Source organism: Photorhabdus sp. HUG-39 (assembly GCF_963878365.1).
Lineage (GTDB): Bacteria > Pseudomonadota > Gammaproteobacteria > Enterobacterales > Enterobacteriaceae > Photorhabdus > Photorhabdus kayaii.
In genome coordinates, this window is record NZ_CAWNWY010000003.1 from 57,672 (window position 1) to 237,886 (window position 180,215).

The window sequence follows — 180,215 nt, forward strand, 5'->3', positions numbered from 1 at the left end:
ACCATTCGGCCCAATGATATGTATCTGTTCACCTTGTTGTACCAACGCTGTCAGCGGCATTAATCGGTTTCGTACTGATACCTGATTGAGAGCCATCAACTGATTAGTCACTTGCACATTATTCACTTTTTAACTCCAGTCTCTAACCCTCAATAATAACCAAATGAAGACTGGCGCACCCAATGTTGCAGTTACAACACCAATCGGTACTTCTGCATTATTCAAGCTAAGACGAGATAGCAGATCAGCCAGCAATAATCCATAACCGCCGGATAGAACACAGGCAGGCAGTAGAGTTTTATAATCTGTTAGGCCGCATAAACGCAAAATATGTGGAATAACCAAACCAATAAAGCTAATTGTTCCAGCAAGTGCAACACTTAACCCTACCAACAACCCAACAGCAAAGACAAATAAATTACGCCAATAATAAAGTGAGATACCTAGCTGTTGGGCCTGTGTTTCTCCCAGTGAAAGAAAATTAAGTACTTTTCCTTGTCTGCTCAACCAAATAATCAAAGGAAACAAAGCGACTACCAACCATTGATGCCGCCAGTCTATTCCACTAAAACTCCCCATCATCCAATACATTAGCTGACGCAAGTCCAGGCTAGTACTAAAATAAACCATCCAGGTCATTAACGCACCAGAGGCAACACCAAAAGCAACCCCTACCAACAACAAACGGGCGTTATTCAGATAACGATTTCTTGAAAAGGTCAGCAATATCATTGTGACGGTCAGCGCACCGAGCACAGCGCCAATACTTAATAACCAGAACGGCGCAATGCCATGAAACATCAACACCAAAAACACCACCACCACGCCAGCACCATTACTGACCCCCAATAGCCCAGGTTCCGCCAACGGATTTTCAAACAGTGCCTGCATTACTGCACCCGCCACAGTCAGGCTCGCACCTACAGCAACGACAGCTAATACACGAGGAAAACGTAACTGCCACACAAACAATTGACCTGTTTCAGAAAACCATTTATTAGGCCAGATCCAATTTTCCCCAGCACAAAGCGAGAGAAAAAAAACGAGTAAAAATAAACACGTGAGAATTGCCAGAAAACGATAATCATGTCTTTTCTGACGAGTCACTAATTCAGCGATAGAATGAGTGGATTGCATGGTAAATCAAGCTCATGAGGGAGGATCATTTAAGAAAAAGGCCGCTATTGATGCGGCCTTTTTGATTATTCTTTAGGTGTGGCTTTCTCAACCCTGCTTTTTAACTTCTGACCAGGACGGAATGTCACTACTCGGCGAGCTGTAATCGGAATGTCCTCACCAGTCTTAGGGTTACGTCCCGGACGTTGGTTTTTATCCCGTAAATCAAAGTTGCCAAATCCAGACAATTTTACCTGCTCACCATTCTCCAAAGAACGACGCACTTCTTCAAAGAATAATTCAACCAGATCTTTAGCATCACGCTTGCTAATTCCCAGTTTCTCAAACAGATTTTCTGACATTTCAGCTTTAGTAAGCGCCATAAGTTCAGTCCCTCAAGGATGCTTGGAATCGCTGTTTCAGCACTGCAACACATTTATTAATCGTCGCAGCAATCTCTTCTTCTTCCAGTGTACGCGCGGTATCCTGCAAGATAAAACTTATAGCAAGGCTCTTATGACCCTCTGCTACACCTTTACCACAATACACGTCAAACAAGTTTATGCCAACTATATGATTTACGCCAACTTTCTTGCATTCAGCCAAAACATCTTCTACAGCAACATTTTCAGGCACCACGATCGCAATATCACGACGGTTTGACGGGAAACGTGAAATCTCTTTCGCATCAGGAACCACGCGGCTTGCCAGCTTGTTCCAGAGTACTTCGAATACCACGGTGCGGCCATTTAAATCAAGTTTGCGTTCCAATTCTGGGTGAACCACACCAATATATCCGATGTATTCATTTTCCAAATAAATCCCGGCGCTTTGACCTGGGTGCAACGCCGGATTTACATCTGCTCTAAAAGAAATCTTAGATAATTTTCCAGTTAACTCTAGAACGGCTTCCAAATCGCCTTTCATATCGAAGAAATCAACGGACTGTTTTTCCAGTGACCAATGCTCTTCAAAGCGATTTCCTGTAATAACCCCCCCTAGCATCAGCTCCTGACGAATCCCCTGATCGGCATTTTCATCAGGAACAAAACGCAAGCCAGTTTCAAACAAGCGCACACGGTTTTGCTGGCGGTTCTGGTTATATACCACCGTTGTTAACAAACCAGTCAGCAGAGATAAACGCATTGCTGACATATCCGCTGAAATTGGGTTAGGCAGCATCAACGCTTGTTGCTGTGGATGTAACAGCGCCTGAATTTTGGGATCAACAAAGCTATAAGTAATCGCTTCTTGATAACCTCTATCAACGAGCACCGTTTTAACACGTTGCAGGGAAAGATCCGTTTCACGATGTTTTTTCATGATAAGATCTGCGCGAATCGGTACATCTGGAATATTGTTGTAACCGTAGATACGGGCAACCTCTTCCACCAAATCTTCTTCAATCTCCACATCAAAACGCCAGCTTGGTGCAACCGCTTGCCAACAATTTTCCTGAATAGTGACTTTGCAACCTAAGTGGGTCAGGATGTCACCAACCTGTTCATCAAGTATATAGTGACCAATCAAACGATCCAGTTTTTCACGACGCAATGTGATTGTCGCAGATTGAGGCAATTGAGATTCATTAGTAACATCAATAATCGGGCCAGCTTCACCACCACAAATATCAATCAATAATTGAGTTGTTCTCTCTATTGCTTTGTGTTGTAACTGAGGATCAACTCCACGTTCATAACGATGAGAAGCATCAGTGTGTAAACCATAACGACGAGCACGGCCAGCAATCGCTAAAGGAGCAAAAAATGCGCACTCAAGTAAAATATTTTGCGTTTCTTCATTCACACCTGAATGTTCACCGCCAAAAATACCAGCCATTGCAACAGCTTGTTTTTCATCAGAAATAACTAGGGTATCAGTAGAAAGATTGGCTTCTGTACCATCCAGCAGCACCAATTTTTCATCCTGCTTCGCCATGCGCACAGTGATTGAGCCATTCAAACGCTCCAAATCAAACGCATGCAATGGTTGGCCTAATTCAAGCAATACATAGTTAGTCACATCGACAATCGGGTCGATGGAACGGATACCACCACGACGTAATTTTTCACGCATCCATTGGGGTGTTACCGCTTTCACATTAATGTTTTTAATTACCCGTCCAAGGTAACGTGGACAAGCTTCTGTTGCTTCAACACGAATAGGGAAAATAGCATCTGTTGTCGGTTTTACTGCCTCAATTTGTGGCTCAGATAGTGGCATTTTATTAGCGACCGCCACATCACGCGCAACCCCTATAATACTTAGGCAGTCAGCGCGATTAGGCGTAATACTAATTTCAATGACCTTATCATCCAGCTTCAGATATTCACGCAGATCAACACCTAAAGGAGCATCAATTGGCAATTCAATAATACCGTCGTGATCCTCAGAAATACCCAGTTCAGAAAAAGAACATAGCATCCCTTCAGAAGGCTCACCTCGCAGTTTTGCCGCCTTGATTTTGAAATCACCCGGTAATACAGCACCCACGGTTGCTACAGCAACTTTCAACCCCAAGCGGCAATTTGGTGCACCACAAACGATGTCCAGCAGTCGTTCACCGCCTACATTCACTTTTGTTACCCGTAGCTTATCTGCATTTGGATGCTGAGCACATTGAACAACTTCACCGACAACCACACCATGAAATTGACCAGCAACAGCTTCAACGCCATCAACTTCCAGACCTATCATGGTAATTTGATCAGATAATGTTTCACTGCTAATGGCTGGATTTACCCATTCGCGTAACCAGAGTTCACTGAATTTCATGAGATATTCCCGCCCTTATTTAAACTGTTTGAGAAAACGCAGATCATTTTCGAAGAACGCACGCAAATCAGTTACACCGTAACGTAACATTGTCAGGCGTTCCACTCCCATGCCGAAAGCAAAACCAGAATAAATTTCAGGATCAAGACCAACATTATGCAATACATTAGGATGAACCATACCGCAACCCAACACTTCCAGCCATTTGCCGTTTTTACCCATTACATCAACTTCCGCCGAAGGTTCTGTAAATGGAAAGTAAGAAGGTCGGAAACGAACCTGCAAATCTTCTTCAAAAAAGTTAGTCAGGAAATCGTGCAACGTTCCTTTCAGGTTGGTAAAACTGATATCACGATCAATAATCAAACCTTCTACCTGATGGAACATGGGCGTGTGTGTCTGATCGTAGTCATTACGATACACGCGACCCGGTGCAATGACGCGAATTGGCGGCTGTTGACTGTGCATAGTTCTAACCTGAACACCTGAAGTCTGAGTACGCAACAGACGTTTGGCATCAAACCAGAAAGTATCATGATCAGCACGTGCAGGATGGTGAGCAGGAATATTCAACGCATCGAAATTATGATAATCATCTTCAATCTCAGGGCCTGATTCTATAGAAAACCCTAATTCACCAAAGAAAGTCTCAATACGCTCTATTGTGCGGTTAACCGGATGTAGTCCACCATTTTCCATACGGCGACCCGGCAATGATACATCAATTTTTTCCGCTGCTAAACGGAAGTTCAAAAGGTCAGTCTCCAGTTTTTCTTTACGGATATTCAGAGCTTCCTGGACTTCTTGCTTAACCTGATTAATAACCGCCCCTGCTGCTGGACGTTCTTCGACCGGCAGATCACGCAGCGATGACATTTGGAGAGTTAAATGGCCTTTTTTGCCTAAATATTCAACACGCACCAAATCCAACGCAGCAACATCCTGGGCATCTTCTATGGCTGCTCTTGCGTTTGCAACCAGTTCAGCGAGATGTGGCATCGTTTTCCTCTTCCTTCGGCCTAACGGCCTTACTGTCATAAAAACAAAAAAGCCTCCACAACGGAGGCTCAGGCGCTACTTTTCGTTTCTTTTCTTACGCGCAAAGCCCCCTGAATTCAGGTGCTAAAGTAAAAAAAGATGCGAAAAAAAGCTAAAGACATAATGTTAGTTCTCTCAGAGTAAAACTCTTTTTTGACAACGACTCTCTCTCGTAAGCTACATCTGACAACAAAGTAAAAGAGGGAGCATGCCCCCCTCTTACTACCCTAACTTATGCCAGAGCGCTCTTCGCTTTTTCAACTAAAGCAGCAAATGCCACTTTGTCAAACACAGCGATGTCAGCCAGGATCTTACGGTCGATTTCAATAGAGGCTTTTTTCAGACCATCGATGAAACGGCTGTAAGACAAACCATTCTGACGTGCAGCAGCGTTGATACGTGCAATCCACAGTTGACGGAACTGACGTTTACGCTGACGACGGTCACGGTAAGCGTACTGCCCTGCTTTAATTACTGCCTGGAAGGCAACACGGTAAACGCGCGAACGGGCACCGTAGTAACCTTTCGCTTGCTTTAAAATTTTCTTGTGACGTGCACGGGCGACAACACCACGTTTTACGCGAGCCATATACTTCTCCTATCGTCTCTGAATTCTAATCTAAAAATTGCTTATGCGTACGGCAAGCAAGCAACAACCAGGCCCAGATCACCTTTGGAGACCATGCCCTTTGGACGTAAATGACGTTTACGCTTGGTTGATTTCTTAGTCAGAATGTGACGAAGGTTAGCGCGCTTACGCTTAAAACCGCCACTTGCAGTTTTTTTAAAACGTTTAGCGGCGCCGCGTACTGTTTTAATCTTTGGCATTTTAATTTCCACTTCGCATTGTGAATTACAACGAATTAATCAGGCGAATAAGCCCCAACCAGATGAACCGACTGGAGCTTATTACTTGATTGCCTAACTATTTCTTCTTAGGAGCGAGCACCATTATCATCTGACGGCCTTCAATCTTCGAAGGGAAGGATTCGACTACCGCCAATTCATCCAGATCGTCGCGAATGCGGTTAAGCATTTCGATACCAATCTGTTGGTGTGCCATTTCACGCCCACGGAAACGCAGGGTGATTTTGGCTTTATCGCCATCTTCCAGAAAACGAACCAGGTTGCGTAGTTTGACCTGATAGTCGCCTTCATCTGTACCAGGACGGAATTTAATTTCCTTAACCTGAATAACTTTTTGTTTTTTCTTCTGCTCTTTGATCGACTTACTCTTCTCATAGAGGAACTTGCCGTAATCCATAATACGGCAAACCGGCGGCTCGGCATTCGGGCTGATTTCAACTAAATCAACACCCGCTTCCTCAGCTTTTTCAAGAGCTTCCCTCAGACTGACAATGCCAATCTGTTCGCCATCTAAACCTGTTAAACGAACTTCAGAAGCGCGAATTTCTCCGTTAATGCGATTAGGACGCGCTGTTTGAATTCTTTTTCCGCCTTTAATACCTTATTCCTCCAATTGATGAAGATTACGACTGCGTATTTCTACAAGCAGTTTTTCGATGAACTCGTTAACATCAATGCTACCTAAATCTTTACCACGGCGGGTACGAACGGAAACTTTCCCTGATTCGACCTCTTTTTCACCACAGACAAGCATGTAGGGAACACGACGTAGAGTGTGTTCACGGATTTTAAAGCCAATCTTCTCGTTTCTCAAGTCTGCTTTTGCACGAATGCCAGCATCTTGAAGCTTTTTTACTAATTCCTGTACATAATCAGCCTGGCTATCGGTGATATTCATCACTACTACCTGCTGTGGAGCAATCCATGTTGGGAAGAAACCCGCATACTCCTCAGTTAGGATACCGATAAACCGTTCCAGTGAACCCAGAACCGCACGGTGAATCATTACAGGAACCTTACGTTCATTATTTTCACCTACGTAGGACGCATTCAAACGACCAGGTAGTGAAAAGTCGAGCTGCACAGTACCACATTGCCACGCACGATCCAAACAATCATGCAAAGTAAATTCAATTTTCGGTCCGTAGAAGGCACCTTCACCTGGTTGATATTCAAATTGAACACCATTTTCTTGTAGTGCTGCCGCCAAAACTTCTTCCGCTTGATTCCATTGTTCTTCAGTACCAATGCGCTTTTCCGGGCGGGTTGACAGCTTAACCATGATCTTTTCAAAACCAAAAGTGCTGTAAACGTCATACACCATCTTAATGCAATTGCTAACTTCCCGGTGAATTTGCTCTTCTGTACAGAAGATATGAGCATCATCCTGAGTAAAACCACGAACCCGCATCAAACCATGTAATGCCCCTGATGGTTCATTACGGTGACAACTACCGAATTCAGCCATACGTAACGGTAAATCACGGTAAGATTTTAAGCCTTGGTTAAAAATCTGAATATGCCCTGGGCAGTTCATCGGTTTAACGCAATATTCACGGTTCTCTGAAGAAGTGGTAAACATATGCTCACCGTAGTTTTCCCAGTGACCCGTTCTTTCCCACATGACACGGTCCATCATAAACGGACCTTTAACTTCCTGATATTGATATTCTTTCAGTTTGGTCCGGACAAAAGTTTCCAGCTCACGAAAAATAGTCCAACCATCATTATGCCAGAATGCCATACCTGGAGCTTCTTCCTGCATGTGGTATAGATCTAATTGTTTACCAATCTTACGATGGTCACGTTTGGCTGCTTCTTCCAAACGTTGCAGATAAGTATTGAGCTGTTTCTTATCAGCCCACGCGGTACCGTATATTCGTTGCAACATTTTATTGTTGCTATCCCCACGCCAATATGCCCCTGCGACTTTCTGCAATTTAAAATGATGGCAGAAACGCATATTTGGCACATGTGGGCCACGGCACATGTCAATATATTCTTCATGATTATAGAGACCAGGACGATCATCTCGACTGATGTTTTCATCCAAAATTTGGACTTTATAATCCTCACCACGAGCAACGAAGGTATCACGAGCTTCTTGCCAGTTCACTTTTTTCTTGATGACGTCATAGTCTTTTTTGGCAAGTTCCAACATCCGCTTTTCAAGCAGTTCAATATCTTCCTGCGTCAGAGCACGGCCAAGATCAACATCATAGTAAAAACCATTATCAATAATTGGACCGATAGCCATTTTAGTATCTGGCCATAATTGTTTAATTGCATGGCCTAACAGATGAGCGCATGAATGGCGGATAATTTCCAGCCCTGCATCATCTTTACTGGTGATGATGGCAAGATTGGCATCTGAATCGATTAATTCACAAGCATCCACTAGCTCACCATTTACGCGGCCAGCAATACATGCTTTCGCTAAACCTGGACCAATATCACAGGCAACATCCATTACAGAAACGGCATGGTCAAACTGGCGTTGGCTACCGTCAGGAAGAGTAACAACAGGCATTTAAAATCCTTATCTACAGTGGTGACCCACACGAAAGGTCACTTGAAGGAGTTTGATATTCAACTAAAATAACGATTTAAATTATTATCTCGTCAATCCATTAAAGTTTGGTACTAAAATTGGTACACAATGTAAAAAGTGATTACCTTCAATACCGAAACACCGCGAAAATATACCATCAACAACCAGTCAGGTCACGGCGATGTTTAGTATGGGTAAAATCATTTGCATTTATTAGTCGAATCCGTCTAATTTGCGGGTTGCTATCCGCTCCGGCGAACTCGCGACGCAAATTGCCACGGGCGGCTTGTTGTTAACGATAAGCCTTTTTCACCTTCCACAAATAGCGTGGAGCCTGAGGTGCTGGATGATTATCCTGAACATACCGATAAAACTCATCCGGCGTCATGCTGTTTATTTTATTGACGGCTAATTGACGATCTGCATGAAAAGTACGCAAAAGAGCACCCGCACCATTTACGTAGGCAACGATAGTGGCGTAGTAGAGAGTCTCAGGGTTATCAATACCTACCAGATGTTGCTCCTTCAGGATACTGATATAAGCAGTGCCAAGATCAATATTAGTTTTAGGATCTTTCAACTCACGAGTTGTTGGCTGACCAGAACGCCCTTTCTGTCGATACACATCCCGCCCTGCTGTCGATGCTTTAATTTGCATAAGACCAATTGCATTCGATTTACTGACTACATTAGGACGAAAACCGGATTCAACTTGAATAATCGCTCTGATCAGAGTTTCATCAACGCCGTACCGATTGGATGCCTGTTGAATAAAGGTATCAAAAGGCGTCGGCGGAAAAGAAGAAATTCTAGCTGCGTTGGAAGTATTGCTAAGCATACGTTGCTGACCGGACTGTTTACCAACATTTGTTTGCTGAACATTTCTCTCAGCACAACCGACTAACAGCACGACCAGTGCCACAAAGCTCAGTCTTAATTTCACCCTATAATCCTCTGGATCAAATTTTGCTACAGCGCAGCATATACAATTTCGTTTACAATCTAAAAATATTTTTACTTAACTTTTCACTGTATTCGTGTTCATATCATATGGAATGACTATTGCAACAATTGCTATTTCCAAATTTTATCATCTTGACTTTACTTAAATGATATTGATAATCGTTATCATATAGTTATAACAAGTAAGGTTTGAATTTTATGAAGAAAAAACTTTCTCTGCTTTTACTTTCTCCTCCTGTTCTGGGAATTATGTTGATTCTCTTATCTGTAATTCTATTTAGTCATCAGGTATCCGCCGCCAAACAATTTAAAGTTGTCACGACCTTTACTATTATCCAAGATATCGCGCAAAACGTAGCAGGTGATGCGGCGATTGTTGAATCAATTACTAAACCTGGTGCCGAAATCCATGATTACCAACCCACCCCCAAAGATATTATAAAATCTCAACATGCTGATTTGATCCTTTGGAATGGGCTAAATCTAGAACGCTGGTTTGAACGCTTCTTTGAAAACCTTAAAGATGTACCTGCCGTTGTCATTACTGACGGCATTGAACCACTACCTATCCGTGAAGGGCCTTACAATGGGAATCCTAATCCTCACGCTTGGATGTCACCCACAAATGCTTTAATCTATATTGAGAATATTCGCCAAGCATTTGTGAAATACGATCCTGAAAATGCAGAAACTTATAATAAGAATGCCAAAGCCTATGCTGAAAAAATCGCACAACTGGATTCTCCACTGAGAAAACGTCTTTCCCGTATTCCACAGGATCAACGTTGGTTAGTCACCAGTGAAGGGGCTTTTAGCTATTTAGCTAAAGATTACCAATTCAAGGAAGTTTATCTATGGCCAATTAATGCGGAAGAACAAGGTTCACCACAACAAGTTCGTCATGTCATTGATACTGTAAGAGCAAACAAAATCCCAGTTGTATTTAGCGAAAGTACAATTTCAGATAAACCCGCTAAACAAGTCAGTAAAGAAACAGACGCCCGTTATGGTGGCGTTCTTTATGTAGATTCACTCTCCGGCAGTACTGGCCCGGTACCAACTTACATTGATTTACTGAACAAAACTGTAGATACAATCGCAAAAGGATTTAATCAATGAATAGCAATATACTGTTTGAACGTCCTCATTTAGTCGTTGATGACGCCACTGTGACTTATAACAATGGTCACACAGCTATTTATGATGCAAGTTTTTCTATCACCGGTGGAACTATTTGTGCGTTGGTGGGCATTAACGGTAGCGGTAAATCCACATTGTTTAAGACTATCATGGGACTGGTAAGCCCATCTCAGGGAAAAGTAACTCTGAGTGATATGCCAGTCAAAAATGCTTTGAAGAAAAATATTATTGCATATGTCCCTCAAACAGAAGAAGTCGACTGGAACTTTCCAGTATTGGTTTCTGATGTCGTTATGATGGGCCGCTATGGGAAAATGGGATTCCTGAGAATCCCAAGTAAAAGAGATCACCAAGCTGTTGATAAAGCACTTGAACGTGTCGGCTTAACGGCCCTACGCAACCGACAGATTGGCGAACTCTCGGGCGGGCAGAAAAAACGGGTTTTTCTTGCAAGAGCTCTAGCTCAGGAAGGTAAAGTTCTATTACTAGATGAACCTTTTACTGGTGTTGATGTAAAAACAGAGAATGCCATCATTGACCTGTTGTGTGATTTACGTGATGAGGGCCATCTGGTTCTGGTTTCTACACATAACCTCGGTAGCGTGCCTGAATTCTGCGATCATGTTATCCTAATCAACCGAACTGTTCTAGCAAGTGGCCCAACAGAAACAACGTTCACCCAAAAAAATTTAGAGATGACTTTTGGTGGAGTACTTCGTCATATTAATCTATCTGGTCCGGAATTACATGATGATGATGATCCACGCTCCTTGACTGTTATTACTGATGATGAACGCGCAGCCGTATTTTATGGTCATGATCATCATGTTCCGCCAAGGCAGGGTCAGCATAAGGAGAAGCGTCAATCATGACAGAGCTTTTGCTGCAACCTTTTCACTATAATTACATGGTAAAAGCCATCTGGGTTAGCGCCATCGTCGGTGCTGTCTGTGCCTTTCTTTCTTCCTACCTGATGTTAAAAGGCTGGTCATTGATGGGAGACGCGCTCTCTCACTCAGTTGTGCCTGGCGTCGCTGGTGCTTATGCGCTGGGTCTTCCTTATGCAGGTGGTGCTTTTTTTACCGGAATGCTGGCAGCTCTGTCTATGACTTTAGTTCGTCATATCACTCGCTTACGTGAAGATGCAGTAATCGGGTTCATTTTTTCCACTTTCTTTGCGGTCGGCTTATTAATCGTTTCCCTCAATCCTACATCGGTTAACGTACAAACCATTATTTTCGGCAATATCCTTGGCATCGCTGATGAAGATGTTCTCCAAGTTGAAATCATTATTGCGATTTCATTTATCGTGCTCATGTTTATCTGGAAAGATTTGCTAATTGTATTTTTTGATGAAACACATGCTCGCTCTATCGGTTTATCTCCCTTGCGGATGAAAATCATTTTTTTTACTTTGTTGAGTGCTTGTACTGTCGCAGCCTTACAAACTGTCGGCGCTATTCTGGTGATTGCAATGGTTGTCACTCCAGGCGCAACAGCTTACTTATTAACAGATCGTTTTAAGCACCTGCTGATCATTGCCGTTACTATTGGTTCCCTGACCAGTGCATTTGGCGCTTACCTAAGCTTTTTCCTTAACGGCGCTACTGGTGGTGTCATTGTCACGCTGCAAACCGTTATTTTCCTACTCGCATTCTTCTTTGCACCAAAGCATGGGCTATTCGCTTCACGTATACGTGCCAGAAAAGAATCCTCAGCCTTGGCTCAGGAGACAACACAATTATGAATGAGTTGACACAATTACTCACTGAGCCGTTTATGTTTCCATTTATGCAACGGGCGGTATTTGCTGCTATTGTAACAGGTGCAGTATGTGCAATACTCTCTTGTTATCTGGTTCTTAAGGGCTGGTCGTTAATGGGTGATGCCATCTCTCACGCTGTATTGCCAGGCATTGTGCTAGCTTTCGCTGCTGGTATACCGCTGGCTATTGGCGCATTCCTTTCCGGTATTTTTTGTGCTTTTGCAACAGGATATCTGAAAGAACATAGCCGGATAAAAGAAGATACTGTCATGGGAATTGTCTTTTCAGGCATGTTTGCCTTTGGTTTAGTTCTTTTTGCCCGAATAGACACTGACCAACATCTCACTCATATTTTGTTCGGAAATATTCTAGGGATCACTAAAGATGAGTTGAATCAAACATTATGGATTACCTGTATCACTATGGCGGTAGTACTGCTAAAGCGCAAAGACTTCATGCTTTACTGCTTCGATCCAAACCAAGCACGCGTAGTGGGATTACCTGTTAAGCTTTTGCATTACGGTTTACTTTGTCTATTGTCAATGACCATTGTCGCTTCCCTGCAAGCCGTGGGAATGATTTTAGTTATCGCAATGTTGATATCACCGGGAATCATCGCTTTCATGTTATGCCGCAGTTTTGACCGAATGTTAATTGTCGCTATCATTGCATCAGTCAGTTCCTGTGTCCTGGGTACTCTGGTCAGTTTCCACATTGATGGTGCAACGGGGCCATGCATTGTTATTGTTCAGGCTATTTTCTTTACACTGGCACTGACTTACAGTCAGATAAAACTTGTAAGAACAAAATCCAAACGTAAAACGTATCAATCAGCCCTACAAATCTCTAACGAACCCAATCAATAACAAAAAGGGTTATATCTGTTTTGAGATATATACCCTATGGATTTCAAGATGGATCGCGACGGCAAGGGAGCGAATCCCCGGGAGCATAGATAACTATGTGACCGGGGTGAGTGAGTGCAGCCAACAAAGAGGCAACTTGAAAGATGACGGGTATAACCCTGTTAATCATCTTTTTTACCTGATCATATGTTTTCTCTGACTATAATTGTTCATAAAGTAATTGACGACATAGAGAGGTGAACCATGTGGCAAACAGTAAATCGTTTGTTAAACGAACATTTCGGTGTTGCTGAAATTCACGATAAAACTGAGTTAGCCGGAGGGGACATCCACCAAGCTTGGCGAGTCACTCATGGAAAACGACAAGTTTTTGTCAAATCAAATCTGCGCGAGATGCTCCCTGTCTTCAAAGCAGAATCAGAACAGCTTGAACTCCTGGCTCGCAGCCAAACTATCCGTGTTCCAACTGTTTATGGCATTGGCAATGCCCGTGACCATAGCTTTCTATTGCTTGAATTTCTGCCTTTAAAATCTTTTGACCCTCACAGTGCCTATTGCTTCGGTCAACAACTGGCAAAACTTCATCAATGGAGTGAGCAACCTCAATTCGGCTTTGACTTTGACAATATGCTGGCAACAACTCCACAACCTAATGGCTGGCAACGACGTTGGCACCAATTTTATGCGGAAAAGCGGGTTGGTTGGCAATTACAAATCGCAGCAGAAAAAAACATGATATTTGGTGATATTGATAATATCGTTCAAGCTATAAGTAACAAACTTCAACACCATCAGCCACAACCCTCTCTGTTACATGGCGATCTCTGGCCAGCTAATTGTGCTTCGCTAGATGACCAAGCCGTTGCCTTCGACCCAGCCTGTTATTGGGGAGATCGTGAATGTGATTTCGCTATGTTACCGTTATACCCTGACTTACCCATGCAAATTTTTGATGGCTATCAGAGCATATGGCCACTCCCTGCCAACTTTATTGAACGGCAGCCTGTGTATCAGCTCTATTATTTGCTTAACCGGTGTAATCTCTTTGGTGGTGATAATCTTATTGCGGTTCAAAATATTCTCGATAATATTTTGACTGAAAATAGCCAATAGATGGTAATCAGGCTGCGAAAATACTTATTCCGCAGCTATAGCCAACCGGAGAATCTACCAGCCTAAGATTTTCAATAGAAAATAAAAAATTGCACCGATAATTACCGGTGAAATATATAAGGTATAAATCTGACTGAACAGCGTATGACGAGGAAGTTTAATTTTTAATTCAATCTGTTCTCTCGTCAGGCCATCATTGCCTTTAGCTTTTTCAATAATAAGCTGATCTTCAATGTTTTCTCGTATAAACTTCACTTGTCTGTATATCCGTTGACCTGACGCACTCATAGCAAGGCCGAAAAAAATAAGAAAATAGATAATCAGGAAACCAAGCGTTGATCCGGTAAAACCAGCCAGACGATCAGGTGTTGGTGAGTTTTTCCAGAAGAAATCCAGAAATGGGGTATTAAAACGCACCATTTCAGCCATCATTTTCAGGAAATCATCCAAAACAGCATTGATACCATCACCTTTAATACCGTGCAGCCAGGCAAGGTTAATCACAGAAACAGTGGTCGATAAAAGTGCCGGAACAAAAATCACCCAACCTAAAACTCGCTTAATAATAGCGATGTATCCGGCTTTTTGGTAAGTCATCGATATCCCTCATAACAATAAGCAGATTTTATTTTCGGCTAATCATAGCCCATCAATCACCAAATTTAACTTTATATTTAATTAACTAAGCATTTCTTACCATGTTCCCGATCAGGAAAAGATTTCACCTACTGAGATTGTTACAATCAGCTTTCGCTAACTGTCTGACCAGAGAGAGATACTTAAATGTCTTTTCATTTACCAATAAAAGCGGCCATTTTCGATATGGACGGCTTACTGATTGACTCTGAACCCTATTGGACCCAAGGAGAAAAAGAAGTATTTAGTGAATTAGGTCTGGATTTCTCTTTAGCAGAAAAACTACCAGATACTCTTGGATTGCGAATTGACCAAGTTGTGGAACTTTGGTATCAGGCTTCTCCCTGGCAAGGGGCATCAAAATCAGACGTGGAACAGAGAATTACCGACCATGTTATCGATTTGGTAAAAGAAAACCGTCCTTTACTCCCAGGTGTTGAATATGCTTTAAACCTTTCATCATTTATGCCGATGGCAGCTTCTTATTGTTCACATAGTAGCCGTAGCGCTTATGTCTTATTCTGTCAAACAAAAATCTAATTAAATATTAACGTTATATACCCTATGGATTTCAAGATGCATCGCGACGGCAAGGGAGTGAATCCCCGGGAGCATAGGTAACTATGTGACCGGGGTGAGCGAGTGCAGCCAACAAAGAGGCAACTTGAAAGATGACGGGTATATATTAATAAATAAGATATTTTTGCTTTTCACCCTCTATCTTACCCACATAAAACCCTCTATACTTCGCCGACTGTATGGATAGACAGTTATTAGTCAGAGGAATTTATGACCGCAGAAGGGCATCTTTTATTTTCAGTTGCCAGCATCATCTTGGCACATAAGCTAGAAATAACACCAGAGATAGCTTATGGAGACTGGTTGCATATGCTACCAGGGGTACTGCTTACTGCCTTGTTACCCGATATCGATCACCCTAATTCAACCCTGGGTAGATTATTCAGATTTATCTCCATTCCTATTGCCAAACTCTGTGGTCATAGAGGCTTTACTCACAGTTTACTTGCTCTCATATTAGGGATTACTTTATTTTGGCTAAAAATACCCGAAGAGTGGCTAATCCCAACTGATTTTTTCCATGCCATGATTGTTGGCTATTTGAGCCATCTGATTGCAGATATGCTAACACCGGCTGGTGTGCCGTTATTGTGGCCAATCAAAATACGTTTCTGTCTACCTGTGCTTGGCAAGCAAGGAAATAAGAAAGCAGAAAGGTTTATTTCTGCCCTATTAATTGTCATTGCCATTTTTCTACCAGAAGATATTGAATCTTCTATACTTTTTTATATAAATCGCATCAAAGATCTCTATTTCTAATGCTCTAATTGACTAAAAATAAATCTTAAAAGTCACATTAATTATATTAAATTCTATATAGTTATAAATGAAAATAGTTTAATCTGGTACTATATTCCCCAACTGCTTGTTGTAATGTGTTCGTTTGCAAACCTACACGATTCAATACAGCTTATAACTTAACTAAATTGAATTCTGGAGTTTGGGGATGAATTTACCACTCATTTCGAATGTGCTCGTCTTCGTAGCACTGCTTTTGCTATTGTCAAAAACCAGTTCACGGCAATGGAACCTGTCGAAAAAGGTTTTTGCGGGCCTTACCATTGGCATTATTTTTGGCTTAGCACTGCAACTGGTTTATGGTTCTGATAATACCATAGTGAAGGAATCCATATCATGGTTCAACATTGTAGGTAATGGCTACGTACAACTTCTACAAATGGTCATTATGCCTCTGATATTTGCCTCTATTTTGAGTGCAGTCGCCAAACTACACAAAGCATCTTCTCTGGGAAAAATCAGCTTTCTGACTATCGGAACGTTGTTATTCACTACAATGATTGCAGCACTTATCGGTATCATGATTATCAACCTGTTCGGCCTGACTGCTGAAGGTCTGATTCAAGGTCCCCAAGAAACAACACGTCTGTCTGCTATCGAAAACAACTATGTCAGCAAAGTCTCTGATTTATCTGTACCGCAATTGATTCTATCTTTTATTCCGAAAAATCCGTTCGCAGATTTAACCGGCGCTAACCCAACTTCTGTTATCAGCGTTGTTATTTTCGCAACCTTCTTAGGTATCGCTGCCCTGCAAATGTTGAAAGATGATCATGAGAAGGGTGAACGCATATTAGTCGCTATCGACACTATACAGGCATGGGTAATGAAACTGGTTCGTCTGGTTATGCGCTTAACGCCGTATGGTGTTATGGCCCTGATGACCAAAGTTGTCGCTAACTCTAATATCCATGAAATTGCAAAACTGGGAACCTTTGTTATCGCATCCTATATTGCACTAGCACTAGTATTTGTTGCTCATGGGTTTCTACTTTCTCTCTTCGGCATCAATCCACTTAGATTTTTCAAAAAAACTTGGCCAGTGTTGACTTTTGCATTCACCAGCCGTTCCAGTGCTGCCAGTATTCCACTGAATGTCGAAACCCAGACACTCCGTATTGGCGTACCAGAATCAATCGCCAGCTTTTCAGCATCTTTTGGAGCAACAATCGGTCAGAATGGCTGTGCCGGAATTTATCCCGCCATGTTGGCCGCAATGGTTGCTCCAACAGTGGGCATAAACCCACTCGACCCGATGTGGATTGCAACACTCGTTGGCATTGTCACTATCAGCTCTGCTGGCGTTGCTGGTGTGGGCGGCGGTGCTACGTTTGCAGCACTGATTGTCTTACCCGCAATGGGACTACCTGTAACGTTGATTGCTTTATTGATTTCTGTTGAGCCTCTCATTGATATGGGCCGTACGGCACTGAATGTAAGTGGTTCAATGACTGCTGGCACTATTACCAGCCAACTGATGGGACAAACTGATAAAACTATCTTCGATCAGGAAGAACATGTTGAATTAAGTCAGCTATAATTTAAAACTTCAAAAACTGTAAAAAAGCCGGGATTGATTCCCCGGCTTTTTATTTTATTCACAATATTATTTATTCAGGTACTGTCCACTACGCAGTGCTTCAATACGTTTGTCCAATGGTGGGTGAGACATGAACAGCTCACTGAATGTTTTTGATTTACCATTAATACAGAACGCCATCATACTGCCTTCTTCCTGCGGTTCATAACTGGTTTTCAGACGCTGTAAGGCAGCGATCATTTTCTCACGACCGACCAACTTGGCAGAACCTGCATCTGCATGGAATTCGCGATAACGTGAGAACCACATTGTGATAATGCTCGCCAGAATACCAAATACTATTTCCAACACCATTGAAACAACCATGTAAACAATAGGATTGCCCGAAGAGTTACTCTCTTCCTCATCACTGTTGCCAGACAGGAAACTTGATACAGCTTGAGCCAGTAGACGGGAAATAAAGATAACGAAAGTATTTACTATCCCTTGCAGCAAGGTCATCGTCACCATATCACCATTAGCAATATGACTAATCTCATGAGCAATAACAGCTTCTGCTTCTGCCCTACTCATGTTATCCAATAGACCGGTGCTGACAGCAACCAGAGAAGCATTACGACGCGCTCCGGTAGCGAATGCGTTAATATCAGGCGCGGTATAAATCGCAACCTGGGGCATGGCAATATTGACTTGTTCCGCTTGACGGCGAACAGTTTCAACTAACCAATGTTCAACTTCATTTGCTGGCTGTTCTATGACCTGGGCACCCACAGAACGCAGGGCCATCCATTTGGACATCAACAGGGAAACAAACGCCCCACCGAAACCAAACAGACCAGCCATAATCATCAAACCTTGTACACTACTCCCCTGAATTCCTGTCAAAGAAAGTATTATCCCGAACACCAACATAACAGCGAGGTTAGTGAGGAGGAACAAAACAATTCGCATCATAAAAACCGGCTTCCTTTATTAATAATCAATGCACTTTCAGAACTACTCTATAAATAAGGCTGTTCTTACTATATTCAAGGCTTTTAACCTGTTAAGCGATAAAACCAACATAACTTTACAAAATCATGAAAAAACCCACATTAGCCTAACACCAATTGGTTAAACAAAATACGCCAATACCTGGTAATACTGAGAAAATGTGAAATAATTCATCCTTCCTGAAAAGAAAAAACACCTTAAAAAGACTGTTTATATTACTGACAGCCCAATATACCATTCACTCAAAACATCCCAAGCAAACGATATTGGGCATTAATCATTAGGCTTTAACCCATTATTTTACTTAGACTTAGCCAACATTTTCTCAGCAGGTTGGTGCGCTAAATCAAGTGCAATCTTCACTGACTCATCGAGATAGGGATCTGGCCCCTGATAATCTTTAGGCAAATCATCCAGTGAAGTTAACGGTTTTTTACCCTCGCGTTTAAAGCGATCATTTATGCGATTCAACTTCAGAGCATCCGCTTCTTTATTCTCTTTCTCTCTTTGTGCATAGTTCAGAGAAACAATATTTTTATGCTCTTTCAGCGCCTTATAGTGAGCAATATCCTCATTGATATACTTGAATTCTGGATCAGTTGTAATGCGGGCATTGTGAGCAACATTCAACTGAGGAACCAATGCAGCAATAATTTTAGACCCTGTATAACGGGCAGGAGGAATGCTATCCCAAGGCAAAGCATTATCTTCGAAACTTTCCCCGGTTTCTGCCGGATCAACCCCCGTAGGCATTACGATATCAGGAGTAACCCCTTTACGCTGAGTACTACCGCCATTCACACGATAAAACTTCTGAATCGTATATTGGACAGACCCCAGTGATGGCCAATCAGGACGCATCATTTGATCGTAAATACGACTCAAAGAACGATATTGCTGAACTGTACCTTTACCAAAAGTCGGTTCACCAACAATCAACGCTCGCCCATAATCCTGCATTGCTGCGGCAAAAATTTCAGAAGCAGAAGCACTAAAATGGTCTACCAGAACAACCAAAGGTCCTTTATAGTACACCACTTCATCAGTATCAGAATCCTGACGAATTTTCCCATTATTATCTCTAACCTGGACAACCGGGCCACTTGGGAGAAACAAGCCTGATAAAGAAACCGCCTCTGTCAGTGCGCCACCACCATTGCTACGCAAATCAATGACAATAGCACTGACATGCTGTTTGGTCAGTTTTTGTAATTGAGTTTTAACATTATCAGTCAAACCAACATAAAAACCGGGGATATCAAGCACGCCCACTTTTTCCTGACCCATGGTCTTAACTGACATCTTCACAGCCCGATCTTCCAAACGGATCTGTTCGCGAGTTAAAATAACAGTACGCGGTTTTGCCCCTTTGGTATCAGAAATAACCTCAAGCCGCACTTTACTCCCTTTAGGACCTTTAATCAGCGCAACCACATCATCCAGACGCCAGCCAATAATATCCACCATAGACTTTCCTGACTGGGCAACGCCGATAATCTTATCACCCACGTTTAATGCTTTGCTTTTGGCGGCAGGTCCACCAGCAACCAAAGAATTTATAACTGTGTAGTCATCATCTATTTGCAAAACAGCACCAATCCCTTCCAGGGAAAGACTCATTTCTGAGTTAAACTGTTCAGTATTGCGTGGTGAAAGATAATTGGTATGAGGATCAATTTCACGGGCAAACGCAGTCATAATCAATTGGAAAACATCTTCACTCTGGCTTTGTGTCAGACGTTTTAACGCGGATTGATAGCGTTTGGTGAGCATCTCTTTGATTTTCTTGTCCTCTTTGCCGCTGAGCTTGAGGTTGAGCCAATCATATTTAACTTTAGCATCCCAAAGTTTATTTAGCTCTTCCACACTCTGTGACCAAGGGGCTTTGGAACGATCAACATCAATTGTATCGTTACCATCAAAATTCATTGGCTGTTCAAGACGCGATAAAGCGTACTGATAACGCTCAAAGCGACGTTTCTGTAACAAATTAAACAAGTCATACGGAATTTCCAGATTCCCATTTTCCAATTCCTTGCCTAACAACTTTTTCTTATCGGCATACTGAGCAACATCTGACGCCAATAATATGTTATGGCTGTAATCCAGTATATTAAGATAGCGGTCAAATATTTTTGCCGAAAAATCACCATCTAAATCAAATTGGCGATAATGAGAACGAGTGAAGCGGGATGTTACCCGCTCGCTAACTGTTGAATGCTGAGGCTCTTGCTTCAATATAGGTAATTGTTCAATACCAACAGGAACAGCCACTGGACTGTTTGTATTTGCATAACAAGTACCAAAAATTGAAACACCTAAAACAAAAGCCAGTCTGACGAATTTGTTCATGCCCAGGTCGGCCTCCGTATCAGAACTGTAAATGTTCTGCGCGTACAATCATTGCCAAACCGGAAGGCAATTGTACCCGTACACCATCTTTGGCGACTTCAAGCACAGAAGCATCCACTGAACTTTTACCCACTCTTACTTTAATTTCCTGACCAATTTTCAGCGATGAAACATCGACAATCTGAATCGGTACAGGTTGAGCAGGTTTAGCAACTGGTTTACGTGCTTGCTGAGGGCGCTTTTGCTGACGTGGTGGCTGCCGTTTTTCCCCCTCAGTATTATTAGCGCGGCGACGAGGAGCTGGTTTCTTGGCTGTGGGCCGTTCATTTTTTTCACCAGCAGCCACATTTTCAGCTTCACGTTTTTTAGCTCTTTGCTCTGCACGCTGTGCCTGAACCCGTGCTTTAGCTTCAGTCAGTTGCTGAAGAGCGTGCTCAATGTGTTCCGCTTCCAATTCACCGCATGAATTACCATCAAGGTCAACACGCTGCGCACCTTCTTTCACACCATACAGGTAACGCCAACTTGATGTGTACAGACGCAAGGCGGAGCGCAGTTGTGTTTTACTTAAACACTCTTCGTCCTGAATACGTTCAACGATATCTTGAAAAATACCGATCTTTAAAGGACGAGCTTCACCTTCGGCTACGAAACAGAGCGGGAAACGCTCAGCTAAAAAAGCAATAATCTCTTTACTACTATTCAACTTAGGTTGATTTTCCATGAAATTTCCTGATTACAACGGTTTTGCCAACCAGCATAGGCATGAACTGGCGTCATTATAATAGCGTTGCTGATAAATGCCACGTTATCCATATGTTAAGTTACATTCAATTCAACATATTTCGGCACAACGCACTGTTCTAAATGAGCACAAAGCCCATCAATAAGGGCTTGTAAGCCAAATTCGTCTTTCTGGTCGAACCTATTAAAGACCGTACTATCAATATCCAATACACCGATAATTCTATCGCTTACGATCAACGGCAACACAATTTCAGCGTTACTAGCAACATCACAGGCGATATGACCAGGGAACGCATGAACATCATCAACACGCTGGATACGCTTTTTCAATACAGCCGTTCCGCATACCCCCTTGCCAACAGGTATTCTGACACAAGCAACTTTTCCCTGAAATGGTCCTAACACCAACGTATTACCATCAATCAGGTAAAAGCCAACCCAGTTAACGTCATGCAAACGTTCATACAACAATGCACTGGTATTAGCCAGCGTCGCTATTAAGTCATACTCACCAGACAACAGAGCTTTTAGGTCTCCCGTAAGCTCCCGATAGAACTCATTTTTATTCATAATTGACCTATCCGATGAAATTCACAAAACGCATCTCTATTTTTATATCAAAAAAACATCAAGTGCCCATAACAATAAGGTTAACAGTCTGTCACACTGACGTAAATTTTTTACTGTCCTCAATAAGATATTCTTTAATTATATTTATTGAATACTTGCAAAGGCTAGTGAGATATCACACCACTTCACCAAAACATTATCAGAGGTACAACCAGTATGAATATGATTCACTGTTAGTGCCTCTATGCCCTCATACAATAAAATCAAATTGAGTTTTTACACAATTATAAAGATCAATTATCTGATAACAGTATCGTTCATTAGCCCCTTTCATTTGAGAGTTGACTAGTAGTGTAGTAAAAAAACTAAACATTCAAACAAGTTATCCATAGAATTATTGCATTTACCACACCACCACCAACACTTTGAGTCCTTACTACCACACCAAATAAATATTTCCTACTGAATGTATAAAAGGTCAAAGAATAACAGAGATAAAAAAAGCAATATGACAAGAGTAAGTTTTAGAACAGATCATTATAACAGCAATATCATCTACCGATTATCCAGCACAGAAAATATTATTACTGGAAATCTCAGCTATTTGATCTATTCTCAATGATGGTCACGCTGGTCTTACCTGTTATATAAAAGTTAAGGAGCAATCATGAACCAGACAAAATTAAGAATTTCCAGCTACGAAATTGATGATGCTATTCTCTCTTCACCTTCCCAAGAGGACGATATCACCATTAGCATTCCTTGTAATTCCGACCATGAACTTTGTATGCAGTTGGATGGATGGGATGAACATACCAGTATTCCCGCCTTACTAAACGATAAACACATTCTTCTCTACCGAAAGCATTATGATAGACAAAAACATGCATGGGTTATGAGGGTGGTCTGATGTCCACAAAACTTGTGACAAAAAGAGGCCGAGTTGACTCCTCTACTCGGCCTAGGGAAAATGGCTCTTAAGAGCCGTGCGCTAAAAGTGTCATTGAGACGAAAAACAACTTACAATTTAAAGAGTAGCTGACATACTTGCATTTTACCAACTTTTTGGATAATAAATAATCAAAAACAACATCTTCCATTAAGCCAAAATAGACGCTATACCCTACGGATTTCAAGATGCATCGCGACGGCAAGAGAGTGAATCCCCGGGAGCATAGCAAACTATGTGACCAGGGTGAGCGAGCGCAGCCAACAAAGAGGCAACTTGAAAGATAACGGGTATATTGCTTACTCAATGACATTATCTCTTATCGCACAATGCTAAAGCGGCTTGTTGGAATGGCTCTATACTCATTTTTTGGGTCGGATTTTTGCTATCATCCAATAGAATAATATCCAAAGACTTAGCATTCACTTTCCCCACCTTCATCATATCCGTGGCTATATCATTCAATGGGTATTGCACTAACGTACTTGGATTAATCACAAACAGAGCCTTATTTGCTCGGCAATCCAACATCACCTCTTCCCGCGTAAATGCCCATTTATCACCAAATTGTAGCTTACTCACCGTTTCAATCGGTGCAGCAACATTTTGAAAAGAGAGACAAAGCAAGGAAATTAATAAAAGTAAACGTTTCATAATAGTTACCAATGTAGATATAAAAGCGAGCGAAATGGATCTTTTCACACACTATCTATATACCCAATGGATTTCAAGATGCATCGCGACGGCAAGGGAGCGAATCCCCGGGAGCATAGGTAACTATGTGACCGGGGTGAGTGAGTGCAGCCAACAAAGAGGCAATTTGAAAGATAACGGGTATATACCAATAGCACCTATTGAGACAGATAATTAATTAAGAAAATCAAATCGGTTGATAAGTAGCAAAAACAGCAACACATAATAGAACCAATGCTCCAAGAATAATTTCAACCCAACTATTGATAATCAACAATTGATAGCGGCCAGGTTGCTTCAGTTTAGGAACCAAGATATAGCGGTTAATTAATGCAAGCATCACCATACCCACCACCAATGCTATCTTCAGCCATAGCATGGATTGATATTCACTACCGCTATATTTCGGCCAGTTCGGTAGCAAAATTAAGCTGCTTATAATGCCAGTAATGATAATCAGGGTTACAGCAACGTGACCATACGTGGAAAAACGCATCATGGAGATCATAATCTGTTTATCCAACCCTATAGCCAATTCATTTTGTATCCGTAAAAATTGCAAGCATAACAAAAACGGCCATAATCCACCAAACCAGTATCCAACACTCACTAAGTGAATTACCTGATTAATCTGAGAAAAAACACCTGTTATCCCATCATGCATTACCGAATGGCCTATAAAAGCATGGCAGGAGAGTAAAACAGCAGAACTGATTAACATCAAAATATTTCTGGCTTTTTGTTTACCGATAAACAAAAACCCTGTAGCAACTATTGAAACCAGTATTTGCCATTGCCAAACTTTACCAAAAGTTGTTCCCAATACTGCCAACCAGATTTCTAGATTACAAATATCCTGCCAACCATCACCCATTATTCCCGATTGAATTGCCAACCATCCAATTGTTGTTACTAATGTCACAACTGTACTGATAATTACCCCTAAACGAAGGCGTGCATCAATCAGAACAGATAAACGCTCAGGAACCAATATGGCAGTAAATATGCTAAAGCCAAACACTAACATAACTGCCACGAAATGAGTGAAGCGACAAAGAATATACAGCGCCGCTAGAGACATAATTATTTCACTGTAAAGCTATAGGCACCTTTAGTCTTATGCCCATCAACAGAGACCACGCTCCAGTTAACATCATATCTCCCTGTCGCCAGTTTATCTTCGATAGGAAGAATAAGTTTTGTATTAGTTGCCGGATCAAGCTTCAACTTTCCCGTTTTAATGAGTTTATTTTCCGGGCCAATCACTTTTACTTTGCTAAAACTCAGCTCAATACCTTCAGAAAAGCTTAGCGTGATCACCTGCGGTGTATTTTCTACTGTAGTATCTTCTGCCGGAATTTGTTCTGTTAAATGCGCATGGGCCAAAGCTTGCTGGCAAGATATGGCAACAAAAAGGACAATTAAAGCAGATAATTTTCGGCCAAAAGAGCGGATTGTGCTAATGGTCATCAATAACCTCTTAATTTTCAAATGAATCGCTATAAATTGTCATCATTTTATATCAAAAGAATTATTTTATCTGCGATAACTTACAATAAGAATTTCGTCTTGTGAACTATCGCGCAAAAATAAAGGAAAACCGCAGCATTGACTTTAAATACCTAAAGTTATTGCGACTACTGCGGCTAATTAATTCCCTTTCATTAGACAGGATTTGCAGTAGACAGACCTTTCAGATCCTTATCTAATAAGAAAAGTGCTTTACCATCCTCACCAACCATATCCAGTTTATCAAGGATAGATTTAAACAATTTCTCTTCTTCATGCTGTTCTGCTACATACCATTGCAGAAAGTTAAAAGTAGAATAATCCTGCATGGTTATCGCCAAATGAGCAAGTTTATTAATTTCGGCAGTAATAAATCGCTCGTGTTCATAAGTTCTATTGAGTACATGAGATATAGATTCATAATCGGCCACAGGTGCATCAATTTGCCCCAAACGTGGCATTGCGCCTGTATCACTCAGATACTCAAACAAGCGATGCATATGCTGCATCTCTTCCTGAGAGTGCGATTTAAAAAACGCAGCGGCACCTGGTAACCCTTGTTCACTACACCATGCACTCATTTGCAGATATAAATTCGCAGAATAGAACTCCAGATTCATCTGCTCATTTAATTTATTAACCATTTCTTGATTTAACATAATAGATACTCCAGTTATTAATTGGACTACATTATGCCAATTAAATGAAAATAATAAAACCCAATAATAAAAATAAATCAAAAATAAGTATCACATTGAAATATAAATATATTTTTTAATAAAAATATGAAAATGAATCTCATTTAATATATTTAAATGAAAATGAATCACATTTACAAAATAATCTTCATCAAGGAATTTTGATATTTAATGATAATGAATATTATTTATATTTATAAAATAATCAATTCAGACCTTGCCAGAAAAACCTGTCTGGATTAGTTTTATCACTTTGTGAATGAGAGAGACACTGATGAAACATAATCTGGCCGAACTTTCTACAGAGAATATGGACAAAGTGAATGTTGATTTGGCAGCTTCTGGCGTAGCCTTTAAGGAACGTTACAATATGCCGGTACTTCCTGATACAGTTGAACAAGAACAACCCGAACATCTGCGGCAATATTTTCAACAACGTTTAGTGCATTATCGCCAATTATCCAAACAATTTTCCAATTTACCCTACGAGCCAAAAGGCCGCTGATCATCCAGTAAGAATGGGTAACCACCGGATAACCGGTGATTATATACCCAATGGATTTCAAGATGGATCGCGACGGCAAGGGAACGAATCCCCGGGAGCATAGATAACTATGTGACCGGGGTGAGTGAGTGCAGCCAACAAAGAGGCAACTTGAAAGATAACGGGTATATCCAATTACTGATCTGCAAACCTATCTGTTGCACTAATAAGCTGATGTAAAATACCCGGCTCATCAAATGAATGCCCTGCTCCTTCAATGATATGTAATTCCGCTTCCGGCCATGCCTGCGCTAGATCCCAAGCATTTTGCACCCGGCACGCCATATCATATCGGCCATGAATGATAACTGCCGGAATATCCCGTATAACGTCAATATTATTCAACAGTTGCTGCTCCTCATTCATAAAACCCTCATTGATAAAATAGTGGTTCTCAATCCGAGCAAATGCCAAAGCAAACTCATCTTCCGTAAAACACTCTACATTATTTGAAGGAAGCAATGTTACCGTCTCTCCTTCCCATAAACTCCAGAGACGCGCGGCTTCTAATTGCACCCGAAGATCATTACTAGTCAGCCGCTTATTATATGCTCTGATCACATCCTTTCGTTCTCCTTCCGATAAAATAGATACCATTCGTTGCCATTTGTCAGGGAAGAAATTAGAAGCACCATCCTGATAATACCAGTGCAACTCTTGTGGTCTCAGCAAGAAAATTCCCCGAAGAATTAATTCAGAAACGTGTTGGGAATGAGTCTGGGCGTAAACTAAAGATAAGGTTGAACCCCACGAACCACCAAATACCAGCCATTTTTCTACTCCCATCAATTGACGTAAGCGCTCAATATCTTCAACTAAATGCCAAGTGGTATTATTTTCCAAACTGGCATGAGGTTTTGAACGCCCACAACCACGCTGATCAAATAACATGACATGATATTTCTTCGGGTCGAATAACCGACGGTGATAAGAAGCAATACCACCACCCGGCCCACCATGAATAAATACAGCCGGCTTACCTACAGGATTACCACACAATTCCCAATAAATTTGATGACCGTCGCCTGTATCCAAATACCCCGAACGATAAGCTTCACAAGCCGGATATAATTTTCTCAATTCTGACATAACATTTCCTTTACTGGCTAACACCAAATCTGGTATCCGTCTAATGACGGGTAGACATAACTATCAGAAAATGTTATTTCAATTCACTATAGCTAATCGTATTTTGCTGACAATCAACGACAACACGGTAATCTTTGTCACGCTTAGAACCACGAACAGTCAGCGGAATTTTTAATATATCTTTATCGCCAGTGATATTTTCCGCCTTTACCCACACCACTGGTTTAGACGTTCCCAATTGCTTTCTATCTTCTGACCAATGGTTAATGCGGTTTTGCAGAAAATCACGCTTTACTTGAGCGGCAATTTGCGATTTAGTTAAATTGTCGCAAGAAATAAATTTATCAACACGTTTGTTCTCCGACACAGCAGATACTGTGAATGAAACCGTGAGCAAAAGTGCTGCACCTGATAGGCTAACTCTGTTAATGATATGACATGCTTTCATACTACCTCCCGTTAATATCTCAAAGTAAGAGATTAAATATGGAGCTAACCTAACATGTCAGGTAAAATAAATGTGTGATTATTGTTAAATAAATAATTTAATTATGTTGATTTTTCATCATCAAACACCACATTAACCTGCTCTTTTCCTCGATGTCGCTCACGAAGTTCTTGTGCAACCAACGCAATCGCTTCGCCACTGCTCATTCCTTCAACCATCAATTGCTGAATTTTTTCTACCGCTCGTTGCTGTTCCTCATGGGATAAAGTTGGCATCTCTGAAAACATGATAATAACCTCTATAAAGTGATCTATGCCGAAGAGTATAGCGATTTTTAACTCAAGTAAGGAATGGATTTCTATGTTAATCTGTAAGGATTAAAATCAAGACTAACTTTTGCATTACAATTGCTAAACCAACACTATAATGAGCATTTCACTACAAAAACGGCAATTACCCTATCAACCAGACGCTGCCATCAACTATTTCGCGCCGATTTCAAATCAGTCTTGGGCAATGCTGCTCCATTCTGGTGCGGCCAACCATCCCCATAACCGGTTCGATATTTTGGTTGCAGAACCACGGATGCTACGGATTTATTACGCGCCTGTTTTCCCGGTGGTTCTATTACCGGAGCTCCTAAAATCAGAGCAATGGAAATAATAGAAGAGCTTGAACCTCACCGCCGACATGGATATTGTGGTTCAATTGGCTATATTAGTTTCTGTGGCACAATGGACAGCAATATCACCATTCGTACCCTCTTAACTGAGAAAGAAAAAATATATTGCTGGGCCGGTGGCGGAATCGTTGCCGACAGCATTGCTGAAAAAGAGTATCAGGAAACATTTGATAAGTTGAATCGTATCTTGCCGCAACTAGGGAAAATAAAAGTAATATGATATCACTGTCTGATTTCGTTAACAGATTTCAGTTACAACTTCCACCACCACCTAAACGGCTTTCAGATAACAACCGCCATGCTGCGGTATTATTACCAATCATCTGCAAACCGAAGCCAACGTTATTATTGACCCGACGCTCCGCCACTTTACGATCACATGCCGGTCAAGTCGCTTTTCCAGGGGGGGTTGCTGATCCTAAAGATAAATCAATAATCGCGACAGCACTACGGGAAGCGGAAGAAGAAGTTAACATACCTCATCAGAAAGTTCAGGTTCTGGGACAACTCGCTCCTTTAAATAGCATCAGTGGCTATCTGGTGACGCCTATTGTCGGATTATTGCCCCCCGGATTATCCTTCCACAGCAACCCGGCAGAAGTTTCCAAAATATTCGAAGTTCCTCTATCTGAAGCGCTCTCACTTTCGAGTTATCATTATCTTGATGTTAGTCGCCGTGGTCAGCGGCATCGTATCTATTTTTACTGGTATCAGCAGCATCTCATTTGGGGATTAACAGCGACAATAATTCATCAATTAGCTCAACAAATTCAGGTTTGATCCAAATCATTTAAGGATAACAAATTTGTATTTTTTTTATCCATCTTTATCGCTGTTGCTATCATAATTCAAAAAAACCTGTAAACTCCCTTATCAACACGACTAAATCACAGTAAAGTAGCGTACCTCAATATATATAACTATATCTCTATCTTTTTTAAGGAGTCTGGCGTGATTAGCGTTTTCGACATGTTTAAGGTCGGTATTGGCCCATCTAGCTCTCATACGGTTGGCCCGATGAAAGCCGGCAAACAGTTTGTCGACGATCTGGTAAACCAGGGATTAATGCCTTCTATCACGCGTGTAGCCGTCGATGTTTACGGCTCACTCTCATTAACCGGCAAGGGTCATCATACGGATATCGCCATTATCATGGGTCTGGCAGGTAATTTACCCGCCACCGTTGATATTGATTCGATCCCCGGTTTTATTCGTGATGTAGAGCAAACACAGCGTATTAAACTAGCCAACGGTTTACATGAAGTCGATTTCCCACGTGATAGCGGCATGGTTTTCCGAAGTGATAATCTGTCATTACATGAAAACGGCATGCAAATTCACGCATTCGCGGGGGACAAAAAAGTTTATAGCAAAACCTACTACTCGATTGGTGGTGGTTTTATTGTTGATGAAGAACACTTTGGTAAACCCTCTCAGGATACCAAACCAGTTTCATATCCATTCAATTCAGCAAAAGAATTACTGATGAATTGTAATAAAACCGGGTTATCTATTTCCGGTTTAATGATGAAAAACGAGCTGGATCTCCACAGCAAAGAAGAAATTAATGCCTATTTTGCCGATGTCTGGGATACCATGCAGGCTTGTATTGAACGTGGTTTGAACACCGAAGGGGTTTTACCTGGCCCACTGCGTGTACCACGCCGGGCAGCGGCATTACATCGTATGCTAACCTCATCAAATAATTTATCTAATGATCCAATGAATGTCGTGGATTTGGTGAATATGTTTGCCTTGGCTGTCAATGAAGAAAATGCTGCGGGTGGGCGTGTTGTTACCGCACCAACCAATGGCGCTTGTGGCATTGTTCCTGCCGTACTCGCTTATTACAACCATTGCATTGAACCTGTAACACCAGAGCTCTATATCCGCTATTTCCTGGCTTCTGGCGCTATTGGCATCCTATATAAAATGAATGCATCGATATCTGGAGCTGAAGTGGGTTGCCAAGGGGAAGTAGGTGTTGCCTGCTCGATGGCAGCAGCCGGCCTTGCTGAATTGCTCGGTGGCAGTGCTGAACAGGTCTGTATTGCGGCTGAAATCGGTATGGAACATAACCTCGGCCTTACTTGTGACCCGGTAGCAGGCCAGGTACAAGTACCTTGTATTGAACGAAATGCCATTGCGTCAGTAAAAGCAATCAATGCTTCACGCATGGCTTTGCGCCGTACCAGTGAACCGCGCGTTTCTCTCGATAAAGTTATTGAAACCATGTACGAAACAGGTAAAGACATGAACGCTAAATATCGTGAAACATCCCGCGGTGGGTTAGCAATTAAAGTTCAGTGTGATTAATCAAATAAATAACTTGTTTTTTAATCAATAAATGCTTCTGTAATGAAAATATCCCTACCCTATGGTTGGGATATTTTTTGACCAAAACGTGGAATGATCATCTTTTGATCTAAAAAGATGAATATGTTTTCCATTTTAAACTAATAAGATGTTATCGAAAACAGAATAAATATCTAACAATAAGCAAATTATAGATAATTATAAATTAATTTTGCAATTTTTAGCTTATTAAATTGTTTTGTGGTTAACATTTTTATCTATTTCATTTTTTCTGACTGACAGCAATTTTCCTCTGGTATTTCTAATGTTAATCTAACAGCCGATTTTTTCAGTCAATAAGAGATAAAGTCTAAATCAAGTCAAATATTTAGGTATCATATTGATAAAAGGTCACTATTCATACAAATAAGATTTTTATTGGAGGAATGATTCATCAAAATTATTGCAGTAACTTTGTAATAATCCTGCATTGATACCCAATGGATTTCAAGATGGATCGCGACGGCAAGGGAGCGAATCCCCGGGAACATAGATAACGATGTGACCGGGGTGAGTGAGTGCAGCCAACAAAGAGGCAACTTGAAAGATAACGGGTATATATTGTTAACAGAGGGGAAAACAAGTGAGTATAGCCATTATGATTGGCACACACGGGGCTGCGGCTGAGCAACTGCTTCGTACCGCAGAGATGTTAATTGGAGAGCAAGAAAATGTTTCTTACATTGACTTCGTTCCTGGTGAAAATGCCGATACCTTATTTGAAAAATACAACAGTAAACTGGAAACGCTTAATACAGCGCAAGGTGTACTATTTCTTGTCGATACATGGGGAGGAAGTCCATTCAATGCGGCTAGCCGTATCGCCGTAGATAAAGAGGATTATGAGATCATCACCGGAGTTAACGTTCCAATGCTGGTTGAAACCTTTATGTGTCGAGATGATGACCCATCTCTGGCAGAACTGGTTTCTGTTGCTCTGGAAACCGGGAAAGAAGGCATCCGGGCCCTGAAAACAGAAGAACCTCAAAAAGCTGAACCAGCCAAGCCTGTGGCATCCGTTGCGGCACCTTCATTTGCACCATCAACCGGTGATCATATGAAAATTGCCCTGGCTCGAATTGATGACCGCCTCATTCATGGTCAGGTTGCTACACGTTGGACAAAAGAAACCAATGTCAAACGGATCATTGTCGTCAGCGATGAAGTTGCTGCTGATACTGTCCGTACCACCTTGCTAAAACAAGTTGCTCCACCGGGGCTCAGTGCTCACGTTGTTGATGTTGCAAAATGTGTTCGCGTTTATAACAACCCGAAATATGCCAATGAACGTGTCATGTTGCTGTTTACAAACCCAACAGATGTTTTGCGTTTAATCGAAGACGGTGTCGATATCACTTCTGTCAACATTGGTGGAATGGCTTTCCGTCAGGGAAAAACGCAAGTTAACAACGCAATATCCGTTGATGAAACCGATATTGCAGCCTTCAAAAAACTAAATGAACGAGGCATTGAACTTGAAGCCCGTAAGGTTGCTAGTGACAGCCGCTTACAAATGATGGATCTACTCCAGAAGGTTAAAAACGAAAATCAGATCAGAGCAATTTAACTATTACTCAACAACAAAAATCACTCAATGACAAAAATTTCTCACCAAATTTAATTTGGTTACAGGAGACAAACAATGGAAATTACCGTTGTTCAAATTGTATTGATATTCATCGTAGCTTGTATAGCCGGAATGGATTCCATTCTTGATGAATTTCAATTCCACCGCCCACTCGTGGCCTGCACCTTAATCGGGATCATCCTTGGTGACATGACAACCGGTATCATTATCGGTGGTACGCTAGAGATGATCGCTCTTGGCTGGATGAATATCGGTGCTGCAATTGCCCCGGATGCAGCCTTAGCATCAATCATCTCAACGATTCTGGTCATCGCGGGTGGTCGTGATATCGGTGAAGGTATCGCTTTGGCCATTCCACTGGCAGCAGCAGGTCAAGTGCTGACTATCATTGTGCGTACCATCACAGTCGCCTTTCAGCATGCTGCTGACAACGCGGCAGAACGTGGCAGCCTGCGTGCGATTAGCTTTATCCATCTATCCGCATTACTGCTCCAGGCTATGCGTATCGCCATCCCGGCCCTGATCGTTGCACTATCGGTTGGTACCAACGAAGTCCAGCAGTTACTTGCTTCTATTCCAAAAGTGGTAACAGATGGCTTGAACATCGCCGGGGGTATGATCGTCGTTGTGGGTTACGCAATGGTTATCAACATGATGCGTGCCGGTTACCTAATGCCCTTCTTCTATCTCGGTTTCGTCACAGCGGCATTCACTGAGTTTAACCTAGTTGCATTAGGCATTATTGGTATTGTTATGGCTGTGCTGTACATCCAGCTAAGCCCTAAATATAACAAATCTCAGGTAGTGGCTACCCCTGGACACACCAATAACGACCTTGATAACGAATTAGATTAAAAGGATGAGCAACATGTTAGATACAACAAAAACGCCTGCTCAGACAGCAGACCAGAAAAAACTGACACCCAGTGATATCCGTGGTGTATTTCTCCGTTCTAATGTATTTCAAGGTTCATGGAACTTTGAACGTATGCAGGCTTTGGGTTTCTGTTTCTCTATGGTGCCAGCTCTTCGTCGTTTGTATCCAGAAAACACCGATGAGCGTAAACAGGCACTCAAACGCCACCTCGAATTCTTTAACACTCACCCTTACGTCGTCGCACCTGTACTGGGTGTCACTCTGGCAATGGAGGAACAGCGTGCTAATGGCGCAACGATTGATGATGGTGCGATTAACGGTATCAAAGTCGGTCTGATGGGGCCATTGGCCGGTGTTGGTGACCCTATTTTCTGGGGGACAGTCCGCCCGGTATTTGCTGCTTTGGGTGCTGGCCTGGCAATGAGTGGCAGTTGGCTTGGGCCTGTCTTGTTCTTTTTCTTATTCAATCTGGTACGCCTGTTAGTTCTCTATTCAGGTATCTCTTATGGTTATAAGAAAGGGATCAATATCGTTCAAGATATGGGTGGTGGCTTCTTGCAAAAAATGACGGAAGGAGCGTCAATCCTTGGTCTATTTGTTATGGGGGCATTAGTTAATAAATGGACGAAAGTCAATATCCCACTGGTTGTATCAGAAATTCCTAACCAACAGACAGGTGAAAAGACAATAACCACGGTTCAAAATATCCTCGATCAATTGATGCCAGGCTTGGTACCACTTTTGCTGACATTTTCTTGTATGTGGTTATTACGACATAAAGTCAATGCCCTGTGGATCATTATTGGTTTCTTTATCCTGGGGATTATTGGTGCCAAATTTGGTTTCCTTGGTCTCTAGTACAATATCATTCGGGGAGGAACTCCTCCCCATATTTTCTTTTTCATGACAATGCAAGGATAAGGAATGAGCCTTAATGATATAGTATTAGCTGGTTTAATCGTACTCATGCTAGCTTTTGCTGTTTATGATGAATTCGTGGTTAATTTTCTAAAAGGGAAAACTTACTTACAAATAAAGCTAAAAAGAAAACATAAAATTGATGCACTCATCTTTATTATCCTGATACTTATTGTTGTTTATAATAATATTACTGCTTATGGTAGCCGTTTAACCACATATTTATTGCTGTTTACTATCCTGGTGACTATTTATATTGCCTATATACGGTCGCCTAAATTATTTTTTAAAAATAACGGTTTCTTCTATGTAAATACCTTTATTTCCTATAACCGGATAAAAACTATGAATTTATCTGAAGATGGCATTCTGGTTATTGGTTTAGAAAACAAGAAATTATATATATCAGTAAGCAAAATTGATGATTTAGAAAGAATTTATAAATTTCTCATCGAAAACAGATAGATAAGAAAAAATAATAAATAAAAAAGTAAATAATAAACAGTCAGCCTTACGCTGACTTTTATTTTCCCTATAAAACAGATAATGATAATTATTATCAATATCCTGCCTTAACCCTAAAAATAATATTATTTTCCCTTTTTGAATTATTGTGCTATCTTTTAAATTGTCATGGGGAGTAGCCTGTTTCAGAGAAGCGATTTAGTTAATTTCTCTGAAAAGCCCGTATCAACACGCTCGTTACAAAATAAACGTGGTGCGGGTAGCCTTATTGCTATCTTAACAGGCATTATTGTTGCTCAAAATAGCAAAAAAATAGCCTAATGGGATAGCTATTAATTCGGTTGGCAAGACCATTGCATATAACACCATCATTGGTTGGGGGTGGATTATATGTATATGGAAACACCCAACCGAGGCTATATTAATGAATATGTACGCAACCCTTATCCTGGCTTTAGCACTCTCAATGGATGCCTTTGCTGCTGCAATTTGTAAAGGGGCCGCACTACATAGACCGCATTTTCGTGAAGCAATCCGTACAGGTTTGATATTTGGCTTAGTAGAAGCCTGTACCCCATTGATTGGCTGGTCGATAGGGCTTTACGCCAGCCAGTATATTATGGAATGGGATCACTGGATTGCTTTCGCGCTGTTATTTGTTCTAGGTTGTAGAATGATAACAGAGAGTTTTAAAGCAAATCAGGAAAAAAAGAGTGAATCACCCTGCCGTAATAACTCAATAGTGTTGATAACAACAGCCATTGCCACCAGCCTGGATGCAATGGCAATTGGTATTGGGCTAGCGTTCCTTGAAGTCAATATCGTACATACTGCGATGGCTATCGGAATGATGACAATGATTATGGCAACATTGGGTATGTTAATTGGCCGTTATATTGGCCCACGGTTAGGCAAACGCGCTGAACTTATTGGTGGGCTGATTCTAATTGCAATTGGCTTCAATATCTTATTTGAACATCTCGAATTATTTATGTACGCCAAATAACGCCACCAGCCCAAAATATTTATACCCGTCATCTTTCAAGTTGCCTCTTTGTTGGCTGCACTCACTCACCCCGGTCACATAGTTAGCTATGCTCCCGGGGATTCGCTCCCTTGCCGTCGCGATCCATCTTGAAATCCATTGGGTATATCTGTTAAACGCTATATTTTGGGCTGAAATCTTGATCAATTAAGGCGTTGATAGACCCGCAGTATAAAATCAGTTTCACATTCAAACAGCACCCTATCTGCCAATTCTTTTTTCACATCTTCTATTGCTCGCCAGGCAAATGGTGTCATCTGTAATAAATGATACGCTTGCACACCATCTAATTTCATTGGGTAAGATAACGATTGCTCGGTTATCAATTCAAATCCTTCCAATGGTTCTGCCTTCAATGGATGAAGATGAATATTTTGATAAATCAACTCTTTGAGCTGATAAAGATGGCGAGGGCCAGGAGTGACTGTCAAAACAATGCCCTGTGGCTTAACCACCCTTGCCAGTTCCTCCGCTTTACAAGGTGCATAAATTCTCAGCACCCCGGCAAGCGATTTATCGGCAAATGACAAACGATGACTCGACGCAACACAAAAGCTGACAGCAGGATAGCGCTTAGCGCCATAACGAACCGCGATCTTAGCAACATCTAACCCATAGATTTTAAGATTACGTCTCTTGCCTAACTGTGCTTCAACCGCAGCGGTGTAATAACCTTCACCGCATCCTATATCCAGCAAACTCCCTGCATTTTCTGGCAGATACTTTTCTAGTAATTCCGAAACCCGTTGTTGTAATGGTTGATAATGCCCTGAATCCAAAAATGCTCTTCTTGATTGCATCATCTCCGGGCTATCCCCCGGTTCCTTGGATTTTTTATGCTGAACGGGCATCAGATTAACATACCCTTCTTTAGCACAATCAAACTGATGATTATTCTCACAGCGCCATTGCTGTCGAATGAGCAATAAAGATTGATGACATAAGGGACATTGGTAAGACATAAGATTCCAAAAATATAAGCGAAAACCAGCCAGCACTATAGCATATTCTGATACTTTTCGTCTTAAATCATACTAATTAATAATTCTATATATACTCAAGATACTTCAAAGTGCATGTTTGAAAAACGATTATGTTGTTGAATTTAAATGTTTTTATATCTGACGACTCAAGCATCTTGAAGTTCATTCGGTATAAACGATTAATCATTATCTTGAATGAAATTATATTCCATTATTTTCATTCCTTTTTTTGAAGAGTCTCGCAATATTTCTATAGCATAAATCTATTTATCAGGTATGATTCTTCAATCAAAATCCAATAAAATATCATTGTTAATAAATCATTTAACTAATAGAAATAACTAACAACATAGGAAATATAATGAATATTTTCATACAATATTTTAATAAATTAAGATCAATTTCACCGAAATTCGATATTATGCCCAATACAAACATCCTGTACCTAAGTTCACCACTTAAATTCTTTTATTGCCATGTTTCACTTATAAAAAAAACTGTCGGAGCAGATTGGTTAAAAATAAAAGAACCACAGTTAAGCGGCTAGATATGAAAAAACCCCGCTTGAGACGAGGTTTGATACCTTACGAATAATTAATTTACATAGACAACGCTTTTAAAACATGAATAGGATCTTTTTCTATTGCTTTCAGCAATGCTTTTGCTGGCCCGGTTGGTTCACGTCTTCCTTGCTCCCAATTGCGTAAAGTCCCAACATTAACGGAAATCAACTTAGCAAAACCAGTTTGACTTAAGCCTGTCGCTTGGCGAATATTCTTTACTTTTATCGCCTCAACATTAATTTCACGAGAGGGCACACGCTCACTATTAATAATCTCATTCATCTGTGTCATACTTTCAGTCAGCCTGGCAAATAATTTACTATCCATCTCTACCACCTCTCATTTAAGTCTCTCAGGATTTTCTTCTCTGATTCACTCAGATCGTCTTTTGTGCCTTTTTTATAAATCAACAACAATTGGATATGTGAAACATCCACCTTGTAATAATAAATAATACGTACACCACCACGCTTTCCCTTACCACGAGAGACCCACCTGACTTTACGCAACCCGCCAGTACGCTGGATAACATCTCCAGCTATGGGATTAGCTGCAAGATATTGCTGAAACTCACGATATTCATCGCCACTTAATAACTCTTTACAGTCCTCAGTGAAAATATCAGTTTCAATGAATATCATATTTAAGTGCGTCATAAGTGTATGTGAAGTCATCATATGCCCCATCACACAGTAAGTCAATGACGCATAAATGTCTGTTGATATAAACCCCTTTAATAATAGGTGTTTTTTACCATCCTTTGCTTAGGGTTAGAATGAGCAACTAAAAAAACAATGCTGATTATACCCTATGGATTTCAAGATACATCGCGACAGCAAGGGAGCGAATCCTCGGGAGCATAGCTAACTATGTGACCGGGGGAAGTGAGTGCAGCCAACAAAGAGGCAACTTGAAAGATGACGGGTATAGATGTCGTGGAATTTGTGCACATAGCCCATTTGTTGTCATTAAACCCAGTCCAGATTCTGGGCAAAATAAAGCTGAAAAAACCTAGTCTTAACAACAACCTAAAGTGAACATCCACAGTGCATATCACAAATAAAAACACATATAAATCAGCACATTGCAACAACAGGAACTCACAAGATCATGAAAAATACCACGTTCTAATCAAGGGGTTAATTTGCGCCCTACATCGGTTGCATCTTACCTCGCATCCTGCTCCGAGGCCGTGGCCATCTGCCGCAACAGAATGGCCAGTTCGGCCGGGTCACCGTCGCGACGGACTTCGGCAAGCAGCTCCGCTGCATAAGTCGATCAGCGCGGAAGTGCTCGGCCATGACCTCATCATGCGATCTATCTTTCATTTGGTGCCACCCTCCTTTCAAAGTGCACGGTTTGGTAGCCAAGTTCCGTGCGATGCCATCGCGGCTAGAAAAGGATACTTTCGTCCCAACCACCGTGTTTCTCCTGTGTCACTTTAGCTTTTATCCTCGCCTCTAGCGACTTAATAAACCGAACCGAGGCCGCAACGTGATTGAAGATCAACAGGCTTTCCTCATAATTCAGGATTGGGTTGTCGTGAGCTAAGCTCTTGTTGTTCCGCACATCGTTAAAGGCTTCAAGCACCGAGATGCTGGACTTTAAGATACGCTCGGTCATCACTGACTCAAGATGACCTCCATCACGTAACGCCTTCACATACTCGCCAAAGACACTATGCAACGGCTTGTCACGGGTGATCGTGATGCCGTGAGGCGCACATGTCACACGGATGAACTTGTTGACGAACGTATGAAGCCGATCTAACCCGCCCTCAGGTTGATTTTTCTCGATAGCTTCGCGAACGTGCTCCGCCGCCACCTCGAAATCTCGTTCATCCGCGATGGCTATCAGCGCATCTAGCTCAACTACCGGCTGGTCACTGAGAAGCCGTTGAGCGATCTTTCGGCAGTCGTCAATCAGCACTGGGTTGCTGTCACCAAAGCACTGCCCTTCGCTGGCGTAGTCGACCAAACCGCCGATAACTCGACCCACCACATAGTTCGCCTCCAACTCCCAGAAGGTGCGCATACGGTTAGCCTTCGACGTGCCGCGCACTCGGTAGCGTTCGGCATCAATTTCCACCCGGTATTCGACGAAGAAGTCGCCGAAGGTTCGGTCTGAAAAATTGAGGACGTACCCGCCGCTCATTCCGAGCAGCCTTTCCAGTTTCCGACGTTCACTCCCGCTAAGATCGGACATAGGTGCTCCTATCTCAGCCCAACCGTGCCGCTTCTGCCGCAACGTGGCCTGCCAAAGCTGCCACGAACGTCTTGAGGCTGGTCATCGAGGACAGTTCCGCGAAATCGCCGGTATTCACCGCGCTGCGCTCCGCCGCGATGACGGCAGCGGTAGTGTAAAGCTGCTCCTGCACCAGTCGCTGACACAGCAGGTCATACCGCTTGAGATATGACGCACCCTTGAATTCCTCGAACACAGGAAAGTGTGGCGACGAGTCGCGGACGGATTTACGAGACTCCGGCGCATCCTCAACCATCATCATCCACCCTACAAATGGACGCGGTTGCTTGCCGAAAGCTTCTTCACGGAAGGCTGTCCATAAATCATGAGCCATCCCGATTGCTTCCTCAGTTCGATTATTGAAGTTGTTTCCGAACGAGGGGCCTACTTGGCTTTTCAGTTCGATGGCTGCGATCAATTGTCCCTTGTAGAGCACCAAAAGATCCCACAGTTTAGTCGGACGAAAATATCCGGGCAGGGTCAGCATCGCCCGGTTCTGGTGAATCTCAGCATGGGCTAGCCCATTGGCCTTGATGATGTCGAGCACCAAAGCCAAGAACCCGTCCATGTTCTTGCCAGCGGTGACTCCTGCACGTTCACCTTGGTCGGCCTTGCCCGACTCTATTTGTTTTTGTCTTGCTGCTTCGCGGTTGCCCCAAAACTCCTTCACGGCTTCGCGGGCTTTCTGTTCGTAGTCGACGAGATCGAGCGCCATTTATTCTCCATTTCCCCCGAGGGCAGATCGTTCTTCTTGGCTTAGGTCGTAGAGCCTGAACACAGCCCGGTTGCAAGCTTGCAAGTCCCGTTTGATAGCAGCCTCGGCTAACTCACGGCGCAGCGGTTCTGGCACTTCAGCCCAGAGCGGAATGCGAATGCGGCGCAGGTACTGCGCTTGGAAGCGTAGGAATCCACCCCGCATTTTCGTTGAATAGGTCGCCACAAACAGACGAGTGACAGCGGATAGCAGGACAGCCTGCAAGGCCCGTAAATCCCAGTCGTCTGACGTGACGTAGTAGAGGTTGTGATGAGGATACAGTTCACCATCTTCATAGACGATATGCGCCTGTCCCTTGATATCTGGAATCAGGAGCTTTGGCCTCGCAGCCAACGACGGCGTGATGCGGTCAATTGTGCGATACCAGTTGGCCGGAGCTTTCTGCGCACAGTGACGCCCAGCGATCACCTCTCGTCGAGCCTCAAGGTAGCGCCGCAGACGGGGATATTCGTCAAGATCGACCAGTCCGCCCTGCTCAGCAAAGGGGTTGATAACACCCAGACCCCGCCACTCCACTTCGCCGGTCATGATGTCTTTGGTTGTTACCAGCGGCACCTTCCGGTCTGGCTCAACATTGAGCACGTCGAAATCCCCGATAAACGCTTTGTCCGCGCCAGTCGCAACACCGATCCCGACCTTACACCCGGCCTCTTCCAGCAGGGGAAAGTCCCCCTCCAAACGGCGAATAACCGCCATCTGGTCGAATGACTCCAGCAACCACGGCTCCGAACCGTTGGTCACTTGGGCAAGTTCACGCGCCGGGCCGACTTCCTTCGGCAGCGAGGGTGCTTTGAGCAAACCTGCCAATGCGGTCAGCGTCGCACGGTCAATAGCCGGGCGGTAAGCGATGCGCGTTGGCCTCGGCACTTCACGGCTGATGATAGTGATTGCTGGGTAGGCAATCACATCGGAGTGGAAGGCAGGTGTATCCACCATGTCGACATAGACTTTCAGGTGGAACCGCTCGGCTACGAGGCTGCGCAGTGGCCCGCCATAGCGGTTTTTCATCCAGCGATCAGCGCAGATGAAGCCTAGGCTGCCACCATCCGACAAAACCGACAGAGACCGCTCAATGAAGGGAATGTAGATATCTGCCCGGTCATACATCGTCAGGTAACGACTACGATATTCTGCAAGCAGCGGTGCCGGAATCAACTCCTGACGAACATAGGGTGGGTTGCCAACCACAAAATCAAATTGCCCCTCCAGCGGTGCCAGCAGGAAATCGCCTTGCGACAGCCAGTAACTAGCCAACGTGACCGCAGCATTCGCAGCGATCCCTTGCCGCCTGAGCAGTGCGACAACGGCAGCTTTGGTGCTCTTAAAGGTCTCGTGGTGCAGTTCCACCGCCCGGATTGCATCGGTTAGTTCGTCGAGCGCGGAACCGCTCGGCCTTGCTGCCCGCCATGCACTCAGTAGCCGCTCAATGATCGGCAACAGAAAGTCGCCACCACCAAATGACGGCTCCAAAAGCCGCTTTTCGTGAAGCGGTTGATCCTCTGTGTAACCAACCAAGTCGAGAATGAAATCCACCACCTCAAAGCGCGTGAAAATGGCCCCTCGGGCTTCGAGCCCGCCCTCTGTCGCCAAAGCTTCAGTCGCTGCCGTGACGGGACATACAGGCACTGCAACAGCTCTAGGAGTAACCTTGCTGCGCACGCTGTTTGCGGCGTCTAGTTGTTGGGTCATCCCAAATCCTCATTGGCGCGGCGTGATGACGCCGACATGCTTGTAAAGTGTGGTTCGGGACACGCCATAACGGCGGGCCACCTCGGCCACCTGAATATCGGGATCGCGCAACAGGGCTTTGATCTCGCGCACCTGCTGGTCGTCCAGCTTCGGTTTGCAGCCACAGGCCCGGCCTGCGTCCGCTCCCGGATTAAGCCACGCTCGAACTCGGCCAGTGCCGCGAACACATGGAAAACCAATCTGCCCGCTGCGCTGCTCAAGGTCAGCCACGATCTGCATCAGATCGGCGAGGCTACGCCCGAGTCGATCCAGCCGCCACAACACTTTAGTGCCAGTCTATGCCGGATTCGGGATCATTCCCACTCAATAGTCGCAGGTGGTTTGCCGCTGACATCATAGACAACTCTTGATATCCCATTGACTTCATTGATGATCCGGTTAGAAACTCGTCCCAGGAAATCGTAGGGTAAATGCGCCCAATGTGCGGTCATAAAATCAATCGTTTCTACTGCTCGCAACGAAACAACCCAGTCATATTTACGACCATCCCCCATCACACCCACGGAGCGAACTGGCAAGAATACGGTAAACGCCTGACTGACTTTATTGTACAAATCAGCTTTGTGCAGCTCTTCGATGAAAATAGCATCAGCCTGCCGTAACAGATCGCAGTACTCTTTCTTCACTTCACCCAACACACGAACGCCCAAACCTGGGCCTGGGAATGGATGACGGTTCAACATGTCATAAGGCAATCCCAATTCCAAACCAATTTTACGTACTTCATCTTTGAACAACTCTTTCAGCGGTTCCACCAGACCCAATTTCATCTCTTCCGGCAAACCACCTACGTTATGATGAGATTTGATAACGTGTGCTTTGCCTGTCGCAGATGCCGCTGATTCGATGACGTCTGGATATATAGTGCCCTGTGCCAGCCATTTAACCTGAGCCTGTTTGCTCGCCTCTTCATCAAAGACTTCAACAAATACACGACCAATTGTTTTGCGTTTCTCTTCCGGATCATTGATGCCAGCCAGTGCAGTCAGGAAGCGGTCTTCTGCTGGGACATGAATAATATTCAGCCCAAATTTACCGGCAAACATTTCCATCACCTGCTCAGCTTCATTCAAACGCAGTAAACCATTATCAACAAATACACAGGTCAGACGGTTACCAATTGCGCGATGCAGTAACAATGCGGTGACAGAGGAATCAACACCACCGGACAGCCCCAAAATAACGTGATCCTCACCAACCTGTTCACGCAGGCGTACAACGGTATCTTCGATAATAGAAGCAGGCGTCCACAGCGCTTCACATTGGCAGATATCCAGTACAAAACGTTCCAATATACGCTGCCCCTGATGGGTATGGGTGACTTCCGGGTGGAATTGCACGCCATAAAAACGTTTTTCTTCATTTGCAATGATGGCAAATGGACAGGTATCAGTGCTGGCGATAGTGACAAAGTCCTCGGGAATTGCAGTAACTTTATCACCGTGACTCATCCATACATCCAATAATGGTTTACCTTGCTCATTTAATGAATCTTGAATCCCACGGAATAACGCACTCTCCGCTTTAATTTCAACCTGGGCATAACCAAATTCACGCTCAGTAGAATCTTCTACCTTACCACCAAACTGTACTGACATCGTTTGCATGCCATAGCAAACGCCCAGAACCGGAACGCCAGCGTTAAAAACATATTCAGGTGCACGTGGACTTTCTTGTGCTGTGGTACTTTCCGGACCACCGGAAAGAATAATACCGCTTGGGTTGAATTCGCGGATTTGCTCTTCAGTGACATCCCATGCCCAAAGTTCACAATAAACCCCGATTTCACGGATACGGCGAGCAATCAATTGAGTATATTGCGAACCAAAATCAAGGATAAGAATGCGGTGTTGATGGATATTAGTTGTCATGTGCGGTGAATTCCAAAAAAACAAGTAACAAATAAAAGATAAGTGGCCCTTATATGGGCCACAATAAATATGGATTACGAACCTAACCGGTAGTTTGGAGACTCTTTGATAATGGTGACATCGTGAACGTGGCTTTCCTGAATACCGGCATTACTAATGCGAACAAATTCTGCTTTGGTTCTCAATTCATCAATAGTTGCACAGCCGGTCAGCCCCATACAGGAACGCAAGCCTCCCATTTGCTGATGGACAATGTTTTTCAGCAAACCTTTATAGGCAACACGGCCTTCAATACCTTCCGGTACCAGTTTGTCCGCGGCATTATCAGTTTGGAAATATCTATCAGAAGAACCTTTGGACATCGCCCCCAATGATCCCATGCCGCGATAAGATTTAAATGAACGTCCTTGGTAGAGCTCAATTTCGCCTGGTGATTCTTCTGTCCCTGCCAGCATAGAACCCACCATAACACATGACGCTCCTGCGGCGATGGCTTTAGCAATATCGCCAGAGAAACGAATACCACCATCAGCAATAACTGGAATACCGGTGCCTTCCAACGCTTCAACAGCATCAGAGATAGCCGTAATTTGTGGTACCCCTACACCGGTAACAATACGGGTAGTACAGATAGAACCGGGACCAATACCGACTTTAACCGCATTGACGCCAGCCTCTACCAGCGCTTTTGCGCCTTCCCCAGTCGCCACGTTACCACCAATAATTTGTAGATTTGGGTATTTAGCACGGGTTTCACGGATACGTTGCAGTACCCCTTCAGAATGACCATGCGAGGAATCAATAAGCAGAACATCAACACCGGCGGCAACCAATGCATCAATACGCGTTTCATTGCCAGCACCGGCACCAACCGCGGCACCAACACGTAAACGACCACGTTCATCCTTACAGGCGTTCGGTTTACGTTCTGCTTTCTGAAAATCTTTAACCGTGATCATGCCAAGTAGATGAAAGTTTTCATCAACTACCAGCGCTTTTTCGACACGTTTTTCGTGCATTTTCTGCAATACAACTTCACGGGCTTCACCTTCTTTTACTGTCACCAGACGCTCTTTAGGCGTCATTACCGCAGTAACAGGCTGATCCAAATCGGTAACGAAACGTACATCACGGCCAGTAATAATACCAACCAACTCATTTCCTTCAGTGACAACCGGATAACCCGCAAAACCATTACGTTCTGTCAATTCCTTAACTTCACGCAGCGTTGTTTTAGGTGCCACAGTGACTGGATCTGTCACTACCCCACTCTCATGTTTTTTGACTCGACTAACTTCTTCTGCCTGACGCTCAATGGACATATTTTTATGGATAAAACCCATTCCACCTTCCTGAGCCAACGCAATAGCCAAACCAGATTCGGTGACGGTATCCATAGCGGCAGACAACATAGGAACTTTCAAACGAATGGAGGAAGTCAGTTGAGTAGACAGGTCAGCAGTGTTAGGTAAAACAGTAGAGTGGGCAGGAACTAACAGAACATCATCAAAGGTTAAAGCTTCTTTTTTAATTCGTAACATAAGCAATATCTCACCAAGCTGCTGAAAATTTAAGGGATAAAATATTGCCGTGGCATTATACAGAACGTAATCGGTTGCCTCCAGCATTTTATTAAAAAATTTCTTGCTTACTTCATGATGAACGTTAGTATCAGCATATTAAGTTATTGTTTTGAAATTTGATCTTTCTCACATGTCACTACTTTTTAATACTGGAATTTTTTCTGTCAGCCGTCTCAATCAGACGGTTCGGCAACTGCTCGAAATGGAAATGGGCAGAATTTGGCTAAGCGCTGAAATATCCAATTTTTCTCACCCCGCCTCCGGGCACTGGTATTTCACGCTGAAAGATGAGCGTGCCCAAGTGCGGGCGGCAATGTTTCGCAGTAGCAATCAACGGGTAACATTCAAGCCACAAAATGGTCAGCAAGTTTTGGTTCGCGCGACAATCACGCTTTATGAACCAAGAGGAGATTACCAGCTTATTGTTGAAAATATGCAACCCGCCGGTGATGGCCTGTTACAGCAACAGTTTGAATTATTGAAACAACAACTTGATGCCGAAGGATTATTTGACCAAAGCCACAAGAAGCCCCTACCATCCCCTGCTCAACAGCTTGGTGTCATTACTTCAACCAGTGGCGCAGCCCTGCATGATATTTTGAATATTTTAAAGCGTCGTGATCCATCATTACCCATCATTATTTATCCAACAGCGGTTCAGGGCACAGAAGCACCATTGCAGATTATTCGAGCTATTGAATTAGCTAATAAACGTCGGGAGTGTGATGTATTGATTGTTGGGCGCGGAGGCGGCTCGCTGGAAGACTTATGGAGTTTCAACGATGAACGTGTCGCCAGAGCCATTTTTCACAGTGATATTCCGATAGTCAGTGCGGTCGGTCATGAAACAGATGTCACCATTGCTGATTTTGTGGCAGATTTACGCGCCCCGACGCCATCAGCGGCCGCTGAGTTAGTTAGCCGTAATCAGCTCGAATTATTACGTCAAATTCAGTCGCAACAACAGCGATTGGAGATGGCAATGGATTATTTCTTTGCCCAGAAACAACGTGTTTTCAGTCTGTTATCTCATCGTTTACAGCAACAACACCCTCATTTACGACTAGCGCGTCAGCAAAACTTACTGGTCAATTTACGCCAGCGACTCACTGACAGCTTGCAACGGTACTTAAAGCAAAGCAGCCTGGCTTATGAGAAATTACAGCAACGGCTCTGGTACGTGGAACCTAGCTCGCAAATCCACCAATATAGCCAACAGATTCAGCAACAAGATTTTCGGTTAAGACAAGCGATTGAAAGGCAAATCAGCCGTTCCAGAGAAAAATTTGCCATTTCCTGTTCACGGATGGAAGCCGTCAGCCCTCTGGCAACACTAGCCCGTGGTTACAGCATCAGTCAAACATCGGATGGAAAATTACTGAAACAAACCAAACAGGTACGTGTTGGTGATGTCCTGAATACCCGTTTACAAGATGGCTGGATTGAAAGTGAGGTGTTGAAAATCAAGAAAGAACGGAAAAAACGATCTGCAAATCTGAAATAGTGGCCTTCCTTTGCCACTTATTTTTCCTATGTCAGAAACGGATTTCTGCGCCGGCAATATAGGTCCGGCCCCGAGCGGTTTGATTAGCAGAAGTGGATTCATTCATTAATGCAGCCGTATTATTCATACGATTAAGTGCTTCAGAATAGTTTTTGTTTGTCAAATTCTGTACCAAGAATTTAAGTAGCACATTTTTATTTATTTTATAATCACTGTAAAAATCGACCACTGTTGGAATTTTTTTCTCCTTTTCCATCACCGTTCGTCCATCACTATCCTGATTATAAGGATCTGAATCTAGCTTATAGGAATTACCGGTATATTTAACTATCGCTCCAATACGAAGTTTTTCGCCTAAAAAGCGAACCCCTGTATCCAAAGTCATAAAACTTTCAGGTAATTGTGATACAGGATCTGCCCCAAAAATCGATGTAGAAATAGAAGTCGGTTGGCTTGTTTTTTGTCGACTATAAGCCAATTTGCTATAAAATACACCGGCATCATAATCAGCAGAGACTTCATAACCGCGCATTCTTACCGGAGTTATGCTATTGCTATAAATATGTATACCGAAATTTGCGTCAACATGCTTCCAATCTTCTTCTGATAATTTCGAAGATTGGCATACCCTACCATCTTTACACAAAGAATATAAATCACTACTGATGTAATTCTTTATCTTAGTATGATACCAGGCTGCTTTCAGACGGAAAGTATCTCCTTTTACAATCATGTCTGGACGGTAACTATTAAAGCCGATTTGATAAGTATCCGATTTTTCTCCTTTCAGGAATGGATTAATTGATGGGCCACCTTCATTGCCATAGAAGATTTCCTGTACGTTCGGCGCTCTCATTGAATGAGTATAACTCACAAAAGGCTGGAATTCAGGAATGATTTCCGCTGATAGCAGAAAGCTTGGATTAAATCCACGCTCTTTCAAATTCAATTCGGCTTTACCTTGCGGGAAACAGTTAACTCGTGGCTCACAGGCTGGTTTATGGCCCTTTATACTATAATCAATATAATTAAGATTAATATTAGCTTGGTAAATATCACGAGTAATTTTCAATCCGCTATAAATACTGGCAATATTTTGTTTACCACTTGGTGCGAAACTATTATTTTCTTTTGCTTCGCCATCTTTCTTTTTATATTCCTTCTTTTTTTCTTCATCTTCCTCTTCTATATTAGAGTAAATACTATCAGTCATCTTACTATATTCAGTTTTCATCAACTTACCACCGAATATCAGATCAAAATCTGTATCGCCGTAATTAAAACGGCTGATATTACTGAGATTAATAGCGTTTGACTTATTTTTAGTTTTGCTTTTTGTCAATGCATTAAGTGCAGTATTATATATTTGATCACTTCCACTAGTGCTAACCAACAATTTCACATCAACCAATTCACTGAATGGCTTATAGTTGTATTTCAGATAAAAATCCTCGCTATCAATATGACGATGGGTAAATTTATTGTGATACAATCGACCACTTAATTCCATATCATGAAATTCATTTGACTTAATATTTAATTTCATTAATTGCGAATTTGGTTTCTGTTTAAAATATTTATTGGTACCAAATTCATCACTTGATATTCCATCCCCATTTTTATAATTTGCATCAATTGAATGTCCACTGACGGCCAACATAGCGCCAACTGATCCTTCAGAACTAAAAACCTGAGTTTTACCAGCGACGGCTATCATGCCATTATGACCAATGCCATTATCGCCATAGAGTATTTTTGTACGTATTCCCAGTGTATTACCACTGAATATCACATCATCAATACCAATCGTACGGAAATTAGCACTACCTGCTAATGCGTTGACACTATCTGAACCATCAGATTGTCCCCGGCTAATATCCACACCGACAATAAAGTTAGGATCAATTAATGAACCAAACTGACTCTGAAGACTATTACCGTGGGTTACGCTGGTAGGTGATGTACCATAAAAACTCTGGCTAACACCATCAACCATCATATTTACTCGTCCAAATCCACTTAATCCACGAATATTCACACTCACGGTTCCCTGCCCCGGATCTATTTGCGTATAGGTCCCTGGCATACTGCGTAATATGCTATCCGTTGATTGAAGTTTTGTATCTTCTCCTTTAGAACTGTATGAACCGGGCCTTTCCATTGCCCTCACTTCCGCATCATCCTGTGAACCAGAAACCTTAAGGCTACTGAATTTCATCACCTTATCTGATTTTCTCTCTTGCTTTTCCTCGCCATAAGCAAGCCCTTGAAGCCCAATGAAAACCACACCAGCCCCTGCTATCTTTGTCATTATTTTCATTTCAATCATCCCAAATGCATACAAATCAATATTTGCTCACATGCCCGTTTTTAGAAAATAAAAATGTTTAGCACTGATAATGATTTATCAGTGCTTTAAATAACAAACTTATATATCCGTCATCTTTCAAGTTGCCTCTTTGTTGGCTGCATTCGCTCACCCCGGTCACATAGTTACCTATGCTCCCGGGGATTCTCTCCCTTGCCGTCGCGGTGCATCTTGAAATCTATAGGGTATACTATTTATAATTTACTTCAGTTATCTTTTAATTGCGGAAAATACTTTTTAGCATCATCCAGCATCAAAATAAAACTGTAATCCAGTGCAGTATCTTTTAATCGATTAAATCGGCCCGATTTACCACCATGCCCGGCACTCATATTGGTTTCTAATAACAAAATAGAGTTATCTTCCTTCATATCCCGTAATTTTGCTACCCATTTAGTAGGTTCCCAATATTGCACTTGGGAATCATAAAACCCACTCGTAACCAATAAGTTTGGATAACGTTGATGTTTTATATTGTCATACGGACTATATGATTTAATCCGGAAATAATCCTCTTTATTTTCAGGATTACCCCACTCCTCATATTCTCCTACGGTCAGCGGAATAGAAGGATCAAGCATGGTTGTCACGGCATCAACAAATGGAACTTGAGCAACCACACCGCGATATAATTCCGGTGCCTGATTAATCACAGCGCCCATTAGCAAACCACCCGCACTCCCTCCCATCGCATAAACACGTTTACTGTCACCATATTTCTGAGCAATCAGTGCCTTAGTCACATCAATAAAGTCATTAAAACTATTCATTTTATTTTCGACTTTACCTTGTAGATACCATTTCTTACCCAATTCACCGCCACCACGCACATGCACCAAGGCGTAAACAAAGCCCCGATCTAATAAACTCAATCGTGGTGAACTAAATGAAGGGTCCATGCTGATACCATAAGCCCCATATCCATAAATCAGTATTGGGTTATGACCTTTTTTAAACAGTGATTTACGATATACCAGAGATACCGGAACTTCAACACCATCACGGGCCTTTACCCAAATACGCTGGCTCTCATAATGATGTTTATCAAAACCTTTTACTTCCTGCTGCTTAAGTAATTCCCGCTCACCTGTTCTCATATTCCATTGGAATGTTGAGCTTGGTGTCGTCATGGATGAATAACCATAACGGACAAAATCAGTATTGGGTTCAGGGTTGTAATCAATCCATGCCATATAACTTGGATCATCAAACTTAATCTGTTTTTCTTGCTGTGTCTGCCAATTAATCTGACGAATTGTCGGTAATCCTTTTGTTCTCTCCTGTACGACCAACCAGTCATTAAACAGATCGAAATCTTCAAGATCACTATCTTGCCGTGGAGCAATCACTATTTTCCACGGTATATTGATGGCATCCGTCTGATAAAGACCATAAGTTTCATTTTCATGATTTGAACGGATGTAGAAATGATCGCGGAAATGGTCAATATAATACTCTCTGCCTTCCTGACGAGGAGAAAATAGTTGAAGTTCAGCTTGTGGTTTATTGGCATCAATCAGCAAATATTCAGAAGTCGAATTACTGGTTATCGCCAACATAATATAATCGCGGGAAGTGCTCTTAGATATGCTTAAATAAAAACGCTCATCTTCTTCCTGATATATTTTCTGATCTTCGCTGGTATTGCTACCATATTGGTGACGAAGTACCTGATATGGCAGTAACGTTTGTGAATGCCTGCGCACATAAAACAACGTATTGTTGTCGTTAGCCCAAACCATGTTGCCAGAAGTATTTTTTATTACATCGTTATTCCACTGTTTATCAGCAATATCTTTAAAAGAGATCTGATAATTACGGCGTCCCTGCGTATCTTCAGCAATCGCAATACGTTTATTATCCAGAGAGATGGCAAAATTACTCAGTTGGTAATATTCGTGCCCTTTAGCCCTTTCATTACCATCGACCAGTATCTGCCAATCTGATGAGCCATCAACAGGTTTACGCTGATAAATTGGGAAATCTTTGCCCGTTTCATAGGTTGTCCGATAAATATACCCATTATAAGTATAGGGTACCGATTGATCATCCTGCTTCATCCTGCCAACCATTTCTTCGTATAACGTATCCCGTAGCTGTTCACCGGGTTTTAGCATCTGTTCGGTATATTTATTTTCGGCTGTCAGATAATCAATGACTTTTTGATCTTTACGATTATCATCCCGCATCCAGTAATAATCATCTATACGAGTATCACCGTGGGTAGTTATATAGTGTGGTTGTTTCATTGCCTTTGGTGGCATAATTTCTTCCTCTGCGGTGGCAGGATTCAGCCAGCCGCTCAATAAAAACATCAATAACAGCCCTTTAGTTTTCAGGGCAAACCGCGCTTGCTGCCTTAACATATTTGCTGTCCTTAAGTCGCTCAACGTATTAATTAGTTAAACTAAAATCAATCGGAAGTTCTATCGTAATTCCATTACCGCTTAAAACGGTATCGGGGGGAGCTGGCAACGGTTGCGCTCTTGCCAGAACTTGCTTCGCTTCCCTGTCTAAAGAATGAGTTCCTGAACGACGAACTAAGTCACTGTTAGTAACATAGCCCTGTTTATCAATAGTGAATCTGACTGTAGGCCGACCCGTGCGGTTTCTTCTCTGTGCATCCTCTGGATAGCGTTTATAGCGGTTCAAATGCCCGATAACTTCCGCTCGCCATAGTGCATCCGCATCAGCGATAGCCTTTGAATCACTGTCATAAGAAGCAGCAACCCGCGAAGTAACATTCGTAGATGTAGCCGTACTGCTCACCATAGCAGCACTACTTTGAGATTTTTCACTCTCTTGTTCTTCTACCTGCTGGCGCTTCACCGGTGGTGTTTTTTCAAGCTCCTCATGGTATTTTTTCTGTTTTTTAGGTTTATGCACCAGAATCTGCGCCTGTTCATCTTTAATAAGCTCAGGCGTCTTAATCTCATTAATCTCGCTTTCCTGCTGCCGGCTGGCAACAGAAAGTTGCTGTTCAATACCGATAGGCTGTTTTTGTACCCGATGTGTCGCTTCTGTTAACAATGAAAGCTCCATCATCACCGCCGGCGGTGGCATCAATTCATCAATAGCAATTTCTTCTGGCTGGTAGATAATCCAACCAACCAAAATGAGGTGAGCAGCAATAGCAGAAACGAGCCATTTTTTAAAATGCCCCTTTTGAAAGGCCGGGTGTGTCAGCGTCAACATGGATGATAGCGCATAATTTTAATTATCATTTAGTAATGATAATTAATTTCATATGCTAATGAAAATTATTTTTCCCTGTATCGTTAACTTGAGCACATCCCTGTGCCAAGGCCCCTTATATATGGGGAAAAGACCACTATACCCTATGGATTTCAAGATGTATCGCGACGGCAAAGGAGTGAATCCCCGGGAGCATAGCAAACTATGTGACCGGGGTGAGCGAGTGCAGCCAACAAAGAGACAACTTGAAAGATAACGGGTATATTTGTTTAAAATATCTACGGTTTTTTTACTGGTGTATACCAGACATAATCAGCATATTGGCTATCCAGTACATTGCTTTTTTCAGTGATGATCAACACAACAAGATCCTCTTGGGGCGATAAGTCTTTAACATGCAGAGGAACACCTATTACTTTTGTTGCATGATATCCACCCGCAATCAGTGTGGCAGGAGCTGGCGCTTTAAGTAACTGCTCCGCCATTCTGCGATCCCGCATTTGCTGAATAGCTGTCATGGCAGATAACTGTTGTTCCGTTATTTCACCACCGTGAACATCTTTAATCACCGCTTTAATCTGCGCTTTAACATTTTCAGCAACAGAAATATTCCCCTGGAGGGTCGGAGGGTTACTGTAAGCCGCTTTAATTTCACTGCGATCTAAGTTTGCAGACAGCAACGGATAAGGCTGATACATAAGCTCCATGACCAATCCACCATACAACTCCCACCGCCATCCATCTTGCCATGCGAGAAGCTCTTTTATGCGACTTTCACGTACGATAGGCTTAGTTTGCAACCAACTCTTAACCTTATTCACTTTTTGCTGCTGATCAGGATTAATCATCTCTAACAGGACTGAACCCTGTTCTCTTTTAAGCGGAAGTTGCTGAACCAACCAAAGCTCTATCTGATGATGATATGGATTATCATGTTTTTCACCCACAACTACCCGTTGATGTGATGCCAGCCGATTGATCAATTCATCAGGGGTCAGGGCATGACCTGTTTTAAGATCGATAATGGCCCCTTGTTGAGTCAGTTCCGGTGAAAGCGCTTGGAGAGCTGGTTTTTGTTGTACAGATGCACATCCAGGTAAGATCAGTAAACCACAGATAATCAGAAAAGATTTTACAGTCGTGAGAAATTTCATTATGCCCATTATCCATATTCATGTTTTGCGCATCATATATACCCGTCATCTTTCAAGTTGCCTCTTTGTTGGCGGCACTCGCTCACCCCGGTCACATCGTTACCTATGCTCCCGGGGATTCACTCCCTTGCCGTCGCGATCCATCTTGAAATCCATGGGTATAGATAATAAGAATCGTTTACAACAAACCGCCCCTGCCTACAGGAAACAGGGGCGATGGGTATTACAGCGGATGAGTTTGCGCTTCAACTGCCGCCAGAGCGACCATATTAACGATACGACGTACAGAAGAAATTGGTGTCAGAATGTGTACCGGTTTGGAAACCCCCATCAGAACTGGGCCAACGGTAACGCCTTCAGAACTGGTGACACGTAGCAAGTTATAACTGATACGGGCAGATTCCATATTCGGCATAATTAACAGATTGGCAGCCCCTTTCAATGGGCTATCTGGCATGATGTCACGGCGAATACTTTCAACCAATGCGGCATCACCATGCATTTCACCATCAATTTCAAGCGAAGGTGACATTTTATTCACCAATTCCAGCGTCTGGCGCATCTTCTGTGCTGAGAGGCAATCTGTGGAACCAAAACTTGAATGAGAAAGCAGCGCAACTTTTGGTTCAATACCGAAACGGCGGACAGTCTCTGCCGCCATAAGGGTAATCTCGGCCAATTGTTCAGGCGTTGGATCATTGTTGACATAAGTATCCGCAATAAAAGTATTACCACTTGGCAACATCAATGCATTCATTGCACCAGCAGTATGAACCCCATCACGGAAACCAAATACATTTCTCACGACATCATAATGTTCACTGTAACTGCCAACGGTACCACAAATCAGGCCATCAGCTTCACCACGCAGTACCATAATCGCCCCAATCAGGGTGGGATTACCGATAACGGCACGACGAGCTTGTTCAGCAGAAACACCTCGACGTTTCATAATGTGATGATATTCCTGCCAGTATTTTTTGAAGCGCGGATCATTCTCATTATTGACGACTTCAAAATCTTTACCCGCTTCAATATGCAATCCCAGTTTCTGGATACGCATTTCGATAACACTGGGGCGACCAATTAGAATCGGGTAAGCCAGCTCAAGAGAGATCAGCTCCTGAGTCGCATGCAATACACGGACTTCTTCCCCTTCGGCCAAAACGATACGCTTTTTCGCTTTCTTAGCCTGAGAAAAAATAGGTTTCATAAACAAATTTGTTTTATAGACAAACTCATTCAGCTTCTCGATATACGCGCCAAAATCTTTAATCGGGCGGGTTGCTACGCCGGAATCCATGGCTGCTTTGGCAACTGCCGGGGCAATTTTCACAATCAGGCGCGGATCAAATGGTTTAGGAATAATATACTCCGGGCCAAAAAACAGATCCTGATCATCATAAGCGGAAGCCACTTCTTCACTCTGTTCCGCCAGCGCTAAATCCGCAATCGCATGAACACAGGCGAGCTTCATCTCCTCGTTAATGGTTGTTGCACCAACATCCAGCGCACCACGGAAAATAAACGGGAAACAGAGCACATTATTAACCTGATTCGGATAATCAGAACGACCAGTACAAATGATTGCATCAGGGCGAACTTGTTTTGCCAATGGTGGCAAAATTTCTGGTTCAGGGTTTGCCAATGCCATGATGAGTGGGTCTTTAGCCATCGTTTTCACCATGTCTTGAGTCAACACGCCAGGGCCGGAACATCCGAGGAAAATATCTGCACCAGGGATAACATCACCTAATGTGCGGCTGCCATTGTCTTCAATCGCATAGGCAGCTTTAGTTTCTTCCATATTTTTATCGCGACCACGATAAATCACCCCTTTAGAGTCACATACCACAATATTCTTGCGTTGCAGCCCAAGCGCAACCAGCAAGTTCATACAGGCAATTGAGGCAGCTCCAGCACCAGAAACGACTAAGCGAACCGCTGAAATCTCTTTTTTCATAATCCGCAAGCCATTCAAAACAGCAGCAGTACAAATTATCGCTGTGCCATGCTGGTCATCATGGAATACCGGAATGTTCATTTTTTCCCGAAGTTTTTTCTCAATATAGAAACATTCCGGTGCTTTGATATCTTCGAGGTTAATTCCCCCAAATGTCGGCTCCAGTGCCGCGATGATATCAATCAATTTGTCAGGATCAGACTCATCAACTTCAATATCAAATACATCAATACCTGAGAACTTTTTAAACAGGACACCTTTTCCTTCCATCACTGGCTTACCTGCCAATGCACCAATATTCCCCAATCCTAAGACCGCACTACCATTAGATATCACTGCCACAAGATTGCCACGCGCAGTATATTTGTAAGCCGCTAATGGATCTTCTGCAATTTCCAGGCAAGGCGCAGCAACACCTGGTGAATAAGCTAAGGCCAAATCTCGCTGAGTTATCAGAGGCTTAGTAGGAGTAATTGTGATTTTCCCTGGTTGTGGAAACTGGTGAAAATCCAATGCACTCTGTTTTAATTTTTCATCCATCGTCGGATCCTTTATATACAATCTGGAGTAAAAGCAGGAGCAGTATAATAGGTACTGAGTGTCAAATCATAACACTGACAGCATCTTATCAATAAAGTAACACTTTTTTGCTCATAAAAAGCACTACCCAATTTCTCCACTAATACCACTACTTACCGCCTATCCCAATAGGACTATTTTATTTGCCACTCTTTGCCACTCTTTGCCACTCTTTGCCACTCTTTGCCACTCTTTGCCATAAAGAAAAGAGCGAACCTGGGCGGTGCTCACTATTCATTTATAAGAGCGGTCTGCAACAATTACGCTTATTGGGATGGGGACTTAATCAAGGAAAATAAAGAAAGAAACATTATCATTTATACAATATCATTAAAGTTATAGTAACTTTAATAACTATAACATGGAAAAACTCTCAATATAAATTCAATTAAAATAAATTTTATAAAAGAAAACAAATCTAATAATAACTCATTTAACATATTGATTTTTAACATCATTGAAAGAAGTGAAGTTATGTATTTTTTATGAAAATTACTCATCTTCTTTTTTTACTTATCAAACTAATTTGCGCTATTTATATTTTTATATCAGGATGTGCTTTCTGGACTTACAGAGCTATCAACTTTGTAAATCAATCGGTTTTGATAAAATTTTTTCATAGCAATTTAATTTAGGGCAGACCCATTAATTACTGCCTTTTAATCAAATTCAAAGTCTGCATTTCGTGGCTTTACTTATTTAAGGGAGAAGGAAAATGTATAACCATTCAGTGATGATAGTTGATGACCACCCTCTCATTCGCCATGGCTTGAAACAGATTGTAGAGCTCGATCGGGCGCTTACCGTAACAGCGGAAGCTGACAATGGTGAAGAAGCAATAAATATTGCATGCAAGCTGAAACCTGATGTCATTATGATAGATCTCAATATGAATGGTCTTTCAGGCGTGGACACGATTAAATCTATCCGTAGAAAAGGGATCAATTCTTATGTACTGGTATTATCCGTTTCAGATGATCGAAATGATGTTTACGCAGCCATTGACGCAGGAGCTAATGGCTACTTGCTTAAAGATAGCGACTTAGATTCGTTATTAAGCAGTATTCGCCATGCTGCTCGTGGACAAACTGTATTTAGTGAAAAAATATACCAACATCTCGCTAACCGTCATAAACATGTTGATCCTTTATCTGAATTGACTAAACGTGAGTTAGATGTATTAAAAGAAGTTTCCAGTGGCATGACCAATAAGGAAGTTGCTGATGTCTTATTTATTTCTGAAGAAACGGTGAAAGTACACATCAGAAACTTGTTAAAAAAACTGAATGTACGTTCCCGCCTGGCTGCAACAATCATGTATTTGCAACATAGGAAAAATGGAGTAGCCTAATACTTCTTCCGAGCCGCTCCTTGAGCTTATTACCGAGGGTCGGCTCTTATCGCTGTTATGTAGTAAATGTTATGTAGCAAATACCCCCTATGAGAACAGGCCAATAAAATTGAGTCTCCTGTTTTGGTATCTCTGATAATAAAAATCAGGATATCATCTGGATAAAACAGGCATTTTCCAGCATTATGTTTAGGTATTTAAATTTTTTTAAGGATCTGTTAAATGATATTGGATAAATCTTCTCAACCCGCTTTTACTCTCTATGGGATCAAGAATTGTGACACGATAAAAAAAGCCCGTCGTTGGCTGGAAGAACAGGAAATTACTTACCTGTTTCATGATTATCGTGTTGATGGACTCAACGCAACACTTTTGCAGTCATTTATTGACAAACTGGGTTGGGAATCATTAATTAACACCCGTGGTACAACCTGGCGTAAACTGACCGAGCAACAACGAACGACAATTAATAATGCTGACGCAGCAAAGGCGTTGATGTTGGAACAACCCGCTATTATCAAACGTCCACTATTAATTTCTGCGAAAGGTGATTGCCTATTAGGTTATAAGGTGGATGAATATCAGCAATTTTTTGCTGAGGCACTCTGAAATGACTTGCCCTGTAATTGAACTTGCACAACAACTCATCAGACAACCCTCTATCAGCCCGGACGATAAAGGTTGCCAAAATATTATGATCGCTCATTTGCAAGCAATTGGCTTTACCATTGAACGGATGCCCTTTGGCGATACAAACAATTTTTGGGCTTATCGCGGCATAGGCCCGACATTAGCCTTTGCCGGACACACTGATGTCGTCCCTGCGGGCGATGAATCTCAGTGGGAATATCCCCCATTTGAGCCAACTATCCGTAATGGCATGCTATATGGCCGGGGTGCGGCAGATATGAAAGGCTCATTAGCTGCCATGATTGTCGCGGCTGAACGTTTCGTTGCCGCCTATCCCAACCATAATGGACGTCTGGCCTTTCTTATTACTTCAGACGAGGAAGCGAAAGCCACCCACGGCACCATTAAAGTGGTTGAAGCCTTGATGTCCCGCAATGAACGTTTGGATTATTGCCTGATAGGTGAACCTTCTAGCCAGCATCGTCTTGGCGATATGGTGAAAAACGGCCGTCGAGGTTCCCTTACTGCTAATCTCACTGTTCACGGTATTCAAGGCCACGTTGCCTATCCGCATTTAGCTGATAACCCAATCCACCGTCTCCTTCCTGCTTTACAGACATTGGTCAATACACATTGGGATAAAGGGAATGAATTTTTCCCGGCGACCAGTATGCAAATTGCCAATATCCACGCGGGAACAGGCAGTCATAACGTGATCCCTGGGAATGTGCAAGTTCAATTCAATTTCCGTTTCAGTACAGAACTGACTGACAGCCAAATCCGTGAACAGGTTGAAACTATCCTCAAAAATCACAATCTCAATTACACGATTGAGTGGATACTAGCTGGTCAGCCTTTCCTAACAGCCAAAGGTGAGTTAGTCAATGCCGTCATCCAGGCAATAGACCAATATTGCGGCTATCAACCTGAATTATCTACCAGTGGTGGTACATCCGATGGGCGATTTATTGCTCCGATGGGTGCTCAAGTTGTCGAACTGGGGCCACTTAACTCAACAATTCATAAAGTTAATGAGTCCGTTAGCGCCGCCGATCTGCAACAACTCAGCCGGATTTATCAACGTGTTATGGAGCAATTAATCCAGTGATCACAGCAAATATGTTAACCGGCCTGGCTACTGGCCACTTGATTTCTCTCTTTGGCAATCATCGATTACAACCAGAAGCCGCCAATGCTTTTCTTTCCATGCAACAAGCCGCTGAAAAGGCCGGAATGAATCTGCAACCGGCCAGCACGTTCCGTGATTTTCAACGTCAGCAAGCTATCTGGAATGGAAAATTCCGGGGTGAACGCCCTGTGTTGGATAAAAACAGCCAACCCATGGATATCACCCAATTATCAGAAGGAGAACGCTGTAAGGCAATTCTTCGTTGGTCCGCCCTGCCCGGTGCCAGCCGTCATCATTGGGGAACAGATTTGGATATCTATGATCCAACGATGCTACCGGATAACCAGACGTTATTACTCGAACCTTGGGAATATGAAAATGGTGGTTATTTCGCACCGTTAACTCATTGGTTGACCGAGAATATGGCTCATTTCGGTTTTTACCGTCCTTTTGTCGGTAACCGTGGCAGTGTCGCTGATGAACCGTGGCATATCAGCTACCAACCATTAGCCAAGCAATTGGAAAAATTGCTGACTCAGCAGATGTTACTGGATGTATGGCAACAGCATGACATCGCCGGCATTGACTGGTTATCGACTAACTTACCTTATCTATTTGAAAATTACCTCCATGTTGCGCAGGAGACAACCTCATGCAATGGTTAGCTGATTACTGGTGGATTATTTTAGTTTTATTGGTTGGCGTTCTTCTCAATGCAATTAAAGAGTTACGCCGACTGGATGTTAAAAAATTTCTGGACAATAAACCGGAACTGCCTCCTCATCGGGATCTTAATAGCAAGTGGGATGATGAAGATGATTGGCCCCAGAAAAAGCCGTAGTCCACTCTTGCCAATCTTTGGCAAGTTTCTTATCGAAACTTGACAACGCCTGTGCGGTTTCTTGCCGCCAGAGTCGCATTAATGCCTTATATCCACTCAACTTCAATACGGTGATGCATTGCTCAACACTCATTTCTTGCTGGAGATGATTTCTCAGCGCAATCAACGGCAAATCACTGTTCAGCAACAATCGTTGCAAGGCCGGTAATGAAGCAGAAAATGGTCGGTGAGCAAATGCAAAACCTGACAGTTCCTGCCAATCATGCTGATTGAGATGATGGTCAGTTTGGTAATCAACAGGCAAGCTAAATCCAATCTGCGATTCCAGCCAATGTGCATCACGGGCAAGCTGTTGCTGAGCTTGAATCCCCAGCACAATCCCTTGTTCACTCAGGGGAAAAATAGCCATTGCCGTATAACAACCGCTGCTGGCTTCTAAATGAGTTCCTATTCGCACTAATTGGAAGCCACATTTTTGCCATAATGCCCAAAGCTCCGCGGTATAACCAAAGCTAACAGAAATAAAATCCACCCCCTGTTTTTCTGCCCTTTCCCGTTGATACGCGATCATTCCCTGAGCAATACCTTGCCTGCGATGATTAGCCTGTACAGCAACCCTGCTGATCCGTTGAGATTTCAAAACCGCCGCCTGTGGTAAACCGCTATGGGCAGCTAACGATTGAGCAACCAAATTTCCTCTTGGACGACGCCTGCCTGCCCATATTTCATGAGCTAACTCAAGCGCCAATCCACCCTCTTCAACCATCCACAAAGCCCCCATTAAGGCATTATTTCCAAGAGCCGCAACAAATTGCATGCCTTTGGCATCAAGTAAACGCCGTAAATCCAGAGGTGAAGTTTTGTAGTGAGCGCTGGTCAATATGCCGTAAAACTGCCTCAGCAATTCAGGTTGTTTAATCCATTGTTGCTGATGACAAACGTGATAACTAATAGCCTTATCAGAATTGTTGACAGGAATTGCATCCTCAAACAGTAACGCTTTTTCCAACCAGTTTTCCAGCGGATCATTTTCCGCCCAACGCACAGGAGCCGTCAGGTTTAGAATATGACTATCAGGGATTCCAACACAAAATTTAAGTAAAAATCCGCGTCCTGTACCTTCATATCCCTGCACAGTTGTGGTCAACAATATTCGGGGAAAATAGCTGATCAACTCAGATAATTGAGGCATTGGAATAGCAGCGGCTTCATCGATAAGCAACCAATCAATATCTGACACGTTATTTTGTCTACAATATTTCAGCAAATTATCTACGGCCCAGAATTTTCCCCTTTCCCCCGCATAATATCTGATAACTTCGGTTGCCGCTTTTGCTGGTGCAGTTAACCAGCAATTTCCTTGCCATTGCTGCATTAACATACCTGCAAGTGTCGATTTACCTCGCCCTCTTGGCGCAGTAATGACCCATACCCCCTGATTTGCCCACAAAAGTCGAGTCAAAATGGCATGCTGGCTGGCTGTTGGGTTGCCATCAGGCAGTTGCCACGCACTATATTGTGGAAATTCAGGGATACATAAGGGATCATGTTGCCGCCATAGCAAAACTTGGGGATCGCTAACAATTTGCTGCTGAATATGCTGAACAAAATGCGGTGTTGGAATAGCATCTAACTGTTCGTTCCAACGTGCGCTATCCTTATCTGGTTGATAACGCCATTGGTACCAAGATGGAACCATCATCACCAACCAACTTCCCGCTTTCAATGTGCCTGCCAATATCGCCAGTGCTTCCGCATTAAAACCTGCGGTAGCGTCAAATATTCCATGCAGATATTCCTGACCTAATAAACTGGCCGCCTTTTCTGGCAGCACAGCGTGCTGTTTACGATAAGAGATCCATAACCAATCACCCATAAATCTTTGCTGTAATTCATTAGCCTGTAAATAGCACCAATGATCATCTCCACTCAACACCAGCAAACGACGTAACCCTTGCTGCTGCATTTCCGTCTGTATCACACTCAGTTCCGGCAACATAACGGCTATGATTTACCAATCAATAATGACAAAATCCCCGCTGCAATCAGCGGCCCCACAGGAACACCTTTAAACAGGGCAACACCCAATACCGTCCCCACCAGCAAACCCGCAACTGTCGATGGCTGATTAGACATGAGTGAAATACCCCGGCTACCCAACCATGACACTAATACACCTATCACTATCGCGAGTAACGATTTCCAACTCATAAACGAGTTGAGGACAGCTTGTACCGTAATTTTTCCACTGGCGATAGGAGCCATTACTCCCACGGTCAAAATAAGTACACCGATAGTCAACCCATATTTTTCCACCCACGGGAAAAAATGATTCAGTGGCGTTATACGGATAACCAGCAAGAGCAGCATTGCAAGAGTGACAGTCATGTTGTGGCTGATGATACCCAGTGCGGCCAACACTAGCAGCACCAGTAAAGTAGGATCGAGATGACTCATAGATTTCAATACCCTATACCCGTTATCTTTCAAGTTGCTTCTTTGTTGGCTGCACTCCCTTGCCGCCGCGATGCATCTTGAAATCCATAGGGTATTAATCCTATTAGGCTAGGGCAATTTTTCCTTATGTTACAAAAATGACAGGTATTTTCGTATTAATTCAAACAATTAACAAGCTAACGTCGCACCACCATCGACCACAATATCCTGTAGCGTTATATGGCTTGCCAAATCAGAAGACAAGAAAAGTACGGTGTGTGAAATTTCATTAACATTTGCAATCTTACCGAGGGGAATACCTAATTTATATTGCTCAGGATACCCGTTAATCATATTTTTTTCATCATCATCAGTTTTCCACATGGAACGCTGCATAGGGGTATCTGTCGAACCAGGCGATACAACATTACAACGTACACCAAACGGCGCGAGTTCTAGCCCAACACAATGCGTTAAACTTGTCAGTGCTGATTTTGATGCACAATAAGCCGCCATTTGCATACGTGGAACACGTGCCGCATTAGAGCTGACGCTGATAATAGTGCCACCGCGCTGACGTTTAAAATGGGGAATCACTGTACGAAATAGATAAAAAGCCCCAGAAGCATTAACATTAATACAACGATGCCAGTCACTAATATTTAGCTCATCAATATTTCCCAATTGCAATATACCGGCAGCATTAACCAGAATATCTAATTTGGCTGAGATAGACAGTTGTTGGGAACAAATCATTTCAACCTTTTCTGGATCACTGATATCAAGTTGTATACATTGATAAGGCAAATTATCTTTCTCAAATATGCGATCGAAACCTATTACGTTAGCACCAAGCGCGGTAAAATCACGGGCAATTTGTTCGCCAATGCCACGTGCCGCCCCGGTTACCCAGATGGTTTTATGGCTAAAATCCATTTGTAAATTTTGTTTATTTTTCATATTATTTGTTCTTTAATGGCGATTTATTATGCATTTTTTATAAATTCGATTTATCGAAATTTACTGATGAAATTATTTCTTTCGTGCCCATAACCATTCCTGATTTTTCAGCAACATATTTTAAAGCCATGAGGTGATCTTCAAGTGTAAAATCCGCTATCGCATCACCCACTAAAAAAGGCTTTATATCTCTCATGAATGCGTCAACCGCAGTAATCATACAACCAATATGTCCATACACCCCGCAAATAATTAATTGATCCCGACCTAAGTCTTTTATATTTTTTTCTAACGAAGAGCGTTGAAATGCACTATAACGACACTTAACTATTACAATATCATCATTATTAGGGGCCAACGCACGGCTAATATTCTGTAAATGGGGTGATCTATTCAAGCCAGCCCCCCATATATCATTAAGTAATGCACGCTCTTCATCACTTTGTACTTTAGGTTGTGCTGTATATATAATGGGAATCTCTTTTTCTTTACAAAACATTCTCAACAAATGGATATTTTCAATTAATTTATTGATTAGAGGGCTATTATCACCGAAAAACTGCAAGAAATAATCCTGCATATCATGAATAAGTAAAATTGCCCTATGGGGTTCGAATAACCAAGATGCTTTATTGCTTGGAAAATCTTTTGGCTGAGGTAGTATATAATTTTTCAATGATGGAATGGTCATTTTAATACCTTCATGTCATTAATTAACTTTCTAATTTGTCTCGAATGATTTCTCTTAATAATAATTTATCAATCTTTCCGACTGGTGTAACAGGCATAACATCAATAATCTCGAAACGATCAGGCAATTTATATTCAGCAATCCCCATTCCCCTTAAATATTTCCTCAGTTGCAACGTGTTTATATTCGGATCAGCCACCACAATAAAAGCACAACTTTTTTCTCCCATCAGAGGATCAGGCATCGAAACCAAAGCGCTATGGATAACACCTTCATGTTTGAGTAACAAAGATTCAATTTCTTCCGAAGCAATTTTTTCACCACCGCGATTAATTTGATCTTTCTCACGTCCGACAATACACACATAACCCTCTTTCGTCATATAGGCTAAATCACCGGAATAATAAAAACCTTCTTTATCAAACACCTTCGCATTGTGCTCTGGACTTTTATAATATCCCCGGAATGTATATGGCCCACGAATGATTAACATACCCGCCGAACCTGGCGCTTGGATATTGCCTTGATCATCAACGATACGTATCTCATCATCTTCACTCATTGGGCACCCCTGAGTGGTAAATATACGTTCATCATCGTCATTAAGCCGGGTATAACATACCAACCCTTCGGCCATACCAAAGATCTGTTGCAACTTACATGAAAAAAGTTTCGGTATCACTCGCGCCACACTTTCACTTAACTTTGCTCCACCGACTTGTAATAGCCGAAGACTTTCTAGTGAATATTCGTATTTCCTCATTGTCTGAATCCATAACGCAACAGCCGATGGCACCAGTGAGGTCATTGTTACTTTATGTTCACGTATGAGTGGAAAGCAGGTCGTAGGCCCAGGATCTGTTGCTAATATGACACAACCACCCGCATAAAATACGCCAAGCGCCCCCGGAGAACTCAATGGATAATTATGTTGCGCCGGCAAAGCACAAAGATAACGGGTCTGTTGTGTCAACTCACAAATTTCAACACTGCGTCTCACACTATAATAGTAATCGTCATGCGTCCTTGGAATTAATTTAGGTGTCCCAGTGCTCCCACCTGAAAGTTGAAAAAAAGCGACTTCATCTGAACGTGTCGTCTCAAAATTCAAAGGTAAATTTATTGGCTCTAACCACGGCTTTAATTCATTGGTATATAATTCATTAGTATATTGTATTTTGCGACCATCAATGACGATATTCCTTAACCGTGGACAATGTGTCTTTAATTGCTCCAGGAAATCATTATTCTGTAAAAGTGAATGCTCTGACGAAAGTACAATCAGACTTGGATCAATTTGTTGCGCATAAGCAAGTAACTCTAATTTATTATGGCTAAATAATGCATTAATAGGTACTACCCCCATTTTCAGTAGCGCAAAAAATGTAATATAAAATTCAGCTATATTTGGCAATTGTACGATAGCAGTATCACCTCTCTTTATTCCCGCTAACATTAAATTTATGGCTAATGCAGATGATTGTTGATCAAGTTGATGATAACTAAATTTACGGTCACCACAGATAATTGCTATTGCTTCAGGTTGTCTCTGACATTGTTTATAAAGTATGTCAGTTAAGGGTTTACCAAGCCAATACCCCTTTTCACGATAATGTTCTGCTAATTCAACCGGCCAGGGTGTAAATTCAATAGACATGATTTTATTCCTTACAATAATATTCAATACCTTGAAAAATCGTCGATTACTGTTTATACCTATTTACTTTATCCTCAACCAGAAATATTTCTAACCCTATTTTGTGAGCTGCTTCTAAATAAATTCATTTCGTAACAAATCATACCTAGTGCAAGCGCTCAAAATACAAATTTAATTACCTAATATATTGCAAAATAAAATCATATTGCTAATAGTTAGTAACGTACAACCTTTAATCCAACAAGGGTAAATTATGTCATGCTTTCCTCCTGGATATTGGGAAAAATATCCGAACACCGCCACCGTAATCACAACATATACTTGCAATGCTGCTTGCAAAGAATGTTGTTTTGAATGTAACCCCTCGGTAAAAGCGCGTTTAAGCCTGGATGAAATTAAACAATTTATTGCACACTCAAAAGCTAATTTTCCAGGGCTAAAGTTAGTTGTTTTCAGTGGTGGGGAGTGTTTCCTGCTAGGTAAAGATCTGATTGAAGCCATTCGCTTTGCCTCAGATCACGGCTTATTAACTCGTTGCGTGACTAACGGTTATTGGGGAAAAAATAGAGAAAAGGCGCAAAAAATCGCCCAAGACTTAATAGATGCTGGCATCACAGAGATGAACATCAGTACAGGGAAAGATCACAGTGAATGGATTCCCCTTGACAGCGTAGTGACCGCGGCAGAAGCATTGGCCGAACAAAATATCACAACACTGATTACAGTAGAACAGGATACCTTTGATTCCGCCATTGCAACGCAAATCACCCAGAATCCTGTTATTAAGCGACTGAAAGAAAAAAACAAAATTAACTTACAGCGAAATACCTGGATGCCGTTCTATGACACCAGCGAAGAACGAAAAGATGTTCCAAACCGGGATCAGCAACTGGCAAAAGGGTGCGATCAAGTCTTTGAAAATATTGTACTGACACCACACGGTGAAATTTCCGCTTGCTGTGGGCTGACATTAGAGCATATCCCCGAAATGAAACTTGGCCGTTTGCAAGGAGGCGATGTATCTCAGATTTTTAAAGGTCAGGAAGAAGACTTTATGAAAGTCTGGTTAAGAACTGAGGGGCCATACAAGATCCTAAAAAAATATCGCCCACAGAATAGCAGCATTGATCTAGAAAAAATCGTTCATCCTTGCCAAGCTTGTGCTCATTTGCATAAAGACGAAAAGACACGCCGGAATCTGTTAGATAATTATCACAAAGAAATTATTCCGGTAATAAAGAAATTTAACGCTAAAGAACGGCTGGATCTCATCTACTACTCAGCAGAAAAAAATGCCATTAATTTAACTGAGGAATGAAAAATATATACCCTATGGATTTCAAGATGGATCGCGACGGCAAGGGAGCGAATCCTCGGGAGCATAGATAACGATGTGACCGGGGTGAGCGAGTGCAGCCAACAAAGAGGCAGCTTGAAAGATGACGGGTATAGTGGTAATCAAGGAAAGGAAATACTTTATTCTTCTTTAGGAATATTTTTACTTGTTATTTTGTGATCGGACTCTAAATAAGGGTATTTTGTCGCAAGACATATTTAGTCTAAACGCTCAAAATATAAATTTAATCAACTAATCTATTGCAAAATGTCACCATCCAGCTAATAGTTAGTACCGTCTAACCTTTAATCGAACAGAGGATAAATTATTCTACACCCTATGGATTTCAAGATGGATCGCGACGGCAAGGGAGTGAATCCAACAAAGAGGCAACTTGAAAGATGGCGGGTATATGTTTTCCCATTGAGTATTAGATGCCATACCCAAATACTGTTATGGTCATCACAATATATACTTACAATTAATATCGCAGGCAAGAAATATCAGTTAGATAATTATTTCATGAAATTATCTCAGTAATGAAGAAGCTTAGAGCCTATCTCAATAGGCGTAATTGTTGCAGGCCATTCTTATCAATGAACAGTGAACACGGACAGCGCGGAAAAACCGGAGCGTACACGTAGTACGTGAGGATTTTGAGCACTGCCCAGGTTCGCTCTTTATGGCAAAGAAGGGCAAATAAAATAGCCCTATTGGGATAGGCAGTTAATAAGGAAAGGTTATATATTATCTTATATAAAGCTCAATAAAAAAAGAATTCCGTTAACTTATAAAGGAACGAATTATGAAAAGACGTACATTTATTGGCGTGGCTGCCGGTGCAGCTATTGGCAGTGTCATACCCACCGTCAATGCTAGCACTGATAGCAACCGCCTGTTTGGCGTGCCACGTTCATTACTCTCTCCGGGGGAGGTTGAAGAAAATAAGCTAAGGCTGTCAATGTCAAACGCCAAACTCCCGGTTGAAGTTTGGGAAGAGATCATCACCTATAACCGATTCTGGGAAACCCTACAACAACAGCCCAATTTAGCATTAGAATATCGGGAATCACCGGAAAAAGTGCTGACTGAATTTGGCATAGACAAAGATATCGTGAGCCCCGGTTCCGCAGAGGAATTACTGCTATTCATCACTTATGACAAAGACTTAATGAATGCGGTAAAAACCAACGACTATGAAGCGCTCTTTTCCCACTTAAAAACCTATGGTTTAAACGAAAGGGGTTCAAGTCTGAGAAGTCGAATCAATCACCATCTCAATCAAGATGCCAGTCTTGTCGCACATTTTAAACAACACATCGAATCCTATCAGTTCCAAGATACAGACACTCCTCCTCTTATCCGGCTGAAGGAAATTCTGGAACCCTTAAACCGTGAAGATGATACCAGTATTGAGATTGCTCGCCTTGTGGTAGGGGCAAATGTCGTTGCTGCGGTTAACGTAGCTGTTGGCACCCGAGTTGTCGCAGCGGTGAACGCGGCTGCGGCAGTTAACGTAGCAGCTTACTTGAGCCTGGCGGTACAAGTAGCGGTTACTGTATGTATGGCAAATTATTTACCCAAAATTGATCATAGCGACCTTTCAACCGGCACGGCTTCTCTTCATCTTGCCAGACTCTATAACAACCAAGAAATGGTCGATACACTGGTCAAAGAAGCTGTCAGAAGAGAAATCACCGCTTGTCTGTTTGCGGCGCAAAAATGTGGTTATATCAATCTGCCCGCAACCCGCGAAGAACGCAAAGAAGTGATTCATCTCTTTACCGAATTATCTTTAGGAATGGCAGCAGCATGAATAATATCGTGGGATTAAATCCAGACTTCAAAGTCATATTAATGAATGTCGCGATGCTCGTCCTGATCGCTTTAGTTTTTCTGCCTGTACCATACTGGCTCAGTAACAGCAATCCCAATAAGCTGGCGGCAAGTATTGCGACAACGCTCTTTGTCATCATTACCTTATTTATAGGCTATCAACTGTTATCAAATAAAGCCGTGGTCAAGGAAGGAAAATTATTGATGAAGTCCGGGGTATATTCACACGAATGGGTTATTTCCTCATTACACCAGGAAGAAGGCGTTTCCTTGGAAGATTTTAGTCGAAGTAATGGTATACATATTATTCATTATTCGTCTGGATACTACCACAAGGGACAAAACAAATATTTTATTCTGCGTGTAAGTAAACGCCCTCTGATCTGCTTTAGCTCAGAAGATAATATTGGGTTATGCATAGATGAATCTATTTTTGAAAAAATAAAGGGCGAGTTACAAGGTAAAATATAGCGTGGAGCCGCAAAATAATGGAATATAGTGACAATTATTGGCCGTTGAATTATACACAGCTCCGTTTAGCTATTGCTAACACTGTTGCTGACGATAAGTCTGTCTTCAATGTCGGTGAATTCGTCAGTTTCAGTGATAATATTAGTTTGGCAAGATTGAAGCAGGCCATTATAACCATTCATCACTTCAATGATGGTTTTTCCTTACGTTACCGTATTGCTGAACACAATATTTTTCAGGAGAAGGGATCTACATCGGTCGAAGTTATACCAATAAAACTGTCAGAGCCAACAGTAGAACCAGCGGCAAAAGCGGATTTTGCAAAGAGAACAACTCAACCGCTAGCGCCTGAAAAGGGCGTGACGATAAGGCATTATCTTTACTTTAATGATGTTGGGTGCTATTTCTGGGGAATCATCGCTCACCATATTGCCACAGATTATTGGGGCATAGGTCAGTTAATTCATGATGTTTTGTCTTGCTATGAACAACAAACATTCCACCCAACATCAGCGGCTATTTTTACCTATCAGGCTTACCTTGACGAAGTTAAATATAAAGCAAACGTGCATTATGCCAACAACAAAGAGTATTGGAATAATTACCTCAACCAACTGCCCAAATTAGAGGATTATGCCCGTAAACGCCTATTTCCCTCAAAAGCAATTAAAGTAAGCCGGCCGCTCACCGCAAATAACGGTGGTTTTACCTTTAATGATAAATTAATGATGATACTGGCTCTATGTCTGCAAATGACCAAACGAGATCGCTTATCAACAAGTATCATCAACTTACCCTTCTCTAACCGACATGATAAAGGAGAGTACCGCTATTATCGCCCGGCAATGAACACCTTGCCTGTGATGGTTTCTTTGGCCCCGCAGGCAACAATAAAACAGATCCTCGTAGCAATGCAGTTGCAAATTAGTCTGCATAGCAAACATAGCCGTATTGATATAAATGATTTAAATGATGAAGCAATCAGTCGAGCAGATCAATTTACTGCCGCTCCCTATGTTAATCTGCTACATGAACTTGAACATGATCTTATGAAAGATAATCGCGCCATTCGCGGTTGTATGACTTCCGGCGCAGTCAATAATTATGGTATTAACATCCGGTTTTCTCCTGATGGGAAATCAGCATTAGTTGAATTGGATGTGGGAAGCCGCCTGTATAGTCATTTTGCCGCCCATACTCTAATCGACGATTATTTACGTATTTATAGTACGATTGCAGAAAATATTAATGAAACGGTTGAGACATATTGGGGGAAATATAAAGCAATTGAACCAATGGATAATATTATATCTAGCCTAGATAACCCAGAAAATATTGTCGTTAATCACCCTATCAAAGAGAATATTATTGGTCGAATAGCACAAATAGTTGCAGTATCGCCGGATAAAAAATCAGTCATTTATGGGGATCAAGCAGAAATAAACGTCGTGCATTGCCTTAATTACCGTGAACTTTACCGCAAATTATCCACTTTCAGTCAATTGCTATTATCCTGCCCACTACAAAACCGAAGGGTCGCCGTATTATTGCCCAGAGGGGTGGATTCCTTATTATCCATATTATCCATCCATACGGCGGGATTATGTTTTGTCCCAATCAATATGACATTTGGGCAAGAAGAGATAAATAATATATTAAGTAGCCTGAATATTTCTTTATTAATCACTGCTCGTCATTACCATGAAAAAGTAAACGATGTTAATAATACGCACATTCTCTTTATCGAAGATATAGAAACTCGCCCTTCCGAGATATTTCTGGGGCATGATATAAAACGTCCCGCAACTCAAGAAGACGAAGCCTATATCTTTTTCACATCAGGCACCACAGGTGTACCGAAAGCAGTACCGATAACGTTTAAGGGGCTTTATGCCTATTTGGCGGCAATGACAGAGCAGTATGATATTAAACAAGATGACGTTATTCTCAATTTCAGCACCCCCGTTTTCGATGCTTATATTGAAGAGGTGTTCGGATGTTTTTATCAAAGCGCCACATTAGCCATTGTCAATGATAATATGATCGTTGAACTGGAGACACTATTTTCATTTTGCCATGCACAATCGGTCACTATAGTTAATTTTCCTACCAATTATTGGCATCAAATTGTCTTTTTCCTACATTCAGCCATTAAAGAACTCGCACCTTCGATTAGAATGACAATTATCGGTGGCGATCTAGCAATGGATAAAGCCATTCATCATTGGTTGGAAAAAGTAGGATGCGGTATTTCCTTGATTAACTCTTATGGCCCAACAGAATGTTGCGTTGTGGCTAGCAGTCACAAAATAGATGATAAATTTCAACCCGGTAATATCATTGGTAAAGCGCTAGCAAATACCACTATCGTTATTCGCGAATATGGAACTGATAAGATAATTAATGGCAGTAGTGGAGAAATATGCATCCGTGGCGATTCTATCTGTACCGGATATATTAATGATAATCAGTCAACTTCACGTAAATTCTTACAGTTGAACGATGGAGAAATCTATTATTTAACCGGAGACCGTGGATTTTACGATGCCCAAGGTAATTTAAATTTCATTGGCCGTCTGGATAAAGAGCATAAAATTGACGGGAAACGTGTCGATCTGGATGAAATGCAAAAATTACTTACAGCGGCGATTAATATTGATGATATTCATTTAGCAATAAAAGAAAATGAAACGGGGTACCAATATATTAATATATTTATACCTGATAGATCATGCTCAATCACACGTCACGAAATCGTCTCATTTTTGCGTGGATGTTATCCAAAATTACAGGTACCTTTTATTGTCGAATTATCATCATCCAACAATTCTGTTACAATATCAGAGTTGAATAAAGAAGATAATATTTCGCAAATTAAAGACGAAAAACGAGAAATATTTTTCGCTTTATGGCGGGAAGTTTTTGGCGATAGCGATGGCATTGTTGATGAAGAGACTAATTTCTTTGACGCTGGCGGTACTTCGCTTAAAGCATTATTATTAATTAACAAGATCCAGCAACGTTTTAATTGTTCTATTCACCTGGAAGATTTCTATCACACCCCTAGATTAGGTTATCTATTACAATCTGTCATTCAACAAGGGCAAATACCAGTTTTAATCGATAAAAATAGCACTTGCCTGACAGAACAACACGACCAGTATTATTGGATCATCGATACTATCTCTAATCGTTCCGGCGCTCATAATATCCCACTATATTATCATCTGACCGGCGAGATTGATTTAAAGAAATTACGTTACGCTTTGCTGTATATCATGCAATATTTCCCTGCCCTCTGCCAAAGAGTCACCATAATAGATGGGCAACTCTCTTTAACCCTCTCACCCGTTATTGAAGAGAACCTGCCTTTCGAATATATCGATTTAACTTATGCTACCGGCATCAATATTGAAATTTCATTCCGCAAAATCTTAAATGATATGGCATTTAAACCGATGGAATTACAGGATAATCCACCGGTATATTTTAAGTTATTAAAAATAGCAGAACATAAGCACTACCTTTTATTAAATTTTCATCATGCATTTTGTGACGGGATGTCGATTGCTCATGTGTTGCAAAAATTATCTTCTGCTTACGCAGATAATGTACCAAAGATTGAAGCCGCGACGGAAACAAGCATTAATCTCATTAATCAGCGCATGTCAGACGAAACATTAAATTTTTGGACAGAAAAATTGTTCAACGTCCTTTCGGTTGCCGGACAAAATAATGATTCATCGGAAGCTCATCTTAGGGTCCGAGGCCGACGTTATTCAATGCCGTTGTCTCCACAATTAATTGCCGCACTATCCAGCACGCAGAAAAAATATGCGGTGACTCTAGAACATATTGTGATTGGCGCATTTCTGATGACCATTAACTCATTACTCAATAAAGATGAGATTATCATAGGTATTCCTTGTGCCAACCGCGTTCCTCCCATACCGTTTGACAGTGTTGGTAGCTTCGCAACCACACTACTGCTGCCCTACGTTACTGCGGAAACTTCGCTGATTAACGTATCCAGGTATGTCCGCGATTTTCTGGCAGACGCGAATACTCATTCCAATATCTCACTGGCCTATTTGAAACAACATCTCCATCACCACCACGGTATGCAATTGCCGGAAGTCACTTATTATTTTTCTTCTCAAATAGGGTTTGAAACCGGTTTATATCTTGGTGAAACCCGTTGTACCAAAGAAAAAATCAAGGGGCTCAAGCCTAAAGGAGATATCGCGCTCGAACTGATCAATTTGCCAACTGGGATAGGTCTGGAATGGCTCTACGATGATGATATTTTCTCTGAAGATATCATCAGCGACATGGGGCTGTTTTTGATTGATTTATTGGATTGCATAGGCACTCAGCATGACCTGATGCCTGGCGATACGGAACGATAACAAATGGTAAAATGGATGCTGATTGTGCTGGTCAAAAAAAAGAAATGGGTTGTTATCACTATCATCATGATCGCTTTTCTTGCCGTGGCTTATAACAACTTTAGCCAAAAAGAGACATCTACGGTGATGACAGAACAAATCATCACCGGAACGTTAGGTGATGTTATTACTACGGTAAATGCTGCCGGTGTTGTACAACCAACCCGTCAGGTCAATGTTGGTAGCCAAATCTCAGGCCAGTTAACCAAGTTATATGTTGAAGTCGGGGATATCGTTGAAGCAGGTAAGCGGGTCGCTAGCATTGATGATACTTTTTATCGTACTAAAGTTGAGGCAAGCCGAGCGCGACTAGAAAAATTGCGAGCCATGTTGCAGGAGGAACAATACACTTATCAGCTTCTGGTCATCACGGAAAAGCGCCAAAGAGAGCTTAACCTGCACTCCGCAACCAGCCAGCAACTACTGGATGAGGCTGCTTTTGGCGTCAAAAAAAGCCAAGCAAGAATTGAAAGCCTCAAAGCAGACATCAGGCAAAATGAACATATTTTGCATAGTGAAGAAGTCAGCCTCAGTTATACCCAAATCTATTCGCCGATTGCCGGCGTAGTGACTGCAATTCATGTTGACCCCGGGCAAACGCTAAATGTCAATCAACAGACACCGGTTCTCATGCAAATTGCCGACCTCAAAAATATGACTGTTTATGCAAAAGTTTCCGAAGCAGATATTAACCAAATCGTGACGGGGCAAAAAGCTTCCTTCAAGATCTATAGTACAAATCAGCATATATGGCACGGTAATGTTAAGAAGATTATGTATAAGCCCGATCTCATTAATAACGCTGTTTATTATACCGTGCTATTTGATGTACCTAATGATAATTTCCTGCTTAAACCCAGTATGAGTGCGGATGTCACTATTGTGACCCACGAAAGCACCGGCGTAGTGACCATACCCAGTGATATACTGAATAATAAGCGGCATCAACCTTTGAACGATAATCTAACTACCTATTTTTTACGTGAGATGAAAGATGGAAACATCGTAGTAAGAAAATTATTGATCGGTCATAACAATGGAAGACGTTCAGTCGTTGTCAGCGGATTGCAAAATAACGAGCAGATCGTTGTACTTTCCAAACAAGATAATCTTGGGAAGAGCCAAAATGATAACACTAAATAATATCTGCAAAACCTACGGTAATGAGAGTAAACAACATCTTGTCCTGAAAGATATTTGCTTAACCATAGACCAGAATGATTATGTTGCTATTCTTGGTCGCTCCGGTTCAGGGAAAAGTACCTTATTGAATATAATAGGGCTTTTGGATATCGCCAGTGCGGGAGAATATCTTATTAACGATCTCACGGTAACTCAGCAAAAGATTCACTCATTGGCGCTTTTACGGCGAAAATATTTTGGCTTTGTTTTTCAAAATTATAACCTGCTGGAAAACTACCGCATTGATGAAAATATCTTGATGCCCATGTACTACCTAAAAAGAAACTTCAATTATGACAGAGAACATTTCCGTTACTTAATCGATCGTCTCCAGCTTGACAATTTATTAGATAAATACCCGCGCCATCTATCAGGGGGAGAACAGCAACGCGTTGCTGTCGCTCGCGCTTTGATCAACAATCCAAAGTTTATTATTGCTGATGAACCTACCGGCGCGTTAGATACCACTAATGCGACCAACCTCATGCAACTTTTTACTGAATTACATCACAATGGATGCGGCATCATTCTAGTAACACATGACCAAGTTGTTGCCAAATATGCCAAACGCCGGCTATATCTGGACAGTGGTTCTTTGGTGGCTCAATGAGCATGAGTAAAATAACCTTAAAATTCAATGCTTATTTAACCGTTATCCTGTTCAACCTCAAAATGGCGGTACGCTCTCTTACCGCTCATAAAACACGAGTCTTCTTGACTCTATTATGCATTGCCATCGGGGTAGCTTCGATTGTGATCATGCAAGCAATTGGTACAGAAACTAAGCATCATATTGTTAAGATGGTTTCTTCAATGGGAAGTAATATCATTTCAGTAAAATACAAGGGACAAAAAAACGGCGCTTTCGATTCCCATAATAATTATCTGACGCAAGAGGATATAACGTCACTTTCAGGTAATCCGCATATCAGCCACAGCACTCTATTTTATACTGCGCCAGGAACAATAGTTTCGCCACAAGGTTCTGCTGATGCTCAATTGATTGGCGCTAATGCAGATATCGCGATTATCCGTAATCTGGTGATTGATCGCGGACGTTTTTACACACCACAAGACGATGCTGCCTTGGCAAATGTCGTGGTTTTGGGAGCATCTCTGGCCGAACGACTCTTTCCACAAAAAGAAACCGCATTTGAGCAGAGCATCAAGATCAACGACATCTCAATGCAAGTTATCGGTATCCTGACACAGAAAGGCGAAGGCATGGATGCAGGCGTCGATGATGCCGCATTTTTGCCAGGCAACAGCTATTTGGTACGGCTGTTCGGCCATACACCTCCTGGCGGTATGATGTTGAAAGCCAAAGATGCCTCTCATATTGAGCCGGTTAAATATGCTGTTGAACAACGGTTGTCACGGTTTAAACATCAACAAAGCTATGAGGTACGTAATACCACCGAGTTGTTGAAAACGTTGCATGAGACCCAGTCAAAAATTAATCTTTTCCTACTGTCAATATCATCAGTGACCCTCTTTGTTGCGGGCGTCAGTGTTATGAATACGATTTTAATCAGTGTTAAAGAACGTAGAAGAGAGATTGGTATACGGCTTGCTGTAGGGGCAAGTTATTCCGATATTTTTTACCAGTTTCTTACCGAAGCATTTTTAATTTCATTATTGGGAACATTATTAGGATTATTATGCTCATTTATCGGTTTCAGAATTTTATTACTATTTGATATTGCGGTTGGTTTCTCTTTCTACTCCTTTTTACTCGCATCCCTAGCAGCCTGCTTTATCACCGTAGTGTTTGGTGTATATCCATCACATCGCGCCGCCGCATCAGCGCCAATCGAAGGTATCAGAGAATTGTAACTTGTTTTGTTTCATAAAACTTTTTGGAGACACAATGAAAAATCAGCTTATCTATGAAATTTTACATCGAGAAATCAGAGCGCTTCACCCGGAAGCAGAAATAATACCGGAGGATGAAAATCTTTTTGATATCGGTTTCGATTCGATAAAAATGCTGATGCTGGTTGATCAGCTAAAATGTGCGGGGTATCCAGTCAACTTTGCAGATTTAGCGCGATGGCCGACAATTAACGATTGGGTCAAACTGCTCGCAAGAGATGAATAGCGCTTTCATTATTTCATGATGAATGGTGGATGATCCACGCAGACAGATCCGCAATGACCTGCTCCGGTATCTGACCTGGCTGCAAATAATCCTCTCCACCATCACATCCTGTTGTAGGCAATAAAATATGATTCAATCCAGAGTAGAGTTTGAACTCAGCCTGCCTATTATTTTGCAGTGCCGTTTTCCACATCGTGAAATCAACATTATGCAAAATCTGGAAATCCTGATCTCCCTGGGCAAAAAATAACGGCATTGCAGGCAAGCTGTTTAAGCAGTCAAATGCATGATAATTCTCAATCTGTTTGAGATAACTATCTGGCACTGACAAAAAGCGCTCAAGAGATACTGTATCTTGCTCTTTCCCACAGGGTAATTGGGATAAAATCACCCGGAGTAAATTACGGAAAGGCGCCGCCAACATCGCAATACCCGCAACATTTAAACCCGATTTTTGCTGTAAGTTCTTTGCAATTAATGGGCTGACATATCCGCCGAAACTGTGCCCAACCAGAAATACTGGCACATCGTGAAATTCAATATGTCCCATCAAACCGGCCAGAATATTACAAGCATCGTCAACAATTTCCGTATTGAGATCGACAACCTCAGGGTTCATATTTCTCTGCCGGATACGGTAATAACGTTTGTCAAAACGTACACTCGCAATTCCATATTGACTTAATTCATGTGCCAACATACGAAACAGTGGATTAGGCCCAACATCATAATCCATCGAATGCGGACCAGAACCCGCAAGCAATAATACAAGTGCTTTGGCATCATTATAGGGTGATGGCAAACATACCAAACCATCCGGGACATCTCTAAGACCAAACGTCTTTAACGTTTTTTCGATAAAAATACCCTGTTTTGCATACGCATCAGGTATTGGGCATCGAGATAACGAGAGAGAATTAATTTGCCGATCTTTAATCCCAATATAAAGATTAAACTTTCCATTAAGAGTATTTAGCCGCAGATGACAAGCACCTTGCTGCTGATAAATAATATCGATATCTGAGTTACACAAACTGTCTGCCAATACAGTTAAAGCCAAATCATCAGCCGCCATACGCAATGATTCATTCATTAATTCCCTGGCTGCTTCCCATTGCTCATTAAGCAATGTGGTTATTAATATCTGTATTTCACCTTCCAATGTGACAATTAAATTCTTAATAAGCATGTAATTACTCAACTTATTGCGGCCACAACCGTGATGTATGTACTGATGTATGTACCAAAGTTAAAATCCAGATAGTTCTGATAAACCAGTCGATAACGCCTGAGTGTCCAAATCACGTTCACTTACGAGCCTTAACCTGTTCTCTCCGAGCCGCAAAAATCGCTTTTACGTCGCTATGTTCAACACCATTACTCTCTTTTACAGATTGGCGTGCGATATCAACCTTTCCCTGAAGGAAAGCACGATATTTATGACGCTGGACATATTCACGCATCAGTTCACGGACAACTTGAGAAGCTGGGCGGTGTTCTGCTGCCGTAGCAGCCATAAAGTGATCACGCAGATCTGATTCAAGTTTCATAGTAAAAACAGCTTGTTTACCCATAGTCCCTCCTCGTTTGATATAAAAAAATATATACCATTTCATTATTGACATCCACTCCTACCGACTTAGCCAGGAGTGGATATCCAATGGATTATGCTATTTCTCTCCGCTGTTGAACGGTAACAATATGATCCGCTTTAGCGAGAAGATCGGCATTATGCGAGACAACAATCCACAAACCAGGCCAATGCTCAGGTAAAACAGTCCATAAACGACGGGCCGTATCCGTATCTAATGACGAATCGCAGTTATCAACAATATAAACGTCAGCGGGACGACATAACATCCGGGCCAATGCCAAACGTTGACGCTGGCCGCCAGATAATTGACCGGCACTGCCAGAGTTAATAACGGTATCGAGTCCTTCTGGCAATTCATATGAGCCGGGTGTCAAACCTACCGCCTCCAGCGCCCGTACCATGACATCATCATCGATATCCTTATCACCCAACGCGAGGTTTTGCCTTACGGTTCCACCAAAAAACCCCGCTTTCTGTCTGGCATATCCGATACGTGGATTCCGCCACCAGTTTTCATTGCCCAGAACCTCTCTGTTATTCCAAAGTACACTGCCGGAACTGGATTTTTCCAGACCAATAAGGTAACGCAAAAAGGTGGTTTTACCCGAACCAATATCACCGACAATGCCAATAACCTGATTAGCCGTTGCCTCAAACGAAACAGGGGGCTGAGTTTTCGAATAAGCTAGATGATTAACACTTAGCTTATGCAGGATTTCATCTCGCCCATATTCTTTGCTCTCTTTTTTATCTACTTTATTTGCCAGAAACTGTCTGATTCGGCCATAACACACATCTGCATTTTTGTAATAGGCAACCGACCGACCAAAGAAGAGTATCTGTTCACTGATCCAACCGATATAGGTCAAAAATAGTGCCAGATTCCCTACAGTAAAACTGCCATCAACGATCCGTTTACTCACTATCAATAAAACAGCCGACGTTCCAAGTATGACAATATTTTTGAACAGCCCAGAAAGAAGGTCAGTAAATACCTGATGTTTAGCTTGAATCGCCCGTCGATTGACAAATTTCTGCGACAACCGCTCAACCTGCCCCTCCATTTTGTTGCCAAGGCGCAGATCGCGTATACCCGTTAAGACATCAGTAATCTTACCGGCAATGTCCCCTTGCGATTGACGTTTACTCTTCTGTAAATTCCCTACCTTGCGTTTAAGTATCGCCCCGACCCAAAGACCCACAATCATAGGCATAAGAGCAAGTGTGGTTATTATGTCAGTGTTGATAAGCACAACTAATGCGATAATTAAAAGTAATGCGCGGTAAATAAAATCAGAGGTCCAACTTAGAAACTCCGCAATTTCATCACTATCATCACGAATACGGTTCAGAATATCGCCTTGAGAAAAAGTCTGTCTCTGATTACGGGAACAATGGCTTACTCCCCATAAAACCCGCTCTTTCAGGTAAGCACTGACTTTAAAGATTAACGTAAAATCAAAGGTTAACCCCAGGAACAAAAACAGTGATCGCAAGACCATTGTGGCAATTGCAGAGGCAAGCAACCACCAGACAACAGGGTTAGTTGGCTCATTCATCGCTCTATCGAGTAATTTACTGATTAAGTAACCAATCAATAGAGGAAAACCATGCATCAGTGTCCACACGAACATGGTAATGAAATAGAGCGGAGCAAACTTTTTTATCAGCTCAATCAAGGCTGGTAACATTTTAAGCTTAGTTGATACATTGGATATAGTCATACCATGAGTCCATGATTGCTCGTTAACGTTGCAATTTCGGCTTCGGGGACTCGCTGTTGAATCCGCCCATCATCGATAATGATAATTTCATCAACGACCGAAAGTGTGTGAAGGCGATGTGCGACCATCACGACAGTGCAATTGTGACTTAACTTTTCAAGCAATTTCAGCCAACTCTCTTCCGTTCGGGGATCAAGTTGAGAAGTTCCTTCATCAATAATAACCAACGAGCAATGCTGTAACATCACCCTGGCACCCGCTATCATTTGAATTTCTCCTGCTGATAGCATCAGACCATGAGTACCAACCTGTGTATCAAGGCCATCTGGCAGTGCCCTCACCCATTCAAGCGCATCTAATTCTTGAAGAACCTCCCAAATTTGATCATCAGATATTTCATTACTGAAAAGCGTTAAATTTTCCCGCAATGTTGTGGAAAACAGATGAGAACGTTGACTAAGAACAGCAATCTTTTTCGCAAACTCTTCCGGCTTAATCGTTGAGACATCGACATTGCCAATGGTCACTCTTCCTGAATCGGGTCGCGCAAATCCACACATCAAATTAAGAATGGTACTTTTTCCCGCCCCCGTTCTACCAATAATGCCAATTTTACTCCCCGGAGCGACGTAAAAATTAACGCCGTGCAAAACCTGCGTTTCTTCTCCGTTATAACTGAAATCAACATTATCGAAATGGATAGCGAGAGGACCATCAGGCAATAAATTATCCGATGATTTATCAGGGGCGCCTTCATTTAACATTTTTGCCGAAAGTGACAAAGCAGCAAATAATTTCTGTATCAGCTCTATTTCCGATGACATATCCTCCACCGGCTCCCGAAGTTTATCAACGTAGAGATAAACCATCGTTAATGTACCGATACTTAAGCTGTTCTCACCAAGTAATTGAAGCCCAAAACCAAAACCTATACCGAAACAGAGTGCAAAGAAGATCTGGGTAATTGGCCAAAAAGCCCGGCCGCCAATATAAGCACTGCGTTCAAATTTGAGCAATATTGACAACATCTTACGAAATGCAATGGCAGGCCAATGCGCCTGCGACAATGGCTGTAAATCATCCATTGCATGTAATGAATCACCGACAAAACCAAAGATTCGAGCTTTTTCATTTCGCGCAATTAGCCAACGACGAACAGAAAGTCTGGTTAACTGAATCAACACATACGCCACGAGTATGACGACGATTGCTATGGCAATACCAGCCTGAGGCATGACGCTGAATATAATGACCAATGTCCCTAGTGTCAGCGCTAAATTAGCAATGGCCTTAAAGCCTGCTTTAGAAATCGTTTTTCCTATAATATCAGCATTACCTTCGATATTTTCCAGCAATTCTCCCTGTGATCGCCGTTCTATTTCCAATACAGGTAAAACTGTCATCACATGGTGAAAGAGCTTATATCTAATGGTATCAGCAATACCCCAACCAGCTTTGGTGCTCATGTAACTGGTTACCAGACTACCGATAACACCAATCGACGCAATAAAAACATAAATGATTGCCAACATGATAAGTTGATCAACAGTCGTTCCTGATGTCGCCTTATCAACATAATTCCTGATAATATAAGGACCGCTTAGATCGCACGATAATGTAACGGTTAAGGCCAAAAACGCACATACAACTGTCCCCTTAAATGGTACGGCACTCTGTAGCAGTATCCGCCATACAGTTAAATTCTTTGACATGACACTTTTCATCTTTAGGTTATGGCACCTCATTCAAATTAGAGATGTTATTTGCAATATCAGTGTATGCAGCCAACATCAAAGTTATTAATAACAGATAGATCACAACAGCAAGATCTAGTTCACATTTAGTAAAATGCAATTATCGCAAAATACTCGCATTTATCACGATCTGATTGAAATGTTTATAAACGCTATCACAAGAAAATAGCCGAAAAATAAAATTGATATCTTATTCTACAATGTCAATACCTTTATTAGGTCATTTAACAACCTAATCGTCAGATACATTCTCAATATAAATAAACTAACTTATTCCAAACGATAAAAGGGCCTTTCGGCCCAAGTAATCGTTTGCGCAATTAGTCCAAAATAACACCGATACGACGCGCTACCTCTTCATACGCTTCAATCAGACCACCAAGACTTTGGCGGAAGCGATCTTTATCCATTTTGTTCAACGTCTCTTTGTCCCACAAACGGCTACCATCAGGAGAGAATTCATCCCCTAGAACTACCTGCCCTTTGAACAAACCAAATTCCAGTTTGAAATCAACCAAAATTAAACCCGCATCATCAAACAATTTGCTCAATACTTTATTGGCCTTGTAGCTCAATTCTTTCATTTCAGCCAGATGTTCTTTGCTAACCCAACCAAAAGTTTCACAATAAGATTCATTCACCATTGGATCGTGCTTAGCATCATTTTTCAGAAACAGATCGAACAGAGGTGGATTCAATACCAGACCTTCCTCAATACCAAGGCGTCTGACCAATGAACCCGCAGCCCGATTACGCACAACACATTCAACCGGCACCATATCCAGCTTTTTAACTAATACCTCAGTGTCCGATAACAGTCGTTCCATTTGCGTCGGAATCCCTGCTTCTGCCAATTTGCTCATAATGAAATGGTTAAATTTATTATTCACCATCCCCTTACGATCAAACTGTTCAATACGCTCGCCATCCAATGCTGATGTATCATTACGGAACTCCAACACTAACAAATCAGGATCATCCGTGGTGTACACCGTTTTTGCCTTTCCACGATACAACTCAGCTTTTTTTTGCATCTTATATACTCCAGAGATATTACTACTATACAAATACCAAAGATAAATAATAAAACAGATTGCTGACAAAATCCTGCCCAAAGGGCCGATTTTTTCTATATCGAAAAGAAATGATGTGGAGAGGATATTCTTCACACTGCGCTAGTTTGTTTTTTTATCCGAGATGTTAGAAATCAAAACTGGCTTTAAAAAACAACGCCCTATCAATAAGCTGGCCTGCATACGCAGGCCTCTTTTCAGTGGATCCCATGCAAAGCATTTTCTGTCTGGAGAGAAAGGGGCGAAAATTGACCCGCTCTCAGTTCTGTCAGCGCATAGAGGAGACGTCCCATCCTGCCATTACCATCAGTGAAACCGTGAAAACCGACGACAGCAGCAAAGAGCTGTTTCCCAATCTGGGGATCTTCCTTATCCAATGTCTCTAAATGATGTGCCAGCATTGCCGCGCCGCCTATACTGGAAGGAAGGCTCCCACCGCTAATGGCTGGACCACGATAATCACGCTCTATGTTTGGAACCAGTCTATGATGAAGCTCCTTAAGGACTTGGCTATCAGTGAGATCTTTTCCATTATGGGTATACTCCTTGAGTAGCGCGGTGAAGTTACTCCATTCGTTCCCCTTTGAACTGGATGCCTTAAGTATCCAGGCGGCAGCGCGGTCAACATTATCAGTTAGCTTATTTGGGTTATAAGACTCTTCAGAAAGAATTTCAGCATAAATGCCCTGATTAAGATCTTGGCCTCCTATTACTTCTTGATGATGTTGAGCTGCCAGCAAGTTCTTCTCTTCCATCATCAAAACTGGCTCAAGACTGGCAACAGCATTAGCAGCCGAAGGTTGCTTACGCAATTGTTCAAGACTGACAAACTCCTGCTTAGGGGCAACCAATTTGTTGGTCAATTGAGCTGTTGCCTGATGTCCCATCAGATCCTGTAATTTTTTACCGGTTTCTGTATTTTGTAGCAACTCTGACATAGTACGCTGTAGCAAAAGCGTATGTTCAGCCAACATGCCTTCTGTCATTTTATGTGTATCTACTGTTCTTAATTTCTCTAGTACTTGTTCTGGTGTCCGTAAGCTGCCATCCTTAAACAACATACGAGCATGGCTAACCGAATCTGTGCTCTGTAGACGCTGCTGTTGCGCCCCTTCGGTAGAAAAGAGGGTTTTAGTCACCTCTTTAGCCACTGAGGCACTACTGCCATGCAAGAAAAATTTACTTACCCCTTCAAAGAAACGGGCAAGTTGATTGCTTTTTGGATGCGTACGCAAAACCTGTTGCAGATCTGCATTAATATGGTATTCATGGCCGGCAATTTGCAATTTACCTTCGTTACGAACCTGCTCTTGTATTTGTGATGAGGCATGTTGTAATGCGGTAAGATTCTTAAATTCGATCATAAATCATTCTCCTGTCATAAGACGACGGCAAGGTATTTTTCTGTGATAGTGACGATGGAAATGTATTTGCCCAAGTAATAAATTCAGACAATTCATGTTCCAACTTATTGGCCGTTAGATGTAGCAAGGGTAATATTCTATACGCAACGACCCCAAGCTCTTGATGCCAACCAACACTAGGTAACTGATTATTTAATGGATTAAGTGCTATATTGAGCAAATAACGAAGAGTGTCAGCATCGGCTGAATCTGGAAGTACCATATCTATCTGGCCAATAATGACTAAATATTCTTCCTGGCGACGCAAAATAACAGGCATAGCATTATCAATGAGTAAGAAGCAATTTCCCTCTTCATCAAAAGAGAGTCCATTCATACCCAATTTGGCTGCCAGTTCGGTCATTAATATATTAGTAAGATAATCATTCATAGTGGAGAAAGTAAATCCAATCATTTCGATGATAGGATTTTAAGCTTTCAGCAATAGGATGGCTGTCATATCTAGTCTATCTTTTGTATATTGGTAACCAATATTAGGCTGTTGTATACCCGTTATCTTTCAAGTTGCCTCTTTGTTGGCTGCGCTCACTCACCCCGGTCACATCGTTATCTATGCTCCCAGGGATTCGCTCCCTTGCCGTCGCGATCCATCTTGAAATCCATAGGGATAGATAAATGCAAAATTGACAATCGAATCAAAGCGCTCACCAAACGGCCAGCGCTTTGTCAATAATCTGAGGGGCTTTTCACCCCTTTATTAAACCTATAATCCTGAGGTCTGGCTGAAAGCAGCCTTCAACGCTGCAACCAATTCATCATTTTGTGATTGGGTCAACGGCTTACCTTTATCACTAATAAACTGTAAGCTGCTCCGGTTATTCAAATCACCAACCTGTAATTTGTAATCACCTTCACTAATGGATGGTTCATTCACACCCATTGATTTCCAACTAGATGAACTGAGGCTTTTATAAGTTACAGTAATAGAGCCCGTTGAACGGCTGCGGCTACCCACTTTCATACCTACTTTTTCCAGTGCTGCCGGTAATCTATCCCAAACAATATTATATGGTGCCCGAACAATCATCTGAGGTAATCCAGATGTATCACCACCACTCTGTACGTCCAATGAACCTAGATTACGCGCCACAGAGTCATCGCTAATACGTTCACGCTGCTGGTTTACACCTTCAATTAATTCATTGAGCATCAGTGCGTTATAACGTTGGATTTCAAGAGGATCTGTTATCTGATGATCGCCTTGTCTCAACCCTTCATTAGTCACGGATAATTCAATCTGATAGCTCTGGCGTGCAACACTAATACGATGACGAGTCTGATATGGAACATTTTCATCTGCTCGCGGCCAATCGATCCAATCGGTTGTCAATGTCTGGCTAGCATCATCACGTTGGCTAACTTGGAAACCTTTTTTCAATAGCACATTGTTAATCTGTGACCACAGATGACTATTCTCAGGAGTGCTTTCAAGTAGCAACTTACTGCTCTTTACACTGTTTTCAGTACGGGAACCACTCAATAGGGCTAGTGCCTGAGATGGCGGGCGAATATCAAGCGCTTTCCCAACCTGCCCTTTAGAGGCTATTGCTGGAATATCATATTCACCATTCTGCAATGGCAATACCATACCCGCAGGAACTTTCAACGCCTTCCGGGGAGGTGTTTCAAGATATGTCTCATCATCATTGACTTGGCGTTTATAGCTCTGGTCGCTGGAACAAGCTGCCAATAACATGACAAGTGACATACCAGCAACCTTCATCACCTTCGATTTTTGCAACAATATTGCCATTAAAATTCCCTAAATTTTACAATAATCCGGCCATTTTCAAGGCTTTTTCAACTGAGACTTTTCCTGCATCCGTCAATGGCGTCATCGGCAGACGCACGGTGTCATCAGCAATCAAACCCAATTTATGACATCCCCATTTAACTGGAATCGGGTTAGGTTCAACAAATAGCTGACGGTGTAATTCCATCAGACGGTTATTTAACTTACGCGCCTCTGCAAACTGGCCGTTTAATGCCAATTCACAAAACTTAGCAACATCAGGCGCTGCAATGTTTGCAGTAACCGAAATAACCCCTTTGCCACCAAGCTGAATAAAATCCAACCCACTTGTATCATCACCACTCAATAAAATGAAACTATCATCATTAACCAATTCTTGGATTTGACTAACGCGATTTAAGTTCCCTGTAGCTTCTTTAATTGCGACAATATTTTTAATCTTCGCCAAACGCGCTACAGTTGATGGCAGCAGATCACACCCGGTACGAGAAGGCACATTATACAAAATTTGTGGTAAATCCGTATTTTCAGCAATCGTTTTGAAATGCTGATATAAACCTTCCTGCGACGGCTTATTATAATAAGGCGTTACCGTTAGGCAACCAACAACGCCACTGTTTTCAAAACGTTTCGTTAGGGATATTGCCTCAGCAGTCGCATTTGCACCTGTTCCGGCAATAACCGGAATACGCCCATCAGCCAATTCTACGGTTGTCAAAACAACATCACCGTGTTCATCATGACTTAATGTGGCAGATTCTCCGGTTGTCCCTACCGAGACTATCGCTGATGTCCCACTAGCAACATGGTAATCGATTAACTTTTTCAAACTGGCCTTATCAACCTGACCACTCGCATCCATTGGTGTTACCAGCGCAACAATGCTACCTGTAAATTCAAATCTCCCGCTAGACATTACATAACCCCCTATACAAACAAGAGTTCCATGGTACTTTTTAGTCATTCAGAAGGAAACTATTTAACACAGGATTTCAATGAATTTTGTTAATACCAGATAACCTCTGTTAAAAAGAAGTGATAACCAAAGTAATTTATTGAAATTCAATGATAGAGCATGGGAATACAATAGAACAACTTTGATGCAATTGACCTTGGCAGCATAGCCTTTTTATGTTTACCTTAACGAAACCACAGCAGAGAAGGAAAAGTGACTTTGCCACAATCAGAACAACATTTTCTCGTTATAACCGCTTTAGGTGCTGACCGTTCTGGTATCGTCAACACCATTACTCGTCTTGTGAGTGAGTGTGGTTGTAATATTGAAGACAGCCGATTAGCCATGTTTGGCGAGGAATTCACCTTCATTATGCTACTTTCCGGTAGTTGGAATGCTATCACAATGATTGAATCCTCACTGCCACAGAAAGGGGCCGAGCTCGATCTTCTTATCGTAATGAAACGCACAAAGTGCGATACCCACACAACATTTCCTTCCACGGTTTCCGTTAAAGTTGATGTTGATGATTCACCCGGTATTGTTGAGCAGTTTACCAATCTGTTTACTACACAGGATTTTAATATTGCTGAACTGGTATCAAAAACACATCCACCAGAAGGCGATACCCCTGCTCGGTTGCAGATCCAGATTACCGCCCACAGTCTGGAGGATGACGGCATAATTATTAAGCAGGCGTTTAATAAGCTATGTACAGATCTAAATGCACAAGGCAGTATTAGTATTCTTGAACCACTTTAGTTGAAAGATTAAACGGAGAATACGGGATGAACCCATTGAAAGCCGGTGATAAGGCCCCTCAGTTCAGCCTTCCTGACCAAGATGGAGAAACAATCAATTTATCTGATTTCGAAGGCCAGCGTGTTTTAGTCTATTTTTACCCTAAAGCAATGACTCCTGGTTGTACTGTACAAGCCTGTGGTCTGCGCGATGAAATGGATACATTAAAGGAATCAGGTGTTGAAGTGCTAGGCATTAGCACAGATAACCCAAGTAAATTGTCACGCTTTGTGGAGAAAGAAATGCTGAACTTCACATTGTTGTCCGACGAGGATCACCAAGTTGCTGAACAGTTTGGTGTCTGGGGCAAGAAACAATTTATGGGAAAAACCTACGATGGTATCCACCGTATCAGTTTCCTGATTGATACCAACGGTAATATTGAGCACGTTTTTGATAAATTTAAGACCAGTGATCACCACCAAATCGTGGTGGATTATCTGAAACTGCACCCTTAAATAGAAAATGACTCAAAATTTAATCACGCTCATTTAACAGCTCAAGATGCCAGGGGCAAGTACGGGAGGGATATCACCAACCCGTGCTTCCTCTAATAACGGGTACCCGCATCATTAAAAATAAATTTACTCTTTCATTTCATCGTCTTCTATTATAACTATATCTTCCGGCCAGGCTTGGATCACCGCTTTAATCAGCGTCGCCAGCGGAATAGCAAAAAATATGCCCCAAAATCCCCACAAACCACCAAAAGTAATCACAGAAAGAATGATTACCAACGGGTGCAAGTTTACGGCTTCAGAGAATAAAATCGGCACCAGCAAGTTACCATCCAGCCCCTGAACAACCAAATAGGCAATAATCAAAGTCCAGAAATCTGTTCCGACTCCCCATTGAAATAGCGCAACCAGTACAACAGGAATCGTGACAATCAACGCACCCACATAAGGAATTAACACTGACAGACCAACCAAAACAGAAAGCAGCAATGAATAATCCAATCCAAGAAATGCAAACACCGCGTAGGTACAAATACCGACGATCACCATCTCGGTGACTTTACCCCGAATATAGTTAGTGATTTGCTGGTTCATCTCGCGCCATACCTGCCCGGCCAAAATGCGGTTACGTGGCAGGACCCGTTGCAATGCTTGCAACATCTGGTTTTTATCTTTTAGCAAGAAAAAGGCCATCAGTGGCACAAGAATCAGATAGATAGCCAGCGTTAACAAACCAATCAGTGAAGCCACCGAAAATTTCACTACAGACTCTCCGGCAGTTGAAATCTTACTGCGCAAATTTTCGGCCATCATATCAATGATGCCAGCATCAACCAAAGCCGGATAACGGGCTGGTAATGTCTGGGCATATTCATTAAACCGATTAATCATATTGGGTATATCTGACAACAGATTAATTCCCTGCTGCCATACAGTTGGCGCCACAATCAAGATGACCAACAAACTAATACTGGAAAAAATAATCAGCACAATACAAACAGCCACTGTGCGCGAACATCCCAGTCTTTCAAGTTTAGCCGTTGGCCATTCCAACAAATAGGCAAGAACAATCGCCACCAGCAAAGGTGTCAAAATGCCATGTAAGAAATAAATAATGCAAAACCCTGCCAACAAGATGACAAATAACGCAATAACTTGCGGATCAGTAAACCGACGGCGATACCACTGTATAATCATATCCAGCATTGACCAGGCTCCTTGATAGCAATATTCATATTTCTATTTTTCTTAAAAATTGATTAATTTTAAGGTACCCTTGTTTATCATACACGCATTATCTAAAACGATGGTCAAATGAGAGCATTTTTGTTTTATGAAAATAATGTCTAATCAATCTCTGACAGCAATATTAATCAGTACATTGTTGCTAACAAGCTCCCCTGTTCTCAGCGCCTCCATTGAAGATTCATTGCCGGATATCGGTACCACGGCAGGTTCAATCCTGAGCATCAATCAGGAACTGGCAATGGGCGATTTCTACGTTCGCCAGATGCGTGACAATGCTCCGCTGATTTATGACCCATTATTGACACAATACATTAATGCCCTTGGACAAAGGTTAGTGGCTCATGCAGACTCAGTTAAAACGCCTTTCCATTTCTATCTGATTGATAACCCGAATATCAATGCTTATGCTTTCTTTGGCGGTAATGTAGTACTCCATGCTGCACTTTTTCGTTATAGCCGTAATGAAAGCGAGCTTGCCTCCGTAATGGCTCACGAAATTTCCCACGTTACTCAACGCCACCTGGCACGAATGATGGAAGATCAGCAACGTACAGCACCGCTAGCCTGGGCAGGTACGTTGGGTTCTATTCTTTTGCTAATGGCTAGCCCACAAGCAGGGATGGCAGCCCTCAGCGGCACTATTGCCGGTATACAACAAGGCATGATCAGTTTTACTCAATCCAATGAACAAGAAGCTGATCGTATTGGCATGCAGACATTACGCAAAGCTGGCTTTGATCCTCAAGGTATGCCAGATTTTATGCAAATCATGGTAGATCAAACCCGTTACAGTTCTAAGCCACCAGAAATGTTACTCACTCACCCGTTACCTGACAGCCGCCTTGCTGATGCACGTAACCGCGCTAATCAATACCCGGCCCAGAACATTCCACAATCTCAAGATTTTCTGTTCGCCAGAGTTCGTGTTATGGGCATGTACACCACCGAGCAACGCGGCTATCTTGAGCAAATTTTAGAAAATTATCGAAGAGGCACAGCTAAAGAGCAACTTGCCGCCGCTTATGGCCGGGCAATCTTGCTTTCTCAAGATAAAAAATACACTGAGGCACGGGCTATTCTGGAACCACTGTTAGCAAAACAACCGGATAATGTCTGGTTCATTGACACAATAACTGATATCGACATTGAACAGAACCGAATTGCTCAGGCTATCACCCGGTTACAGAACGCTTTGCAGAAACAAAAGGACAATTTGGTATTGCAAATCAATCTCGCTAATGCACTTATTCACGCAAAACAATATCAACAGGCTTTAAAACTGCTTCATCGCTATACCTTCAATAATCCAGATGATCCCAACGGTTGGCACCTGATAGCCGAAGCTGCCGCCAAACAAGGAAAACGCCATGAAGAATTATCAGCACATGCTGAAGAAATGGCACTTCGCGGTCAGTTTGACAATGCCATCAAATACCTCAGTAGTGCCAGCGCACTCGTAAAATTAGGCAGCTACGATCAAGCACGTTATGATGCTCGTATCGATCAATTACGCCAGCTACAACAGCGTTACAGTCAATACAAACGTTAAGGAATTCTCATGCAACAGGTGACGATTTATCATAATCCCCGCTGCTCCAAAAGCCGTGAAACTTTGGCTCTTATTGAAGAACGGGGAATTAAACCACAGATTATTCTCTATCTGGAGGCTCCTCTCGCTGTAGAGCAATTATCTATTCTGCTAGAACAGCTTGGTTTTCATGATGCACGCCAATTGATGAGAACGAAAGAAGAGCTATACAAAGAGTTGAATCTGGCTGATGAAAAACTCAGTCAGCATGATTTACTAAAAGCGATGATTGCCAATCCTAAACTGATTGAACGCCCGATCGTAGTTTGCGGTGATAAAGCTAGGCTTGGGCGCCCACCGGAAAAAGTAAAAGAACTTCTTGATTGATAAGAATATACCCAATGGATTTCAAGATGGATCGCGACGGCAAGGGAGCGAATCCCCGGGAGCATAGATAACGATGTGACCGGGGTGAGTGAGTGCAGCCAACAAAGAGGCAACTTGAAAGATAACGGGTATAGATGTGATGATGGTGACACCACCATCATCTTCAAAGGTACAAAATATCCTTCACAAATGGAATCGTCAGCTTGCGCTGGGCCACTATCGAAGCGTGATCTAACTGATTCAATGCCATAAACAAAGTCCGCATTTCTCTGTCTAATCTTTTCAGTAAAAAGCGCCCTACATCTTCTGGCAATTCAAAGCCGCGTAACTTCGCTCGCAATTGCAAGGCTTGTAATTTCTCATCATCAGAAAGCGGTTGTAATTTATAAATTTGCCCCCAATCCAGACGAGAAGCCAAATCAGGTAACTTAAGATTAATCTGGCGAGGTGGGCGATCGCCGCTAATAAGCAAACATGTGCGACCGATCTCTAGAATACGATTATAAAGATTGAAGATTGCCATTTCCCACTCTTCATCACCAGCAATACTCTCAATATTATCAATACAAACCAGTGATAAGTGTTCCATGCCATCAAGCACTTCAGGGATAAAATAAGCACGTTTATCCAGCGGAACATAACCCACAGCTTCATCTTTCAGGGACAATTCAGCACAGGCGGCATGCAACAAATGACTTCGGCCCCCACTGTCACGGGACCAAAAATAAATATAGCTGCCATGCGGCTGATTAATGGCCAATTTGATTGCAGCTAACAAGGTGGCATTTTCCCCCGGAAAGAAACTGGCAAAAGTTTCATCATCGGGAAGATACAAAGGTAACGAAAGCTGCGATGGCGTGTTCAGAAGCACCTCAAACAGAGCTGGTAATAAACGCCAACAAGTTTATCACAGAAAATAGTTGTAAATGAACTGTATAGGTAAATAATAAAAAAACTATTTTTAGGATTCAATAGGTTAAACCCTTTTCAGGCTCATACGCGCATAATATTTCGTCATAACACAGAATGGACCGCAAATTCCTATAAAATATTCCGCATGTAAGAACAGGAAAAATTTAAGTTTTCAGTCCTATGTTATTTAAGAATTATGTTATTCAAGAGCTATATTATTCAAGAAAAAGCCATCAGATAGTGAGTTTTATTCATTCTTAGCAGAGATCAATGTAATAGCTCTTTACTGATAACAAAAAGGCGATGGTAGTGATAATCCTTATCATGACCCCAGCAATAATTAGCCCAAGTTACATAAAAGTCATCCCATGAGGTCATCAGGTTTAGTGGACGCTCTTCTTTGGTGCCATCAGAAACATATACGTGATACTCATTAATGCTGATAGCCCAAGCAATCATACGTTCCCAAAACCTACGTCCATCTAGCGTTTGCTCACTGTCAGATACAATAATGGAATATCGTTCAAGGAAAAACTTAAAAAACTCTTGTGGCAAGCCTCTCACTGCTCCGTCATGTTGAGGAAGGACTGTACGCCGCACAAGTATCTGTGTGCATGTTTTTTTTGATGGAACAATATGTTCCATAAATTCGAGCTTTACCGCATAAACCGTCTCCGGCATATCTACATCAGTCACCAATCTATATTGATTGCCAGAAACAGATGTCAGTAAACGGTAACCATATGGAGTAACCAATCCAGGCAACGAAAAGTCTTTCACCCCGCGTTCAATGAAAGCCTGAGTGTGTTCTACATTTTTCTCTGTCATGTTAAGTTTGATATCGAAATCTGCTTCTGGGATTAATACTGGCATTTTTTCTTTCACTTTATAATCATTCATCATTTCCTCCAGCGGTTGTCGGAGCACTTCTGACAAAAAACCGAAACCTTTAATTCCATAACTAAAATTTTCACACTAATACCCTATGGATTTCAAGATGCATCGCGGCGGCAAGGGAGCGAATCCCCGGGAGCATAGATAACTATGTGACCGGGGTGAGTGAGTGCAGCCAACAAAGAGGCAACTTGAAAGATGACGGGTATATACAATACAAACGAAGATCACATCCCATCCCTATTCCTTAAACTATTCTTGATTAATATGCGAACAAAATCGCAACATATTTAACATAAGTTGCTAGTCTTAATAAAAAGTGAAAGTTCTCAGCAACCACTTATCCCATAAGAAACGATATAACAAACTGGAGATTGAACAATGAAAAAAATCCTATTGTGTTGTGCGGCCGGTATGTCCACCAGCATGCTGGTACAACGCATGCAGGCAGAAGTGATAAAACGGGCATTGGACATTGAGATCAAGGCTGTTCCCACGGTTGAATTAGAACACATGATAGCCGACGCTGACGTTGTTTTACTCGGCCCACAGGTGAGGTATCAATTAGCCCATTTTTCCGCTATCGCCAAACCACTTGGTAAACCAATAGACGTTATTGACATGATGGATTATGGCACTCTTCGTGGTGATAAGGTTCTCGATAAGGCATTAAGCCTGTTGGAATAAGCAATTTCATCATCACGCGGAGTACCCTCATGAGTCTCTATACCTCTTTTATGCGTGTTTTAGAAAACCACATTATCCCATTTGCCGGGCGAATCGGTAACCAGCGGCATATTACAGCAATGCGTGACGGCTTTATCTCAGCCATGCCATTTTTGATCATCGGCAGCATAATGTTAATTGTGGCAAACCCACCCTTCGATTTACAGACTGCATCCTCATTCGGCCAAGCTTGGTTGTCCTTTGCCAAAACTCACTGGGACACCATCACAATGCCTTACTTTATGACGATGGGATTAATGAGTGTCTTTGTTTCGGTCGGTACCGCCTACAGTTTAGCTAAATCCTACGGTCTGGACGGGTTAACTTCGGCTTTACTGTCACTAATGGCGTTTTTGCTAGCAGCAGCACCACAAATAGAAAACAAAATAGCACTCGATTTCCTTGGTGGCACAGGTGTATTTACCGCATTAATTTGCGCTATCTGGTCAGTTGAATTAACGCGTTTACTAAAAAAATATAACATCACCATTCGAATGCCAACACAAGTGCCACCAGCAATCGCCCGTTCTTTTGAACTTCTGTACCCAGTTATAGGTATCTTGCTGACAGTTTATCCCGTCAGCTTGCTATTACAGAGTGAATTCAATCTACTTATTCCCGCAGCCATAATGCAGATGTTCCACCCACTCATTTCTGTCGGTGATACTCTGCCTGCCATTATATTGGCACTACTCATTTCTAACCTACTGTGGTTTGCCGGTATTCATGGCGCTAATATTGTCACTGGCTTGATGGCCCCTATTTTTATGGCAAATATTGCTGCCAATGCAACATTAATGGCTCAAGGTACTGCTACAACACACATTTTTACTGACCCTTACTGGTCGTTTTATATCTGTATTGGTGGCTCTGGTTCTACACTGGTTCTGGCGATTCTTTATCTGCGCAGCCGTTCTATACATTTGCGTACTATCGGAAAACTGAGCGTGGTTCCGTCCATATTCAATATTAACGAACCACTACTGTTTGGCTCACCGATTGTGATGAATCCAACCTTATTCATTCCATTACTGGTTGTGCCATTGGTCAATGCAGTATTGTCCTACAGCGCCCTGCATCTTGACCTGGTGCATAAAATGGTCGCCATTTCGCCCTGGACTACACCGGCGCCATTCGGCGCAATGATTTCCGCCGCCTGGGATTATCGTGCGGCAGTGCTAGTGATCATACTCACGATAATCGACCTCTTTATCTGGTATCCCTTCTTCAAAATTTATGAAAAACAGTTGGTCAACGAAGAAGATAAACAGCGAGAAAACACAGCATCCACTGGTGTAGAAACTCAATCCCAACCCTAATTTTCGGAGGCTTTACACATGGATTTAGAAAAAACGATTGATTTAGAAAAAACGATTGTAGAACTGCTGGTTCATGCTGGAAGCGCACGCAGTCATGCACTAATGGCATTACAACATGCCAGAAACGGTGACTTTCAAACAGCACAAACACTGATGGCAGAATCCCAGCAGGCAATCAAAGAAGCACACACGATTCAAACTACCCTCATCGGATTGGATGAAGGCTGCGGTAAATTACCTGTCAATCTCATCACCGTCCATGCGCAAGATCATTTAATGAACGCAATGGTTATTCAAGATCTTGCCAGCGATATGATTGAACTCTATCGCCGAATACCATCGCAAGAGGAAAAGATATGAAACGAATCAAAATAGCCGTTATTGGTGGCGGTAGCAGCTACACACCTGAATTAGTCGAAGGGCTTATTCAACACCAAAAAAACATTCCATTATCTGAACTGGCATTGGTTGACATTGACAGTGGAAAACAGAAAGTAGAAATTATCGCCGCGCTTACTCGCCGTATGTTAGCTCGTCACGGCATGGAACACGTTATTGTCAGCATCCATTTCACACCCGATAACGCCATTCGCGGCGCCAATTTTATTTTAACTCAACTGCGTGTCGGCCAGCTTCCGGCTCGCGCCGCGGACGAGCGTCTGGGGCTAAAATATGGCTTGATCGGTCAGGAAACTACCGGCGTAGGCGGCTTTGCCAAAGCATTACGTACCATCCCCGTTTTGCTGGATATTGCCCATAAAGTTGAAAAACTTGCACCAGACGCGTGGATTATTAACTTCACCAATCCAGCCGGGATCGTTACCGAAGCGATTTCCCGCTATAGCAAAGCAAAAATTATCGGCCTATGTAATGTCCCGGTCACAATGCATCACATGATAGCTAATATGCTACAACGCCCTTATCAGGATGTGCAGTTACGCTTTGCCGGGCTGAATCATATGGTCTGGGTACATCAAGTACTGGTTGCAGGTCAGGATAAAACTCAACAGGTACTTGATATGCTATGCAATGGTGCAGTCTTAACCATGAATAATATTCAAGAGGCGCCCTGGCCTCCACCACTGCTCAAGGCTCTAGGCGCGATACCCTGCCCTTATCACCGCTACTTCTACCAAGCCCGCAATATGTTACAGGAAGAGCGCGAGGCTGCATTCGAACAAGGCACACGAGCAGAACAAGTCATGAAAGTAGAACAGGAACTATTTGAACTGTATGCTGATCCAGAACTCGATCACAAGCCAGAACAACTCAGTTTCCGCGGTGGTGCATTCTATTCTGAGGTTGCACTGGATCTGATTTGCGCCATTCATAACAATCTCGATAGCCAATTGGTCGTCAATACCACAAACCACGGTGCTATTCGAGGTTTACCGGACGATGCTGTCATTGAAACCAACTGTATTATTAATGCAGAAGGCGCCCACCCGCTGACGTTCGGCCGCCTGCCTGACAGTATGTATGCTCTGACACAACAGATAAAAACCTATGAACGCTTAACGATCAAAGCAGCGATTCATGGCGATCGCAATGCTGCACTGTTGGCACTGATCACCAACCCACTGGTTGCCGATATAGACATTGCTTCACCACTATTGGATGACATATTAACGATAAACCGTGATTATCTGCCGCAATTCCAATGAATAAGCGGTACCTGATGAGTTAATTTGAAATCAGAACAAGCATAAAATTAAAGCGATATCTGCTATTTCTGACTAATAGATATCGCTAACTAACTTTGTAACCTCGGTGGCGAACATTTACTTTCCTGCCTCCCTTACGAATAAAATAATGACCATCATCCCCGCCTCTTCATAATGAAAACGACTCAAAGCGGGGAAATCAGCCCAAGTTTATTACCCCATTATTTACCGTGCTTAACAGATTCAACGGAAGATTCAATATATCGTTCTTCGGGACGGAAAACCGTGACCAGACGGAAAATCAAACTCATACCGATACCTACGATCGTTGCCAGCGCCATGCCTTTAAGTTCAGCAACACCGATATTAATTTTCGCCCCACTGACGCCAATGATAAGAATCACGGAAGTCAGGATAAGATTTTGTGCTTTGTTGTAATCTACTTTTGAATCAATCAGCACTCGAATACCTGACGCGCCAATAACGCCATAAAGCAACAGCGAGACACCTCCCATGACCGGAATCGGCACGGCCTGAATTGCTGCCGCCAATTTACCGACGCAGGAGAGCAAAATCGCCAGCACCGCAGCACCACCAATAACCCAGGTACTGTAAACTTTGGTAATTGCCATGACACCAATATTCTCGCCATAAGTTGTATTTGGCGTTGAACCAAAGAAACCGGAAATCACGGTTGAAAAACCATTTGCAAACATAGAACGGTGCAAACCCGGCTCTTTTAGCAAATCTTTCTTCACAATATTCGCCGTTACAACTAAATGACCAACATGTTCAGCTATGACAACCAGCGCCGCAGGCAAGATAGTCATAATAGCGAACCATTCAAAACGTGGTGTATAAAAAGTTGGCAATGCAAACCACGGCGCTTCACGTACCGGCGTCAGATCAACTACGCCCATCAGGAACGCCAACGCATAACCTACCAATACGCCAATAAGAATCGGGATGATAGCCAAGAATCCACGGAACATAACTGAACCAAGAACGGTTACCGCCAGTGTTACCAGAGAAATGGTCAATGTTGTTGAATCAACATCGGCACCTTCCGCCGGACGCAAACCTGCCATATCAGCCGCAACACCGGCAAAGCACCGCAGCACCACCAATAACCCAGGTACTGTAAACTTTGGTAATTGCCATGACACCAATATTCTCGCCATAAGTTGTATTTGGCGTTGAACCAAAGAAACCGGAAATCACGGTTGAAAAACCATTTGCAAACATAGAACGGTGCAAACCCGGCTCTTTTAGCAAATCTTTCTTCACAATATTCGCCGTTACAACTAAATGACCAACATGTTCAGCTATGACAACCAGCGCCGCAGGCAAGATAGTCATAATAGCGAACCATTCAAAACGTGGTGTATAAAAAGTTGGCAATGCAAACCACGGCGCTTCACGTACCGGCGTCAGATCAACTACGCCCATCAGGAACGCCAACGCATAACCTACCAATACGCCAATAAGAATCGGGATGATAGCCAAGAATCCACGGAACATAACTGAACCAAGAACGGTTACCGCCAGTGTTACCAGAGAAATGGTCAATGTTGTTGAATCAACATCGGCACCTTCCGCCGGACGCAAACCTGCCATATCAGCCGCAACACCGGCAAAGCACCGCAGCACCACCAATAACCCAGGTACTGTAAACTTTGGTAATTGCCATGACACCAATATTCTCGCCATAAGTTGTATTTGGCGTTGAACCAAAGAAACCGGAANACCAGCGCCGCAGGCAAGATAGTCATAATAGCGAACCATTCAAAACGTGGTGTATAAAAAGTTGGCAATGCAAACCACGGCGCTTCACGTACCGGCGTCAGATCAACTACGCCCATCAGGAACGCCAACGCATAACCTACCAATACGCCAATAAGAATCGGGATGATAGCCAAGAATCCACGGAACATAACTGAACCAAGAACGGTTACCGCCAGTGTTACCAGAGAAATGGTCAATGTTGTTGAATCAACATCGGCACCTTCCGCCGGACGCAAACCTGCCATATCAGCCGCAACACCGGCAAGTTCCAGACCGATAACAGCAACAATCGCCCCCATTGCCGCAGGTGGAAACAGCGCATTAATCCAACTTCGCCCTGCCACCTTAACAATCAGTGAAACCAGACAAAACAGCACGCCACATATAATAAAACCACCCAAAGCTAATTCATATCCCAGAGGCAACAACAATAAGACCGGTGAAATAAAAGCAAAGCTCGATCCCAAATACGCCGGAACCTTTCCTTTGCAAATCACCAGATACAACAATGTACCGATACCATTAAATAGCAGAACTGTCGCTGGGTTGATTTTAAACAAAATCGGCACCAATACCGTCGCACCAAACATAGCAAAAAGATGCTGGAAGCTGAGTGGAATGGTCTGTAAAAAAGGAGGCCGCTCATCTACCCCAATAATGCGACGGGTCATCTTATTTATCCTCTTAATATTATCGCGTCAGAACCAAAAAAAAGCCGACTCAAAAGTCGGCTAACTTATTATTTCGTACCAAATATTTTATCGCCTGCATCCCCCAAGCCAGGAACAATGTATCCCTGTTCATTGAGTCTCTCATCAATAGAAGCTGTATACAGTTCCACATCAGGATGGGCTTTTTCCAACGCGGCAATACCTTCAGGAGCAGCCACCAAAACTAGCACTTTAATCGACTGGCAGCCTGCTTTTTTCAGTAAATCGATAGTTGCAATCATGGAACCACCGGTTGCCAACATGGGGTCAACCACCAGCGCCATACGTTCATTAATATTGGAAGCCAATTTCTGAAAATAAGGGACAGGTTCTAAGGTTTCTTCATTACGATAAACCCCTACGACGCTGATCCGGGCACTAGGAACATTCTCCAATACACCATCCATCATCCCCAATCCCGCACGCAGAATAGGTACGACGGTTATTTTTTTACCTTTAATCTGCTCAACTGCTACTGGGCCACACCAGCCATCAATAGCGACTTTTTCTGTTTCTAAATCAGAAGTTGCTTCATAAGTCAGAAGGCTTCCAATTTCTGCGGCCAGTTCACGGAAGCGTTTGGTGCTGATATCATGCGCTCGCATCAGGCCGAGTTTATGTTTAACAAGTGGGTGATTCACCTCAACGATCTTCATGGACCTCTCCTACTGTATGTCATGTCGCCAGCAGACAAAAAAACGGCGAGATTATACCGTCTTTTACCCATAACACCACCACCAATCCGTTGATTTTCATTAAACATAGCCCTAATTGCCGCGAACTGAGATCCTAAACAAGAGTCTCGCAAACGTTTGCTTAGACTGTTAGAATTGTTACTATTCTGTCTTAATTTATCAAACGCAACCGCCTTGGGGGCTTCGAGTGACCAACAAAACCTCTCTCAGTTATAAAGATGCCGGTGTCGATATCGACGCCGGTAATGCCTTAGTCAACCGTATTAAAGGTGTTGTAAAACAGACCCGTCGCCCAGAAGTTATGGGCGGTTTAGGTGGGTTTGGCGCTTTATGTGCATTACCACAAAAATACCGTGAGCCAATTCTGGTTTCTGGTACTGATGGTGTCGGCACCAAGTTGCGTCTGGCAATGGATCTCAAACGCCATGACACTATTGGCATTGACTTAGTTGCAATGTGTGTCAATGACCTGGTTGTTCAAGGTGCGGAACCCCTGTTTTTCCTTGATTACTATGCAACCGGGAAACTGGATGTTGATACGGCTGCCAGCGTTATCAGCGGTATCGCAGAAGGCTGTCAATTATCCGGCTGTGCTCTGGTTGGTGGTGAAACCGCAGAAATGCCGGGGATGTACCACGGTGAAGATTATGATGTTGCCGGCTTCTGCGTTGGCGTGGTTGAAAAATCAGAAATTATCGATGGCAGTAAAGTTCAGGCGGGTGATGCCTTGATTGCCCTCGCCGCCAGTGGCCCTCACTCAAACGGCTATTCTCTGATACGTAAAATTCTGGCCGTCAACAACACCGATCCAGAAGCAACAGAGCTTGAAGGTAAATCATTGGCAGATCACCTACTCGCCCCGACAAAAATTTATGTGAAATCCCTTTTATCCTTGATTGAACAGGTTGATATTCACGCTATTGCTCATCTAACCGGTGGCGGTTTCTGGGAGAATATTCCGCGTGTTCTGCCTGAAAATACCCAAGCACAGATTAACGAATCCAGTTGGCAATGGCCGGCCATATTTAACTGGCTGCAACAGACAGGCAATGTCAGCCGTCATGAAATGTACCGTACATTCAACTGTGGTGTTGGAATGGTGATTGCATTACCACCAACAGCCGTTGAACACGCGATTGAATTACTCACTACGGCCGGTGAAAAAGCCTGGCAAATCGGCACTATCGCGACACTGAAAGAGGGTGAACAACAGGTCGTCATTAAATGAAAAATATCGTTGTACTCATCTCTGGCAGTGGCAGTAATCTCCAGGCGGTGATTGACGCCTGCCAGCAGAACAGAATCAATGGGCAGGTTTGCGCGGTATTGAGTAATAGCGCAAACGCTTACGGTCTGTTACGCGCTCAACAGGCGGATATTCCCACCCATGTTATTAGCCCGAAAAACTATGCAGATCGTCAGGCTTATGATGAAGCGCTAAAACACGTGATTGATCAGTATCAACCAGATTTGCTGGTCCTCGCGGGTTATATGCGTATTCTGACGCCAGACTTTGTTCAGCACTATCTTGGCCGCCTGTTAAATATTCATCCTTCTCTGTTACCCAAATATCCTGGTCTGCATACTCACCGCAAAGCGATAGCGAATGGAGATACAGAACACGGCACTTCCGTCCATTTTGTGACAGAAGAGTTGGATGGCGGCCCGGTGATCTTGCAAGCTAAAGTTCCTATTTTTGCCGATGATCAGGAAAATGAGGTTGTTAAACGGGTTCAGACTCAGGAACACAACATCTATCCATTAGTTATCAACTGGTTTATCGAAGGGCGCCTAAGTATGGTTAATGGCAAAGCGTATCTGGATGGAAAGATCCTCCCTCCAGAAGGCTATGCCGCAGAATAATCTATTTAAACCCTATGGATTTCAAGATGGATCGCGACGGCAAGGGAGTGAATCCCCGGGAGCATAGGCAACTATGTGACCGGGGTGAGCGAGTGCAGCCAACAAAGAGGCAACTTGAAAGATAACGGGTATATTAACGGCTAATTACAGTGCTGTGGTAACATACCCGGCACTGCGAACTATATTAATTATGTTCCTTTTTTATTAAAAACATAACATTGAGGTGTCAAATGTCTGGTGGTTCTCATACTCCACCTGTTAGGTTACGTCCCCTTGAGCGGGAAGATCTGCCTTTTATCCATCAATTAGATAACAATGCTAGCGTCATGCGTTACTGGTTCGAAGAACCTTATGAAGCTTTCGTTGAACTGAGCGATCTCTATGACAAACATATTCACGATCAGAGCGAGCGCCGGTTTATTATCGCAAGTTCTGACGCCAAAGTTGGTTTGGTTGAATTAGTCGAAATCGACTATATCCACCGCCGGTCAGAATTTCAGATTATTATCGATCCCGCCTATCAGGGCCAAGGCCATGCAACCAAAGCGGCAAAACTGGCAATGGAATATGCATTTTCCGTACTTAATCTGTATAAACTCTACCTGATTGTTGATAAAGAGAATGTCAAGGCCATTCACATCTATAATAAACTAGGTTTCTATACTGAGGGCGAATTAATAGACGAATTCTTTATTAATGGCAGTTACCGCACCGCCATTCGCATGTGCGTTTTCCAACATCAATATTTTGCATCTAAGGAAGATGAAAAAATGAGTCAGCAGATACTGACGATAAGATAGCGACAAACGACGCCCCGTCGTATTCAAAGTTTCAATACTTTTACCTCAACACCTGGAGTAACCATGTCCCAAGACAGGCTCTATACCGAGAAAGAACTGAGTTGGTTATCATTCAACGAACGTGTGCTTCAAGAAGCAGCGGATAAGAGCAATCCATTAATAGAACGGATGCGGTTTCTTGGTATTTACTCCAATAATCTGGATGAATTTTACAAAGTCCGTTTTGCTGATGTGAAACGGCGAATATTAATCAATGAAGAACGAGGATCGGCCACCAGCGCTCGAAATGTATTGAAAAAAATTCAAGCTAAAGTGGCTAAAACCGATCAAGAATTTGATGTGCTCTATAATGAATTGCTACTAGAAATAGCTCGCAATCAAATTTTTCTCATCAATGAACGACAAATTTCACCAAATCAACAAATCTGGTTACGTCAATATTTTCGTCAACATCTGCGGCCACACATTACGCCAATTCTGATCAATCCAGAAACCAACCTGGTTGAATTTCTAAAAGATGACTACACTTATCTGGCAGTTGAAATTGTCCACGGCCAGAATATTCAATATGCACTATTGGAAATTCCGTCAGATAAGGTGCCACGTTTTGTTAACTTGCCGCCTGAAATGCCACACCGCCGCAAGTCAATGATCCTGCTAGACAATATTATGCGTTATTGTCTTGATGAAATTTTCAAAGGCTTTTTCGATTATGATTCACTGAACGCCTATTCAATGAAAATGACCCGTGATTCTGAATATGATTTAGCAACAGAGATGGAATCAAGCTTGCTCGAACTAATGTCATCCACGCTGAAACAACGGCTGACAGCGGAACCAGTAAGATTCGTTTATCAACGAGAAATGCCAGATGAAATGGTGGGGTTACTGCGTAGCAAACTTGGCTTGTCAAACAATGACTCGGTGATTGCCGGCGGACGCTATCACAATTTTAAAGATTTCATTAAATTCCCCAATGAGGGGAAGAGAAACCTACTCAATAAACCTTTACCGAGATTACGGCACACTTGGTTTGATAATTTCCGCAATGGTTTTGATGCGATTCGTGAACAAGATGTGCTGCTCTATTATCCCTATCACACCTTTGAACATGTGCTGGAATTATTACGTCAGGCTTCTTTCGATCCAAGTGTACTTTCCATCAAGATCAATATTTATCGGGTAGCAAAAGACTCCCGCATTATTGATTCCATGATCCATGCTGCCCATAACGGTAAAAAAGTGACCGTCGTGGTTGAATTACAGGCTCGATTTGATGAAGAAGCCAATATTCATTGGGCCAAACGGCTAACCGAAGCGGGTGTACATGTTATTTTCTCAGCACCGGGACTAAAAATTCACGCAAAACTGTTTTTTATTTCCCGTCTGGAAGGTGAAGAAATTGTTCGCTATGCCCATATTGGTACCGGCAATTTTAATGAAAAAACCGCTCGCCTCTACACCGACTACTCCTTGCTGACAGCAAATCCCAAAATTACTAACGAAGTGCGCCGGGTATTCAACTTTATTGAGAATCCTTACCGCCCGGTCAAATTTGAAAACCTGATGGTTTCGCCGCAAAATTCCCGCGCAATGCTCAACCAGCTTATTTCACAGGAAATCGCCAATGTCAGAGCGAATAAGCCCGCAGGTATTACGTTAAAGATCAATAACCTGGTTGATAAAGAGCTGGTGGACCGCCTATATGACGCTTCGGAGGCAGGGGTAAAAATACGCCTACTGATACGTGGTATGTGCTCACTGGTGCCCAACCAGCCAGGATTTAGCGAAAATATTCAGATCACCAGTATCGTTGACCGTTTTCTCGAACATGATCGGGTTTACGTATTCACTAATGACGGCGACGAAAAAGTCTTTCTCTCGTCTGCTGATTGGATGACCCGTAATATCGACTACCGAATTGAAGTTGCGGTTTGCCTGCTTGATCCACAATTAAAACAACGGGTACTGGACATTCTCGAATTACAATTCAACGATACGGTAAAAGCCCGTTACGTCGATAAAGAACTGAGCAATAGTTACGTGCCACGGGGTAATAAGCGGAAAATCCGGGCACAACTCGCTATTTATGACTATATAAAAGCCCTCGAACAACCTGAACCAAGAGCTTAATTTATGCCGCTAACACATGACAAGCCGACGCCCAGACCAATAGAAATTGCGGCTATTGATCTGGGTTCAAACAGTTTTCATATGATTATTGCCCGAATTGTTAACGACGCCTTTCAGATTTTAGGTCGCTTAAAACAACGGGTCCATCTTGCCGACGGTCTTGATAACAACAATCAATTAAGCGAAGAAGCAATAACACGCGGTCTTGCCTGTCTGGCTTTATTTGCTGAACGGTTACAAGGCTTTCCTGCTGATAACGTTTGTCTGGTGGGCACTCACAGCTTACGTGAAGCCAGCAATGCCAAAGAATTTATCAAACGTGCTAAAGACGTTATCCCCTACCCGATTGAAATTATTTCCGGCCATGAAGAAGCTCGTCTGATCTATATGGGGGTAGAACATACACAACCAGAAAAAAACCGTAAACTGGTGATTGATATTGGCGGCGGCTCCACTGAATTGATCATTGGGGAAAATTTTGAACCATTATTAGTAGAAAGCCGCCGAATGGGATGCATTAGTTTCGCCCACCAATTCTTTCCCGATGACGAAATTAGCGCAGAAAAATTCCGTCGAGCGCGGCTTGAAGCTGCACAAAAATTGGAAAATCTCTCGTGGCAGTACCGCATCACTGGCTGGAATTCAGCGCTTGGGGCATCCGGGACCATTAAAGCGGTGTATGAAGTGCTGGTCGCAATGGGGGAAAAGGACGGATTAATCACCCCTGAACGGCTGGAGATGTTGGTCAAAGAAATACTCAAATTCAAGAAATTAAAAACCTTCGACTTACCCGGACTATCGGATGATCGTAAACACTTTTTTATTCCTGGTTTGGCTATCTTATGCGGTATATTCGATGCCCTGCATATAAAAGCATTACAACTCTCAGATGGCGCGCTACGTGAAGGCGTTTTATATGAAATGGAAGGCCGTTTCCGTCATCAAGATATCCGCCAGAGAACCGCAAGAAGCCTGGTTGAACACTATAATATCGACAGAGAACAGGCAAAGCGTGTACTTCATACGACTGAAACACTTTACCAACAGTGGGCAATCCAGAACCCTAAACTAGTGCAACCTCAACTCGAAGCGATTTTACACTGGGCGGCAATGTTACACGAAGTTGGATTAAGTATTAACTTAAGCGGATTACAGCGACACTCTGCCTATATTCTGCAAAACACCAACTTACCCGGCTTTAATCAAGAACAACAATTACTGCTGGCAACCTTGGTTCGCTGTCATCGTAAGACAATAAAACTGGATGATTTACCAAGATTCAATTTATTCAAGAAAAAACAGTATCTGCCATTAATTCAAATCCTGCGTCTGGCAACTTTACTCAATAATCAACGCCAATCCACAACCATTCCTGAATCACTCAGACTGGTTACTGATGATAGTCATTGGGCTCTCTACCTGCCTTACAATTATTTATCAGAAAACACCCTGATGCAGCTTGATCTGGAAAAAGAGCAAGGTTACTGGCATAACGTTGCGGGTTGGCAATTAGAAATAGCCGAGGAATCAATATAAAGATATCAGACAATGAAAAAAAAGAAGCGATCTCAGATAATTAAATTGGTTTTACTTATCAGCTTTCTGATTTTATTTGGCCGTTTCATTTACTCATCCATAGCGGCATTAGAACATCATCAGCAAAATAAAAAGGTCATAATAGAGAAAAGCGAAAATCATCAGATGAAATAATCAACTTAGTGCTGATTATTATTAATCAATATCATACCTCACTATTTCCCCGAATCCTTCGGGGAAACAAGCTATTATCAATGTCATAATTTCAAAAGAATGACACCGGTTATTATTATCACAATACCAATCCACTGAATTCGACTCAACCGTTCTCCGCGAATAAAAAAGCCTAATAAAGCGGTAACTCCACTTGCCAATGAACTCAGAACAGTAACAACGGCAACATGTCCCGTTGCAGAACCATAAGCTAATGAAGCAAACCCGATCAGACTAAAGAAACTAATTGAAAAAACCAGAGAGATAATTGAAATCGGCGGTAATGATAAGTTTCCTTTTTTTAATAGCGTGAGAAATAAAACAACCACAGCGGTTAAATAGTAAACCCATAATGCATTGATAACACCCAGATCTCTAACAGCAAATTCCCCTTGCAACCAGAAGCCTAAACCAAACATCAGTGAAGACAAAAGTGCAAAGACAATTGAACCGGATGATTCTCGTTGTCCATCTTTTGATTTCGGTATACTGGTTAGACAGGCCCCAACAACACAAATAAATAGACTAAACAAAACCAAAGCGGTCATTGGTTTCCCATTTATCAGTGACAAAATCGTGGTAATAGCACCATAAAGCGAAACAATCGGCGCGACAATCGAGGCTTTGCCGATTGATAATGCTTTAAGCAGAAACACCATTGCCATTAAATTGCAAACCGAAGCAACAACACAGAGGGTCAATTGAAAAAAGCTTGCATTAACAAACGACATCTCAAAATAAAAAAACAGCAACAACGATAAAACAAAAAAACCAAATAGCTGACTATAGAATAAAGATTTAGCAACGCCGACTTTTCTTGCGACTTGCCCTGCCAAAAAATCCGTACTTCCCCAACATAATGCTGAAATCAACCCTATCAGAATCGCCATAGTGATAATCTCTCATTAATTCGTTATTAACTGAACGCTATTAGCAATACGTGTCGCATTTTCCATCGCTTCCTCACAGCTATCACCATAAGCCAGAACATAACCGACAATAGAACCAAAGTTTTTATTTTTCGATGAACTTTTACTTTTTGATGAAATAGCAAAAGGCGTTTTTTTAAACCCTGCGGAGATGAAATAAGGGATATCAGCATCTATTCTGATATCATTGACAACCCCCTCACCACGATAAAAAACAAATGCATCAGCGACAAATGGATAAACTATTTCCGACGCTGGTAATATAGAACTTTCGATACCACAAACAAAATCGACCAAGTATTTGACCATATTAATCCCAGAGGTCATGAATATCTGTTGAGCCGCTCTGGCACCTGCTATGCGCAAATTGATTTCAACTAATATTGGCCCACGAGAGGTATAAATAAATTCTACATTTATTGCACCACCCCGTAATCCCAACGCAGCTAGCCACTCCTTAACAAGCTTACAAGCCATTGCAAACTCAAATTCAGGCAGTTCAGCAGGATGAGATAAACCGATCATACACAGGTCATCGTCAGGAGAAACGAAAATTCTATTGATACCAATTAAATGCCATTCATCATGACTATAAATTAATTCTGCCCCATAAAAATTTCCCTGCAAGAACTCTTCTATCAAGAACTCTTCATTGACTTTACCGAGCATTGACATTGTGCCATGAGATGAAATTTCTGAAACCACATGGTGGTAATCATCTTGAGATTTACAAAGTGATACCCCATAAGCCCCCGCATCACGAAGTGGCTTAATCACAAACGGAAAAGGAACCTTAGGATTTTCTGGAATATTATTATAAGAAAAAACCGCGTAAGCAGGTTGCTCATAACCATGTTGTGCTAAGATATCCCTGACATTCTTCTTACTAAATGCATTCCTCAAACCATCTATATCCGGGTGAGGTAAACCGAATTCTAACGCTACTTCAGACGCCACAATCATAAAATCATCATAGCAACCTAAAATTGCAGCAACAGGAATACGGTTATCTTTAATTAAATTAATGATATCTGTACTATTTCTCGTATCAACATAATAAATATTATCAAATAATTCCTTTCTTAAATCATCATATAATCCTTTATTCATTGATTCCATTGAAGTCAATAACACAGGAGAAAATCCCAAATCTCTAATATAATCAATTGCCGAACATTCAACCGGTCTTGCTTCAATAAAAATAAAAACACGCATATCTACCCCATCGTTAGTTGATATTTATTAATTTATGACACTTTCTTCATTCCTGAAATCATCTAATTTTACTTAATAATAAAAAATTTCATTAAAATTAAGACAACCTAATTATCATGTATAGTTCCAACTAAGATGACTTTCAAATAAAAAAACCGCCAGAATACAACCAGATTCAGCTCTTTAATACATAACCAATTAAATAATAAAAAGAATTTTTTCATAAAAATAATTTTTCCGCCAAGATAAAATAGTTATTCATTTTTAAAATAAAAAAACAATCAATTATTCTATTTTAATAAAAAATTTTATTTGACATAACAGACTTTATATACTTTTATTAATACTACATTGATTTACGGATATTTTTTAGTTAACGGAATAAATTGTTTAAATTAATTTATTGTTCCCAAATCTTCTTCTTATATATTTTCATTTATAGGAGTATTTATGTCATCTCATGAAATTAAAAAAACAGTATTTAGCCCCTCTCCGTGGGAAAATAAAATGGGATACTCAAGAGGAAAAAGAGTTGGTAATCAGATATTTATTGCAGGATGTGTCGCTTCAGATGGTGATGGAAATGTTATGGGGGAAAATGCTTACGAGCAAACTCTATTTATCATAGAAAAAATTGAGAAATATTTAAAAGAGCTTGATGCAGAACTGACTGACGTTGTCAGCACAGTAACACATTTAACAGACTTCCAACATTTTGATGATTACTGTCGAGCATTTAATGAAAAATTTGGCGATATACGCCCGGTCAATACGACTATTGCCGTTAAATCGATGGTAAAACCAGAACATTACGTTGAAATTACAACTATTGCTATCGATAGCAAATAGTTAAATCAAAGAATAATACCAATGGTAATTGATCTACCTGGAGGCTTGGCATGAATAAAATTAGCGTGCTCCCCGGCTCCACGCTTAACGGGGAAATAGTCATACCCTCATCTAAGCCTCATATCCAAAGAGCGCTACTATTAGCACTATTGAATGAAGAAACAACAACCGTAAATAATATATCGTGGTGTACCGAAACCGAAGATCTCCTTATTGCTTTACAACAATTTGGTCTGCAAATTCTGGACAGAAGTGAAAACCACATCATATTGAAAGGGGCACATCCAATCTATCATTGTAATGGGATTATTAATGCTAACGGTTCTGGCATGTTATTTAGAATCAGTGTCGCTTTAGCGTCACTAACAGAAAAGGAAGTTTATATAAAATGCAATGATTCACTGTTTAACAGAGAAAGTCTGTATGATGAATCATTTTTTTCATACCTGAATGTATTTGCAGAAAAGCGAGAAGAAAATATTGTCATTATTTCCAGAAGAATATATCCATCACAATCGCCATTAAACTTCAATAAGAGTACTCAATTTCTATCATTCTCTCTTCTTGTTTCACCATTTATGAAAGGGAAAAGTATTATCATTAACAACAACGGCGAAACTAAGAATGGATATGTCGATATAACAATTAACATGATGGCGTTATTGGGAAGTCAAATCACGCGAATAGGCAGCACATTTATTTCAACTGAATATCAACCAAGGGATATTACTATTAACATCCCCTCTGATTTCACATCACTAAGCTACATTGCTTCGTCAATATTAAGTATTAATCGACCAAGCAAAGTCACCATCAGAAGTTATTATTTGAGTAATACCATTAACGAAAGAGTATTATTTAACATATATAAAAAATTTGGTATGAATTTAAACTATAACCCAATTAAGAATGAACTTAATATCAGCCTGGAGGAGGAACATAACACCATTACAGATGAAATTTACTTAAATGAACTTCCTTCCGTTGCCACTAACATTATCGCGGCAGCGATTAATGGCAATGGAGATATGACATTTTCCGGTCTTAATGCTATAAACAATCATAAATGTCAACGCGCATTTATTATCAACGAAAATATACGCATGATGGGCGGTAAAAGTTATTTAATTTTTAATGACACTGGGACTTTCAACAAAATAAAGATCAATGGTAACGGACCATTAAACGGAGGCGTCGAAATATTCAGTTACTATGATCATCGGATTTGCGCATCCAATATTATTGCATCACTAGGGGCAAGAGAACGAACAACGGTTAATCATATACATAAATTAGATGATGGTTTTCCTGGATTTATCCAATCCTTAACTTCTCTCGGAGCTAAAATAAGTTAGCTAACAGTATAAAAGCGAGACAAAAATATGAATTATTATGGTAATAATCATCCGCCATTTATCGAAATAAACAAAACCAAATCATTAAATGGCTCAATAACTTTACCTGCCTCCAAAAGTTCTTCAACTCGCGCCATTCTGACTGCATCATTAACGGAAGGTACAAGTAAAATAAATAACATGGCATCAGGGAACAATACAACAGCAATGAAATTAAACTGTTCCCGTTTAGGGGCATCATTTAATAGTGATATTACAGGGACAATCGTAGAAGGTATAGATATCAGAAAAATTAATAAAAAAATCATCTTTAACCCAGGTAATTCTGGCGTTGTATTAAGGCTATTAATGGGAGTAGCCGGTTATTTACCTGATACTGAATTTATTACAGAATACAGTTACTCCCTGGGTACACGATCACAATCAGAAATGGTCAATGCACTAAAATTACTCAATATTCAGTGCACCTCAGTTGGGCCTGATTCACTTTTACCGATAAGCATGAAATCAAGTAGAAACATCGGTAGTTACACTGAAATTTCATGCAGAAAGAGCTCTCAATTCCTGAGTGGACTACTTTACTTAGGTGCCATTAGTGAACGAGATCTGCAAATAAAAGTCATCGATACAATTACCGCACCATCGATGGTTCACACGACAATTAATAATTTGCGCAAAGCGGGCATTAATATCGAATATGATGATAAATTCCGTAATTTCTTTACGATAGGAAAAAATCGATTTATTCCATCAGAATTTAGCGTCGGCGCTGATCCAGCCAGCACAGCGGCAATCCTTGCACTTTGCGCCTCACTGAATTCTGATGTCACCCTAAACGGTTTCTTTGAGGAAGAATTAGGTAATGGCGCGGTGGTGGATTATTTAATTAACAGTGGAACGAAAATCAACTTCATCAGGGATGATTGTCTCAATATTCGATCTGGCGGAACCCTAAAAGCGCAGGATTTCGATGGTTCACTGGCACCAGATGCGGTACCAGCACTTGCTGCATTAGCTGCGTTTGCCGACGGTAAAAGCGTTTTCTATAACATTGAACATATCCGCTATAAAGAATCAGACAGAATTTCTGATTTTCGGCGGGAATTAGACAAAATAGGGATTAGATCAGAAGAGAAGCTAGACCAATTAATTATTTATGGCAATCCATATGGATATAAAGGCGGCATTATTGTTGATGGTCATTACGATCATGGATTAATCATGGCACTCACAACAATAGGTTTACATTGTGATGAGCCTCTCATTATCAGTGAGCCATATCATGTTGGTCAAACCTATCCAGAATATTTCGCCGAAATATTCACATTAGGCGCCAATGTGAACGAATTAAAATATTCTAGCCCTATACCAGAAGACGTTTAAATATCATTGATAACTCTTAACCAAAGGAATTCACTATGTGTGGAATTGGTGGCGTTTTTAATACAGAAAATAGGCTTATTGATGATATTGAGAATAAGCTACAGACGATAATGTCAAAAATAGCACATCGAGGCGATCCATCTCGATTTAATGAGAAGATTGTCAGAAATAATTTTTCAATCGCAACCAACAGACTTGCTATCGTCGAACGCGATTCAGCCTATCAACCCATATCAAATCAGGAACATGATCTTCATCTTGTTCTGAATGGTCAAATTTATAATTACAAGTCTCTTCGAAATGAATTGATTAAACAAGGTTATCAATTTAAAAATGGTGGCGATGCAGAAGTTGTCCTAATTGCCTATATTTGCTATGGCAAAGCATTTATTAAAAAATTAGATGGCATGTTTAGTTTTATTCTATTTGATAATAAGAATAATAAATTCTTATTAGGCAGAGATCACGTCGGTATAAAACCTCTCTATTACACCCAAAAAGAGGGTAACTGGTATGTAGCATCAGAAATAAAATCATTGATCGAGTTTAACTCAGAAATTAAACCTGTTGAACCCGGTTCAATTTTCGACGGATTTACTAGTGAGAAATATATTAGCTACGACACAACTATCCCAGCAAGCAGCGATAACTTCGAACAGGCAAAAGAAAAAGTCTATTCACTGTTAGATAATGCCGTCAGAAAGCGGGTTGACACAGACCTCCCTGTGTCAATTATGTTTAGCGGCGGCATAGACAGCACCATCGTGCTTTATCTTGCAAAAAAATATCACCACGATATTACCGCGATTTCATTTGGATTACCGGGTTCAAAAGACATTGAAATCGCCCAAAGATATTGTTCTGAGAATAATATAAAGCATATTATATATACATTTACTCAGGAAGAATTAATCAATAATATCCAAGATGCTATCTATTATGGTGAATTTTTCGAACAAATCGATGCGATTGATTCAACTATTGCTCACTTTGGCTATTATATTGCTAACCGCCTTGGCTTTAAAATTGCTTTATGTGGAGAAGGTAGTGATGAAATTTTTGCTGGCTACGATTTATTTAAAACATATCCCGATCCCCATCGCCTCTCCCTATATCGATTAAATAATCTTCATAGGACTGATTTACAAAGAGTTGATCGAGCAAGCATGAGAAATACTGTTGAAGCAAGAGTTCCCTTTATGGATTCAGCACTAGTGCCTTATGTTTTAAGCTTGGATTTTTCTTACAAACTCAATAAGGGGATAGAAAAACATATTTTACGCGAAGCATTCAGAGGAAAAATACCGGAATATATCATTGACAGACCAAAAATAAGAATGCCAGATGGCAGTGGTGTGAAAAATACTATCGTTGATTACGTTAAAGATATTAAATGCAATCTACCGAGAAGCATGGTTGACAACCTTAATTCTATCGGGTTAACCCATCAAAGTTCATTATATTTCGCTGAAAAATATCTCTCTTTGGGTTATCCACTACCGAAAGAGCGTTTCAAAGAATCTGGCAAAGATTTTTCAGAATCGGGTTACTTTAATTTCATATCGTAATTTAACCATTATATTGATTGCTGCATTGTTTATTCTGTTAACGATGCAGCTATTTAGCGATAAAAAATATACCCGTCATCTTTCAAGTTGCCTCTTTGTTGGCTGCACTCACTCACCCCGGTCACATAGTTATCTATGCTCCCGGGGATTCGTTCCCTTGCCGTCGCGATGCATCTTGAAATCCATAAGGTATATAGGATATAGGATTTTTTATTTTCATCACTTGGCGTCAAATTGAAACTCAATATCCTTTTTTAAAAAATCATAATCAATAATTTCAACTCTCTTATTCTTTGATAAAATTATTCCTTTTTCATTCAAACTCTTAATAGCTCTATTTAATTGCCTGACTGAAACACCTAAAACAGATGCTAAATCTTCCCTTTTCTCTAATACCAACACAGTTCCATTTCTTTTCGAATGATAGTAAAGAAATCGCTTTAACTTATCCTCAACAGTTAAAAATATTCCCGTTCGAAACAAAGAAGATTCAAAAAGCTTATTACTGAGTTGTTTACAAACAAATTGAAGAAATACAGCATCTGTTAATCCAAATATTCTTACCGTCTCTAACGGAATGGATAGCAGTACTGATCGCTCCTGAGCAAAGACAGTATTAATTATATTATCGCCTTGGGAATGAAAAAGTTCTAAATCTCCAATAAGAAAAAGAGGAGTAGCAAAGGCAAAAACAGAAAATTTTCCATTAATATTATAAAACTCAACCTTTAGTTTACCCTCAACTAAAATATAGAGATGAGTAAAAATTGATGACTGATGTGTAAGATAGGTATTTTTCTTAACTTCAACCACATCTAATTTTGGCATAAATTCTGCTGGAAAAATGCTATCAAGATGATATTTATCAATATAATTTTTCAATTTATTCTCTTTATCCCGATACATATCTAATACAGATTACAGATTTAATAGAATTTTTCCAATTATATACAGAGATAAATAGAATGCAATTTTTCACTACGACAATCTCATTATTTCCTTTTTCAATCTATTTTTCAATTCATTACTAGAAAAGGAAGCCTGTAATGCATTCAAATTTGTTTCAATAAAATCACTATACTGCCAACCAAAGTATCGATTAATCTTCAAATATTCTTCACATAAGGTAATATTTGCAACTGTCCGGGCATCCGTATTAATCCCAATATTGACACCAACCTTTTTCAACAAATTAACTGGATGGTTTTCATAGATATCATAAATATCGCAAATAATATTACACGTCGGGCAGATTTCTAAATGTATATTTCTCTCTATAAGGAGATCAATAACATCTCGATCTTCAATACTTCTGACACCATGACCTATACGAGAAATATTTAATTTATTGATAGTCTCGCGCACACTTTCAGCCCCTTTCGCTTCTCCTGCATGCGCAATAATATTTCCACCATTTTCCAACACCATTCTAAACGCATTCAAATGTGCATTAAGTGGATATCTTGCCTCATCGGCAGCAAGATCGAGAGCAACAACACCGTAATTAGAATATTCATTGACAAGATATGCAGTTCTCAAACTTTGATCTTCTGAAAAATGCCGCAATGTACATAATATTAAACCTGCTGCTATACTATATTTGACTGAAGCATTTTTCATTGCCTCCAAAACAATTTCTACAATATCGCGCTCATTTAATCCTAAGCGAAGATGAAGTAAAGGTGCAAATCTAATTTCAGCATAAACTACATTATCGCTTTTTAATTGTATGAAAAGATCGTCTACAGCATCAGCTATTACGTCCCTTTTTTGTAGTAAATCCAGTGAAGGAATGATCTTATTTAAAAAATCACCTAAATCATGACATTTTTCAGGGGCAATATATTTTTCACAAAATGACTTATGGGTAATATCAGGAATAAGTTTTTTAACGAAGTGATAACGCAACCCACAATCAAGATGCGTATGTAATTCTATCTTTCTCAGTAAATCAGGATTAAAATTCATCTTTTATTCGCCTATATGACTAAAATTACGATAATAATGTAAATAGTTTATTCTTAAATACCTTACCCTTGATTTTAGTCACCACACTCATATTATGGGGATGATTGAGAAGATCGGTTGAATCAATCACTAAATGCCCATATGAACGTGCGCTTTGATATTCAACATAACCATATACCTCTAATTTATCCTCAATCACTTCATTCGGATATAAAGCAATAGCCATTGTTATAGGATCAGGCAGATCAAATCCTTTTCTATTCGTTCTTCCTGCATTGAATTCAATCAATGTTCTATTACAGCTCACTGCAAACTGACCAAGATCACCTAAAGAATTTAATTTATCCATATCGAATTCATTAATAAAAGCCTCCGCCATACCTAACTCCCATCCACAAAATATAAGAGGCAATCCAGAACCCAATACTATATGTGCTGCTTCTGCATCAGAATAGATATTGAATTCAGCTAATGGCGTAATATTACCTGGCTTCAATCCAGAACCACCCATAATATAAATCACTTTGACAAATTTATATAAATCCGGCTCTTTTAAGACAGCCATTGCTATATTTGTCAATGGCCCCAAAGCGATTATCTCTATCTCACCAGGAAATTTTTTCACGATATCAATAATTGCATCTACTGCATGTTTATCTTCTACTATTAACGAAGACTCTGGTAAATTCATATTACCCATACCCTCTTTCCCATGAATATGATATGAAGCATAGTGCTCTCTAAATAATGGTTTACTCATCCCTTCATATACCGGAGGAATATATGTTCCTGCTTTTTCAATACTAACTAATGCATTTTTCCTGCACTGAGCAACAGTACAATTACCGGCAACAATAGTAATACCTTCAATTAAAACTGAGGGTTCACGGAGCGCCATCAGTAATGCAACTGCATCATCGGAAGCCGTATCTGTATCAATAATGAAATGTCTCATAGCCTATTTCCCTTTATCATATTCCTTACATTAGTCTATAAGTTCCGCCAAAAAAAAGTCACATGACCTTTTTCCAGAATTAAAAAACCCAAAATTAAAAAACAATGTGCACAGAGCTCGCGGGGATTCACTCCCTTACCGTCGCGATGCATCTTGAAATCCATTGGGTATAACAGAGGCAGCATCATTTGCATAATTTCTGGAGCCAGCTCGAAAAAACTGACAAAAAACGCCTTAATTTACCTTAAAAAGCGCTTCCTTGACATATTTTCCACATTTTCTCCATTTTTTAGCCTATCCTCACTGTCTAAACTAATAGCATGTGATTAAACCGATATTTCAGTCGGACATAATCAAGCAACATCTTGGCCTTGCGTTTGAGAGAATGTCGAAGAAATGAATCAAAATAATAAACACCGTACTTTCCTTTTCCGTGCAGCACTGGCCGCTATTGCCATTGCTGCCGCTATATTTTTCTGGCACCAACTTAAAACCCCTCAACAATCTAGCCCATCTGATCAATTCTCTGGTTTAAGACATTCCCCTTTACCCCCTGTACAGGTTGCCACAGCAAAAGAGCAGGCAGTCCCTCGCTTTCTGGCCGGGCTTGGCACTATTCAGGCCGCCAATACTGCCACGGTAACCAGCCGGGTTGAAGGTCAGCTTATCGCTTTGCACTTTCAGGAAGGACAACAAATTAAACAAGGGGATTTACTGGCAGAAATTGATCCACGCCCTTTTCAGGTTCAACTAGCACAAGCCAAAGGCCAGCTTGCTAAAGATGAAGCAATATTGGCGAATGCCCGTCAGGATCTCAATCGCTACCAGAAATTGGCAAACACTCACCTGATTTCCCAACAAGAAATGGATAATCAACGTGCTCTTGTCCGCCAACACGAAGCCAGTCTGAAAGTTGATCAAGCAGCAATTGATAGTGCAAAACTTCAACTCACTTACAGCCGTATTACCGCTCCCATTTCCGGTAAAGTGGGCTTGAAACAGATCGATGTAGGAAATTTTATTTCCAGTGGTAACAGCTCTCCTATCGTGGTTATTACCCAAACCGATCCAGTAGATGTGCTATTTTCACTCCCTGAAAACGATATCAATGCTGTTTTACAAGCTCAGAAAACGAATCATGACGTCGCTGTTAGTGCCTGGGATCGCAATAACCAGCAACAACTTGCCGAAGGAAAACTGTTGAGCATTGATAATCAAATTGATGCCGCTACCGGCACAATTAAGCTGAAAGCCCGTTTTTCCAATCAAGATAGCATCTTATTTCCAAATCAGTTCGTTAATGTCCGTATTAAAGTCGATACACTGGAAAACGCAGTGGTGATCCCAAATGCTGCCCTGCAAATGGGTAATGAAGGGAATTTTGTCTGGATGTTAGGTAAAGAGAATAAAGTCAGCAAACATCTGGTCACGGTCAAATTGCAGGATACAAAACGCGTTGTTATCAGTACCGGCTTAGCAGCAGGTGATAAAGTGGTCACTGATGGTATCGATCGCCTGACAGATGGCGCTAAGGTGGATATTGTCACACCGATGGCAAATAAGCCTCAGCCACAAAAACACCATAAAACGGAGAATTCCTGATGCAGGTAAACTCCCCAATCCCAGGAGGCGGACCATCACGCCTGTTCATCTTGCGACCTGTTGCCACCACGCTGTTTATGGCAGCAATCCTACTGGCAGGTATTATCGGCTATCGCATGTTGCCCGTGTCTGCATTACCAGAAGTGGACTATCCCACCATTCAGGTGGTCACACTCTACCCCGGCGCAAGCCCCGATGTGATGACTTCGGCAGTCACCGCACCACTGGAGCGCCAACTCGGACAGATGTCTGGCCTTAAACAGATGGCTTCTCAAAGTTCCGGCGGGGCTTCCGTTATCACATTACAATTCCAGCTAACTTTGCCGTTAGATGTCGCCGAGCAGGAAGTGCAGGCGGCTATCAATGCAGCCAGTAATTTATTGCCTAATGACCTGCCTTATCCCCCTATCTACAGCAAAGTTAATCCCGCTGATCCACCGATTCTAATGCTAGCAGTCACCTCCGATGCAATGCCGATGACACAGATTCAGGATATGGTGGAAACCCGTATCGCACAGAAAATTTCACAGGTCAATGGCGTAGGATTGGTGACACTCGCCGGCGGCCAGCGACCAGCCGTCAGAGTGAAGCTAAACGCCCAAGCGGTCGCTGCACAGGGATTGGATAGCGAAACGATCCGCACCGCTATCAACAATGCTAACGTTAACTCCGCCAAAGGTAGCCTTGATGGTCCGACTCGCTCTGTCACGCTTTCGGCCAACGATCAGATGAAGTCAGTAAATGATTACCGCAACTTGATCATTGCCTATAAAAACGGCTCACCGGTACGGTTACAAGATGTCGCAACCATTGAACAAGGCGCTGAAAACACCAAACTAGGTGCATGGTCAAATAACAAACAAGCCATTGTGATTAATGTTCAGCGCCAGCCAGGCGCCAATGTGATTGAAACTACAGATAACATTCGTCAGATGTTGCCGGAACTTATCAGCAGCTTGCCAAAGTTCGTCGATATGAAAATCCTGACTGACCGCACGACAACCATTCGTGCCTCAGTGAAAGATGTTCAGTTTGAGCTGTTACTGGCAATTGCTCTGGTTGTTATGGTGATTTATCTGTTTTTACGTAACGGTATCGCAACACTTATCCCCAGTATCGCCGTTCCTCTTTCACTGATCGGTACATTCGCAGTGATGTATTTCTGCGGTTTCTCCGTCAATAATCTGACGCTAATGGCGCTCACCATTGCCACCGGTTTTGTCGTAGACGATGCCATTGTGGTCATTGAAAATATCTCCCGTTATATAGAACAAGGCGAGAAACCGATGACAGCAGCATTAAAAGGTGCGGGTGAAATCGGTTTTACCATTATCTCCCTGACTTTCTCTTTGATTGCGGTACTGATCCCGCTGCTTTTTATGGGCGATATCGTTGGCCGCCTGTTTCGTGAGTTTGCCATTACCTTGGCCGTGGCAATTCTGATTTCAGCCATTGTCTCACTGACATTAACCCCCATGATGTGCGCTCGAATATTGAAACCGGAATCACAGATAAAACACAATCGTTTTGAACAAGCCAGTGAACGCTTTTTTGAACAAATGATTGCCGGTTATGCTGTATGGCTAAAAAGAGCACTGAACCACCCGTGGATCACCTTTAGCATCGCCCTAAGCACATTGGTGCTAACTGCCCTGCTCTATCTGATGATTCCAAAAGGATTTTTTCCATCACAGGATAATGGGCTGATTCAGGGAACACTGGAAGCGCCGCAATCCATTTCCTTTGCTGCCATGGTGAATAAACAACAGCAGGTTTCATCCTTATTACTGCAAGACCCGGCAGTAGAAAATATCACCACTTTTGTGGGCGTTGATGGCAGTAACCCAACATTGAATAACGGGCGACTGCAAATCACACTAAAACCACTCAATCAGCGTGATGACAGAATCGTTGACATTATTCCGCGTTTGCAGGAAAAAGTTGCCGCTATACCCGGCATAAAACTCTATCTGCAACCGATGCAGGATTTGACGATTGACACTCAGGTTACTCGTACCCAATACCAATTCACTTTGCAGGCAACCTCTCTGGATGAACTGAGTATCTGGGTGCCAAAATTACTGGCTGAACTAAAGCAGAGAGCAGAGCTAATTGATATCAGCAGTGACTGGCAAGATCAGGGGCTGATCGCCTACGTTAAAGTAGACCGAGACATTGCCAGCCGATTGGGCATCTCAATAGCCGCTATAGATAACGCACTCTATAACGCATTCGGCCAGCGGCTAATTTCAACCATTTATACGCAGGCTAATCAGTATCGGATCATCTTGGAACATGATGTGACATCGACTCCAGGGCTGGCAGCATTTGATAACATCCGCCTTAACGGAACTGACGGCCATGTCGTACCTCTCAGAACTATTGCAACTATTGAACAAAGATTTGGCCCACTGGCAATCAATCATCTAGCTCAATTTCCCTCAGCAACATTTTCTTTCAACGTTGCCGAGGATGCTTCTCTTGAACAGGCGGTCAATGCTGTTCGTGATGCCGCACAATTGATCAAAATGCCCAAAGACATTTCCACCCAATTCCAGGGAACAACACTGGCATTTGAAAGCGCACTGGGCAATACATTGTGGCTAATCGCGGCGGCTATTATCGCCATGTATATCGTGCTAGGCATACTGTATGAAAGCTTCATCCATCCGGTGACAATCCTCTCCACATTACCGACAGCGGGAGTGGGTGCACTATTAGCACTGATGATGGCAGGTCATGAACTGGATGTCATTGCGATCATCGGCATTATCTTGTTGATAGGTATTGTGAAGAAAAACGCCATCATGATGATCGATTTTGCGCTGTCAGCGGAACGTGAACAGGGATTATCGCCTTACGAAGCCATTTATCAAGCGTGCTTATTGCGCTTCCGTCCGATTCTGATGACCACAATGGCAGCATTACTTGGAGCACTCCCCTTGATGCTTAGCACCGGTGTAGGCGCTGAATTACGTCGTCCTCTGGGTATCTGTATGGTCGGTGGACTGATTATGAGCCAGATCCTGACACTGTTTACTACGCCAGTGATCTATTTACTGTTTGACCGTCTGGCCCACTATCGCCGCAATCGCCAGCTCTTAGTTTCAAATACCTCATCTATTGATCATCAGGAGCCGCGGTGAAATTTTTTGCCTTATTTATCCAACGCCCTGTTGCCACCACGCTATTGAGTTTAGCCATAACCCTATGTGGAGTATTGGGATTTACCTTGTTGCCGGTTTCTCCTTTACCACAAGTGGATTTTCCGGTGATCTCCGTTTACGCCTCATTACCGGGCGCTTCACCGGAAACAATGGCCTCATCTGTCGCGACTCCGCTGGAGCACGCCTTAGGCCACATTGCCGGAGTCAATGAAATGACGTCCAGTAGCTCCCTTGGCAATACCAATATCACGCTTGAATTTGATCTCAATCGTGATATTAACAGTGCAGCACGGGATGTACAGGCAGCGCTGAATGCCGCTCAAAGCCTGTTGCCTTCCGGTATGCCTAGCAGGCCGCATTATTACAAAGTCAACCCGTCGGATGCCCCAATCATGATCCTCACATTGACTTCCGATACCTATAATCAGGGGCAGCTTTATGATTTTGCGTCTACACAACTGGCTCAGAAAATCGCCCAAGTTGAAGGTATCAGTGAAGTTTCTGTTGGCGGAAGTTCATTACCCGCAGTCAGAGTTGAATTGAATCCTGGCGCCCTGTTTCATCAGGGAGTTTCGCTGGATGCGGTACGCAAAGCTATCAGCAATGCCAATGTTCGCCGCCCACAAGGATATGTGGATTCCGATCAGCAACACTGGCAAATTCAAACGAATGATGAGTTAAAAACAGCCGAAAACTATCGCCCGATCATCGTTCACTACAACAACAATTCACCAGTGCGATTGCAGGATGTAGCAAATGTAAAAGATTCTGTTCAGAATGTCAGAGCAGCCGGAATGTCTGGCGGTAAACCGGCTATTTTGTTGATCATTCGCCGCGAGGCTGGCGCGAATATTATCGCCACAGTAAACCGTATCCGTGAACAATTACCTGCATTACGTGAATCTATTCCTGCCAGTATTCAACTTAAAGTTGCTCAAGACCGCACACCAACTATTCGTGCTTCAATAGTGGAAGTAGAACGAGCATTGGTGATTGCTATCGGGCTGGTCATTCTGGTGGTATTCCTGTTCTTGCGTTCTGGTCGCGCAACATTGATCCCTGCCATCGCGGTACCTGTTTCACTCATTGGCACATTTACCGCTATGTATCTGTGCGGTTTCAGTTTGAACAATCTTTCCTTAATGGCGCTGACGGTTGCCACAGGATTTGTGGTAGATGATGCGATTGTGGTACTGGAGAATATTTCCCGCCACCTTGAAGCAGGCATAAAACCCATGCAAGCGGCACTACAGGGTGTCCGGGAAGTGGGTTTTACGGTCCTCTCGATGAGTATTTCGCTGGTAGCAGTCTTTATCCCGCTTCTGCTCATGGATGGATTGGTTGGTCGGCTGTTTCGTGAATTTGCCATTACCCTAACCACATCAATCAGCATCTCACTGTTGGTTTCTCTAACACTAACGCCAATGATGTGCGCTCATTTACTAAAATCTCAGCGTCCCAAAGCACAGAAGAAAATACGAGGATTCGGCAAAGTTCTACTGAAAATTCAGCAAGCTTATGGACGCTCCCTGATGTGGGTTCTTAATCATAGCCGTTGGGTATTGTTAATTTTGGCCGGCATCATTGCCCTAAATGTCTGGCTCTATATCAATATCCCCAAAACTTTCTTCCCAGAGCAGGATACCGGTCGCTTGCTAGGGTTTGTTCGGGCAGATCAAAGTATCTCTTTCCAATCTATGCGTGAAAAAATGAAAAATTTCATGCAGACAATCAATGCAGATCCTACGGTAGACAACGTTATCGGTTTTACCGGTGGTGGGCGGGTAAATAATGGCTTTATGTTTATCTCTCTAAAGCCATTGAAAGAGCGTTCAGAAAACGCTGAACAGGTTATCTCACGCCTGAGAATTAAACTTGCCAATGAACCGGGAGCAAATCTATTTCTCATTCCGGTACAAGATATTAGGGCTGGCGGTCGCCAGGCTAATGCCAGCTATCAATTCACATTGCTGGCAGATGATCTGAATGATCTTCGCAAATGGGAGCCTGTTATCCGTAAAGCATTAGGGCAATTGCCACAACTGACTGACGTGAATTCAGATAAGGAGGATAAAGGAGCTGAAATGGCAATAATCTATGACCGCGATACCATGTCTCGTCTGGGCATTAATGTCAGTGAAGCCAATAATTTGCTAAATAATGCTTTTGGTCAGCGACAAATATCCACCATTTATCAACCACTTAATCAGTACAAGGTGGTGATGGAAGTTGCACCAGAATATACACAGGATGTCAGCGCACTGGAAAAAATGTTTGTGATTAACAATCAAGGAAAAGCCATTCCGCTCTCCTATTTTGCTCACTGGCAACCGGCTAACGCGCCACTCAGTGTAAATCATCAGGGGCTTTCTGCTGCTTCAACCATTGCTTTCAATCTATCCGAAGGCTATACCCTCTCTGATGCTATCAATGCGATTGAAAGAACCACAACCGAACTTGGGGTACCTTCAACGGTTCGTGGCACTTTTGCAGGCACCGCCCAGATTTTTCAGGAAACCCTGAAATCACAATTATTCTTGATTCTGGCAGCCATTATTACCGTCTATCTAGTGCTAGGGATACTGTATGAAAGTTATATCCATCCATTGACTATTCTCTCTACCCTGCCTTCCGCCGGTATTGGTGCCCTGCTGGCATTAGAACTGTTTGACACACCATTCAGCCTGATAGCATTAATCGGCATCATGTTATTGATTGGTATCGTGAAAAAGAATGCCATTATTATGGTGGACTTTGCGATTGAAGCTCAACGTAACGGTAATATCTGCGCCCGTGATGCGATATTCCAAGCCAGCCTATTACGTTTCCGTCCGATTCTGATGACCACACTGGCCGCCTTGTTTGGTTCCCTGCCACTGGTTTTGAGTAGTGGCGACGGTACGGAATTACGCCAACCTTTAGGAATAACCATTGTGGGTGGTTTGGTTATGAGCCAGCTTTTAACACTGTATACCACACCGGTTGTCTATCTCTGTTTTGATCGACTAAGGGAAAAATGGCAACAACGGCGTACCGCTAGGCAAATTATGGAGCAATCATGAAACTCAGCATCAGTGGTAAACTGTTTATGGCCATTTTCGCCACTTGCATGCTAGTACTCATCACCATGCACTGGGGCGTAAGAAGCAGCTTCCAGTATGGTTTTATTGGTTATATAAAACAAAATATCCAGTTACGTACTGCCATGTTAGCCGAAGCACTGGCCGAACAATATCAACAATATGGCAGCTGGAAATTCTTAAAGAGGAATGACCGGGTAATTTTTCAAATTATCCGCTCCATTGAACAAACCAGTGAAAGCCATCAAGGTCCACCACCTCGCGGTTGGCGAACTCAATTTTGGGTGGTGGACAGTGACATGAAACCGCTGGTCGGTCACGAAGGTAAAATCCCGTCAGAGACTTATCGCAAACCGATCATCTATCATCATCAAATCGTTGGCTGGGTCATTGTTAGCACATCAGATAAAATTACCCGTCAAGCGGATATCAGTTTTGATCGCCAACAACAACTGACAAGCTGGATAATTGCCGGTTTATCTACCTTGCTGGCAATGATAGCCACGCTATTATTATCCCGCGGTATGTTAAAACCCGTTAAACGTTTGGTTGAAGGGACACATAAACTGGCAGCCGGTGATTTCAGTGCCCGAGTCACACCATCAAGTAAAGATGAAATTGGTCAGCTTGCCCACAATTTTAACCAGCTCGCCAGTACCCTGGAAAAAAACGAGCAGATGCGTCGCGATTATATGGCGGATATTTCTCATGAACTGCGCACTCCCCTTTCTATATTGCGTGGTGAATTGGAAGCGTTACAGGATGGTGTTCACAAACCAACGCCAGAAACACTCAATTCGTTATTGGCTGAAATTACCACATTGACCAAACTGGTTGATGATCTACACCAGCTATCTCTATCCGATCGTGGGGCGCTGGCATACCGGAAAGAATTTATCAACATCAGTGAGTTAATTCAGGTTGCTATCGCATCTTATCATGGACGTTTCCTTGATAAACAAATCCAAGTGGATGTTAAACTTCCTGAAATTATTATGGTGTTTGCTGACCCAAGCAGATTGACTCAGCTATTTCATAATTTACTGGAAAATAGTCTTCGCTATACCGCTGATAATGGAAAATTGATCATTAAAGGTTGTTCTGACGATAACCACTTCATTCTGAATTGGGAGGACAGCAAGCCCGGCTTGTCACCAGAGCAATGCCAACAAGTTTTTGAACGATTCTACCGCAGTGAATCCTCACGAAACCGTGCCAGTGGTGGATCAGGACTTGGATTAGCCATTTGCAATAACATCGTTGAAGCACATAACGGTACGATCCATGCCGAACCCTCACCTTTAGGTGGCCTGAGAATTATCGTAGAATTGCCGCTAACTGAATCCCTCGACGACGAAACGTTATGAGTACAGAATTTGGGCATTATACTGTTTTGATTGTTGAAGATGAGCCAAAGCTTGGGCAATTGCTGGTTGATTACTTGCGAGCGGCTGATTACGAAACCCAATGGCTACTGCGAGGTGATGAAGCGGTCTCCCATGTGCAGCAACACAATCCAGATATTATTTTGCTGGATTTAATGCTTCCAGGTTGTGATGGCATCTCTATTTGTCGGGAAATTCGCCGCTTCTCTGACGTACCGATTATTATGGTCACCGCCAAGACGGAAGAAATTGACCGTTTACTTGGATTGGAAATCGGGGCAGATGATTATATTTGTAAACCTTACAGCCCACGTGAAATTGTCGCGCGAGTTAAAACAATTCTTCGTCGCTGTTACCGACCACAAGATATTGTCAAGCAAAGCGATCTACACATTGACGAAGCCTGTTTCCAAGCACGTTACCGCGATCAAATACTGGATTTGACCCCAGTTGAATTCCGGTTATTAAAAACGATGGCAAGTCGCCCTGGGCAAGTATTTTCCCGCGATAAGTTATTGAATAATCTATATGACGATCACCGAATCGTGACAGACCGTACCATTGATAGCCACATTAAAAATTTACGCCGTAAACTGGAACAATTGGATAACAGTAAAACATTCATTCGTTCTATTTATGGACTTGGTTACCGATGGGAAGCGGATATATGCCGTTTGTTATAACTGTCACACTTTAACTGAATTAAATTTCTTTCAACCTTTCACCGGTCAGAAATTCAGCTATATTAAAAATACTTACCTTTAATTAGAGGAATTTCTTATGGCTGTAGGTTATTATGATCTTAAGAGAACAAAAAACAAGCAGTATTACTTCAATTTAAAAGCATCGAACGGTGAAGTTATCCTTACCAGTGAAATGTATACTACCAAGGCAGCAGCGAATAAAGGAATTCGTTCTGTCCAAGCAAATTCACCGGCAGAAAAAAACTTCGAAATCAGAGAAAACAAATCTGGCAAGTCCTATTTCGTGCTGAAAGCGAGAAACTATCAAGTTATCGGCATCAGCGAGCCTTACGATAATGAAGTGGCAATCAAAAAAGGCATTCAATCTGCAATTAAACATGGCTCTAGCGTCAATGTTCGAGATCTGACAAAGTCAGAATAATATTTTTTCATGATAAACCGCACCTTATCAGTTGAAAGTCATCGTCAATTGATAAGGCGCTCTCCATCGATCAAGAGAACCGAACGTTTCATACTAATAAATTTGTATCCGCAACAAAATACGCGTTAGAATCCCCGGCCTTATCCTTACTTTTTATAGTGAAAACTCATCTCAACTCAAACCGAGAATTTTTTAACCATGTTTACTCCAGAATTACTTTCCCCTGCCGGTTCGCTAAAAAATATGCGCTATGCTTTTGCCTATGGCGCAGATGCCGTATATGCTGGTCAACCACGTTATAGCCTGCGTGTTCGCAATAATGAATTTAATCACGAAAATCTGGCACTCGGCATTAAAGAGGCTCATGAGCTTGGTAAACGCTTTTACGTCGTGGTCAATATTGCTCCTCACAATGCCAAATTGAAAACTTTTATCCGTGATCTAAAGCCTGTCATTGATATGGGACCTGATGCCCTCATTATGTCTGATCCCGGGCTGATTATGATGGTTCGTGAAGCTTTTCCTGAAATGGAAATTCATCTTTCCGTTCAAGCTAACGCGGTTAACTGGGCGACAGTAAAATTCTGGCAACAAATGGGACTAACGCGGGTTATTCTTTCCCGTGAACTTTCTCTGGATGAAATTAACGAGATTCGCCAGCAGGTTCCCGATATGGAACTGGAAATTTTCGTACATGGGGCATTGTGTATGGCCTATTCCGGTCGTTGCCTATTATCCGGCTATATTAATAAACGCGATCCCAATCAGGGAACCTGCACTAATGCCTGCCGTTGGGAATATCATGTCCAAGAAGGCAAAGAAGATGATATCGGTAATATTGTGCATATGCATGAACCGATACCGACAAAAAGTATCGAGCCAACATTGGGAAAAGGCACACCAACAGATAAAGTATTTACCTTCGAAGAAGCAAAACGCCCTGGTGAATATATGTCAGCTTTCGAAGATGAACATGGTACTTACATCATGAATTCCAAAGACTTACGTGCAGTTGAGCACGTTGAGCGATTAACTAAAATGGGCGTTCACTCTCTGAAAATCGAAGGACGAACAAAATCCTTCTATTACTGCGCTCGCACAGCACAAGTTTACCGCCGAGCCATTGATGATGCTGTTGCAGGGAAACCTTTTGATCCAACGCTGCTAACAACATTAGAAGGACTTGCTCATCGCGGCTATACCGAAGGATTTTTGCGCCGTCATACCCATGATGCCTATCAGACTTATGAATACGGTTACTCGATATCCGATACCCAACAATTTGTTGGTGAATTTACGGGTGAGCGAGTCAACGGATTGGCTGAAGTGGCTGTCAAGAATAAATTCATGATCGGAGACCGTCTCGAATTAATGACACCATCAGGCAATATCCAGTTTACACTGGAAACAATGCAGGATAAAAAAGGCCAACCAATGGAAGTTGCGCCTGGGGATGGGTATATTGTCTATTTACCAATTCCTAAACAAATTGATATTAATTACGCCTTATTAATACGTAATCTAAATGGTATTAATTCTCAATATCCTCAAACGAACCGAGACTCAGACAAATAATCATCAATATCCCCTCCTGACGATGATATATTTCTTTTTTTAGAAACAGATCACATCAATACTATTTTATTTACCGTAGTATTGTTGGTGAAAAATAAAAAATTAAAAAAGTTTTACAGTAAGACTAGGAACCACCTCCTTGGCCGGCTCAATCTCCCTTGAGCTGGCCTTTTCTTTTTTGCTCTGGGAAATAAAATCAACAAGTTACAGAATTCATTCACACGATTAATTAAATAGATAAATTTAACTATTAAATCAATGAATGTTTATATTCATCTGTTTCTGATACCCTTAATATTAATAAGAAAATATTTCTACTTATTGAAATATCACACTATCTAAAGAAATGTAATTAAAATTTTCCACTGTTTAATAATTCAGGAAATCCATCATATTTAGACCAAATATTATACAATTTGATAGAATTAATCAGGTAAAGATTATGACAACAGATAATTACAATTTACTTATTGTTAAAACTATTAGTTCAACATTTACCTGACGACTATATCGACTTAATAACCCAAAACGGCTTTTGTTTCATATATACCCGTCATCTTTCAAGTTGCCTCTTTGTTGGCTGCACTCACTCACCCCGGTCACATAGTTATCTATGCTCCCGGGGATTCGCTCCCTTGCCGCCGCGATCCATCTTGAAATCCATAGGGTATATCCATAGAATAAATAAGGGCAAAATAGCCAAATCACCCCAAAGATGATAAACGATAGCGCAGTACCTGTTGCTCCCTCATAGAAATGAAGTTTAATCCCACAATAGGAGCTGCTTAGTAAACCAAAAGACAATAGAAACACATTTTTACACCGGATCAGCATGAAAAATATCATCTAACAATAACATCAAGAAAAATCAGCTTACATCAACAGATCCAATGACTTTATAAAAAATCGTTTGCAAACAAGTTACTAAAGAGAAAACGTAATAATAAATTACTCTTGGTAAATGGAAGAAAACCAAAATATCAACATTCGTAATAGAAACATGAGAAATTTTTCATCCGTGAAAAAATCAAACTATATTGATGTATTTCTTAATCAGCTAATTGATTGATGAATACAATCAAAACTAAAAATTTAGTATAATTATTATTTTGTATTATTATCACTTTTACGAAAGAATAAATAACTATATTGACTGTTGCTTACAGGATTATATAGATTTAAAAACATTGACGTCAAAAATGGTTATTTAACATATAATGGGGAAACATAGTTATAAATAAATTGACAAAATAAAAAATTATTCACACAAATAATTAAAATCAATAAAATTTATCTCTAATAGCGTTCAAAAAATATGAATACTCAACCTTATAAAACTTATTTAAATGATATAAAAACATATTAAATCTTTACAAAAAAATCATATAACAAAATAATCAGTTTAGCGATAGAAAGATAAAACGATAAATAACACTCTTATTTATCGGTTAATTAAGTTATATACCCTATGGATTTCAAGATGCATCGCGACGGCAAGGGAGTCAATCCCCGGGAGCATAGCAAACTATTTCACACCCATATCAACCACCTAAAGAATGGTAATGTCACTCTTACACTAAATAGCTACTTTGCTGGTAATAAAATTCTCTTTAAAATCCTACCTGAAGCGATCCACTACCACTTCCCTCCCAATATAACTTGTTATCCTAAAAAGGATAAATGACAATCGATAGCATCTTTTCATAACTGGAGTAAGACATGACTGATATCGCTAAGTTGTTAGGCAAAGATGCGGACAGTTTATTGCAACATCGTTGTAATACCATTCCGAGTGAAAATCTTTATCTGCCAGGTGCCGATTTTGTTGACCGCGTAATGATCGACAATAACCGACCCAATATGGTTCTGCGCTCCATGCAAACATTGTTAAATCATGGTCGCCTTGCAGGTACGGGTTATTTGTCTATTTTGCCGGTGGATCAAGGTGTAGAACATTCTGCTGCCGCTTCTTTTGCAGCAAACCCACTCTATTTCGATCCAAAAAATATCGTTGAACTGGCTATTGAAGCCGGCTGTAACTGTGTTGCCTCTACTTATGGCGTGTTATCCGCTGTTTCTCGTCGTTATGCTCATAAGATCCCATTTCTGGTTAAACTGAACCACAATGAAACACTGAGCTATCCCGCTCAATATGATCAAACTTTATATGCTAGTGTTGAGCAAGCATTCGAGATGGGTGCTGTTGCCGTTGGAGCAACAATTTACTTTGGCTCTATTGAATCACGGCGTCAAATTGAGGAAATTTCAGCCGCCTTTAAACGGGCTCATGAATTGGGCATGGTAACGGTATTGTGGGCCTACCTACGTAATTCCGCCTTCAAAAAAGAGGGGGTAGATTATCACTCCAGTGCAGACCTCACAGGCCAGGCTAACCATTTAGCAGCCACTATCGGTGCCGATATCGTTAAACAAAAAATGGCCGAAAATAACGGCGGCTATACGGCGATTGGCTTTGGTCATACCGATAAACGTGTTTACACTAATTTGACTACCGATCATCCTATCGATCTGGTCCGTTATCAGATAGCTAACTGCTACATGGGTCGCGCCGGTATGATTAACTCAGGTGGTGCATCCGGTAATAATGATTTAAGTGACTCCGTTCGTACCGCCGTCATTAATAAACGCGCAGGCGGCATGGGGTTAATCCTTGGTCGTAAAGCTTTCAAAAAATCCATGAAAGAAGGTATTGAGCTGATTAATGCGGTTCAAGATGTCTATCTGGATAAGCAAGTGACTATCGCGTAAATCAAGCTTGTCAGCGTAAATCAAACTTGTCGCCGGTGATAATGAATAGATAGTAAGTCGCTGCCAACGTTGAGTTATCCTCTTCTCACAGCCTAAACACCTTACTCTTCTTATTCATTATCACTTTCTCACCAAATCCCGAAAACACCCATCAGCTACTCTCACCACCACTGATGAAAATGGTGCACAGGCCCGATTCCTTTTCCTACATCTAACGAGTCCGCCTGTTCTAACGCCGCCTGGAGGTATGCTTTGGCAACAGGCAGTGTTGTCTGCCAATTCGAATAACGCGGACGCAAAGCAGCCAGTGCAGCGGAGAGCGTACATCCTGTTCCATGAGTATGACGAGTATTGATTCTGGGCGCAGTAAAACGCCATTCTCCCTCAACAGTAAATAGCCAATCAGGGCTTTCATGTTCTGTAAGGTGCCCGCCTTTCAGTAAAACGGCTTCGCATCCTAGCGATAATAGTTCACGCCCTTGTTTTTGCATGTCCGTTTCGGTTTTTGCTACAGAGCATTTCAATATCGCTGCGGCTTCCGGCAAATTTGGGGTAATCAACGAAACCTTCGGTAATAATCGTTCAACAACCGCGGAAACCGCTTCCGGTGCCAACAACGGATCGCCACTTTTCGCAATCATTACCGTATCCAATACAACATAAGGAACGACATAACGGCTTATTGTGTCGGCAACGACGGCAACATTGGCCGCATTGGATAACATGCCTATCTTAGCGCTATCAATTCTGATATCTGACAACACAGATTCAAGCTGTGCCGCAACAAAAGTAGGATCGATATCATAAACAGATTGCACACCACAGGTGTTTTGCGCAACAAGCGCGGTCATTACTGTTGTGCCATAAGCACCAAGTGCGGAGAAAGTTTTTAGGTCGGCTTGAATGCCAGCACCGCCACTAGGATCAGTACCGGCAATTGTCAGTGAATTGATTCTCAATAGGTACCCCTTCCAACCAGCAAAAGAAAAGCAAGTATATCCGTCATCTTTCAAGTTGCCTCTTTGTTGGCTGCACTCCCTTGCCGTCACGATGCATCTTGAAATCCATAGGGTATATCAGGAAAAGATACCTCGACTTCCCTACGCTGGCATTATCCAGATCAGGTATTACGGGTTCATCTCAGCTCTGTGAAGAGCACCCCGAGTCAAAACAAAAACACCCTATCAGATAACTAACAGGGTGATATCGGTATATCATTGTTGCCAATAAAAAATCAAACAGACAACAAATTTATTTCGTCAATCCAAAATGATTGACAAAAAAAAGTTATGCTGTAGTAACGTTTGCCGCAGAAGGACCTTTCTGACCGTCCTGAATTTCAAACTCAACTTTTTGACCTTCGGCCAGAGTCTTGAAACCCTCGCTCTGAATAGCGCTAAAATGTACAAACACATCTTTGCTACCATCAGCCGGAGTAATAAAACCAAAACCTTTAGATTCGTTGAACCACTTTACAGTACCAGTGATTTTTGCCATTTTAAGAATTTCCTTCGGATCACTTAATTCTAATTCGCCGTTCGGCGCAACATAAAAACTAGAGCAAGTTGCTGCTATTAATAGAGCTGTATAACAGAACCATACCTCGTTTACCCGAACGATTTATCACATATTCTTAATATGATGGCAAGCCATTTTTTATCAGCTATGGAGCTAACGCACATATTTAAAATTCTTAACAACAATTATTGTTTAACATAGCCGCAAAAATTTGAAAAACCAAGGTTATCCTAATTAGCTTACAGTTTATCCACTCAACAAAACCCCAGATAACATAAATAATCCTAATTTATTTTGCCTGTCTTATTATTAGATTTTTTATATCTATAGTACGGTCATAGAGACCAATCTCTACTGTTTGAGTGAAAGAAAAAATCAACACATTCCCAATATTAGTTGACTAAAACATCAGTATTAAATATACCCAATTAATACCTATCACATCTTAATATTAATTTTTCGTTTAACTTTTATTGAAAATAGCAAGAGTAGAATTCCTGAATTTAGACGTTTGTCATATTTTACGTGATACGAAGGATCTTCCCAATTTATGTCGTCGGGAAATTGGAGCAATAAATAATGAAGTTTGATTTAACCGCAGCCTGTACCCTATCAGCCACTCTTTTAGTCTCATCTGGGGCAGTGTTTGCAACAACGGCAGATACTGCTAACAAATCATTAACAACCACTGAATCTCACACCCCGATCAGTTATGGCAACAATTCGAGCAGTTTATGGGAAAAATTCAGCAATAATGTCGCTCTCACCTGGGATGCACCCAACAATGAACTTTATCTGCCGGTAATTACTTGGCATAACAGACATACCTACGATAAAGAGAAAACCGATAAATATAATGAGCGGCCCTGGGGTTTCGGCTATGGTAAATATCGTTACGACGAAGACAACGATTGGCATTCCCTTTATGCAATGGCTTTTATGGATTCTCATAACCGTTTGGAACCCATCGTTGGCTATGGATTTCAGAAGATGTGGATACCCGGTGATTTAGATGGTTTCCGAATGGGAATTGGTTTCACTCTGAGCGTTACAGCTCGTCATGATTATTATTATGTCCCTATTCCACTCCCATTACCGTTATTCTCCATAGAATATGATCGGTTATCGTTTCAAGGAACGTATATTCCCGGCACATATAACAACGGTAATGTACTCTTCGCCTGGTTACGTTGGCAGTGGTAACCGGATAAAAAATACCAGGCTGTGTGACATCAGCCTGGTATTTTTATAGTGATAATCCAGGTATACCCGTTATCTTTCAAGTTGCCTCTTTGTTGGCTGCACTCCCTTGCCGTCGCGATGCAACTTGAAATCCATAGGGTATATACCCGTCATCTTTCAAGTTGCTTCTTTGTTGGCTGCACTCGCTCACCCCGGTCACATAGTTATCTATGCTCCCGGGGATTCGCTCCCTTGCCGTCGCGATGCATCTTGAAATCCATAGGGTATAGATATTATCCCTGATCCTCTATTTTCATTTTATTACGGCGAGAATGGGACATTAAAAACCCGATCCATAACACCCCCACCCAGAATGGCATCAGGATAACTGAAATACGGATGCTATCCATCATCAAAATAATGACAAGTATAAAAGCAAGGAAAACCAGACACAGATAATTACCGAATGGATACCAAAACGCCTTAAATGACGGCTCTATCCCCTGTTTAACTTTTTCTGCCCGGAATTTTAAATGCGCCATACAGATCATGACCCAATTAATCACCAACGTTGTTACCACCAACGCCATTAATAACTCAAATGCTTTGCCCGGCATCACATAATTAATCAATACGCCAATGGACGTTGCCAAAGCAGACATAACAATGGCTCTGATAGGAACACCACTTTCATTAACTTTTGTCAACATTCCAGGAGCATTGCCTTGTTTTGCTAAACCGTACAGCATCCGACTGTTGCAATACACACCGCTGTTATAAACGGACAATGCAGCTGTTAGGACAACAATATTCAGAATGTTAGCCACCCAGAAACTATCCAGGTTATGAAAAATCATAACAAATGGACTTTCACCTTCAACGACATTGCCCCACGGATAAAGCGACAATAACACAGTCAGAGAACCAATATAGAAAATCAATATCCTGTATACCACCTGATTGGTGGCCTTAGGAATGCTGATACGTGGATTTTCCGCTTCTGCTGCGGTAATACCCACCAGTTCCAATCCACCAAAAGAGAACATGATTACAGCCATTGCCATAATAAGGCTGAAGATCCCATTAGGCATAAAGCCACCATGCTGCCAAAGGTTAGTAATGCTGGCCTGAGGCCCGCCATTTCCGCTGACTAACAGGTAAGAACCAAAAACAATCATACAGATAATTGCGGTCACTTTAATGATGGAAAACCAAAATTCTGTTTCACCATATAACCGGACATTAATTAAATTTACCGTATTGATTAAAACAAAGAAGACGGTTGCAGAAACCCAGGTTGGAATATCAGGCCACCAATAGTGGATGTACATTCCCACAGCCGTTAATTCAGCCATTCCGACCAGAGTAAACATCGCCCAATAATTCCAGCCTGATAAAAACCCGGGAAAATCGCCCCAATATTTATACGCAAAATGACTAAACGACCCCGCTACAGGCTCCTCGACTACCATCTCTCCTAGCTGACGCATAATCAGAAATGCAATAAAGCCTGCGATAGCGTATCCTAAAATTACGGAGGGGCCTGCCATTTTTATAGTTTGTGCAATACCGAGAAACAACCCAGTCCCGACAGACCCCCCCAAAGCAATAAGTTGAATATGCCGGTTTTTTAAACCGCGTTTAAGTGTTGACCGCTGCGATTGTCCTGCCATCTTGTCCTCTTGATACAACTTCTATCTTGTTATTAGTGGGAAAACAACCGCTTCCCCTTATCTGCTTTATTCAAAGCAAACAAAACACTAGCTTTAAAGGGTGGATATCGAAGATATATGTTAGCACAGATATATGATGGGAAAATGGCTGATGAGTATCAGCAACTAATCAGAAAGGCAGATATCGAGTCACAGAACAAATACCTGAATCAAACTGTTCCCCCTGATCACAATAGCTATCCAAAGCTAACAGGTACAAGAACAGACATATTCCAAGTAATACTAAGATTGCAATGGTTTTTTTTATGTCCAATTCTATTTCCTTCAAGTTCGGTCAGAACGCAATACGTTAAGAATAAAGTTGAAAAATGATATTTTACAACAATGAAACAAGAAAAATATTCATCCTGTGCTTTCATTGTGAAAAAATCGAACCGGCAGCAGTATGCATGCTAACAACATATCAGAACGCATTTAAACAAATACTAACCATGTGGATTCTATTCACTATAACAAAAAAATCAATTGTCACATTCAGTTACAATTTAAATCGTTATGTCAAGGCTTTGTCATATTTAGAAAAAGTTGTGTATACTTCCTTTCACTTTCAACCAGAACAAAATTGTTAATGCCACAGGATAATCACTTAGCACTTGTATGTGCTCTCAGCAAATGGATTGAGAATCACCTTGGCCGGGTAATCCACCTGGAAGAACTGGCAACTTACTCCGGTTACTCGCTTTGGCACATGCAGAAAATATTCAAGGAAGTCACCGGAATTTCTCTTGGTAAATATATCCGCCAGCGACGCCTGGCCGGCGCTGTTCATCTTTTGAGAAACAGCGCTTTGCCTATTTTTGATATCGCCTTAGATTTCGGCTTTGGCTCTCAGTCTCATTTCACTTATATGTTCCGCAAAGAGTATGGCATAACTCCCTATGATTTCCGGCAGAATCCAGAGATTGAGCTCGAAGTTAAATTACCTCTGCATTTCACTACTAACTGTTCGTGACACGGTAACTAAAGAACAACATTGAAACGGGCAATTATCCAACAAATTCAACCGTGCTTTCCGGCGAAAGACAAAGAGCTTCAACCTTTGTGTTCTGACCTTTTATTTGATGCCAGACACAATTTATTTGATGCCAAACACAATACTTCCCTTAACAAGGCTCTCTGAGTTTCATGGTTAGATGGACAGAGAGCTCTGTCGAATTTTTTAACGGCACTTAGTTTCCGTTAACATGAATTTGAAAAATGGACAAACTTTATTCTTATTCTTGTTCTTTGTCATACTGAATTAAATAAATCAGTACCAGAATGATAGTGATAAAAAAATGGAAAGCATTAGACACACCGTCCCACTGTTTGGACATCCACATCCCAAACCATTCGCCACCAATTGTCATAAATGCCACCTGCCAAGTCAAGAATCCCAAGGTCAGACCCGCTATCGCAATAGATTTCTTTTTATTAAAGACAGCAGCGTTAGATTTTAAATTTACCAGCAAATGAATACCGCCAATCCAACATAACACTGCCGTTAAAGTTTCTAAAGAAATAATGACAATATAACCAATGTGGTGTAGCACCGGCGAATAAATTGCACGATAGGTAATAGTTGTATCTGGAAAAACGGTGTCCATCATTAATACATGCTGTACAAATACGAAATTAGTCGCATAGTCTGTAATATTGCCAAAAGCCGCTAATGTCGCAAACAAAGCTATTGCAAAAATCATCAAAGTCTTAGATAAACGAATAATCATTTGTCAAGTCCTCAAAGAATGGTTTTAGCACCGAAAAGATCATAAAGAACACAAACTATACCCTATGGATTTCAAGGTGCATCGCGACGGCAAGGGAGTGAATCCCCGGGAGCATAGAAAGAGGCAACTTGAAAGATAACGGGTATATCATATAATCTAACAATCATCACTCTATTTCCACATATCTAATCATAGAATGACGTTTAAAATATTTTCATCTAAAATCTGACTGATATTTTTCTGTTCATACTATCATTAGATCAGTTATTATCTGATCTATTATTATTTACCTGACTATTATTTATGAACGATTCTCTAGCTGGTTCAATAAAAAGCTATTTCAGCCAAAAATTAAGTAGAAAAGATTATATTATTAGCTTTATTAAAATATCCGTTATTTTAGGAATATTAATCTTTCTCTCTGGTTACCTAGCAGAAAACAATTATGCCGCCTACATGAAATATGAGTTATCAGTGTGGTTGTATATGATCTCTATTGGCCTATGGGCAATGTGCTCCTTCGCTACGGTTTACTATTTAATCATGAAAACAGCTTACAGATTCAATGACGTAGGGCTATATGGCTGGCTAATCTCTATTTTTATTTACCTGTGCAGTGTGTTACCAAACTATTTTCCCGACAAAATAATAATGTATTCACCCTTTATCAGCCTAATTGGGATTATTCTTGCATTTATTCTGCCAGGAGGAAAAAATCATAATAAAGAGTAATATTTTCTCCATATCGCTAAAATTTCATTTAATCTGACTATTACTTAAAATAGTAATAGTCATTATAAAATAAAGCGACGATTATTTATATACACTGGATATTTTATTACTTAGCCATCACTGCTATTTCTCACCATAATCTACTTTAAAATAGCAACAATTGGAAAGATGTGATCGACAACTGCCGAGGTAAGGTTGTTACTACAGGTTAAAACAAAGTGAAGAAAAGTTCGAAGAATAGATCATGAAAATTTATAGAGTTTATGAGAAAAACTATGCCATAAAAGTCACTCCAATAAAGTTCTTTCTATGGCACGATCTCACAAGATAGTGAAAACTATTTTTTATATTTCTCAACCAGAGCCAGAGCTATTGATTCAGTTTGTGCATCAGGATTACCACTGATGTCATCTGGCCTGAAATGCATCTGGAATGCACTGATAGTCTTACGAGTATCTTCATCAAGCACACCGGTTTGTGGAATGGTGTAGCCATATTTAGCCAATGTCTTCTGGATTAACTCAACAGAAGCACCATCATGCCATTTTCTGCCAGCCATATATTTTTCAACGGTTGCATCTTCAGGCCATGCACCAATACCTTGCTCTGCCAAATTCTTCCAAGGGAAAAGTTTGCCTGGATCATACTTTCTCAAAGGTGCAATATCACTGTGACCAACGACATTAATAGGTTCAATGCCATAACGTTGAATAATATCTTTCGCCAAACGCGTTAATAGATCGATCTGTTGCTCGTTAAACGGATACCACTCTTTCTCAAGTAGCATTTCCGTAAATCCTTTATTAACAATTTCAATGCCAATCGAAGTGTCATTCAAGTCTTTCCGACCATTCCATCCACTAACACCAGCATGCCATGCCCTCTTATCTTCAGGAACCAGTTGTAGAATAACAGGCTTTCCTCTCACATAATTCGGTAACGATGGGATCAAATAATGAGCACTAACACCGCCCTGAGTGAGTATACGTAAAGAATCTTTATCATCAACAGCGGTATAGTGGAACACCAAAAACCTTACTCTGTCATTTTGACCTTGCGAAGGAAAAGAGCTATCAACTTTATAAGCGCCCCGATCTTCCAAGCTGGAACACCCCGCCAATAGCATAAATAAGCCAACCAATATGATCTTCTTCATCATTTCCCTGTCCCATCTATTAATTGAAAGCAGGATAATAACACAAAGAAATTAAATGAATACAAAATAAAATTTATGTTTTATATGATTTTTTCATAAAACTATCGGTTTTGTTCTTGGCATAAAGCACAAATGAAGATGCCTTATTCCCATAACTTAGATGGAAATAAGGCAAAAATAACAAATGAAACGTGAAAGGCTGTCAGCCGCTATATTGTTAAATCGTACTAACCATACTTTGTTCTAGCATTTCACTTGTGACCAGCCGCTTGGTTCGATTTGGCAAGATTTGCCGTTTCTTCCCAAATACCAACTTCGACCTTTTTCTGAATTTCAGGATACTGATTAATATCAAATGTCGGTAACTTACCGACACGTCTCTGTTGGTTGTAATCTTTTGCGAGTTTAAATGCGACGCCAGAAAGCAACAAGATAGCGGTCAGATTGGTAATTGCCATCAATGCCATAGACAAATCAGCCATTTTCCAAACTAAAGGCAATTCAGCCAACGCACCAAACATCACCATACCCAATGCCGCCAGACGTAAGATCATCAAGCCCGCAGTATGATTACGTTCAAGGAATACGATATTGCTTTCAGCATAAGCATAATTCGCAATGATTGATGTGAATGCGAAAAAGAAGATAGCCAGTGCAATAAATTCAGATCCCCAATCACCGACAGCGGAAGACAATGCCCGCTGAGTCAATTCTATCCCACTTATTCCTGAAATATTGCCATCAAGCACACCCGATGACAGGATGATAACAGCAGTAGCGCTACAGATAACCAGAGTATCCATAAAAACACCTAGCATTTGCACATAACCCTGAGATGCTGGATGAGGAGGATATGGAGAAGCAGAAGCAGCAGCATTGGGTGCTGACCCCATCCCGGCTTCATTTGAAAACAACCCGCGTTGAACACCTTGTGTCATCGCCTGTGCAACACCATAACCAACGGTTCCTGCAACTGCTTCCTGCAAACCAAATGCGCTTTTGAAAATCAATGCAAACACTTCCGGCATTCGTTCAAAGTTATGCCCGACGACCCAGAACGCCAAAATCAGATAAGCTATCGCCATAAAAGGGACAACTAATTCTGCAACCCGAGCAATAGAGCGCAAGCCACCAAAAATAATGGCCCCGCTAAGGATCACCAAACCGATGCCGACATACAAAGGATCAAAATTAAATGCAAAAGCAGCAGCCTGAACAATGGAATTTGCCTGAACAGCATTAAATACCAGACCAAAAGCAATAATCAGAAATATGGAGAACATAACGCCCATCCAGCGTACTCCAAGCCCCTTTTCCATATAGTAGGCCGGACCACCGCGGTAATTCCCCTTATCGTCTTTTGTCTTGTACAGCTGGGCAAGTGTACTCTCAATAAAAGAGGTTGCCATTCCAATCAGAGCAACCATCCACATCCAAAAAATGGCGCCAGGCCCACCAGCCGTTAAGGCGATTGCCACACCAGTAAGGTTACCGGTACCAACCCGTGCTGCTAAGCTGGTACACAGAGCCTGGAATGATGAAATACCTGCACTGTCAGATTTTTTACTGTTTTTCAATACTGAAAACATGTGCCCAAAATGACGGATCTGTATAAAACCTGTGCATATAGTGAAGTAAATACCAGCCCCAAGAAGAAGATAAATCAATACGGAGCCCCAAAGGATACTGTTAAAAAAGCTAATTAGTTCCGTCAAGATATTTTTCCCCTTAAATTAGTAAACCCAGTCTGACCATAAAATCGTATCCGGCAGAATTCATTGCGCTTAATATGCCTTTATAATTAACAAGTAACACAATGCTGTATAAAAGAACACAGAGATACTGGTCAGAAAAACGCTATGAATGTAACACAAGTTTGAAATTAATGTGTAATGTTTACTGACCTTTTTACATTATCCATCAGATTAAATGAATGTTTGGTGTACTGTTTTTGACTGATAGTTAATAGATATGTCATTCAATCGACTATTGCCCGTCAGTCACTTCATACACTTTTGGCTATGCCTCCTATCAGTGATTCACAACAAGCTGTGACTCATAACAACTGCATATATGAAACCCGTTACTCTAGCCCTCACACAAGTAAAAGAAGTTCTACCAATGAACCGCTTGTTAATTAAATCAACAACCTATTAATATCAAGAAAAAAAATTCAAAAATAAGATATTGTGATTAATTTTGTGAGCAGATTATCAGCTTTAACAAAAAAATCATCATTAATTTAGGAAATTTCGCATAGTGACATTTATCACATAAAACATTAAAAATCAAAAAGATAAAAAAACTCTCTTATCGGATCACTATGAAATACCAACACATATACTCAATGTAGAAAATATCACCCCAATAAATAACATAACGAATAAACATCTCAACCTATATCTGACATTTATCTGTAGGCTTCCTCAATCACAAGAACAAATGATATTTTTCCCTCAGCTATTTGTGTTAAGTTATCATTAATATTAAAAAGTTTTTAACGAATGTTCACTACTTCTTTATTTGATTATAACGAATACATTTCCGCTTATTTATCTATTCTCTGAATATATTCAAATATATATCTAATCGTTCCCATTATTCTATTCTCTATAAGATGATTGTCTAATATTTCCACAATCGGATTAAAATAAAACAACAATAAAGCCGAGATAATAAGATCCTTTTTTACAAAAGATCGAACAGTACTTTGATTACCTGCCAGATAGACCAAACCTTTAACAAAATTTGTAGAAAATTTGCTGAATGAGCAACAGAATTCTAAGTAAAATCGGGTACACTGCAAACCCAAATCACACCTATACCCTATGGATTTCAAGATGCATCGCGACGGCAAGGGAAAAATCCCCTGGAGCATAGCGAACGATGTGACCGGAGTGACCAAGTGCAGCCAACAAAGAGGCAACTTGAAAAATAACGGGTATAAACATCAAAATCCTCTCAACACAGTGACATGATCAATCGCCATCTCATTAGACTATAAAAACAACAGGCTTACCCCAACGATACATAGTTAAAACCAACTTTTACTTTACATTATATTAACATTATGTTTTAATTACATTAAAATATTATTTTATATTAAAACTATATTGTGAAAAATATGAAAAAACTTCTCTCATATGCAACATAAAACTGGATCTTTTATTATCTACTGCTAATATTTTCATTTGTTATCTTTTACAAAAAAAATATGTTTATGAAGTTAATATTGTATAAATATCTCACTTTTATTCTAAATGCATAATTTAAACAATATACGTTGAGGTTATGAATGATGTTAAGAAGAAAAAGGAAGAATCCCACTGATAACAATTTACCTATAAGAGTCTATCGTGGGAGGTCTAAATATGAATATCACCCTCCATCAGGAGGTTCAATATCCATTTGTTGTTTAAGTTCACCATTATCTGTCGTTTGGGAGGAATATGAAAAAATTCTTAACAAGGAAAAACAATAACTAAATAATAATATTTCAAATATTATACAGTAATTACTTTATTTACAGTTATAAAACCAGCGGGAGAACAAACTCCCGTTAGCGGTTTTGCCTAAATATACCAATAATAAAGATTTTTACACGCTATTAAATTAACTATCCAGTTTTAACTTCTCATATCCCCTATGGATTTCAAGATGCATCGCGACGGCAAGGGAGCGAATCCCCGGAAGCATAGATAACTATGTGACTGGGGTGAGTGAGTGCAGCCAACAAAGAGGCAACTTGAAAGATAACGGGTATTATCGTTCATCAAACCAAACTAATCATCCAACGCCTTCTCAAGATAGAAATCTTAAGTCTCCTACTTTGGTTGGCATGAAAACTCTCATCGGATTATTGGAAAAAAATAGCCAAATATTTGCCATAAGTTCGCAATTCCTACCAATTTAGAAAATTGCGAATTACACTTTTAAGTACTAGCAGAGTTTTAAAGCCCTTTTCCCCTACCAGGATCAATAAACATTGTGGTACAAATTTCCAACCCTTTCTTTGAACCGTACAAGTTCTTCTGTTAACGGGGAGTCAAGCCTAAGCATATACGTCACCAGTTTAGGAATACCACCAGCGAATGGTCTTATAGCAACGTCGCCGTCGCCATGCCGAGCCAAGTTGATCTGTGACTCTCCTGCCACACCAATCCCATACCCGGCAGCCACTAAAGTTAACAAGAGATCAAAACTGGCAACCTTTTCGGAGATATATGGAACTAACTTTGCATTTTGGAATATAGACAGAACTTGTTTCAGAAATCCCTCGTGAGTTTCCTGACCACAGACAATCAGTGAATAGCGCAAAAATTCATTCAGCTGCAATTCTTTATATGCCAAAAGCGGATGCCTAGCGGGAATAACCGCCACCAACGAATCATACCAAGCCGGTATTGCGATGATGCCATCTCGCACTATCGTAGATTGAGCGAATCCCACATCAAAAAGGTTATCACGTAATCCATTCATGTGTTGAGCTAAAGGTACCTCGTGTAAACGAATATCCGTCTCCGGCTCGTCCTCACGACATTTTGCTAACAGCTCGGCTAATTTGGATGGTGTAACGCCATCAGATAACGCAATACGAAGCTGACTATGGAATCCGGCCGCAACCGCTTTCACACTATCACGAACCTGACCGAGTACTGAAAAGATGCGAGGAGTTTGCTCCAGTAAAATTTCCCCTGCACGTGTGAGCCGGGTATTCCTTGTAGTACGTACGAATAACATCGTACCAAGATCGTCTTCCAATTTTTTGATTATTCTTGATAACGGTGATTGTTCTATATGCAGGCGTTCCGCAGCTCTAGCAAAATGTAATTCTTCTGCTACTACTATAAAACACTGTAAATGTCGTAACTTCATATATATGTAACCTCAATCTTTCACTAAACAGACTTATGCCTATTCTTTCTAAACGCTTCTTTAATTTGAATTTGTTCTTTCAGATCATCTAAATACGTTCAGCTTTAATTGGTATTGTCCCGTAGGTTAGATCAGGGGTGACATCTCCCATTATTATAAATGCCAAATTACATAAAACCTCCTTTGAGTAAACATGAAATAACCGCTCAATAGTTAGCTATCTAGATACCCCTAAATTCATTAATTTATTTAATCAATATTTACCAAACTGTACGTCAATACATTTACAATAACAATAAATAAAGCTCACTCTTCCCTTAACTATACCCATTCCCTAGAAAGCCAATTATTAAATATTCATATAAAAAACCGAAAAAACGGCCAAACAGATCCGACTGAATGCACGATTTCACCAATAACTAAGTGGAACCAGAAAATAGGATACCAATATCAGCTTACCTGATTAAGACCTAAAAGGTCTTAAAGATGACTGCAAAGGACATGATACCCACCATTATTTTATTTAGAATTCAGATAGTAAGAAGTTAAATATCGATCCGTTAAATGGAAATATGCGTTTCTCCAAACGGATCATAATGAACCATTTAGTTACAATAACGAGGTGCCTATGCCGACGGTGGAACCAGGAGACTTGGAAGTTGCCACACATGGATTTGCCGATGGAATATCCATGCAATTAGCAAAAAAGCGCACATTACACGGACCCAATGAGGTTCTAACCAAAACAGAACTTAACCTTATTATAGATGAAGCTGCTATATCATTCGGAGAATTCCTGACTGCTCTTGGCGTTGACTGGAAAAATGATCCTAACTCAAAAGACACACCGAGACGTGTTGCAAAGGCTTATGTTCTTGACCTATGGAAAGGCCGATACAAACCAATGGGACCCATCACTACATTTCCGGCAGATAACTACGATGGCATTGTATTCGACGGCTGGATAGCGCTCGATTCCATGTGCTCTCACCATCATCAAGCAATCAGTGGCTATGTTCACGTTGCCTATATGCCAAGTCAATACGGGCGTGTTCTTGGCTTGTCAAAGTTAAATCGAATAGTCGAACATTTCGGCAGACGTGGGCTCATACAAGAACGGTTAACAGCAGCAATCCACAATGCTGTAAACCAAGTATGTGAAAGAAACCAAGGCGTCGCAGTATTAGTCGATGCATCGCATAATTGTGTACGTTGCAGAGGTGTACGCCACCAGAGAAGCCGTATGAAGACACAAATGTTTTCAGGTGCATTCGCTGAAGCTGATTCACCGGCAAAACAAGAGTTCTATGAATTGATTAGAGGTATTGCATGACAATTCAATATATTACTCGCAAAGGCTCTTTTGATTCCGCTCATCGCGTAATGAATGAAAGGGTCAAATGCTTCAATATCCACGGACACACTTATCTGTATGAACTTACTTTCTCATTTGAACAGATGCAACCAATTGGATACGCGATAGATTTCAAAGAGATAAAGCGCATAGGTGCCGCATGGATTGATGAGTTTCTGGATCACGCCTCAATTCTTAATCCCAAGGATGCAGACTTCATATCCGCTGTTCATGCTACACGCAGTAAATTCCGACTGATGAGCTTAAATCGTCATGGGGAGTACTGTAATCCAACAGTTGAGAATATTGCCAAAGAAATATTCCTCACTATGGAGGTTCTTTTTAATGAATGGGATAACCTAAAAATTCATCACATCAGACTCTATGAAACACCCAATTGTTTTACAGATTGCAATGCCGAGTCGATTCATGAAGAAGAACGCAGCGCATTTCTCAGTCAACGGTTTGAGGAACTCAAAGCTTATTCACAGGCAATGGGCCGGTTTGAATATGACTCAAGAAATGTTGTGACATCCGATTCTACTCATGAGCGCTTATAAAGTAATGAATCACGATGAATGAGGGTTGACGAATATGGACAGCGATATCTTACGGACATCTCTACTAATACGAGAAACGGAAGAAGCATTGTTACGTCTTTATTCCACTGGAGAGCTCCATGGAACAGTGCATACATGCATTGGGCAAGAGTTAACAGGCGCAATAGTATGCAAGTTTCTGAAAAAAAATGACTGGGTATTCTCCAATCATAGATGTCACGGCCACTTTCTTTCACGGACAGGCGATGTTACAGGACTGATCGCAGAGGTGATGGGAAAAGAAACCGGCGTGTGTGGAGGCCGTGGAGGAAGTCAACATCTATGCAAAGAGGGATTTTTTTCTAACGGGATTCAAGGCGGGATCTTACCGGTAGCAACCGGGGCAGCTTTCGCCAAGAAGTTACGCCATGATAATTCCATCTCAATAGCGTTTATCGGAGATGGCACTCTCGGAGAGGGTGTCGTATATGAAGTATTAAATATCGCAGCAAAGTGGGATCTACCACTATTGATCGTGTTAGAAAACAATCAATACGCACAATCTACTCATATATCAGAAACATTATCAGGCAGCATAAGCAAACGCGCACAGGCTTTTGGAATGAGATATGCGAAATCTGATGTTTGGAATTGGGAACATCTGATAGCTGAGACAGAAGAGCTGATAAATTATACTAGAAACCAAAGGCACCCCGCTTTTCTACAAATCGATGCTTACCGTCTCAAAGCTCACTCCAAAGGAGACGATCTAAGAAACATAGATGAAATCGAACACTTTAATACTATTGATCCCATCAATGTCATTCTGCGTGAGCATGCTGCTGAATTGGAGACAGAAGTCGCCGGAGTTCAAGAAAGAGTAAATGATGCAATAAGAAAGGCAAAACAGGCTCGCTCATCACCGTTTTACAGCGCTGAAACACAATTGCAATCGAGATCTTCCACATTTCATCCTCTACCCAGCCAAGGGTCTAAGATTCGGCTATCCCGTGCAATCAATAAGGCATTTTTGGAAATCATGGAACTGGATAAAAATATCCTGTTCATAGGAGAAGACGTGAAAGCGCCTTATGGCGGCGCATTTAAGATATCCGATGGCCTATCCGATAGCTTTCCCGGACAAGTCATAAATACCCCCATTTCCGAAAGCGCTATTGTCGGCATCGGATGTGGGCTCGCCATGCATGGATATTGTCCTTTTGTGGAAATCATGTTCGGCGACTTCTTGACTTTAGCGTTTGACCAAATATTGAATCACGCAGCCAAGTTCAGGGACATGTACAACGATCAGGTGAAAGTTCCATTAGTGATCCGGACACCAATGGGCGCTGGCCGCGGTTACGGACCTACCCATAGTCAAACTCTGGAAAAGCATTTCATGGGAATACCAGGTCTGACGATACTGGCAATTAACAATCTTATCGATCCGGCAATAGTCTATAAAACACTTGCAAAACAGGAGGAAGGTCCTGTCCTTCTTATTGAAAATAAAATCCTCTATACCAAGAGCATTCGAAATGCTCCATTGGGGTTCACAAGCTATGCCTCTGACGATCCATTCCCAGCGGTCGTTGTAAGCCCTCTGTCAACAAACGTCGACGTTGTAATCTTCGGTTATGGTGGGCTGAGCGATCTACTGGTGGATGTAGCAGAAGAACTTTTCGTAGAACACGATGTGATTGCTCAAGTTATCTGCCCACTCCAGATATATCCGAATACGCATATATCCTTTCCCCGACAAATTTAAAATTAGCTGACGATATCAGCAATATTTGGCAATCACAGCTTGAATGCCAAGTAGTGAATCCATCGGACAATTTCTTCAAACTCGGCGGTGACTCGATGAAGGCTGCCCACACGATATCGCAAGTCGCGGCTCATATTGCCGTTGCTGTACCTCTGCGATTGCTTTTCGAAAACCCCACCCTTCAAAAATTCACCCAGCAAATTATACAGTTGATTGATGAAACACCACAAAACATTGACGATCTTTTACCTGCGTCGCCGGATAACTACGCTACACTCTCTCTTCAACAAGAGAGATTACTCAAATTATGCGCTGATGGAGATCCCTCTGACTATAACCTTTTCCGCGCTTATCGGCTCACTGGTCATCTCGATAGAGAGGCATTAAGGCAAGCACTACATCACCTAACAAAACGACACGAAATCCTTCGTAGTCGATTCGATTGGACCACCGCTTCATTTATTGGGTACTTTGAAGAAGATGCCGATCTGCCAATTGAGATAATTGACCTTTCTGCAATAGCCAAAGAAGGTCAAGACGAACAATTGATGTCCGCCTTACAACGTAATTCACAATGTATCTGGAATGTAGGCGACTGGCTGTTTCACGTAAGCCTGATTCTTCTCAAAGCAGACGAGCAGGTTTTAACACTCTGTCTACATCACTTGATTGCAGATGGTGAGTCTATTCGAATTCTCGCTGCCGAATTATCAACTTTCTATGCCCATGCGTACGGTGACAAATCAGTCGCTTTGCCAAAAGATCTACAACGACAATATCGCCACTATGCTAACTGGCAACAACAATATATCCGTGATGTATCTGTAAAACGTCAAATAAGTTACTGGAAACATAAAATGGAAGGCGCACCTTCCCTACTCGCTCTCCCTATATGCAATCAATCAGAAATCTATCAAACAAGATGTTCCGCATCAGAAGTGTTTCAGATCCCACAAGAGATTGGTGTCCTTGAATTCAGCCGCCATATAGGAGCCACACCCTATACGATTCTTATGTCAGCTTGGGCAATTGTTCTTTCCCATTATTCATCCCAACAAGAAGTCGTTATTGGCACTGCGGCGGACAACAGACAACCGGAATATGGAAACAACCTCGGTTTCTTTGCAAACAATTGGGCTGCACGCATATTCGTTGAAGATACACAAGAATTCACATTACTGACTGAATCGATACGCCGAATCACTCTGGATGCAAAGGATAATATTGATTGGCCTTTCGGCACGATTGCCGATGCACTCGCGCCTCCTGAAAAACCCAAAGTACGATCACGCATCTTTCAGGTCATGTTAATCATGCTTCCCAACGCAAAATTGACCTTACGAAACATCGAGATCATACCCGTGAACTTAGATATAGGGCGTGGCAGAGAACCTTTTGACGGTACAGTTTTAGATATGACGCTATGGATATCTGTAGAGCATGAAAATATATGTGCAAAGCTAGTATATAACGTTGATCTCTTTCAAGAGAAAACAGTGAAATCCATAGTTCGATCATTCACAGCAGTCCTTCGGAAAGCATGCTCGGAGAGCAGTATTACGCTGCTTAAACTTAAAGATACTTGTGAAACCATTGAGTAATCAAGCATGATACCAGCACAAGAATTACACCGATTAGCACACGAAGCATTAAATCGTCAAGATTTCGAACACTGCGCCAAATATTGTTACACACAGCTCAAGGCTGCAAATGAACCGTATTGTCTGCAAGATGAAATCACTCTAGATTGTATTTATATGCTACTGTTTATACATGACATTTATAATCAACAATGCCATCTCCCTTTCACTGAGAAATGGACAAGACATGATCTATTCTCCTTGGCAGAAACTTATTATACTAAGAAAATATCACTTGATACGCATATTAAGCTGAAAGTTCTCAAAGGAAAGTACCTCGCCAATACAAAATCATCACAAGCAGCAATCTTGGCGATACAAGATGCAATCATTTTGGCTGAAAACAGTTGTACCCCCTATATCAAAGCCCTTGCATTAGCTGAATTAGGCCACAAAACCATGAAAATCAGCCTTAAGCACGGGAGAGAATTGATCCGGCAAGCCCACGATATCCTGCATCAAAGTCCAATAAGTCATGAACTGTCATTGGAAAACCAAAGGTATATCCATTTTATTTCTTCGATACATGGAGTTTGCGAGTTCGATTTTGGAAACTACGAAGCAGCTATGAAACATCTGTCCAGAGTTTACGAGTCAAGCCTGCACCTCGGCATCAAATTCGACATTTCCATCTTCTGCAACTACCTAGCACAAGTCCATATCAGTCTAGGAGATTATGAAACCGCTGAGTCGCTTCTACTCAGCAGCCTTGAATATTTCATCCCTGAGAAAACGCCACACGCATGGAATGCGAATAATCGTGCACTCCTTGGCAAGGTCTATATGGAGTGGGGAAAATATGACAAGGCACGTGAACACCTCATAACAGGGTGGAAAGAGAGCAGATTGGCTCGCAACTTACCTTTAATAACGCTTGTCAGAAATTACTATGCAGAATTTCTTTTACAACGAGAAAGTAGTCCGTCCAAACAAAATATCTCCTTGGCCGAAGAAATCTTGCAGGAAAATATCTCTGAAGCACACCAAGCAGGAATATATCGTAGCAAAATTCTTTCTTTATCGCTTATGGGACAAATTTCCCTCAGCCGAAATGACTTTGACGCTGCCAAAAAATATAGCCAATCTGCTATTGATATGCTCATTCGCATGGGATGGCTACCCGCTCTCCGTACACAGGAGATCTACATGAACCACTATACCGTAGCAATCAGCTGTGGAGATATGGAGCAGGAAAAATACTGGTTATCAGAAGCTTATAATGTGGTAATGAGTATAGCTCGTCGTATTCTTGATGATACCAGACGCCTTTCATTTTTGAATCGGGTAAAAATCAATGAAATGATTGTTCACAAATATATGGAAACTTAATTTATCTGTATTCGTGAGATCTACTTTAATGACGGAAAATCAATATGAAAAATGAACATTCTACATCAATGCGAAAGCGACGAGTTGCACTGATCACGGGGGCTGCCAGAAGATTAGGCGCTGTTATCGCAAAAACATTGCATGCTGAGGGATTCAATATAGTGGCACACTGTAATACATCCCAATTAGAGGCCAACGAACTCGTTCAGGAATTAAATTCGATACGAGCCCACTCTACAATATCCGTGCAAGCCGATTTGAGTGATTTACGCAATTGTGAACCCGTCATAAATGCAACAATAAGCGAATGGGGACAATTGGATATATTAGTCAATAATGCCTCAACCTATTACCCAACAGAAATTGGATCTGTTTCCCATAGCCAATGGAATGATTTGGTCGATATTAACCTAAAAATACCGTTTTTTCTGATCCAAACTGCCATGCCTTGGCTGCATCAGGTTCGTGGGAACATAGTCAATATTGTAGATATCAATGCTCAGCGTCCTCTAAAAGGATATCCTGTCTATTGTGCTGCAAAAGCGGGCCTTGCACTACTCACAGAAGCACTCGCTTTAGAGTTAGCCCCAAATATCCGGGTGAATGGCGTCGCTCCGGGAACTATCATGTGGCCTGAAAAGAGTAATAAATTGGATGATAGCGAAAAACTCACTACTTTGAAAAAAATCCCCCTTGGCCGAATTGGTGATGGCAAAGACATCGCTGAGGCGGTACGATTTCTTGCAATTTCAGAGTATGTTACAGGTCACATCATCAGGATCGATGGCGGTGCAATACTTTCCAGATAAAAATTCCACTCTAGCAACATACGGTTTCATGATGGAATAAGTGTCAGGTGATTTAATTTTTTGCGAGTAAATATGATATGAAGCACGAAAAAGTCATAGCAGCAGTGGCAATTGGAAGTAATCTTAGTCAGCCTTATTACAACTTGTTAGCAGCAGAAAATTATTTGCTGGCATTGAGGGAAAGTACAAACTTCCGATTTAGTCCGATATATAAAACAGCACCGATTGACAGTACAGGGGCGCCAGACTACTTGAATGCCGTTGTTGTCTTTGAGACATCGCTCCCACCGGTAGTTTTGCTCACCGAGTTGCTAAGTATTGAAACTCTCAACGGCAGGAAACGCTCGTTTGTCAATGCGCCTCGAACGCTGGATCTTGATTTACTCTTATACGGGGATAAGATTATATCTACGGAGAACCTGATTGTTCCTCATCCGAGGTTTCATAAGCGCTTCTTTGTTTTGACACCACTCAATGACTTATTACCTGAAACACAACATCCACTCCTTAAAGCATCGATTAATGAACTTGAGCAAAGATTGCAAACACTTTATGAAAAAGAAAAATACATATCTCATTTCGACCAAACATTTCGATCTGTTTCTACTAACATTCATTAGAAAAGGGGCAAAAACAACACATTGTTATCAATCAAATTTCTGTGTATTAACATAAATGATTCATAAATATGGTTTCATCATAATTGGTTATTAGAGCAAAGAAATTCAACACAGCTCAGACCGTTTCAGTGTGAGCTGGAAAACACCTTAGCAAAAGGCAATGAAAAAGGGAGGAAATAATGGATAGAAGAATGAGTTAGCAGTAACTTGCAAGAGGTTGCAAGTTACTGGATAACAGCCGCCGCCTTAAAAATATATTCTTTGAATAGCAACGCCAGCGCCGCAGCAACAATAAACCATTGAAGTCGATCAAATTTACCTTCAAGTTTATCAAAACGTTTATCTATGGATTCAATACGCTTATCCATAACATCGAAGCGTTTATCAATAGATTCAAAGCGTCTATCTATTAATTCGAATTGCTTATCAATAGATTCAAAGCGTTTATCAAGTGATGCAAAGTTAACTTCGGTCTCACGGCGCAGATTATCAACATTTTCCTGAGTTGCAAGATGTTGCATATTCTGCCCTCGATGTAAGAGAGCATTCAGTACATCACTCGTGTTAAACTCTATTTTTTTATCATCTGAGCCACTCATTTTTTACTCCCTTTCCCTATTAGACAGAACGAATATTAATCTCAGTATATACCTGTTATCTTTCAAGTTGCCTCTTTGTTGGCTGCACTCGCTCACCCCGGTCACATAGTTACCTATGCTCCCGGGGATTCTCTCCCTTGCCGTCGCGATGCATCTTGAAATCCATAGGGTATACACTCACTGGCAAAATTTAGAAAACCCCACGGAAGCATTAACTACCGTGAAGCTTTCGTAAGATGACAGATTACATATGCTGAATAATCGCGTCACCAAATTCACTGCATTTCAGCAGCTTAGCGCCTTCCATCAGACGTTCGAAATCATAAGTCACGGTCTTCGCCGCGATCGCGCCTTCCATACCTTTCACGATCAGATCTGCGGCTTCTGTCCACCCCATGTGACGCAGCATCATTTCAGCGGAAAGAATCACAGAACCTGGATTCACCTTATCCTGACCGGCATATTTAGGTGCTGTACCATGAGTCGCTTCAAACAGAGCACATTCATCACCGATGTTTGCTCCCGGAGCGATACCAATACCACCAACCTGAGCAGCTAGTGCATCAGAAATATAGTCACCATTCAGGTTCATACAGGCGATAACATCATATTCAGCAGGGCGCAACAGAATCTGTTGTAAAAACGCATCTGCGATGACATCTTTGACAATGATCTCTTTACCGTTTTTCGGATTCTTAATTTTCACCCAAGGACCGCCATCCAACAGTTCACCGCCGAACTCTTCACGAGCAAGCTGATAACCCCAGTCTTTGAAAGCACCTTCGGTGAACTTCATAATGTTGCCTTTGTGAACCAGAGTGACAGATTCACGGTCATTATCAATTGCGTATTCGATGGCAGCACGAACTAAGCGTTTAGTGCCCTCTTCAGAACAGGGTTTCACACCGATACCACATTGCTGTGGGAAACGGATTTTATTTACGCCCATCTCTTCTTGCAGGAATTTGATCACTTTATCCGCTTCGGCAGACCCCGCTTTCCATTCAATACCGGCGTAAATATCTTCCGCGTTTTCACGGAAAATAACCATATCGGTCAATTCAGGTTGTTTGACCGGGCTTGGCGTTCCCTGGTAATAACGAATAGGACGAAGGCAAACATACAGATCTAATTGCTGGCGCAATGCTACGTTCAGAGAACGAATACCGCCACCAACCGGCGTCGTCAGAGGACCTTTAATGGCGACGCGATATTCACGGATCAGATCCAACGTTTCATCCGGCAACCAAACATCTTTACCGTATACATGAGTCGATTTTTCACCGGTGTAGATTTCCATCCAGGAAATTTTACGCTCACCCTGATAGGCTTTCTGAACCGCTGCATCAACAACTTTCAACATTGCAGGGGTAACATCGACACCAATCCCATCCCCTTCGATATAAGGGATGACCGGGTTATTCGGAACAACCAGTTTACCTTTAGCGTCGACTGTTATTTTTTTACCTTCCGCCGGAATAACTACTTTGCTTTCCATTAACCTCTCCTTTCAAGTAAGCGTAATACCTTGTTAATTTTTTGTAAGGGACGTGTCAATACTACTTGAATATTCTGCGAACGCCAATTGATAGCAGACTAATGTATAATACCCCTTCCATTTTATTCAGTGATCTATAATGACAAATTTCGCTATTAAAAAACACAAACTTAACCGATTCAGCCAAAGAAAAATATCGCATTCTGTCAAAAAACCAACAGTACCTCGTCGAGTGTTGATATTTAACAAACCCTATGATGTTTTACCCCAATTCACTGATGAAATGGGCAGAACAACGTTAAAAGATTTTATCCCGTTCCCTAATGTGTATGCTGCCGGGCGTTTAGATCGTGACAGTGAAGGATTATTAATTCTGACGAATGACGGTAAACTTCAAGCACAGCTAACCCAACCGAATAAAAAAACAGCCAAAGTTTATTATGTGCAAGTTGAAGGCGTTCCAGATGAAATCTCTCTCGATAAGTTACGCAATGGCATCATATTAAAAGATGGGCCTACCCTACCCGCAGGTGTCGAGTTAGTTCATGAACCGACATGGCTTTGGAATCGCCATCCACCGATTCGTGAACGTAAAAATATTCCGGTAAGCTGGTTAAAAATAACACTTTATGAAGGCCGAAATCGTCAAGTGCGCAGAATGACAGCACATATCGGTTTTCCTACACTTCGGCTGATTCGTTTTAGTATGGGAAACTTACAATTAGGCAAGATGAAACCCGGAGAATGGAAGGAGATCAATTTTGTTTAGCCCCCACATCACAGTTGCCTGTGTTGTCCATGCCCAGAATAAATTCCTGGTAGTTGAAGAGACAATTAATGGCAAAGCAGTATGGAATCAACCCGCTGGTCATCTTGAAGCGGGTGAAACATTGTTACAAGCGGCGGAACGCGAATTATGGGAAGAAGCCGGTATTCAGGCTAAGCCGCAAGCACTGCTGAAAGTTCATCAGTGGGTTGCACCAGACGGCACCCCCTTTATCCGTTTTCTGTTTCTGGTTGAAATGGAACAACAAACCGTAACCCATCCACAAGACCATGATATTGACAGTTGCCATTGGGTTACAGCAGAGCAAATATTCAGTAGCCATTATCTTCGTTCTCCACTCGTCGCAGAAAGTATTCGCTGTTACCTGCAAAACGAAAAGCATCCTGTCACCCTACTGGATAGTTATGTTTCTCCGTTTATTTAATAACAAAACAGTGATACGTTTGATGCACCCCGATTTGCAACGTGTTAAAGTACGGCGCTTGTTTTTTTCTCCAGTGAGATTCCCATGTCAGATAACAGCCAGAAAAAAGTCATTGTCGGCATGTCCGGCGGTGTAGATTCCTCCGTTTCCGCCTATTTGCTACAACAGCAAGGTTATCAAGTGGCTGGCTTGTTCATGAAGAATTGGGAAGAAGATGATGATGAAGAGTACTGTTCAGCCGCGACTGATCTGGCTGATGCCCAATCCGTTTGCGATAAGTTGGGCATCGAACTTCATACCGTCAACTTTGCTGCCGAATATTGGGATAATGTTTTCGAACATTTTCTTTCTGAATATAGAGCAGGCAGAACACCTAACCCAGATATTCTATGTAACAAAGAAATTAAGTTTAAAGCATTTCTGGAATTTGCTGCTGAGGATTTAGGCGCGGATTATATCGCAACAGGTCATTATGTTCGCCGCAGAGATATTAACGGTAAAAACCAATTATTACGTGGGCTAGATAACAATAAAGACCAAAGCTACTTCTTATACACGTTGAGCCACCAGCAAATTGCTCAAAGCCTATTTCCGGTCGGTGAACTGGAAAAACCGGAGGTCCGTCGTATTGCTGAAAAAATTGGTCTGGTGACGGCAAAGAAAAAAGATTCCACCGGTATCTGTTTTATTGGCGAGCGCAAATTCCGTGACTTCCTTGGCCGTTATTTACCAGCCAAACCAGGCCCGATTATGACAGTAGATGGAGAATCCCTTGGTGAACATCAGGGGCTGATGTACCACACGCTGGGTCAACGTAAAGGTCTGGGAATCGGTGGAACGAAAGAAGGCAGCGAAGAGCCGTGGTATGTCATAGATAAAGACGTTCAGAACAACATCCTGATCGTGGCACAGGGGCATGAACACCCCCGTTTAATGTCTACCGGCCTTATTGCTCAGCAACTTCACTGGGTTGACAGACAGACATTAACTGAAGAAATCCATTGCGTCGTCAAAACACGTTATCGTCAGCAAGATATTCCTTGCACTGTCACCCCCATAAACGAAGATAAAATAGAAGTCCGTTTTGCTAACCCTGTCGCCGCAGTCACCCCCGGCCAATCAGCCGTCTTTTATCAGGGTGAAATTTGTCTTGGCGGTGGAGTGATCGAACAACGTTTGCAGGAGTAATTGTGGCAAAGAATTATTACAACATTACACTAGCGCTGGCGGGAATTTGCCAGTCAGGTCGCTTGGTACAACAACTTTCTCATGAAAACCAGTGTGATACTGATGCTGTTGCCACTATGGTTAATAGCATTTTAAACACCAACCCGGCATCTGTTTTAGATGTGTTCGGCAATCATGAACGCAATCTGAAAATTGGTCTGAACGCAATGCTAGGGATGTTTAATAGCTCTAACAATGGTATTTCTGCCGATCTCACCCGCTATATCTTGAGTCTGATAGCATTGGAGCGCCGGCTAATTAAAAATCAGGCAGCTTCCGATGCATTGGGTAACCGTATCAGTTTACTAGAACGTCAACAGGCATATTTCGAACCCATGTCAGAAGGGATGTTCAATGCGCTGGCCGGTATTTATGTCGATGTTATCAGCCCATTAGGCCCACGAATCCAAGTAACTGGTTCCCCTGATATTCTGCGCAATCCACTTGTACAAGCGAAAGTCCGGGCTATTCTACTGGCTGGCGTCCGTTGTGCGGTCTTATGGCAACAAGTTGGCGGTGGTCGCTTGCAATTAATGTTTTCTCGTCAACGCCTGATCCAACAGGCGAAAGATATTCTTTCTCATTGTTAAATAAAATCCGGGAGTTGCTACCAATGGAATTATCCTCACTGACTGCTGTTTCTCCAATCGATGGCCGTTACGGCGATAAAGTCAGCGCATTACGTACCATTTTTAGTGAGTTTGGCTTACTGAAATTCCGCGTGCAGGTTGAAGTACGTTGGCTGCAAAAACTGGCAGAATGTGCTGAAATTAAAGAAGTTCCCGCTTTTGATACAGACGCAAACGCTTACCTGAATGAAATTATCGCAAATTTCAATGAGCAGGATGCAATGCGTATTAAAACTATCGAACGCACCACTAATCACGATGTCAAAGCAGTGGAATATTTTCTGAAAGAGAAAGTTGCGCATGTTCCTGCACTACATCAAGTTTCTGAGTTTATTCACTTTGCCTGTACTTCTGAAGATATTAACAATCTAGCTTATGCGCTGATGCTACAAACAGCCCGTGAAGAGGTACTTTTACCCCAATGGCGCCAGATGATTGATACCATCAAAAAAATGGCGAGTGAATATCGAGACTTACCCCTGTTATCTCGCACTCACGGCCAACCCGCCACACCTTCCACGGTTGGTAAAGAGTTTGCCAATGTTGCTCATCGAATGGAACGCCAGTATCGTCAACTGGAACAAGCCGAAATACTCGGCAAAATTAATGGCGCCGTGGGTAACTATAATGCCCATATAGCCGCTTACCCACAGGTTGATTGGCATCAGTTTAGTGAAACTTTTGTGACTTCACTTGGCATCACATGGAATCCATACACGACCCAAATCGAACCCCATGATTATATTGCTGAATTGTTCGATACCATCGCCCGTTTCAACACGATTCTGATCGATTTTGACCGTGACATTTGGGGTTACATCGCACTTAACCATTTCAAACAGAAAACGGTTGCCGGTGAAATCGGTTCTTCCACTATGCCACACAAAGTCAATCCAATTGATTTTGAAAACTCGGAAGGCAATTTGGGGCTGGCAAATGCGGTATTTAGTCATCTGGCAAGCAAGTTACCGATTTCCCGTTGGCAACGAGATCTGACTGATTCAACCGTATTACGCAACCTTGGTGTTGGCCTGGGATATGCTCTGATCGCTTATCAAGCTACGATGAAAGGCTTAAATAAGTTAGAAGTCAATGAGCAACACCTACTGGATGAGCTAGATCAAAACTGGGAAGTGCTTGCTGAACCTATCCAGACAGTAATGCGTCGCTATGGTATCGAAAAGCCTTATGAAAAACTCAAAGAACTTACCCGTGGCAAACGCGTCGATGGTGAAGGAATGAAAACCTTTATCGATGGGCTGGATTTACCGGAAGAAGAGAAAATACGACTGAAAGCCATGACGCCGGCAAATTATATTGGCCGTGCAATTACACTGGTTGATGAATTGAAGTAGTTGATATTCAACAGACGGATAAAACATCCGTCTGTTGCTATCCTTATATAAACCAATCCCAAACATACTTTAAAGTTATATTCTCTATTTCCACTTAACGTCTTGCTGTTACAGATCCATGTATCTAACATATTCAGCCAGAACCATGACATTGAATTTTTTACCGGCAGTTTTGTCTATATAACAATCCAAATGAATTGATTATTACAATAACTGCCTGCTGGAGTTGAGAAGGATTATTCCATGCGGATATTGATCGTTGAAGACAACATGTTACTGCGTCACCATTTAACGGTACAGCTTCGCGACACCGGTCATCTAGTTGATGCCGCTGCAAACGCCAAAGAAGCCGATTACTATCTGGTCGAGAGCGAACCCGATATTGCCATTGTTGATCTTGGTTTGCCCGGAGAAGATGGTTTGAGTTTGATCCGTCGCTGGCGCCAAAAAGATGAAAAACTCCCCATTCTTGTTTTGACCGCCCGCGAAAGCTGGCAAGAAAAAGTCACGGTTCTTGATGCAGGAGCAGATGATTATGTTACCAAGCCCTTTCATCTTGAGGAAATTATTGCCCGTATGCAGGCACTCCTACGCCGTAATAATGGGCTGGTTTCTCAGATTATTGAATTCCCACCTTTCAAAATTGATCTGTCACGCAAGGAATTTACAGTTTACGGAGAGAGCGTCAAACTAACGGCGTTTGAATACCGAATCATTGAAATACTGATGTGTAATAGCGACAAAGTTGTCACTAAAGAGTCATTAATGCGCCAATTATATCCCGATGCTGAACTACGCGAAGGTCACTCCATCGATGTCTTAATCGGCCGACTAAGAAAAAAAATATTAGATATTTGGCCTTATGAAGCTATCGTGACTGTCCGGGGCCAAGGCTATCGCTTTGATGTGTAAAACTTTCATGGGTAAAAAAGTGCTTAAGCACAAAAAGCAGCCTTTCTCACTCCGTACCCGGTTTTTAATGGCAACGGCTGCGGTTATTCTTGCTCTTACCATGTCTTACGGTATTGTTGCCATTGTCGGTTACCTGGTCAGTTTTGATAAAACCGCTTATACACTGCTACGCAGTCAGAGTAATCTATTTTTCAGCCTTGCTCAGTGGAATAACAATCAGCTGGATATTTCAGTCCCCCCCAATTTCACACTGAATAACCCATCATTGGTTCTGATTTATAACAACAAAGGTACCATCCTCTGGCGTCAACACCATATCCCAAAAGTCGAAAACTCTATTCCTAGTGAATGGTTAAAAGAAGACGGTTTATATGAACTGGATACTGATCTAAAAAGCAGCCGGGATTTGCTAAAAAACTCGGCTAACACACAAGGACAATTAGGTAAACTTAATTCACTTGACGAAAATGAAGATAATGAGCTAACTCACTCCGTTTCTGTCAACAGATATAGTGCGACAGCTCATTTGCCAGCGTTGACGATTGTAGTCATTGATACCATTCCACAGGATTTACAAAAAACGGTTCTGGTGTGGGAATGGTTCGGTTATGTATTGATTGCCAATCTTATTCTGGTTATCCCATTAATCTGGCTGGCAGCACACTGGAGTTTACGGCCAATTAAATCGCTTATTCATCAGATCAGTTCATTAGAAAAAGGTGAACGGGAAAAACTGGATGAAAATCCACCGACAGAGCTGCGGGGGCTAGTTCGTAACCTTAATGTGTTGCTCAATAATGAACGCAATCGCTATACAAAATACCGAACAACACTGGCTGATCTGACACACAGCTTGAAAACGCCACTGGCTGTTTTACAATCAACTCTCCGTTCTTTGCGTGACAGCAAACAAATGACTATTCAACAGGCAGAACCCATCATGCTTGAGCAAATTGGCCGTATTTCTCAGCAGATAGGCTATTATCTGCATCGTGCCAGTATGCGCAGTGAACACAGCACTATTATGCGGAAAGTCTCTTCTGTTCCTGCTTTACTAGATAGCCTGTGCAGCGCTTTAACAAAAGTTTATCAGCGTAAAGGTGTCAGTCTCACGTTAGATGTCTCACCGGAAATCACCTGGCTTGGTGAGAAAAATGACTTTATGGAAGTCATGGGTAATGTGCTGGAAAACGCTTGTAAGTACTGCCTTAAATTTGTTGAGATCTCTGTGGCGATTGATCACGATTCGGTAATGATTATTGTCGATGACGATGGTCCAGGGGTGCCAATTGAAAAATGGGACATGATTTTCCAGCGAGGTCAACGTGTTGATACTTTAAAGCCTGGTCAAGGGCTTGGATTGTCAATTGCTTCTGAAATTATCGAACAATATAAAGGCGATATCAGTATCAGTGACAGTCCACTTGGTGGTGCCAGAATTTGCGTTATGTTCCGATGCCAGCAAATTAATGACGATGATTAGTTAAATATGCCAGTGTAGTCTGATACTGAGTTTAACTATTCGTTATAATACCCTGAAATTCACTTCACACTCAGGATGTCACTATGGACTATCAGTTGAATCTGGACTGGCAGGCATTTTTGCATAATCATTGGCAAAAACGGCCTTTACTGATTAAACAAGGCTTCCGTCAATTCATTGATCCCCTTACTCCCGATGAACTCGCGGGGCTGGCTATGGAAAATGAAGTTGACTGCCGTCTGGTCAGCCAGAAAAATGGCCGTTGGGATGTCTCTCATGGTCCATTCGAAAGTTACGATCATTTAGGTGAAAAAGAGTGGTCACTGCTGGTACAAGCGGTTAATCACTGGCACCATCCTTCCGCCGCATTAATGCAACCATTCCGCGTATTATCTGACTGGCGGATAGATGATCTGATGGTCTCCTTCTCCGTTCCCGGTGGTGGTGTTGGTCCGCATCTAGATCAATACGATGTGTTTATCATTCAAGGAATGGGCCGCCGTCGCTGGCGCGTTGGGGAAAAGCTACCAATGGAACAACGCTGCCCTCACCCCGATCTATTACAGGTCGATCCCTTTAATGCCGTTATTGACGAAGAGATGGAACCAGGTGATATTCTCTATATCCCACCAGGATTTCCTCATGAAGGTTATTCCATCGAAGATTCACTAAATTATTCAGTTGGTTTCCGCGCCCCCAATTCCCGTGAACTGTTCAGTAGCTTCGCCGATTATGTACTGGCTAGTGATTTAGGCAGCTATCGTTATAGCGATCCCGATCTGACTTTCCGCGAAAATCCGGCGCTGGTCCAACCGCATGAACTATCAGCGCTACACACCATGATGAACGAGTTATTAGCACAGCCTGACACTTTCCAGCAATGGTTTGGTGAATTCATCTCTCAGTCACGGCATGAACTTGATATTGCTCCACCAGAGCCACCTTATGAAAGTGATGAAATTTATGAATTAATGAAACAAGGTGAAAATCTCCACCGCCTTAACGGATTACGGGTTATCAGGGTTGGTGATCAATGCTTTGTTAACGGTGAATTAATAGATACACCTCATATTAAAGCGGCTGATGTTCTTTGCTGCCATTATCAAATTAATGCAGAAATGCTTGGTGAAGCGATAGATGATGTTCGTTTTATCAGACTGCTCACTGCATTGGTCAATAGTGGTTACTGGTACTTTAATGATTGATACCTCACCTCAAGAGGTTAATTTCAATAAGGTTGATTTTCTCCCCACTAAATCACAAGTGATTATAGTGGGGGGTTCTTAAGTTCGCTTCGCTCTCAATTAGCATTCAGGAAGGAGAATTCCGCACAGTTTGTTAAGAACTTGTCGTGCCAGGATTTGCCGTTAATATCCGATCAAATTAACTAGTGCTGCAAAACGCCTGACTCATTTCCGACTTTTTAGACAACAGTGCGGTTAATTCAGCAATACGCATGACAACACTTACAGCCTGCTCCATTCCTTCCAACGAAACAAATTCATGTTTGCCATGATAATTATACCCCCCCATGAATATATTCGGGCAAGGTAAACCACGAAACGACAATTGTGCGCCATGAGTACCACCACGAATCGGTTTAATAACGGGTTCAATATTACAATCCAGCATTGCCTGTTTGGCAATCTCAATAACATGCGGATATTTGATAACTTCATCATGCATATTGTAATAATTGTCATCGATAGTCAGTTCGATATAACAACCAGGATGCAGCCCCTCACCGGCTTTTTCAGCAATTTTAATCATCTTCTTTTTACGTTCTTCGAAGTTATTCCGATCAAAATCACGAATGATATAGTGCATTTCAGCACACTCAACCGTGCCTTTAATACGTTGCAAATGATAGAAACCTTCATATCCATCGGTATGCTCCGGTGTCTCTTCCGATGGCAATGCTTGATGGATATGGATCGCCAGTGATAAAGCATTGATCATCACATTTTTAGCACTACCAGAGTGAACATTATTACCAACAATCTTAACGGTTACTACCGCTGCATTGAAATTTTCAAATGCCAGTTCACCTACACCACCACCATCTACGGTGTATGCCCACTCAGCATCAAATGAATTAATATCAAAATAGCGTGCTCCTTTACCTATCTCCTCATCAGGTGTAAACGCAATTCGAATATCACCATGTAAGATATTGCTATTTTTCAGACGAACCATTGCAGTAATGATTTCTGCAATACCCGCTTTATCATCAGCACCAAGCAGCGTTTTACCATCGGTGGTAATCAATGTTTTCCCCAACATATTATGCAAGATAGGAAACATAACCGGCGATAACACTTCATTACCCGCACCCAGAGCAATTTCACCACCTTGATAATTTTCCAACATTTGTGGACTTATATTTTTTCCAGAAAAATCAGGTGAAGTATCAAGGTGAGCAATAAAACCGATAACAGGTACAGGCCAAGATGTATTGGCAGGTAATGTTGCCATAACACAGCCATGAGCATCCTGTACCACATTAGAAAAACCTAATTCGATCAACTCCTGTTTCAGCGCTTTGGCGAGTTCGAGCTGCCCATGACTACTGGGAATCGTCTTTGCTGACGGCTTTGACTGAGTATCAAAAGATATGTATTTAAAAAAACGTTCTAGTAATCTGTCCATTATTCTCTTCCCCCAGGGATTTAGCTACCCATTATGAGGAAGAGAAACACAATAATTATTGCGTTAAATCAGCTTTAAATTCTTTAATACTATCAATTAACCTTCGAGCATACTCATCTACTATCTTACTGGCTGGTCCATAATGCTTTTCATCAAATAGACTTTCTACTTGACTCGGTTCCAGGTTCAGCTCTACCGTGTGCGCCCCTGCCAGTTTAGCTTCATGTACAAATCCAGCCGCAGGATAAACATGACCAGAAGTGCCGATAGCGATAAAAATATCTACCTGAGACAGTGCAGAATAGATCCGTTCCATTTCCAAAGGCATTTCACCAAACCAAACAACATGTGGACGCAATGGCGAGGGGAACTGACAACAATGGCAACGTTCATCTGTCGTCAAATCGTCTGTCCACTCAAACACTTGCCCAGATTGGCAACAACGAATTTTGAACAACTCACCATGCATATGCACCGTGCGATAGCTGCCCGCCCGCTCATGAAGATTATCGATATTCTGAGTAATCAACAAAAAATTATCGCCAAGCTCATGCTCCAGCGCGGCTAAAGCATAATGCGCTGCGTTCGGTTCTATTTCTGATTGCTGAAGTTGATGACGCCGGGCATTATAAAATGCCTGCACCAATTCTGGATCCTTCTGAAATCCCTCAGGTGTAGCAACATCTTCCACCCGATGTTCTTCCCACAGCCCATCGGAGGAGCGGAAAGTCCGAATACCCGATTCAGCCGAAATACCGGCTCCTGTCAATACCACGATGTAAGGTTTTTTCATATTAATCGCCAATCGATTATCCCTATAAAAAATCCGACTACGAAATCTCTGCTGTCTCAAACGCTTAACCTTACGAAGCCGACCAAGCCGACTAAGCCGACGACAAACTCGCATACTGATTTCCTTCAAGATTTCTTAAATATTGCTTAGGTTTCTATTTTTTATACCATAACGTTTTGATTAGCTCATGCCAATAATAGATTAATTATTTTCCACTTAATATTCGTGCCGGCTCAAGTCTACTTGCCCGTCTTGCCGGATACCAACTGGCTAATAAACTCAGAATCAGAGCCGTCGCCAGAACATACAGAACATCCATGCCATGTAACTCAGATGGCAGGAAATCAATGAAGTAAACATCACCGGAAAGAAATTGATGCCCGATCAGCTTTTCCAGCCCATGAATAAGCGCCGTCAGATTCAGTGATGCCAACACGCCAGCTATAGCACCGGCAATACTGCCCGTCATCCCCGTCAGTAACCCATACCAGAGAAAAACCGCTCTAATTTGCCTATCCTTAGCGCCGAGGGTTCGCAGGATAGCAATATCACTGCTTTTATCTTTTACCGCCATAATCAGGGTAGAAACGATATTAAAACACGCCACGCCAATCACCAGAATCATCGCCAGATACATAATGCTACGTACCATCTGAATATCATGATACATATAGCCATAATTTCTTATCCAACTGCTGATATAGACATATTCCTGTGACGCTTCGCCGGCAAACCTTACTCGTTGATCAGCGGCAAACACATCATCAACCTTGATCGCAATACCAGTAATCCCTTGCCCATAATCCAAATATTGTTGAGCATCGGCCAAAGGGACCAAAGCCAAACTATGATCAAGCAAACCACTCAATCGAAAAATTCCGCTAACTTGTAAACGAATCCGTTTTGGTTGCAACAATTTCATTTCGGGATCACTGTTCGGGATCATAACAGTCAGCCAGTCACCTTGTTTAACCTTCAAGGCATTTGCGACTCCCTGCCCCAGAATGACCTGTTGATGACCCGCCTGAAAATTTTGCCAAGCATTATCTTGTACAAATTGTGGTAATGAGCTGACCTGAGCCTCTGTGGTTAAATCAACCCCTTTCACCTGAACCGCATGCAAGCTGGCGCCTTTTTCCATCAATCCAGTGAAAGTAATATAAGGTGAAGCAGCAACCACACCGATAGTGTCTTTTACCCGTTCCAATGCAGGCTGCCACTGTTCAAAAGGCTGATGAACCGTATAAATTTCACCATGAGGAACAACAGAAAGGATACGGTTTCTCAATTCTCGTTCAAAACCATTCATGGCACTTAGACCAATAATGAGAACAGCGACACCAAGCATAATCCCTAGCGTAGAAATCACAGAAATCAGAGAGACCATACCGCCACGGCGGCGCCCGCGACTAAATCGTAAGGCAGTGACCAAAGAGAGAGGCAAATTCGCCATTACAACGCTCCCGTCACGGTCAATTCATCCTGTAAATAACCATCACACATCTCCACCTGACGATTTAATCTGCCGGCGAGATTCAAATCATGGGTGACAACCAGAAATGCCGTGCCTTGCTGCCGGTTAAGCTCACCCAGTAATGCAAAGATGCTATCTGCATTACGTAAATCAAGGTTACCGGTAGGTTCATCCGCTAAAACTAACGAAGGTTCATTAACCAACGCTCTGGCAATTGCCACACGCTGGCGTTCTCCCCCTGACAATTCTGATGGACGGTGATGAGCGCGCTTCTCCAAACCAACAGCCGCCAGCATTTCGAATGCTTTCTTCTGTGCCTGACCGCGGTTTTTACCGCCGATCAACAGTGGCATAGCGACATTCTCGATCGCATTAAAATCTGGCAACAGATGGTGAAACTGATAAATAAAGCCCAATTCATGATTTCGCAGTTCTGCTCTGGCTCCTGAGGACATTTTATTCAAAGAGTGCCCTTTAAAAAGAACTTCACCAGAAGTCGGTGTATCCAACCCACCAAGCAAATGCAGAAGCGTACTCTTACCTGAGCCGGAACTTCCCACAATCGCCATCATTTCACTCTGATTGATAGCAAAAGTGACATTTTTCAGCACTTCGGTCATTACTTGACCTTCCTGGTATTTTTTACACAGATTATTACACAACAATAGTGGTTGATTATTCATAACGCAAAGCCTCAGCAGGTTGGATGGCAGCAGCACGCCAGGAAGGATATAACGTAGACAATAGGGCTATCGCCATCGCTGAAATTGCGATTGTAGCAACCTGTAGCGGCTCAATGGCAACAGGCAGCTCAACACCTGAGGTCAATAAGCCAATAAGTGGCATTAAGTTATTAAGCTGACTGGAAAGCAGAACACCAAGCCCAGTTCCCAGTAAAGTGCCGATGATCCCGGCTCCCGCTCCCTGGATCATAAAAATCGCCATAACCTGACGACGTACCAGTCCCTGTGTCTGCAAAATCGCCACTTCTCCCTGTTTTTCCATTACCAGTAAACCAAGCGAAGTGATGATATTGAATGCAGCCACAGCAATAATCAGGCTTAACAATAAGCCCATCATATTTTTTTCCATCCTGACCGCTTGGAAAAACTCACCTTTACGTTCGCGCCAATCCTTCCATAACAACCCTTCTGGTAGAGTTTGTAAGCTCAAACTATCTACAGCCAATGGTTCTGAGAGATAGAGACGCCAGCCAGTAATGTGACCTAGCGGATAGCGCATCAGACGGGCAGCATCTTGCTGATTAACCAGAATCTGTGTGCCATCGACTTCGCTATTAGACGCAAAAGTGCCAATAACAGTAAATAGACGCTGACTGGGAATACGCCCCATTGGTGTCAACTGACTTGCGCCAGGCACCATCAGGCGAATGCGATCACCGCGTTTTACTCCAAGCTCCCCGGCCACTCTTTCGCCCAAAATAGCATTGTAGCTACCGGGTGCAAGTTGATGACGATAAGCGCCGATTAAATATTCAGTCAGCGGTTCATATTCATCAAAAGCGATACCCAACATTACACCAACACCGACATTCCGGGCGCTTTGCAATACAACATCACCCATCACCAATGGCGTAATCCTGTTAACCTGCTTTAGATCCGCAAGTTCACTGGCAGGATGCGCTTTTGGGTCTAGCGAGCCATTTACCGACGTCACAACCGCCTGTGGCATAAAGCCAAGAATACTGGTTTCCAGTGAACGCTCAAAACCATTCATCACGGACAATACTGTAATTAATGCGGCAACACCGAGGGTAATGCCAATTGCTGACAGCCAAGAAACAAACCGACCAAATTTATCAGCCGCCCGACCACGCATATACCGCAAACCTATAAATAATGAGACAGATTGAAACATGAAATCTGTTACGCCCCTGTTGCCAAAGCAAAGTGTTCGGGGATAATAAAGGGTAGTTATATTTTATGGAACCACCAACATCCAGATTCTGTGGTTTTTTTATTTTCTCTCAACCAGCCAGCGTGTTTACTCGAAGACCATTATGTGTCGAAAGCCTGTTGGGAATGGACTGAATCATAGAGAACACATTTACGCCTATGTCCTCAAAATATCGTTATAAACTTCCCGAACGTCGCGGTGATAACCGTCAATTAGGCCAACTTACTGGTGCTGCTTGCGCTGTAGAGTGTGCTGAAATTGTCGAACGCCATCAAGGCCCTGTCGTACTGATAACCAAGGATATGCAAAACGCCTTACGTCTGCATGATGAAATCCATCAGTTTACCGACTTCTCTGTTGATCTCCTTTCCGATTGGGAAACACTGCCCTATGACAGCTTCTCTCCTCATCAGGAAATCATTTCCAACCGTCTGTCTACACTTTACCGTCTGCCGACGATGACCAAAGGTGTTTTAATCCTGCCGATAAATACCTTAATGCAACGGGTTTGCCCTCATAAGTACCTTAACGGGCATGCACTAGTGATGCACAAAGATCAGAGGCTCTCACGAGATAAACTCCGTACTGAATTAGAACAAGCTGGCTATCGTAGTGTCGAACAAGTTCTTGAACACGGCGAATTCGCTACTCGTGGCGCACTACTTGATCTTTTCCCAATGGGAAGTGAGCATCCCTATCGTATTGATTTTTTCGATGATGAAATCGATAGCTTACGTATTTTCGATGTTGACAGCCAACGCACGCTGACTGAGGTTAAACAAATCAACCTACTGCCCGCTCATGAATTCCCAACAGATAAAGAGACTATTGAACTGTTTCGCAGCCAGTGGCGGGAACGTTTTGAAGTCCGTCGTGACAATGAGCATATTTATCAGCAAGTCAGTAAAGGTACGTTACCGGCCGGGATAGAATACTGGCAACCGTTGTTTTTTAGCCAACCCTTGCCTTCATTGTTTGATTATCTACCCGACAACACCTTGCTTATCAGTCAAGAAATAAACCATTCCGCTGAACGTTTTTGGCAGGACATCCAACAACGCTTTGAGAGCCGTAAAATTGACCCAATGCGCCCTCTCTTACCCCCAGAAGAGCTTTGGCTTCCGGCTGATAATTTATTCTCAGCGCTAAAAAACTGGCCCCGCATTCAACTTAAAGCAGAAGAATTGAGCAAAAAAGCGAGTCACGTAAATCTTGATTATCAACTGCTGCCTGATCTCTCCGTTGTTGCGCAAAATAAGGCTCCTCTGGATAAGCTTCGCCGTTTCCTTGAACAATTCAGTGGCCGCGTTATTTTCTCTGTTGAGAGTGAAGGACGGAAAGAAACGTTACAGGAATTATTGTCACGAATAAAGATTAAACCCATTAAAATCAGCAAATTGCATCAAGCACAACAGCCAGGTCACTTTTTGATGATTGGTGCCGCTGAACATGGTTTTATCGATACAAAGAATGAACTGGCTCTAATCTGTGAAAGCGACATGCTTGGTGAACGAGTTGTTCGCCGCCGTCAAGACACCCGCCGCACGATTAACACCGATACCCTGATTCGTAACCTTGCAGAATTACGCCCCAGTCAGCCGGTGGTCCATTTGGAACATGGCGTTGGCCGTTACCAGGGGCTAACTACGCTGGAAGCAGGTGGTATCAAAGCTGAATATCTGATCTTAAGTTATGCTGGTAACGACAAACTTTATGTTCCGGTCTCTTCCCTGCATTTGATCAGCCGCTACGCAGGTGGTGCTGATGAAAATGCCCCATTACATAAATTGGGCGGAGAGGCATGGAACAAAGCCCGCCAGAAAGCTGCCGAAAAAGTACGCGATGTGGCTGCGGAGTTGCTTGACATTTATGCTCACCGCGCCGTAAAACCAGGGTTTGCGTTTAAACATGATTGGGAGCAATACCAATTATTCTGTCAAAGCTTTCCATTTGAAACGACTCCAGATCAGGAACAGGCAATCAACGCAGTTCTGAATGATATGTGTCAGCCAGTCGCTATGGATCGCTTAATTTGCGGTGATGTAGGCTTTGGCAAAACCGAAGTTGCAATGCGCTCCGCATTTCTGGCAGTCCATAATGACAAGCAGGTGGCGGTCCTGGTTCCGACAACACTGCTGGCTCAGCAACATTTTGATAATTTCCGCGACCGTTTTGCTAATTGGCCTGTACGTATTGAGATGATATCCCGTTTCCGCAGCGCCAAGGAACAGCAACAAGTCGTTGAAATGGCAGCCGAAGGTAAAGTCGATATTATTATTGGTACACATAAACTGCTACAAAGCGACTTGCGCTGGAAAGACCTTGGTTTGTTAATTGTCGATGAAGAGCACCGGTTTGGTGTTCGCCACAAAGAGCAGATCAAAGCCATGCGTGCCGATGTCGATATTCTGACCCTCACCGCAACCCCAATTCCACGAACGCTCAATATGGCAATGAGTAGTATGCGGGATCTCTCAATTATTTCGACCCCGCCCGCTCGCCGTCTGGCCGTCAAAACTTTCGTGCGCGAGTATGACAGTCTGGTGGTACGAGAAGCCATACTGCGTGAAGTTTTGCGCGGTGGTCAAGTCTACTACCTCTATAATGATGTTGAAAATATTGAGAAAGCGAAGCTGCGTCTTGAAGAATTAGTACCAGAAGCACGGATTGCCATTGGTCATGGGCAGATGCGTGAACGGGATTTGGAACGGGTGATGACCGATTTCCATCATCAACGATTTAATGTTCTGATTTGTACCACCATTATTGAGACAGGCATCGATATTCCAAGCGCCAATACCATCATTATTGAACGTGCTGACCATTTTGGCCTAGCCCAACTGCATCAATTGCGGGGGCGTGTCGGACGTTCTCACCATCAGGCTTATGCTTACCTGCTGACACCACATCCGAAAGCAATGACAGCCGATGCACACAAACGTCTGGAAGCTATCGCCTCCCTTGAAGATTTAGGTGCGGGTTTTGCACTGGCAACTCACGATCTTGAAATCCGTGGGGCCGGCGAACTCCTAGGTGAAGAACAAAGTGGTCAGATGACAACAATTGGCTTCACTCTCTACATGGAGCTGTTAGAAAGCGCTATCGATGCACTAAAAGCAGGCCGCAAACCTTCACTTGAAGACTTAATCAATAGTCAAACTGACGTTGAATTGCGGATGCCTATTTTGTTACCTGATGATTATATTCCTGATGTCAATATGCGTTTGTCTTTTTATAAACGTATTGCCAGCGCCAAAGACGCATCAGAATTAGCAGAATTGAAGGTTGAATTGATAGACCGGTTCGGCGCATTACCTGATCCGGGGCGCCATTTATTACAATCAGCAGCCATTCGCCTGTTAGCTCAGAAATTAGGTATTAAACGAATAGAAGCCCATGAAAAAGGAGGGTTCATCGAGTTTAGTGAGGAAAATAAAGTTGATCCAACTTATCTTATCGGCCTGTTACAAAAACAACCTGAAATTTATCGCTTGGACGGCCCCGCTAAACTGAAATTCATTACTGACCTGAACGAAAGAACGATACGCCTGGAATTCATTCAGCAATTACTTGATACTTTTGAACATCATCCAATCTGCTCTTAAGTCACTTCACTTCCCCTATGATTGATTGCCAGTCTGTGGGGGAGTAAATTTGAAGATGCATCGCGATGGCATGGGAGTGAATCCCCGGGAGCATAGATAATTAAGGGCAAACTTGGTTTTCGTAAAATAATAACCGGATATGATCATAATTATAGTAATAGCCTTTATTATCAACCTCATGCAGTAATTTACCTTTTACTTTAATGATCTCTTCTTCCATTGAAGTTATAATTTTCATAAAGATATCAATAAGTAAAGGGAAATTCCTCACCCACTTTATTTAAGATGAATTTCAGAAAAAATTGCCAATATGAAATTGTCAACCGATCAATTTTATCTACACTAATTTAGTTTTAAGGATATTTTACTACAGTGGTCGTACCAGAATCCTTATATTCTAATAGTCTTGCTAAACAGTACCTTAATGTAACAATCAATCAAATATATTGATTAAATATATAAATCATATTCAAACATATTGTTTATTGTTAAATAGATTATTAGATATTCTCAAATATTATATTATTTTTTAATTGCATTATTCTACACTTCGCCTATACCAATTAGTGAAAATGCTGTTTATCTATTTTTAAATAAATCAAAGAATAGATATGACAACAAGTATGGAAACCATAACGATGCAAAGTGTTACCGATAATAATATTACTTCCGAGAGTATTTCCTTTAATAATATTTCTATGCAGATTCTGCACGAACTGTTGCAATATCGCAGGCGTCTTACCGATCTAGGGAGAGATTCCGTTAAAGAAGAAAATATTATTAAATCTGTACAATTACCTAGAATTGAATACTTCATCAGGAATAATAAACCTATCGAATTCATTTTACCGGCATTCCCAACCAAGTCACCAAACAGAAATAAAGTACTTGGTACTGCTCCTGATATGGCAGAACGCTTGTCTTTGATTTTTCTTAATTCTCTTTGCCAGCGTATTCAGCTTTATTATCCGCCAGGCGCTCGCATTATTATTTGCTCTGATGGGCATGTCTTTGGTGATCTGATTCGTGTCAGTGATAATGTTATCAGTCAATATCATGAAGATATTAAACAATTACTTCATGAAGTAGGTGCTATCAATTTAAGCACATTTAACCTTAATGACGATAAAGAACTCTGCGAACATAGTGATGATTTCAATTTACAGAGACAGATGTTAGTCATACATTATGCCCGTTCGGAAGAATCTATCAAAGATGAACTGTTGCAAAATAGTGATGGATTACAATTATATCGCGCAGTCACCCGTTTCTTATATGAAGACAGCTTATTACCCGGCTATACCGGATCAAATAATGCCCTACAAAAAGATGCCAAACAAAGAGCTATCGGTGTTATTCAACGCAGTTGGGCATGGGGAAGTTTATTAGATACTCATTTTCCAAAAGCCATACGTCTGTCTATTCATCCTCAGCCAGCAGACAGTATTAAATTTGGTATTCATATGATGCCAACCCGGGATGATTGGTTAACTCCTTGGCATGGTGTCGCAGCCAATGTAAATGGGCAATTTATACTTATGAAACACAAAGAAGTTCAGATGATGGGCGGAAAATTAGTAAATATTCATGGAAAACCCAGTCACTATGTAATTGAAGGAAAATAGCGATGACAGAATTAAATAGCTTTCAGACAGAAGAAATAACCCCTTTTGGTTTAAAAATTACGCCTCAATCTTCCGATCAACATATTGATACTTTATCAGTGGAACAACTGAAAGAACTGGCTAGAAAACACCATCTGCTTATATTACGTGGTTTTAAATCTGATTTATCTGATCACAAAAAATATGAAGAATATGCCCGTAATTGGGGAGAAATAATGATGTGGCCGTTTGGTGCTATTTTAGATGTTCGTGAACACCAAGATGCTACCGATCACGTTTTTGACAACAGCTATATGCCGTTGCACTGGGATGGCATGTATAAACCGACAATTCCAGAATTTATTATGTTCCATTGCGCCCACGCACCTGAAAGCGATCAAGGAGGCAGGACAACCTTTGTCAATACTCGTCGTGTTGTTGCTAATGCTACTCAACAGCAATTAGAACAGTGGAAGAACATATCGATTACTTATCGCATTAATAAAGTCACTCATTATGGTGGGGAAGTTCACTCTCCTTTACTGGAAGAATATCCGGACAGAAACGGATTCGTTATCAGATATAACGAACCGGCAGTAGATGGAGAAAAATTCCTAAATAAACATGCTATTGAATATCATAATATCAGCCCTGATCAAGTAGCAGAATTTCAACAAGATTTTATCAATATATTATATGATAAGCGCCATTTATATGCTCATGCATGGAAAAAAGGTGATCTGGTGATTGTGGATAATTTCTCTCTGCTACATGGACGTGAAGGATTTACTTCCAAATCAGAACGGCATTTACAGAGAATCCATATTCAATCTAATCCGGTATTTAATAATCAAGCGTTAAGATCATAGTATTATTATACAAACGAAAAACTGGAAAGATTATTTGACTCCCACTGTAATTTATTGGGAGTCAAATGATCTATCTTTATGAAAAATTGTACTGATTAATCAAATCCACCCTCCCTTCTGCGACAACCATAGTCTAGCAAGAGAGAGGAATATTACCACTACAGGTTTTCTTGATTTCGGTCTGTTTGTCCCGTTGCCATTTCTCAACTGTACTTTTTTATTCGCTTCTACTACCGCCAGTACACTCGCTAGCGCATTAGCGTCCACAACAATTACTTAGACAAGAACAAATAAAGCCAAACAATATAAAATAATCCAGATAACCATAATAATGTATTTTGAAGACTTATTTCCATTTCAAAAAAACTCTTTTATTAATTCAATATTATTTCTATGTGCAAATTTTATTTTTGATAAAAATCCGCAATGAATAAGAAAAATAAGAATTGCAAACTCCCCAAATAAAATAGCCAGCAAAAGAATTTAAGTTTCCATTTTTAATAAATTCAAACAAAATTCCAGATATATAAATAACAAATAATATCATCATGGAAAAATTAGCAAGTTTGTTTTTATTAAAAAAACAAAAATCAAAAAAGAGCAATGGAGATTTTACACTTCTTAGTGAAACTTTTTTGCTCAAGCCAAAATAGATAAAGCAGGCAAGAAACCCCAACAGACTCAAAACCATCAAAATAAACGGAATATATACAATCATGCTCATTTATCCTTAAACTGCGTATTACCGCGAAGGAGCTCGCTCTTTAATGGCGTTTTTCAAGATAACTTTTTCATCGATGAGATATTAGCATCTACTACTGTCTACTTCACCAAGATACCAATGTTCTGAGTAAAAAGGGTTACCTCTTGGCGATACTTATCCCTGACAACAGAACGACAACTGGTATCCCCCTAACAGTTGACCAGTTCCTCGCTCCTTGAACGGTTCTGGTCAACGCTTAAGTGGTTATTTCCTACCTTATTTTACAATATCTCGTGATAAGAATAGGCCAGTATAAGGATCGAAAAATATTCTTCTTCCATAAAAATCAACAACAAAATATTGCTCTTCAACAACGTTCAACCCTTCATATGGGTAACTTATTTGGCCTTCTTTTTGTAAATCTGAAGGCTCTATTTGCCAAAGAAATTCTCCATTATTTGTATAAGAAAATAGATTATTTAGCCCATCATCTCCTATAGGAATATCAGTTAAGACAAGAACAGAACCATTCTCAATTTCTATCGCCTTAATAATCTTTTGATTAAATATAATTAAGTGCCCATTAATATTAATCTTGTTATCGTTAACTAAGATAGCCATTTTAATATCCTATTTTTTTTGAATAGCCCGTTCATTAGTGAATGTACCTGTTCTTTGCCCCATAAGATCAAACTGGGTTCCTCCACCTTTATAGCCAAACAGACTATTTGCGGAACCTACTCTCATCTTAGTACCTGCTTTAATTTCAACATCCGCAACGTATTTTGGTTCATATGGCAAAGCAAATTTTTCTTGAATTTGTTTGCTACTTAATCCCTTTATATCTTCGGCTCTCATCATCCATCCCCCTCTCATTTGTGAATTAGTACCGTCATAGACTCTAACAAATTTCGTGTTAGCTGCTAATTCAAATTCCTTTACTGTAGTTCCTGGAGTATATGGAGGTTGTTCATATCCTTGATTTTTCCACCAATTATTTACTTCTGCTGCTGTTACTTCTTTAATGGGCTTTTCAGGGAGTCGTCCAGAAGTACTTTTGCCCTCATTTATAGATGAAATCGTCGTCTTATTTCCAGTAATACTCTTATCAGTCAGAGAACTTTCTTTCCCCTCAATCACTTCTGTTGACCGATACTTACTTAAAGACAAAAACGCTTTCGCTGCTGCAAACTGTATCAGCTTCGCTTCACTGGTAGGTATCCCTCCGGCAACAATTTCCGCCGCTTTCTGTGGAGTCATCTGCTCATTTGATAACACGACATCCAACGGAACACCAAAGAAGTTACCCCACGCAATAATCAGACCTTTTGCCGGGTCTTGACCATCCGGGACTTGTCCTTTCAGGTAGTGAGTCAAGGCAGCATTTATTTCTTCAGGTGTTGCCCCGGATTGAGCCATTTTTTGAGCCAGTGAACCCGCTCCTTCAAAATGTTTAGCCCCTTCGGAACCAAACAGATTTCCCATGCTAAGGGCATTATTATCCGCAACAACGCATTATCACTTAGTGAACAATGGGTTATTGCTTATAATTGCGTAAATTTCATCTGTTATTGGGTCTATATCTTCCCCATATTGGCCTCTATCCCCCATCATTCTGAAATCATTCATAATATATTTGTATAAATTCTTCATACCATTACTTGCTTTGTTCTCAAGAATATTAATGGATTTTATTAAGTATGCATAAGATGACTCTCCATTTCCTGATTCTTTTAAATACGTAACAACTTGCTTCAACAGGGATATTAATCTTGCGATTTCTATCATATCTTTATTTGTTGACATTTTATTTTCCTTTATTTGTTATTTGATCTGGAAATGCTTTCTTAAATTCTTCGTAAGTGTAAACATTACCTGTTTTTCCATCTCGTATTGATTTAATCCAATCCATAGGGTAATTCCGTGGCAGTAGAATTTGATCGGCTCCACCTATGTATTTAGGATTATTACTCAAAGGTGGTTGTTCCCCAACAGAACCAATGTTTAGCTTAGTATCTTTGGGTACTTCTATCTCAGCCTCAAATCGAGTTGTACTCCAGTTTTTATAGACAGCAGTTTCATTTCTACCCGCATTTTGTGTGGTTGTTGCGTAACCACCATCTAATTTGGCTTGATCATTAACACCACCAAATTTTCTAAATAATGTTACAGGTTCTTGTGTAATAACAGTTTCATATTTTCCAGCCTTAAATGTCGAGGACACACTTGTAGGTAAATGTTCCTTATCTACTATAACTATACTCTTATCTATTTTCGTTCCTAGTGAAGCTTTGGAATTAACATTTGTATGCGAGATGTTTTTATCAGCACCAAGGGCCATTTCTCCAATTTTCGCTGTCTGTGCTTTTTCTTTCATCAAATTATCAATCGTTGAACTACTTTTTCTATCAACAGCTTCTATCGATTGATATTTGCTCAAAGACAGATATGCTTTCGCGGCTGCAAACTGTATCAGCTTCGCTTCACTGGTAGGTATCCCTCCAGCAACAATTTCCGCCGCTTTCTGTGGCGTCATCTGCTCATTTGATAACACGACATCTAACGGAACACCAAAGAAGTTCCCCCACGCAATAATCAGACCTTTTGCCGGGTCTTGACCCTCAGGGACTTGTCCTTTGAGGTAGTGAGTTAAGGCTGCGTTGATTTCTTCGGGTGTTGCCCCGGATTGAGTCATCTTTTGAGCCAGTGACCCTGCGCCTTCAAAATGTTTAGCGCTTTCGGAACCAAACAAACTTCCCATGCTAAGGGCATTATTATCCACCGAATTCTTCCCGGCCTGCGCCCCGGTGAGGGCGCTGGCGGTGGAGTCACCGGCAATACCGCCTGCTAGCGTGGAGCTGATTAAATATTACCCCGGTGGACTCATGCTGCCCTCCTAGCTTTGTAAAGGCTGGATCGTTGTTTAAAAGCCACTTAATACTACTTGCCCTTCTGTATAACTTTTAAGAATCCTACTGCTTATTTCAAATATACACTTAGTAAAATCGCTTATTGTTAGATTATATCCCTCATCTGTGATATTAATTTTTCCCAGAAAACGCAATGCTATTTCATTAGAAAATATTATGTTAAAGCTCTCACTGGTTTCCTCAATTTTCTCAATAATATATTGATTATCAAAGGGTCTACCATAAGGGCCATCAGGGAGAAAGAAGTAAAGTGATTTTTTCTCTTTTACCCAATTTTCAACTATTTCTTTTGTGTTCATTTCTTAATTATCCAGTTATTGTCTAGTGATGGTAAAAATATTTGCGTACCACCACCATGTAACGTTGGTTGAGTCCCTTTAGTTCCAATTTGTGCTGCCGCTGGCCCTTCATAATACTTAGTACCTTTGGGGATCTTTATAATGGCTTGGTTTTTAAAAGTATTACCCCATTCAGGTAAAACAGCACTATCCAGTTGAGATTGTAGAGGTCCTTTTGATGGCTGAGGAGTCCAAAAGCGACCATCAACTTTAGCAGAGCCGCCATAATCTCTGAAAAAATACATATCTGTTTCTGCGACTTTTTCAGTATAACTTCCACTTCTGAACGTTGAAGCAGGAGCTCGCAAATCATTGGGGTTTCCTAATGGGCCAATTTCATGCGGGCCATAAGATTTTATAGTTTTTGATACTCCTTGTTCTAAGTTCTTCGAGACATTCTTCACCACATTAGCCGCTACAGCTTCGGATTTTGCTGCCACTGCCTCTGCCGCAGTTTTACCCACACCTATTACGCCGGCTGCGCCCACACCACCCGGCGTTAATGCTTCTGCGACCTGAATACCTGCATTATTTAGACAAATTGTTGGCGCAGCTTTACATCCTTCCAGTGCAGCTCGTGCCATTGGGAACCTCTAAAAACTCTCAATACAAAAAATAAGATCAATTTTGCACTCACCAATAAATGACCTTATTGTGTATGACTTTTTCTTGCTTTTTCAGGGGAAAAAATAAACTCATCGCTTTTTCATCA

Annotated in this window: 169 protein-coding genes, 6 pseudogenes, 1 riboswitch and 1 other annotated feature (1 of these 177 only partly in view); of the genes and pseudogenes, 86 read left to right on the forward strand and 89 right to left on the reverse strand. The window is 41.7% G+C overall.

All coding sequences use genetic code 11. The features are described from left to right. From btuD to AAC155_RS03165, 10 genes are all read right to left on the reverse strand, one after another. A protein-coding gene (gene btuD / locus AAC155_RS03120; protein WP_113041116.1) for a vitamin B12 ABC transporter ATP-binding protein BtuD crosses the window boundary here: on the reverse strand, positions 1-96 show its 5' portion. Its footprint begins 657 nt before the window's first position; 96 of the gene's 753 nt are visible here — the first part of the coding sequence; the start codon lies at positions 94-96; its stop codon lies off the left edge, out of view. A gap of 33 nt (positions 97-129) precedes the next feature. Further along, positions 130-1,137: a vitamin B12 ABC transporter permease BtuC gene (gene btuC, locus AAC155_RS03125; RefSeq protein WP_011146884.1), complete on the reverse strand. Its 1,008-nt coding sequence runs from the start codon at positions 1,135-1,137 to the stop codon at positions 130-132. A gap of 65 nt (positions 1,138-1,202) precedes the next feature. Beyond that, a complete protein-coding gene (ihfA, locus tag AAC155_RS03130) occupies positions 1,203-1,499 on the reverse strand; it encodes an integration host factor subunit alpha (RefSeq protein WP_011146885.1) in 297 nt (98 codons plus the stop codon). 4 nt (positions 1,500-1,503) lie between these two features. Further along, the gene (gene pheT, locus AAC155_RS03135) at positions 1,504-3,891 is read right to left on the reverse strand and encodes a phenylalanine--tRNA ligase subunit beta (protein ID WP_113040995.1); all 2,388 of its coding nucleotides are present in this window, start codon (positions 3,889-3,891) and stop codon (positions 1,504-1,506) included. Positions 3,892-3,906: 15 nt separating this feature from the next. Further along, positions 3,907-4,890 carry a phenylalanine--tRNA ligase subunit alpha gene (gene pheS / locus AAC155_RS03140; protein ID WP_113040996.1) on the reverse strand — a complete coding sequence of 328 codons (984 nt, stop codon included), beginning with the start codon at positions 4,888-4,890 and terminating at the stop codon, positions 3,907-3,909. Positions 4,891-4,932: 42 nt separating this feature from the next. Next, positions 4,933-5,057: a sequence feature (Phe leader region), on the reverse strand. Positions 5,058-5,161: 104 nt separating this feature from the next. Continuing rightward, complete coding sequence (gene rplT / locus AAC155_RS03145) at positions 5,162-5,518, reverse strand: 50S ribosomal protein L20 (RefSeq protein WP_011146888.1); 357 nt, start codon at positions 5,516-5,518, stop codon at positions 5,162-5,164. Positions 5,519-5,559: 41 nt separating this feature from the next. Beyond that, the gene (gene rpmI / locus AAC155_RS03150; protein WP_011146889.1) at positions 5,560-5,757 is read right to left on the reverse strand and encodes a 50S ribosomal protein L35; all 198 of its coding nucleotides are present in this window, start codon (positions 5,755-5,757) and stop codon (positions 5,560-5,562) included. 97 nt (positions 5,758-5,854) lie between these two features. Further along, complete coding sequence (infC, locus tag AAC155_RS03155) at positions 5,855-6,394, reverse strand: translation initiation factor IF-3 (RefSeq protein WP_112875725.1); 540 nt, start codon at positions 6,392-6,394, stop codon at positions 5,855-5,857. A 3-nt stretch (positions 6,395-6,397) separates the two neighbouring features. After that, a complete protein-coding gene (gene thrS / locus AAC155_RS03160) occupies positions 6,398-8,326 on the reverse strand; it encodes a threonine--tRNA ligase (RefSeq protein WP_113040997.1) in 1,929 nt (642 codons plus the stop codon). A 313-nt stretch (positions 8,327-8,639) separates the two neighbouring features. Further along, positions 8,640-9,290: a transglycosylase SLT domain-containing protein gene (locus AAC155_RS03165; RefSeq protein ID WP_113040998.1), complete on the reverse strand. Its 651-nt coding sequence runs from the start codon at positions 9,288-9,290 to the stop codon at positions 8,640-8,642. Positions 9,291-9,508: 218 nt separating this feature from the next. On the opposite strand from AAC155_RS03165, the gene AAC155_RS03170 reads away from it, so the two are divergent. The 5 genes from AAC155_RS03170 to AAC155_RS03190 all read left to right on the forward strand — a co-directional run bounded on the left by AAC155_RS03170 (position 9,509) and on the right by AAC155_RS03190 (position 14,194). Next, on the forward strand, positions 9,509-10,429 hold the full coding sequence (locus tag AAC155_RS03170; protein ID WP_113040999.1) for a metal ABC transporter substrate-binding protein: 921 nt from the start codon (positions 9,509-9,511) through the stop codon (positions 10,427-10,429). Beyond that, the gene (locus tag AAC155_RS03175) at positions 10,426-11,322 is read left to right on the forward strand and encodes a manganese/iron ABC transporter ATP-binding protein (RefSeq protein WP_112893985.1); all 897 of its coding nucleotides are present in this window, start codon (positions 10,426-10,428) and stop codon (positions 11,320-11,322) included. Before AAC155_RS03170 ends, AAC155_RS03175 begins: the two co-directional genes overlap by 4 nt. Next, the gene (locus tag AAC155_RS03180; RefSeq protein WP_112875720.1) at positions 11,319-12,197 is read left to right on the forward strand and encodes a metal ABC transporter permease; all 879 of its coding nucleotides are present in this window, start codon (positions 11,319-11,321) and stop codon (positions 12,195-12,197) included. The genes AAC155_RS03175 and AAC155_RS03180 overlap by 4 nt, the downstream gene beginning before the upstream one ends. Further along, positions 12,194-13,081, forward strand: a complete 888-nt coding sequence (locus AAC155_RS03185; protein ID WP_113041000.1) for a metal ABC transporter permease — start codon at positions 12,194-12,196, stop codon at positions 13,079-13,081. Before AAC155_RS03180 ends, AAC155_RS03185 begins: the two co-directional genes overlap by 4 nt. Positions 13,082-13,324: 243 nt before the next feature. After that, positions 13,325-14,194, forward strand: a complete 870-nt coding sequence (locus tag AAC155_RS03190) for a fructosamine kinase family protein (RefSeq protein ID WP_113041001.1) — start codon at positions 13,325-13,327, stop codon at positions 14,192-14,194. Between the two features lie 54 nt (positions 14,195-14,248). Here the strand turns inward: AAC155_RS03190 and AAC155_RS03195 are convergent, their stop codons facing one another. After that, on the reverse strand, positions 14,249-14,791 hold the full coding sequence (locus tag AAC155_RS03195) for a YniB family protein (RefSeq protein ID WP_113041002.1): 543 nt from the start codon (positions 14,789-14,791) through the stop codon (positions 14,249-14,251). A 186-nt stretch (positions 14,792-14,977) separates the two neighbouring features. On the opposite strand from AAC155_RS03195, the pseudogene AAC155_RS03200 reads away from it, so the two are divergent. The 4 genes and pseudogenes from AAC155_RS03200 to AAC155_RS03215 form a co-directional block, all read left to right on the forward strand. Then, positions 14,978-15,328, forward strand: a pseudogene (locus AAC155_RS03200) (HAD hydrolase-like protein); the annotation flags it as partial. A gap of 127 nt (positions 15,329-15,455) precedes the next feature. Beyond that, positions 15,456-15,596 (forward strand): hypothetical protein, encoded by a 141-nt coding sequence (locus tag AAC155_RS03205; protein ID WP_158536477.1) that lies wholly within the window; start codon positions 15,456-15,458, stop codon positions 15,594-15,596. Positions 15,597-15,619: 23 nt separating this feature from the next. Next, on the forward strand, positions 15,620-16,168 hold the full coding sequence (locus tag AAC155_RS03210; protein ID WP_113041003.1) for a metal-dependent hydrolase: 549 nt from the start codon (positions 15,620-15,622) through the stop codon (positions 16,166-16,168). A 187-nt stretch (positions 16,169-16,355) separates the two neighbouring features. After that, positions 16,356-17,747, forward strand: coding sequence for an L-cystine transporter (locus tag AAC155_RS03215; RefSeq protein WP_191214722.1), 1,392 nt, complete (start codon positions 16,356-16,358; stop codon positions 17,745-17,747). 66 nt (positions 17,748-17,813) lie between these two features. Here AAC155_RS03215 and htpX read toward each other — a convergent pair whose 3' ends face one another. The 4 genes from htpX to AAC155_RS03235 form a co-directional block, all read right to left on the reverse strand. Beyond that, positions 17,814-18,701 carry a protease HtpX gene (htpX, locus tag AAC155_RS03220; protein ID WP_113041005.1) on the reverse strand — a complete coding sequence of 296 codons (888 nt, stop codon included), beginning with the start codon at positions 18,699-18,701 and terminating at the stop codon, positions 17,814-17,816. A 339-nt stretch (positions 18,702-19,040) separates the two neighbouring features. Continuing rightward, the gene (gene prc, locus AAC155_RS03225; protein WP_113041006.1) at positions 19,041-21,092 is read right to left on the reverse strand and encodes a carboxy terminal-processing peptidase; all 2,052 of its coding nucleotides are present in this window, start codon (positions 21,090-21,092) and stop codon (positions 19,041-19,043) included. A 19-nt stretch (positions 21,093-21,111) separates the two neighbouring features. Further along, a complete protein-coding gene (gene proQ, locus AAC155_RS03230; protein WP_113041007.1) occupies positions 21,112-21,816 on the reverse strand; it encodes an RNA chaperone ProQ in 705 nt (234 codons plus the stop codon). A gap of 95 nt (positions 21,817-21,911) precedes the next feature. Next, positions 21,912-22,409 carry a GAF domain-containing protein gene (locus tag AAC155_RS03235; RefSeq protein WP_113041008.1) on the reverse strand — a complete coding sequence of 166 codons (498 nt, stop codon included), beginning with the start codon at positions 22,407-22,409 and terminating at the stop codon, positions 21,912-21,914. Positions 22,410-23,076: 667 nt separating this feature from the next. On the opposite strand from AAC155_RS03235, the gene AAC155_RS03240 reads away from it, so the two are divergent. After that, complete coding sequence (locus AAC155_RS03240) at positions 23,077-23,319, forward strand: DUF1480 family protein (RefSeq protein ID WP_112875709.1); 243 nt, start codon at positions 23,077-23,079, stop codon at positions 23,317-23,319. Positions 23,320-23,670: 351 nt separating this feature from the next. Here the strand turns inward: AAC155_RS03240 and AAC155_RS03245 are convergent, their stop codons facing one another. Further along, a complete protein-coding gene (locus AAC155_RS03245) occupies positions 23,671-24,012 on the reverse strand; it encodes a YebY family protein (protein ID WP_113041009.1) in 342 nt (113 codons plus the stop codon). A gap of 34 nt (positions 24,013-24,046) precedes the next feature. Between AAC155_RS03245 and AAC155_RS03250 the strand changes: the two genes are divergently transcribed. Next, complete coding sequence (locus AAC155_RS03250; RefSeq protein ID WP_146748044.1) at positions 24,047-24,229, forward strand: hypothetical protein; 183 nt, start codon at positions 24,047-24,049, stop codon at positions 24,227-24,229. A gap of 9 nt (positions 24,230-24,238) precedes the next feature. Here the strand turns inward: AAC155_RS03250 and copD are convergent, their stop codons facing one another. From copD to ftnA, 3 genes are all read right to left on the reverse strand, one after another. Then, positions 24,239-25,132, reverse strand: a complete 894-nt coding sequence (copD, locus tag AAC155_RS03255; RefSeq protein ID WP_113041010.1) for a copper homeostasis membrane protein CopD — start codon at positions 25,130-25,132, stop codon at positions 24,239-24,241. A gap of 2 nt (positions 25,133-25,134) precedes the next feature. Next, entirely contained in the window at positions 25,135-25,521 is a 387-nt protein-coding gene (gene yobA, locus AAC155_RS03260) for a CopC domain-containing protein YobA (RefSeq protein WP_113041011.1), read from the reverse strand. Positions 25,522-25,715: 194 nt separating this feature from the next. Next, positions 25,716-26,219 carry a non-heme ferritin gene (gene ftnA, locus AAC155_RS03265; protein ID WP_113041012.1) on the reverse strand — a complete coding sequence of 168 codons (504 nt, stop codon included), beginning with the start codon at positions 26,217-26,219 and terminating at the stop codon, positions 25,716-25,718. A gap of 313 nt (positions 26,220-26,532) precedes the next feature. Here ftnA and AAC155_RS03270 point away from each other — a divergent pair, with 313 nt between their 5' ends. Further along, positions 26,533-26,763, forward strand: coding sequence for a DNA polymerase III subunit theta (locus AAC155_RS03270; RefSeq protein WP_112875704.1), 231 nt, complete (start codon positions 26,533-26,535; stop codon positions 26,761-26,763). A 174-nt stretch (positions 26,764-26,937) separates the two neighbouring features. Here AAC155_RS03270 and pip read toward each other — a convergent pair whose 3' ends face one another. From pip to AAC155_RS03285, 3 genes are all read right to left on the reverse strand, one after another. Then, positions 26,938-27,891 (reverse strand): prolyl aminopeptidase, encoded by a 954-nt coding sequence (pip, locus tag AAC155_RS03275; RefSeq protein ID WP_113041013.1) that lies wholly within the window; start codon positions 27,889-27,891, stop codon positions 26,938-26,940. A gap of 73 nt (positions 27,892-27,964) precedes the next feature. Next, positions 27,965-28,339 carry a protein YebF gene (gene yebF / locus AAC155_RS03280; RefSeq protein ID WP_113041014.1) on the reverse strand — a complete coding sequence of 125 codons (375 nt, stop codon included), beginning with the start codon at positions 28,337-28,339 and terminating at the stop codon, positions 27,965-27,967. Between the two features lie 101 nt (positions 28,340-28,440). Further along, positions 28,441-28,626: a YoaH family protein gene (locus AAC155_RS03285; protein WP_112875701.1), complete on the reverse strand. Its 186-nt coding sequence runs from the start codon at positions 28,624-28,626 to the stop codon at positions 28,441-28,443. Between the two features lie 139 nt (positions 28,627-28,765). Here AAC155_RS03285 and AAC155_RS03290 point away from each other — a divergent pair, with 139 nt between their 5' ends. The 10 genes and pseudogenes from AAC155_RS03290 to mntP all read left to right on the forward strand — a co-directional run bounded on the left by AAC155_RS03290 (position 28,766) and on the right by mntP (position 36,230). Further along, entirely contained in the window at positions 28,766-29,002 is a 237-nt protein-coding gene (locus AAC155_RS03290) for a hypothetical protein (RefSeq protein WP_113041015.1), read from the forward strand. Continuing rightward, positions 28,924-29,241, forward strand: a pseudogene (locus AAC155_RS03295) (chorismate-binding protein); the annotation flags it as partial. The gene AAC155_RS03290 and the pseudogene AAC155_RS03295, both read left to right, overlap by 79 nt. Further along, complete coding sequence (locus AAC155_RS03300; protein ID WP_113041016.1) at positions 29,238-29,801, forward strand: CoA pyrophosphatase; 564 nt, start codon at positions 29,238-29,240, stop codon at positions 29,799-29,801. The pseudogene AAC155_RS03295 and the gene AAC155_RS03300, both read left to right, overlap by 4 nt. A 171-nt stretch (positions 29,802-29,972) precedes the next feature. Further along, a complete protein-coding gene (locus AAC155_RS03305) occupies positions 29,973-31,337 on the forward strand; it encodes an L-serine ammonia-lyase (RefSeq protein WP_113041017.1) in 1,365 nt (454 codons plus the stop codon). Positions 31,338-31,877: 540 nt separating this feature from the next. Next, on the forward strand, positions 31,878-32,003 hold the full coding sequence (locus AAC155_RS03310) for a hypothetical protein (RefSeq protein WP_262405101.1): 126 nt from the start codon (positions 31,878-31,880) through the stop codon (positions 32,001-32,003). Further along, positions 31,960-32,943, forward strand: coding sequence for a PTS mannose transporter subunit IIAB (manX, locus tag AAC155_RS03315; protein WP_113041018.1), 984 nt, complete (start codon positions 31,960-31,962; stop codon positions 32,941-32,943). Before AAC155_RS03310 ends, manX begins: the two co-directional genes overlap by 44 nt. Before the next feature lie 75 nt (positions 32,944-33,018). Continuing rightward, positions 33,019-33,819, forward strand: coding sequence for a PTS mannose/fructose/sorbose transporter subunit IIC (locus tag AAC155_RS03320; protein WP_113041019.1), 801 nt, complete (start codon positions 33,019-33,021; stop codon positions 33,817-33,819). Positions 33,820-33,832: 13 nt separating this feature from the next. After that, complete coding sequence (locus AAC155_RS03325; protein ID WP_113041020.1) at positions 33,833-34,699, forward strand: PTS mannose transporter subunit IID; 867 nt, start codon at positions 33,833-33,835, stop codon at positions 34,697-34,699. A 66-nt stretch (positions 34,700-34,765) separates the two neighbouring features. Next, positions 34,766-35,224: a DUF986 family protein gene (locus AAC155_RS03330; RefSeq protein ID WP_113041021.1), complete on the forward strand. Its 459-nt coding sequence runs from the start codon at positions 34,766-34,768 to the stop codon at positions 35,222-35,224. Between the two features lie 424 nt (positions 35,225-35,648). Further along, on the forward strand, positions 35,649-36,230 hold the full coding sequence (mntP, locus tag AAC155_RS03335) for a manganese efflux pump MntP (RefSeq protein ID WP_146748045.1): 582 nt from the start codon (positions 35,649-35,651) through the stop codon (positions 36,228-36,230). On the opposite strand, the gene AAC155_RS03340 is transcribed toward mntP, so the two are convergent. The 4 genes from AAC155_RS03340 to AAC155_RS03355 all read right to left on the reverse strand — a co-directional run bounded on the left by AAC155_RS03340 (position 36,210) and on the right by AAC155_RS03355 (position 38,456). Further along, positions 36,210-36,416, reverse strand: coding sequence for a hypothetical protein (locus tag AAC155_RS03340; RefSeq protein ID WP_146748046.1), 207 nt, complete (start codon positions 36,414-36,416; stop codon positions 36,210-36,212). The genes mntP and AAC155_RS03340 overlap by 21 nt on opposite strands. Continuing rightward, a complete protein-coding gene (gene rlmA, locus AAC155_RS03345) occupies positions 36,413-37,231 on the reverse strand; it encodes a 23S rRNA (guanine(745)-N(1))-methyltransferase (RefSeq protein WP_113041023.1) in 819 nt (272 codons plus the stop codon). The genes AAC155_RS03340 and rlmA overlap by 4 nt, the downstream gene beginning before the upstream one ends. Positions 37,232-37,851: 620 nt before the next feature. Beyond that, a complete protein-coding gene (locus AAC155_RS03350) occupies positions 37,852-38,142 on the reverse strand; it encodes a helix-turn-helix domain-containing protein (RefSeq protein ID WP_113041025.1) in 291 nt (96 codons plus the stop codon). Positions 38,143-38,144: 2 nt separating this feature from the next. After that, positions 38,145-38,456 carry a type II toxin-antitoxin system RelE/ParE family toxin gene (locus AAC155_RS03355; RefSeq protein ID WP_113041117.1) on the reverse strand — a complete coding sequence of 104 codons (312 nt, stop codon included), beginning with the start codon at positions 38,454-38,456 and terminating at the stop codon, positions 38,145-38,147. A gap of 230 nt (positions 38,457-38,686) precedes the next feature. On the opposite strand from AAC155_RS03355, the gene AAC155_RS03360 reads away from it, so the two are divergent. Beyond that, complete coding sequence (locus AAC155_RS03360) at positions 38,687-38,830, forward strand: hypothetical protein (RefSeq protein WP_158536478.1); 144 nt, start codon at positions 38,687-38,689, stop codon at positions 38,828-38,830. Between the two features lie 377 nt (positions 38,831-39,207). On the opposite strand, the gene AAC155_RS03370 is transcribed toward AAC155_RS03360, so the two are convergent. From AAC155_RS03370 to guaB, 6 genes are all read right to left on the reverse strand, one after another. After that, positions 39,208-40,020, reverse strand: a complete 813-nt coding sequence (locus tag AAC155_RS03370; RefSeq protein ID WP_113041026.1) for an abortive infection family protein — start codon at positions 40,018-40,020, stop codon at positions 39,208-39,210. Positions 40,021-40,033: 13 nt separating this feature from the next. Continuing rightward, the gene (locus AAC155_RS03375; RefSeq protein WP_113041027.1) at positions 40,034-40,774 is read right to left on the reverse strand and encodes a PaeR7I family type II restriction endonuclease; all 741 of its coding nucleotides are present in this window, start codon (positions 40,772-40,774) and stop codon (positions 40,034-40,036) included. Then, entirely contained in the window at positions 40,775-42,523 is a 1,749-nt protein-coding gene (locus AAC155_RS03380; RefSeq protein WP_229015690.1) for an Eco57I restriction-modification methylase domain-containing protein, read from the reverse strand. A gap of 9 nt (positions 42,524-42,532) precedes the next feature. Then, complete coding sequence (locus AAC155_RS24365) at positions 42,533-42,670, reverse strand: helix-turn-helix domain-containing protein (RefSeq protein WP_434086425.1); 138 nt, start codon at positions 42,668-42,670, stop codon at positions 42,533-42,535. Between the two features lie 206 nt (positions 42,671-42,876). Further along, positions 42,877-44,454, reverse strand: coding sequence for a glutamine-hydrolyzing GMP synthase (guaA, locus tag AAC155_RS03390; RefSeq protein ID WP_113041028.1), 1,578 nt, complete (start codon positions 44,452-44,454; stop codon positions 42,877-42,879). A gap of 74 nt (positions 44,455-44,528) precedes the next feature. After that, positions 44,529-45,995, reverse strand: a complete 1,467-nt coding sequence (gene guaB, locus AAC155_RS03395) for an IMP dehydrogenase (protein WP_113041119.1) — start codon at positions 45,993-45,995, stop codon at positions 44,529-44,531. A gap of 172 nt (positions 45,996-46,167) precedes the next feature. Here guaB and xseA point away from each other — a divergent pair, with 172 nt between their 5' ends. Next, entirely contained in the window at positions 46,168-47,541 is a 1,374-nt protein-coding gene (gene xseA / locus AAC155_RS03400) for an exodeoxyribonuclease VII large subunit (protein ID WP_113041029.1), read from the forward strand. Between the two features lie 31 nt (positions 47,542-47,572). On the opposite strand, the gene AAC155_RS03405 is transcribed toward xseA, so the two are convergent. The 5 genes from AAC155_RS03405 to maeB all read right to left on the reverse strand — a co-directional run bounded on the left by AAC155_RS03405 (position 47,573) and on the right by maeB (position 56,761). Next, complete coding sequence (locus tag AAC155_RS03405) at positions 47,573-49,861, reverse strand: TonB-dependent receptor domain-containing protein (RefSeq protein ID WP_113041120.1); 2,289 nt, start codon at positions 49,859-49,861, stop codon at positions 47,573-47,575. 254 nt (positions 49,862-50,115) lie between these two features. After that, complete coding sequence (locus AAC155_RS03410; protein WP_113041121.1) at positions 50,116-52,173, reverse strand: S9 family peptidase; 2,058 nt, start codon at positions 52,171-52,173, stop codon at positions 50,116-50,118. A gap of 130 nt (positions 52,174-52,303) precedes the next feature. Then, positions 52,304-53,104: an energy transducer TonB gene (locus AAC155_RS03415; RefSeq protein WP_113041030.1), complete on the reverse strand. Its 801-nt coding sequence runs from the start codon at positions 53,102-53,104 to the stop codon at positions 52,304-52,306. Between the two features lie 278 nt (positions 53,105-53,382). Next, complete coding sequence (locus tag AAC155_RS03420; RefSeq protein WP_113041031.1) at positions 53,383-54,258, reverse strand: ChaN family lipoprotein; 876 nt, start codon at positions 54,256-54,258, stop codon at positions 53,383-53,385. A gap of 223 nt (positions 54,259-54,481) precedes the next feature. Then, positions 54,482-56,761: an NADP-dependent oxaloacetate-decarboxylating malate dehydrogenase gene (gene maeB / locus AAC155_RS03425; protein ID WP_113041032.1), complete on the reverse strand. Its 2,280-nt coding sequence runs from the start codon at positions 56,759-56,761 to the stop codon at positions 54,482-54,484. A gap of 754 nt (positions 56,762-57,515) precedes the next feature. Between maeB and AAC155_RS03430 the strand changes: the two genes are divergently transcribed. The 5 genes from AAC155_RS03430 to AAC155_RS03450 all read left to right on the forward strand — a co-directional run bounded on the left by AAC155_RS03430 (position 57,516) and on the right by AAC155_RS03450 (position 60,751). Continuing rightward, positions 57,516-58,151 (forward strand): response regulator, encoded by a 636-nt coding sequence (locus tag AAC155_RS03430; protein ID WP_011146941.1) that lies wholly within the window; start codon positions 57,516-57,518, stop codon positions 58,149-58,151. Positions 58,152-58,376: 225 nt separating this feature from the next. Beyond that, a complete protein-coding gene (locus AAC155_RS03435) occupies positions 58,377-58,760 on the forward strand; it encodes an ArsC family reductase (RefSeq protein WP_113041122.1) in 384 nt (127 codons plus the stop codon). 1 nt (position 58,761) lies between these two features. Next, on the forward strand, positions 58,762-59,889 hold the full coding sequence (dapE, locus tag AAC155_RS03440; protein ID WP_113041033.1) for a succinyl-diaminopimelate desuccinylase: 1,128 nt from the start codon (positions 58,762-58,764) through the stop codon (positions 59,887-59,889). Continuing rightward, a complete protein-coding gene (locus AAC155_RS03445) occupies positions 59,886-60,575 on the forward strand; it encodes a M15 family metallopeptidase (protein ID WP_113041034.1) in 690 nt (229 codons plus the stop codon). The genes dapE and AAC155_RS03445 overlap by 4 nt, the downstream gene beginning before the upstream one ends. Beyond that, complete coding sequence (locus AAC155_RS03450) at positions 60,563-60,751, forward strand: YpfN family protein (RefSeq protein ID WP_112877663.1); 189 nt, start codon at positions 60,563-60,565, stop codon at positions 60,749-60,751. Before AAC155_RS03445 ends, AAC155_RS03450 begins: the two co-directional genes overlap by 13 nt. Here the strand turns inward: AAC155_RS03450 and AAC155_RS03455 are convergent. From AAC155_RS03455 to AAC155_RS03475, 5 genes and pseudogenes are all read right to left on the reverse strand, one after another. Continuing rightward, positions 60,702-62,750, reverse strand: coding sequence for a tRNA(Met) cytidine acetyltransferase TmcA (locus tag AAC155_RS03455; RefSeq protein WP_113041035.1), 2,049 nt, complete (start codon positions 62,748-62,750; stop codon positions 60,702-60,704). The two genes, AAC155_RS03450 and AAC155_RS03455, sit on opposite strands and share 50 nt — an antisense overlap. A gap of 5 nt (positions 62,751-62,755) precedes the next feature. Then, complete coding sequence (locus AAC155_RS03460) at positions 62,756-63,208, reverse strand: DUF441 domain-containing protein (RefSeq protein WP_113041036.1); 453 nt, start codon at positions 63,206-63,208, stop codon at positions 62,756-62,758. Between the two features lie 168 nt (positions 63,209-63,376). Next, on the reverse strand, positions 63,377-64,147 hold the full coding sequence (gene dhbA, locus AAC155_RS03465; RefSeq protein WP_113041037.1) for a 2,3-dihydro-2,3-dihydroxybenzoate dehydrogenase: 771 nt from the start codon (positions 64,145-64,147) through the stop codon (positions 63,377-63,379). 70 nt (positions 64,148-64,217) lie between these two features. After that, positions 64,218-64,838: pseudogene (locus AAC155_RS03470) on the reverse strand (isochorismatase family protein); the annotation flags it as partial. 22 nt (positions 64,839-64,860) lie between these two features. Continuing rightward, complete coding sequence (locus AAC155_RS03475) at positions 64,861-66,495, reverse strand: (2,3-dihydroxybenzoyl)adenylate synthase (protein ID WP_113041039.1); 1,635 nt, start codon at positions 66,493-66,495, stop codon at positions 64,861-64,863. Positions 66,496-66,748: 253 nt separating this feature from the next. Here AAC155_RS03475 and AAC155_RS03480 point away from each other — a divergent pair, with 253 nt between their 5' ends. The 9 genes from AAC155_RS03480 to AAC155_RS03520 all read left to right on the forward strand — a co-directional run bounded on the left by AAC155_RS03480 (position 66,749) and on the right by AAC155_RS03520 (position 77,869). Then, positions 66,749-67,813 (forward strand): radical SAM protein, encoded by a 1,065-nt coding sequence (locus AAC155_RS03480; RefSeq protein WP_113041040.1) that lies wholly within the window; start codon positions 66,749-66,751, stop codon positions 67,811-67,813. Positions 67,814-67,888: 75 nt separating this feature from the next. Next, a complete protein-coding gene (locus AAC155_RS03485; protein ID WP_262405103.1) occupies positions 67,889-68,011 on the forward strand; it encodes a hypothetical protein in 123 nt (40 codons plus the stop codon). 625 nt (positions 68,012-68,636) lie between these two features. Further along, positions 68,637-69,647 (forward strand): hypothetical protein, encoded by a 1,011-nt coding sequence (locus AAC155_RS03490; protein WP_113041041.1) that lies wholly within the window; start codon positions 68,637-68,639, stop codon positions 69,645-69,647. Beyond that, positions 69,644-70,138 carry a hypothetical protein gene (locus AAC155_RS03495; RefSeq protein WP_113041042.1) on the forward strand — a complete coding sequence of 165 codons (495 nt, stop codon included), beginning with the start codon at positions 69,644-69,646 and terminating at the stop codon, positions 70,136-70,138. Before AAC155_RS03490 ends, AAC155_RS03495 begins: the two co-directional genes overlap by 4 nt. Before the next feature lie 17 nt (positions 70,139-70,155). After that, positions 70,156-74,547 carry a condensation domain-containing protein gene (locus AAC155_RS03500; protein WP_113041043.1) on the forward strand — a complete coding sequence of 1,464 codons (4,392 nt, stop codon included), beginning with the start codon at positions 70,156-70,158 and terminating at the stop codon, positions 74,545-74,547. Between the two features lie 3 nt (positions 74,548-74,550). Next, positions 74,551-75,729: an efflux RND transporter periplasmic adaptor subunit gene (locus AAC155_RS03505; RefSeq protein WP_229015594.1), complete on the forward strand. Its 1,179-nt coding sequence runs from the start codon at positions 74,551-74,553 to the stop codon at positions 75,727-75,729. Continuing rightward, positions 75,713-76,378 (forward strand): ABC transporter ATP-binding protein, encoded by a 666-nt coding sequence (locus tag AAC155_RS03510; protein WP_113041044.1) that lies wholly within the window; start codon positions 75,713-75,715, stop codon positions 76,376-76,378. Before AAC155_RS03505 ends, AAC155_RS03510 begins: the two co-directional genes overlap by 17 nt. A gap of 2 nt (positions 76,379-76,380) precedes the next feature. After that, positions 76,381-77,604: an ABC transporter permease gene (locus AAC155_RS03515; RefSeq protein WP_113041124.1), complete on the forward strand. Its 1,224-nt coding sequence runs from the start codon at positions 76,381-76,383 to the stop codon at positions 77,602-77,604. Between the two features lie 34 nt (positions 77,605-77,638). Continuing rightward, on the forward strand, positions 77,639-77,869 hold the full coding sequence (locus tag AAC155_RS03520) for a phosphopantetheine-binding protein (protein ID WP_113041045.1): 231 nt from the start codon (positions 77,639-77,641) through the stop codon (positions 77,867-77,869). 13 nt (positions 77,870-77,882) lie between these two features. Here AAC155_RS03520 and AAC155_RS03525 read toward each other — a convergent pair whose 3' ends face one another. The 9 genes from AAC155_RS03525 to dapA all read right to left on the reverse strand — a co-directional run bounded on the left by AAC155_RS03525 (position 77,883) and on the right by dapA (position 88,107). Continuing rightward, positions 77,883-79,058, reverse strand: a complete 1,176-nt coding sequence (locus AAC155_RS03525) for an alpha/beta hydrolase (protein WP_113041046.1) — start codon at positions 79,056-79,058, stop codon at positions 77,883-77,885. 118 nt (positions 79,059-79,176) lie between these two features. Next, positions 79,177-79,443: an antitoxin of toxin-antitoxin stability system gene (locus AAC155_RS03530; RefSeq protein ID WP_113041047.1), complete on the reverse strand. Its 267-nt coding sequence runs from the start codon at positions 79,441-79,443 to the stop codon at positions 79,177-79,179. Positions 79,444-79,534: 91 nt separating this feature from the next. Next, positions 79,535-81,187 carry an ATP-binding cassette domain-containing protein gene (locus AAC155_RS03535; protein WP_113041048.1) on the reverse strand — a complete coding sequence of 551 codons (1,653 nt, stop codon included), beginning with the start codon at positions 81,185-81,187 and terminating at the stop codon, positions 79,535-79,537. Beyond that, complete coding sequence (locus AAC155_RS03540) at positions 81,184-82,899, reverse strand: ABC transporter ATP-binding protein (protein ID WP_228900064.1); 1,716 nt, start codon at positions 82,897-82,899, stop codon at positions 81,184-81,186. Before AAC155_RS03540 ends, AAC155_RS03535 begins: the two co-directional genes overlap by 4 nt. A gap of 362 nt (positions 82,900-83,261) precedes the next feature. Continuing rightward, positions 83,262-83,975, reverse strand: coding sequence for a phosphoribosylaminoimidazolesuccinocarboxamide synthase (gene purC / locus AAC155_RS03545; RefSeq protein ID WP_113041049.1), 714 nt, complete (start codon positions 83,973-83,975; stop codon positions 83,262-83,264). A gap of 236 nt (positions 83,976-84,211) precedes the next feature. Further along, on the reverse strand, positions 84,212-85,378 hold the full coding sequence (locus AAC155_RS03550; protein WP_113041050.1) for a VopS family T3SS effector adenosine monophosphate-protein transferase: 1,167 nt from the start codon (positions 85,376-85,378) through the stop codon (positions 84,212-84,214). Next, the gene (locus tag AAC155_RS03555) at positions 85,365-85,808 is read right to left on the reverse strand and encodes a type III secretion system chaperone (RefSeq protein ID WP_158536479.1); all 444 of its coding nucleotides are present in this window, start codon (positions 85,806-85,808) and stop codon (positions 85,365-85,367) included. Before AAC155_RS03555 ends, AAC155_RS03550 begins: the two co-directional genes overlap by 14 nt. Positions 85,809-86,141: 333 nt before the next feature. Then, the gene (bamC, locus tag AAC155_RS03560) at positions 86,142-87,191 is read right to left on the reverse strand and encodes an outer membrane protein assembly factor BamC (RefSeq protein WP_113041052.1); all 1,050 of its coding nucleotides are present in this window, start codon (positions 87,189-87,191) and stop codon (positions 86,142-86,144) included. Positions 87,192-87,207: 16 nt separating this feature from the next. Continuing rightward, entirely contained in the window at positions 87,208-88,107 is a 900-nt protein-coding gene (gene dapA / locus AAC155_RS03565) for a 4-hydroxy-tetrahydrodipicolinate synthase (protein WP_113041053.1), read from the reverse strand. 258 nt (positions 88,108-88,365) lie between these two features. Between dapA and AAC155_RS03570 the strand changes: the two genes are divergently transcribed. Further along, entirely contained in the window at positions 88,366-88,908 is a 543-nt protein-coding gene (locus tag AAC155_RS03570) for a glycine cleavage system transcriptional repressor (RefSeq protein WP_113041054.1), read from the forward strand. Positions 88,909-88,934: 26 nt separating this feature from the next. Continuing rightward, complete coding sequence (bcp, locus tag AAC155_RS03575; RefSeq protein WP_113041055.1) at positions 88,935-89,405, forward strand: thioredoxin-dependent thiol peroxidase; 471 nt, start codon at positions 88,935-88,937, stop codon at positions 89,403-89,405. Between the two features lie 126 nt (positions 89,406-89,531). On the opposite strand, the gene AAC155_RS03580 is transcribed toward bcp, so the two are convergent. Then, positions 89,532-90,611: an AI-2E family transporter gene (locus tag AAC155_RS03580; protein WP_113041056.1), complete on the reverse strand. Its 1,080-nt coding sequence runs from the start codon at positions 90,609-90,611 to the stop codon at positions 89,532-89,534. A gap of 127 nt (positions 90,612-90,738) precedes the next feature. Between AAC155_RS03580 and AAC155_RS03585 the strand changes: the two genes are divergently transcribed. Then, entirely contained in the window at positions 90,739-92,202 is a 1,464-nt protein-coding gene (locus AAC155_RS03585) for a beta-barrel assembly-enhancing protease (RefSeq protein ID WP_113041057.1), read from the forward strand. 9 nt (positions 92,203-92,211) lie between these two features. Further along, positions 92,212-92,568: an arsenate reductase (glutaredoxin) gene (gene arsC, locus AAC155_RS03590; protein WP_113041058.1), complete on the forward strand. Its 357-nt coding sequence runs from the start codon at positions 92,212-92,214 to the stop codon at positions 92,566-92,568. Between the two features lie 163 nt (positions 92,569-92,731). Here the strand turns inward: arsC and hda are convergent, their stop codons facing one another. Together hda and AAC155_RS03600 are read right to left on the reverse strand one after the other, a co-directional pair. Beyond that, entirely contained in the window at positions 92,732-93,439 is a 708-nt protein-coding gene (gene hda, locus AAC155_RS03595) for a DnaA inactivator Hda (protein ID WP_113025619.1), read from the reverse strand. 308 nt (positions 93,440-93,747) lie between these two features. Then, on the reverse strand, positions 93,748-94,380 hold the full coding sequence (locus AAC155_RS03600) for a hypothetical protein (RefSeq protein ID WP_191214729.1): 633 nt from the start codon (positions 94,378-94,380) through the stop codon (positions 93,748-93,750). A gap of 375 nt (positions 94,381-94,755) precedes the next feature. Between AAC155_RS03600 and AAC155_RS03605 the strand changes: the two genes are divergently transcribed. From AAC155_RS03605 to AAC155_RS03620, 4 genes are read left to right on the forward strand one after another with little or no spacing between them, the layout of a single operon-like run. Continuing rightward, a complete protein-coding gene (locus tag AAC155_RS03605; RefSeq protein ID WP_112877714.1) occupies positions 94,756-95,061 on the forward strand; it encodes a PTS sugar transporter subunit IIB in 306 nt (101 codons plus the stop codon). Positions 95,062-95,090: 29 nt separating this feature from the next. Then, on the forward strand, positions 95,091-96,419 hold the full coding sequence (locus AAC155_RS03610) for a PTS sugar transporter subunit IIC (RefSeq protein WP_113041059.1): 1,329 nt from the start codon (positions 95,091-95,093) through the stop codon (positions 96,417-96,419). An 18-nt stretch (positions 96,420-96,437) separates the two neighbouring features. Beyond that, positions 96,438-96,779 carry a PTS lactose/cellobiose transporter subunit IIA gene (locus tag AAC155_RS03615; RefSeq protein ID WP_191214731.1) on the forward strand — a complete coding sequence of 114 codons (342 nt, stop codon included), beginning with the start codon at positions 96,438-96,440 and terminating at the stop codon, positions 96,777-96,779. Beyond that, positions 96,776-98,083 (forward strand): 6-phospho-beta-glucosidase, encoded by a 1,308-nt coding sequence (locus tag AAC155_RS03620; RefSeq protein WP_113041060.1) that lies wholly within the window; start codon positions 96,776-96,778, stop codon positions 98,081-98,083. The genes AAC155_RS03615 and AAC155_RS03620 overlap by 4 nt, the downstream gene beginning before the upstream one ends. A 221-nt stretch (positions 98,084-98,304) precedes the next feature. Here the strand turns inward: AAC155_RS03620 and uraA are convergent. From uraA to upp, 4 genes and pseudogenes are all read right to left on the reverse strand, one after another. Next, positions 98,305-99,189: pseudogene (uraA, locus tag AAC155_RS03625) on the reverse strand (uracil permease); the annotation flags it as partial. A gap of 1 nt (position 99,190) precedes the next feature. After that, a pseudogene (locus AAC155_RS03630) lies at positions 99,191-99,718 on the reverse strand (solute carrier family 23 protein); the annotation flags it as partial. 13 nt (positions 99,719-99,731) lie between these two features. Further along, positions 99,732-100,539 (reverse strand): annotated as a pseudogene (locus AAC155_RS03635) (solute carrier family 23 protein); the annotation flags it as partial. Positions 100,540-100,607: 68 nt separating this feature from the next. Beyond that, positions 100,608-101,234 carry a uracil phosphoribosyltransferase gene (gene upp / locus AAC155_RS03640; protein WP_113041062.1) on the reverse strand — a complete coding sequence of 209 codons (627 nt, stop codon included), beginning with the start codon at positions 101,232-101,234 and terminating at the stop codon, positions 100,608-100,610. A 226-nt stretch (positions 101,235-101,460) separates the two neighbouring features. On the opposite strand from upp, the gene purM reads away from it, so the two are divergent. From purM to ppx, 5 genes are all read left to right on the forward strand, one after another. Next, positions 101,461-102,501 (forward strand): phosphoribosylformylglycinamidine cyclo-ligase, encoded by a 1,041-nt coding sequence (gene purM / locus AAC155_RS03645; protein WP_113041063.1) that lies wholly within the window; start codon positions 101,461-101,463, stop codon positions 102,499-102,501. After that, positions 102,498-103,136, forward strand: a complete 639-nt coding sequence (purN, locus tag AAC155_RS03650) for a phosphoribosylglycinamide formyltransferase (RefSeq protein ID WP_113041064.1) — start codon at positions 102,498-102,500, stop codon at positions 103,134-103,136. Before purM ends, purN begins: the two co-directional genes overlap by 4 nt. Positions 103,137-103,366: 230 nt before the next feature. Continuing rightward, positions 103,367-103,936 carry a spermidine N1-acetyltransferase gene (speG, locus tag AAC155_RS03655; RefSeq protein WP_113041065.1) on the forward strand — a complete coding sequence of 190 codons (570 nt, stop codon included), beginning with the start codon at positions 103,367-103,369 and terminating at the stop codon, positions 103,934-103,936. Positions 103,937-103,999: 63 nt separating this feature from the next. Then, positions 104,000-106,069 (forward strand): polyphosphate kinase 1, encoded by a 2,070-nt coding sequence (gene ppk1 / locus AAC155_RS03660; RefSeq protein WP_113041066.1) that lies wholly within the window; start codon positions 104,000-104,002, stop codon positions 106,067-106,069. Positions 106,070-106,072: 3 nt separating this feature from the next. Beyond that, positions 106,073-107,605 carry an exopolyphosphatase gene (gene ppx / locus AAC155_RS03665; RefSeq protein ID WP_113041067.1) on the forward strand — a complete coding sequence of 511 codons (1,533 nt, stop codon included), beginning with the start codon at positions 106,073-106,075 and terminating at the stop codon, positions 107,603-107,605. A gap of 257 nt (positions 107,606-107,862) precedes the next feature. Here ppx and AAC155_RS03670 read toward each other — a convergent pair whose 3' ends face one another. Continuing rightward, entirely contained in the window at positions 107,863-108,708 is an 846-nt protein-coding gene (locus tag AAC155_RS03670) for a DMT family transporter (protein ID WP_113041068.1), read from the reverse strand. Between the two features lie 15 nt (positions 108,709-108,723). Next, positions 108,724-109,962: an ATP-grasp domain-containing protein gene (locus AAC155_RS03675; protein WP_113041069.1), complete on the reverse strand. Its 1,239-nt coding sequence runs from the start codon at positions 109,960-109,962 to the stop codon at positions 108,724-108,726. Positions 109,963-110,412: 450 nt separating this feature from the next. Between AAC155_RS03675 and AAC155_RS03680 the strand changes: the two genes are divergently transcribed. Genes AAC155_RS03680 through AAC155_RS03695 form a run of 4 tightly spaced genes read left to right on the forward strand, consistent with a single transcriptional unit; the run spans position 110,413 to position 115,117 of the window. Continuing rightward, positions 110,413-110,811 (forward strand): RidA family protein, encoded by a 399-nt coding sequence (locus AAC155_RS03680; RefSeq protein WP_113041070.1) that lies wholly within the window; start codon positions 110,413-110,415, stop codon positions 110,809-110,811. 50 nt (positions 110,812-110,861) lie between these two features. Next, positions 110,862-112,166, forward strand: coding sequence for a 3-phosphoshikimate 1-carboxyvinyltransferase (locus tag AAC155_RS03685; RefSeq protein ID WP_113041071.1), 1,305 nt, complete (start codon positions 110,862-110,864; stop codon positions 112,164-112,166). 27 nt (positions 112,167-112,193) lie between these two features. Then, positions 112,194-113,549: a 3-phosphoshikimate 1-carboxyvinyltransferase gene (locus AAC155_RS03690; protein WP_113041072.1), complete on the forward strand. Its 1,356-nt coding sequence runs from the start codon at positions 112,194-112,196 to the stop codon at positions 113,547-113,549. A gap of 35 nt (positions 113,550-113,584) precedes the next feature. Further along, a complete protein-coding gene (locus tag AAC155_RS03695; protein WP_113041073.1) occupies positions 113,585-115,117 on the forward strand; it encodes an asparagine synthetase B family protein in 1,533 nt (510 codons plus the stop codon). Positions 115,118-115,170: 53 nt separating this feature from the next. Here the strand turns inward: AAC155_RS03695 and AAC155_RS03700 are convergent, their stop codons facing one another. The 4 genes from AAC155_RS03700 to AAC155_RS03715 all read right to left on the reverse strand — a co-directional run bounded on the left by AAC155_RS03700 (position 115,171) and on the right by AAC155_RS03715 (position 118,040). After that, complete coding sequence (locus tag AAC155_RS03700; protein WP_146748047.1) at positions 115,171-115,350, reverse strand: hypothetical protein; 180 nt, start codon at positions 115,348-115,350, stop codon at positions 115,171-115,173. Continuing rightward, positions 115,337-115,999: a Crp/Fnr family transcriptional regulator gene (locus tag AAC155_RS03705; RefSeq protein ID WP_113041128.1), complete on the reverse strand. Its 663-nt coding sequence runs from the start codon at positions 115,997-115,999 to the stop codon at positions 115,337-115,339. Before AAC155_RS03705 ends, AAC155_RS03700 begins: the two co-directional genes overlap by 14 nt. A 96-nt stretch (positions 116,000-116,095) precedes the next feature. Beyond that, a complete protein-coding gene (add, locus tag AAC155_RS03710; protein ID WP_113041074.1) occupies positions 116,096-117,085 on the reverse strand; it encodes an adenosine deaminase in 990 nt (329 codons plus the stop codon). Positions 117,086-117,110: 25 nt separating this feature from the next. Further along, on the reverse strand, positions 117,111-118,040 hold the full coding sequence (locus AAC155_RS03715) for a nucleoside hydrolase (RefSeq protein WP_113041075.1): 930 nt from the start codon (positions 118,038-118,040) through the stop codon (positions 117,111-117,113). Between the two features lie 396 nt (positions 118,041-118,436). Between AAC155_RS03715 and AAC155_RS03720 the strand changes: the two genes are divergently transcribed. The 7 genes from AAC155_RS03720 to trhP all read left to right on the forward strand — a co-directional run bounded on the left by AAC155_RS03720 (position 118,437) and on the right by trhP (position 129,974). Then, a complete protein-coding gene (locus tag AAC155_RS03720) occupies positions 118,437-119,642 on the forward strand; it encodes an MdtA/MuxA family multidrug efflux RND transporter periplasmic adaptor subunit (protein ID WP_113041076.1) in 1,206 nt (401 codons plus the stop codon). Continuing rightward, complete coding sequence (locus AAC155_RS03725) at positions 119,642-122,788, forward strand: MdtB/MuxB family multidrug efflux RND transporter permease subunit (protein WP_113041077.1); 3,147 nt, start codon at positions 119,642-119,644, stop codon at positions 122,786-122,788. Before AAC155_RS03720 ends, AAC155_RS03725 begins: the two co-directional genes overlap by 1 nt. Beyond that, a complete protein-coding gene (gene mdtC / locus AAC155_RS03730; RefSeq protein WP_113041078.1) occupies positions 122,785-125,871 on the forward strand; it encodes a multidrug efflux RND transporter permease subunit MdtC in 3,087 nt (1,028 codons plus the stop codon). The genes AAC155_RS03725 and mdtC overlap by 4 nt, the downstream gene beginning before the upstream one ends. Then, complete coding sequence (gene baeS / locus AAC155_RS03735) at positions 125,868-127,256, forward strand: two-component system sensor histidine kinase BaeS (RefSeq protein WP_113041079.1); 1,389 nt, start codon at positions 125,868-125,870, stop codon at positions 127,254-127,256. Before mdtC ends, baeS begins: the two co-directional genes overlap by 4 nt. Beyond that, positions 127,253-127,957, forward strand: a complete 705-nt coding sequence (gene baeR / locus AAC155_RS03740; RefSeq protein WP_113041080.1) for a two-component system response regulator BaeR — start codon at positions 127,253-127,255, stop codon at positions 127,955-127,957. Before baeS ends, baeR begins: the two co-directional genes overlap by 4 nt. A gap of 97 nt (positions 127,958-128,054) precedes the next feature. Then, the gene (locus tag AAC155_RS03745) at positions 128,055-128,399 is read left to right on the forward strand and encodes a YegP family protein (protein WP_113041081.1); all 345 of its coding nucleotides are present in this window, start codon (positions 128,055-128,057) and stop codon (positions 128,397-128,399) included. A 198-nt stretch (positions 128,400-128,597) separates the two neighbouring features. Further along, entirely contained in the window at positions 128,598-129,974 is a 1,377-nt protein-coding gene (trhP, locus tag AAC155_RS03750; RefSeq protein ID WP_113041082.1) for a prephenate-dependent tRNA uridine(34) hydroxylase TrhP, read from the forward strand. 540 nt (positions 129,975-130,514) lie between these two features. Here the strand turns inward: trhP and AAC155_RS03755 are convergent. Continuing rightward, positions 130,515-130,787 (reverse strand): hypothetical protein, encoded by a 273-nt coding sequence (locus AAC155_RS03755; RefSeq protein WP_146748048.1) that lies wholly within the window; start codon positions 130,785-130,787, stop codon positions 130,515-130,517. A 906-nt stretch (positions 130,788-131,693) separates the two neighbouring features. Here AAC155_RS03755 and fbaB point away from each other — a divergent pair. Continuing rightward, positions 131,694-132,743, forward strand: coding sequence for a class I fructose-bisphosphate aldolase (gene fbaB, locus AAC155_RS03760; RefSeq protein WP_113041083.1), 1,050 nt, complete (start codon positions 131,694-131,696; stop codon positions 132,741-132,743). A gap of 161 nt (positions 132,744-132,904) precedes the next feature. Here fbaB and thiD read toward each other — a convergent pair whose 3' ends face one another. Both thiD and cspE read right to left on the reverse strand, forming a co-directional pair. Further along, positions 132,905-133,702, reverse strand: a complete 798-nt coding sequence (gene thiD / locus AAC155_RS03765; RefSeq protein ID WP_113041084.1) for a bifunctional hydroxymethylpyrimidine kinase/phosphomethylpyrimidine kinase — start codon at positions 133,700-133,702, stop codon at positions 132,905-132,907. Positions 133,703-133,823: 121 nt separating this feature from the next. Further along, positions 133,824-133,916, reverse strand: a riboswitch (TPP riboswitch). Between the two features lie 114 nt (positions 133,917-134,030). After that, the gene (cspE, locus tag AAC155_RS03770) at positions 134,031-134,240 is read right to left on the reverse strand and encodes a transcription antiterminator/RNA stability regulator CspE (RefSeq protein ID WP_036781809.1); all 210 of its coding nucleotides are present in this window, start codon (positions 134,238-134,240) and stop codon (positions 134,031-134,033) included. Positions 134,241-134,840: 600 nt separating this feature from the next. Between cspE and pagP the strand changes: the two genes are divergently transcribed. Then, complete coding sequence (pagP, locus tag AAC155_RS03775) at positions 134,841-135,464, forward strand: lipid IV(A) palmitoyltransferase PagP (RefSeq protein ID WP_113041085.1); 624 nt, start codon at positions 134,841-134,843, stop codon at positions 135,462-135,464. A gap of 76 nt (positions 135,465-135,540) precedes the next feature. Here the strand turns inward: pagP and AAC155_RS03780 are convergent, their stop codons facing one another. The 3 genes from AAC155_RS03780 to AAC155_RS03790 all read right to left on the reverse strand — a co-directional run bounded on the left by AAC155_RS03780 (position 135,541) and on the right by AAC155_RS03790 (position 137,429). Next, positions 135,541-135,663: a hypothetical protein gene (locus AAC155_RS03780; RefSeq protein WP_262405104.1), complete on the reverse strand. Its 123-nt coding sequence runs from the start codon at positions 135,661-135,663 to the stop codon at positions 135,541-135,543. Positions 135,664-135,736: 73 nt separating this feature from the next. Next, on the reverse strand, positions 135,737-137,116 hold the full coding sequence (locus AAC155_RS03785; protein WP_113041086.1) for an amino acid permease: 1,380 nt from the start codon (positions 137,114-137,116) through the stop codon (positions 135,737-135,739). 169 nt (positions 137,117-137,285) lie between these two features. Further along, the gene (locus AAC155_RS03790; protein WP_112877748.1) at positions 137,286-137,429 is read right to left on the reverse strand and encodes a PhoP/PhoQ regulator MgrB; all 144 of its coding nucleotides are present in this window, start codon (positions 137,427-137,429) and stop codon (positions 137,286-137,288) included. A 315-nt stretch (positions 137,430-137,744) separates the two neighbouring features. On the opposite strand from AAC155_RS03790, the gene AAC155_RS03795 reads away from it, so the two are divergent. Next, positions 137,745-138,128, forward strand: a complete 384-nt coding sequence (locus tag AAC155_RS03795) for a helix-turn-helix domain-containing protein (protein WP_112877749.1) — start codon at positions 137,745-137,747, stop codon at positions 138,126-138,128. Positions 138,129-138,390: 262 nt separating this feature from the next. Here the strand turns inward: AAC155_RS03795 and AAC155_RS03800 are convergent, their stop codons facing one another. Continuing rightward, positions 138,391-138,885, reverse strand: coding sequence for a DUF2165 family protein (locus AAC155_RS03800; protein ID WP_113041087.1), 495 nt, complete (start codon positions 138,883-138,885; stop codon positions 138,391-138,393). Positions 138,886-139,188: 303 nt separating this feature from the next. On the opposite strand from AAC155_RS03800, the gene AAC155_RS03805 reads away from it, so the two are divergent. Further along, positions 139,189-139,617 (forward strand): DUF805 domain-containing protein, encoded by a 429-nt coding sequence (locus AAC155_RS03805; RefSeq protein WP_113041088.1) that lies wholly within the window; start codon positions 139,189-139,191, stop codon positions 139,615-139,617. 337 nt (positions 139,618-139,954) lie between these two features. Here AAC155_RS03805 and AAC155_RS03810 read toward each other — a convergent pair whose 3' ends face one another. Then, the gene (locus tag AAC155_RS03810; RefSeq protein WP_113041129.1) at positions 139,955-140,773 is read right to left on the reverse strand and encodes an N-acetylmuramoyl-L-alanine amidase; all 819 of its coding nucleotides are present in this window, start codon (positions 140,771-140,773) and stop codon (positions 139,955-139,957) included. A gap of 251 nt (positions 140,774-141,024) precedes the next feature. Further along, the gene (locus AAC155_RS03815; protein WP_113041089.1) at positions 141,025-142,488 is read right to left on the reverse strand and encodes an alanine/glycine:cation symporter family protein; all 1,464 of its coding nucleotides are present in this window, start codon (positions 142,486-142,488) and stop codon (positions 141,025-141,027) included. Positions 142,489-143,613: 1,125 nt separating this feature from the next. On the opposite strand from AAC155_RS03815, the gene AAC155_RS03820 reads away from it, so the two are divergent. Further along, the gene (locus tag AAC155_RS03820) at positions 143,614-143,751 is read left to right on the forward strand and encodes a hypothetical protein (RefSeq protein ID WP_158536480.1); all 138 of its coding nucleotides are present in this window, start codon (positions 143,614-143,616) and stop codon (positions 143,749-143,751) included. A 728-nt stretch (positions 143,752-144,479) separates the two neighbouring features. Further along, positions 144,480-144,686, forward strand: a complete 207-nt coding sequence (locus AAC155_RS03825) for a hypothetical protein (protein ID WP_146748049.1) — start codon at positions 144,480-144,482, stop codon at positions 144,684-144,686. Positions 144,687-144,748: 62 nt separating this feature from the next. On the opposite strand, the gene AAC155_RS03830 is transcribed toward AAC155_RS03825, so the two are convergent. Next, on the reverse strand, positions 144,749-145,648 hold the full coding sequence (locus tag AAC155_RS03830) for a LysR family transcriptional regulator (protein ID WP_113041090.1): 900 nt from the start codon (positions 145,646-145,648) through the stop codon (positions 144,749-144,751). 628 nt (positions 145,649-146,276) lie between these two features. On the opposite strand from AAC155_RS03830, the gene folE reads away from it, so the two are divergent. The 7 genes from folE (at position 146,277) to folK (ending at position 153,707) form a co-directional block, all read left to right on the forward strand. Further along, entirely contained in the window at positions 146,277-146,981 is a 705-nt protein-coding gene (folE, locus tag AAC155_RS03835) for a GTP cyclohydrolase I (protein ID WP_113041091.1), read from the forward strand. Beyond that, positions 146,978-147,562, forward strand: coding sequence for a 6-carboxytetrahydropterin synthase (locus tag AAC155_RS03840; protein ID WP_011147014.1), 585 nt, complete (start codon positions 146,978-146,980; stop codon positions 147,560-147,562). The genes folE and AAC155_RS03840 overlap by 4 nt, the downstream gene beginning before the upstream one ends. A gap of 34 nt (positions 147,563-147,596) precedes the next feature. Beyond that, entirely contained in the window at positions 147,597-149,309 is a 1,713-nt protein-coding gene (locus AAC155_RS03845) for a dehydrogenase E1 component subunit alpha/beta (protein WP_229015643.1), read from the forward strand. Positions 149,310-149,332: 23 nt separating this feature from the next. Continuing rightward, entirely contained in the window at positions 149,333-150,910 is a 1,578-nt protein-coding gene (locus AAC155_RS03850; protein WP_262977855.1) for a condensation domain-containing protein, read from the forward strand. A 6-nt stretch (positions 150,911-150,916) separates the two neighbouring features. Beyond that, positions 150,917-152,278 carry a tetratricopeptide repeat protein gene (locus AAC155_RS03855; protein WP_113041093.1) on the forward strand — a complete coding sequence of 454 codons (1,362 nt, stop codon included), beginning with the start codon at positions 150,917-150,919 and terminating at the stop codon, positions 152,276-152,278. Between the two features lie 44 nt (positions 152,279-152,322). After that, entirely contained in the window at positions 152,323-153,087 is a 765-nt protein-coding gene (locus tag AAC155_RS03860; RefSeq protein WP_205068526.1) for a pteridine reductase, read from the forward strand. A gap of 77 nt (positions 153,088-153,164) precedes the next feature. Next, a complete protein-coding gene (gene folK / locus AAC155_RS03865; RefSeq protein ID WP_113041094.1) occupies positions 153,165-153,707 on the forward strand; it encodes a 2-amino-4-hydroxy-6-hydroxymethyldihydropteridine diphosphokinase in 543 nt (180 codons plus the stop codon). A 224-nt stretch (positions 153,708-153,931) separates the two neighbouring features. Here the strand turns inward: folK and AAC155_RS03870 are convergent, their stop codons facing one another. The 3 genes from AAC155_RS03870 to icd all read right to left on the reverse strand — a co-directional run bounded on the left by AAC155_RS03870 (position 153,932) and on the right by icd (position 155,804). Beyond that, the gene (locus tag AAC155_RS03870) at positions 153,932-154,306 is read right to left on the reverse strand and encodes a hypothetical protein (RefSeq protein WP_113041095.1); all 375 of its coding nucleotides are present in this window, start codon (positions 154,304-154,306) and stop codon (positions 153,932-153,934) included. Between the two features lie 3 nt (positions 154,307-154,309). Further along, positions 154,310-154,483 (reverse strand): hypothetical protein, encoded by a 174-nt coding sequence (locus tag AAC155_RS03875; RefSeq protein ID WP_158536481.1) that lies wholly within the window; start codon positions 154,481-154,483, stop codon positions 154,310-154,312. A 67-nt stretch (positions 154,484-154,550) separates the two neighbouring features. Continuing rightward, the gene (gene icd, locus AAC155_RS03880) at positions 154,551-155,804 is read right to left on the reverse strand and encodes an NADP-dependent isocitrate dehydrogenase (protein ID WP_113041096.1); all 1,254 of its coding nucleotides are present in this window, start codon (positions 155,802-155,804) and stop codon (positions 154,551-154,553) included. 139 nt (positions 155,805-155,943) lie between these two features. Here icd and rluE point away from each other — a divergent pair, with 139 nt between their 5' ends. The 8 genes from rluE to AAC155_RS03920 all read left to right on the forward strand — a co-directional run bounded on the left by rluE (position 155,944) and on the right by AAC155_RS03920 (position 163,826). Next, the gene (rluE, locus tag AAC155_RS03885) at positions 155,944-156,573 is read left to right on the forward strand and encodes a 23S rRNA pseudouridine(2457) synthase RluE (protein ID WP_113041097.1); all 630 of its coding nucleotides are present in this window, start codon (positions 155,944-155,946) and stop codon (positions 156,571-156,573) included. Continuing rightward, positions 156,566-157,015 carry an NUDIX domain-containing protein gene (locus tag AAC155_RS03890; protein WP_113041098.1) on the forward strand — a complete coding sequence of 150 codons (450 nt, stop codon included), beginning with the start codon at positions 156,566-156,568 and terminating at the stop codon, positions 157,013-157,015. Before rluE ends, AAC155_RS03890 begins: the two co-directional genes overlap by 8 nt. 84 nt (positions 157,016-157,099) lie before the next feature. Further along, complete coding sequence (gene mnmA / locus AAC155_RS03895; protein ID WP_113041099.1) at positions 157,100-158,203, forward strand: tRNA 2-thiouridine(34) synthase MnmA; 1,104 nt, start codon at positions 157,100-157,102, stop codon at positions 158,201-158,203. A gap of 2 nt (positions 158,204-158,205) precedes the next feature. Next, complete coding sequence (gene hflD / locus AAC155_RS03900; protein ID WP_112894185.1) at positions 158,206-158,832, forward strand: high frequency lysogenization protein HflD; 627 nt, start codon at positions 158,206-158,208, stop codon at positions 158,830-158,832. A gap of 23 nt (positions 158,833-158,855) precedes the next feature. Beyond that, positions 158,856-160,226, forward strand: a complete 1,371-nt coding sequence (gene purB, locus AAC155_RS03905; protein ID WP_113041100.1) for an adenylosuccinate lyase — start codon at positions 158,856-158,858, stop codon at positions 160,224-160,226. A 243-nt stretch (positions 160,227-160,469) separates the two neighbouring features. Then, positions 160,470-161,138: a two-component system response regulator PhoP gene (gene phoP / locus AAC155_RS03910; RefSeq protein WP_011147027.1), complete on the forward strand. Its 669-nt coding sequence runs from the start codon at positions 160,470-160,472 to the stop codon at positions 161,136-161,138. 19 nt (positions 161,139-161,157) lie between these two features. Beyond that, positions 161,158-162,621 (forward strand): two-component system sensor histidine kinase PhoQ, encoded by a 1,464-nt coding sequence (phoQ, locus tag AAC155_RS03915; RefSeq protein WP_113041131.1) that lies wholly within the window; start codon positions 161,158-161,160, stop codon positions 162,619-162,621. An 83-nt stretch (positions 162,622-162,704) separates the two neighbouring features. Continuing rightward, on the forward strand, positions 162,705-163,826 hold the full coding sequence (locus tag AAC155_RS03920) for a ribosomal protein uL16 3-hydroxylase (protein WP_113041101.1): 1,122 nt from the start codon (positions 162,705-162,707) through the stop codon (positions 163,824-163,826). Between the two features lie 178 nt (positions 163,827-164,004). Here the strand turns inward: AAC155_RS03920 and pepT are convergent, their stop codons facing one another. The 5 genes from pepT to lolC all read right to left on the reverse strand — a co-directional run bounded on the left by pepT (position 164,005) and on the right by lolC (position 169,415). Continuing rightward, entirely contained in the window at positions 164,005-165,270 is a 1,266-nt protein-coding gene (pepT, locus tag AAC155_RS03925) for a peptidase T (RefSeq protein WP_113041102.1), read from the reverse strand. A gap of 55 nt (positions 165,271-165,325) precedes the next feature. Further along, entirely contained in the window at positions 165,326-166,177 is an 852-nt protein-coding gene (gene cobB / locus AAC155_RS03930) for a Sir2 family NAD+-dependent deacetylase (protein ID WP_113041103.1), read from the reverse strand. Positions 166,178-166,268: 91 nt separating this feature from the next. Next, a complete protein-coding gene (lolE, locus tag AAC155_RS03935; RefSeq protein ID WP_113041104.1) occupies positions 166,269-167,516 on the reverse strand; it encodes a lipoprotein-releasing ABC transporter permease subunit LolE in 1,248 nt (415 codons plus the stop codon). Beyond that, complete coding sequence (lolD, locus tag AAC155_RS03940; protein WP_113041105.1) at positions 167,516-168,220, reverse strand: lipoprotein-releasing ABC transporter ATP-binding protein LolD; 705 nt, start codon at positions 168,218-168,220, stop codon at positions 167,516-167,518. The genes lolE and lolD overlap by 1 nt, the downstream gene beginning before the upstream one ends. Further along, entirely contained in the window at positions 168,213-169,415 is a 1,203-nt protein-coding gene (lolC, locus tag AAC155_RS03945) for a lipoprotein-releasing ABC transporter permease subunit LolC (RefSeq protein WP_113041106.1), read from the reverse strand. The genes lolD and lolC overlap by 8 nt, the downstream gene beginning before the upstream one ends. 197 nt (positions 169,416-169,612) lie before the next feature. Between lolC and mfd the strand changes: the two genes are divergently transcribed. The 3 genes from mfd to AAC155_RS03960 all read left to right on the forward strand — a co-directional run bounded on the left by mfd (position 169,613) and on the right by AAC155_RS03960 (position 175,532). Continuing rightward, entirely contained in the window at positions 169,613-173,059 is a 3,447-nt protein-coding gene (mfd, locus tag AAC155_RS03950; RefSeq protein WP_113041107.1) for a transcription-repair coupling factor, read from the forward strand. Between the two features lie 638 nt (positions 173,060-173,697). Further along, positions 173,698-174,684, forward strand: coding sequence for an L-tyrosine isonitrile synthase (gene pvcA, locus AAC155_RS03955; RefSeq protein ID WP_113041108.1), 987 nt, complete (start codon positions 173,698-173,700; stop codon positions 174,682-174,684). A gap of 2 nt (positions 174,685-174,686) precedes the next feature. Then, complete coding sequence (locus AAC155_RS03960) at positions 174,687-175,532, forward strand: TauD/TfdA family dioxygenase (protein ID WP_113041109.1); 846 nt, start codon at positions 174,687-174,689, stop codon at positions 175,530-175,532. Between the two features lie 391 nt (positions 175,533-175,923). Here AAC155_RS03960 and AAC155_RS03965 read toward each other — a convergent pair whose 3' ends face one another. The 7 genes from AAC155_RS03965 to AAC155_RS03995 all read right to left on the reverse strand — a co-directional run bounded on the left by AAC155_RS03965 (position 175,924) and on the right by AAC155_RS03995 (position 180,087). Further along, positions 175,924-176,250 carry a hypothetical protein gene (locus AAC155_RS03965; protein WP_113041110.1) on the reverse strand — a complete coding sequence of 109 codons (327 nt, stop codon included), beginning with the start codon at positions 176,248-176,250 and terminating at the stop codon, positions 175,924-175,926. Positions 176,251-176,511: 261 nt separating this feature from the next. Continuing rightward, entirely contained in the window at positions 176,512-176,856 is a 345-nt protein-coding gene (locus tag AAC155_RS03970; protein ID WP_113041111.1) for a hypothetical protein, read from the reverse strand. 9 nt (positions 176,857-176,865) lie between these two features. Further along, complete coding sequence (locus AAC155_RS03975) at positions 176,866-177,720, reverse strand: hypothetical protein (RefSeq protein WP_113041112.1); 855 nt, start codon at positions 177,718-177,720, stop codon at positions 176,866-176,868. Positions 177,721-177,753: 33 nt separating this feature from the next. Next, positions 177,754-178,041: a hypothetical protein gene (locus AAC155_RS03980; protein ID WP_113041113.1), complete on the reverse strand. Its 288-nt coding sequence runs from the start codon at positions 178,039-178,041 to the stop codon at positions 177,754-177,756. Between the two features lies 1 nt (position 178,042). Then, positions 178,043-179,098, reverse strand: coding sequence for a VENN motif pre-toxin domain-containing protein (locus tag AAC155_RS03985; protein ID WP_113041114.1), 1,056 nt, complete (start codon positions 179,096-179,098; stop codon positions 178,043-178,045). A 60-nt stretch (positions 179,099-179,158) separates the two neighbouring features. After that, positions 179,159-179,464, reverse strand: a complete 306-nt coding sequence (locus tag AAC155_RS03990) for a hypothetical protein (RefSeq protein WP_011145458.1) — start codon at positions 179,462-179,464, stop codon at positions 179,159-179,161. Continuing rightward, positions 179,461-180,087, reverse strand: coding sequence for a hypothetical protein (locus AAC155_RS03995; protein WP_191214733.1), 627 nt, complete (start codon positions 180,085-180,087; stop codon positions 179,461-179,463). Before AAC155_RS03995 ends, AAC155_RS03990 begins: the two co-directional genes overlap by 4 nt. Positions 180,088-180,215: the final 128 nt, after the last annotated feature.

Excerpts from the sequence above, each read along its gene's own strand:
- AAC155_RS03680 (WP_113041070.1), top strand. The coding sequence starts at position 110,413 with ATGTCATCTCATGAAATTAAAAAAACAGTATTTAGCCCCTCTCCGTGG.
- AAC155_RS03810 (WP_113041129.1), bottom strand. The coding sequence starts at position 140,773 with ATGAAGAAGATCATATTGGTTGGCTTATTTATGCTATTGGCGGGGTGT.
- AAC155_RS03605 (WP_112877714.1), top strand. The coding sequence starts at position 94,756 with ATGAAAAAAATCCTATTGTGTTGTGCGGCCGGTATGTCCACCAGCATG.
- bamC (WP_113041052.1), bottom strand. The coding sequence starts at position 87,191 with ATGGCAATATTGTTGCAAAAATCGAAGGTGATGAAGGTTGCTGGTATG.
- AAC155_RS03210 (WP_113041003.1), top strand. The coding sequence starts at position 15,620 with ATGACCGCAGAAGGGCATCTTTTATTTTCAGTTGCCAGCATCATCTTG.
- speG (WP_113041065.1), top strand. The coding sequence starts at position 103,367 with ATGTCTGGTGGTTCTCATACTCCACCTGTTAGGTTACGTCCCCTTGAG.
- folK (WP_113041094.1), top strand. The coding sequence starts at position 153,165 with ATGAAGCACGAAAAAGTCATAGCAGCAGTGGCAATTGGAAGTAATCTT.
- AAC155_RS03600 (WP_191214729.1), bottom strand. The coding sequence starts at position 94,380 with ATGAATGATTATAAAGTGAAAGAAAAAATGCCAGTATTAATCCCAGAA.
- dapA (WP_113041053.1), bottom strand. The coding sequence starts at position 88,107 with ATGTCTAGCGGGAGATTTGAATTTACAGGTAGCATTGTTGCGCTGGTA.
- AAC155_RS03580 (WP_113041056.1), bottom strand. The coding sequence starts at position 90,611 with ATGCTGGATATGATTATACAGTGGTATCGCCGTCGGTTTACTGATCCG.
- AAC155_RS03670 (WP_113041068.1), bottom strand. The coding sequence starts at position 108,708 with ATGGCGATTCTGATAGGGTTGATTTCAGCATTATGTTGGGGAAGTACG.
- AAC155_RS03965 (WP_113041110.1), bottom strand. The coding sequence starts at position 176,250 with ATGATTGTATATATTCCGTTTATTTTGATGGTTTTGAGTCTGTTGGGG.
- AAC155_RS03380 (WP_229015690.1), bottom strand. The coding sequence starts at position 42,523 with ATGACCCAACAACTAGACGCCGCAAACAGCGTGCGCAGCAAGGTTACT.
- AAC155_RS03355 (WP_113041117.1), bottom strand. The coding sequence starts at position 38,456 with ATGATATTCATTGAAACTGATATTTTCACTGAGGACTGTAAAGAGTTA.
- AAC155_RS03785 (WP_113041086.1), bottom strand. The coding sequence starts at position 137,116 with ATGGCAGGACAATCGCAGCGGTCAACACTTAAACGCGGTTTAAAAAAC.
- AAC155_RS03845 (WP_229015643.1), top strand. The coding sequence starts at position 147,597 with ATGGACAGCGATATCTTACGGACATCTCTACTAATACGAGAAACGGAA.
- mnmA (WP_113041099.1), top strand. The coding sequence starts at position 157,100 with ATGTCAGATAACAGCCAGAAAAAAGTCATTGTCGGCATGTCCGGCGGT.
- AAC155_RS03245 (WP_113041009.1), bottom strand. The coding sequence starts at position 24,012 with ATGAAACGTTTACTTTTATTAATTTCCTTGCTTTGTCTCTCTTTTCAA.
- dapE (WP_113041033.1), top strand. The coding sequence starts at position 58,762 with ATGACTTGCCCTGTAATTGAACTTGCACAACAACTCATCAGACAACCC.
- AAC155_RS03530 (WP_113041047.1), bottom strand. The coding sequence starts at position 79,443 with ATGGGTAAACAAGCTGTTTTTACTATGAAACTTGAATCAGATCTGCGT.
- AAC155_RS03720 (WP_113041076.1), top strand. The coding sequence starts at position 118,437 with ATGAATCAAAATAATAAACACCGTACTTTCCTTTTCCGTGCAGCACTG.
- yobA (WP_113041011.1), bottom strand. The coding sequence starts at position 25,521 with ATGACCATTAGCACAATCCGCTCTTTTGGCCGAAAATTATCTGCTTTA.
- AAC155_RS03180 (WP_112875720.1), top strand. The coding sequence starts at position 11,319 with ATGACAGAGCTTTTGCTGCAACCTTTTCACTATAATTACATGGTAAAA.
- AAC155_RS03515 (WP_113041124.1), top strand. The coding sequence starts at position 76,381 with ATGAGTAAAATAACCTTAAAATTCAATGCTTATTTAACCGTTATCCTG.
- AAC155_RS03290 (WP_113041015.1), top strand. The coding sequence starts at position 28,766 with ATGAGCATTTCACTACAAAAACGGCAATTACCCTATCAACCAGACGCT.
- AAC155_RS03170 (WP_113040999.1), top strand. The coding sequence starts at position 9,509 with ATGAAGAAAAAACTTTCTCTGCTTTTACTTTCTCCTCCTGTTCTGGGA.
- AAC155_RS03695 (WP_113041073.1), top strand. The coding sequence starts at position 113,585 with ATGTGTGGAATTGGTGGCGTTTTTAATACAGAAAATAGGCTTATTGAT.
- AAC155_RS03490 (WP_113041041.1), top strand. The coding sequence starts at position 68,637 with ATGAAAAGACGTACATTTATTGGCGTGGCTGCCGGTGCAGCTATTGGC.
- add (WP_113041074.1), bottom strand. The coding sequence starts at position 117,085 with ATGAATTTTAATCCTGATTTACTGAGAAAGATAGAATTACATACGCAT.
- AAC155_RS03995 (WP_191214733.1), bottom strand. The coding sequence starts at position 180,087 with ATGGCACGAGCTGCACTGGAAGGATGTAAAGCTGCGCCAACAATTTGT.
- purN (WP_113041064.1), top strand. The coding sequence starts at position 102,498 with ATGAAAAATATCGTTGTACTCATCTCTGGCAGTGGCAGTAATCTCCAG.
- baeR (WP_113041080.1), top strand. The coding sequence starts at position 127,253 with ATGAGTACAGAATTTGGGCATTATACTGTTTTGATTGTTGAAGATGAG.
- AAC155_RS03320 (WP_113041019.1), top strand. The coding sequence starts at position 33,019 with ATGGAAATTACCGTTGTTCAAATTGTATTGATATTCATCGTAGCTTGT.
- cobB (WP_113041103.1), bottom strand. The coding sequence starts at position 166,177 with ATGCGAGTTTGTCGTCGGCTTAGTCGGCTTGGTCGGCTTCGTAAGGTT.
- AAC155_RS03410 (WP_113041121.1), bottom strand. The coding sequence starts at position 52,173 with ATGCCACCAAAGGCAATGAAACAACCACACTATATAACTACCCACGGT.
- pagP (WP_113041085.1), top strand. The coding sequence starts at position 134,841 with ATGAAGTTTGATTTAACCGCAGCCTGTACCCTATCAGCCACTCTTTTA.
- AAC155_RS03805 (WP_113041088.1), top strand. The coding sequence starts at position 139,189 with ATGAACGATTCTCTAGCTGGTTCAATAAAAAGCTATTTCAGCCAAAAA.
- AAC155_RS03525 (WP_113041046.1), bottom strand. The coding sequence starts at position 79,058 with ATGCTTATTAAGAATTTAATTGTCACATTGGAAGGTGAAATACAGATA.
- AAC155_RS03175 (WP_112893985.1), top strand. The coding sequence starts at position 10,426 with ATGAATAGCAATATACTGTTTGAACGTCCTCATTTAGTCGTTGATGAC.
- AAC155_RS03190 (WP_113041001.1), top strand. The coding sequence starts at position 13,325 with ATGTGGCAAACAGTAAATCGTTTGTTAAACGAACATTTCGGTGTTGCT.
- icd (WP_113041096.1), bottom strand. The coding sequence starts at position 155,804 with ATGGAAAGCAAAGTAGTTATTCCGGCGGAAGGTAAAAAAATAACAGTC.
- AAC155_RS03520 (WP_113041045.1), top strand. The coding sequence starts at position 77,639 with ATGAAAAATCAGCTTATCTATGAAATTTTACATCGAGAAATCAGAGCG.
- AAC155_RS03715 (WP_113041075.1), bottom strand. The coding sequence starts at position 118,040 with ATGAGACATTTCATTATTGATACAGATACGGCTTCCGATGATGCAGTT.
- guaB (WP_113041119.1), bottom strand. The coding sequence starts at position 45,995 with ATGTTACGAATTAAAAAAGAAGCTTTAACCTTTGATGATGTTCTGTTA.
- AAC155_RS03375 (WP_113041027.1), bottom strand. The coding sequence starts at position 40,774 with ATGGCGCTCGATCTCGTCGACTACGAACAGAAAGCCCGCGAAGCCGTG.
- AAC155_RS03455 (WP_113041035.1), bottom strand. The coding sequence starts at position 62,750 with ATGTTGCCGGAACTGAGTGTGATACAGACGGAAATGCAGCAGCAAGGG.
- pepT (WP_113041102.1), bottom strand. The coding sequence starts at position 165,270 with ATGGACAGATTACTAGAACGTTTTTTTAAATACATATCTTTTGATACT.
- prc (WP_113041006.1), bottom strand. The coding sequence starts at position 21,092 with ATGAACAAATTCGTCAGACTGGCTTTTGTTTTAGGTGTTTCAATTTTT.
- AAC155_RS03500 (WP_113041043.1), top strand. The coding sequence starts at position 70,156 with ATGGAATATAGTGACAATTATTGGCCGTTGAATTATACACAGCTCCGT.
- AAC155_RS03270 (WP_112875704.1), top strand. The coding sequence starts at position 26,533 with ATGAAACATAATCTGGCCGAACTTTCTACAGAGAATATGGACAAAGTG.
- btuC (WP_011146884.1), bottom strand. The coding sequence starts at position 1,137 with ATGCAATCCACTCATTCTATCGCTGAATTAGTGACTCGTCAGAAAAGA.
- lolD (WP_113041105.1), bottom strand. The coding sequence starts at position 168,220 with ATGAATAATCAACCACTATTGTTGTGTAATAATCTGTGTAAAAAATAC.
- AAC155_RS03975 (WP_113041112.1), bottom strand. The coding sequence starts at position 177,720 with ATGGGAAATCTGTTTGGTTCCGAAGGGGCTAAACATTTTGAAGGAGCG.
- ftnA (WP_113041012.1), bottom strand. The coding sequence starts at position 26,219 with ATGTTAAATCAAGAAATGGTTAATAAATTAAATGAGCAGATGAATCTG.
- mntP (WP_146748045.1), top strand. The coding sequence starts at position 35,649 with ATGAATATGTACGCAACCCTTATCCTGGCTTTAGCACTCTCAATGGAT.
- AAC155_RS03745 (WP_113041081.1), top strand. The coding sequence starts at position 128,055 with ATGGCTGTAGGTTATTATGATCTTAAGAGAACAAAAAACAAGCAGTAT.
- AAC155_RS03495 (WP_113041042.1), top strand. The coding sequence starts at position 69,644 with ATGAATAATATCGTGGGATTAAATCCAGACTTCAAAGTCATATTAATG.
- AAC155_RS03620 (WP_113041060.1), top strand. The coding sequence starts at position 96,776 with ATGAAACGAATCAAAATAGCCGTTATTGGTGGCGGTAGCAGCTACACA.
- ihfA (WP_011146885.1), bottom strand. The coding sequence starts at position 1,499 with ATGGCGCTTACTAAAGCTGAAATGTCAGAAAATCTGTTTGAGAAACTG.
- AAC155_RS03960 (WP_113041109.1), top strand. The coding sequence starts at position 174,687 with ATGACAGAATTAAATAGCTTTCAGACAGAAGAAATAACCCCTTTTGGT.
- upp (WP_113041062.1), bottom strand. The coding sequence starts at position 101,234 with ATGAAGATCGTTGAGGTGAATCACCCACTTGTTAAACATAAACTCGGC.
- AAC155_RS03795 (WP_112877749.1), top strand. The coding sequence starts at position 137,745 with ATGCCACAGGATAATCACTTAGCACTTGTATGTGCTCTCAGCAAATGG.
- pip (WP_113041013.1), bottom strand. The coding sequence starts at position 27,891 with ATGTCAGAATTGAGAAAATTATATCCGGCTTGTGAAGCTTATCGTTCG.
- AAC155_RS03535 (WP_113041048.1), bottom strand. The coding sequence starts at position 81,187 with ATGACTATATCCAATGTATCAACTAAGCTTAAAATGTTACCAGCCTTG.
- AAC155_RS03350 (WP_113041025.1), bottom strand. The coding sequence starts at position 38,142 with ATGGATAGTAAATTATTTGCCAGGCTGACTGAAAGTATGACACAGATG.
- AAC155_RS03420 (WP_113041031.1), bottom strand. The coding sequence starts at position 54,258 with ATGAAATTTCTCACGACTGTAAAATCTTTTCTGATTATCTGTGGTTTA.
- AAC155_RS03370 (WP_113041026.1), bottom strand. The coding sequence starts at position 40,020 with ATGTCCGATCTTAGCGGGAGTGAACGTCGGAAACTGGAAAGGCTGCTC.
- cspE (WP_036781809.1), bottom strand. The coding sequence starts at position 134,240 with ATGGCAAAAATCACTGGTACTGTAAAGTGGTTCAACGAATCTAAAGGT.
- AAC155_RS03195 (WP_113041002.1), bottom strand. The coding sequence starts at position 14,791 with ATGACTTACCAAAAAGCCGGATACATCGCTATTATTAAGCGAGTTTTA.
- AAC155_RS03585 (WP_113041057.1), top strand. The coding sequence starts at position 90,739 with ATGAAAATAATGTCTAATCAATCTCTGACAGCAATATTAATCAGTACA.
- AAC155_RS03510 (WP_113041044.1), top strand. The coding sequence starts at position 75,713 with ATGATAACACTAAATAATATCTGCAAAACCTACGGTAATGAGAGTAAA.
- mfd (WP_113041107.1), top strand. The coding sequence starts at position 169,613 with ATGTCCTCAAAATATCGTTATAAACTTCCCGAACGTCGCGGTGATAAC.
- pheS (WP_113040996.1), bottom strand. The coding sequence starts at position 4,890 with ATGCCACATCTCGCTGAACTGGTTGCAAACGCAAGAGCAGCCATAGAA.
- xseA (WP_113041029.1), top strand. The coding sequence starts at position 46,168 with ATGTCACTACTTTTTAATACTGGAATTTTTTCTGTCAGCCGTCTCAAT.
- AAC155_RS03450 (WP_112877663.1), top strand. The coding sequence starts at position 60,563 with ATGCAATGGTTAGCTGATTACTGGTGGATTATTTTAGTTTTATTGGTT.
- yebF (WP_113041014.1), bottom strand. The coding sequence starts at position 28,339 with ATGAAAGCATGTCATATCATTAACAGAGTTAGCCTATCAGGTGCAGCA.
- AAC155_RS03920 (WP_113041101.1), top strand. The coding sequence starts at position 162,705 with ATGGACTATCAGTTGAATCTGGACTGGCAGGCATTTTTGCATAATCAT.
- bcp (WP_113041055.1), top strand. The coding sequence starts at position 88,935 with ATGAACCCATTGAAAGCCGGTGATAAGGCCCCTCAGTTCAGCCTTCCT.
- AAC155_RS03215 (WP_191214722.1), top strand. The coding sequence starts at position 16,356 with ATGAATTTACCACTCATTTCGAATGTGCTCGTCTTCGTAGCACTGCTT.
- pvcA (WP_113041108.1), top strand. The coding sequence starts at position 173,698 with ATGCAAAGTGTTACCGATAATAATATTACTTCCGAGAGTATTTCCTTT.
- AAC155_RS03330 (WP_113041021.1), top strand. The coding sequence starts at position 34,766 with ATGAGCCTTAATGATATAGTATTAGCTGGTTTAATCGTACTCATGCTA.
- purC (WP_113041049.1), bottom strand. The coding sequence starts at position 83,975 with ATGCAAAAAAAAGCTGAGTTGTATCGTGGAAAGGCAAAAACGGTGTAC.
- baeS (WP_113041079.1), top strand. The coding sequence starts at position 125,868 with ATGAAACTCAGCATCAGTGGTAAACTGTTTATGGCCATTTTCGCCACT.
- guaA (WP_113041028.1), bottom strand. The coding sequence starts at position 44,454 with ATGACAACTAATATCCATCAACACCGCATTCTTATCCTTGATTTTGGT.
- trhP (WP_113041082.1), top strand. The coding sequence starts at position 128,598 with ATGTTTACTCCAGAATTACTTTCCCCTGCCGGTTCGCTAAAAAATATG.
- rpmI (WP_011146889.1), bottom strand. The coding sequence starts at position 5,757 with ATGCCAAAGATTAAAACAGTACGCGGCGCCGCTAAACGTTTTAAAAAA.
- AAC155_RS03550 (WP_113041050.1), bottom strand. The coding sequence starts at position 85,378 with ATGATCGAATTTAAGAATCTTACCGCATTACAACATGCCTCATCACAA.
- folE (WP_113041091.1), top strand. The coding sequence starts at position 146,277 with ATGCCGACGGTGGAACCAGGAGACTTGGAAGTTGCCACACATGGATTT.
- maeB (WP_113041032.1), bottom strand. The coding sequence starts at position 56,761 with ATGGATGAAAAATTAAAACAGAGTGCATTGGATTTTCACCAGTTTCCA.
- arsC (WP_113041058.1), top strand. The coding sequence starts at position 92,212 with ATGCAACAGGTGACGATTTATCATAATCCCCGCTGCTCCAAAAGCCGT.
- lolE (WP_113041104.1), bottom strand. The coding sequence starts at position 167,516 with ATGGCGAATTTGCCTCTCTCTTTGGTCACTGCCTTACGATTTAGTCGC.
- AAC155_RS03540 (WP_228900064.1), bottom strand. The coding sequence starts at position 82,899 with ATGTCAAAGAATTTAACTGTATGGCGGATACTGCTACAGAGTGCCGTA.
- ppx (WP_113041067.1), top strand. The coding sequence starts at position 106,073 with ATGCCGCTAACACATGACAAGCCGACGCCCAGACCAATAGAAATTGCG.
- AAC155_RS03870 (WP_113041095.1), bottom strand. The coding sequence starts at position 154,306 with ATGAGTGGCTCAGATGATAAAAAAATAGAGTTTAACACGAGTGATGTA.
- rplT (WP_011146888.1), bottom strand. The coding sequence starts at position 5,518 with ATGGCTCGCGTAAAACGTGGTGTTGTCGCCCGTGCACGTCACAAGAAA.
- AAC155_RS03505 (WP_229015594.1), top strand. The coding sequence starts at position 74,551 with ATGGTAAAATGGATGCTGATTGTGCTGGTCAAAAAAAAGAAATGGGTT.
- AAC155_RS03430 (WP_011146941.1), top strand. The coding sequence starts at position 57,516 with ATGTATAACCATTCAGTGATGATAGTTGATGACCACCCTCTCATTCGC.
- AAC155_RS03800 (WP_113041087.1), bottom strand. The coding sequence starts at position 138,885 with ATGATTATTCGTTTATCTAAGACTTTGATGATTTTTGCAATAGCTTTG.
- proQ (WP_113041007.1), bottom strand. The coding sequence starts at position 21,816 with ATGGAAAATCAACCTAAGTTGAATAGTAGTAAAGAGATTATTGCTTTT.
- lolC (WP_113041106.1), bottom strand. The coding sequence starts at position 169,415 with ATGTTTCAATCTGTCTCATTATTTATAGGTTTGCGGTATATGCGTGGT.
- AAC155_RS03830 (WP_113041090.1), bottom strand. The coding sequence starts at position 145,648 with ATGAAGTTACGACATTTACAGTGTTTTATAGTAGTAGCAGAAGAATTA.
- dhbA (WP_113041037.1), bottom strand. The coding sequence starts at position 64,147 with ATGAAAAATAAACAAAATTTACAAATGGATTTTAGCCATAAAACCATC.
- fbaB (WP_113041083.1), top strand. The coding sequence starts at position 131,694 with ATGACTGATATCGCTAAGTTGTTAGGCAAAGATGCGGACAGTTTATTG.
- AAC155_RS03250 (WP_146748044.1), top strand. The coding sequence starts at position 24,047 with ATGGATCTTTTCACACACTATCTATATACCCAATGGATTTCAAGATGC.
- ppk1 (WP_113041066.1), top strand. The coding sequence starts at position 104,000 with ATGTCCCAAGACAGGCTCTATACCGAGAAAGAACTGAGTTGGTTATCA.
- AAC155_RS03675 (WP_113041069.1), bottom strand. The coding sequence starts at position 109,962 with ATGCGTGTTTTTATTTTTATTGAAGCAAGACCGGTTGAATGTTCGGCA.
- AAC155_RS03480 (WP_113041040.1), top strand. The coding sequence starts at position 66,749 with ATGTCATGCTTTCCTCCTGGATATTGGGAAAAATATCCGAACACCGCC.
- AAC155_RS03725 (WP_113041077.1), top strand. The coding sequence starts at position 119,642 with ATGCAGGTAAACTCCCCAATCCCAGGAGGCGGACCATCACGCCTGTTC.
- AAC155_RS03240 (WP_112875709.1), top strand. The coding sequence starts at position 23,077 with ATGAACCAGACAAAATTAAGAATTTCCAGCTACGAAATTGATGATGCT.
- AAC155_RS03840 (WP_011147014.1), top strand. The coding sequence starts at position 146,978 with ATGACAATTCAATATATTACTCGCAAAGGCTCTTTTGATTCCGCTCAT.
- purB (WP_113041100.1), top strand. The coding sequence starts at position 158,856 with ATGGAATTATCCTCACTGACTGCTGTTTCTCCAATCGATGGCCGTTAC.
- thrS (WP_113040997.1), bottom strand. The coding sequence starts at position 8,326 with ATGCCTGTTGTTACTCTTCCTGACGGTAGCCAACGCCAGTTTGACCAT.
- AAC155_RS03610 (WP_113041059.1), top strand. The coding sequence starts at position 95,091 with ATGAGTCTCTATACCTCTTTTATGCGTGTTTTAGAAAACCACATTATC.
- AAC155_RS03685 (WP_113041071.1), top strand. The coding sequence starts at position 110,862 with ATGAATAAAATTAGCGTGCTCCCCGGCTCCACGCTTAACGGGGAAATA.
- phoP (WP_011147027.1), top strand. The coding sequence starts at position 160,470 with ATGCGGATATTGATCGTTGAAGACAACATGTTACTGCGTCACCATTTA.
- AAC155_RS03990 (WP_011145458.1), bottom strand. The coding sequence starts at position 179,464 with ATGAACACAAAAGAAATAGTTGAAAATTGGGTAAAAGAGAAAAAATCA.
- AAC155_RS03300 (WP_113041016.1), top strand. The coding sequence starts at position 29,238 with ATGATATCACTGTCTGATTTCGTTAACAGATTTCAGTTACAACTTCCA.
- htpX (WP_113041005.1), bottom strand. The coding sequence starts at position 18,701 with ATGATGCGAATTGTTTTGTTCCTCCTCACTAACCTCGCTGTTATGTTG.
- AAC155_RS03460 (WP_113041036.1), bottom strand. The coding sequence starts at position 63,208 with ATGAGTCATCTCGATCCTACTTTACTGGTGCTGCTAGTGTTGGCCGCA.
- AAC155_RS03185 (WP_113041000.1), top strand. The coding sequence starts at position 12,194 with ATGAATGAGTTGACACAATTACTCACTGAGCCGTTTATGTTTCCATTT.
- AAC155_RS03405 (WP_113041120.1), bottom strand. The coding sequence starts at position 49,861 with ATGAAAATAATGACAAAGATAGCAGGGGCTGGTGTGGTTTTCATTGGG.
- AAC155_RS03980 (WP_113041113.1), bottom strand. The coding sequence starts at position 178,041 with ATGTCAACAAATAAAGATATGATAGAAATCGCAAGATTAATATCCCTG.
- AAC155_RS03235 (WP_113041008.1), bottom strand. The coding sequence starts at position 22,409 with ATGAATAAAAATGAGTTCTATCGGGAGCTTACGGGAGACCTAAAAGCT.
- rluE (WP_113041097.1), top strand. The coding sequence starts at position 155,944 with ATGACAAATTTCGCTATTAAAAAACACAAACTTAACCGATTCAGCCAA.
- copD (WP_113041010.1), bottom strand. The coding sequence starts at position 25,132 with ATGTCTCTAGCGGCGCTGTATATTCTTTGTCGCTTCACTCATTTCGTG.
- AAC155_RS03970 (WP_113041111.1), bottom strand. The coding sequence starts at position 176,856 with ATGGCTATCTTAGTTAACGATAACAAGATTAATATTAATGGGCACTTA.
- AAC155_RS03415 (WP_113041030.1), bottom strand. The coding sequence starts at position 53,104 with ATGTTGACGCTGACACACCCGGCCTTTCAAAAGGGGCATTTTAAAAAA.
- AAC155_RS03475 (WP_113041039.1), bottom strand. The coding sequence starts at position 66,495 with ATGTCTATTGAATTTACACCCTGGCCGGTTGAATTAGCAGAACATTAT.
- AAC155_RS03325 (WP_113041020.1), top strand. The coding sequence starts at position 33,833 with ATGTTAGATACAACAAAAACGCCTGCTCAGACAGCAGACCAGAAAAAA.
- AAC155_RS03820 (WP_158536480.1), top strand. The coding sequence starts at position 143,614 with ATGCATCGCGACGGCAAGGGAAAAATCCCCTGGAGCATAGCGAACGAT.
- AAC155_RS03285 (WP_112875701.1), bottom strand. The coding sequence starts at position 28,626 with ATGTTTTCAGAGATGCCAACTTTATCCCATGAGGAACAGCAACGAGCG.
- pheT (WP_113040995.1), bottom strand. The coding sequence starts at position 3,891 with ATGAAATTCAGTGAACTCTGGTTACGCGAATGGGTAAATCCAGCCATT.
- rlmA (WP_113041023.1), bottom strand. The coding sequence starts at position 37,231 with ATGTCTTACCAATGTCCCTTATGTCATCAATCTTTATTGCTCATTCGA.
- AAC155_RS03555 (WP_158536479.1), bottom strand. The coding sequence starts at position 85,808 with ATGAATGATTATCTTACTAATATATTAATGACCGAACTGGCAGCCAAA.
- AAC155_RS03615 (WP_191214731.1), top strand. The coding sequence starts at position 96,438 with ATGGATTTAGAAAAAACGATTGATTTAGAAAAAACGATTGTAGAACTG.
- AAC155_RS03690 (WP_113041072.1), top strand. The coding sequence starts at position 112,194 with ATGAATTATTATGGTAATAATCATCCGCCATTTATCGAAATAAACAAA.
- AAC155_RS03860 (WP_205068526.1), top strand. The coding sequence starts at position 152,323 with ATGAAAAATGAACATTCTACATCAATGCGAAAGCGACGAGTTGCACTG.
- AAC155_RS03855 (WP_113041093.1), top strand. The coding sequence starts at position 150,917 with ATGATACCAGCACAAGAATTACACCGATTAGCACACGAAGCATTAAAT.